192 protein-coding genes, 1 other RNA gene, 2 pseudogenes and 1 riboswitch (2 of these 196 running past the window's edge) are annotated in these 230686 nt (G+C 68.0%); of the genes and pseudogenes, 82 read left to right on the plus strand and 113 right to left on the minus strand.

The features are described from left to right. Window positions 1–564: the start of an AMP-binding protein gene (locus G341_RS0114720; RefSeq protein ID WP_081622555.1), read on the minus strand. It extends 1122 nt beyond the left edge of the window; 564 of the gene's 1686 nt are visible here — the first part of the coding sequence; it begins with the start codon at window positions 562–564; its stop codon lies beyond the left edge, outside the window. A gap of 314 nt (window positions 565–878) precedes the next feature. Here G341_RS0114720 and G341_RS0114725 point away from each other — a divergent pair, with 314 nt between their 5' ends. Together G341_RS0114725 and G341_RS0114730 are read left to right on the plus strand one after the other, a co-directional pair. Further along, window positions 879–1760 carry an alpha/beta hydrolase gene (locus tag G341_RS0114725; protein WP_018179922.1) on the plus strand — a complete coding sequence of 294 codons (882 nt, stop codon included), beginning with the start codon at window positions 879–881 and terminating at the stop codon, window positions 1758–1760. Window positions 1761–1948: 188 nt separating this feature from the next. Then, window positions 1949–3736: an N-acyl-D-amino-acid deacylase family protein gene (locus G341_RS0114730; protein WP_026303706.1), complete on the plus strand. Its 1788-nt coding sequence runs from the start codon at window positions 1949–1951 to the stop codon at window positions 3734–3736. Here the strand turns inward: G341_RS0114730 and thpD are convergent. The 5 genes from thpD to dapB all read right to left on the minus strand — a co-directional run bounded on the left by thpD (window position 3733) and on the right by dapB (window position 7332). After that, window positions 3733–4620 (minus strand): ectoine hydroxylase, encoded by an 888-nt coding sequence (gene thpD / locus G341_RS0114735; protein ID WP_018179924.1) that lies wholly within the window; start codon window positions 4618–4620, stop codon window positions 3733–3735. The two genes, G341_RS0114730 and thpD, sit on opposite strands and share 4 nt — an antisense overlap. 263 nt (window positions 4621–4883) lie before the next feature. Next, entirely contained in the window at window positions 4884–5012 is a 129-nt protein-coding gene (locus tag G341_RS24295) for a hypothetical protein (RefSeq protein WP_018179925.1), read from the minus strand. A 583-nt stretch (window positions 5013–5595) separates the two neighbouring features. Continuing rightward, window positions 5596–6054 (minus strand): flavodoxin family protein, encoded by a 459-nt coding sequence (locus tag G341_RS0114750; protein WP_026303707.1) that lies wholly within the window; start codon window positions 6052–6054, stop codon window positions 5596–5598. A gap of 1 nt (window position 6055) precedes the next feature. Beyond that, window positions 6056–6571, minus strand: coding sequence for a hypothetical protein (locus G341_RS0114755; RefSeq protein WP_018179928.1), 516 nt, complete (start codon window positions 6569–6571; stop codon window positions 6056–6058). Window positions 6572–6582: 11 nt separating this feature from the next. Then, window positions 6583–7332: a 4-hydroxy-tetrahydrodipicolinate reductase gene (dapB, locus tag G341_RS0114760; RefSeq protein WP_018179929.1), complete on the minus strand. Its 750-nt coding sequence runs from the start codon at window positions 7330–7332 to the stop codon at window positions 6583–6585. Window positions 7333–7504: 172 nt separating this feature from the next. Between dapB and G341_RS0114770 the strand changes: the two genes are divergently transcribed. The 5 genes from G341_RS0114770 to G341_RS0114790 are packed head-to-tail and all read left to right on the plus strand — an operon-like array spanning window position 7505 to window position 10883. Next, the gene (locus tag G341_RS0114770) at window positions 7505–8692 is read left to right on the plus strand and encodes a hypothetical protein (RefSeq protein WP_018179931.1); all 1188 of its coding nucleotides are present in this window, start codon (window positions 7505–7507) and stop codon (window positions 8690–8692) included. Beyond that, window positions 8689–9258, plus strand: coding sequence for a hypothetical protein (locus G341_RS0114775; protein ID WP_018179932.1), 570 nt, complete (start codon window positions 8689–8691; stop codon window positions 9256–9258). Before G341_RS0114770 ends, G341_RS0114775 begins: the two co-directional genes overlap by 4 nt. Then, the gene (locus tag G341_RS0114780) at window positions 9255–9557 is read left to right on the plus strand and encodes a hypothetical protein (protein WP_018179933.1); all 303 of its coding nucleotides are present in this window, start codon (window positions 9255–9257) and stop codon (window positions 9555–9557) included. The genes G341_RS0114775 and G341_RS0114780 overlap by 4 nt, the downstream gene beginning before the upstream one ends. Continuing rightward, entirely contained in the window at window positions 9554–10459 is a 906-nt protein-coding gene (locus G341_RS0114785; RefSeq protein ID WP_018179934.1) for a hypothetical protein, read from the plus strand. Before G341_RS0114780 ends, G341_RS0114785 begins: the two co-directional genes overlap by 4 nt. Beyond that, on the plus strand, window positions 10452–10883 hold the full coding sequence (locus tag G341_RS0114790) for a hypothetical protein (RefSeq protein WP_155826980.1): 432 nt from the start codon (window positions 10452–10454) through the stop codon (window positions 10881–10883). The genes G341_RS0114785 and G341_RS0114790 overlap by 8 nt, the downstream gene beginning before the upstream one ends. Here the strand turns inward: G341_RS0114790 and G341_RS0114795 are convergent. Continuing rightward, window positions 10844–12682, minus strand: a complete 1839-nt coding sequence (locus G341_RS0114795) for a putative nucleotidyltransferase substrate binding domain-containing protein (RefSeq protein WP_018179936.1) — start codon at window positions 12680–12682, stop codon at window positions 10844–10846. The genes G341_RS0114790 and G341_RS0114795 overlap by 40 nt on opposite strands. A gap of 133 nt (window positions 12683–12815) precedes the next feature. Here G341_RS0114795 and G341_RS22165 point away from each other — a divergent pair, with 133 nt between their 5' ends. Then, window positions 12816–14300 carry an amino acid permease gene (locus G341_RS22165; protein WP_051092836.1) on the plus strand — a complete coding sequence of 495 codons (1485 nt, stop codon included), beginning with the start codon at window positions 12816–12818 and terminating at the stop codon, window positions 14298–14300. A 5-nt stretch (window positions 14301–14305) separates the two neighbouring features. Here G341_RS22165 and G341_RS0114805 read toward each other — a convergent pair whose 3' ends face one another. The 3 genes from G341_RS0114805 to rpsO all read right to left on the minus strand — a co-directional run bounded on the left by G341_RS0114805 (window position 14306) and on the right by rpsO (window position 18513). Beyond that, window positions 14306–15625, minus strand: coding sequence for a M16 family metallopeptidase (locus G341_RS0114805; protein ID WP_051092837.1), 1320 nt, complete (start codon window positions 15623–15625; stop codon window positions 14306–14308). A gap of 6 nt (window positions 15626–15631) precedes the next feature. Beyond that, window positions 15632–17893, minus strand: coding sequence for a polyribonucleotide nucleotidyltransferase (locus G341_RS0114810; RefSeq protein ID WP_018179939.1), 2262 nt, complete (start codon window positions 17891–17893; stop codon window positions 15632–15634). A gap of 350 nt (window positions 17894–18243) precedes the next feature. Beyond that, on the minus strand, window positions 18244–18513 hold the full coding sequence (rpsO, locus tag G341_RS0114815) for a 30S ribosomal protein S15 (protein ID WP_018179940.1): 270 nt from the start codon (window positions 18511–18513) through the stop codon (window positions 18244–18246). Between the two features lie 224 nt (window positions 18514–18737). Here rpsO and G341_RS0114820 point away from each other — a divergent pair, with 224 nt between their 5' ends. After that, the gene (locus G341_RS0114820) at window positions 18738–19631 is read left to right on the plus strand and encodes an LLM class flavin-dependent oxidoreductase (protein ID WP_081622556.1); all 894 of its coding nucleotides are present in this window, start codon (window positions 18738–18740) and stop codon (window positions 19629–19631) included. A 17-nt stretch (window positions 19632–19648) separates the two neighbouring features. Here G341_RS0114820 and G341_RS0114825 read toward each other — a convergent pair whose 3' ends face one another. Continuing rightward, window positions 19649–20620 carry a bifunctional riboflavin kinase/FAD synthetase gene (locus G341_RS0114825; protein WP_081622557.1) on the minus strand — a complete coding sequence of 324 codons (972 nt, stop codon included), beginning with the start codon at window positions 20618–20620 and terminating at the stop codon, window positions 19649–19651. Window positions 20621–20703: 83 nt separating this feature from the next. On the opposite strand from G341_RS0114825, the gene G341_RS0114830 reads away from it, so the two are divergent. Together G341_RS0114830 and G341_RS0114835 are read left to right on the plus strand one after the other, a co-directional pair. Then, window positions 20704–21411, plus strand: coding sequence for a metal-dependent transcriptional regulator (locus G341_RS0114830; RefSeq protein WP_155826983.1), 708 nt, complete (start codon window positions 20704–20706; stop codon window positions 21409–21411). 16 nt (window positions 21412–21427) lie between these two features. Next, window positions 21428–22171, plus strand: coding sequence for a sulfite exporter TauE/SafE family protein (locus G341_RS0114835; RefSeq protein WP_018179944.1), 744 nt, complete (start codon window positions 21428–21430; stop codon window positions 22169–22171). A 118-nt stretch (window positions 22172–22289) separates the two neighbouring features. Here the strand turns inward: G341_RS0114835 and truB are convergent, their stop codons facing one another. From truB to rimP, 15 genes are all read right to left on the minus strand, one after another. Continuing rightward, on the minus strand, window positions 22290–23198 hold the full coding sequence (truB, locus tag G341_RS0114840; RefSeq protein ID WP_018179945.1) for a tRNA pseudouridine(55) synthase TruB: 909 nt from the start codon (window positions 23196–23198) through the stop codon (window positions 22290–22292). A gap of 2 nt (window positions 23199–23200) precedes the next feature. Continuing rightward, on the minus strand, window positions 23201–23860 hold the full coding sequence (locus tag G341_RS0114845; protein WP_018179946.1) for a 4'-phosphopantetheinyl transferase family protein: 660 nt from the start codon (window positions 23858–23860) through the stop codon (window positions 23201–23203). After that, the gene (locus G341_RS0114850) at window positions 23857–24843 is read right to left on the minus strand and encodes a metallophosphoesterase family protein (RefSeq protein ID WP_018179947.1); all 987 of its coding nucleotides are present in this window, start codon (window positions 24841–24843) and stop codon (window positions 23857–23859) included. Before G341_RS0114850 ends, G341_RS0114845 begins: the two co-directional genes overlap by 4 nt. Before the next feature lie 15 nt (window positions 24844–24858). Beyond that, window positions 24859–25149, minus strand: a complete 291-nt coding sequence (locus tag G341_RS22170; RefSeq protein ID WP_043451632.1) for a hypothetical protein — start codon at window positions 25147–25149, stop codon at window positions 24859–24861. Between the two features lie 79 nt (window positions 25150–25228). Further along, complete coding sequence (locus G341_RS0114860) at window positions 25229–26257, minus strand: alpha/beta hydrolase (RefSeq protein ID WP_026303710.1); 1029 nt, start codon at window positions 26255–26257, stop codon at window positions 25229–25231. A gap of 56 nt (window positions 26258–26313) precedes the next feature. Beyond that, window positions 26314–52902: a non-ribosomal peptide synthetase gene (locus tag G341_RS22175; protein WP_245557013.1), complete on the minus strand. Its 26589-nt coding sequence runs from the start codon at window positions 52900–52902 to the stop codon at window positions 26314–26316. Between the two features lie 156 nt (window positions 52903–53058). Continuing rightward, complete coding sequence (locus G341_RS0114870; protein WP_018179951.1) at window positions 53059–54405, minus strand: MATE family efflux transporter; 1347 nt, start codon at window positions 54403–54405, stop codon at window positions 53059–53061. A gap of 20 nt (window positions 54406–54425) precedes the next feature. Continuing rightward, window positions 54426–55382, minus strand: coding sequence for a DHH family phosphoesterase (locus G341_RS0114875; RefSeq protein ID WP_026303711.1), 957 nt, complete (start codon window positions 55380–55382; stop codon window positions 54426–54428). A gap of 29 nt (window positions 55383–55411) precedes the next feature. After that, the gene (gene rbfA, locus G341_RS0114880) at window positions 55412–55870 is read right to left on the minus strand and encodes a 30S ribosome-binding factor RbfA (protein ID WP_018179953.1); all 459 of its coding nucleotides are present in this window, start codon (window positions 55868–55870) and stop codon (window positions 55412–55414) included. Window positions 55871–55980: 110 nt separating this feature from the next. After that, complete coding sequence (locus G341_RS0114885; RefSeq protein ID WP_018179954.1) at window positions 55981–56271, minus strand: DUF503 domain-containing protein; 291 nt, start codon at window positions 56269–56271, stop codon at window positions 55981–55983. A 126-nt stretch (window positions 56272–56397) separates the two neighbouring features. Continuing rightward, a complete protein-coding gene (gene infB / locus G341_RS22180; RefSeq protein WP_026303712.1) occupies window positions 56398–59157 on the minus strand; it encodes a translation initiation factor IF-2 in 2760 nt (919 codons plus the stop codon). Between the two features lie 102 nt (window positions 59158–59259). Further along, window positions 59260–59586, minus strand: coding sequence for a YlxR family protein (locus G341_RS23550; protein ID WP_018179956.1), 327 nt, complete (start codon window positions 59584–59586; stop codon window positions 59260–59262). 271 nt (window positions 59587–59857) lie between these two features. Continuing rightward, a complete protein-coding gene (locus G341_RS22190; RefSeq protein ID WP_245557007.1) occupies window positions 59858–60523 on the minus strand; it encodes an SDR family NAD(P)-dependent oxidoreductase in 666 nt (221 codons plus the stop codon). Beyond that, entirely contained in the window at window positions 60523–61542 is a 1020-nt protein-coding gene (nusA, locus tag G341_RS0114905; protein ID WP_018179958.1) for a transcription termination factor NusA, read from the minus strand. The genes G341_RS22190 and nusA overlap by 1 nt, the downstream gene beginning before the upstream one ends. Then, window positions 61539–62093 (minus strand): ribosome maturation factor RimP, encoded by a 555-nt coding sequence (gene rimP, locus G341_RS0114910; RefSeq protein ID WP_026303713.1) that lies wholly within the window; start codon window positions 62091–62093, stop codon window positions 61539–61541. The genes nusA and rimP overlap by 4 nt, the downstream gene beginning before the upstream one ends. Before the next feature lie 154 nt (window positions 62094–62247). On the opposite strand from rimP, the gene G341_RS0114915 reads away from it, so the two are divergent. Then, window positions 62248–62754, plus strand: a complete 507-nt coding sequence (locus tag G341_RS0114915) for a twin-arginine translocation signal domain-containing protein (RefSeq protein ID WP_026303714.1) — start codon at window positions 62248–62250, stop codon at window positions 62752–62754. Further along, complete coding sequence (locus tag G341_RS0114920) at window positions 62751–63185, plus strand: ferritin-like domain-containing protein (protein WP_018179961.1); 435 nt, start codon at window positions 62751–62753, stop codon at window positions 63183–63185. The genes G341_RS0114915 and G341_RS0114920 overlap by 4 nt, the downstream gene beginning before the upstream one ends. An 89-nt stretch (window positions 63186–63274) precedes the next feature. Here G341_RS0114920 and G341_RS0114925 read toward each other — a convergent pair whose 3' ends face one another. Both G341_RS0114925 and G341_RS0114930 read right to left on the minus strand, forming a co-directional pair. Further along, complete coding sequence (locus tag G341_RS0114925; RefSeq protein WP_018179962.1) at window positions 63275–63970, minus strand: O-methyltransferase; 696 nt, start codon at window positions 63968–63970, stop codon at window positions 63275–63277. Between the two features lie 17 nt (window positions 63971–63987). Then, the gene (locus G341_RS0114930) at window positions 63988–65715 is read right to left on the minus strand and encodes a proline--tRNA ligase (protein ID WP_018179963.1); all 1728 of its coding nucleotides are present in this window, start codon (window positions 65713–65715) and stop codon (window positions 63988–63990) included. A gap of 120 nt (window positions 65716–65835) precedes the next feature. Here G341_RS0114930 and G341_RS0114935 point away from each other — a divergent pair, with 120 nt between their 5' ends. After that, entirely contained in the window at window positions 65836–66591 is a 756-nt protein-coding gene (locus G341_RS0114935; protein WP_018179964.1) for a YaaA family protein, read from the plus strand. Window positions 66592–66729: 138 nt separating this feature from the next. Here G341_RS0114935 and G341_RS0114940 read toward each other — a convergent pair whose 3' ends face one another. From G341_RS0114940 to mqo, 7 genes are all read right to left on the minus strand, one after another. After that, window positions 66730–68208 carry an MFS transporter gene (locus tag G341_RS0114940; RefSeq protein WP_026303716.1) on the minus strand — a complete coding sequence of 493 codons (1479 nt, stop codon included), beginning with the start codon at window positions 68206–68208 and terminating at the stop codon, window positions 66730–66732. Window positions 68209–68308: 100 nt separating this feature from the next. Then, window positions 68309–69526: a uroporphyrinogen-III C-methyltransferase gene (gene cobA / locus G341_RS0114945; RefSeq protein ID WP_018179966.1), complete on the minus strand. Its 1218-nt coding sequence runs from the start codon at window positions 69524–69526 to the stop codon at window positions 68309–68311. Between the two features lie 14 nt (window positions 69527–69540). Then, entirely contained in the window at window positions 69541–70956 is a 1416-nt protein-coding gene (locus tag G341_RS0114950; protein WP_018179967.1) for a cobyrinic acid a,c-diamide synthase CobB, read from the minus strand. Beyond that, on the minus strand, window positions 70950–71564 hold the full coding sequence (gene cobO, locus G341_RS0114955; RefSeq protein ID WP_018179968.1) for a cob(I)yrinic acid a,c-diamide adenosyltransferase: 615 nt from the start codon (window positions 71562–71564) through the stop codon (window positions 70950–70952). Before cobO ends, G341_RS0114950 begins: the two co-directional genes overlap by 7 nt. Window positions 71565–71590: 26 nt before the next feature. Then, window positions 71591–73459, minus strand: a complete 1869-nt coding sequence (locus G341_RS0114960) for a VWA domain-containing protein (RefSeq protein ID WP_018179969.1) — start codon at window positions 73457–73459, stop codon at window positions 71591–71593. Next, window positions 73444–73911 (minus strand): GNAT family N-acetyltransferase, encoded by a 468-nt coding sequence (locus tag G341_RS0114965; protein ID WP_018179970.1) that lies wholly within the window; start codon window positions 73909–73911, stop codon window positions 73444–73446. Before G341_RS0114965 ends, G341_RS0114960 begins: the two co-directional genes overlap by 16 nt. A gap of 13 nt (window positions 73912–73924) precedes the next feature. Next, the gene (gene mqo / locus G341_RS22195; RefSeq protein ID WP_018179971.1) at window positions 73925–75436 is read right to left on the minus strand and encodes a malate dehydrogenase (quinone); all 1512 of its coding nucleotides are present in this window, start codon (window positions 75434–75436) and stop codon (window positions 73925–73927) included. Window positions 75437–75628: 192 nt separating this feature from the next. Here mqo and G341_RS0114975 point away from each other — a divergent pair, with 192 nt between their 5' ends. Beyond that, complete coding sequence (locus G341_RS0114975; RefSeq protein ID WP_018179972.1) at window positions 75629–76651, plus strand: alpha/beta hydrolase; 1023 nt, start codon at window positions 75629–75631, stop codon at window positions 76649–76651. A gap of 87 nt (window positions 76652–76738) precedes the next feature. Continuing rightward, window positions 76739–76990 (plus strand): annotated as a pseudogene (locus G341_RS23555) (maleylpyruvate isomerase N-terminal domain-containing protein); the annotation flags it as partial. Window positions 76991–77029: 39 nt separating this feature from the next. Here G341_RS23555 and G341_RS0114980 read toward each other — a convergent pair. Next, window positions 77030–78550 (minus strand): cobyric acid synthase, encoded by a 1521-nt coding sequence (locus tag G341_RS0114980; protein WP_026303718.1) that lies wholly within the window; start codon window positions 78548–78550, stop codon window positions 77030–77032. An 87-nt stretch (window positions 78551–78637) separates the two neighbouring features. After that, entirely contained in the window at window positions 78638–79513 is an 876-nt protein-coding gene (map, locus tag G341_RS0114990; protein WP_043451636.1) for a type I methionyl aminopeptidase, read from the minus strand. A gap of 90 nt (window positions 79514–79603) precedes the next feature. On the opposite strand from map (G341_RS0114990), the gene G341_RS0114995 reads away from it, so the two are divergent. Genes G341_RS0114995 through G341_RS0115005 form a run of 3 tightly spaced genes read left to right on the plus strand, consistent with a single transcriptional unit; the run spans window position 79604 to window position 82521 of the window. After that, window positions 79604–80626 carry a heme/hemin ABC transporter substrate-binding protein gene (locus G341_RS0114995; RefSeq protein WP_018179975.1) on the plus strand — a complete coding sequence of 341 codons (1023 nt, stop codon included), beginning with the start codon at window positions 79604–79606 and terminating at the stop codon, window positions 80624–80626. Window positions 80627–80635: 9 nt separating this feature from the next. Continuing rightward, a complete protein-coding gene (locus tag G341_RS0115000) occupies window positions 80636–81709 on the plus strand; it encodes a FecCD family ABC transporter permease (protein WP_018179976.1) in 1074 nt (357 codons plus the stop codon). 2 nt (window positions 81710–81711) lie between these two features. Then, window positions 81712–82521 carry an ABC transporter ATP-binding protein gene (locus tag G341_RS0115005; protein ID WP_051092838.1) on the plus strand — a complete coding sequence of 270 codons (810 nt, stop codon included), beginning with the start codon at window positions 81712–81714 and terminating at the stop codon, window positions 82519–82521. A gap of 7 nt (window positions 82522–82528) precedes the next feature. Here the strand turns inward: G341_RS0115005 and G341_RS0115010 are convergent, their stop codons facing one another. The 3 genes from G341_RS0115010 to ispG form a co-directional block, all read right to left on the minus strand. Continuing rightward, the gene (locus tag G341_RS0115010) at window positions 82529–84346 is read right to left on the minus strand and encodes a penicillin-binding transpeptidase domain-containing protein (RefSeq protein ID WP_018179978.1); all 1818 of its coding nucleotides are present in this window, start codon (window positions 84344–84346) and stop codon (window positions 82529–82531) included. 90 nt (window positions 84347–84436) lie between these two features. Further along, window positions 84437–85246 (minus strand): GNAT family N-acetyltransferase, encoded by an 810-nt coding sequence (locus G341_RS0115015; RefSeq protein ID WP_018179979.1) that lies wholly within the window; start codon window positions 85244–85246, stop codon window positions 84437–84439. A gap of 198 nt (window positions 85247–85444) precedes the next feature. Further along, window positions 85445–86596: a flavodoxin-dependent (E)-4-hydroxy-3-methylbut-2-enyl-diphosphate synthase gene (gene ispG, locus G341_RS0115020; RefSeq protein WP_018179980.1), complete on the minus strand. Its 1152-nt coding sequence runs from the start codon at window positions 86594–86596 to the stop codon at window positions 85445–85447. 255 nt (window positions 86597–86851) lie between these two features. On the opposite strand from ispG, the gene G341_RS24045 reads away from it, so the two are divergent. After that, window positions 86852–87019 carry a hypothetical protein gene (locus G341_RS24045; protein ID WP_222836603.1) on the plus strand — a complete coding sequence of 56 codons (168 nt, stop codon included), beginning with the start codon at window positions 86852–86854 and terminating at the stop codon, window positions 87017–87019. Window positions 87020–87121: 102 nt separating this feature from the next. Next, complete coding sequence (locus G341_RS24425; protein ID WP_222836604.1) at window positions 87122–87649, plus strand: hypothetical protein; 528 nt, start codon at window positions 87122–87124, stop codon at window positions 87647–87649. Between the two features lie 71 nt (window positions 87650–87720). Here the strand turns inward: G341_RS24425 and G341_RS23815 are convergent, their stop codons facing one another. Genes G341_RS23815 through dxr form a run of 3 tightly spaced genes read right to left on the minus strand, consistent with a single transcriptional unit; the run spans window position 87721 to window position 91207 of the window. Beyond that, on the minus strand, window positions 87721–88758 hold the full coding sequence (locus G341_RS23815) for a TIGR03617 family F420-dependent LLM class oxidoreductase (RefSeq protein WP_018179982.1): 1038 nt from the start codon (window positions 88756–88758) through the stop codon (window positions 87721–87723). A gap of 21 nt (window positions 88759–88779) precedes the next feature. Further along, window positions 88780–90003, minus strand: coding sequence for a M50 family metallopeptidase (locus G341_RS23820; RefSeq protein WP_026303720.1), 1224 nt, complete (start codon window positions 90001–90003; stop codon window positions 88780–88782). A 13-nt stretch (window positions 90004–90016) separates the two neighbouring features. Beyond that, a complete protein-coding gene (gene dxr, locus G341_RS0115040; RefSeq protein ID WP_018179984.1) occupies window positions 90017–91207 on the minus strand; it encodes a 1-deoxy-D-xylulose-5-phosphate reductoisomerase in 1191 nt (396 codons plus the stop codon). An 85-nt stretch (window positions 91208–91292) separates the two neighbouring features. Between dxr and G341_RS0115045 the strand changes: the two genes are divergently transcribed. From G341_RS0115045 to G341_RS0115120, 16 genes are all read left to right on the plus strand, one after another. Then, window positions 91293–91715: an ANTAR domain-containing protein gene (locus G341_RS0115045; protein WP_425402075.1), complete on the plus strand. Its 423-nt coding sequence runs from the start codon at window positions 91293–91295 to the stop codon at window positions 91713–91715. A 152-nt stretch (window positions 91716–91867) separates the two neighbouring features. Beyond that, window positions 91868–92233, plus strand: coding sequence for an NADH-quinone oxidoreductase subunit A (locus G341_RS0115050; RefSeq protein ID WP_018179986.1), 366 nt, complete (start codon window positions 91868–91870; stop codon window positions 92231–92233). Next, window positions 92224–92784 (plus strand): NuoB/complex I 20 kDa subunit family protein, encoded by a 561-nt coding sequence (locus G341_RS0115055; protein ID WP_018179987.1) that lies wholly within the window; start codon window positions 92224–92226, stop codon window positions 92782–92784. Before G341_RS0115050 ends, G341_RS0115055 begins: the two co-directional genes overlap by 10 nt. Then, window positions 92781–93452, plus strand: a complete 672-nt coding sequence (locus G341_RS0115060) for an NADH-quinone oxidoreductase subunit C (RefSeq protein ID WP_018179988.1) — start codon at window positions 92781–92783, stop codon at window positions 93450–93452. Before G341_RS0115055 ends, G341_RS0115060 begins: the two co-directional genes overlap by 4 nt. Continuing rightward, window positions 93452–94747, plus strand: coding sequence for an NADH-quinone oxidoreductase subunit D (locus tag G341_RS0115065; protein WP_018179989.1), 1296 nt, complete (start codon window positions 93452–93454; stop codon window positions 94745–94747). The genes G341_RS0115060 and G341_RS0115065 overlap by 1 nt, the downstream gene beginning before the upstream one ends. After that, window positions 94744–95508 (plus strand): NADH-quinone oxidoreductase subunit NuoE, encoded by a 765-nt coding sequence (nuoE, locus tag G341_RS0115070; protein ID WP_018179990.1) that lies wholly within the window; start codon window positions 94744–94746, stop codon window positions 95506–95508. The genes G341_RS0115065 and nuoE overlap by 4 nt, the downstream gene beginning before the upstream one ends. Next, the gene (nuoF, locus tag G341_RS0115075) at window positions 95505–96836 is read left to right on the plus strand and encodes an NADH-quinone oxidoreductase subunit NuoF (protein WP_018179991.1); all 1332 of its coding nucleotides are present in this window, start codon (window positions 95505–95507) and stop codon (window positions 96834–96836) included. The genes nuoE and nuoF overlap by 4 nt, the downstream gene beginning before the upstream one ends. After that, window positions 96836–99211, plus strand: coding sequence for an NADH-quinone oxidoreductase subunit G (locus G341_RS0115080; RefSeq protein ID WP_018179992.1), 2376 nt, complete (start codon window positions 96836–96838; stop codon window positions 99209–99211). Before nuoF ends, G341_RS0115080 begins: the two co-directional genes overlap by 1 nt. 1 nt (window position 99212) lies before the next feature. Further along, window positions 99213–100487, plus strand: a complete 1275-nt coding sequence (nuoH, locus tag G341_RS0115085; protein ID WP_018179993.1) for an NADH-quinone oxidoreductase subunit NuoH — start codon at window positions 99213–99215, stop codon at window positions 100485–100487. Then, window positions 100480–101010, plus strand: a complete 531-nt coding sequence (nuoI, locus tag G341_RS0115090; RefSeq protein ID WP_018179994.1) for an NADH-quinone oxidoreductase subunit NuoI — start codon at window positions 100480–100482, stop codon at window positions 101008–101010. Before nuoH ends, nuoI begins: the two co-directional genes overlap by 8 nt. After that, entirely contained in the window at window positions 101007–101807 is an 801-nt protein-coding gene (locus G341_RS22200; RefSeq protein WP_018179995.1) for an NADH-quinone oxidoreductase subunit J, read from the plus strand. The genes nuoI and G341_RS22200 overlap by 4 nt, the downstream gene beginning before the upstream one ends. Continuing rightward, window positions 101804–102103 carry an NADH-quinone oxidoreductase subunit NuoK gene (gene nuoK, locus G341_RS0115100; RefSeq protein WP_018179996.1) on the plus strand — a complete coding sequence of 100 codons (300 nt, stop codon included), beginning with the start codon at window positions 101804–101806 and terminating at the stop codon, window positions 102101–102103. The genes G341_RS22200 and nuoK overlap by 4 nt, the downstream gene beginning before the upstream one ends. Window positions 102104–102116: 13 nt before the next feature. Then, window positions 102117–104006 (plus strand): NADH-quinone oxidoreductase subunit L, encoded by a 1890-nt coding sequence (gene nuoL / locus G341_RS0115105; RefSeq protein ID WP_018179997.1) that lies wholly within the window; start codon window positions 102117–102119, stop codon window positions 104004–104006. Next, window positions 104003–105619 carry an NADH-quinone oxidoreductase subunit M gene (locus G341_RS0115110; protein WP_018179998.1) on the plus strand — a complete coding sequence of 539 codons (1617 nt, stop codon included), beginning with the start codon at window positions 104003–104005 and terminating at the stop codon, window positions 105617–105619. Before nuoL ends, G341_RS0115110 begins: the two co-directional genes overlap by 4 nt. A gap of 11 nt (window positions 105620–105630) precedes the next feature. Beyond that, entirely contained in the window at window positions 105631–107256 is a 1626-nt protein-coding gene (gene nuoN / locus G341_RS0115115; RefSeq protein ID WP_026303724.1) for an NADH-quinone oxidoreductase subunit NuoN, read from the plus strand. Between the two features lie 77 nt (window positions 107257–107333). Further along, window positions 107334–107603, plus strand: a complete 270-nt coding sequence (locus tag G341_RS0115120) for a DUF2631 domain-containing protein (RefSeq protein ID WP_018180000.1) — start codon at window positions 107334–107336, stop codon at window positions 107601–107603. 93 nt (window positions 107604–107696) lie between these two features. Here the strand turns inward: G341_RS0115120 and rlmN are convergent, their stop codons facing one another. From rlmN to G341_RS0115160, 7 genes are all read right to left on the minus strand, one after another. Beyond that, complete coding sequence (rlmN, locus tag G341_RS0115125; RefSeq protein ID WP_018180001.1) at window positions 107697–108806, minus strand: dual-specificity RNA methyltransferase RlmN; 1110 nt, start codon at window positions 108804–108806, stop codon at window positions 107697–107699. Between the two features lie 11 nt (window positions 108807–108817). Next, on the minus strand, window positions 108818–111985 hold the full coding sequence (ileS, locus tag G341_RS0115130; protein ID WP_051092850.1) for an isoleucine--tRNA ligase: 3168 nt from the start codon (window positions 111983–111985) through the stop codon (window positions 108818–108820). A 335-nt stretch (window positions 111986–112320) separates the two neighbouring features. After that, window positions 112321–112695: a hypothetical protein gene (locus G341_RS22205; protein ID WP_018180004.1), complete on the minus strand. Its 375-nt coding sequence runs from the start codon at window positions 112693–112695 to the stop codon at window positions 112321–112323. 94 nt (window positions 112696–112789) lie between these two features. After that, complete coding sequence (wag31, locus tag G341_RS0115145; RefSeq protein WP_018180005.1) at window positions 112790–113629, minus strand: DivIVA-like cell division protein Wag31; 840 nt, start codon at window positions 113627–113629, stop codon at window positions 112790–112792. A gap of 252 nt (window positions 113630–113881) precedes the next feature. Further along, window positions 113882–114178 carry a YggT family protein gene (locus G341_RS0115150; RefSeq protein ID WP_018180006.1) on the minus strand — a complete coding sequence of 99 codons (297 nt, stop codon included), beginning with the start codon at window positions 114176–114178 and terminating at the stop codon, window positions 113882–113884. Window positions 114179–114318: 140 nt separating this feature from the next. After that, window positions 114319–115074 carry a cell division protein SepF gene (locus tag G341_RS0115155; RefSeq protein ID WP_018180007.1) on the minus strand — a complete coding sequence of 252 codons (756 nt, stop codon included), beginning with the start codon at window positions 115072–115074 and terminating at the stop codon, window positions 114319–114321. A gap of 89 nt (window positions 115075–115163) precedes the next feature. Continuing rightward, window positions 115164–115898 carry a YggS family pyridoxal phosphate-dependent enzyme gene (locus tag G341_RS0115160; RefSeq protein ID WP_018180008.1) on the minus strand — a complete coding sequence of 245 codons (735 nt, stop codon included), beginning with the start codon at window positions 115896–115898 and terminating at the stop codon, window positions 115164–115166. 32 nt (window positions 115899–115930) lie between these two features. Here G341_RS0115160 and G341_RS0115165 point away from each other — a divergent pair, with 32 nt between their 5' ends. Beyond that, the gene (locus G341_RS0115165) at window positions 115931–117193 is read left to right on the plus strand and encodes a serine hydrolase domain-containing protein (RefSeq protein WP_018180009.1); all 1263 of its coding nucleotides are present in this window, start codon (window positions 115931–115933) and stop codon (window positions 117191–117193) included. A gap of 128 nt (window positions 117194–117321) precedes the next feature. On the opposite strand, the gene pgeF is transcribed toward G341_RS0115165, so the two are convergent. The 16 genes from pgeF to G341_RS0115245 all read right to left on the minus strand — a co-directional run bounded on the left by pgeF (window position 117322) and on the right by G341_RS0115245 (window position 135383). After that, window positions 117322–118080, minus strand: coding sequence for a peptidoglycan editing factor PgeF (pgeF, locus tag G341_RS0115170; protein WP_018180010.1), 759 nt, complete (start codon window positions 118078–118080; stop codon window positions 117322–117324). Continuing rightward, the gene (gene ftsZ / locus G341_RS0115175) at window positions 118077–119261 is read right to left on the minus strand and encodes a cell division protein FtsZ (protein WP_018180011.1); all 1185 of its coding nucleotides are present in this window, start codon (window positions 119259–119261) and stop codon (window positions 118077–118079) included. The genes pgeF and ftsZ overlap by 4 nt, the downstream gene beginning before the upstream one ends. Before the next feature lie 349 nt (window positions 119262–119610). Continuing rightward, window positions 119611–120294: a cell division protein FtsQ/DivIB gene (locus G341_RS0115180; protein WP_018180012.1), complete on the minus strand. Its 684-nt coding sequence runs from the start codon at window positions 120292–120294 to the stop codon at window positions 119611–119613. Further along, complete coding sequence (murC, locus tag G341_RS0115185; RefSeq protein WP_155827005.1) at window positions 120284–121753, minus strand: UDP-N-acetylmuramate--L-alanine ligase; 1470 nt, start codon at window positions 121751–121753, stop codon at window positions 120284–120286. Before murC ends, G341_RS0115180 begins: the two co-directional genes overlap by 11 nt. Before the next feature lie 44 nt (window positions 121754–121797). Further along, complete coding sequence (murG, locus tag G341_RS0115190; protein WP_018180014.1) at window positions 121798–122964, minus strand: undecaprenyldiphospho-muramoylpentapeptide beta-N-acetylglucosaminyltransferase; 1167 nt, start codon at window positions 122962–122964, stop codon at window positions 121798–121800. Continuing rightward, window positions 122961–124811, minus strand: a complete 1851-nt coding sequence (ftsW, locus tag G341_RS22210; RefSeq protein ID WP_018180015.1) for a putative lipid II flippase FtsW — start codon at window positions 124809–124811, stop codon at window positions 122961–122963. Before ftsW ends, murG begins: the two co-directional genes overlap by 4 nt. After that, the gene (gene murD, locus G341_RS0115200) at window positions 124808–126331 is read right to left on the minus strand and encodes a UDP-N-acetylmuramoyl-L-alanine--D-glutamate ligase (RefSeq protein ID WP_026303727.1); all 1524 of its coding nucleotides are present in this window, start codon (window positions 126329–126331) and stop codon (window positions 124808–124810) included. The genes ftsW and murD overlap by 4 nt, the downstream gene beginning before the upstream one ends. 7 nt (window positions 126332–126338) lie before the next feature. After that, a complete protein-coding gene (gene mraY / locus G341_RS0115205) occupies window positions 126339–127421 on the minus strand; it encodes a phospho-N-acetylmuramoyl-pentapeptide-transferase (RefSeq protein ID WP_018180017.1) in 1083 nt (360 codons plus the stop codon). Next, complete coding sequence (locus tag G341_RS0115210; RefSeq protein WP_018180018.1) at window positions 127421–127882, minus strand: UDP-N-acetylmuramoyl-tripeptide--D-alanyl-D-alanine ligase; 462 nt, start codon at window positions 127880–127882, stop codon at window positions 127421–127423. The genes mraY and G341_RS0115210 overlap by 1 nt, the downstream gene beginning before the upstream one ends. Next, the gene (locus G341_RS0115215) at window positions 127879–129498 is read right to left on the minus strand and encodes a UDP-N-acetylmuramoyl-L-alanyl-D-glutamate--2,6-diaminopimelate ligase (RefSeq protein ID WP_018180019.1); all 1620 of its coding nucleotides are present in this window, start codon (window positions 129496–129498) and stop codon (window positions 127879–127881) included. The genes G341_RS0115210 and G341_RS0115215 overlap by 4 nt, the downstream gene beginning before the upstream one ends. 107 nt (window positions 129499–129605) lie before the next feature. Continuing rightward, window positions 129606–131567 (minus strand): peptidoglycan D,D-transpeptidase FtsI family protein, encoded by a 1962-nt coding sequence (locus tag G341_RS0115220; protein ID WP_018180020.1) that lies wholly within the window; start codon window positions 131565–131567, stop codon window positions 129606–129608. A gap of 20 nt (window positions 131568–131587) precedes the next feature. Then, complete coding sequence (gene ftsL, locus G341_RS22215; RefSeq protein WP_018180021.1) at window positions 131588–132448, minus strand: cell division protein FtsL; 861 nt, start codon at window positions 132446–132448, stop codon at window positions 131588–131590. A 30-nt stretch (window positions 132449–132478) separates the two neighbouring features. Next, on the minus strand, window positions 132479–133426 hold the full coding sequence (gene rsmH, locus G341_RS0115230) for a 16S rRNA (cytosine(1402)-N(4))-methyltransferase RsmH (protein WP_051092852.1): 948 nt from the start codon (window positions 133424–133426) through the stop codon (window positions 132479–132481). 236 nt (window positions 133427–133662) lie between these two features. Beyond that, the gene (gene mraZ, locus G341_RS0115235; protein WP_018180023.1) at window positions 133663–134094 is read right to left on the minus strand and encodes a division/cell wall cluster transcriptional repressor MraZ; all 432 of its coding nucleotides are present in this window, start codon (window positions 134092–134094) and stop codon (window positions 133663–133665) included. A gap of 339 nt (window positions 134095–134433) precedes the next feature. After that, entirely contained in the window at window positions 134434–134841 is a 408-nt protein-coding gene (locus G341_RS0115240) for a DUF3040 domain-containing protein (protein WP_026303728.1), read from the minus strand. A 116-nt stretch (window positions 134842–134957) separates the two neighbouring features. Further along, window positions 134958–135383, minus strand: a complete 426-nt coding sequence (locus G341_RS0115245) for an SAV_6107 family HEPN domain-containing protein (RefSeq protein ID WP_018180025.1) — start codon at window positions 135381–135383, stop codon at window positions 134958–134960. 329 nt (window positions 135384–135712) lie between these two features. Here G341_RS0115245 and G341_RS0115250 point away from each other — a divergent pair, with 329 nt between their 5' ends. Both G341_RS0115250 and G341_RS0115255 read left to right on the plus strand, forming a co-directional pair. Continuing rightward, on the plus strand, window positions 135713–136324 hold the full coding sequence (locus tag G341_RS0115250) for a GNAT family N-acetyltransferase (RefSeq protein WP_018180026.1): 612 nt from the start codon (window positions 135713–135715) through the stop codon (window positions 136322–136324). Between the two features lie 71 nt (window positions 136325–136395). After that, a complete protein-coding gene (locus G341_RS0115255; RefSeq protein ID WP_026303729.1) occupies window positions 136396–137172 on the plus strand; it encodes an LppM family (lipo)protein in 777 nt (258 codons plus the stop codon). Window positions 137173–137297: 125 nt separating this feature from the next. Here the strand turns inward: G341_RS0115255 and metF are convergent, their stop codons facing one another. Continuing rightward, window positions 137298–138230, minus strand: a complete 933-nt coding sequence (gene metF, locus G341_RS0115260) for a methylenetetrahydrofolate reductase [NAD(P)H] (RefSeq protein ID WP_026303730.1) — start codon at window positions 138228–138230, stop codon at window positions 137298–137300. A gap of 60 nt (window positions 138231–138290) precedes the next feature. On the opposite strand from metF, the gene G341_RS0115265 reads away from it, so the two are divergent. Both G341_RS0115265 and mptB read left to right on the plus strand, forming a co-directional pair. Further along, on the plus strand, window positions 138291–139403 hold the full coding sequence (locus tag G341_RS0115265; RefSeq protein ID WP_018180028.1) for a polyprenyl synthetase family protein: 1113 nt from the start codon (window positions 138291–138293) through the stop codon (window positions 139401–139403). Beyond that, a complete protein-coding gene (gene mptB / locus G341_RS0115270) occupies window positions 139400–140983 on the plus strand; it encodes a polyprenol phosphomannose-dependent alpha 1,6 mannosyltransferase MptB (RefSeq protein WP_018180029.1) in 1584 nt (527 codons plus the stop codon). Before G341_RS0115265 ends, mptB begins: the two co-directional genes overlap by 4 nt. Here the strand turns inward: mptB and G341_RS0115275 are convergent. Next, a complete protein-coding gene (locus G341_RS0115275) occupies window positions 140952–141317 on the minus strand; it encodes an Rv2175c family DNA-binding protein (RefSeq protein WP_018180030.1) in 366 nt (121 codons plus the stop codon). The genes mptB and G341_RS0115275 overlap by 32 nt on opposite strands. 103 nt (window positions 141318–141420) lie before the next feature. Between G341_RS0115275 and G341_RS0115280 the strand changes: the two genes are divergently transcribed. Further along, entirely contained in the window at window positions 141421–142779 is a 1359-nt protein-coding gene (locus G341_RS0115280) for a protein kinase domain-containing protein (protein ID WP_081622570.1), read from the plus strand. Here the strand turns inward: G341_RS0115280 and G341_RS0115285 are convergent. Then, complete coding sequence (locus G341_RS0115285; protein WP_018180032.1) at window positions 142769–144169, minus strand: class II 3-deoxy-7-phosphoheptulonate synthase; 1401 nt, start codon at window positions 144167–144169, stop codon at window positions 142769–142771. The genes G341_RS0115280 and G341_RS0115285 overlap by 11 nt on opposite strands. 9 nt (window positions 144170–144178) lie before the next feature. Beyond that, window positions 144179–144655, minus strand: a complete 477-nt coding sequence (locus G341_RS0115290; protein ID WP_026303732.1) for a polyadenylate-specific 3'-exoribonuclease AS — start codon at window positions 144653–144655, stop codon at window positions 144179–144181. Here G341_RS0115290 and G341_RS23565 point away from each other — a divergent pair. Next, window positions 144654–145961, plus strand: a complete 1308-nt coding sequence (locus G341_RS23565; RefSeq protein WP_155826987.1) for a glycosyltransferase 87 family protein — start codon at window positions 144654–144656, stop codon at window positions 145959–145961. The two genes, G341_RS0115290 and G341_RS23565, sit on opposite strands and share 2 nt — an antisense overlap. On the opposite strand, the gene G341_RS0115300 is transcribed toward G341_RS23565, so the two are convergent. The 7 genes from G341_RS0115300 to G341_RS0115335 all read right to left on the minus strand — a co-directional run bounded on the left by G341_RS0115300 (window position 145843) and on the right by G341_RS0115335 (window position 152719). Further along, the gene (locus tag G341_RS0115300; protein WP_018180036.1) at window positions 145843–148143 is read right to left on the minus strand and encodes an MMPL family transporter; all 2301 of its coding nucleotides are present in this window, start codon (window positions 148141–148143) and stop codon (window positions 145843–145845) included. The two genes, G341_RS23565 and G341_RS0115300, sit on opposite strands and share 119 nt — an antisense overlap. A 322-nt stretch (window positions 148144–148465) precedes the next feature. Continuing rightward, window positions 148466–149167: a lysophospholipid acyltransferase family protein gene (locus G341_RS0115310; RefSeq protein ID WP_018180038.1), complete on the minus strand. Its 702-nt coding sequence runs from the start codon at window positions 149165–149167 to the stop codon at window positions 148466–148468. 45 nt (window positions 149168–149212) lie between these two features. Beyond that, window positions 149213–150214, minus strand: a complete 1002-nt coding sequence (locus tag G341_RS0115315; RefSeq protein WP_018180039.1) for an ROK family protein — start codon at window positions 150212–150214, stop codon at window positions 149213–149215. Further along, window positions 150207–150548: a hypothetical protein gene (locus G341_RS0115320; RefSeq protein WP_018180040.1), complete on the minus strand. Its 342-nt coding sequence runs from the start codon at window positions 150546–150548 to the stop codon at window positions 150207–150209. The genes G341_RS0115315 and G341_RS0115320 overlap by 8 nt, the downstream gene beginning before the upstream one ends. Window positions 150549–150561: 13 nt before the next feature. Beyond that, window positions 150562–151866, minus strand: coding sequence for an ArsA-related P-loop ATPase (locus G341_RS22220; protein ID WP_081622561.1), 1305 nt, complete (start codon window positions 151864–151866; stop codon window positions 150562–150564). Next, a complete protein-coding gene (locus G341_RS0115330) occupies window positions 151863–152300 on the minus strand; it encodes an SRPBCC family protein (protein WP_018180042.1) in 438 nt (145 codons plus the stop codon). The genes G341_RS22220 and G341_RS0115330 overlap by 4 nt, the downstream gene beginning before the upstream one ends. Further along, window positions 152297–152719, minus strand: a complete 423-nt coding sequence (locus G341_RS0115335; RefSeq protein ID WP_018180043.1) for a hypothetical protein — start codon at window positions 152717–152719, stop codon at window positions 152297–152299. Before G341_RS0115335 ends, G341_RS0115330 begins: the two co-directional genes overlap by 4 nt. Window positions 152720–152819: 100 nt before the next feature. Between G341_RS0115335 and G341_RS0115340 the strand changes: the two genes are divergently transcribed. Further along, on the plus strand, window positions 152820–154631 hold the full coding sequence (locus G341_RS0115340; protein ID WP_018180044.1) for an AMP-dependent synthetase/ligase: 1812 nt from the start codon (window positions 152820–152822) through the stop codon (window positions 154629–154631). A 57-nt stretch (window positions 154632–154688) separates the two neighbouring features. On the opposite strand, the gene G341_RS0115345 is transcribed toward G341_RS0115340, so the two are convergent. The 4 genes from G341_RS0115345 to G341_RS22225 form a co-directional block, all read right to left on the minus strand. Further along, window positions 154689–155852, minus strand: a complete 1164-nt coding sequence (locus G341_RS0115345) for a glycosyltransferase family 4 protein (protein ID WP_043451645.1) — start codon at window positions 155850–155852, stop codon at window positions 154689–154691. A gap of 37 nt (window positions 155853–155889) precedes the next feature. After that, the gene (locus tag G341_RS0115350) at window positions 155890–156948 is read right to left on the minus strand and encodes an NlpC/P60 family protein (RefSeq protein WP_018180046.1); all 1059 of its coding nucleotides are present in this window, start codon (window positions 156946–156948) and stop codon (window positions 155890–155892) included. 45 nt (window positions 156949–156993) lie between these two features. After that, window positions 156994–157608, minus strand: coding sequence for a C40 family peptidase (locus G341_RS0115355; RefSeq protein WP_026303735.1), 615 nt, complete (start codon window positions 157606–157608; stop codon window positions 156994–156996). A 16-nt stretch (window positions 157609–157624) separates the two neighbouring features. Further along, a riboswitch (cyclic di-AMP (ydaO/yuaA leader) is annotated at window positions 157625–157798 on the minus strand. A 148-nt stretch (window positions 157799–157946) separates the two neighbouring features. Next, a complete protein-coding gene (locus tag G341_RS22225; protein ID WP_018180048.1) occupies window positions 157947–158228 on the minus strand; it encodes a hypothetical protein in 282 nt (93 codons plus the stop codon). Between the two features lie 207 nt (window positions 158229–158435). Between G341_RS22225 and G341_RS0115365 the strand changes: the two genes are divergently transcribed. Then, window positions 158436–160190, plus strand: coding sequence for a DEDD exonuclease domain-containing protein (locus G341_RS0115365; protein ID WP_018180049.1), 1755 nt, complete (start codon window positions 158436–158438; stop codon window positions 160188–160190). Beyond that, a complete protein-coding gene (locus G341_RS0115370; RefSeq protein ID WP_018180050.1) occupies window positions 160187–160462 on the plus strand; it encodes an Lrp/AsnC family transcriptional regulator in 276 nt (91 codons plus the stop codon). Before G341_RS0115365 ends, G341_RS0115370 begins: the two co-directional genes overlap by 4 nt. Window positions 160463–160472: 10 nt before the next feature. Here the strand turns inward: G341_RS0115370 and trpD are convergent, their stop codons facing one another. Continuing rightward, on the minus strand, window positions 160473–161549 hold the full coding sequence (gene trpD, locus G341_RS0115375; protein ID WP_018180051.1) for an anthranilate phosphoribosyltransferase: 1077 nt from the start codon (window positions 161547–161549) through the stop codon (window positions 160473–160475). Window positions 161550–161638: 89 nt separating this feature from the next. Here trpD and ctaE point away from each other — a divergent pair, with 89 nt between their 5' ends. The 5 genes from ctaE to G341_RS0115400 all read left to right on the plus strand — a co-directional run bounded on the left by ctaE (window position 161639) and on the right by G341_RS0115400 (window position 166760). Further along, window positions 161639–162250, plus strand: a complete 612-nt coding sequence (ctaE, locus tag G341_RS0115380; RefSeq protein WP_081622562.1) for an aa3-type cytochrome oxidase subunit III — start codon at window positions 161639–161641, stop codon at window positions 162248–162250. Between the two features lie 79 nt (window positions 162251–162329). Next, on the plus strand, window positions 162330–163190 hold the full coding sequence (qcrC, locus tag G341_RS22230) for a cytochrome bc1 complex diheme cytochrome c subunit (protein WP_051092841.1): 861 nt from the start codon (window positions 162330–162332) through the stop codon (window positions 163188–163190). Further along, window positions 163187–164395 carry a cytochrome bc1 complex Rieske iron-sulfur subunit gene (gene qcrA / locus G341_RS0115390; RefSeq protein WP_018180054.1) on the plus strand — a complete coding sequence of 403 codons (1209 nt, stop codon included), beginning with the start codon at window positions 163187–163189 and terminating at the stop codon, window positions 164393–164395. The genes qcrC and qcrA overlap by 4 nt, the downstream gene beginning before the upstream one ends. Beyond that, window positions 164392–166008 carry a cytochrome bc1 complex cytochrome b subunit gene (gene qcrB, locus G341_RS0115395; protein ID WP_018180055.1) on the plus strand — a complete coding sequence of 539 codons (1617 nt, stop codon included), beginning with the start codon at window positions 164392–164394 and terminating at the stop codon, window positions 166006–166008. The genes qcrA and qcrB overlap by 4 nt, the downstream gene beginning before the upstream one ends. A gap of 230 nt (window positions 166009–166238) precedes the next feature. Then, on the plus strand, window positions 166239–166760 hold the full coding sequence (locus tag G341_RS0115400) for a GNAT family N-acetyltransferase (RefSeq protein WP_018180056.1): 522 nt from the start codon (window positions 166239–166241) through the stop codon (window positions 166758–166760). Between the two features lie 104 nt (window positions 166761–166864). Here the strand turns inward: G341_RS0115400 and map (G341_RS0115405) are convergent, their stop codons facing one another. Then, window positions 166865–167632 (minus strand): type I methionyl aminopeptidase, encoded by a 768-nt coding sequence (map, locus tag G341_RS0115405; RefSeq protein ID WP_018180057.1) that lies wholly within the window; start codon window positions 167630–167632, stop codon window positions 166865–166867. A gap of 88 nt (window positions 167633–167720) precedes the next feature. Here map (G341_RS0115405) and G341_RS0115410 point away from each other — a divergent pair, with 88 nt between their 5' ends. Beyond that, entirely contained in the window at window positions 167721–167987 is a 267-nt protein-coding gene (locus tag G341_RS0115410; RefSeq protein WP_018180058.1) for a helix-turn-helix domain-containing protein, read from the plus strand. A gap of 130 nt (window positions 167988–168117) precedes the next feature. Here G341_RS0115410 and G341_RS0115415 read toward each other — a convergent pair whose 3' ends face one another. Further along, complete coding sequence (locus tag G341_RS0115415; RefSeq protein WP_018180059.1) at window positions 168118–168555, minus strand: MarR family winged helix-turn-helix transcriptional regulator; 438 nt, start codon at window positions 168553–168555, stop codon at window positions 168118–168120. A gap of 50 nt (window positions 168556–168605) precedes the next feature. On the opposite strand from G341_RS0115415, the gene G341_RS22235 reads away from it, so the two are divergent. Beyond that, entirely contained in the window at window positions 168606–169484 is an 879-nt protein-coding gene (locus G341_RS22235) for an alpha/beta fold hydrolase (protein WP_018180060.1), read from the plus strand. 3 nt (window positions 169485–169487) lie between these two features. Here the strand turns inward: G341_RS22235 and G341_RS0115425 are convergent, their stop codons facing one another. From G341_RS0115425 to ctaC, 3 genes are all read right to left on the minus strand, one after another. Next, complete coding sequence (locus tag G341_RS0115425; protein WP_018180061.1) at window positions 169488–169955, minus strand: GNAT family N-acetyltransferase; 468 nt, start codon at window positions 169953–169955, stop codon at window positions 169488–169490. A 71-nt stretch (window positions 169956–170026) separates the two neighbouring features. Continuing rightward, window positions 170027–170443: a cytochrome c oxidase subunit 4 gene (locus G341_RS0115430; protein WP_018180062.1), complete on the minus strand. Its 417-nt coding sequence runs from the start codon at window positions 170441–170443 to the stop codon at window positions 170027–170029. 21 nt (window positions 170444–170464) lie between these two features. Continuing rightward, window positions 170465–171526 (minus strand): aa3-type cytochrome oxidase subunit II, encoded by a 1062-nt coding sequence (ctaC, locus tag G341_RS0115435; RefSeq protein ID WP_440716927.1) that lies wholly within the window; start codon window positions 171524–171526, stop codon window positions 170465–170467. A gap of 292 nt (window positions 171527–171818) precedes the next feature. Here ctaC and asnB point away from each other — a divergent pair, with 292 nt between their 5' ends. After that, on the plus strand, window positions 171819–173744 hold the full coding sequence (gene asnB, locus G341_RS0115440; RefSeq protein ID WP_026303739.1) for an asparagine synthase (glutamine-hydrolyzing): 1926 nt from the start codon (window positions 171819–171821) through the stop codon (window positions 173742–173744). 28 nt (window positions 173745–173772) lie between these two features. Here the strand turns inward: asnB and G341_RS0115445 are convergent, their stop codons facing one another. From G341_RS0115445 to G341_RS0115460, 4 genes are all read right to left on the minus strand, one after another. Next, on the minus strand, window positions 173773–174744 hold the full coding sequence (locus G341_RS0115445; RefSeq protein ID WP_026303740.1) for a carbohydrate kinase family protein: 972 nt from the start codon (window positions 174742–174744) through the stop codon (window positions 173773–173775). A gap of 96 nt (window positions 174745–174840) precedes the next feature. Next, entirely contained in the window at window positions 174841–175212 is a 372-nt protein-coding gene (locus G341_RS0115450; RefSeq protein WP_018180066.1) for a HesB/IscA family protein, read from the minus strand. Between the two features lie 96 nt (window positions 175213–175308). Next, window positions 175309–176532 carry an MFS transporter gene (locus tag G341_RS0115455; protein WP_018180067.1) on the minus strand — a complete coding sequence of 408 codons (1224 nt, stop codon included), beginning with the start codon at window positions 176530–176532 and terminating at the stop codon, window positions 175309–175311. A 14-nt stretch (window positions 176533–176546) separates the two neighbouring features. Further along, window positions 176547–177281 carry a hypothetical protein gene (locus G341_RS0115460; RefSeq protein ID WP_155826989.1) on the minus strand — a complete coding sequence of 245 codons (735 nt, stop codon included), beginning with the start codon at window positions 177279–177281 and terminating at the stop codon, window positions 176547–176549. An 88-nt stretch (window positions 177282–177369) separates the two neighbouring features. Here G341_RS0115460 and G341_RS22240 point away from each other — a divergent pair, with 88 nt between their 5' ends. Continuing rightward, a complete protein-coding gene (locus G341_RS22240) occupies window positions 177370–177957 on the plus strand; it encodes a TetR/AcrR family transcriptional regulator (protein WP_043451650.1) in 588 nt (195 codons plus the stop codon). Between the two features lie 23 nt (window positions 177958–177980). On the opposite strand, the gene G341_RS0115470 is transcribed toward G341_RS22240, so the two are convergent. Then, a complete protein-coding gene (locus G341_RS0115470; protein WP_018180070.1) occupies window positions 177981–179033 on the minus strand; it encodes a glycerate kinase family protein in 1053 nt (350 codons plus the stop codon). A gap of 92 nt (window positions 179034–179125) precedes the next feature. Between G341_RS0115470 and G341_RS0115475 the strand changes: the two genes are divergently transcribed. Genes G341_RS0115475 through G341_RS0115485 form a run of 3 tightly spaced genes read left to right on the plus strand, consistent with a single transcriptional unit; the run spans window position 179126 to window position 182280 of the window. Beyond that, window positions 179126–179809, plus strand: a complete 684-nt coding sequence (locus G341_RS0115475; protein WP_018180071.1) for a DUF3043 domain-containing protein — start codon at window positions 179126–179128, stop codon at window positions 179807–179809. A gap of 4 nt (window positions 179810–179813) precedes the next feature. Next, window positions 179814–181517 carry a nicotinate-nucleotide--dimethylbenzimidazole phosphoribosyltransferase gene (gene cobT / locus G341_RS0115480; protein ID WP_018180072.1) on the plus strand — a complete coding sequence of 568 codons (1704 nt, stop codon included), beginning with the start codon at window positions 179814–179816 and terminating at the stop codon, window positions 181515–181517. A 7-nt stretch (window positions 181518–181524) separates the two neighbouring features. Continuing rightward, the gene (locus G341_RS0115485) at window positions 181525–182280 is read left to right on the plus strand and encodes an adenosylcobinamide-GDP ribazoletransferase (protein ID WP_018180073.1); all 756 of its coding nucleotides are present in this window, start codon (window positions 181525–181527) and stop codon (window positions 182278–182280) included. On the opposite strand, the gene G341_RS0115490 is transcribed toward G341_RS0115485, so the two are convergent. Together G341_RS0115490 and gcvT are read right to left on the minus strand one after the other, a co-directional pair. After that, entirely contained in the window at window positions 182277–183389 is a 1113-nt protein-coding gene (locus G341_RS0115490; protein ID WP_018180074.1) for a branched-chain amino acid aminotransferase, read from the minus strand. The genes G341_RS0115485 and G341_RS0115490 overlap by 4 nt on opposite strands. A 51-nt stretch (window positions 183390–183440) precedes the next feature. Beyond that, the gene (gcvT, locus tag G341_RS0115495; RefSeq protein ID WP_018180075.1) at window positions 183441–184550 is read right to left on the minus strand and encodes a glycine cleavage system aminomethyltransferase GcvT; all 1110 of its coding nucleotides are present in this window, start codon (window positions 184548–184550) and stop codon (window positions 183441–183443) included. A 115-nt stretch (window positions 184551–184665) separates the two neighbouring features. Here gcvT and G341_RS0115500 point away from each other — a divergent pair, with 115 nt between their 5' ends. The 5 genes from G341_RS0115500 to G341_RS0115520 all read left to right on the plus strand — a co-directional run bounded on the left by G341_RS0115500 (window position 184666) and on the right by G341_RS0115520 (window position 190691). Then, the gene (locus G341_RS0115500) at window positions 184666–186177 is read left to right on the plus strand and encodes a leucyl aminopeptidase (RefSeq protein WP_018180076.1); all 1512 of its coding nucleotides are present in this window, start codon (window positions 184666–184668) and stop codon (window positions 186175–186177) included. 207 nt (window positions 186178–186384) lie between these two features. Then, window positions 186385–188139 (plus strand): 2-oxoglutarate dehydrogenase, E2 component, dihydrolipoamide succinyltransferase, encoded by a 1755-nt coding sequence (sucB, locus tag G341_RS0115505; RefSeq protein ID WP_018180077.1) that lies wholly within the window; start codon window positions 186385–186387, stop codon window positions 188137–188139. Window positions 188140–188142: 3 nt separating this feature from the next. Continuing rightward, window positions 188143–188847, plus strand: a complete 705-nt coding sequence (lipB, locus tag G341_RS22245; RefSeq protein ID WP_018180078.1) for a lipoyl(octanoyl) transferase LipB — start codon at window positions 188143–188145, stop codon at window positions 188845–188847. An 11-nt stretch (window positions 188848–188858) separates the two neighbouring features. Next, the gene (lipA, locus tag G341_RS0115515) at window positions 188859–189878 is read left to right on the plus strand and encodes a lipoyl synthase (RefSeq protein WP_018180079.1); all 1020 of its coding nucleotides are present in this window, start codon (window positions 188859–188861) and stop codon (window positions 189876–189878) included. A 72-nt stretch (window positions 189879–189950) separates the two neighbouring features. Then, window positions 189951–190691: a DUF4191 domain-containing protein gene (locus G341_RS0115520; protein ID WP_018180080.1), complete on the plus strand. Its 741-nt coding sequence runs from the start codon at window positions 189951–189953 to the stop codon at window positions 190689–190691. Between the two features lie 121 nt (window positions 190692–190812). On the opposite strand, the gene G341_RS0115525 is transcribed toward G341_RS0115520, so the two are convergent. Together G341_RS0115525 and G341_RS0115530 are read right to left on the minus strand one after the other, a co-directional pair. Further along, a complete protein-coding gene (locus tag G341_RS0115525; RefSeq protein WP_018180081.1) occupies window positions 190813–191532 on the minus strand; it encodes a glycoside hydrolase family 25 protein in 720 nt (239 codons plus the stop codon). A gap of 112 nt (window positions 191533–191644) precedes the next feature. Then, entirely contained in the window at window positions 191645–192109 is a 465-nt protein-coding gene (locus G341_RS0115530; protein ID WP_018180082.1) for an RDD family protein, read from the minus strand. Window positions 192110–192356: 247 nt separating this feature from the next. On the opposite strand from G341_RS0115530, the gene glnA (G341_RS0115535) reads away from it, so the two are divergent. Further along, window positions 192357–193790, plus strand: coding sequence for a type I glutamate--ammonia ligase (gene glnA / locus G341_RS0115535; RefSeq protein WP_018180083.1), 1434 nt, complete (start codon window positions 192357–192359; stop codon window positions 193788–193790). Between the two features lie 266 nt (window positions 193791–194056). After that, window positions 194057–194671 carry an FKBP-type peptidyl-prolyl cis-trans isomerase gene (locus tag G341_RS0115545; RefSeq protein ID WP_018180085.1) on the plus strand — a complete coding sequence of 205 codons (615 nt, stop codon included), beginning with the start codon at window positions 194057–194059 and terminating at the stop codon, window positions 194669–194671. Window positions 194672–194701: 30 nt separating this feature from the next. On the opposite strand, the gene G341_RS0115550 is transcribed toward G341_RS0115545, so the two are convergent. Beyond that, the gene (locus G341_RS0115550; RefSeq protein ID WP_018180086.1) at window positions 194702–195610 is read right to left on the minus strand and encodes an SDR family NAD(P)-dependent oxidoreductase; all 909 of its coding nucleotides are present in this window, start codon (window positions 195608–195610) and stop codon (window positions 194702–194704) included. A gap of 130 nt (window positions 195611–195740) precedes the next feature. On the opposite strand from G341_RS0115550, the gene G341_RS22250 reads away from it, so the two are divergent. The 7 genes from G341_RS22250 to G341_RS0115585 all read left to right on the plus strand — a co-directional run bounded on the left by G341_RS22250 (window position 195741) and on the right by G341_RS0115585 (window position 203639). Next, entirely contained in the window at window positions 195741–196547 is an 807-nt protein-coding gene (locus G341_RS22250) for an SDR family NAD(P)-dependent oxidoreductase (RefSeq protein ID WP_018180087.1), read from the plus strand. 226 nt (window positions 196548–196773) lie between these two features. Further along, window positions 196774–197424, plus strand: a complete 651-nt coding sequence (locus G341_RS0115560; protein WP_026303743.1) for an ABC transporter permease — start codon at window positions 196774–196776, stop codon at window positions 197422–197424. Continuing rightward, window positions 197417–198565: an ABC transporter ATP-binding protein gene (locus G341_RS0115565; protein WP_018180089.1), complete on the plus strand. Its 1149-nt coding sequence runs from the start codon at window positions 197417–197419 to the stop codon at window positions 198563–198565. Before G341_RS0115560 ends, G341_RS0115565 begins: the two co-directional genes overlap by 8 nt. Window positions 198566–198578: 13 nt before the next feature. Next, window positions 198579–199331, plus strand: coding sequence for an ABC transporter permease (locus G341_RS0115570; protein ID WP_018180090.1), 753 nt, complete (start codon window positions 198579–198581; stop codon window positions 199329–199331). Further along, window positions 199332–200309, plus strand: coding sequence for a glycine betaine ABC transporter substrate-binding protein (locus G341_RS0115575; RefSeq protein ID WP_051092842.1), 978 nt, complete (start codon window positions 199332–199334; stop codon window positions 200307–200309). A 137-nt stretch (window positions 200310–200446) separates the two neighbouring features. Then, a complete protein-coding gene (locus G341_RS0115580; RefSeq protein WP_018180092.1) occupies window positions 200447–201973 on the plus strand; it encodes a glycoside hydrolase family 183 protein in 1527 nt (508 codons plus the stop codon). Between the two features lie 154 nt (window positions 201974–202127). Further along, complete coding sequence (locus tag G341_RS0115585) at window positions 202128–203639, plus strand: glycoside hydrolase family 183 protein (RefSeq protein ID WP_018180093.1); 1512 nt, start codon at window positions 202128–202130, stop codon at window positions 203637–203639. Here the strand turns inward: G341_RS0115585 and G341_RS0115590 are convergent, their stop codons facing one another. The 4 genes from G341_RS0115590 to G341_RS0115605 are packed head-to-tail and all read right to left on the minus strand — an operon-like array spanning window position 203640 to window position 210333. Continuing rightward, entirely contained in the window at window positions 203640–204260 is a 621-nt protein-coding gene (locus G341_RS0115590; protein ID WP_018180094.1) for a biliverdin-producing heme oxygenase, read from the minus strand. Window positions 204261–204294: 34 nt separating this feature from the next. Beyond that, on the minus strand, window positions 204295–207363 hold the full coding sequence (locus G341_RS0115595; protein ID WP_018180095.1) for a bifunctional [glutamine synthetase] adenylyltransferase/[glutamine synthetase]-adenylyl-L-tyrosine phosphorylase: 3069 nt from the start codon (window positions 207361–207363) through the stop codon (window positions 204295–204297). Continuing rightward, window positions 207360–208703 carry a type I glutamate--ammonia ligase gene (glnA, locus tag G341_RS0115600; protein WP_018180096.1) on the minus strand — a complete coding sequence of 448 codons (1344 nt, stop codon included), beginning with the start codon at window positions 208701–208703 and terminating at the stop codon, window positions 207360–207362. The genes G341_RS0115595 and glnA (G341_RS0115600) overlap by 4 nt, the downstream gene beginning before the upstream one ends. 55 nt (window positions 208704–208758) lie before the next feature. Then, window positions 208759–210333, minus strand: a complete 1575-nt coding sequence (locus G341_RS0115605; RefSeq protein ID WP_018180097.1) for an alpha/beta hydrolase — start codon at window positions 210331–210333, stop codon at window positions 208759–208761. Window positions 210334–210476: 143 nt separating this feature from the next. On the opposite strand from G341_RS0115605, the gene panB reads away from it, so the two are divergent. Next, a complete protein-coding gene (gene panB / locus G341_RS0115610; RefSeq protein ID WP_018180098.1) occupies window positions 210477–211349 on the plus strand; it encodes a 3-methyl-2-oxobutanoate hydroxymethyltransferase in 873 nt (290 codons plus the stop codon). A gap of 17 nt (window positions 211350–211366) precedes the next feature. On the opposite strand, the gene G341_RS0115615 is transcribed toward panB, so the two are convergent. Continuing rightward, entirely contained in the window at window positions 211367–212266 is a 900-nt protein-coding gene (locus G341_RS0115615) for a hypothetical protein (RefSeq protein ID WP_155826990.1), read from the minus strand. Window positions 212267–212355: 89 nt separating this feature from the next. Between G341_RS0115615 and pip the strand changes: the two genes are divergently transcribed. Further along, window positions 212356–213312: a prolyl aminopeptidase gene (gene pip / locus G341_RS0115620; RefSeq protein ID WP_018180100.1), complete on the plus strand. Its 957-nt coding sequence runs from the start codon at window positions 212356–212358 to the stop codon at window positions 213310–213312. A 48-nt stretch (window positions 213313–213360) separates the two neighbouring features. Then, entirely contained in the window at window positions 213361–214860 is a 1500-nt protein-coding gene (locus tag G341_RS0115625; RefSeq protein WP_018180101.1) for a CYTH and CHAD domain-containing protein, read from the plus strand. On the opposite strand, the gene G341_RS0115630 is transcribed toward G341_RS0115625, so the two are convergent. From G341_RS0115630 to cobC, 6 genes and pseudogenes are all read right to left on the minus strand, one after another. After that, window positions 214850–216256, minus strand: a complete 1407-nt coding sequence (locus tag G341_RS0115630) for an RNB domain-containing ribonuclease (protein WP_018180102.1) — start codon at window positions 216254–216256, stop codon at window positions 214850–214852. The genes G341_RS0115625 and G341_RS0115630 overlap by 11 nt on opposite strands. 127 nt (window positions 216257–216383) lie before the next feature. Further along, an RNA gene (gene rnpB / locus G341_RS23105) (RNase P RNA component class A) lies at window positions 216384–216836 on the minus strand. A gap of 14 nt (window positions 216837–216850) precedes the next feature. Next, window positions 216851–217504: pseudogene (locus G341_RS0115635) on the minus strand (histidine phosphatase family protein); the annotation flags it as partial. Window positions 217505–217527: 23 nt separating this feature from the next. Next, window positions 217528–218265, minus strand: a complete 738-nt coding sequence (locus G341_RS0115640; RefSeq protein ID WP_018180104.1) for a zinc ribbon domain-containing protein — start codon at window positions 218263–218265, stop codon at window positions 217528–217530. Beyond that, the gene (locus tag G341_RS0115645; protein ID WP_018180105.1) at window positions 218265–219392 is read right to left on the minus strand and encodes a Nif3-like dinuclear metal center hexameric protein; all 1128 of its coding nucleotides are present in this window, start codon (window positions 219390–219392) and stop codon (window positions 218265–218267) included. The genes G341_RS0115640 and G341_RS0115645 overlap by 1 nt, the downstream gene beginning before the upstream one ends. After that, window positions 219393–220433: an Rv2231c family histidinol phosphate aminotransferase CobC gene (cobC, locus tag G341_RS0115650; protein ID WP_018180106.1), complete on the minus strand. Its 1041-nt coding sequence runs from the start codon at window positions 220431–220433 to the stop codon at window positions 219393–219395. Window positions 220434–220458: 25 nt separating this feature from the next. On the opposite strand from cobC, the gene G341_RS0115655 reads away from it, so the two are divergent. From G341_RS0115655 to G341_RS0115665, 3 genes are read left to right on the plus strand one after another with little or no spacing between them, the layout of a single operon-like run. Next, entirely contained in the window at window positions 220459–221103 is a 645-nt protein-coding gene (locus tag G341_RS0115655) for an HAD hydrolase-like protein (protein ID WP_043451747.1), read from the plus strand. After that, window positions 221096–221584, plus strand: coding sequence for a low molecular weight protein-tyrosine-phosphatase (locus tag G341_RS0115660; RefSeq protein ID WP_018180108.1), 489 nt, complete (start codon window positions 221096–221098; stop codon window positions 221582–221584). Before G341_RS0115655 ends, G341_RS0115660 begins: the two co-directional genes overlap by 8 nt. Continuing rightward, window positions 221581–222504: an SURF1 family cytochrome oxidase biogenesis protein gene (locus tag G341_RS0115665; RefSeq protein WP_018180109.1), complete on the plus strand. Its 924-nt coding sequence runs from the start codon at window positions 221581–221583 to the stop codon at window positions 222502–222504. The genes G341_RS0115660 and G341_RS0115665 overlap by 4 nt, the downstream gene beginning before the upstream one ends. On the opposite strand, the gene G341_RS0115670 is transcribed toward G341_RS0115665, so the two are convergent. Beyond that, on the minus strand, window positions 222412–223365 hold the full coding sequence (locus tag G341_RS0115670; protein ID WP_018180110.1) for a cobalamin biosynthesis protein: 954 nt from the start codon (window positions 223363–223365) through the stop codon (window positions 222412–222414). The two genes, G341_RS0115665 and G341_RS0115670, sit on opposite strands and share 93 nt — an antisense overlap. 23 nt (window positions 223366–223388) lie before the next feature. Here G341_RS0115670 and G341_RS0115675 point away from each other — a divergent pair, with 23 nt between their 5' ends. Together G341_RS0115675 and G341_RS0115680 are read left to right on the plus strand one after the other, a co-directional pair. Next, window positions 223389–224267, plus strand: coding sequence for a spermidine synthase (locus tag G341_RS0115675; protein WP_018180111.1), 879 nt, complete (start codon window positions 223389–223391; stop codon window positions 224265–224267). Between the two features lie 67 nt (window positions 224268–224334). Beyond that, window positions 224335–226578, plus strand: a complete 2244-nt coding sequence (locus G341_RS0115680; protein ID WP_026303746.1) for a SulP family inorganic anion transporter — start codon at window positions 224335–224337, stop codon at window positions 226576–226578. Here G341_RS0115680 and rnhA read toward each other — a convergent pair. Beyond that, the gene (rnhA, locus tag G341_RS0115685) at window positions 226575–227027 is read right to left on the minus strand and encodes a ribonuclease HI (protein WP_018180113.1); all 453 of its coding nucleotides are present in this window, start codon (window positions 227025–227027) and stop codon (window positions 226575–226577) included. The genes G341_RS0115680 and rnhA overlap by 4 nt on opposite strands. A gap of 189 nt (window positions 227028–227216) precedes the next feature. Between rnhA and G341_RS0115695 the strand changes: the two genes are divergently transcribed. Then, the gene (locus G341_RS0115695) at window positions 227217–227645 is read left to right on the plus strand and encodes a PPOX class F420-dependent oxidoreductase (RefSeq protein ID WP_018180114.1); all 429 of its coding nucleotides are present in this window, start codon (window positions 227217–227219) and stop codon (window positions 227643–227645) included. A gap of 18 nt (window positions 227646–227663) precedes the next feature. Here the strand turns inward: G341_RS0115695 and G341_RS0115700 are convergent, their stop codons facing one another. The 3 genes from G341_RS0115700 to gdhA all read right to left on the minus strand — a co-directional run. Then, window positions 227664–227945 carry a GlsB/YeaQ/YmgE family stress response membrane protein gene (locus G341_RS0115700; RefSeq protein ID WP_043451752.1) on the minus strand — a complete coding sequence of 94 codons (282 nt, stop codon included), beginning with the start codon at window positions 227943–227945 and terminating at the stop codon, window positions 227664–227666. Between the two features lie 57 nt (window positions 227946–228002). After that, entirely contained in the window at window positions 228003–229247 is a 1245-nt protein-coding gene (locus G341_RS0115705; protein WP_018180116.1) for an MFS transporter, read from the minus strand. Between the two features lie 112 nt (window positions 229248–229359). After that, window positions 229360–230686 carry the 3' portion of an NADP-specific glutamate dehydrogenase gene (gene gdhA / locus G341_RS0115710; RefSeq protein WP_018180117.1) on the minus strand. Its footprint extends 14 nt past the window's final position, so the window shows 1327 of its 1341 coding nt (coding positions 15–1341); the start codon falls outside the window, past its right edge — the gene reads right to left on this strand; the stop codon is at window positions 229360–229362.

Consider the following 230686-nt stretch of genomic DNA (forward strand, 5'->3'; position numbering starts at 1 on the left):
ATCCCGGCCGGCCGCGATGATCTCGCGATAGTCGGCGGCTCCCGCCAACGAACCGCCACGCACCACAACGACGACGTCGACGACGCCGTCCGTCAGCAGTGATTCGGCGATCGGCAGCAGTCGGCCATCACGGAAGTCAGCTTGCGTGATCAGCCCGCGTGCGCCCACATGCCTTGCCAGCAACTCGATTTCACGCGACCCATGCTGCGCGAGGGTGCACACCGGCACGAGTCCCGCGAACAACGCGCCCAGATAGGTCACCGCAGTCTCGGCCACGTTGCCCATCTGGAACATGACCCGGTCCCCCGGCCGCAGCCCGGTGGTGGCGATCACGCCGCGCGCGAACGCCCGAACCTCGGCCTCCAATTCCGCGTAGGTCCATCGCACCTCGTCGGTGACCAGCGCGACCCGATCGGCGTGCGCGGTGAACGCTGCGGCCAATTGATCCGGCAGCGACCGGCCAGCCCAGCATCCCTGCGCCCGATAGCGCTCGACTACCGCAGCGGGATAGGAGACGAGCCCCTCATCAACCGCAAGAGAGCTGTGATCCAAGTCATGTGACATATATGTGAAAGTAATGACATATCCGTCCAAAGTCAATAACAGAGTCAAACATGGTCAGCGGAAATCACGTACTCGTCGAACTATTGACAAGTGTGTCGAGCAATGCGATTGTCTCTTCGATGTGATCGGGGACACATCACTGCCACCCGTTCGTTCGCTGGTCCACACAGTTAGGAATCCCGTCATGCGGAAATCGCCGCACCTGCTCACCAGAGTGGCCGCCATCGTCGTGAGCGCGCTCGCACTGGGGCTCACCACCTACTCCACCGCCTCGGCCGCCCCCCGGCTTCGGCGGATGGCCGGCGCTGCGCCCGGTGCCCGGCGTCGCGGGGATGGTCACCCCGGCCGACGTCGCCGACGCGTCGTCTAGCGGTGCCGCGTGTCGCAGCCTGTACTTCCCGGTCACCCTGGGCGCCAACGTTTCTCGGGTCTATCGCGAGTTCGGGCAACTATGTACCAACAATCCCGGCAGCCTGGGATCGCAGCCGCTGCAGATCCTGTTGCCCGGCGGCACGGTCAGCCACAAGTACTTCGACTGGTCGTATCAGCCCAATCGCTACAACTACGTGCGGTACATGACGCAGCGGGGCTACACGACCCTCAGCGTCGATCGCCTCGGCTACGGCTACAGCGATCACCCGTCCGCCGAGACGCTCAACTTCGATGTCGCCGGCTGGAACACCCACCAACTGGTGCAGAGCCTGCGCGGCGGCGCGCTGGGCGCGAAGTTCCGCAAGATCGTGCTCAACGGCTACTCGATGGGCGGGCTCACCGCGCAGGTCGAGGCCGAGAAGTTCCGTGACGTCGACGCCATCGCCATCCACGCCGTCGGCCACCAGCTGCTCACCGTGAATTCCACGTTCCACCTCGCCCAGCTGGCGTGGCCGGCCGCCCTCGACCCCAAGTTCGCGGGTCAGCCCTGGTCGGCCGATCCGGGTTACCTCACCACCATCCCCGGCCAGCGGGCGCAGGCGTTCTACGGACCACCGACCTCGTACGACCCGGCGCAGATCCCGCTCGAGGAGAGCAGCAAGGTCTCGATGACGGCGACCGAGCTGGTGGACATCACCGCCAAGTCGTACTCGGACGCCACCAAGAACATCACCGTTCCGGTGCTGTGGTCGCCCGGCCAGTACGACCGGCTCTGGTGCGGAACCACCGACGACTGCTTCACCGACCCGGAGTCGGCACGTTAGGCGTCCTACTACCGGCCCGGCGTTTTCACCAAGTACATCGTACCGAACACCGGTCACGCCGCCCTGCTCGGCTACGGCGGCGGCGCCTACATGAACCGGATCGCGCAGTGGCTCGATCAGATCGGTATTCCCGGATAGCGGCCGCACTGTTAAACTCATGTCCAATAGCCGCTCACAGCCCCTTGGAGTTGGACATGTACGACGTGATCATCCGCGATGGCCTGTGGTTCGACGGCTCGACGGCCGAGCCCAGCACCGCCACGATCGGCATCGCGGATGGTCGTGTCGTCGCCGTCTCCCCCGACCATCTGGACGAGACCGACTGCCCCGAGGTGATCGACGCGGCCGGCAAGTGGGTGCTGCCGGGATTCATCGACATCCACACCCACTACGACGCCGAGATCCTGCTCAATCCGGGCCTCGGCGAATCGGTGCGCCACGGCGCGACCACGATCGTCCTCGGCTGCTGCTCGATGTCGACGGTGTACGCGGCGCCCGAGGACGCCGCAGACCTGTTCAGCCGCGTCGAGGCGGTGCCGCGCAAGAACGTGATCGGGGCGCTCGACGACTTCCAGGACTGGACCGATCCCGAGGGCTACGTCAAGAAGATCGATTCGCTGCCGCTGGGGCCGAATGTCACGTCGTTCCTTGGTCATTCGGACCTGCGCACCGCGGTGATGGGGCTGGGCCGGGCGACCAACAACCGCACGCTGCCGAGCCGCAAGGAACTCGACCAGATGGCCGAGATGCTCGGCCGCGCGCTCGATGCCGGGATGCTCGGCATGTCCGGCATGGACTCCCCCATCGACAAGCTAGACGGCGATCGCTATCGCTCGCGTGCTCTGCCGTCCACCTATGCCTGGTGGCACGAGCGGTGGCGGCTGATCAACGTCCTGCGGGGGCGCGGCGCCATCCTGCAGAGCGCGCCGAACGTCAACAACCCGCTGACCGGTGTGATGTTCTTCCTCGCGTCCGGCACCCGGTTCTTCCACAAGAAGCCGGTTCCGGTGAGCCTGCTCGTCGCCGCGGATTCCAAGTCGGCGCGCGCGGCCCACTTGGTGCTGCGCGGTGCGGCGGCGATCGGCAACCGAATCTTCAAGTCACAGGTCAAGTTCCAGCATCTGCCGGTGCCGTTCACGCTGTACTCCGACGGCATCGATCTGCCGGTCTTCGAGGAGTTCGGCGCCGGCACCGCCGCCCTGCATCTGCGCGACCAGCTCGAGCGGAACACACTGCTGGCGGACAAGGACTATCGGCGGAAGTTCCGACGCGAATTCATGATCAAGCGCCACATGCCCGGGCTGTGGCACAAGGATCTGTACGACGCCCGGATCGTCGACTGCCCCGACTCGTCGTTGGTGGGCAAGAGCTTCGGTCAGATCGCCGACCAGCGCGGTATCCATCCGCTCGACGCCTTCCTCGATGTGCTCGTCGAGAACGGCGAGAAGAACGTCCGCTGGACCACCACCGTCGGCAATCATCGCCCGGCCGTGCTGGACAAGATGGCCCAGGATCCCAACGTGCACTTGGGATTCTCCGATGCCGGCGCACACCTGCGGAACATGGCCTTCTACAACTTCCACCTCCGATTCCTCAAGCGCATGCGCGACGCCGAGGCGGCCGGGAAACCGGTGCTGTCGATGAGTCAGGCCGTGCACCGGCTGACCGGCGAGCTGGGCAGCTGGTTCGGGCTCGACGCGGGCTACCTGCGCGAGGGCGATCGCGCCGACTTCGTCGTCATCGACCCGGAGGGCCTGGACGACTCCGTCGATGCCTACAACGAGGCGTCGGTGCCGTTCTTCGACGGACTGTCACGGATGGTGAACCGCAACGACAAGGCTGTCGTCGCAACGGGAATCGGCGGACGCGTGGTCTTCCGGCTGGGTGAGTTCATCGACGGGTACGGCGAAACCATGCAGACCGGTCATTACCTGCGGGCAGGTGACAACCACAAGGTCGGCGCGACCGCGGGTTAGCCACGGTCGGCCAAATAGCCTGGGCGCGGCGCGGTTCCGGCGAACGGCTCGACCAGCGCGTTCGAGCGTGCATTGAACACCACGAACAGGTTGCTGCGCGGATACGGGCTGATGTTTCCGGCCGACGCATGCAGGCAATTCGAGTCGAAGTACAGTGCCGACCCGGCCGGCCCGGTCACGAGGTCGATCCCCAATTCGTCTGCGAGAGCGGCGACATCGGCCTCTTCCGGGGTCCCGAACGGCGGCCGGTACGACTCCAGCGACTGCTTGTGATAGCCGTCCGGCGTGGCACCGACGCACGGAATGAACCGTCGATGCGATCCGGGGACGATCATCAGCGGACCGTTGAACTCGAAGTTGGGGGTCAGGGCCAACGACACGCTGAGGGCGCGAGGTGCGGGCATCCCGTCCTCCGCATGCCAGGTCTCGAAGTCGCTGTGCCAGTAGAACGGTCCGCCCGCGAACCCCGGCTTGAGGTTGACCCGGCACTGGTGAATGTAGACATCGTCGCCGAGGATCTGTCGGGCCACGCCCGCCAGCTCGTCACGGTCGCAGATCTCGGCGACCAGGTCACTGAGCTGGTGAACGGCGAACACCGACCGCACATCGCCCGACGACGGCTCCCGGATCACCCGCTGATCGTCGCCGAGCCGGCAGGTCACCGCATCCACCTCGGACAACACCGACTCGATCTCGCTGGGCGCCAACACGGATCGCCTCACGTGATAACCGCGCTCGTCATAGCCCTGCAGGGCCGCCCCTTTCAGCGGTCCGTCCGCGCGTCCCCAGACCACCGGATGCGGTCGCGGCTCGATCTGACCCGGTTTCGCCAACCTGGTCGGGTAGACATCGATGTTGCTGCGCAGGTGGGTCGCGGTGGCCACTGGAGAGATCAGCCCTTTCTGAGATCGCGGACAGGCATACAAGCGGGCCGTCGGCGCTGCGACGCCCGCCACCGAGGTTGCCACGCATAGATCAGAAAGTCGACCGCCGCAGGTGTGGTCGCGATCAGCGGTGTGCGGCAAAATTCACTACGTGTCAACGCTTCTCAACGTGCTGACCTGCCGTCGACCGGCCCGCGGATTCGCCGCAGAAACGACGATGCGGCCGCCCTGCCGGGCGGCCGCATCGTCGTTTTCGAGGCTTACTACGCTGGCGCAGCCAGCGAGCCGGTGAGCAGGGCCGGGCCTACCGCTGCCAGCAATTGCATCATCTGGCCGATGGCCCCGATGTCGTTGGTGAGACTGCCGCCGTCGCGAGTTGCTGTCTTCTGCATTTATTTCTCCGTTCGATATGTGATGTCGACGCGCTTTGCCGCCCCGACAAGGACTTTCGAGTTCAGATCAGCTCAGGAAGCTCGACATGTTCCCGAACGTCTCGAAAATGAACTTGACGACATCAACGACCGTGGTGCTACCCATGAATCCTCCACGAGAGATATTGCCCAAGAACGACATTCAATTGTCGAATGGCGCCCGTCACCTACTCCCCAAGGCGACGCATAGTGACGCTAACAACATGTTCGGTGGATTTGTGACGCTCATCGCTCCGTTATGCAAACGTTACTAACTGCCCGAATTTGAATATCCGCAATTCCAACGAACCGCTCGATAGTTATGTTAACGATCCTTCGCGACAAAGCTCCGACATCGGTCGGCGGCCCCGACCAAATCCGCAAGTCGTGAGCGGACGCATTAAATGATCCTTAATCACTTATTGCGGTTGACGTCATCAAATAGCGGCCGCGACGTGGCCATTCGTTGACACGGGGTTATCTCAGCGTCCCAGGCCAGTTCCCACATATTGGAACGCTGCAACGCGAACCTCTCGATCAGATATCGAAACGCGGCCATCGCCGCTCACGCCTCCATCAGCTGCGCGGCCACGGTGGCGCCTAGCTCCCAGCAGGCCTCCAGGTCATTCTTTGCGGGCTTGTTCGAGGCGATCACGTATTCGGCCGCCTTGTTCCAGCCCAGGCCGGCCGTGATCGAATCCACAGCCCGCACCGCGCCCTCGGCCCCTTCGTTCGCGTGCAGGTACAGCCCGAACGGGCGGCCCTGCGTCGAGTCGAGGATCTGGTAGTAGGAGCTGTCGAATGCGTGCTTGAGGGCTCCCGCGATGTAGCCGAGATTCGCAGGGCTGCCGAGCACGTATCCGTCGGCGGCGAGGAAGTCACTGGCCGATACCGACAGCGCCGCCCGGCGAATCACCTCGACGCCCTCGATTTCGGGATCGGTTGCGCCCCTGACCACTTCCTCGAACATCGCCTGACAATGCGGCGAGGGTGTGTGGTGAACGATCAGGAGCGTCCTACTCATGTCAGCCGCTGGCCCCGTCGGTAGTCTCGGCCGCCTCCTGCTCGACGGCCCGCTTCATCATCTCGCGGGCCCGCGAACGGTCGCCGGCGTAGTCGTAGGCACGGGCGATCCGGTAGGTATTGTGCCAATCATTCGGCGCCGCTTCCCATTCCGCCTTCACCTGAGCGAACAGCGCGTCCGCGGCATCGCGTTCGATCCGCCCGGACGGCCGCCGCGGCAGGTCGGAGACGTCGAGCTCGTAGCCCTCGTCCTTGGCCCGCCGTGCCAGGCGCTGATGGGCGATACCGGCGCGCAGAGTCGACCAGACCATCCAGATACCGAGCAGCGGGAGGATGAAAACCCCGATCCCCAAGCCGATTCCGGCCACGGTGCCGTTGCTCATCAGCTCGACGGCCCGCTGGCCGAGCAGCACGAAATAGAAGCACAGGGCGACGACCAGCAGCCCGATCGACCACACGATCGGCCGCGGGTCCTTGGACTTCCGCTGGTTCTGCTGGGCTTCGTCGGAGCTCACCATTCGACCGCTCTCTACAGGTCCATCAATGCGTCGAGGCCGACGGTCAGCCCGGGACGCGATCCGATTTCGCGGACGCCCAGCAGCACCCCGGGCACGAACGAGGTGCGATCGATCGAATCGTGCCGGATCGTCAGCGTCTCGCCCTGCGTGCCGAGCAGCACCTCCTGGTGGGCGACGAGACCGGCGAGCCGCACCGAATGCACGCGCACATCGTCGACGACGGCGCCCCGGGCCCCCTCGAGCTCCGTGGTGGTCGCATCCGGGCTCACCGGAGTACCGGCGGCGCGGCGCGCTTCGGCGATCAACGCTGCGGTGCGGTATGCCGTGCCCGACGGAGCATCGGCCTTATGCGGGTGATGCAGCTCGATCACCTCGACCGAGTCGAAGAATCGGGCCGCCTGCTGCGCGAACCGCATCGACAGCACGGCACCGATCGCGAAATTGGGGGCCACCAGCACGCCGACGCCCGGCTTGGCCGCCAGCCAGCCGCGGACGGTCTCCAGACGCGCCTCGTCGAAACCGGTGGTGCCGATGACCGCGTGGATGCCGGCGTCGATGACCTGCTCCAGGTTGCCCATCACCACGTCGGGGTGGGTGAAGTCGACGATCACCTGGGTGCCGGTCTCGGTGAACCGCGAGATCGGATCGCCCTTGTCGACGCCGCTGGTGAACTCCATGTCGGCGGCGCCGTGCACCCCATCGACGATCGCCTTGCCGACCTTGCCCTCGCTGCCGAGGACGCCCACCTTGATCTTGGTCACCTGTTCTCCCTGTTCAACGAATGTGTTCGCCGAGCACCATCAGCCCGATCATATCGGTGCCGACGAGCACGGTTCGACGGCGAGGGAACCGGTCGCCGGTCGTGCGCGTCCTATCCACGCAGGATGTCTGCGTCGCCGCACGCAGCTAGACCGATCCCAATGAGGAGGCGATATGTCACCGGGCGGCAAGACCCCGTGGCCGGCCACCTCGGTGGACGGCATCCTCGATATCGGCCTGTCCATGGATTCGGGCGGCGCCGCCGACGCGGCCGCCAAGCTGCGGGCGGCCATGCAGGCCATCGCCAATGCTGCCGCGCTCTACGAACGCACCGTGCAGACGCTGGCGGAACATCTCGAAGGCGAGGCCACCACCGCCGCGCTGACGACTGCGGGCCGCGTCGCGCGGGCCGCAGTCGAGAACGCCTCGAATACCGGCGCCGTCGGCGGGCAGCTCGAGGAGGTGGCCGCCATCCTGCACAGCGGCCGCAGCACCGCCCAGACGGGCGTCGAGCTGATCGGCACCACCGCCGCAAGGGACATGGCGCTCGTCGACAACGCCGAGCTGGCGCGGGCGATCAAGGCCCAGCTGGACGCCGCGATGGACAGCACCTACTCCAATCCGATGGTCGGCGCGCACGATCTGGTCGACGTCACCCCGGTCAATGATCTCGACATTCCCGGCGGCCCCGGCGCGGGTGACGCGCCGGGTGGAACGGCCTTCGGCGGCGGCGGCTCGGCCACCGGTTCGGATCCCGCCGACCCAGCAGGAATGCTGAGCGGTCCCGTCGGATCGGCGCCGGATCGTACGGCCGGCGCCGCCGCATCACCGAACGCCGCCGGACAGGCGGAAGCAGGGTCGCCGGTCACAGATGCGGCTGCGGCCGGGGCCGGATCCGCGGGCAGCGGACCGTCGACCACGATGGCGCCGGCCGGCGGCGCCGGCCCTCTCGGCCCGATCGGCGGTGTCGGGACCACCCGTGGCGGATCGCCGACGGGCCGGGTCGGCGGCGCGGCGGGCGTCGGCGGAATCGGAGCAGCGCAACCGGTTCCGTCGTCGCGTCTCACCACGCCGGGCGTGACCGCTAAGCCGCCGACGCCCCCGGTGCCGGGCACCGCCTCCCCCAGCGCCCCGCGCGGCACGACTCCGCCGATGCATCCGGGCGGCGGCCGCAGTTCGGCCCGCGGCAACGAGCACCGGCGGGCGGCCGGCTACCTACGCGGCCGCCACCATTCCGAAACGGCGATCGGGCCGCTGCCTCTCGTCGCGCCGCCCGTGCTCGGCGACTGGGCCGCGCCCGACGCGGCCACCGATCCGGAAAAACGCGTCGATTCCGCTGCTGCACAACGAGATCAGTCATGATCGAATGCCCCGCGGATCGCGTGGAAATCTGGTCGCCCGATCGGTACATCCGGATGACGGTCGGGCTGCGCGGGCCGACGGCGCTCACCATCGACTCGTTGTCGCTGCGCCGCCATGGCCATCGCTGGGTGGCCGACGCGATCGTGACACTGGCCGCCCAGGCGCTCGATCGATTGCATCGCGACCACACTGAGTGGATACGGCGCGTCCACCCCGCCCCGGCACCGGCGACATCGCTGACCGCCCGCCGCGCCGCCGCGGCCGCAGCCGCAGCCGCTACGGCGGTCCGCGAACGGCTGGCCGCACATCCGGCCTTCGCCGACGACCACCACCGCACGGCGACGACCGCCGACGGACTGATCGCGGTGACATCGACCGCTCACCGACTCGTCCACATCACCATCGATCCGAACGCGACCCGACCATCCGGTCCACACCGCTACCCGGCGCCGTTGCTCGCCGAGGCCATCCTCTCGCTCGCGCGGCAGGCCACCGACGCGATCGCCGCCGAGCGCCGCGGCCTGGCCGCCGACATCCTCGCCGCAGAACTGGGCACCTCTCGATGATCGACACCGAATCTGTTGTCGCCATCGATGATTCACTGCGTTCGCGGCTGACCGCACTCGGCGAGATCGTGACCGCGCACCACGGCCTCCGCCGCGAGGCCGCCGCCGATCTCGACCTGCTGATCGCACTCTGCGCCGACTCGCCCGCCGGTGCAGCATTCCTCGCAGGCGGCGCCGACGACCTGATCGCCGGCCTTCGCGGCACCATCGATGCGCTGCTGGGTGACCTGGCCCGGACCGACACCGGTCTTTCCGGCGGGATGACGACCATCACCACGACCGACGAAGGTGTCCGATGATCGACGGCACCGCGCTCGCCGCGGTCGCCGACCGGCTCGCCGCGGCCGCCGAGCGATACGACCAGACCGGCGCGGACTATCGCGCCGGTATCGGCGCGCTGCGGGAGGTCGGCAGCGGACAGACGGTGGCCGCCGGCATCGCGGCGGCCGCCGACACTCTCGACCCCGCCGCCGGTTTCGCCCTTGTCGCCCAACATCTCCGGTCCCTCGCCGCCGCCACTCACCAGTTCGCTGACGCCGTGCGTACCGCGGAGGCCGACTTGGCGGCGGCCGACCTGGCGGCGCAGCACGAACTGGCATCGGCCCGGATCGCCGACGGTGGAGTCGACGGCGCGCACACGCTGGTCGCCGCGGCACTGGCGGCCGCCGATCACGAAGCGATACACCAGGATCTGGTCGCCGCCGGTGAGAGCGCCGCACAGCAGCATGCGGATCCGGCCGTCTCCCCAGCCGCCGCCGCGCTGCCGATCGGCGCCCTCGCGGCGGCCGGTACCGCTGCCGCGTCCGCCCATCGAACCATCTCTGCGTCAACGGATCACGCCGATACCGACTGCACAACACATCTGCAGAGCCGGCTGCTCGACTTCGCGCCGCATGTTCCGGCCCATCTCCCCGGCTGGCATGTCGCGGTCGCGCTCTGCCGGCACGCCGACGGCACCACCGAGACCATCGTCGCCACCCCGGAACCGGCGCCGTTCCTGCGCCCCGGGTTTACCCTCCTCGACGGCGAGCAACTGGTCGGCACCGGCATCGAACCGGAGCTGGCACTGCTGAACTACGCACAGGCGCATGAACTTTCGCTGATCGCGGTCGCCACCGGCGACGCGTCCGCCGAGATTCTGGACATGCTCGCCGAACGGAGCATCGATGTCATCGATCCCGCGGATCCGATCGATGTCTGATATTGACCGACTCGCACGCGGCGTGCCGCCATCAACCCTGCCTGCGGTGATGGCCCGGTTGATCGCCGAGGCGACAGTCGTCGGCGGCATCGCGTTGCCACCCGATGCGCGAGCGGCGCTCGCCGCGCTGGCCGCCGGCGAACCCGTGGCACGGACAGCCGCCGCGATGCTGCAGGTGCACTACCTGACCGTGGAAACTCAGGCGTGGCAGTCGTTTCGGTCCGGCGATACCCCCGCCTACCTCCGCGGCTTCCGTGCGGCCCGGACCGTCGCGGCCCTGTACGGCGCCGTGCGTACCGGTTCCGACGACCCCTTGCGCGACGCTCTCCGGGAGCTTCTCGGTACCGGCCTCCCGATCGGCGCGATGGACGACATCCTGCGCGACTACCGCCGCCCCTCCGCCCATTCGGACGCGTCCGTGTAGTGACTGAGGTTATCCATTCGCTTCTGCACCGCCGATATCTCCCGTACCGCCTGGGCGATCAGGCTCCGGTCCATCGGCGACAGCCGGTTCAGATCGAGGACATCCGAGGGCCGCTCCCCGGCCTCCAACTGCGCCACCTGATAGCTGATGCGGATCTTCTGCAACACGTCGAACACCTCGATGAGGTTGCGGGCGTTGGTCTCGGTGAGCAGCGGACTCCCGGCCGCCGCGAGCAAGCGGCCCCGGGTACCGACCTCGGTGGTCCGCACGCTGAGCCCGACCCAGCGCGCGATATTGACCACCGGCAGCACCGCCTGCGCCTTGATGTCGATGACATCGCCGCGACGGGCGAACACGTCCCGCATCGACCGCAGCTTCGCCCGGTACGACAACGACTCCGCCAGCAGCGATTTCATCGTTCCCGAATGTTCCCGCAGGTTGCGGAAGACCGCGGACACAGCCGGCAGCCCGGGGTCGCCCCAGATCGGCCGGGCGTCGACCAGCAGCGAGGCCATGATCATGCCCTTATTGCGCAGTGGATCGTCCAGCCAGCTGCGCGCCAGCTCGCCCCACTGGCTGTGGGTGCGGGCGAACAACGGTTTGGACGCGGTGGCGCCGTGGTCGTCGATGCTCAATCCGCTGCGCCGCAGGATGTCCTCGACTTCGGCGAACGCCGCGCGATAGAGCCCGATGCGCTCGGCGGGCACCGACTCGTCGAAGGACACCGCGCTGTCGATGTCGGAGCTGAGCACCGTCTCGCGTCGGCCGTTGCTGCCGAGCGCGAGCCAGGTGACCGCATCGCCGTCCAGCTCGGGATGCTGCGCCAGCACCAGGTCCAGCCCCCGGCGCACCAGCGCGTCGGTCACGATCGACAGGATGACCGTCACCTCGTGGGACGGCCGGCCGCGTCGCAATAGGTCGATAAGCAGATACGGCACCCGCGATCCGCGGTCCACCAGCGCGTCCACCGATTGGGCACGCGAGATCTGTTCTCTCAGAGAGACGCTCACGCCGGCTGGGGCCGCGACGAAGTCGCCCGGATAGACCACGCCGCGCACCTGACCGGCCCGGTCGACCACCGGCAGACACGACAGGCCGTGTTCCAGGATCTCCAGCAGCGCATCGGCGGCCGGCGTGCCGGCCAGCACCGTCCGCGCCGGCAGGGTCATCACCTGCCCGACCGGGGTGTCCGGCCCGAGACCGGCGGCGACCAGCCGCGACCGCAGGTCGTTGTCGGTGATCAACCCGATCCGCCCGTCCGCGTCGAGGATCACCAGGTACGGCCGATGCCGATCGGTCATGATCCGGGCGGCCTCGCGGACCGACATCGACGGGTGGCCGATGGCCGGCACCGTGCGGATCAGTTCGTCGACCGTTCCCACCACAGCGGGCACCCCGTCCCCCGGCGCCTGGACCGTGAGCTTACGAGCCAGAAACTCGGCCCCGGCCAGGCTGGCGAACAGCGGCTGGACCACGTCGGCCGGTACCCGGCACGCGCGAACCGGTTCCGCCGCGACCGCCCGCGGGCCGACCGACGACCCCGTGAGGAGCGCCGAGAAGCCGAAGACGCCGCCGGCGTCCAGCACCTCGTCGGGCCCGCCGGCCGAGCCCGTCGCCGTGTTCCACAGTTCGACACGGCCGCTCATCACCACCCACAGCGCCTGCGCGGGCCGGAGGAAGGCGTTCATGATCTCGGCGCCCGCCGGGAAGTCGTGCACCTGCGACGCCCGCGCCAGCTGGTCGAGTTCGGCATCGCCGACGGCGTCGAACGGCGGATGTTCCGCCAAGAATTCCGCCACCGGCCTCACCGGCACATCGTCTCACGAAACGGCTGACATTCGAGCGCCCCGCGTTTACGTTACTGAAATGCGCGTGGCCTACTGTCTCCACAACAGCCAGCCACAGTGACGCAACTACCACAAGGGAAAGCAGTTGACTGACGCATCGACTTCAACAGCCCAATTCGACGCCGAACAGGTCGGCTACAAGCAATCGCTCGGTGGCCGCCAAGTACAGATGATCGCCATCGGTGGCGCCATCGGTACCGGCCTATTTCTTGGGTCCGCCAGCCGACTACACAGCAACGGTCCGGCTCTGCTGATCAGCTACGCCGTCGCCGGGGTTGTCGCCTACTTTCTCATGCGAGCTCTGGGCGAGCTGGTGCTTTATCGCACGTCATCGGGCGCTTTCGTGTCTTGGATGCGGGAGTTCTTCGGTGAGAAAGGCGCATACATCACCGGCTGGATGTACTGGCTCAACTGGGCGCTCACCGGAATCGCGGAGTTGTCTGCGGTGGGCGTGTACATGCAGAAATGGCTGCCCAGCGAACCAAAATGGTTGACCGCGCTCATCGCACTCGTCATTGTTCTCGCCGTTAACATGTTGAGCGCCAGGATGTTCGGCGAGTTCGAGTTCTGGGCGAGCGTACTCAAAGTCGGTGCGATCGTGTTGTTCCTGGTCGTCGGCATCGTCGTCGTCGTGGGCGGCATCCACATAGGCACCCATCAGGCAGGCTTCAACAACCTGTGGGACAACACCGGCGGATTCTGGCCGACCTCCGACGGCCACAATTGGTACGGGCCGATCCTGGTGATGTCCGGCGTTGTCTTCGCGTACTCCGCCATCGAGCTGGTGGGAGTTGCCGCCGGCGAGATGAAGGACCCGGAGAAAGAGGTCCCGAAAGCCGTCAATGCCGTGATCTTCCGCATTGGCGTCTTCTACTGTGGCTCAATTCTGTTGCTCGTGTGCATGTTGCCGACAAGCACCTACAGTGCGGACGGCTCGGAGAGCCCGTTCGTCACCGTGTTCAGCAAACTCGGCATGGGATGGATGGCCGACGTCATCAACCTGGTGTTGATCGTTGCCGCGATGTCCAGCCTCAATTCGGGTCTCTACTCGACCGGCCGCATCCTTCGCAGCCTTGGAATGTCCTTCCAGGCACCACAATTCACCACCAAGATGAGCGGCGGCGGAGTCCCCTGGGCCGGTATCGCGCTGACGTCGGTGATCTACGTACTCGGGATCATCCTCAACGCGGTGGCTCCTGGCAAGGCGTTTGATCTTGCCCTCGAAGCCGCGTCGATCGGCATCGTCTTTACGTGGTCGACGATCTTCCTCTGTCAGTTGCGTCTACGACAGTTGGTGAATCGCGGCGTCATACCGCCCGGCAAGTTTCAAGCGCCCGGATATCCGTGGACGAGTTTGTTCGGCCTCGCCTTCCTCGGGTTCGTGGTCATCGGCATGGCCATCGATGGCTGGGTGTCGAACCCGAAATACGGTGACAAACTGGACTTCTGGGTAGTCGTCGGCGGCATCCCATTCATCGCCGTCGTGATGATCGCAGGCTGGTTCGTCGTCCGCGGAAAGGTCACCGACAACACGAGCGGACAGCTGGACTCGATCTGGGCCGGCAAGTAGGCCGATCAGCGCACCGCGCCGAGCGCCGCCAGTTGCTTCGGCAGTTGACGGCGATTTCGGTACGGCCCGACCACCGCTCCGCCGAACGGTCCGGTGAGCAGCCGCGCGGCCAACGCGTTGACGTCGCTGCGCCGCACCCGATCGAGCTGACGCAACGACTGCGCCACCGTCCGATGGCGCCCGTAGTTCAGCTCGCTCTGCCCGATGCGATGCATCCGCGACGACGAATCCTCCAGACCCAGAACCACATTGCCGCGCAGGGCGCCCTTGGCCCGATCGAATTCGGCTGCCGTCAGACCGTTCTCGGCGACGTCGGTCAGGATCGTGGTGGCCAGATCGACGACCTCGGCCAGACGTTCCGGCGAACAGCCGGCGTACACCGACAGCGCACCCGTCTCGGCGAACGCATCGACCGACGAATACACCGAATAGGCGAGCCCGCGGGTCTCCCGGATCTCCTGGAACAACCGGGAGCTGAGGCCGCCGCCGAGGGCGGTGTTGAGCACCGACACGGCCCACCGGTCGGGCTCGGCCCGCCCAGCGGTACGCACGCCGAGCGTCAGATGCGCCTGCTCGGTCTCCTGTCGGAGCAACGAAAAACCGGGCTTCCCAGGAACTTTCGCAGTGCCCGGTCGGGCGGCGACGGGTGCGGTACCCGGTTGCAGGTGGCCGGCAAAGGCGGCCCGGGCGGCCGCCACGATCGCGCGGTGGTCGACGTTTCCGGCGACCGCGAGCACCATCCGGTCGGGCGTATAGCGCCGCACATGGAAGGAATGCAGCTGACGCCGCGCCATCGCGGCGATCGACTCGGTGCTGCCGATGACCGGGCGACCCAGCGAGTGGGCGCCGTACATCGACGCCAAGAACGCCTCCCCCAGCAGATCTTCGGGATCGTCGTCGCGCATGGCGATCTCTTCGAGCACGACGTCGCGCTCGATCTCCATGTCACCGCTCAGGCAGCGGCCGCGCAGTACCACGTCGGCGACCAGATCGATCGCCTCGTCGACATTCTCGTCGAGCACATGCGCGTAGTAGCAGGTGTGCTCCTTGCCCGTGAAGGCATTGAGCTCGCCGCCGATCGCATCGATCTGCTGCGCGATCGAGGTGGCCGTCCGCGTCGGCGTCGACTTGAACAGCAGATGCTCCAGGAAGTGTGCGGCCCCGGCGAGCGACGGCACCTCGTCGCGCGAACCGACCTGTACCCATAGCCCCACCGACGCCGACTGCACGCCGGGCACGAACTGAGTGACAACCCGAAGCCCGCCGGGCAGCACGCTCTTGCGTACTGAGCCGACGGGCTCGGGTGCCTTTGTTGACTTACTCAGTGCGACTTACGCTTCGGCGTCTGCGGCCGGCTGGTCGGCGGCCGGGGCGTCGGCGCTGTCGTCCACCGGGACGAGGCTGATCTTGCCGCGATCGTCGATGTCGCCGATCTCGACGCGGATCTTGTCGCCCACGTTCACCACGTCCTCGACCTTGGCGACCCGCTTGCCCTTGCCCAGCTTCGAGATGTGGACGAGGCCGTCGCGACCCGGCAGGAGCGACACGAAAGCACCAAAAGCCGTTGTCTTGACGACGGTTCCGAGGAACCGCTCGCCCACCTTCGGCAGCTGCGGGTTGGCGATGGCGTTGACCTTGTCGATCGCGGCCTGCGCCGAGTCGCCGTCCGCGGCACCGATGAAGACGGTGCCGTCGTCCTCGATCGAGATGTTGGCGCCGGTCTCCTCGGTGATCGAGTTGATGGTCTTGCCCTTGGGGCCGATCAGCTCGCCGATCTTGTCCATCGGGATCTTGATGGTGGTGATCCGCGGCGCGTACTTGCTCATCTCGTCCGGCTCGTCGATGGCCTCGGCCATCACCTCGAGAATGGTCAGACGCGCGTCCTTGGCCTGCGACAGCGCACCTGCAAGCACCTTCGACGGAATGCCATCGAGCTTGGTGTCCAGCTGCAGGGCGGTCACGAAGTCCTTGGTGCCGGCGACCTTGAAGTCCATGTCGCCGAAGGCATCCTCGGCACCCAGGATGTCGGTCAGCGCGACGTAGCGGGTCTCGCCGCCGACCTCGTCGGACACCAGGCCCATGGCTATACCGGCGACCGGGGCCTTGATCGGCACACCGGCGTTCAGCAGCGACATGGTCGAGGCGCACACCGAGCCCATCGAGGTCGAGCCGTTGGAGCTCAGCGCCTCGGAAACCTGCCGGATCGCGTACGGGAACTCCTCGACGCTCGGCAGCACCGGCACCAGGGCGCGCTCGGCGAGCGCGCCGTGGCCGATCTCGCGGCGCTTCGGCGAACCGACGCGCCCGGTCTCACCGGTCGAGTACGGCGGGAAGTTGTAGTGGTGCATGTAGCGCTTGCTGGTCTCGGGGCCGAGCGAGTCGATCTGCTGGGCCATCTTGACCATGTCCAGCGTGGTGACACCCATGATCTGGGTCTCGCCGCGCTCGAACAGCGCGCTGCCGTGCGCCCGCGGGATCACGGCGACCTCGGCCGACAGCGACCGGATGTCGGTGATGCCACGGCCGTCGATGCGGAAGTGGTCGGTCAGGATCCGCTGGCGCACCAGCTTCTTGGTGACCGAGCGGTATGCCGCGCCCAGCTCACCCTCGCGGCCCTCGAACTGCTCGCCGAGCTGGTCGAGGATCTCGGCCTTGAGCTCGTCGGTCTTGCTGTCGCGCTCCTGCTTGCCGGGGATCGACAGGATCTCCGCCAACTTCGCCGACGCGGCGGCCTCGACCGCGGCGTAGGCATCGTCCTGGTAGGCCGGGAAGAGCTTGAACTCGCCGGTCTCCTTGGCGGCCGCGGCGGCCAGCTGCTGCTGCGCCTCGCACAGGGACTTGATGAACGGCTTCGCCGCCTCCAGGCCCTCGGCCACGATGGCCTCGGTCGGCGCCTGGGCGCCGCCGTCGACCAGTTCGATGACATTGTCGGTGGCCTCGGCCTCGACCATCATGATGGCGACATCACCGGACTCGACGACGCGACCGGCGACGACCATGTCGAAGACGGCGCCTTCGAGCTGCTCGACGGTCGGGAAGGCGACCCACTGGCCGGCCTTGTTCGCCTCGGTCGGGATCAGCGCCACGCGCACGCCGCCGACCGGTCCGGAGAACGGCAAGCCGGCGAGCTGGGTGGACGCCGATGCCGCGTTGATCGCGACAACGTCGTACAGGTCCTGCGGGTTCAGGCTCAGCACCGTCACCACGACCTGGATCTCGTTGCGCAGGCCGTCGACGAACGACGGACGCAGCGGCCGGTCGATCAGGCGACAGGTGAGGATCGCGTCGGTGGACGGGCGGCCCTCGCGGCGGAAGAAGGATCCGGGGATCCGGCCCGCGGCGTACATCCGCTCCTCGACGTCAACGGTCAGGGGGAAGAAGTCGAAGTGCTCCTTCGGGTGCTTGCTGGCGCTGGTCGCCGACAGCAGCATGGTCTCGTCGTCCAGGTAGGCGACGACCGAACCGGCGGCCTGCTGAGCCAATCGGCCGGTCTCGAAGCGGATCGTCCGCTGTCCGAAGCTGCCGTTGTCGATGACGGCGGTCGCCTCGGTCACCTCGTCGTCGTAGTCGACGGCGTCGATGGTGTCAGTCATGAAATTGATGTCCTCTCGTCTTCACATCTCGTCTCCACGCATGCATGTCTGCACACATGCGTGCAGCTCACGGCTCCCCTGAGCGCGTGAGCTGGAGCTCGTACCGAAGATGTGACGCGAGTGGTCTGGAAGACGGCCATCGATCGAAGCCACCGGAAGCTCTGTGTTCCGGTAGCCACTACCGAGGACCGCTCAGACTTCGTGATGCGTCAACATCGGTAAGAGACTCCCGCCGAGGGTATCACCGCAGCCCTCAGACTCCGGCATCACAACCGAACGGGGAATTCGCCGAAATCAAACGACCCGCGTCACCGAGATGGTGACGCGGGTCGATGAAAGTTCAGCGGCGACTAGCGGCGCAGGCCGAGGCGCTCGATCAGCGAGCGGTAGCGCTCGATGTCGACGCTCGCGACGTACTTCAGCAGCCGGCGGCGACGGCCGACCAGCAGCAGCAGTCCGCGCCGGCTGTGGTGGTCGTGCTTGTGCTGCTTGAGGTGCTCGGTGAGGTCGCTGATCCGCTTGGTCAGCATCGCGACCTGGGCCTCCGGCGAACCGGTGTCGGTCTCGTGCAGGCCGTACTCGGCCAGGATGGTCTTCTTCTGCTCGGCGGTCAGCGCCATGCGTCACTCCTGTGATCGGGTCTGCGTCAAAAATCCCCAGTCGGGAGGCGCCGCCGCCGCAGCCTGCAGCTGACACCGAGGGTCCAGAGTACCGGCGACCGGCTCGCCGCCAAAATCGGCGGAGCCGCCGAATAACTGTTGCTCTCCAGCGTGCACTGACAATTATCTCCGCCCGAGGCCGATTTTCTGGCAGTTATCCGGCTGCCGCGAAGTTAAGGTTCGGCATGCAGATAGGGATGACCATGCCGGTCATGGAACCGGATCTTGATCGCGCACTGCTGAAGTCCTGGGCGCGGACGATCGACGAGGGCCCGTTCTCGTCCCTGTGCTGGGGTGAGCGCATCGCGTTCGACAACCCCGACAGCGTCACCCTGCTGGGTGCACTCGCCGCCTGGACCGATCGGGTCCGGCTGGTGACCACCGTGATCGTGCCCCAGCTGCACGATCCCGTGATGTGCGCGAAGGCGCTGGCGACCGGTGACGTGCTCAGCGGCGGCCGGCTCACCGTGGGCATCGGGGTCGGCGGCCGGCACGAGGACTATCACGCCGTCGGCGCCGATCCGGCGACGCAGACCATGCGCGGGATGGCCGAGCGCGTCGAGATCATGCGCCGGGTGTGGGCGGGCGAGAAGATCACCGAATCCGTGCTGCCGGTCGGCCCGCCACCGGTCCAGTCGGGCGGGCCGTCGTTGCTGGTCGGCACGACCGGCCCGAAGACGCTCCGCAGCGCGGCGTCGTGGGCCGACGGACTGGCGGGCATCACGATGGATCTCGATACCGGCAAGCAGGACGAGCTGTTCGACGTCGCCCGCACCGCCTGGGCGCGGGCCGGAAAGCCGGCACCCCATCTGGCGACCTCGTTCTGGTTCGCCCTCGGACCCGCCGACGCGGCCCGCGATCAGGTGCGCACCCATCTGCTGCGCTATATGAACTGGATCCCGCCCAAATACGTCGATGCCATCGCCCCGACGACCGGCTGGTCCGGATCGCAGGACGAGCTGGCGGCCACGCTGCGCCGATTCCAGGACATCGGTACCGACGAGATCCACCTGATCCCAACCAGTTCCGATCTGGACCAGGTACGGCAGGCTGCCGAGGTGATCGCCGACTTCGCGTGAACCCGCCGGCCGACAGCTCAGGCCAGAATGTCGCGCGTCTTCTTCACGTCGTCGGCGATCGCATCGATCAGCTCGTCGATGGAATTGAACTTCACCATCCCACGGATGCGATGCACGAAATCGACGGCGACATGCTGGCCGTACAGGTCGGCGTCGGTATCGAGGACGAAGGCCTCGATGGTGCGGGCCCGGCCGGAGAACGTCGGGTTGGTGCCGACCGAGACGGCGGCCTGGTAGGTCTCCCCCGGCACGACCTCGCCGACCTTCGACCCCGCGCCGAGGACTCGGAATCGGGCCGCATACACGCCATCGGCGGGTACCGCGGAGTACATCGGGGGCGCCAGGTTCGCCGTCGGATAGCCGAGTTCGCGGCCCCGACCGTCGCCGCGGACGACCACGCCCTCGACCCGGTGCGGGCGGCCCAGCGCCTCGGCCGCCGCGGTCATGTCGCCGGCATCGACGCAGGACCGGATATACGTGGAGCTGAACGTCACGGAGTGATCGGTGTCGGGGTTCTCGCCGACCAGCTTCACGGCCTCGACGCCGAACCCGAACCGCTCGCCCAGTTGTCGCAGCGTGTCGACGGTGCCGGCGGCCTTCTTGCCGAAGGTGAAGTTCTCGCCGACCACGACCTCCGCGGCATGCAGCCGCTCGACCAGCATCTGATGGGCGAAGTCCTTCGGCGAATAGGAGGCCAGCGCCGGGGTGAACGGCATCACGCAGAAGACGTCGATACCCATCTCCTCGGCGAGCTCGGCCCGCCGGGCCAGCGTCGTCAGCTGCGGCGGATGACTACCGGGCCGCAGCACCTCGACGGGATGCGGATCGAAGGTCATCAAGACCGCGGGCAGTCCCCGCTGTTTCGCTATTCGGGTAGCGGTTTCGATCAATTGAGCATGACCACGATGGACGCCGTCGAAGACGCCAATGGTCACCACACATCGGCCCCAATCGGCCGGAACTTCCTCGAGCCCACGCCAGCGCAGCACGGTTGCCAGAATACGACCCGCCAGAACCGGTGACCACTCGGGAGGCAAAGACGCCCTAAGCTCGAATGGTGCCCGCTTCACGAATGACGCCTGTGCCACACGAGAGTGGATCTCAGGCGTCCGGTCCTGCCGTCACCGATCTGTCGGCGGTGACCCAGGACTATCTGAAGGTGATCTGGACCGCCCAGGAGTGGTCCGAGGCCAAGGTGACGACCAAGATGATCGCCGAGAAACTCGGGGTCTCGCCGTCGACGGCATCCGAGGCGATCAAGAAGCTCGGCGAGCAGAATCTGGTCGACCATCGCCGCTACGGCTCGATCACGCTCACCGACTCCGGTCGCCAGGCCGCGGTCCTGATGGTCCGTCGCCACCGGCTCCTGGAGACCTACCTGGTGCGCGAGCTCGGCTACGGCTGGGACGAGGTGCACGACGAGGCCGAGATCCTCGAGCACGCGTTGTCGGACCGGTTGATGGCGCGGATCGACGCCAAGCTCGGTCACCCGATCCGCGATCCGCATGGCGACCCGATCCCCGCGCTGGACGGGTCGGTCCCCGCGCCCGCCGCCAATCGCCTGTCCGACCTGGCCGCCGGCGAATCTGGCCGCGTCGCCCGGATCGCCGACAACGACCCCGACATGCTGCGCTACTTCGACTCCGTCGGCATCGCGCTGGACCGCACGGTGACCGTCCGCGAGCAGCGACCGTTCGCCGGGACCGTCTGCATCAGCATCGACGACGGCGATCCGATCGACCTGGGCGACATTGCCGCCCAATCGATCTGGCTGGTCTAGCGAGCCGTCACCGAACGTGGGCGGCTGGGAGTATCCGTATCTCGTCGTCGCCGGATATTTCGCCGGGCTGATCGGCTACATCACCGGGCTGGCGTCGATCGTCTCGTATCCGGCGCTGCTGGCGATCGGCCTGCCGCCGGTCGCCGCCAACGTCACCAACACCGTGGCACTGGTCGGCGTCGGGGCCGGGTCGATGACCAATTCGGCGACCGAGCTCCGGCATCATCCGCGGCGAAACCTGGTGCGCGACGCGGTCATCAGCGTCGTGGGTGGGGTGCTCGGCGCGATACTGCTGCTGGTGAGTTCGGCGGGCAGCTTCCAGGCGGTGGTGCCCTACCTGATCGCCGTGGCATCGCTGGCGGTGGTCGCCCAGCCGTCGCTGCGCCGGCTCGCGGGCGATCGAACGTTTCCCATCGCCTATCCGGCAGGCCTGCTGGCGGTATCGGTGTACGGCGGCTATTTCGGCGCCGGTGCCGGCGTCATGCTGCTCGCCCTGGTCCTGGTGAGCACGAGCGAATCCTTCTGGCGGGCCGGGATTCTCAAGTCGTTCCTGCTGGGTCTGTCGAATCTGGTCGCCGCGATCGGGTTCGCCTTCTTCGGTCCGGTGCACTGGCTGCCCGCTCTGGTGATGGCGGTCGGCGCGTTCCTCGGCGGCTGGTGCGGGCCACCCGTCGTGCGGCACAGCAATGAACGGCTGCTGCGCTACTTGGTCGCCGTATGCGGCCTCGGCCTGGCGATCTGGCTGGCTGGCGCCAGCTGAACGACCGGCTGCGTTATGACGAAGTCCCGCATACAAAAGCGGTATTGCGGGACTCCGTCAACCTTGCCGAATCGTCCAGCTGATCACCAGCCAGAAATTTGGAGACCATCGGCGATGCTCAATCGCGCAGTGTCGCCGGCCGCACGACCATGACGGAGCTGGCGCGTTTGCCCTTCTCCCGCAGCAGCGCGATCGTGTGCCCGTTCGGCGCCACCGCAGCGTAGACGTCCGGCATGCCGATCGGCTCCAGCCAGCGGCCCTGGCTGATCGATTCGGCTTCCGCGTCACTGATCTGCCGCTGCGCGAACGCGACTCGCGACGCCTCGTCCACATCCAGGCTGACGACCGGGTCGTCGGCCAGCTCGTCGAGCGTGCGCACATGCTGCAGGCCGAATGGCCCGACGGCGGTACGCCGCAACGCGGACAGGTGGCCGCCGACACCGAGCGCGGCACCGAGGTCGCGGGCCAACGACCGGATGTAGGTCCCCGACGAGCAGTCCACCTCGACGTCGAGGTCGAGGTGGTCGCCGACGCGCCGGGTGTCGCGAATCTCGAAGCGCGAGACCGTGACCCGACGAGACTTGAGCTCGAAATCGGTGCCCTCGCGCACCAGCTTGTGCGCCCGCTGGCCGTCGACCTTGATCGCGCTCACCTTGGCCGGCACCTGGTCGATGTCGCCGGTGAGATCGGCGACCGCCGTCGCGATCGCCGCATCGGTCACCCCGGACGCGTCGGCGCTCTCCAGGATCTCGCCGTCCGCGTCGTCGGTGTCGGTCACCGCGCCCAGCCGGATCGTCGCCGCATACGATTTCGTCGTCAGCGAGAGCAGGCCGAGCATCTTGGTGGCCCGTTCGATGCCGAGGACCAGCACGCCGGTCGCCATCGGATCCAGGGTGCCGGCATGGCCGACCCGCCTGGTGTTGAACAGCTTTCGGCATCGCGCCACCACATCGTGGCTGGTGATGCCGCTCGGCTTGTCGACGATCAGCAGCCCGGCGCCGACCAGACCCGTCTTCTCCGAGGCCATGACTACGCCAGCGTGATCGCGGTGAGGATGAACCCGTTGTCGATCACCCAGCGGCCCTCGAACTCGGTCAGTGGCGCCCCGCCGTCGATGGTGGTGCCGTCCACGAGCAGCTTCGACCGGAAGGTCCCGGCGGTGTCGTCGGTACGCTCGAAGGTGATGTGCGCCTCCTCGAAACCCAGCCAGCGTTCGGTCAGCGGGAACCAGGCCTTGTACGTGGTCTCCTTGGCGCAGAACAGCACTCGGTCCCAGTGCACATCGTCGCCGGCCGCGGCCGCGATGAACTCGCGCTCCGGCGGCAGCGAGGTGTGCTCGAGCACGCCGTCGGGCAGCACATCATGCGGCTCGGCATCGATGCCGACCGACCGCACGGCCAGCTTGTGCGCGACGGCCGCCGCCCGGTAGCCGTCGGTGTGGGTGATCGTGCCGACGACCTCGCGCGGCCACAGCGGCTGCCCCTTCTCGCCGCGCAGGATCGGGCCGGTCGATACGCCCAGCCGATCCAGCGCGCCGTGCGCCAGGGTGCGGGCGGTGACGAATTCGTTGCGGCGCTTGGCGACGGCCCGCGCGACGATCGCCTCCTCGGCGGGCAGGACGGACAGCCCCGGCGGGTCGGCGAACGCCTCGGCGACCTCGATTCCCGCGCCGAACAGCCGCTCGATCACTGATCCTCCTCCTCGGCGGATCCCGCCGACTTCGCTATCGCCGCGTTGCGGCGTTCGGCCAATCGCTGCGCCATCTTCTCGGCGCGCTCCCGGTCCTCTGGCTTGACCTGGAACCGCACACCGTGGAACGGCAACGACTCCTCCGTCGCGCCGTCACTCGGAACAATCTGCCGCACAAAGGGTTCCGGCATACCGCGTCGCTTCCATTCGCGCGGATAGCCCACCGACACCTCGTCGAAACGCACCCCGTCATACCAGGTGGTGCGCGGGATGTGCAGGTGGCCGTACACACAGCAGACCGCACCGTAGCGGGTATGCCAGTCGGCCGTCAGTTCGCTGCCGCACCACAGCGCGAACTCCGGGTAATGCAGCACGTCAGTCGGTTCCCGTCGCAGCGGCCAGTGGTTGATCAGCACCTTCGGCTCGGCCGGATCGAGCATCCCGAGACGCGCCTGCGTCTTCTCGATCCGGGCCCGACCCCAGGCGTCCCGGGTGGGATACGGCTCCGGCGACAGCAGGAACTCGTCGGTGGCGACCACGTTGCGTTCGCGGGCCAGCGCCAGCGCCTGCAGCTTGTTCGTAGTGCCGTCGGGCCGAAAGGTGTAGTCGTACAACAGGAACATCGGCACGATTCGCACCGGCGCCGACCCGTCCTGCGCGTCGAACACGGGATACTCGTCTTCCGGAGTCAGCACACCGAGGTTGCGGCATTCAGCCACCAGATACTCGTAGCGCGCCACGCCATGGATCTGCATCGGATCCTTGGCGGTGGTGTACAGCTCGTGATTGCCGGGCACCCAGATCACCTTGGCGAACCGGGCTCGCAGGCGACGCAGCGTGTCCAGGATGTCGTCGGTGCGCTCGGCGACGTCGCCCGCGACGATGAGCCAGTCCCCGGGGTCGGTCGGGCTGATCCGGTCGATGAGATTCTCGTTGCCCTTGTGTGCGACGTGCAGGTCACTGATCGCCCACAGTGTCGGCATATACGTTGCTCCCTATCAGTAGCGGCCGGGCAGCCCGTTCATCGGATTCCACGGGCAGGGCGGCATCGCCGCCGTTCCCCAGCCGTGGCCGGGCACATAGGCCGAGCCGGTGACCGTCGTGCCGCCGGGGCACCACGTGGTGGCGGTGCCGAATCCGGGTAGATCACCTGAGTTGTAGCAGACGTATCCCGTGCAGACGACATTCGGTGGTGTCGGCGCGGCGCCGGCCACTCCGGTCCCGAGGATGATGCCGCCGCTCGCGACGATGGCCGCGAGAGCCACTGCATATGCCTTACCGATGGTCATCGCCAACCTCGATTCGTCCGCTGCCTCCGGCCGCGGTTTTGTCGACCCTGCATTCGGAATCTACGCCGGACGGACGCTCTCAGGCACCGATCGACGCCGCCAGGCGCGGCCACCAGCGGTGCAGATCGGCCTGCCAGTAGCCCCAGGAATGGGTCCCGGTCGGGTTGAAGTGGAAGGTGGCCGGGATGTTCAGCTGCTGCAACCGCGTCTGCAGTGCGTGGGTGCACTGGTTGATCGCGCCCTCGAGCACTCCGCCGACCGCGATCTGGTTGGCCAGCACCGCCGGGTCGCCGTCGATGTTGGGCCCGCTCAAGGTGTCGTACGGACCGGGCAGCCCGCTGCCGCTGGCGATGTAGAGGTCGATTCCGCGCAGCTTCTCCGCATTGATCGTCGGGTCGTTCGCCCGCCACAGCGGCCCGCCGATCGGTCCCCACATGTTCTCGACGCTGCCGCCGCCGCGCGATTCGACGACCAGCCGCACGTAGGTCTGGCCGGGCTCGGTATCGGTCTGCGCGCAGCCGCTGAAGGCCGACACCGCCTTGTACAGCTTCGGCGCGTGCTCGGCCAGCGCGAGCGTCGACGTGCCCGACATGGAGAGCCCACCCAGCGCGTTGGTGCCGTTGGCATCCAGCGCCGCGTCGGCGATCGGCGGCAGCTCCTTGGTGAGGAACGTCGTCCATTTGTTGGTGCCCAGCTTGGGATCGGTCTTGAGCCAGTCGGTGTAGTAGCTGTACTTGCCGTCGCGCGGGATGATCACGTTGACGTTCTTGTCGCCGAAGAACGAGGCGATGTCGGTCTGCGACTCCCAGTCGGACTCGGCGACCTGGCCGCCGCCCGCGCCGTTGAGCAGATAGAGGGTCGGGCGCGGTGCCGAGGTATTCGCCGGACGCAGGACATCGAGCTGGATCACCCGGTTCATCGACTGCGAGTAGACGTACATCGTCCACATCTTGAAACTGTTCTTGACGATGTGGTCGAGTCGCGACGGCCCGGCCGGCTCGGCGGTGGCAGTGGTGCTATTCGCAAGCAGTGCGACGACGGTGGCCACGGCGACGGTGAGCGCAGTCAATGCCGCCTTCGTCCTCCGATTGGCCCCGGCTCGCATCATCCGGCCGTCATCGACCATGGGTACTGCACCTCTTCCGTTCATGACTCATTCGAGAGTTAGTCGTTCGGGCTCGTCGAACCCGTTACCGTCGCACCGGTCACCGATGCGTCCGAATTCCCCAGTCGATCCGACACCGCGCGTCCGACCATCCGCATCTGTTCCGTATCGCCCATCTGCCAGTGGTCACCCGGCACGGCGATCCGGTTCAGGTCGCCGCGCAGGCACCGCTGCCACTCGTCGATTCCGGCGCTACCTGCGGGGATCTGTTCCGGCTCAACGTACAGCACCGGCCCGTCGAACTCCGGTGGCCGATGCGCATGCAGCAGTCCGGCGGCGTGGCGCGCGGACCGCGCCATACCGGCCGCGTAGCGCGCCAGTCCATCGCCGAGATCGTCGGCTGCGTCGTCGTCGGCCGATTGCCCGGCCCCCGGCGCGGCGATCGTCGCGTTCAGCGGCGGCGGGTCGAGCAGCACCAGCAGCTCCACCCGCCCACCCGCGGCCTGCAGCCGGGCCGCGATCGCGTGGGCGATGACGCCCCCGAGCGACCAGCCGAGCAGGTGGTACGGGCCGTCGGGCTGCACGGAGCTAATGTGCGCGAGGTACCGGTCGACCAACTCGTCGATGCTGTCGGCCGCCGCCTCCGGATCGACGACCAGCCGGTCCTGCAGGCCGTATACCGGCCGATCCGGCAGCTCGGCGGCGAGGGCGCCGTAGACCCAGGCCAGTCCGCCGATCGGGTGGACGCAGAATATCGGCGCCGCCGAGCCGCTCCGGCGGATCGGCAGCAGTTCGGCGAAGTCTGTTGTCGCCCCGGCATGTTCACCGTTCTCGTCGTCAGCGGTGGCTGCGTCGATGTGCCGGGCGATCTGCTCGGGCGTCGGATCGCCGAACATCCACTGCACCGGCATCTGGATGCCGGTCAGCTCGCTCAGCGTGCCGACCACCCGGGTGGCGATCATCGACGAGCCGCCGAGCTCGAAGAAGTTGTCGAACCGGCCGACGGTGTCGACCTCCACACCGATCGCCTCGGCGATGACGTTGGCCACCAGCTGTTCGGTCACCGACTGCGGGGCCACCCGATCGGTGCTGCGGTACACCGGCTCGGGCAACGCCGAGCGGTCGACCTTGCCGGTGGTGCCCACCGGCAGGGCGGGCAGGATCATCACGACCGCGGGCACCAGATAGCTCGGCAGCCGATGATGCAGTTCTTCGCGGACCATTCCCGGGTCCACCTGCTCTTGCCCCGGCGCGGGAACGACATACGCGACGAGACGACTCCCGCGTACCGGGTCGGCATGCGCGGTCGCCACGGCCTGGGTGAAATGCCCGGTGGCCATCAGCGCGGCTTCGACGTCACCCGGCTCGACCCGATAGCCGCCGACCTTCAGCTGCAGGTCTGCGCGCTGCAGATATTCCAGACTCAGATCCCCGTCGACGTCGGTCCAGGCGACCAGGTCGCCGGTTCGGTACAACCGCTCCCCCGCCGCGCCGAACGGGTCGGCGATGAACCGCTCGGCCGACAGGCCGGGCGCACCCAGGTAGCCGTCGGCCAGCTGGCTGCCGCCGAGGTACAGCTCGCCGGTGACGCCGACCGGCGTGGGCCGCAGCCGGGAATCGAGAACGTAGACCGTCGAGTTGTCGACGGGGACCCCGACCGGAACGCTGACGGCGTCGTCCGGCACGCTGCGCACGATCTGGTCGGTGATGCTGACCGCGGCCTCGGTGGGGCCGTAGAGATTGTGCAGCACAACGGAATCCGACTGCAGCATCCGGCGGGCCAGCGCGGGCGGCAGCGTCTCCCCGATACAGAGCACATCACGCAGCGAGTCCGGCAGCGCCGCGTCGCCCTCCAACAGCATCTCGACGAGCGTCGGAACCGCATGCAGCACGGTGACGCCCTTCGCGGCGATCAAGTTCCGCAGGTACGCCGGGTCCCGGTGGCCGTCCGGCTCGGCGATCACCATCGTCGCTCCGCCGGCCGCCGGCCACCAGTACTCCCAGACCGAAAGGTCGAATGTCGCAGGAGTTTTCACCAGCACGGCATCGTTCCGGTCGATCGGGAATCGACGCAGCTTCCATTGCAGCTGATTGACGACCGCCCGCTGCGGTACCTGCACGCCCTTGGGCACACCGGTCGATCCCGAGGTGAACAGCACATACGCCGGATGGTCCGGTCGCAGCGCGGCACTGCGCTCGGCGTCGGCGATGGGTGCTGACGACAGTGCGACCGAACGCCTCTCCAGATCAGCGAGAGAGTCGGCGGTGATGATCGATACCGGCCGGGCCGAATCGACCACGGCCGCAATACGATCGGCGGGTTGTGCCGGATCGATCGGTACATAGGCCGCGCCCGCGGCGACCACCGCGTACATGGTCACCAACTGTTCAGTCGACCGCGGCAGCGCGACGGCGACCAGATCGCCGGTGCCGACGCCCGCGGCGATCAGCGCCCGGCCCCACCGGTTGACCCGGCCCAAGAGCTCCGCGAACGTCAATTGCGTTGCCCCGTCGACGACACCGACCGCGTCGGGGTCGGCGGCGGCACCGGTGCACACCAGGTCGTACAGCGTGACGGCCGGATGCGGATGGTCGGTCATGTTGGTGGCCCGCACCAACCGGCTGCGTTCGGACGGCCCCAGCAGGTCGATGTCGCCGACCGGCAGATCCGGGTCGAAGACGATCAGACTCAGCACACGAGCGAAGGTGTCCGCGAACTTCCGGACGGTCGACTCGTCATAGAGATCTGTCGCATACGTCCAGGTGACATCGAGTTCGGCGCCCAGATCATGCTCGCCGTCCGCGATACCCGTCCCCCCATCGCCGGCCTGCCTATCGTTCCCGGGCTGCCCATCGTTCCCGGCAAGCACGGTCAGGTGCAGATCGAACTTGGCGACATCGAGATCGATATCCAGCGGCCGCGCGGTCACTCCGGGCAGCTCGAAGTCCTCCGACTGGAGGTTCTGGAACGACATCGCCGCCTGGAACAGCGGGTGATGCGCAGTCGACCGGGCCGGCGACACGACCTCCACGACCCGTTCGAACGGCACATCGGCCTGCGCGAAGTCGTCCAGATCGTCGTCGCGGACCCGCGCCAGCAGATCGATGAACGATTCCCCCGGGCGGACACGGGTGCGCAGCGCCAGGGTTCCGGCGAACATGCCGACGACATCATCGAGCACCGGCAGACCGCGGCCGGCGACGGGCGACCCGATCACCACGTCGTCGGTGCCGGCCAGCCGCGCCAGCAGCACCGCGTAGGCCGCGTGCATCACCATGAACAACGAGGTACCGGTGCGGCGCGCGAGCTCCTCCAGGCCCACGCGTACATCGCTGCCCAGCTGCGCCTCGATCGTGCGTCCACGGGTCGACAGGACGGCCGGCCGCGGCCGATCGGTCGGCAGCTCGAGTCGGTCGGGCGCGTGCCGCAGCCGTTCCGCCCAGTACCGCTCCTGCCTCGACACCAGCGCCGCCGGGTCGACGTGGTCGCCGAGCAGCTGCTGCTGCCAGGCGGCGAACGACGGATACTGCAGCACCGGTCGGCCGACGAACGGCTCGGCTGCGGACAACCTGGCGTGGTATGCGGTGAAGACGTCACGGGCGAGGACCGTCAGCGACCAGCCGTCCACCGAAATATGATGCGCGGCAACGGCGAATACCCATTCGCCGATGGTCGACTGCTCGCGCCGGGTATGCAGGTGGCCGGGTTCGGCGTGCATGCTGGTGCGCAGCAGCATGATTCGGACCGGCACGGTGGTGGTCACGTCGAAGCCGGTCATCGCCAGGCGCCGCAGTTCCGTGGTGGCCGCGGCCGGATCGAACTCGTCCCGCACCACGATCGGCACCGCGTCGACGTCGTGAACACGATGCCGCGGGCCGTCCGGACCGTCGGGATAGCTGCTGCGCAGCGCCGCGTGCCGGGCCACGACATCGGAGATCGCCGCCGTGAACGCGTCCACGTCGAGTTCGCCGGTCAGACGCACGGCGAGGGCGATATTGTCGGCCGCCGACTCGGGATCGAATCGGTTGAGGAACCACATCCGTTGCTGCGCGGCCGACAGCGGCGCGGACTCCGGCATCGGCGCGTCGACGGTCAGCTCCGGCAGCGGGTCGGTCAGCTCGGGATCTGCCTCCAGCTGCGCGGCGAGCTGTTCGACGACGGGATTGTCGAAGACGATGCGCACCGTCACGCCCCGGCCGGTGCGCGCTGCGAGTCGGGCAGCGACCTGGGTCGCCAGCAGCGAATTGCCGCCGAGGGCGAAGAAATCGTCGTCGAGGCCGACACGCGGTCGTCCGAGCAGATCGCCCAGAATGTCGGCGACCAACTGTTCCCAGCGCGTGCGCGGCGCCCGGAACTCGGTCTCGACGACATCCGGCTCCGGGAGCGCGGCGACATCCAGCTTGCCGTTGACGGTGGTCGGCATCTCGTCGAGAATTACCAGATCCGGCGGAATCATGTAGGCGGGCAGTCGGTCTCGCGCATGGTCGAATACGGCCGACAGGTTGTCGCCGCCCACCGCCGCCGCATCCGGCGCCAGCACCAGGTAACCCACCAGCCGCGCCGTGTCGCCGTCACCGCGAACCACTACGACGGCCTCGCTCACGCCGGCGGCCTCCGCGAGCACAGCGCTGATCTCGGCAAGCTCGATGCGTTGGCCGCGCAGCTTGATCTGCGAGTCGTCCCGGCCGACGTAGATCAGCCCGGCCGCCGTGCGGCGCACCAGGTCTCCGGTGCGATACAGCCGGCCGCCGGCATCGTCGAAGGGGTCGGCCACGAAACGATCGGCGGTGAGACCCGGCCCCGCCACATAGCCGCGCGCCAGCTGCACGCCGCCGAGATACAGCTCGCCGACGACGCCCCGCGGTACCGGCCGCAGCCGGTCGTCGAGGACGTAGGCACGGGTGTTGCGGACCGGCCCGCCGATCGAGACGGTGGTGCCGTCGACGCCCACCGCCGCGACCGCGGCGGTGACATCGACCGCGGCCTCGGTCGGTCCGTAGAGGTTGTGCAACTGGGCGCCGCCGGCACCGATTCGCGTCGCGAACCGTCGCACCGTCTGCGCCGGCAAAACCTCGCCGGACGCGAATACATGCCGCAGGGCGCGGTGCGCCTCGGCCGGCGGGTCGGCCGACAGGTACGCCGCCAACATCGACGGCACGAAGTGCGCGACCGTCACCCGGTGGCGCGCAATCGCGTCCGCCAGGTAGCCGGGATCGCGATGGCCGTCCGGCGACGCGATCACCATGGCAGCCCCGGTCTGCAACGGCCAGAACAACTCCCACACCGATACATCGAAGGTGCTCGGCGTCTTGTAGAGCACCCGATCGTCGGCGCCGATCCGGTAACCGCCCTGCATCCAGGCCAGTCGGTTGACGATCGCGCCGATCGGGACCGCCACCCCCTTGGGCCGTCCGGTGGACCCCGAGGTGAACAGGACGTAGGCGGCGTTGTCCGCGGTCACGTCGGGCAGCCCCACCGTCGACCATCGGCCCACGGCAGCCGGATCGCCCGCCGCGTCCGAATCCCCCGCGTCAGAATTCCTTGGGGCCGGGTCGGTCTCGACCGTCAGCACCGCCGCGGCGCCGGCCAGTGGACGCAGCCGCTCGGCGTGTTCGGCCGCGGTGAGCACGACGCTCGGCCGCGCGACCTCCAGCATGTACGCGATTCGTTCGTCGCCGCTGTCCGGGTCCACCGGAAGATAAGCGGCGCCGGCCATCGTCGCCGCGTAGATCGAGATCACCTGCGTCACCGAGCGATCCAGCGCCACGGCGACCACCGCCTCCGGACCCACCCCGCGATCCCGCAGATCGTGCACCCGCGCCGCGACCCGGTCGGCGAACTGCGCGTAGGTGAGTTCCTCGGTGTCGGAGACGATCGCGGGCGCATCCGGCGTGCACGCCACCTGATCGGCGAACAGCTGCGCGAGCGATACCGGCGGCACCGGTTCCACCGGCCCGGCCGACGTGGCGATCAACCGGGCCCGGTAGTCCGCATCCAGCCAGGGCAGATCGCCGACGAGCGCATCGGGGTCGGCGGTCGCCGTCTGCAGCAGCCGGGTGAAGGCAGCGGCGAATCCGCGGACGGTCGACGCATCGAACAATGCTGTGGCGTAGATGAATTGCGCGCCGAGACCGGCCGGTGCCCCGGTCGAGTCGGCCCGCTCGGTGATGGACAGCTGCAGGTCCACCTTGGCCGGCACGACACCCGGGTCGATCGACCGCAGCGTCAGGTCGCCCGCCTCGACACCGACGCCGTCATCGAGGCCCGCGGCGGAACCGGCGTGATTCTCGACGCCGAACATCGCCTGGAAAATCGGATGCCGATCGTGCGCGCGGCGGGGGCTGACCCGCTCGACGATCTCCTCGAACGCGATGTCCGCATGCTCGAACCCGTCGAGGTCGATGTCGACGACCCGTCGGACCAGCTCGCGGAAGCTCTCGGCGGGATCCAATTGGGTGCGCAACGCGACGGTATCGACGAACATGCCGATGAGCCCGGCCAATTCGGTCTCCGACCGACCCGCCACCGCGGTGCCGACCACGACGTCGCGGGTGGCCGCCAGCCGGCCGAGGGTCACCGCGAACGCGGCGTGCAGGACCATGAAGGTGGTGGCACGCGACGCCGCCGCGAGCTCGGCCACGGCGCGGTGGGTGGCGGCATCGATCGCCACTTCGACGACTGCGCCCGCCGGATCGGCAACGATCGGCCGTACCCGGTCGGCCGGCAGCGCGAGCAGATCCGGGGCACCGGCCAGCTGCCGCTTCCAGTACTCGAGCCCGGCGGCCGCGGCGGATGCCGGATCGTCGGGCGAGCCGAGCCGATCCCGTTGCCAGAGAACGTAGTCCGCATAGGCGACCGGCAGCGGCTGCCAGTGCGGCGCCCCGCCCTCGACACGCGCCTGGTACGCACCCATCATCTCCTGCAACAGGACCGGCAGGGATACGCCGTCGCCGCTGATGTGGTGCAGCACGACGGCGAGCAGATGCCGCTGCGCCCCATCGGCGCCGGGCTCGCGACGCAGCAGCAGCGCCCGGATCGGCAGGTCGGTCCCCAGGTCGAAGCCGGTCGTGACGAATTCGGTGATCCAGGCGAGACGTTCGTGGGCGTCCAGCTCGGCCATCGCGTCGAGTTCATCGGCCACGGCATCGTCATCGAAGTCCGGCCGTGACAGGATCGTCGGCAGCTCGTCCATCTCGACGACCACCTGATAGGCACCGTCGCCGTCCGCCGGGTACCGAGTGCGCAGCGGCTCGTGCCGTTCCAGCAGGTCCAGCAGTGCCGCGTCGAGCGCCGCCTCGTCGAGCGGTCCGTCGATCTCCAGCACCAACGGCAGGTTATAGGTGGGATCCTCGGGCGCGAAGCGGTTGAGGAACCACATCCGTTGCTGCGCAGGCGACAACGGCAGGCGCGCCGGCCGATCCTGCGGCGTCAGCGCCAGGCGGGTATCGGTCGCCGACTCGCTGCGCGCCACGATCTCGACGAGGTCGGCGATCGTCGTCGCCTCGAACACCTGGCGCACCGCAACGACCGACCCGGTCAGATCTCCGATCCGCGCGACCAGCCGCGTCGCCGACAACGAGTTGCCGCCGAGCCCGAAGAAGTTGTCCGCCAGGCCGGCTCGGCCGGACTCGGTTGTGTGATCCAACTCGAGCGTCTGCTCGACGGCCTTCGTGACCGCGCGCTCCAGCGCGGTCGTCGGCGCCACGTACGTCGACTGCACCGGTAAGGGAACCGGCAGCGCGCGGCGGTCGATCTTGCCCGCGACGGTCAGCGGCAACCGTTCGAGCCACATCACAACATCCGGGATCATGTACGACGGCAACGACTTCCGGCAGGAAGCCAGCAGCTCCTCGGTGTCGGCCGGCGAGCCCCCGATCTCGGGCCGGCCGACGACGTAGGCGACCAGTCGCTGCATCGCGGCGCCGGACTGCTTCTGCTCGGTATGCACCAGCGCGATCGCGCTACGCACCGCGGGCTGCGCCGTCAGGACCGCGGCGATCTCGCCCAGCTCGATCCGCTGCCCGCGCAGCTTGACCTGGAAGTCGTTGCGGCCCACATACCGCAGCTCGCCGATGGCGGGGTCCCACCGCGCCAGGTCGCCCGTGCGATACATCCGGCTGCCGTCGGGCACCCCGTATGCGGACGCGAACGGATCGGCGACGAACCGTTCGGCCGTCAGCGGTCCGCGGCCGATGTACCCGCGCGCCAGCTGCAGGCCTGCCAGGTAGAGCTCGCCCACCTCGCCGGGCGCCACCGGATGCATCCGACGATCGAGCACGTAGGCCCGCAGTCCCGCCTGCATCGAACCGATCGGCACCGCGTCGTCGTCGCCGTCGGCAGCGGTGACCGGATGGTGCATCTGACCGATCGAGACCTCTGACGGGCCGTACAGGTTGTTCAACCGGCCATCGGTGATCGATGCGAACCGTCGCGTCAGCGGGCCGGACAACGCTTCGCCGCCCTGGAAGACCTGCCGCAACGAGTCCAGTCGCAGGCCCGAGTCGAGCGCCTGGTCGACGATCGCGCGCAGCAACGACGGCACGGTCGACATGATCGTCGTGCGGTATCGGCGAATCTGCTCGACGAGGTAGGCGACATCACCCCGGCGTTCCGGATCCGCGATCACCACACGAGCACCGGCGGCCAACGGCCAGAAGATGTCCCACGCCGACATGTCGAAGATCGTCGACACCTGTGCCAGCACGGCGTCGGTGTGGTCGAGCTGGAACCGCCGCTGCATCCAGTCGAGGTCGGCGGCCAGGCCGCGATTGCTCAGCGCCACCCCCTTCGGCAGGCCGGTCGAGCCGGAGGTGAAGACCACGAACGCGAGCGACTCCGGATGTCCGCGGCCGCCGCCCGCACGCTCCGGATTCGTGATGATCGGTGACGTGTCGAGATCGGCTGCCGCCGCGTCGGTGTCGCCGATGACGGCGCCCGCCGCGTCGACCGTCAGCACGCGCCCCGACCACCCGTCGGGCACCGGACCATCGGTGAGCACGCAGTCCGCCTGTGCGGTATTCAGCATGTGCGCAACGCGTTCGGACGGCTGCCCCGGGTCGAGCGGGGTGTACGCGCCGCCGGCCTTCACCACGCCGTAGACCGCGACGAAGAACGCCACCGAGCGGCCGATATTCACCGCGACCAGCTTGTCGGTGCCGATGCCGGCCGCGATCAGCCGGTGCGCCAAGATATTCGCGCGGGCATTGAGGTCGCCGTAGGTCACCTCGATGTCAGCATTCTCTGAACCGGTCATGCCTCTCGGCTGCACGAGCGCGACCGAATCCGGCCGCTGCGCCGCCATCGCCTCGAACGGCGTGATCAACAGGTCCGGTGTCGCATTCTCGGGGCCGCCATCCTGCCACCGGTGCAGGTCCGACCGTTCGGTGTCGGTTCGCAGATCGATGTCGCCGAGGGCGGTCGCGGGGTCGGCGGTGATGCCGGACAACAGCGTCTCGAACCGGTCGACCAGCCGCTGCACGGTCTCGGCATCGAAGATGTCCGTGTCATAAGTCATTTCGCAATGCAGCGAGCCGTCGGACTGTTCGTCGCCTCGTTCCTGGTCGACAGTGAGTTGCAGGTCGAATCGGGCGGCATTGACGGGCGACGGCACCGGACTGATTGTCATGTCCGGCAACGCGATGTCGGCCTGTTGCATGTTCTGCAGGACCAGCGCCACCTGCGCGAGCGGATGCCGACCGATCTGCCGTTCCGGCGCGATCGCCTCGACGAGGCGCTCGAACTGGGTGCCCGAATGCGCGAAGGCGTCGACGTCGACGTCGCGCACCGCCGCGAGATTGGCCTCCAGGCTCGCGCCCTGGTCGATGGCGGTCCGCAGCACGATCGTGTTGACGAACATTCCGACCATCGAATCGATTTCGCGCATGCCGCGACCCGCCACCGGCGTGGCGATGGCGACCTCGTCGGCGTCGCCGATCCGGGCCAGCAGCGCGGCGAACGCGGTGTGCAGCGCCATGAACAGCGTTGCGTCGGTACGCCCGGCAGCATCGGACAACCGCCGGTGCACCGACGCCGAGATGTTGAACGGAATAACCGCGCCGCGCCGGGTCGGCTCCGGCGGCCGGTGTCGGTCGCGCGGCAGAATGATCTCCGGTGCCAGCTCGTCGAGCCGGGAACGCCAGTACGCCAGGTCCTTTCCGGCCGCCGAGTCGGGATCGGTGTCGTCCCCCGCCCGTTCGGCGAGCCACACCGCGTAGTCCGCGTACTGAACATCCAGCGGCTGCCAGCGCGGCACCTGACCGTTACATCGCGACTGATAGGCAGCGGCGATATCCGCCGTCAGCGTCGCGACCGACCAGCCGTCCAGCGCGATATGGTGCGCTGCCAGCACCAGCAGATACTCGGTCTCGCCTGCGCCGCCGGAGGTTTCGAGCAGCTCCAGCCGCAGCGGCAGGTCCCGGTCGAGGTGGAACGGCCGCGTGAGGAACGACTCCATCCGGAAGGCCAGGTCTGCCGGATCGACCTGCTCCGCTGTCATTTCCAGGGAGTCGATCGCCGTCGCGACCGGAATGATCTCCTGATCCGGGCCGGCGGGGCTGTCTCGGTACACGGTGCGCAGAATCTCGTGACGCCCGATGACATCCACGATCGCGGACCGCAGCGCGTCGGCGTGCACCACGCCGGACAACCGCAGCACGATCGGGATGACGCCATCGAGCGATTCGGGTTCCATCCGGGTGACGAACCACATCCGCTGCTGCGCCGGGGTCAACGGGAGCCGCGCGGGACGCTCGATCTGGCCGATCGACCGATAGCGCGGCCGCGACCGGCCGACGATCACCGTCGCCAGCTCGGCCGGGGTCGGCGCGTCGAACAGTTCCCGCACCGACAGCTCCACGCCCACGGATTCGCCGATCCGCGCGGCCGCCTGGGTGGCAGACAGCGAGTTGCCGCCGATCGCGAAGAAGCCGTCGTCCACCCCGACCCGCTCGGCGCCGGTCACCTCGGCGAAAACCGAGCAGATCGTTCGTTCGATATCGGTCGCCGGGGCGCGGTACCGCAGGGACCGGTCGATCTCGGCCGGCGCCGGCAATGCCGCGCGGTCGAGTTTTCCGTTGCCGGTCAACGGGATCGCGTCGATCAGCATGATCTGGTCGGGCACCATGAACCGCGGCAGTCCGGCGGCCGCGTGCGCCGCGAGATCGTCCGCCGACAGCTCCGTGCCGTCGGCTGGACGGACATAGCTCACCAGCGTGGGCCCGTTGGCGGACGGCACCGCCAGCGTCGCCACGAAGTCCACACCGGCGAATCCGCCCAGAACATGGTCGATTTCACCGAGTTCGACGCGCTGGCCGCGGATCTTCACCTGGAAGTCGTCGCGGCCGACGAACTCCAGCTGCGGAGCGGAGTCTCCCGCGTCGGTGGTCCAGCGAACGAGATCGCCTGTGCGATAGAGGCGTTGCCCCGGCGCGCCGAAGGGGTCGGCGACGAATGCGGCCGCAGTCAGGTCCGCGCGGTGCTGGTATCCGCGGGCCAGCGCGTCACCGGACACATACAGCTCGCCGACGACGCCGATCGGCACCGGATGCAACCGCGAATCCAACACGTGCACAGTCGATCCGATGATCGGTCCGCCGATGGTCACTCGCTGCCCGGCGACCAGCGGCGGTGACACCGTCGACCAGATGGTCGTCTCGGCGGGGCCGTAGAGATTGAACATGCGCCGGCCGGGCGCCCAGCGGGCCACGAGTTCGACGCCGCAGGTGTCGCCGGCGACCATCAGCGTCTGCAGCCGGTCGAGGCCGGCCGGCTCGATGGAGGCGAGTACCGGCGGCGTGATCAGGGCATGCGTCACCTCGCCGGCCGCCAGCACGTCACGCAGCGGTGCCGCACCGAACACGTCGGGCGGCGAGATCACCAGCGCGGCACCGCCGGACAGGGCCAACAGCAACTCGTACACGACGGCGTCGAAGTTCGGCGACGCCGCCTGCAGCATCCGGGATCCTCGGTCGAGCCGGGCATCGGTGTGCGCCTGCGCGATCAGGTTCGCAATGCCGCGATGGGTCACGACGACGCCCTTGGGGCGGCCGGTCGATCCCGATGTGTAGATGACATAGGCGGGCTGGTCGAAATTCGGTGCGGCGGTCAGCTCGCCGCGCAGGATCGGCGCGACCGGCTGCTGATCGATGAGACCGGCGGTGGCGCCGGCCGTCAGGTCGAGCCACTCCACCGTATCCACCGCGCCGACCTCGGCCGGACCCGACAATCCGAGCGCCGCACCGGAATCGGCGAGCAGGTAACGGACACGGTCGGCCGGCAGCGCCGGGTCGAAGGACAGGAATGCGGCACCGGTCTTCGCGACCGCCCACACCCCCAACAGGTATTCGAAGCCGCGACCGGTACCGATCGCGACCACCGATTCGGGGCCGACGCCGCGGCCGATAAGCACCCGTGCGAGTTGTGTCGAGCGCCGATCGAGTTCACCCCAGCTCCAGGTCGCCGAGCCGAGGACGACCGCCGTGTCGTCGGGGTCGTGGAGCGCGACCGCAGCGTCGATCAGATCCGTGAGAGTGACGGGCGGCCGGGCGGGTTCGCCCCGCGCCCGACGGGCGGTCGCGCCGTCGACATCGGCGAGCACGATGTCGATATCGCCGACCACCGCATCCGGGGCGGTCGCCGCCGCCGTCACCACCGAGACCCAGCGACGCAGCAGCGCCCGGGCCGTCGAATCGTCGAGGATGTCGGTCGCGTAGGTCAGCGCGAGCGTGGCGCCCACCGCATCGTTCCCGGTGAACCGCTCGTCCGCGTCGAAATGCGCATCGAATCGAGCTGGGACGGCATCGATCTCGAGCGACGTGAAGAAGCCGGCGCCCACGGCGCGGCTGACGGCGTCGGCGCTCGCCCCCGGCTCGACATGGTGCCGGCGTCCGCCATACGCGACCTGGAAAAGCGGATGATGCTCCGGCGTCCGCGGCGGATCGAGCGCATCGACGACTCGCTCGAACGGCACGTCGGCGTGGGCGAAGGCGGCCAGGTCGGCGTCGCGAACGGCCATCAGCAGATCGGTGAACGAGGCGTTCTGGTCCACATCGGTGCGCAGCACAACGGTGTTGACGAACATGCCGACCAGCGCCGCGATCTCCGGCTGCGCCCGACCGCCCACGGCCGTACCCACCGAGATGTCGGACGTGCCCGCCAGCCGCGACAGCAACACCGCCAGGGCCGTATGGAAGACCATGAACGTGCTGGATCCGGTGCGACGAGCCAATTCCGCCACCGCGGCGTGGGTTTCGACGTCGATCGGCAGCTCGACCCGTGCCCCGCGATACGACGGCCGGTCCGGGTACTGCCGATCGAGCGGCAGCGGAAGCCGCTGCGGCTGGCCGGCCAGCCGCTGGCGCCAATACTCCACCTGACGTTCGCCGACGGTCTCCCCGGAATCGTCGACATGGCCCAGCAGATCCCGCTGCCACTGGGCGTAGTCGACATACCGCACATGCCTGTTGGGCGACGTCCACGCGTTCCCGGCGACCCGCGCACCATAGGCCGCGGTCAGGTCGACGACGAACGGAGTCGCCGAGTGCTCGTCGGCGCAGATGTGATGCACCACCATCGCGAACACGGTCCGGTCGGGCAGTCGATAGATCGCGAACCGCACGGGCGGCGCGGCGGCGAGATCGAACGGTTCGGCGGTCGATGCGGCTACCGCCGCCACCGCCGCATCGGTCGACGGCAGCTCGCGCTCGTCGATCACCGGCGGCCACTCATCGGGATCGCAGATCACCTGTCGCGGACCGTCGGCCTCCGCGGCGTAGCGGGTGCGCAGCGCCTCATGCCGGATCAGCACATCGCCGATGGCGGCGCGCAGGGCTGCCGCATCGATCCCGGCGCCCAGATCCACCGCGATCGGCAGATTGTAGACCGCCGACTCGGGTTCGAGCCGCGCCAGGATCCACATGCGTTGCTGCGCTGCCGACAGCGGATACGAGTCGGCGTCCGGATAGCGGTGCAGGACAGGGGTTCCGTCGGCGGCCTGCGGATCCAGTGCATCCGCCTGGGCGGCCAGACCGGCCACGGTCGGATGATCGAAGATGAGCCGCACCGCGACCCGGCGCCCCAGTCGCGCCGACACGGTCGCCGCGATACGGGCCGCCGACAGCGAGGTGCCGCCGATGTCGAAGAAGTCGGCGGTTCGGCCGACCCGATCGACCTCGAGCACCCGCGCGAACTCCTCCGCGACGACCCGTTCGGTCGGGGTCTGCGGTTCCACGTAGTCGGCCGGGCCCAGATCGGGTGCCGGCAGCGCCGATCGATCGAGTTTGCCCGACGCATTGCGCGGCAGCTCGTCGAGGCCGATCACGGTCTCCGGAACCATGAAGTGCGGCAGGACTTCCCGTGCATTCTCCAGCACCGACGCGTCAGCGGCCACCGTGGCGGGGACCAGATAGGCGATGAGCCGCTGCGTGCCCGCGGTCTCGCGCACATCGACCGCGACCGCGCTCACCTGCGGCGCCTGCCGCAGCGCGGCCTCGATCTCCCCCAGCTCGATGCGCTGGCCGCGATACTTGACCTGGGTATCGACGCGCCCCAGATGCTCCAGCGTCGGGCCGGTCGCGCCGGCGCGCCAGCGACCCAGGTCGCCGGTGCGGTACATCCGGCTTCCCCGGCCGCTCAACGGATTGGCGACGAATCGGTCGGCGGTCAGGTCCGGTCGACCGAGATAGCCGCGCGCCAACTGGTCACCCACAAGATACAGTTCGCCGACCACCCCGTCGGGCACCGGTTGCAATCGCGAATCCAGCACGTACACGGCGGAATTCGCCTGCGGTCGGCCGATGGTCGGGATCGCGTCCGCGGTACCCGTCACGTCGGCACCGGTGATCGACACGGTCGTCTCGGTAGGCCCGTACAGGTTGTGCACCCGCACCGACCCCAGCGCCGAGGCCTCGGCGACCGTCGCCGAGGGCAGCGCCTCGCCGATGACCCAGAGCTGTCGCAGCGACCGCACCTGCTCGGCGATCGCCGGATCGGCCTGTGCCGCTTCGATGAACACGGTCAGCATCGTGGGCACGAAGTCGCAGACGGTGACGCGATGACGCTCGATCAGGTCCGCGATGCGGCCGGTGTCGACGGCATCATCGCGACCGGCCAGCACCAGCCGGGCGCCGACCGAGATCGGCAGCAGATAGCCCCAGACCGACAGGTCGAAGGTGTGCGCCGCCTTCTGCAGGTAGACGTCGTCCGGTCCGACGCCATAGTGTTCGGCCATCCAGCTGAGCTGGTTGGTGATGGCCCGGTGGGTGATGCCGACGCCCTTGGGCACGCCCGTGGTGCCAGAGGTGAAGATGGCGTAGACCAGCGCGTCCGGATGCGGCTGTGCCACAGTGAGTTCGGGGGGCGTTCGCCCAGTTCCCACGACTCCGCCGTCGGCCGACGACAGCACCGGCACCGTAACACCGAGTTCGTCGGGCACGGGGGTTCCGGCCAGCACGACGCTGGGCGCGGCGGCAGTCAGAACCGCCCGGTTACGCGCGATGGGATGCCCGGGATCCATCGGCACGTAGGCCGCGCCGGCGGCCATCGCCGCATACATGCCGACGACCAGTTCGGCCGAGCGGTCCGCATAGAGCGCGACCGTGTGGCCGGGGCCGACACCACGCGCCGCCAGCTGCTCCGCCTGCCGGGCGACCCGGCCGGCCAACTCGCCATAGGTGATCGGTGCCGAATCTGCTGCGCCGCAGTCGATCAGCGCGATCGCGTCGGGCCGTTCGAGCGCATGCCGCGCGAGTCCGGCGACCGGCGACAACGGTTGGCGCACCCGTGCGCCGGAGACGCTGTGCCGCAGCACCTCGTCACGGTCGGTCGCGCTCAGCAGCGGGAGCTCGCCGACGACCGTCGAATCGTCGGCAACCATCGCGGCCAGAATCGCCACCAACCGATCGGCGAATTCCGCGACCGTGGCTTCGTCGAACAGATCGGTGGCATACAGCCAACTCAGCACCAGCCCGGCCGATTCCGCGTTGTGCGCGTCGATACCGCCCGACTCGCCGGCACCCGTGACGGTCAACTGCAGATCGAACTGGGCCGGATGCGACGGCGGGTCCAGCGGCTCGATCGTCAGGTCCGGGAGAACCAGTTCGGGTGGGGTGAGGTTCTGGAAGAACAGCGCCACGTCGAACAGCGGGTTGCGCGCGGTGGTCCGGACCGGGCGCAGTTCCTCGACAAGCTGCTCGAACGGAATCGAGGCGTGCGCGAACGCGTCGAGGTCGATATCGCGCACCCGGGCGAGCAGGTCGCCGACATTCTCCGCGCGATCGATCGCCGATCGAAGCACCACGGTGTTGGCGAACATGCCGACCAGGTCATCCAGCTCCGGCCGCCCGCGGCCGCCGAGCGGGATGCCGATGGTGATGTCGTCGGACGCCCCCAGACGCGCGATGAGCACCGCGAAGGCCGCATGCATGACCATGAACTCCGAGACCCCGTGGCGCGCAGCCAGTTCGCCGATACCGCGGTGCAACGCCGCGTCCACCCCTCGCTCGTGCACCGCGCCGTCGTGGGTCGGGCGCAACGGCCGCGGCCTGTCGGCCGGCAGGGTCACGGGCTCTACGTCGGTGAGCGTGCGGCGCCAGTACGCCAGCTCTCGACCGGCCCGGCTGCCCGGCGTATCCGGATCTCCGAGGTCGGCGCGCTGCCACACCGCATAGTCGGCGTACTGCACCGGCAGCGGTTCCCAGGCGGGCGGTGCGCCGGCGGTCCGCGCAAAGTACGCGGCGAACAGGTCCCGCGCCAGCGGCGCCATCGACATGCCGTCGGCCGCGATGTGATGCATCACCAGCACGACGATGTGGTCGGTGGCGGTCAGCGACAGGATCTCCGTGCGCACCGGCGGTCGCGCCGCCAGATCGAATGGCTTCGCCGCGAGCTCCGAGATCACCGTCGGCACATCGCCTTCGGTGACCGACCGCACCCCCACCGGCGGCCCGCTCTCGAGGATGTCCTGGAACCCGATACCGTCGCGGCTCGGGTATCGCGTCCGCAACGTCTCATGTCGGGCTGCCAGATCGTCGAAAGCGGCGACGAGCGCCTCCACGTCGAGCGGGCCCCTCAGCCGCAGCGCGGCCGGGAGGTTGTGCAGGCTGCTGTCCGGCTCGAGCTGGGCCAGGAACCACATTCGCTGCTGCGCCAACGACAGTGGAACCGGCGCATCCGAGATGGGCCGGGGTCGCAGCGGCGCGGATGCGGACTCCGCATGCCCGAGTTCGCTGACCCGCGTGGCCAACTCGGCGACAGTCGGCGCGTCGAACAGTTCGCGGACGCTCAGGTCGACGCCGAGCGCGGCGCCGATCCGCGACACCGCGGCCGCCGCCGACAGCGAGTTGCCGCCGATGAGGAAGAACGAGTCGTCCGCCGATACCGTCGTCGCACCGGTAACCTCCGCGAACAGCGCGGCGATGCGGATCTCGGTGTCGGTGTCCGGTGCCCGCCCGGTCGACGTCGGCGAAACGATCTGCGGTGTCGGCAGTTTCGTGCGATCCAACTTGCCGACCGGGGTCAGCGGTACCTCGTCCAGCACGATGAGCTGCGCCGGCAGCATCGCCCCGGTCAGCACTTCGGCGGCCGATCGGCGCACCGCGGCGGGGTCGATGTCGTGACCGGCCGCGGCGTGCACATAGGCGACGAGCACCGTTCCGCCCGCGCTCTCGTGGCCGACCGTGACCGCGAACCCGACGTCCGGATGGCGCTCCAGGACGGCGTCGATCTCGCCCAGTTCGATGCGCTGGCCACGGATCTTCACCTGGAAGTCACTGCGGCCCAGGTACTCCAGGTCCCCGTCAGCCCGTCGGCGCACGAGGTCGCCGGTCCGATACAGGCGTTCGCCCGGCCGCCCGAACGGGTCGGCGACGAAACGTCCGGCAGTCAGGTCCGCGCGCCGATGGTAGCCGCGGGCCAGGTACACGCCGCTCAGATACAGCTCGCCCGGCACCCCCGCCGGCACCGGCCGCAAGCGGGCATCGAGCACGCGGGTTGCCGTATGTTCCAGCGGTGCGCCGATACTCACCGCAGCACCGGGCTCGAGTCGAGCACAGCTTGCTGCGATCGTGGCCTCGGTGGGCCCGTAGCCGTTGAGCAGAAGCCGGCCCGGCGACCACCGCGCGACCAGTTCGGGCTGCACTGCGTCGCCGGCGACCATCAGCACCCGCAGGTCCGCGTCCGCCAGCTGATCGGGATCCATGGTGGCGACCACCGCCGGGGTGATGACGGCATGGGTGACGCCTTCGCGCACGATCAGATCGGCCAGCGGCGGGCCGCCGAAGGTATCGGGTGGCGCGATCACCAGCGCGGCACCCGCCGACCACGACAGCAATATCTCGTAGATCGAGGCATCGAAGCTCGGCGAACCGACCGCGAGCACACGTGAGCTCGCGTCGATCCGCGAGCTATTGCGTTGGAATTCCACAAGGTTCGCCAGACCTCGGTGACTGACGGCTACCCCCTTGGGGCGGCCGGTGGAACCCGAGGTGTACAGCACCCACGCCGCGTGGTCCAGCCGCAGCGGGCCGCGTCGATCGGCGTCGGTGATCGGTGTCGCCGGCTGCGCCGCGACCCGCTCGATCAGCCTCGGATGCGACAGGTCGTGCCAGGCGGTCGTCGACGGCAACGACTGCACGTCGCCGCGGCAGAGGCCGACGACCGCGCCGGAGTCGCGGACCAGGTAGTCGATGCGGTCGATCGGATGGTTCCGGTCGATCGACACGAACGCGGCACCCGTCTTAGCGACGGCGCACAGCGCGACGAGATGGTCGAGCCCGCGATGCAGGGCCAGCGCCACCACGGTCTCGGGTCCGGCACCCGCGTCGATGAGATGGCGGGCCAGTCGGGTCGATCGGGCATCGAGTTCGGCCCAGGTCAGCTTGACGCCGTCGCAGCTGGCTCCGATACCGTCGCCGCCGCGCTTCATCGCCTGGGCCAGTATCTCTGGCAGCAGCACGACCGGCGCGCCGGATGCGGCCGGCGCCGGCGCCGGGTCGACCTCGGGGAGCGTCACGTCCAGATCGCCGACCCGGGTCGACGGCTCGGCGATCGCCGCCTCCAGCAGCGCCACCCAGCGTCGCGCTAGCGTGGAAACCGTTGTCCGGTCGAAGATCTCGTCAGCGAAGGTCACCGCGCACCGCGTGCCCGCGCCGTACGCCGGCAGAATGGTGAACTGCAGATCGAATTTCGCGGTGCGCGGATACACCGGCAACATCTCCGAGCTCACCCCGGCCAGCTCGAACGCCGAGCCCACCGCGTCGTCGATGGTCAGGATCACCCGCAGCAGTGACTCGCCGAATCCGCTGACCTGATTCGCCACGTTGCATGCCGACACCACCTGGTCGAACGGAAGGTCCGAGTGCGCGAACGCCGCCAGGTCGCGGCCGCGCACCGACTCCAACAGATCGGTGAAGGCTGCATCGGTATCGACCGGGGTACGCAGCGCCAGCGTGTTGACGAACATGCCGATGAGCGGATCAGTGGCCGGATCGGTCCGGCCTGCGACCGCCGTTCCGACGACGATGTCGTCCCCGCCGCCCATCCGCGACAGCAGCGCCGCCAGCGCGGCGTGCAGCACCATGAACGGGGTCGCCCGGTGCCGCCGGGCGAAATCGCCGATGCCATCCCAGAGCTCGTCGGGAATCGGCAGGTCGACCGTGTCCGCCGACGAGGTCCCTCGCACCGTTCGCGGGCGATCGGCCGGCAGGTACTGCTCGCTTGGCGCCGAGGCCAGCTCGCGGACCCAGAACGCCACCTCACGCGCCGCCGCCGACTCCGGGTCCTTCGCGTCGCCGAGCAGCTCGCGCTGCCAGACCGCGTAGTCAGCGAACTGCACCGGCAGCGGGATCCAGTCGGGTGCCGCGCCATCGCGCCGGGCCGCGTACGCGGTCATGATGTCGATCGCCAGCGGACCGACCGAGGCACCGTCGGCCGCGATGTGATGGAACGCCATCGTCAGGACATGCTGCCGCGGCGCGCAGCGCAGCAGTCCGAACCGCACCGGCGGCCGGTCGGCGAGGTCGAATCCGGTGTCGCCCAGCGCATCCAGCTCGGCGCGCAGGTCGCTCGCTGCGATATCCCGGATCGACAGCTCGATCGACGCCGTCTCGGCGATCGACTGGTACGGGAACCCGGCGGCATCCTGCGGATAGGTGGTGCGCAGCGATTCGTGCCGGGCGACGACATCGGCCATCGCCGCATGCAGCGCGGCTTCGTCGAGCGGGCCGGTCAGGCCGATCGCGAATGGGATGGTGTACGCCGACGAGCCCGGGTCGAGACGACTCAGGAACCAGATCCGTTGCTGCGCAGGGGCCAGCGGAATCGGGTCGTCGCCGGCCGGTCGCGGGCGCAGTGGTATCCGCGCCCGGGCCGAGGTCGAACGATCGATCGCGGCAGCCAGTTCGGCGACACCGGGGGCATCGAACAGCAGGCGGATCGGAACATCGACACCGACGGCCGCGCACAGCCGGGCCGCGACGCGCACGCCCAGCAGCGAGTTGCCGCCCAACTCGAAGTAGTCGTCGCCGCGGCCGATCCGGTCGATCTCGAGCACCTCGGCAAACACCTGTGCGACAGCGATTTCGGTGGTCGACACCGGGGCTGCGTACTCCCGCGACCCGAGACTCGGCTCGGGCAGCCGGCGCGGATCGAGCTTGCCTGACGAGCCGACCGGGAACTCGTCCAGCACCATCACGGCGGAGGGCACCAGATGCTGCGGCAACCGGGCCCGCATCTCGGCCCGCATCTCGAGCGGGTCGAGGGCGGCCGCATCGCCGTGCACCGGCGTCACATAGGCGATCAGCCGTGCCTGCGCGTCGGCACCATGGACCACCGTGGCCGCCTGCGCCACACCGGGCAGCGACCGCAGCACGGCCTCGACCTCCCCCAGCTCGATCCGGACACCGCGGATCTTCACCTGGAAATCGTTGCGGCCCAGGAACTCCAGCTGCGGACCGGCCCCGCCGTCGACGATCCGGACCAGGTCGCCGGTGCGGTAGGCCCGCGCCCCGGGCTCGCCGGAGCGCGGGTCGGCGACGAAGCGGTCGGCCGTGAGCCCCGGGCGGCCGACGTATCCCCGGGCCAGTTGGTCGCCGGCGAGATAGAGTTCGCCCGCGACGCCGAGGGGCACCGGATGCAACCGCTCGTCGAGCACATAGGCCCGGGTGTTCCACACCGGGACGCCGATCGGAACCGTGGTGGCCGAACCGATTCCATCGGCCAGCCGCGCATGCGTCGCGTCCACCGTGTATTCGGTCGGCCCGTAGGTGTTGTCGACGCGCACGCCGCGGTCGATGACCTGCTGGGCGGTCGCCGGTGCGATGGCCTCGCCGCCGACATGCAGCATCGACAGCTCCGGCCCGAACGGCGACTCCACTTCCGACAGCAGCACGTCCAGCAGCGAGGGGACGAATTCGGCCATCGTGACCCGCTCGTCGGCCATCACGGCGGCCAGGTAGCCGACATCGCGGTGGCCGTCCGGCCGCAGCACCACCAACGTCCCGCCGACCGCCAGGATCGCGAGGGATTCCCACACCGACACGTCGAACGTGATCGGCGCCTTCTGGACCACCCGATCGTCCGCCGTCACCGGAATCGCGCCATGCAGCCAGGCGAGCAGGTTGCTGGCCCCGCGGTGGGTGATCTCCACGCCCTTCGGCCGGCCCGTCGATCCGGACGTGTAGATCACGTAGACGGCGGAATCCGCACGCACCGCCGGCACCGGTAGCGGCGGACCCGTCGGGTCCGGCGCATCCGCGAGATCGACTGCGACGGTCGGCAATCCATCCGGAAGTTCGATCCCGTCGATACCCACCAGCGCGAGCACCGGGTGCGCCTCCGCGGCGATCGCCGCGATGCGTTCAGCCGGATCGGCCGGATCGATCGCCACGTAGGCGCCACCGGCCCGGATGATCGCGTACATCGCGACGAACATCGCGGGGGACCGCGGAACCGCCAGCAGCACCCGCTGCTCCGGACCGACGCCGTGGCCGACGAGGCGGGCGGCGAGCGCATTGATCGCGCGATCGAATTCGGCGTAGCTGAGTTCGGTGCCCTCGTAGACCAGCGCCGTGGCGTCCGGTCGCGACCGCACCTGCCGGTCGAATCCGCTCAGCAGATAGTGTTCGCGCACCGACACGGCGTCGCCCAGTAGCTCGCGCGGCTCCTGCGGGAGCATGAGTTCCACATCGCTGACGCCGACCGCGGCATCGCCCGTCACCTGCGTCAGCACCGCGACGAGCCGGTCGGCGAGCATCGCGACGGTGGCGGCGTCGAACAGGTCGGTCGCATAGTCGAGCCGGACGTCCAGTCCGCCGGGGGCGCCGGCGGCATCGGCCGTCTCGGTGACCGCGAAATCCAGGTCGAATCGGGTGGCGCCGAGATCCTGGGTGACGACCTCGATCTCGACCCCCGGCAGGGTGACACTCTGTGCTGCAACAGATTCGAAAGACAGCATCACCTGGAAGACCGGATGCCGCGCCACCGAGCGCGCCGGGTTGATGTTCTCGACGACCTGCTCGAACGGAATGTCCGCGTTCGCGTAGGCGTCCAGATCCACGGTGCGGACGCGCCCCAGCAGGCCGGCGAACGACTCGTCGTCGCGCAGGCGGGTGCGCAGCGGCAGCGTGCCGACGAACATGCCGACCAGGGGTTCGAGGTCCGGGTGCACACGTCCGGCGATCGGGCTGCCGATGACGACGTCGTCAGTACCGGCCAGCCGGCCGAGCAGCAGCGCGAGCGCGGCATGCACCACCATGAAGGTGGTCGCCTCCCGTTCGCGCGCGGCGTCGACGATTGCCCGGTGCACGTCGGCGTCGATCTCGAAACGGTATGTCCCCGAACGGTTGCTGGCCTCCGGAGGGCGTGGGCGATCCGAGGGCAGCGTCAGCTCGTCCGGGATCTCGGCGAGCTGCTCGCGCCAGAATCCCAGCTGTCGTGCCGCGCGTGAATCCGGATCGCTGATGTGGCCGAGCCAATCCTGCTGCCACAACGCGAAGTCGCCGTACTGCACTGGCAGCGCCTGCCAGGTCGGCGCCGATCCAGCGCGGCGCGCCGCGTAGGCCGCCATCACGTCGACCGCCAGCGGCTGGATCGACCAGCCGTCGGCCGCGATGTGGTGCAGCACGATCACCAGCAGATGCTCCGCCATACCGGCATCGGTCGAGTCATCATCGTTGCGTAGTAACCGTATTCGTACCGGCGGCGCCGCGGTGAGATCGAAGCCGGCGGCCGCCGAGCGGGCCGCCTCTACCGCCCAATCGTCGGTTCGGATCTTCTCCACCGAGACCGATCCGATCACCTCGTCGACCGCGACCAGCTCCTGTTCGGGGCCCTCCGGCGTATCCGGGTAGCGGGTGCGCAGCGGTTCGTGACGGGCGATCACGTCGCCGATAGCGGCGATCAGCGCCGACTCGTCGAGATCACCGTGCAGGCGGAGCACCAGCGGAATGTTGTAGGCCGCCGAGTCCGGATCCAACCGCGCCAGGAACCATAGCCGCCGCTGGGCCGCTGACAGCGGAGCCGCGACCCCGGCCGGTCGCGCCACCAGCGCGGGCCCTGAATCCGCCGGAGTGCCGGCGGGTTTCGCGGCAATCACCGCGTCGACCGCGGACGCCAGCGCGGCCACCGTCGGGTGGTCGAACAGCTCGCGCACGGGGAGGTCCGCGCCGGTGGCCGCGGCCACCCGGGCCACCACCGCCGTCGCCGCGAGCGAATCGCCGCCGAGGTGGAAAAAGTTATCGTCGGCGCCGACCTGCTCGATGCCCGTCGCTGCCGCGAAGGCGGCGGCGACGGCGCGCTCGGACTCGGTCCGCGGCGCGGCGTAGACCCGCTCGGACTCCACCGGGGCCGGGAGCGCCGAACGGTCCAGCTTGCCGACGGGGGTCATCGGGATCTCGTCGAGCACGATGATGTGCTGCGGCACCATGTGATCCGGCAGCACCGCGGCCAGGCGCGTGGCCGCCGTCGACACCGCTTCGACCGCCCCGGGCCCGTGCAGGTACGAGACCAGCTCGGTGACGCCCCGACGATTGGCCCGGCCCTCGGTATGCGCGAACGAGACACCCGGCAACTGGAGCAGCGCGTGCTCCACCTCGCCGAGCTCGACGCGCTGGCCGCGGATCTTCACCTGGAAATCGCTGCGGCCCAAGTATTCCAGCGCCACCCCGCTCGGGCCGTCCACCCAGCGGACGAGGTCGCCCGTCCGATACATCCGGGTGCCGCCACCGCACGGATCGGCGACGAACCGCTCGGCCGTCAACGCCGGACGCCCACGATAGCCGCGGGCCAGCGCCGGTCCCGAGAGATACAGCTCGCCGATAGCGCCGACCACCACCGGGCGTAGGCGCCGGTCGAGCACCATGACGCCCATGCCCTCGATCGGCCCACCGATCGTGACCGGGCCATCAGGATCCACGTTGCTGATCGTGGCGACGATGGTGGCCTCGGACGGACCGTAGACGTTGCTCATGGAACGCCCCGGCGCCCACCGCTTCAGCAGCTCCGGCGATGGCGCCTCACCGGCGACCGCGAGCTGTTGCAGGTGGTCGTCGAGTCCGGCGGGGTCGACCGTCTCCAGTGCCGACGGAGTGATGACGGCATGGGTGATCGCCTCAGCATCCAGCAGCCGCTGGAGCGCCGGGCCGCCGAAGGCGTCGGCCGGGGCCATCACGAGTGCTCCGCCGAAACCGAACGCCATCAGCGCTTCCCAGATCGACGCGTCGAATCCCGGCGACGCGACGGCCAGCACCCGACTCTCCGGCCCCGGCGCGCAGATCCGCTCCTGTGCGGCAAGCAGATTCGACAACCCTCGATGCGGTACCGCGACTGCCTTGGGCCGTCCCGTGGAGCCCGAAGTAAAGATCAGGTATGCGATGTCGTCCGCCGCGGGCGACCGGGTCTGGATCGGGTCGGCGGGACGGGCGTCGATGTTCCGCTCTACCGCAGGATCGTCCAAAACCATCCAGGACATGCCGGTGCCCTCGCGGGCGTAGTCAGCACTGCACAGTCCGGCCGCGGCATCGGCGTCGTCGAGTATTTGGCGCACGCGCGGAGCCGGATGCCGCGGATCGATCGGGGCCAGAACCGCTCCCAGTTTCGCGATCGCCCACATCGCGAGTGCCGCCTCCAGCGATCGACCGCACGCGACGGCGACGACGTCGCCATGGCCGATACCGTCCGAGCGCAGATGCGCGGCAAGCTGATTCGATCGTCGATCCAGCTCGATATAAGTCAGCGACCGACCGCCGTCGACGATCGCGGTACGGGCGCCGTGCCGCGCGGCCGCCCCTGTCAGCACCTGGGGCAGGGCGATCGGCGCTCGGCTGGCCGGCCCACGCAGCGGCGTCAGCGCGGCGGTGTCCTCGTCGGCGATCCCGAACTCGTGCAACGGGGTATCCGGGTCGGCGGACACCAACTCGCGGACCAGCGCGAGGAGCCGGCGATGGTGCACCCCCAGCTCGTCGTGATCGAACACGGTCGAATTGGCCTCGAGGTCGAGCTGAATCCCCTCGCCGGCGACCGACGGATAGAGGTTCACCGCGAACGAATCCACCGGACCGGTCGACAGCACGCGGTATTCGCCCACCATGTCACCGAGGCGAATCTCGTTGTGGAACATCATGATGTTGACCGCCGGGCCGAACGCCCCCGCGCCCCGTCCATCACTGCCGCCCGCCGCCCCGGCGTCCCGGACGATGTCTTCGTAGCGGTATCGCTGATGTCGCAAAGCGCCGATCAACTCGTGATCGGACTGCAGCAGAGCCTGCGCCAGCGTGCGGTCGTCGCTCATATCCAGCCGCACCGGTACGACGTTGGACAGCATCCCGCCGGACCGCCGGATGGCGGCGGTGGTGCGCGCGGTGACCGGCAGGCTCAGCACCACGTCGGTGGTGTCGGTCATCCGCGCCAGATAGATGGCCAGCGCGACCACGACGAGGCGGGCCGGCGACCCGCCATCCGCGGCGATCTTCGCCAGTGCCGCGCGGGTCCGGTCGTCCAAGGGGGCCGACGCGACGATCGATCCGGCCGGGCGGCCGGTACCGCGGCCGAGGCGCGGCGGGGCGGGCAGATCGGCGGTGCGGGACAGCCAGTGCGCACGGTCGGTCCGGTAGCGGTCGGAATCGGCGTAGCGGGACTCGAAGTCGAGCAGCGCCGGCAGGTCGACGACGCGGGCGGGCGGCGCCTCGATGCCGGTCACCGCCGCGGTGTACAGCTCGGCGACCCGGCCAACCAGGTTGACCGCGCCGATGCCGTCGAGCGCAATGTGATGAATCCGTGCGAACCAGTAGTAACGCTCGTCGGCGAGCCGCAGGACTGTCGACGACATCAGGGGCGCGTCAACAAGCTCCATCGGCGCCCGCGACTGCGCTTTCATCCAACGATCTGCAGTGCCCACCGGATCGGGCTCGGCGCGCAGATCGATGACTTCCAGGTCGATCCACATGTCGGGATCGACGTATTGCATCGGATGCCCGTCGACCAGAACGATGCGCAGGTGACCGGTTCCGAGTTCCGCGGCAGCCCGGTTTCCGGCGGCCTCCAGCGCGCCCGTATCCAGCGCGCCATTGATGTCGACATAGTGCGAAATCGACAACGGCGCGTCGCTCGCGACCTGCTGCGCGAACCAGAGCCCCCGCTGAGCGGCCGAAAGCGGCATTTCGGTCAACGCACGATTCTCACCGTGGAGACCGCGCACTCCGGCCGTATCGGAACTCACAACTTACTGATCGTACGAACGATGCCTGAAAGTTACCTACAAGTAGTCATTTAATAACCTGCGGACAAATCCGGCGATCCGTTAGTTAGCTGAACGTCACGTCTTCAGGTCGATCGTGGCCCAGCGGCCCGACCGCATTCGGGCCACCAGGGCGATCAGACGCAGGGCCATGAACGCGGTCAATCCGGACCAGATCCCCACCAGCCCCCAACTGAATATTAGCGATAGCCAAATCAGCGGCAGGAACCCGATCAACGCGGCGCCCAGTGTCGTCGTCCGCAGGTACGCCGCATCGCCGCCGCCCAGGAGCACCCCGTCGAGTGCGAAGACCACCCCTGCCAGCGGCAGCATCACCACCAGGAACCACCAGGGCACCGCGATCGCATCCAGCACTGCGTTGTCAGCGGTGAAGATCCGCGGCAGCACCGTGTGGCCGGCGGCGAGCACCACCGCCAGTCCCACGGCCAGCGCCACCGACAGGCGGGTCACGCGCATCGCGATCGATGTCGCGTCGCGCGCGGCCTGGTCACCGATCCGCACCCGTGCCCCCAGCGCAGCCCCGACCAGCGACTGCGCGGCGATCGCCAGCGAATCGAGCACCAGCGACAAGAAGTTCCACACCTGCAGGACCGTCTGATGTGCGGCGACCGCGGCGACGCCCACACGACTGGCGACGGCCGCGGCAGACAGGAAGCACACCTGGAATGACAGCGACCGCACAATCAGGTCTCGGCCCAGCCGCAGCTGCGCGATGATCATCGGCCGGTGCGGCCGGATCGAGGACGTGCCGCCCGCCACCGCGTTCTCGCGGATCACCCGAGCCACGAAGGCGATGCCGGCGATCCCCTGCCCGATCAGGTTGGCCCACCCGCTGCCGGGCAGACCCAGCCGCGGCGCCCCCGCCAGCCCGTGCACGAGCAGCGGACACAGCACCGCGGAGATCGCGAACCCGGCCGAGACGAACACGATCGGGCGCCGGGTGTCCTGTACGCCGCGCATCCAGCCGTTGCCGGCCATCGACAGCAGGATGAAGGGCACGCCGCAGACGGCGATCCGCAACCACCCGGTGGCGCTGCGCGCCAGCGCGTCGTCCCCGGTCAGCGCCGACAGCACCGCCGGGCCCGCCAGCTGCATAACGACCACGATCAGCAGCCCGACGCCGACCGCGATCCAGCTGGCCTGCACGCCCTCGGCGACCGCTCCCGCCCGGTCGCCGGCACCGAACTTGCGGGCCGAGCGAGCCGTCGTGCCGTACGACAGGAAGGTCAGCTGGGTGCTCACCACCGACAGCACCAGGGCCCCGACGGTCAATGCGGCGAGATCGGCGGCCCCCAGGCGACCGACCACCGCCAGATCGAGCAGCAGGTAGAGCGGCTCGGCCACGAGAACGACCAGGGCCGAACCGGCCAGCCGAAGAACGCGTCCCGGGCTCGCCGCGACCATGGGGGAACCCGCGGGCAACGTCAGACCGCGGCGGCGACGAAGGCGGCGACGACCTCGTCGACTGTCCCCTCGCTGGTGAACCCGGCGGCATGCCGATGTCCGCCGCCCCCGGCCGCCCGCGCCACCGGGATCAAGTCGATCTGCGTCTTCGACCGCATGGAGACCGCCCAGCGATTCGGCGACGTCTCCTTGAATACGGCCGCAACCTCGGCCTCGGCCGTGGTGCGAACGATGTCGACGACGCTCTCCGCCTGCTCCCAGCTCATCCCCGCCGCGGTGACCTGATCGACGACGGCGTAGACCAGGCCGGCCCCGTCGAACGCTTCAGGAACCAGCACCGCGGTGGCGAGCACCTTGGAAACCATTGTCAGCCAGAGGAACTGGTGGGTGTCGAGCAGCCGACGGGTCCATTCGCGGCCGTCGACGCCGGCCTCGAGCAGCCGGGCCGCGGTCCGATGCGACTGCGGCCCACTCCATTTGAACGATCCGGTATCGGTGACCAGGCCGGCGTACAGGCAGGTCGCCAGGTCGGTATCGAGCGGGATCTCCATGGCGTCGAGCACCATCAGGATCAGCTCCGCCGTGCAGCTGGACTCGCCGTCGACCAGATTGACGGTGCCGTACCCGGCATTCGACACGTGATGATCGATCACGATCTGCGTCGACGCCGCGTCAAAATGCTTGGCCAACAAGCCGATACGTTCGACGCTCGCGCAATCGACGGTGACGACCACATCCGAGCCGGCCACGTCCTCCGGCGCCACCAGCAGATCGACGCCGGGTAGTCCCGACAGCGGCTCCGGCAGCTGCGCCGGCGACGGGAACGACACCTGGACCGCGACGCCGCGGCGGCGCAGCGCCATCCCCAGGGCCAGGCCGCTGCCGATGGTGTCGGCATCCGGTCGAGTGTGACAGCAGATCGTCACGGCGGTCGCGGCCGCCAGCACGTCCGCGATCGCATCGACGGGTGCGGGCATGCTGGGCGCCGGTTCGGCCGATACCGCGGTCACTCGGAGTCCTGCCCGGTCTCGGCAGCGCCGGTGTCTCGGTAGGGATCGGCGTCGCCGGCCGGTCGAGCACCCGCGGCCCGGGCCGCGACCTCGGCGTCATGCGCCTTGGCACGGGCCAGCAGCTCGTCCATCTCGCGGGCCGTGTCCGGCACGGTATCCAGCACGAAGGTCAGGGTCGGGGTGAACCGGACGCCGGTGCCCGCGCCGACCTTGCTGCGCAGGATGCCACGAGCCTTCGCGAGTCCAGCAGCGGCCGCGTCGTAGTCGGGCTGCTCGCCGAGGGTCTCGGGCATCACGGTGTAGAACACGGTCGCGTCGTGCAGATCGCCGGTGACGCGGGCATCGGTGATAGTGATATGGCGCAGTCGCGGATCCTTGATCTCGCCGCCGATCGCCGAGGCGACGATCGCCGAGATCCGCTTGGCCAGTCGCTGTGCGCGTGCCGGGTCAGCCACGTGTCTCGGTCCTTTCCATCACTACGGCCGACAGCATCCGTGCCGCTGTCGGCTGTCCAGTAACCAGCTCCGGGTCTTTCGCTACCCAATTCTGGCTTTCAGTATCCAACTCAGTCATCGTCGCCGCGAACCTTTCGACGCACTGACAACAGTTCGACCTCTGGCCGGCTCGCCAGCAGGCGCTCGCAGGAGTCGAGCACCTCGCCGGCGTGCCGGGCATCAGCCGCAGCCACCGCCACGCCGATCCGCGCCCGTCGATGCAGGGCCTGGTCGCCGACTTCGGCGGCCGAGACCTGCATCTTGACGAGTGCAGCGACGATGGGTCGCACCACCGATCGCTTCTGCTTCAGCGAATGCACATCGCCGAGCAGCAGATCAGCCTCCAGTGAACCGGTAAACATCAACGTGCCTCCGTGCTGCTAGCTGGAGATCAGCTGGACGATCCGGCAAGGCTTCGCGGGGCCCCGCAAAGGCGCTTTCCCTTGCGGGCCTCCGCGAAACGCCGCCGGTCGTTCAGCTGGCTCCAGCTAGTCGCGAGCCTTTTCCTGCAGCTCGTACGTCTCGATGATGTCGCCGACCTTGATATCCGAGTAGGTCAGCGTCAAACCGCATTCGAAACCTTCCCGAACCTCGGTGACGTCATCCTTCTCGCGCCGCAGCGACGAGACGGTGAGGTTCTCGGCGACCACCACGTTGTCACGCAGCAGGCGCGCCTTCGCGTTGCGCTTGACGATGCCCGACTGCACCATGCAGCCCGCGATGTTGCCGACCTTGGACGACTTGAAGATCGCCCGGATCTCGGTGCGGCCCAGCTCGACCTCTTCGTAGATCGGCTTGAGCATGCCCTTGAGCGCACTCTCGATCTCGTCGATCGCCTGGTAGATCACCGAGTAGTACCGGATGTCGACGCCCTCGCGGTTCGCCAACTCGGTCGCCTTGCCCTCGGCCCGGACGTTGAACCCGATGATGATCGCGTTCGACGCCGACGCCAGGTTGACGTTGGTCTCGGTGACACCACCGACACCGCGGTCGATGACGCGCAGCTGCACCTCGTCGTCCATCTCGATGGCGAGCAGGGCCTCTTCGAGCGCCTCGACGGTACCGGCGTTGTCGCCCTTGAGGATCAGGTTGAGCTCGCTGGTCTCCTTCAGCGCGGCATCCAGATCTTCCAGGCTGATCCGCTTGCGGCTGCGCGCGGCCATCGCGTTGCGCTTGCGCGCATTACGACGGTCGGCGATCTGCCGGGCGATCCGGTCCTCGTCGACGACAAGCAGGTTGTCGCCGGCGCCGGGCACCGAGGTGAAACCGACGACCTGGACGGGCCGCGACGGCAGGGCCGCCTCGACGTCCTCACCGTGCTCGTCCACCATGCGGCGCACGCGGCCGTAGGCGTCGCCCGCCACGATCGAGTCGCCGACGCGCAGCGTTCCGCGCTGGATCAGCACGGTCGCCACCGGGCCGCGGCCGCGATCGAGGTGCGCCTCGATCGCGACGCCCTGGGCGTCCATATTCGGGTTGGCGCGCAGGTCCAGGGCCGCGTCCGCGGTCAGCAGGACGGCCTCGAGCAGCTGCTCGATGTTCTGGCCCTGCTTGGCCGACACGTCCACGAACATCGTCTCGCCGCCGAAGTCCTCGGCCACCAGCCCGTACTCGGTGAGCTGGCCGCGGATCTTCTGCGGATCGGCGCCTTCCTTGTCGATCTTGTTGACCGCCACCACGATCGGCACGTCGGCCGCCTGGGCGTGGTTGATCGCCTCCACCGTCTGCGGCATGACGCCGTCGTCGGCCGCGACCACCAGGATCGCGATGTCGGTGGCCTTCGCACCACGCGCACGCATGGCGGTGAACGCCTCGTGACCCGGGGTATCGATGAAGGTGACCGGACGCTCCGTGCCGTCGAAGTCGACGACGACCTGGTAGGCACCGATGTGCTGGGTGATGCCGCCGGCCTCGCCCTCGCGGACGTTCGCCTTACGGATCGTGTCGAGCAGTCGGGTCTTACCGTGGTCGACGTGACCCATGACGGTCACCACCGGCGGCCGGATCTCGAGGTCGTCCTCGTCGCCCTCGTCCTCGCCGTAGGTCAGGTCGAAGCTGTCGAGCAGCTCGCGATCCTCGTCCTCCGGGCTGACGACCTGCACGACGTAGTTCATCTCGCCGCCGAGCAGTTCCAGCGTCTCGTCGTTGACCGACTCGGTCGCCGTCACCATCTCGCCGAGATTGAACAACGCCTGCACCAACGATGCCGGATTCGCATCGATCTTCTCCGCGAAGTCCGAGAGCGAGGCGCCGCGGGCGAGCCGGATGGTCTCGCCGTTGCCGCGCGGCAGCCGAACGCCGCCGACGGCGGGCGCCTGCATGTTCTCGTACTCGGCGCGTTTTGCTCGCTTCGACTTGCGACCACGACGCGGTGCGCCGCCCGGACGGCCGAAGGCACCGGCGGCACCGCCGCCACGACCGCGTCCGCCGCCACCGGGACGACCCCGGAAGCCACCGGGAGGACCGCCTGCGGTTCCGCCGGGCGCGCCGCCACCGCCGGGACGGTAGCCACCGCCACCGCCACCGGGACCACCACGACCGGGCGCGCCGCCGCGACCGCCGGGGCCACCACGGGCGCCGCCGGGGCCGGGCCGGGCCGCACGGGCCGGCATCGCGCCCGGGTTCGGGCGCGGCGGCATGCTGCCGGGGCTGGGACGCGGGCCGCCCTGGCCGGGGCCGGGCCGACCGGCTGCCGGACGACCGGGACCGGGGCGCGGACCACCGGGGCCGGGCGCGGGGCGAGGTGCCGGACGCTCGACCGGAGCCTGCGAGGAATAGGGGTTGTTGCCCACCCGCGGCGTGCGCGGACCGGGCTTCGGGCCGGCGGGACGCGGTGCAGGACGGGCCGCGGGTGCGGCCGGAGCAGCAGCCTCGGCTGCCGGCGCTGCGGGGGCCGGAGCGGCAGCGGCGGGCGCAGCCGACTCGACCGGCGCCGGCTCGGGGGCCTTCGGGGCGGCCGGCTTCGGAGCCGCCGGCTTGGGTGCCGCCACAGCTTCCGCCGGAGCCTCCGGCACATCGGCGGCGGCCTTCTTCGGGGCAGCCTTCTTCGCCGGAGCCTTCTTGGCTGCGGGCTTGGCGTCGCCACCGGCGGCGGGGAATGATTCGCGCAACCGTCGGGCCACAGGGGCCTCGACGGTGGATGAAGCGGACTTGACGAACTCGCCTTGCTCCTTCAGACGCTCGAGTACTTGCTTACTCGTAACGCCAAGCTCTTTGGCTAGTTCGTGGACGCGGGCCTTGCCTGGCACTGCTCTCCTCACTTGGAGGTCGAGCGGTGGACCCGCTACGACCTCGGTTTATTGCCGAAACGTGCTCATCGTGGTGACTTCACGGTGTGCTCATGTCTTCTACTACCTGTCTGGTTTCCCCGGCGTTAGCCGGGTTGCCTCCCTGATCGCCGAAGCGAACTGGTCGGCCAACTGCTCTGGGTCGACGATCGGGACACTGCGCCCCATGTCACGTCGATTGACCAACGCCGCTCCGACCGCTTTGCGCCGCATCGCCTGCCGCAGACACTGCGGGTCAGGATGCAGCCAGGCGCCTCGTCCCGGCAAGGTCCGCCGTTGATCGACAACCACGCGCCCATCCAGCAACGCGAGCCTGATCAGGCCGTCGACAACCACGGTGGCGCGGCAGCCGATGCAGGTCCGCTCCGGGCGGTGACGGGATGTGATCACGGTGAACCGTCGTACAGTCTACCGTCTGGTCAAATCGGTTTGCGCCGCGCCGGATGCCGGGTCGCGGTGCCGGACATAAATCACGGCCGAACCGTGCGTCAGACGACCGTCGGCGGCAGCGGATCGACCCCGACCAGCTCGCAACTGCGGAGGTACAACGCCTCCTGATTTTCCTTATTCCGGGCGTAGCCGCGCACCGGGTTGGGGTTCTGCACCGTCAGGTAGTCGCCCGACCGGCCGCGGTACTCGTCCGATGTGGCGATGTCGGCGATCAGCCGACCCGGGACGTCCGTCGTGACGAAGGTCGGCTTGAGCGCCCAATAGATCGGTTTCGGGGTATCGCGCCAGATGTCGAACCGGGATGGATCGCAAACGTCGACACCCCCGACGGCAGCCGGCGGGCCAGCGCGTAGTTGAACATCAGATTGCCCATCTTCGACTGTCCGTACGCGGTCAGCGTGAAGTACGGCTTGCGACCGCGCCAGGTGGACTCGCGCATCCGGCCGATGTTGTGCGCCACCGACGCCAGATGCACGATGCGGCTGTCTCCCGACTCCCCCGTGACCAGCTGCGGCAGCAGCAGATGGGTCAGCAGAAACGGCGCCAGATAGTTGGCGCCGAACTGCATCTCGAAGCCGTCCTCGGTGATCTCCTGCCGCAGCGGCGACGCCCCGGCGTTGTTCACCAGCACGTCCACTCCGCCGAAGCGCTGCGCGACCTCATCGGCGAACCGGCGGACATGCCCGAGCGAGGCCTGATCGATCGACATGACCTGGACGTCCGCGTCGCCGTTTTCGCCCACGATGTCGGTCCGCGCGGCATCCGCCTTCTGCTGGTTACGGCAGGCCAACACCGTCGTATAGCCCTGTGCGGCCAAGTTCTTCGCGGCCGCCAGGCCGATTCCGGTGTTGGCGCCGGTGACGATCGCGACGGGCATCAGTTCTGGCCCGCCGACTCCGGAGCGCCCGCGTCCTGCGCATCCGATCGGATGTCGATGCGCCAGCCCGTGAGCCGCGCCGCCAGCCGCGCGTTCTGGCCTTCCTTGCCGATAGCCAGCGACAGCTGGTAGTCCGGCACGACCACCCGCGCCGCCTTGCCGGCCAGGTCGATGACCTCCACCGAGACCACCTTCGCCGGCGACAGCGCATTGCCCACGTAGACGGCGGGATCGGTATCGAAGTCGATGATGTCGATCTTCTCGCCGGCCAGCTCGCTCATCACGTTGCGCACCCGCTGCCCCATCGGGCCGATGCAGGCGCCCTTGGCGTTGAGTCCGGAAACGCCCGTGTGGACCGCGATCTTCGACCGGTGACCGGCCTCGCGGGCCACCGAGACGATCTCGACGGACCCGTCCTCGATCTCCGGCACCTCGAGCGAGAACAGCTTGCGCACCAGATTGGGGTGCGTGCGCGACAGCGTGATCTGCACTCCCCGATGGCCTTTCGCGACGCCGACGACGTAGCACTTGATGCGGTCGCCGTGCCGGTAGGTCTCGCCAGGCACCTGCTCGGCCGCCGGGATGACGCCCTCGGTGCCGGCGGCCTCGCTGCCGATCCGCACCACGACCAGTCCGCGCGCGTTGGCGGCCGAATCCTGCTGCACCACACCGCCGACGATCTCGCCCTCGTGAGTGGCGAAGTCGCCGAAATTCTTCTCATTCTCGGCATCGCGCAGCCGCTGCAGGATGACCTGGCGCGCGGTGGTCGCCGCGATGCGGCCGAATCCCTCAGGGGTGTCATCCCATTCGGATACGACGTTGCCGTCCTCATCACGCTCCTGGGCCATCACCCGCACCTGCCCGGACTTGCGGTCGATGTCGATGCGCGCATGCTGCGCGAAGCCCTCGGTATGCCGGTAGGCCGTGAGCAGCGCCGTCTCGATCGCGGTGATGACGGTCTCGAGCGGGATCTCCTTCTCCGTCTCGATCATCCGGAGCGCGGCGATATCGATATTCATTTGTCGTCCTTCCTGACGTCCATCCGGGCCTCGATCTGCTGCTCGTCCAGTCCGCACATGCGCAGCTCATCAGCATTCGGCCGCGAAAACTCTACCTGCACAAGGGCCTTCGCCACATCCGCCAATGCCACCGGGGTGATGCTCGGGCCCTTCTTGCGATCGGCCACCACGATATCGACACTGCCGTCGGCGCTCGCACCGATCCGGCCGGTCAACGGGGCCGCCGCCGGATCGGCGAAGGCAATCTCCACCTTGCGGCCCAACGATCGCACCCAGTGGCGCGGCTCGGTCAGCGGACGATCGACGCCGCGCGAGGTCACTTCCAGCGTGAACGGGGTCGATCCGATCGACTCGTCGTCGTCCAGGGCACGAGAGATCCCGTCGCTCAACGCGGCGAGTTCGTCCAATTCGGGACCGGAAGCGCTGTCCACCACGACTTTCACCACGCTCCGGGCGCCGGCCCGGCTGACGGTCACATCCTCGAGGTCGAATCCGCGGCCGGCGACTATCGGGCTGGCCAGTTCGGTCACCTGCTCGCTCGTGAGCGGCATCCGATCCTCCTTGTGCAGTTGTCGTGTGCAGTTGTGGGCGCTTCCATCCGGGCGGCCGTGCCCGGTCGCCGAGAATACGGCGAGTTTACCTGTCGCCACTGGCGAATGTCGGCCTCCCCGCCGCGTGCCGCGGCCGTGCGGCAGGATGGTCGGCGTGGCAGCGCGAAGCACCGTCCCCAGGCGACCCCTCTCCCGGCGCACCTTTCTGTCCGCCGCGTCGGTCGGCGGCCTCGCCGTAGCCGGCGGCCTGGCCCTCTCGGGATGCTCCGACTCCGCCGAGAACGTTCGCAAGGCCAAGATCGAGCAGCTGACACCGTTGTGGCTCGACGCGCTGGCGGACCAGTCCCTGGCCCGCTCACTACTCCCGCATGAACCCGATCGCACCGCGGCCCTGACAGTGATCGCCAACGAGCGCGGGGCACACGCGGACGCTCTCCGTGCCGAGTTGATCGCGATCGACTCCAGCCGGGGCAAGAAGGCAACCTCGGCGCCGATGTTCACGACGCCGGTCAACCCGACGGTCGCGTCGCTGCGTCAGCAGCTGACCGCATCCGCCAAGCGCGCCGGCGACCTGGCCGTCATCGTCGACGGGTACCGCGCCGGACTCTGCGGTTCGATCTCCGCCGCCGTGACGACCGAAGTGCAGGTGCAACTGGCATGACCACCACGACCGACGCGCTGACCACCGCGCTCAATGCCGAGAACGCCGCGATCTTCGCCTACGGCGTGGTCGCCGCCTACGCCGCGCCGTCGCGGGCGGCCGCCATCTCGGACGCGATCACCGAACATCGCGCCAACCGGCAGGCGCTGACCACCGCGTTCAACGGCACCGGCGTGCCCGCGCCGCTCGCGGCCATCGGCTACACCCTGCCGCAGCCGGTGACCGATCCGACCTCCGCACTGCAGGTCGCGTTGACCGCCGAAACCGAGTGCGCCACCGCCTATCGCGCGCTGCTGGAGATCACCGATCGCCCGTCGGACCGCCAGCTGTCGGTGCCCGCGCTCACCGGCTGCGCCACCCGTGCAGCAAACTGGCGCCTGGCGCTGAAGATCTCGCCGGCCACGGTGGCGTTGCCCGGCAGCGGCAACTGATCGTCGTTTCACCCCCGAAAACCTGACCAGAGCGCTGACTCATGCCCGTATTCGGTATGAATCCGCGCTCTGGTCAGGTTTTCAGGGCGCTACCGCACGACTGCCATCGCGAAACCATCCCAGCCCTTGGTGCCGACGGTCTGCACCGCGGTGGCGTCGACCCGCTCGTCCGACCCCAGCCACTCCAACGCCGCCCGCGTGCCGAGCGTCCGTTCGTCGTCGGTGTCCGGGTTGGCGGCGGCGCCGCGCCGAATCACGTTGTCCACCACGATGAGCGACCCCGGATGCGTCAGTGCCATCGACAACTCCAGGTAGTTCGCGTTGTTCTCCTTGTCGGCGTCGAGGAAGACGAAGTCGAAGGGGCCCGCGTTCTCCTCCGCCAGGGCCGCCAACGTGTCGAGTGCCGCGCCCACCCGGATCTCCACGCGGTCCCCGACATCCGCGCTGTCGATGTTCGACCGGGCGACCTCGGCGTGCCGCGGCTCGTATTCGCAGGTGATCACCGAGCCGTCGGCGCCGACCCCGCGGGCCAGACAGATGGTGCTGAATCCGCCGAGCGTGCCGACCTCCAGGACGCGGCGCGCGCCGGTCGCGCGCACCAGCAGTCCCAGCATCTCGCCCTGCGCGCGCGACACGTCGATCGGCGGGAGCTCAGCGTCAGCGTTGGCGGCCAACGCGTGGTCGAGCGCCGGATCGGCGCCCAGCAGCGTGTCGACCAGGTATTGATCGACGGCCAGCCAATCCGGGTCGATCGGGCGGGGTTCGGCAGACTTCGGGGTACTCATACCGCCGAGTCTGCCCTTCAGTCGCGGACGATTCCAGCGATCGCCTCAGCGGCATCGGCCACCGGCAGCTCCGTGGCGCCCTCGGCGAAGCGGTCCCGCAGCTCGACGACGCCGTCGGCGTAACCGCGGCCGACCACCACGACCGTTGGGATGCCCACCAGCTCGGCGTCCTTGAATTTCACGCCCGGCGAGGCCTTGCGGTCGTCCAGCAGCACCGAGACGCCCAGCGAGTCCAGTTCGGCAGCAAGGGATTCGGCCCCGTCGATGGCGGTCTGATCCTTGTTCGCGATCACCAGATGCACGTCGAACGGGCTCACCGACTTGGGCCAGCGCAGCCCCTTGTCGTCGTGATGCTGTTCGGCGATCACCGCGACCAGCCGCGAGACGCCGACACCGTACGACCCCTGGATGAGCCGGACCGGCTTGCCGTTCTCGCCGAGCACGTCGACCTCGAAGGCGTCGGTGTACTTCTGGCCGAGCTGGAAGATATGACCGATCTCGATGCCCCGGGCGGAGACCAGCGGGGTGCCGTCGGGGGCGAGGTCACCGTCACGGACCTCGGCGGCCTCGATGGTGCCGTCCGGGGTGAAGTCGCGGCCGCAGACCAGATCGACGACATGCTTGCCCTGCTCGTCGTCGCCGGTGATCCAGGCCGTGCCGTCGACCACGCGCGGGTCGACCAGGTAGCGAACCTCGTTGGCCTGCAGCGCCTTCGGTCCGATGTACCCGCGTACGAGGAACGGGTACTTGGCGAAGTCCGCATCTTCGAGCAGCTGCACCTCGGCCGGTTCCAGCGAGGCCTCGAGCCGTTTGAAATCGACCTCGCGGTCGCCGGGTACGCCCACGCCGAGCAGCTCCCATTCGGCGTCGTCGCCCAAGCGGGTCTTCACGAGGATGTTCTTCAGGGTGTCGCCGGCTGTGACCTCGCGATCCAATGCCCCGTTGGCCCAGTCGACCAAGGTCGCGATGGTCGGGGTGTCGCCGGTGATGTGGCTGACGGCGGCCGGCAGTCCCTCGATCGGGCGGGATTCCGGCGCGGTCGTGATCACGGCCTCGACGTTGGCGGCGTAGCCGGTCTCGCTGCGGACGTAAGTGTCCTCGCCGACCTCGCTCACCGCGAGGAACTCCTCGGACGCGCTGCCGCCCATCGCACCGGAGGTCGCCTTGACGATCACGTACTCCACCGCGAGGCGCTCGAAGATCGCCTGGTAGGCCTCGCGATGGGCACTGTAGGACGCCTTGGCACCCGCGTCGTCCAGGTCGAACGAGTACGAGTCCTTCATGATGAACTCGCGCCCGCGCAGGATGCCGGCGCGCGGCCGCTCCTCGTCCCGGTACTTGGTCTGGATCTGGTACAGCGTGACCGGCAGGTCCTTGTACGACGAATATTCGCCCTTCACCAGCAGCGCGAACAGCTCCTCGTGGGTGGGCCCGAGCAGCATGTCGGAACCCTTGCGGTCCTTCAACCGGAACAGCGCGTCGCCGTACTCGTGCCAGCGATTGGTCTGCTCGTAGGGCTCGCGCGGCAGCAGTGCAGGCAGCGAGATCTCCTGCGCACCAATGCGATCCATCTCCTCGCGGACCACGTTCTCGACCGCGTGCAGGACCCGCAGCCCCAACGGCAGCCAGGTGTACACGCCCGGCGCCACCCGGCGCACGTAACCGGCGCGGACCAGCAGCTTGTGGCTCGGGACCTCGGCGTCGGCGGGATCGTCGCGCAGGGTACGCAGGAACAGCTTGGACATGCGGGTAATCACGGTTGACCAGCATATGGGCAGTAGGCCCTGGCCGAAAATCAATTGCCGGTGCGGCGACCCTCCGCCGTTCACCGACGACCCGCGACGGTCGCGATAGGCTCTGCGACCGTGCTGATTCTGCTGCCCCCGTCCGAGACCAAGGCCGACGGCGGCGACGGTGCTCCCCTCGACCTGGACGCGCTGTCGTTCCCCGAGCTCACCGCGATCCGCCGCAAGCTCGCCGACGTGCTGGTCCGGCTCGCCGCGAAGCCGGAGCTGAGCCAGAAGTGGCTGGGCCTGAGCAAGTCTCAGCGCGGCGAGATCGACCGCAATGCCGCACTGTGGACCACCGGCACCCGGCCCGCCATCGAGCGGTACACCGGCGTTCTCTACGACGCCTTCGACTACGGCTCGCTGAGCAAGGCCGACCGAGTCCTGGTCGCCGAGCGGGTCGGTATCGGCTCCGCGCTGTTCGGCGCGACCCGCGCCGCCGACCCGATCCCCGGCTACCGGCTCTCGGGCGGAAACAAGCTGCCGCGACTGGGAACGCTTGGCTCGCAATGGAAGCCGAAGCTGACCATGGTGCTGTCGGCGGCCGACGATGTGGTGATCGATCTGCGATCAGGTGTGTACCAGCAGCTCGGACCGGTGCCCGGCGCCATCACCGTCCAGGTGCTGACCGAGGCGGCGGACGGCAGCCGCAGCGTCGTCAGCCATTTCAACAAGCATCACAAGGGGCTGATCGCGCGATCGCTGGCCACCTCGTCGGCGGCACCCGCGACCATCGACGAGATCGCCAAGGTGGTCGCCGACGGTCGGCCGGGGACGAGGGGCCAGCGCGTGGAGATCGCGTCGGACACCCAGCTGGTCGTGCTGACCGACTGACGTGAATTCCGATCCACACCAGAAATCCGCGCCGGTTCTGTGGATCCGCGCCGGTTGTAGGTGGCGCGGATCCACAGAACTGGCGCGGATTTCGGTCAGCGTGGCGGGAAGCGGCGCGGATTTCGGTGTGGGTTGCGGTCAGTCGCCGAGACCGGTGTTGGCCTGATCCTGGGCCGCCTGGCCCTCCGCGACCTCGTCCGGAGTGAACCGCATGAACAGCACGACGATGCCCGCGAGCACCGCGATGCCGGCGCAGGCCGCGAACGCGACGCCGTAGCCGCTGGCCTGGGCCGCGAGCTGCTCGGCGTTCATCTCCTTCACCGGCGCGGTGGTGCCGCCCTTGGACAGCGCACGCGAGGTCACCATCGCCCCGACGATCACCAGACCGATCGCACCGCCGAGATTCTGCGCGACCTGTGCCAGCGCGGTCAGCGGGCCGATCTCGGTCGGCCGGACGCCGGCCACCACCGACAGCGTCAGCGGGATGACGGCGAATCCGACACCGAATCCGACGACCGCGACCGTCAGCCCGATATCCGGCAGATACGGCGGATGCTTCGATGAGATCGACGCGGCGTAGACGCACGACCACAGGATGATCGCGCCGCCGACCATCACCAGCCACCGCGGGCTGAAACGCAGCGACAGCTTGGAGGCGATGGCCGCCGCGATGCCGAGCCCGAAGGCGAAGGGCACCACCGACAGCCCGCTCTCGACCGGGCTGTACTTCAGGATCCCCTGCAGGAACTGGGAGATGAAGACGGCCATGCACATCATGATCGCGCCGGCCAGCAGGATCGCCATCAGCGCGGCGACCCGGCTGGGGTTGCTGAAGAGTTCAAACGGCAGGATCGGATGGGTGGCCTTGCGCTGCACGAGCAGGAACCACGCCAGGGCGATTGCGGCCAGCACGAACGACACGACAACCACCGGCTGCGACCAGCCGTTCGGCCCCTCGCTCACCGCGAGCACGAGCAGCGTGCAGCCGACAGTGGCGAGGATCGCCCCCTTGACGTCCAGGGCCAGCCGCTCGCCCTGCGACTCGCGCAGGAACATCACCGCGCCGACTGCCACCAGGACACCGATCGGCACGTTGATCCAGAACACCAGGCGCCAGGTGATCTCGGTGAGCACGCCGCCTGCGATCAGCCCGGCGACCGAGCCGACGCCGGTCATCGCGGCGTACACCGCGAACGCCTGGTTGCGGGCCTTGCCCGGGGTATAGGTGGTCGCCAAAAGCGCCATCGCCGTCGGGGCCGCGATGGCCGCCGACGCGCCTTGCAGGCCGCGACCGACGATCAGGCTGTACTGATCCCAGGCCGAACCGCAGAGCAGCGAGGTCAGGGTGAAGGCGGTTACGCCGACGACGAACATCCGCTTGCGGCCAAAGGTGTCGCCGAGCCGTCCGCCCAGCAGCATCAGGCCGCCGAACGCCAGCACATAGGCGGTGATCACCCACTTGCTGGTCGACTCGCTCATCGACAGCGCGTCCTGAATGCGCGGCAGGGCCAGCGCGGCCACGGTCCCGTCGAGGACGACGAGCAGCTGCATCCCGCCGAGCACGAAGATCGGCGGGCCGAAGACCTTGTCCCGGGTTGCGGGCTGCGCCGACTGCATGGCCGTCACGAAATCCTCTGCCACGGGGTCAGCTGCATCGACGTCATCCGCATGGACGACGTCATCGGGGGGAAAGTCACGAAGATCTACGGTACAGGGATCAACGGCGCAGCCCGGCAACCGGACCGATGACCACGATGGCCGGGGGCTGCACTTGCGCCTGCTCAGCGGCGTCGGCGGCGGCCGCCAGGGTCGTCCGGGTCACCCGCTGCGTCGGCAGCGTGCCGTTCTCGATGATCGCCACCGGGGTGTCGGCAGCCCGGCCGCCGGCCATCAACGCGTCGGCGAACTTCTCGATGCGGGCGACGGCCATCATCAGCACGACGGTGCCGCTCATCCGGCCGATCGCATCCCAGTCGACGAGCGAATCGGGGTGGTCGGGCGCGACATGTCCGGAGACGATGACCACCTCGTGAGTGACGCCGCGATGCGTGACCGGGACGTCCGCGGCCGCGGGCGCCGCGATGGCGCTGCTGATGCCCGGCACCACCGTCACCGGGATGCCCGCCTCGGCGCAGGCCTGCACTTCTTCGAAACCGCGTCCATAGACGAATGGATCACCGCCCTTGAGGCGGACAACGAACTTGCCGGCCTTGGCGCGGTCGATCAACACATCGTTGATCGCTTGCTGCGCCATCGCCCGGCCGTAGGGCACCTTCGCGGCGTCGATCAGTTCGACGGACGGGCCGAGCCGGTCGAGCAGCTCACCCGGCGCCAACCGGTCGGCGACCACGACGTCGGCCTGACTCAGCAGCCGGCGGCCGCGCACGGTGATCAGATCGGGATCGCCGGGGCCGCCGCCGACCAGCGCGACGCCGGCCGGATGCGGCTCGGCCGCATCGGTAAGCCCTGCGTCCGCCAGGCCGTCGCCGGCCAGCGCGGCACCGATCGCCGATCGCACCGCCGCGCTGCGGCGATGGTCGCCGGAGGCGAGCACGCCGACCGTCAGTCCGTCGTGGCGCACGGTGGCCGGCGTGACAGCCGAGCCCTCGGCCGCGAGATCCGTTCGGACACAGAAGATTCGTCGACCATCCGCCTCGGCGACGACCTGGGCGTTGACCGCCGGGTCGTCGGTCGCGGCGATCGCGTACCAGGCGCCGTCGAGGTCGCCCTCGGCATACCGGCGCCGGTGCACGGTGACGCCCGGGAACGACTCCACGGTCGGCGTCACCTCCGGCGAGATGATGTGAATGTCGGCGCCGGAGGCCGCAAGGACGGCCAGCCGGCGCGCCACCACCGAGCCACCGCCGACCACGACGACGCGGCGGCCCCGCAGGGCGAGGCCCACCAGATAGTGATCGCTCCGGGGTTCGGTCATGGGGAAAACCGTACCTAGTGGCCGTCGACGGCCGCGATGTCGCCTGGCCGCGCCGCGAATTCGGCTGCCGCGGCGACGAATCTGCCGACGGCGTGCGGCACCGCCGCCGGGTGGACATGCAGGTACGACGCATGGACGCCGCCGTGCACCACGCCCTCGGTCCGCGCCGCCCCGTCCCGCCAGCCCCAGGCCGGCGCCACCGCGGCGTCGGCCATCGGTTGGATACCGGTGCGATGGAATTCGTGACCGGTGACACGTTCGCCCACGCGAAACAGTGCGGAGTCCGTCACGGCGACGGCGTCGCGATAGCCCAGCGTCAGTCGGCTGCCGAAATGTCCGTGGATCGACAGTACCCCGGACATCGGGCTGCCATCGAGTTCCGTACCCAGGTACAGCAATCCGGCGCACTCGGCGTGGATCGGCACCCCGCGGTCCGCGGCCCGCCGAATGTCGCGCCGCAGTGGATCATTCGCCGACAGCTCGGCGGCATGCACCTCCGGGAACCCGCCGCCGATGACGATGCCCGCGGCATCGTCCGGCAGCCGGTCCCGGAGCGGATCGAAGGTCACGATCTCCGCGCCCGCCGCCGCCAGCAGCTCGCCGTGCTCGGCGTAGGAGAAGGTGAAGGCCGGTCCCCCGGCGACCGCGATCCGCGGACGTGTTGTGGGCGCGGCGAATTCGTCGCCGAGCGCGGTCCGCGGATTCCAGGGTGCGACATCGGCGACGCGGCTGTCGGCCGCCGCGACGATGGCGTCGAGATCGAGTTCGGCGCGCGCCACCTCGACCATGGCGGCGACCGCATCGATCCCCTGCTGCACTTGCTCGGCCGCGGGGACCAGCCCCAGATGTCGCGACGGCAGCGTCATCGCCGGATCGCGGCGCACCACCCCGAAGACCGCCATACCGGCGCGCTCGCAGGCGTCGCGCAGCACCGCCTCGTGACGTTCGGATCCGACGCGGTTGAGGATGACGCCGACGACCCGGACCGAGCTCGCATAGCCGACCAGGCCCTGCAGCACGGCGGCGAGCGTGTGGCCATGGCCCGAGCCGTCGACGACGAGAATCACCGGGGCGCCGAGGATTTCGGCCACCTGGGCGGTCGAACCTGCCGCGATCGGTGCGCGGTCGCCGGGGATGATGCGACCGTCGAACAGCCCCATCACCCCTTCGATGATCGCGATATCGCAGCCCGCGCTCCCCGATTTGTACAGCGGCGCAACGGTATCCGCACCCACCAGTACCGGATCGAGGTTGCGGCCCACCCGATCGGCGGCGACGGCGTGGTAGCTGGGATCGATGTAGTCGGGTCCCACCTTGAACGGCGCCACGCGATGACCGGCGGCCCGCAAGGCGCCCATCAGGCCGGTGGACAGTGTCGTCTTACCGCTGCCCGACGCCGGGGCGGCGAGCACCACGGCCGGAACTACCACTCGATGCCCTTCTGGCCCTTGCGTCCCGCATCCATCGGATGCTTGTGCTTGGTCATCTCGGTGACCAGATCGGCCGCATCCATCAGCGCCGGCGGTGCATCACGACCGGTGATCACGACATGCTGGCGCCCCGGCCGCCCCCGCAGCGTCTCGACGACCTCGTCGGTGTCGATCCAGCCCCACTTGAGCGGATAGGTGAACTCGTCGAGCACGTAGAAGTCGTGCTCCTCGGCCGCGAGACGTCGCTTGATCTCCTGCCACCCCGCCAAGGCCTGCGCCGCATGGTCGGTTTCGGTATCACCGTGCTTGATCCACGACCAGCCCGAGCCCATCTTGTGCCACTGCACCGCGGCGCCTTCACCGGTCTCGTCGTGCAGCCGCCCGAGCGCGGTCAGCGCGGTCTCCTCGCCGACCCGCCACTTGGCGCTCTTGACGAACTGGAAGACCCCGATCGACAGCCCCGCATTCCAGGCGCGCATGGCCATGCCGAACGCCGCCGTCGACTTGCCCTTTCCGGCGCCGGTATGGACCGCCAGCACCGGCTGATTACGGCGCTGCCGGGTGGTGAGCCCGTCGTCGGGCACGGTTTCGGGGACTCCCTGCGGCACGGCTTCCTCCTGTGGGTCAGCCGGGCTCAGGCGGCCGACTGAACGATCGCGGTGATACTGCCGGCCGTCAGCTCAGACAGCGGCAGATGACCGGCACCGAGCGCGGCGGCGACCTCGCGGGCCAGTCCGAGCCGGACGATGCCCTGTTCGCAGTCGACGACGACGGCGCCGGTTCCGGTGCGGCGCAATCGGCCAGCCGCCGACAGGGCGCGCGCGACAGCGTCCGGACCGGACGTCGCCCGACCATCCGTCAGCAGCACCACGATCGCGCGGCGCTCCGGCTCCCGCCGCCGGGCCAGGGTGATCACCTCATAGGTCGACCTCAGCCCCTCGGCCAGCGGCGTCCGGCCGCCAGTCCGCAGCTCCGCCAGCCGTCGGACGGCCACGTCGACCGATCGCGTCGGCGGCACCGCGACCTCGGCCTGCGCGCCCCGGAAGGCGACGACGGCGACCCGGTCCCGACGCTGGTACGCGTCGCGGAGCAACGCGACGCAGGCCTCGGTGACGGTGTCGAGCCGCTTGCGGGCGGCCATCGAGCCGGACAGGTCGAGGGCGAAGACGATCAGATTGCCCTCTTTGCCGCGCCGATCAGCACCCCGGACGTCGCGGGCCTCCACCGAGATTTCGTCGCCGTCGCGATCGACGGACGCTTCGACGGCCGCCAGGACCGTCCCGACGACATGAATTCCGTTGCCGCCCTGCGGCAGGGCGCGGACCGCGGCACCACGAGTGGTTCGGGCAGCACTGCGCCGACCCGCGTCACCGTTCCCGACGCCTTCCAGACGCAGCCGGGTCACCGCGGACGCGGCCTTGCTGCGGCCGACGGTGCCGTCCGGCGCGGGGGCGTTCTCGGGTCGCTGCGATGCGTCCGGCGACTCGCTCGGGTCGCCGTCCGGTTCGGGCAGGCCGCCGTCCGGCTGGGGATCGGGATCCGGTTCGTCGTCCGAATCCGTCTGCTGCCGAGCTGAATCCAGCGCCTGCTGCAGATCCTCCGGCGGCAGGCCCGGCTCGTCGAACGGATTTCGCCGGGCGCGATGCGGCAGCGCGAGCTCCGCCGCCACCTCGACGTCCTCATCGGCGACTTCGTCGGCCCCGCGCCACGCCGCGTGGGCGCGCGCCGCGCGGGCCACCACGATGTCGCCACGCAAGCCGTCGACATCCAATTCCGCGCAGAGAGCGGCGATCTGCCGAAGGATGCGCGACGACAGTTGCACGGACGCGACCTGTGCCCGGGCCGCCGCGATCCGCGCGGCGGCATCATCATCTGCCGGTCGGTACTGTGCGGCAAAGGCTTCCGGATCAGCGTCGTACGCCATCCGGCGCTCGATCACCGCGGTGCGAGCGTCGATGTCACGCGGCGCGGCGACATCGACGGCCAGGCCGAACCGATCCAGCAACTGCGGGCGCAGCTCACCCTCTTCGGGATTCATCGTGCCCACCAACACGAACCGCGCCGCATACGAGTGCGAGATGCCATCGCGCTCGACCACCACTCGGCCCATCGCGGCCGCGTCGAGCAGCACGTCGACCAGGTGGTCGGGCAACAGGTTGACCTCGTCGACATACAGCACACCCTCGTGTGCCCGCGCGAGAAGCCCTGGAGTGAAAGCCTTTTCACCGTCCGACAGGATCTTCTGCAGGTCGATGGAACCGATGACGCGATCCTCGGTGGCGCCGATCGGCAGGTCGACCACCGCCGCACCGTGACCGAGCAGCGCGCCGACGGCCCGCACCGCCGTCGACTTCGCGGTGCCCTTCTCGCCACGGATCAGCACGCCGCCGATGCCGGGCGCGATGGCATTGAGGATCAGCGCGAGCTTCAGCTGTTCCTGACCGACGATGGCCGAAAACGGGAACGGATACAGATCGACGGGCGCTGTCAGTTCTTCTGCCACGCCTTGCCACCCGCCCTCAACATCGGTACGTGCGGCACACCGTCGAGGAGGTATTCCTCCCCCTCCGGCTCGAAGCCGTGCTTGGCGTACATGTCCACGAGGTACGTCTGCGCATGGATGCGGCACGGCAGGGTGCCCACATCGGCGAGCGCGGTCTGCAGCAGCCGCGTCGTATGACCCTGCCCGCGCCGAGACGGCGTGGTGCACAGCCGCCCGATCCGGAATGACTTTCCACCCTCATGCTCCTCGAGCAGCCGCAGGGTGCAGATGATCTCGCCATCCTCCTCCAGCCACAGATGACGGGTGTCGTGCTCGAGATCGCGGCCGTCCAGTTCCTCGTACGGGCATTCCTGCTCCACGACGAACACGTCCTGCCGCAGCTTGAGGAGGCGGTACAGGGTCCGCGGGTCGAGGTCGCCCGCCCATTCGCGGTGCAATTGTGCCGAGTTCATGGCTGTGACGGTGTCACACTGCGGCGTTGTCTGCAGCGGCGCCGTCGGCCGAAGCGCTCAGTGCAGCAGCTCCGTCCGCCGACTGGTCACCCGCCGGCTCGGTCCAGTTGAGTTCGAGCACCTTCGAGGTCCAGTCCCACACTTGGCTGAACAGCGTCGGGTTGTCGGCCAGCTCGACACCGAGCGACGGCATCATCCGCGACAGCTTCGGCTTCCAGCCGTCGTACTGCTTCGGGAAGCATTTCTGCAGCACGTCGAGCATCGCCGGAACCGCGGTCGACGCGCCCGGCGACGCGCCGAGCAGGCCGGCGATCGTGCCGTCCTCGGCGGCCACCACGGCGGTGCCGAACTCGAGCTGTCCACCCGCACCGACCTTGCGGATCACCTGAACGCGCTGACCGGCGACGATCAGCTCCCAGTCATCTCCGTCGGCACGCGGCACGAACTCGCTGAGCGTGTCCACACGGTCACTCTTGCCCGCAGCCAGCTCGGAGATCAGGTACTTGAGCAGCCCGAATTCCTTGGGCGCGATCGACATCATCGGAACGATGTTGCCGGGCTTGACCGTCTTGAGCAGATCAGTGTTGCCGCCCTCCTTGAGGAACTTCGGCGACCAGCCGGCGTAGGGACCGAACAACAGGCCGGCCTTGCCGTTGATGACCCGAGTGTCCAAGTGCGGCACCGACATCGGCGGCGCACCGACGGCGGCCTTGCCGTAGACCTTGGCGTTGTGCTCGGCGGCCAGCTCCGGGTTGGTGGCCCGGAAGAATGCACCCGACACCGGGAAGCCGCCGAATCCCTTGGCCTCCTTGATGCCCGAGCGCTGCAGCAGCTGCAGGGCACCGCCGCCGGCGCCGACGAAGACGAACTTCGCCTGGACGCTGGACTTCTCGCCGGTCCGCAGGTTCTTCACCTTTACGATCCAGGAGCCGTCGGACTGCTTGTTCAGGTTGGTCACCGCGTGGCCGAAGCGCACCGAACCGGTCTGGCCGACGTAGTTGAGCAGCTGCTGGGTGAGCGCGCCGAAGTCGACGTCGGTGCCGCCCTCGAACCAGTTGAGCCCCACCGGATCCGAGAAGTCACGGCCCGCCGACATCAGCGGCAGCCGCTTGGTGAACTCGGCCTCGTCGTCGATCCACTCCATGCCCTTGAACAGGGTGTGGTCCGCGAGCGCCTCATACCGCTTGCGCAGGTATTTCACGTTGTCGGCACCGTGCACGAAACTCACGTGCGGGATCGGATTGATGAATTCCTTGGGGTGGGACAGAAGCCCTTCCTCGACGGCGTGCGCCCAGAACTGGCGTGACACCTGGAACTGCTCGTTGATGGCGATCGCCTTGGTGACGTCGACCTCGCCGTCGGCCTTCTGCGGCGTGTAGTTCAGCTCGCAGAGCGCCGAGTGACCGGTGCCCGCGTTGTTCCACGGATCGCTGCTCTCGGCCGCAGCGGCGTCGAGGCGCTCATAGACGTTGATCGACCAGTCGGGCTGCAGCTGACGGATCAGCGCGCCCAGCGTGGCGCTCATGATTCCGGCACCTACGAGAACGACATCGGTCTTCACTGGCGACTGTGTAGTCACGCCCGCTCCATCTTCTCCAGCTGATAGCCAACTTGTTTACGCCTCGGTAAGGGCGACGCCTGTCATTGTTCCCCATGACGTCCGGGCCTGACCATTCTCCCCCAGGCCGGGGTGTCGTACGCCATATATCCTGCCCAGGTGACCGAATCCGCTGCCGATCTCTGGCTCGCTGACCTCCTCGGACCCGGCTACCAAGCCCTCACCTTGGAGCTCGGCGACGACCCCGACGGCGAGAGCCCGATCGCCGCCACGCTGGTGCGCCGCGAACCGCGGTCGGACGACCCGCCGGCCACCGCGAGCGTGCTGTACGTGCACGGGTTGTCGGACTACTTCTTCCAGACCGACCTGGCCGATGCGTTCGCCGCGCGCGGCTACCGCTTCTACGCGCTCGATCTCCGCAAATGCGGACGCTCGCGGCGGCCGGGACAGACCGGACATCACATCACCGATCTGCGCCGGTACGACCTCGAGCTCGAATGGGCCATGTCGCGGATCGCCGTCGACATGCCCGACGCCCCGGTCGTGGCCGCGGCGCATTCAACCGGCGGGCTGATCATCGCGTGGTGGGCGCAGCGGCGACGGCAGCGGGCGGTCGGCACGCCGCTGACCGGGCTCGTCCTCAACAGCCCCTTCCTCGACCTGCACGGGTCGGCGCTGCTGCGCACCGTCGGCACCGGGGCGCTGCGCGGCGTCGCCGCGGCGGTGCCGGGCCGCATGGTGCCGCTGCCGCCGTCGAGCGCCTATGGCGACAGCATCCACCTCAGCCGCAATGGCGAATGGGACTACAACCTGGACTTCAAGCCGCTCGGCGGCTTCGGGGTGACATTCGGCTTCATCAACGCGGTCCGCCGCGCGCAGGCCGATCTCCACCGCGGGTGGGACACCGGGACGACCTCACTCGTGCTGCGTTCGGATGCCAGCGCGCTGGGCGGCGACTATCGGCCCGAGGTCGATCGGGCCGACTGCGTGCTGGACGTCCACCAGATCGCGCAGTGGGCGGGATGTCTCGGCGGCCGACTGACCTCGATTCCGATTCCGGGCGCGCGCCACGACGTCTTCCTCTCCCAGCCCGATGCGCGCGCCACGGCCTACGCCGAGCTCGATGAATGGCTCCGGTTCAACGAGTCTCGGCTGAAGCCGGATCCGGTCATCGCGCCCTGATCGTCGGCCGGGACTTGTTTGATGGAAACCACGGACGCCGGCACGACGACAGTCGAGGGGTGATTGACCATGGCCAAGCCCGACGTGATGAGCCTGGCTGCCGATGAGCGGCGTGATCTCGCCGACTTCCTCGAGACGCTCACACCCCGGCAGTGGGACGGCCAATCACTATGCGCCGACTGGACGGTACGGGAAGTCGCGGTGCATGTCGTCAGCTACGAGGATCTCGGTGTCGCGGGCACGGCGGCGCGACTGGTCCGCGGACGGTTCAGCCTGGACCGCACCAATCCGCTCGGCGTTCAAGCCGGGGGTGGCGCAGTTGACAGAGCGGATCGACGGGCGACTCGCTGGCCGCTAGCCGCCCGCCCAGCGGGGCGATTACGATTCCATCGATACCCGCAGAACCGGCCGCTGAAGCGGGCGCCCCTGCGCAATCCCGATGAGCGCGTCTACATCGACGTATTCATCGACGAGATCGGCTGCCGCGTCAAAGCGATCTTCCTGCAGCCTAGCGAAACTCGCGGCCTCGTCCACGACGAAGTCCCGGCCGGCACGATCGGCCACGGTGCGCAGGAACGCTTTTCGGAATTCGTCGGCGACGAACAGTCCGTGCCAGTGGGTGCCGATTATCGATCCGCGCACGCTGCCCTCGGATGTCCCGTCGTCGGCGACCAACAGCCCCTGGTCGCCGCTGCCGACCACCCGGCCGTGATGGATCTCGTAGCCGGACACCTTCTCTCCCAGCGCGATTCCACTCCGATTGATCAGGATCTTGTCGGCGTCGAACTCGACCTCCAGGTCGAGCAGCCCCAGACCGGCGACCACTCCCACGCCGGACTCGACCGGATCGACGATGCTGCGCGCCAACATCTGGTAGCCGCCGCAGATCGCCAGAATCGGACCGCCGCGGCCCGCGCGTTCGACCAACGCGTCGGCCAGACCACGCTGGCGCAGCCAGCCAAGATCGTCGACGGTCGCCTTGGTGCCCGGCAGCACGACCAGGTCGGCCGCCGCGATCGACCCGGGGTCGTCGACCCAGGTGACATCGACGCCGGGCTCGGCCGCCAGCGCCTCCACGTCCGTCGTATTGGACACCCGCGGCAGCCGGATCGCCCCGACACGCAGGCGCTGCGATCCCCGTCCCGCATGCGGAATCCCCACCGTGGCACCGATTTTGACGCCCAGCGAGTCCTCGGCGTCCAGCCAGAGCCGCTCGTCGAACGGCAGCACCCCGTAGGTCGGCCGGCCGGTACGGCGTTCCAGGTCGTCGAGCCCCGGCTGCAGCAGGCCGGGATCGCCGCGGAATTTGTTGATCAGGAATCCAGCGATCAGCCGCTGATCGTCGGGTTCCAGCGCGGCGACGGTGCCCAGCAGATGCGCCAGTACCCCTCCGCGGTCGATGTCGCCGACCACGATCACCGGCATGTCGGCGGCCCGCGCCAGACCCATGTTCGTGATGTCGCTGCGTCGCAGATTGATCTCGGCCGGCGATCCGGCGCCCTCGCACAGGACGACCTCGAAATCGTTTCGCAGCGCAGCCAATTCCGCATTCACCACGTCGGCAAGTTCGGCCCGACGCTGGTGGTAGTCGGTCGCACCGACCGAGCCGATCGCCTTGCCGCGCACCACGACCTGCGACCGGCGGTCCGAACCCGGTTTCAGCAGAACGGGATTGAACCGCACCGACGGCTCCACTCCCGCCGCCGCGGCCTGCATCGCCTGCGCCCGACCGATCTCGCCGCCGTCGGCGGTCACCACCGAATTGTTGGACATGTTCTGCGCCTTGAACGGCGCCACCGATAGGCCGCGCCGCCGCAGGCTCCGGCAGAGCGCGGCGACCACAAGGGATTTGCCAGCATCCGAACTGGTGCCGGCGACGAGCAGCGCCCCGCCAGTCACGTGCCCCTCATCCGCAGATCCGCGCCACTTGTGTGGATCCGCGCCGGCTGCAGCTGGCGCGGATCCACGAAAGTGGCGCGGATTTTGTCAGGAGTCCGCATCGGGCAGCGTGAGGATCTCGGCGCCCGATTCGGTGACGACCAGCGTGTGCTCGAACTGCGCCGACCACTTGCGATCCTGGGTGACTACCGTCCAGTTGTCGGTCCACATCTCCCAGGGCAGCCCGCCGAGATTGATCATCGGCTCGATGGTGAACACCATCCCCGGCTCCAGCACGGTGTCGACATTGGGCTGGTCGTAATGGAGCACGACCAGTCCGTTGTGGAAGGTCTCGCCGATGCCGTGACCGGTGAAGTCGCGGACCACGGTGTAGCCGAAGCGATTCGCATACGACTCGATCACCCGGCCGACCACATTCAACTCCCGGCCGGGCCGCACCGCCTTGATCGACCGCATCATCGCCTCGCGGGTGCGCTCCACCAGGTCGGTAGCCTCCTGCGAGACATCACCGGCCAGGAAGGTGGCGTTGGTGTCGCCGTGGGCACCATCGATATACGCGGTGACGTCGATGTTGACGATGTCCCCGTCCTGAATGACCGTTGAGTCCGGAATCCCATGGCAGATCACCTCATTCAGCGAGGTGCAGCACGACTTCGGAAACCCCTTGTAGCCGAGCGTCGACGGGTAGGCGCCGTGATCGCACATGTACTCATGGGCGATGCGGTCGAGCTCGTCGGTGGTGACCCCGGGTTCGACCGCTTTGCCGGCCTCGGCCAGCGCATTGGCCGCGATCTTGCTGGCAACCCGTACCTTCTCGATCACCTCGGGCGTCTGCACCCAGGGCTCGTTGCCCTCGTTGACGGTCGCCTTCCACGCGTACTCCGGCCGCTCGATCGACGTCGGCACACTGCGTTCGGGGCTGAGTGTTCCGGGAGTCAGCGGTGCACGGGTCGCGGTAGACATGATCCCCACTTTAGCTGCCGAACAAGCCCCGCATTCGGCGGTAAGTAAGGTAGACCTCACCGCCTTGTCGTCGACCTGAGGAGCGTGCGCGTGCGTCGATCACCGCTGGCCGCGATCACCGTGACCGTGCTTGCAACGATCCTGGTCCTCGCTGGATGCTCCACCGAGCCGATCAAGACCGGCGCATCCTCGAACCAGTCCGCCCACCTCCGCAGCGGCCCGCAGACGGCGAACGTGACCACTCCGGCGATCCGGCCGGTCGCCGACAATCCGACCCCGACGCTGCCGGTCACCGTGCCCTCGGTCGGCACCGGCGACGTCACCGTGCGGTCCGCGGACCGGATCATCTCACTCGACCGCAACGGCACCCTCGGCACGATCGTCTACTCGCTCGGCCTCGGCAGCCACGTGGTCGCACGCGACCAGTCGACCACCTTCCCCCAGGCCGCTGGCCTGCCGGTGGTCACCGGCGGCGCCCATCAGGTCGACGTCGAGGCCGTCCTCAAGGCGAACCCCACCGTGGTGCTCGCCGACGAACTCACCGGCGCGGCCACCCTGAACCAGCTGCGCTCAGCCGGCATCACCGTCGTGGTATTCAGCGGAGACCGCTCGGTCAATGGCGCGCCGACTCTCATCGAGCAGGTCGCCGCCGCGCTCGGCGTCCCGGCCGCAGGCAAGACGCTCGCCGATCGCACGCGCACCGAGATCGCCGCCGCGATCAAGAAGGTGCCGCAGTCGAATCCGCGGCCCAAGATCGCCTTCATGTACCTGCGGGGCAGCCTGCAGTTCATCGCCGGGAAGGACTCGTCGGCGGACGGCCTGATCACCGCACTCGGCGGTTCGGACGCCGGCGCCGACGCCGGTCTGACGACCGAGTTCACCCAGATCACGCCCGAGGCGATGATCAACGCGAATCCCGATGTGCTGCTGGTGATGTCGCAGGGCGCCGACTCGGTGGGCGGCATGGATGCCGTGCTGAAGCTGCCGGGTATCGCGCAGACCAACGCCGGGCGCGACCGCCGCATCGTGCAGATGGACCAGACCGAACTGCTCGCCTTCGGCCCGGACACCGGCGCGGTGATCACGGCCCTCGCCCAGGCGATGTACAAGTAGCGGCATGACGTGAGCAGCGCACAGACCCGCTCGGTCCGGGACCGATTGGCCGCCGTCCCGATCCGTACCTCCGTCACCATCGTCGTGCTGCTCGTCGCGGCACTGGCCCTCGTCGTGCTCTCCGCCAGCATCGGGCAGATGCACATCCCGGCGTCCGAGGTGCTCGGCAGCCTGCTGCATCATCTGCACATCGACCTGGGACCGCTCCCGTCGAACCAGAACGGCGAGGAGACCCTCTGGGTCGTGCGGTTCCCCCGAATCGTGTTGGGACTGTTGGTCGGTGCCGCCCTGGCCGCCGCGGGCTGCCTGCTGCAGGGCGTCCTCGCGAACCCGCTCGCCGAGCCGAGCGTCATCGGCGTCTCGTCCGGAGCGGCCGTCGGCGCGTCCATCGTGATCGTCGGATTCGGGGTCGGCGCCAGCGGCTGGGGGCAGGCCGGTGCGGCCTTCGGCGGCGGACTGGTGGCCGCCGGCCTGGTCTACGCACTCTCCAGTCGCGACGGCACCTCGTCGCCGATCATGCTGGTGCTCACCGGAATCGCGGTGAACGCCGTCGGCGCCGGCATCATCGCCTACTTCATGTTCATCGCCGGCAACACCGCCCGCGAGCAGATCGTGTTCTGGCAGCTGGGGTCGCTGTCGGCGGCGACCTGGAGTCAGGTCTGGATCGTGCTGCCGCTCACCATCGTCGGCATTGCGGCGGCCCTGACCATGGTGCGCAAACTCGACCTGCTGGCGCTGGGCGAACTCTCGGCCGCCTCCCTCGGCATCAGGGTGGAGACCGTGCGACGCCAGGCCATTGTCCTGGTCGCCATCCTCACCGCAGCCGGCGTGGCCTTCACCGGCATCGTGATGTTCGTCGGGCTGGTGGTGCCGCATGTGATGAGGCTGCTGGTCGGCCCGCGGCACGCGATCCTGTTGCCGGCCAGCGTGATCGGCGGCGCCATCGTCATCACCGCGGCCGACCTCGCCTCCCGCACCCTGGTCCATGCCGCCGACCTGCCGCTGGGCATGCTGACGTCGCTGATCGGCGGACCCGCGTTCTTCATCCTGCTGCGCCGCTCCCGCGCCGGCTGGGGATGGTGAGCATGTCCAAACGCGAGGTCGTCGCCCTCCCCGATCCCGCCGCACGGCGCACCGCCGTCGCCGAGGACGTCTCGGTTCATATCGGGAAGATCGAGATCGTCCACGGCGTCGACATGACGGTCGAGCCCGGCGAGATCGTTGCCCTGGTAGGTCCCAACGGCTGCGGCAAATCGACACTGCTGTCGGCACTGTCCGGTCTGCGGCCCATCGCCGGCGGCCGAATCCACTACGGCGACAGTTCGATCGGCGACCTCGGCCACCTGGAACTGTCGCGCATGCGCGCCCTGGTCGCGCAGTCGCAACGGGCCGACGCACCCTTCACCGTGCAGGAGATCGTCGAGATGGGCCGGCACCCATGGCTGCGCACCGACCACGCCGCCGAGTCGGCAGCGGTCGTCGCCAAGGCGATCGAGGACTGCGACCTCGGCAACCTCACCGACCGGGCGCTGAGCCAGCTGTCCATCGGCCAGCAGGCCCGCGTGGCGATCGCCCGCGCGCTGGCGCAGAACACCCCGATCCTGTTCCTCGACGAGCCGACCGCCGCGCTGGATATCCGCCATCAGGAGCACGTGCTCGGCATCCTGCGCCAGCGGCGCGACGAGGGTGCGGCGATCCTGATTGTGGTGCACGATCTTTCGCTGGCCGCCGGCTACGCCGATCGGGCCGCGCTGATGTCGGCCGGCCGGATCGTCAAGATCGGCGCGACCGACGAGGTGCTCACCGAGGATCTGCTGACCGACGTCTACCGGCATCCGGTGGTGTCTCTGCGGCACCCTGAGACCGGCCAGCGAATCATCATGCCGCGCAGGTGACTTGCCACTAATCGGACATATCGATGAGTTGCATGAAGTCCTTGGTGACGCGCACCGCGTAGTCGGAATCGCCGCCCATGGTGATCAGCGTCGCGAACGCAAGGTCGCCGCGATAGCCGGCGAACCAGGCGTGTGATCCGCCGTCCACCTCGGCCTCACCGGTCTTCGCGTAGATCTCGCCCATGTCGTTGATCGTCCGCCCGGTACCGGTGGTGACCACCTGCCGCATCATCAGCCGCACCTGGTCGATCACCTTCGGGTCCGGTGTCGGCCGCGGACCGGTGACCGTCGTCGGCCGACCGATGATCAGGTCGGGGGTCACCGTGCCGCCATGCGCGATCGTGGCCGCGACCATCGCCATGCCGAACGGACTCGCCAGGTCCTTGCCCTGCCCGAACCCATCCTCCGTACGTTGAGTCAGGTCGGGCGCCACCGGAACCGAGCCGGACTTCACGTCGAGGCCGGGAATCGCATACTGCTGGCCCAGTCCCAGCGAAAATGCGGCCTCGGTCAGCGAGTTCGGCTTCATCTCACTGGCGAGCTTGGCGAACGTCGTGTTGCACGACTGCGCGAACGCGGTGCGCAGCGGCACCTGGCCGAGCGCGAACTCGTCGTAGTTCGGGATCGTGCGATCACCGATCGTGACGGTTCCCGGGCACTGGACCGCGGATTCCGGATTGACCATTCCCCCGTCGATCGCGGCGGTCGACGTCACCATCTTGAACGTCGACCCCGGCGGATACAGGCCCTGCGTGGTGAGATCGCCGCCCCGATCGGCGAGCGGGTTCTGCGCCAGCGCCAGGATGTGTCCGGTCGAGGGCTGAATGACGACCATCATCGTCGCGAAGTCGGTGCGCTTGTCGACGGCCGTCTGCGCGGCGTTCTGTATCTTGCGCGAGATCGTCAGATTCACCGATGGCGCGGGCTCGGCCGCAATGTCGGCGAGGACATCCGCATCGACACCGTTGGCGTTGACCAACACGATGCGCCAACCCGACTTGCCGTCGAGCTCACCGCCGACCATCTTGGCGATCCGGCCGACCAGGTCCGGCGCGAACTTCGGATCGGTCGGCACCATCGCCGCCTGATCCCCTGCGTGCACCCCGGGGATCGCGGCCAGCCGGTCGGCGATCCGGTCGTAGTCGTTCTTCGCGATCGTCGCGACCGGATAGCTGCCGTCGGTCGCCGTCGCATCCTCGGCCATCGACTGCACCGACAGGCCCGGGACCAGCGGCGTCAACACATCGACCAGCTGCGCGACCGCGTCGACCGGCGGACCCGACTGCGCCGCCTCCTTGGCGTCGAAGCTGATGGCCTCCACCACACCCGGTTCCAGGACGGCGCTGCCGTCGGACTCGTTGACCTCGGCTTCCGGCGGCGGCAGCGAGCGCAGCGCGATCGTCTGGTTGGCGCCCAGCTGCGGGTGGATGTCGGTGGACGTCCACCGCACCTGCCAGGCGGAACCGTTCTTCACCAGCTGCACCGAGCCGTCATAGGTCCACACCCGGTCCCGCGGCAGCGTCCAGTTGTAGCGGACCGAGGCGACCGCGGTGTCCGCGGTCATCTTGACCTGGCCGACCTGCGCCTTCATCTTGGTGGCCTGCAGGCCGTTCCATGCGCTCGTCATCGCCTTGGCGGCGTCGTCGGGGTTGTCGGTCCGGTCGGCCGCCCGCGAGATGTGCTTGCCACCGAAGTCGGACAGGAAACGTTTGGCGGTGGCGCTGGCGCCGTCATCGCTGCTGCAGGCGGTCAGCGCCATGGACAGCACCACGGTGACGGTGCCGAGCGCGATGGCGCCGCGCATCTTCGGGGAGATCGATCGCATCGCGGCAATGCTAGGTCGAGCAGCGGAAAGATCATCGACGGCTCGCCGCACTGTGACGGCTGAGGCAGCAGTGACGACCCGGGCAGGCGGTCAGTCCACCAACACCGTTGCGAAACTTCCGATCTCGACGAATCCGACCGAGCGGTACGCAGCCCGCGCGGCGGAGTTGAAGCTGTTGACATACAGGCTGGGCTGGCGGCCCAGATCGGTGATCGCCGCCGCGACCGCCGCGGTGCCCGAGGCACCCAGCCCCTTGCCCCGATGCGCGGGCGCGACCCAGACGCCTTGGATCTGACCGACGGCCGGCGACATCGCCCCGATCTCGGCCTTGAAGATGACCTCGCCATCCTCGATCGCCGCGAACGCCCGACCGGCCGCAATCAGATTGGCGATGCGCCGCCGATACGACCGGCCGTCGTCGCCGTCGCGCGGGTCCACCCCGACCTCACCGACGAACATGTCGACCGCCGCCGGCAGGTAGCAGTCCAGATCGCTCAGCGTCACCTGACGCACCCGCGGGTCCGGAGTGATCAGCGGCGGTCCGGTCAACGCCATGAGCGGCTGATGATCGCGGACCTCCCGCGGCGGTCCCCACACCTGGGCGAGTTCGGTCCACATCGGCAGCACCAGTTCGCTGCGACCGACCAGTGACGAACACATCCGGGGCGCGGCGGCGGCTCGGTCGGCGAAGTCCATCAACGCATCGCGATCGCCCAGCAGCGGAATCAGATTGGCGCCCGAGAAGCACAGCGACTGCCCGGGATCACCCGCGGTCCACAGCTCGCCGCCGAGCGTCCGCGGCGACAGGCCGTGTTCGGCGACCCGTGCCGCCACCATGCAGGTCGCTACGGAATCCCGATCGAGGGCCTCGAGTACGTCGGCATAGTCCTTGGTGCCCAACGGCTTACGGCCGAGCTCGCGGACTTGACGCCAGCGGTTACCAGGCCGCCCAGGACCATCGGTACGGTCCCCAAGCAGCTTCAGCACGACGACTCCTCGCACTGGGCGACATCACTGCCGCCGTTTCACCCCGACTGACTTCGCCAGTATGGCCGTCAAACCCGACACGTCGCAAGGAAATGAACGACTGACAGCCGGTCAGCTCACGGAGACCGTCGGAGTGCCCACGGCGTCGTCGCCGGATTCCTCCGCGATCCGCATCGCCTCTTCGATCAGGGTCTCGACGATCTGCGACTCCGGCACGGTCTTGACCACCTCGCCCTTGACGAAGATCTGTCCCTTGCCGTTGCCGGACGCGACGCCCAGGTCGGCCTCGCGAGCCTCGCCGGGACCGTTGACGACGCAGCCCATGACCGCCACCCGCAGCGGGATCTCCATCCCATCGAGTCCGGCGGTGACTTCCTCGGCCAGCTTGTAGACGTCGACCTGGGCCCGGCCGCAGGACGGGCACGAGACGATCTCCAGCTTGCGCGGACGCAGCCCGAGCGACTGCAGGATCTGTCCGCCGACCTTGACCTCTTCGATCGGCGGCGCCGACAGCGAAACACGGATGGTGTCGCCGATCCCCTGCGACAGCAGGGCGCCGAATGCGACCGCCGACTTGATGGTGCCCTGGAATGCCGGGCCCGCCTCGGTCACGCCCAGGTGCAGCGGGTAGTCGCACTGCGCGGCCAGCTGCCGGTAGGCCTCGACCATGATCACCGGGTCGTTGTGCTTCACCGAGATCTTGATGTCGCCGAAGCCGTGCTCCTCGAATAGGCCGGCCTCCCACAGCGCCGACTCGACGAGCGCCTCCGGGGTGGCCTTGCCGTACTTCTGCAGCAGCCGCGGGTCGAGCGAACCGGCGTTGACGCCGATGCGGATCGGGATGCCCGCATCGCCGGCCGCCTTCGCGACCTCCTTGACACGGCCGTCGAACTCCTTGATGTTGCCCGGATTGACGCGCACAGCGGCGCAGCCGGCATCGATGGCCGCGAAGATATAGCGCGGCTGGAAGTGGATGTCGGCGATCACCGGGATCTGGCTGTGCTTGGCGATCTCCGCCAGCGCCTCGGCATCCTCGTTGCGCGGGCAGGCGACGCGGACGATGTCACAACCCGACGCGGTCAGCTCGGCGATCTGCTGCAGGGTCGCATTGATGTCATGCGTCTTCGTGGTCGTCATCGACTGCACCGACACCGGGCTGTCGCTGCCGACGCCGACGCCGCCGACCTTCAGCTGACGGGTCTTCCGCCGGGGCGCGAGCACGGTGGGAACGTCGGGTACACCCAGGGCGACAGGATTGGACATGCTCCCGATTCTATTCGCATTCGCCACGGCGCCTCGTCTCGATCATGACGCCCCCTGCCGGGCGCTGGCACGACGCTCAAGCGGAGGCGCCAGAACCATCCGACGAATCCGCGCCAACAGCCGATCCGGGTGCTCAAGATCACGCCATCCCCACCGCACGACGCGCCATCCGGCCTCATGTAGGCGGTCCGTCCGCTCCTTCTCCCGAATGACGGCGATCGCCGGATCGACGCCGTACTGACCGCGGTACTTCCCGTGACCATCGCACTCCCCGAGCACCTGCTGGTCGACCCAGGCCAGGTCGCCGCGGGCGAGGAACGCGCCGCTGTCATCGACGACATCAACCTGAAGGTCTGGATCCGGCAGTCCCGGATCGTCGACCACAAGCACTCGGCTGCGCGATTCCAGCGGACTCTCGCTTAACCCGTTCATCTGCGAGACAGCCCGTACCGCTCGCGAGTGCCCCGGGAACCCTGACGCTAGTTCGAGTTCGATCAACAACTCATCCAACGTGCATCTCTTCAGGTGAAGCGCGGCATCACCGACGACAACAGCGGCTGTCTTCGATTCGTGACGGGCGATATCGATCACAGTGCGCGCGACACCGACCACCTCAATGCCGTCGATCCGCACGGCCGCGGCCGGTCGTGGATCTGCATGCGTCACCGACCTGCTCGTCGCCAAAGTGCCCGAACCGCCTCTGCGGGCAGACAGATGCACTCGATCCGTCCGCATTCCCCATACCGGCAAGCCGTGGACGGCAGCGGCCGACACCCTGGCGAGGGCTCCGGTTCGACCGCGCGCCGGTGCAACAGCCAACTGCGCGTGCTTGATCTCGGGTGGCGCTTCGTCGATCCACCGCGGACCGAAGACTCCGGCTGCGAGCCGGACGATGGCTCCATCACGGATCGCGCGACGCAGATCGTTCGGGGTGTATCCGGAGGCCAGCAGTTCACGCCGAGTGGCGGCACCGGCCAGCCTGTCAATGTCCATGTCAGCATTGTGAATGCCGTTGATGGCCAATCCTGTTCGCTAGCACTCGCCTGTGGATAGGCGACCAAACTGTGGATACGTCCGCGCCTTGTCTCGATCACGACGCCTCGCGCCGAACGCGAGCGCCACGCTCAGTTCGAGGCGCCGTGCCGCCGCACCGCCGCGCACAGATCGGCGAGCAGGCGCGGATCGGCGCGATAGGGAGTGTTGAACCCGAGGCGGTCCACGATTCCGTCGTATCGGCGGTACAGCTCGTCGGCGGCTGTCTCCGGATCGTCGACCGTCACAGCCACCAGGTCGATGAAGTCGTCGTCGATCAGCGTCGCCATTTCCTGCCACTGCCCTTGACGCGACATGTCGCGCAGCCGTGGCCCGAGTTCGCCCCGACCGTGGAGCTCGAGGATCGGCCAGTACGCCTGCGTCGAGCCGTAGAAACCGAGCTGCCAGGCCACCGCGGCGCGGGCGGCCGCGCGTTCGGTATCGTCGCCGCCGACGATCACTATCGCCGAGTGATGAATAGCGATGTCGGACAGCTCTTTTCCGGCCGTCACCGCGCCCAGGCTCAACGAAGGAAGCGTGCGCTCGCGCAGATACTCCGGAGTGCACAGCGGATGCGAGAGGAAGCCGTCGGCGACCTCGCCGGCCACCTCGGTCAGCCGCTGACCGACGCCGGCCAGCCAGATCGGCGGCGGACCGAATCCGTCGACCTGCGCCGGATCCGGGCGGAACAGCGGCGGCATCAGCGTGTGCTGATAGAACTCGCCGCGGTAGTCCAGTGGCCGACCGTGATCGGTCCAACTGGCCCAGATCTCGCGCGTCGCGAGCACCATGTCGCGCATGCGGGCGGCGGGACGGCTCCAGGGCATGCCGTAGCGCCGGGTGATGTGCGCCTTGATCTGGGTTCCCAGGCCGAGGATGAACCGTCCGCCGGAATACGCCTGAAGGTCCCAGCCGACCGTCGCGAGCAGCATCGGGTTACGCGCGAATCCGACGGCGATCGACGTGCCCAGGCTGACGTCGCGGGTGTGTTCGGCCGCGAGCAGCAGCGGCAGGAACGGATCGTGGGAGCCCTCGAAGGTCCAAATCCCTTGGTAGCCGGCAGCTTCCGCGTCCGTTGCGGCCGCGGCGACCCCGGACAGCGGCTCGGTGATAGTGATGTCGACCTGCATGCGCCGACTCTATCGGTCTGCTCAGAACACCTTGATCGGGTTGATGATGTCCGCGAGCACCGCGAGGATCATGTAGGCGCCCATGACCGCGATCACGGCGTAGGTCGGCGGCATGAGTTTCATGTAGTCGACCGGCCCACCGGCCGCACGGCCGCGCATGGCACGGATGCGGTCACGGAGCTTCTCGTAGCCCACGACGGCCATGTGTCCGCCGTCCAGCGGTAGCAGCGGGATCAGGTTGAACAGCCCCAGGAACAGATTGATGCTGGCCAGCAGGAAGAAGAAGAACGACCAGGCGCCATGGTCGGCGGCCTGACCGCCGATCACCGACGCGCCGACGACGCTGGTGGGAGTATCGGCTCCGCGCGAGCCGCCGGTGATCGCATGCCACAGGGCACTCACCTTCGACGGCATCTGCAGCAGCGCATCCCAGGTCTTGCCGATCAGCTGACCGGTGAAGACCGCAGCCCCGCCGAATGCGGTGACCACGTTGTACTGCTTCCACGGCACCGCGGCCGGGCCGATGCCGACCATCGGCTTGTAGGTGTGCTCGGGGTTGCCGTTCTCATTGATCGTGCTGATGTCGGCCTGGATCGGCTGCATCGTCGTTGTGGAAGTCACGCCGTCGCGCTCGTAGCTGATGGCGACCGCGCCGGTCGCATTCTTCAGCAACGATGTCACGTCGTCCCAGTCCGAGACCGGCTGGCCATCGATCGCGACGATCTTGTCGCCATCGCGCAGACCGGCATCCGCAGCTGGCCCCCCGCCGGTGCACTTGGGCGACGTGAGATTGCCCTTCACGTCGTACGTCTGCACGGGTGCGACGCACTGGGTGGCGCCGATCTTCGCGGGCAGCGCCTCGGTCAGGTTCGGCAGTCCGGCGAAGATCGCCAGGCCGACGATCAGGATGAACGCCAGGATAAAGTTCTGCAGCGGCCCGGCGAACAGCACGACCAGGCGCTTCCACGGCTTCTGCCGGTACATCGCCCGCGACTCGTCCTCCGGGGCGAGCTCGTCATAGGTCGTCATGCCGGCGATGTCGCAGAAGCCGCCGAGCGGGATCGCCTTGAGCCCGTACTCCGTCTCACCGCGCCGGAACGACCAGATCTTCGGGCCGAAGCCGACGAAGTACCGGCGCACCTTCATGCCAGTCGCCTGAGCCGCCCACATGTGTCCGCATTCGTGCCAGGCGATGGACAGCAGCAAGCACAACGCAAAGAGGGCGATACCCAAAATCAACATCAGTGGATCAACATCGCTAGGTCGTTGCAGCCTTTCCAACCAGTGCACCGGCACGCCTCCGAGCCCAGGAATCGGCTGCGAGGACGTCGTCCAGCGTACCGGGGTCAACAGCCCATTCATCGGCCTGCATCAGGACATCCCCGACGATTCCGACAATGCGCGGAAAGGTGATGGCGCCGTCGAAGAAGCCCTGAGCGGCGACCTCGTTGGCCGCGTTGAAGACCGCCGGCAGGCTGCCGCCACGGGTGCCGGCCTCGCGCGCGATGGAGATGGCCGGGAACACCGCATCGTCGACCGGCTCGAAGGTCCACTGCATCGATTGCGAAAAGTCCAGCGGGTCACCGACATCCGGAACCCGGTGCGGCCAGTCCAGGGCCAGCGCGATGGGCAGCTCCATCGACGGTGGCGACGCCTTGGCGATGGTCGCGCCGTCGATGAAGGTGACCATCGAGTGCACGATCGACTGCGGGTGCACGGTGACGTCGATCCGGTCATACGGCACTCCGAACAGCAGATGCGCCTCGATGACTTCCAGCGCCTTGTTGACCAGGGTCGCCGAGTTCAGGGTGATCATCGGCCCCATCGACCAGGTCGGATGCTTGCCGGCCTGAGCGGGGGTGACGGCTTCGAGCTGCCGGGCGGTGTACCCGCGGAACGGTCCGCCCGACGCCGTGACCACCAGCTTCGCCACCTCGTCGGGGGTGCCGCCGCGCAGGCATTGCGCGATCGCCGAGTGCTCGGAGTCGACCGGAACGATCTGCCCGGGGGCCGCCGCGCGGGTGACGAGCGAGCCGCCGGCGACGAGCGACTCCTTGTTGGCCAGCGCCAGCCGGGCGCCGCTGCGCAGCGTCGTCAGGGTCGGCCCGAGGCCGAGTGAGCCGACGACCGCGTTGAGGACGACGTCCGCGTCGGCCGCCTCGATGAGCTCGCTCATCGCATCGACCCCGGTCAGCACACCGGCGAGACCGGTCGCGTTCTCGAATGCCGCCGCCCGCGCCGGATCGGCGACGGCGATCCGGTCAGCCTGCAGATTCCAGCGCGTCGCCTGTTCCGCGAGCAGGTCGACGTTGCCGCCGCCGGCGCCAAGCCCCGCGACCACGAACCGGTCGGGGTTCGCCGCGATCACATTGAGGGCCTGGGTCCCGATCGAACCCGTCGAGCCGAGGATCAGGACCGAGGTCAGCCCCTGAGAAGTCATCACCGTCATATTGTGCCCGAATGCGGTCCGCCGGTGGAGCGACGGCGATACGCTCGACCACGTGGACGATCGACGATCGGCGAATCATCTGAATGTGCTGGTGTACAGCAGCAATTCGCAGAGCCGCCGGCAGGTGATCGACGCGCTCGGCGAGCGCCCCACCCGCGATCTGCCGCCCGTTCAGGTGCTCGAAGTCGCCACCGCGCAGGTGGTTCGCGACGAGCTCGCCGCCGGAGGGATCGATCTGGCAATCTTCGATGCCGAGGCCTCGCCACACGGCGGAATGGGGCTCTCACGCCAGATCCACGACGAAATCGCCAGTCCCCCACCGATTCTGCTGCTCGTCAGTCGCGAGCAGGATCGCTGGCTCGCGGATTGGTCTGAGGCCGACGCCATAGTCGTACGACCTGTGGACCCCTTCGCTCTCGCGCGTACCGCCTCCGAGACGCTGCGCTCACGCTACGAGCTGTACGACCGGCTGAGCAGGCTGGCGAGCACCGCGTGGAGCGACAACTGACCCGGATCACCGGGTCTCATATATCTCGGACTGTCATCAATCGCTATCTCAATACTTCATCACCAATAGGAACTGTCCTGGGCAATTGAGTCGATAGTGTGTGGTGTAGGCCACACTTCGGCCTTCGGTTCTCCACCTGGGAGGCACTGGCGATGAACGCGTACGTACCCATTCTGGTCATGGGAGCGATCGCGGTGGTATTCGCCGCGTTCTCGGTCGGCATGGGCGGCAAACTCGGCCCCCGGCACCGCTTCAACCGCGCCAAATACGCCGCCTACGAGTGCGGTATCGAGCCGATGTCCGGCGAAAGCCTGAGGACACAACGTATTCCGGTGAAGTACTACCTCACCGCGATGTTGTTCATCATCTTCGACATCGAGATCGTCTTCCTCTACCCGTGGGCGGTCTACTTCAATTCCCTTGGCATGTTCGGCTTCTGCGCGATGGCCCTCTTCGTGGTCAACGTGTCCGTCGCCTATGCCTACGAATGGCGACGCGGTGGTCTGACATGGGATTAGAAAGCGGCGGCGAGGTCCCGGGCGGCTTCCTGCTCTCGACGGTCGAGGGATTCGCCGGGTACATGCGCAAGGGCTCGATGTGGCCCGTCACGTTCGGGCTGGCCTGCTGCGCCATCGAGATGATGGCCACCGCCGGATCCCGTTACGACCTCGCACGATTCGGCATGGAGGCGTTCCGCGCCTCGCCCCGGCAAGCCGACCTGATGATCGTCGCCGGGCGCGTCAGCCAGAAGATGGCGCCGGTGCTGCGCCAGATCTACGACCAGATGGCCGAGCCCAAGTGGGTCCTGTCGATGGGCGTCTGCGCGTCGTCGGGCGGCATGTTCAACAACTACGCCATCGTCCAGGGCGTTGATCATGTTGTGCCCGTGGACATCTACCTGCCCGGCTGCCCGCCGCGGCCGGAGATGCTGATGCACGCGATCCTCAAGCTGCATGAGCAGGTGCAGCAGATGCCCTTCGGGGTCAACCGCATCGAGGCCATCAAGGCCGCCGAGGCGGCGGCCCTGGCCGCACCCACCACCATCGAACTCAAGGGGCTGCTGAAATGAGCCCCACTGACACGAACGGCGACATGATCGGTACCCGCCGCGGAGTGTTCGGCGGCACGGGAACCGGCGACACCTCGGGCTACGGCCGGCTGGTGCAACCGATCGTGTTGCCGGGCAGCAGTTCCCGGCCGTACGGCGGCTACTTCGACGATATAGTCGACCGGCTGGCAGAGGCTCTGGGCGATCGATTCGACGATGCCGTCCAGTCGGTGGTGGTCCACCGGGACGCCCTGACACTGCACATCGCCCGGGAGTCACTGATCGAGGTCGCGCGGACGCTCCGCGACGATCAGCAGCTGCGTTTCGAACTGTCACTCGGCGTCAGCGGCGTGCACTATCCGGACGAGGCCGAACGTGAGCTGCACGCGCTCTACCCGCTGCGATCGATCAGCACCCGGCGACTGGTCAGCCTGGAAGTCGCCGTGCCCGACTCCGATCCGCATATTCCGTCGCTCACGGACGTCTATCCGACCTGCGACTGGCACGAGCGCGAGACCTACGATTTCTTCGGCATCGTGTTCGACGGGCACCCCAATCTCACCCGCATCGAGATGCCCGACGATTGGGAGGGCCATCCGCAGCGCAAGGACTATCCACTCGGCGGCATCCCCGTCGAGTATCGCGGCGCCACCATCGCGCCGCCGGATCAACGCAGGTCGTACCGCTGATGTCCACACCGACTCTGACGATCACCGCCGACGGCCGCGACTGGGACGAGGTCGTCGCCGCGGCGGCCCGCGCCGGCAACGAGCGCATCGTCGTCAACATGGGTCCGCAGCACCCGTCCACCCACGGCGTGCTGCGACTGATCCTGGAGATCGAGGGCGAGACGGTCACCGAGGCGCGCTGCGGAATCGGCTACCTGCACACCGGAATCGAGAAGAGCCTCGAGTTCCGCAACTGGACCCAGGCCGTCACATTCGTCACCCGGATGGACTACCTCTCCCCGTTCTTCAACGAGGCCGCCTACTGCCTGGCGGTCGAACGGCTGCTCGGAATCACCGACGACATCCCCGAGCGGGCGTCGGTGATCCGAGTGCTGCTGATGGAGCTCAATCGAGTGTCCTCGCACCTGGTCGCCCTGGCGACCGGCGGCATGGAGCTCGGCGCGATCAGCGCGATGCTCTACGGATTCCGCGACCGCGAGGTGGTGCTGGACGTCTTCGAGGCGATCACCGGGCTGCGGATGAATCACGCGTACATCCGGCCCGGTGGCGTCGCCACCGATCTGCCCGATGGCGCCATCGGCAAGGTGCGCGAGCTGCTCGCGATGCTGCCCGGTCGGCTGCGTGACACCGAGAATCTGCTCAGCAACAACCGCGTCTGGCGCGGCCGCACCGAGGGTATCGGCTACCTCGACCTCGCCGGTTGTATCGCACTCGGCGTCACCGGCCCGATGCTGCGGGCGGCCGGTCTGGCACAGGATCTGCGAAAGTCCCAGCCCTACTGCGGATATGAAAACTACGAGTTCGACGTCCCGATCGACGACGGCTGCGACGCATACGGGCGTTTCCTGATTCGTATCGCCGAGATGAAGGAATCGCTGAAGATCGTCGAGCAGTGCCTCGACCGGCTGCAGCCCGGGCCGGTGATGGTGTCGGACAAGAAGCTCGGCTGGCCCGCCGATCTCACGCTGGGCCCCGACGGGCTCGGGAATTCGCCGGAACACATCGCGCACATCATGGGCGGGTCGATGGAGGGCCTGATCCATCACTTCAAACTGGTCACCGAGGGATTCCGGGTGCCGGCCGGGCAGACGTACGTCGGAATCGAGTCCCCTCGTGGCGAATTGGGCGTGCATGTGGTGTCCGACGGCGGCACCCGGCCATACCGCGTGCATTTCCGCGATCCGTCGTTCACCAATCTGCAGGCGGTGGCGGCCTGCTGTGAGGGCGGCATGGTGGCCGATGTCATTGCGGCCGTGGCGAGTATCGATCCGGTGATGGGCGGTGTGGACCGATGACGGAGCACCCGAACCGCGTAAGGCTCCCCGACCCGGCTCCGGCCGCTCCGGATCCGGCCGAGAACATCACCTACCCGGACGACGTCTATCGGCGGCTGGTGGACGATGCCACACAGATCGTCACCCGCTACCCCGATCCGCGATCGGCACTGCTGCCGCTGCTGCACCTGACGCAGTCCGAGGATGGCTGCCTCACCGATGCCGGCCTGAATTTTTGTGCCCGACAACTGGATCTGACCGCGGCCGAGGTGCGGGCAGTGGCCACGTTCTACAGCATGTATCGGCGCGAGCCGACCGGCGACTACCTCGTCGGTGTCTGCACCAACACGCTGTGCGCGGTACTCGGCGGCGACGCGGTCCTGGCCGAACTCGTCGAGCGTCTGCAGGTCGCACCGGGGGCGACGACCGCCGACGGCAAGGTGACGCTCGAACATGTCGAATGCAATGCCGCTTGCGACTATGCCCCGGTGGTGATGGTCAATTGGGAGTTCTTCGACAACCAGACGCCCACCAGCGCAGCCGATCTCGTCGATGCGCTGCGGGCCGGTCAGGTCGTGCAGCCGAGCCGGGGTGCGCCGCTGTGCACGTTCCGTGAGACCTGCCGGACTCTTGCCGGGCTTCCCGACAATCACCCCGACGCCGCGGCCGCGGCCGACGCGGGCGAGCCGACGCTGGTCGGCCTGCGGATCGCCGACGAGAACGGCTGGGCCGCACCGGATCCGTCGGAGGTGCCGCCGCAGACCGCAGGAGGTGCGTCATGACCGGACCATCGCCGTTAACACCCGTTCTTTCCCGGCATTGGGACGATCCCGATCTGTGGACGCTGGACGGCTATCGGCGACACGGCGGCTATACCGGCATCAAGCAGGCCCTGGCTGCCGAACCCGATCAGGTCATCGACACCGTCAAGGCATCCGGGCTGCGCGGACGCGGCGGTGCCGGCTTCCCCACCGGACAGAAATGGTCGTTCATCCCGCAGGGCGATGCGCCGGGCGGCGACAAGCCGCACTACCTGGTGGTCAACGCCGACGAGTCGGAACCCGGCACCTGCAAGGACATCCCGCTCCTGATGGCGAACCCGCATGCGCTGGTCGAGGGGATCGTCATCGCCGCATATGCCATTCGGGCCGCCCGTGCGTTCATTTACGTCCGCGGCGAGGTGGTTCCCGTCCTGCGCCGGCTCCAGCATGCGGTCGCCGAGGCCTACGAGGCCGGCTACCTCGGGACCGACATCCTCGGCACCGGCTTCGATCTGCAGCTGATCGTCCACGCCGGTGCCGGCGCCTACATCTGCGGGGAGGAGACGGCGCTGTTGAACTCGCTGGAGGGCCGTCGCGGCCAGCCGCGACTGCGGCCGCCGTTCCCCGCCGTCGCCGGCCTGTACGCCTGCCCGACCGTGGTGAACAACGCCGAATCCATTGCGTCGGTGCCGTATATCTTCGCAAACGGCGTCGACTGGTTCCGATCCATGGGCACCGAGAAGTCTCCCGGCTTCACTCTCTACTCGTTGTCCGGGCATGTGCGCCGGCCCGGCCAGTACGAGGCGCCGCTGGGCATCACCCTGCGCGAGTTGCTGGACATCGCCGGCGGCGTCCGCGACGGCCACGAACTCAAGTTCTGGACTCCCGGCGGATCGTCGACGCCGATGTTCACCGCCGCCGAACTCGATGTGCCGCTGCACTACGAGGGCGTCGGCGAGGCCGGATCGATGCTGGGCACCAAGGCATTGCAGATCTTCGACGACACCACTTGCGTGGTGCGGGCCGTGCTGCGCTGGACCGAGTTCTACGCCCACGAGTCCTGCGGCAAGTGCACGCCCTGCCGCGAGGGCACCTACTGGCTGGTGCAGTTGTTGCGCTCCATCGAGGACGGCACCGCGACGGAAGGCGAGCTGGACACGCTGCTCGACGTCACCAATACCGTCATCGGAAAATCGTTCTGCGCGTTGGGTGATGGTGCGGCGAGCCCGATCCTGTCCTCGCTCAAACATTTCCGCGACGAGTACATCGCTCATGTGTCCGGCGGCGGCTGCCCGTTCAATCCGGCGGCGTCGACGGCCTTCGCCCCGGCCGGGACGGGTCGTTCCTGATGACCACGGAGATGGACCAGACCGCCGACACCGTCGACGACGGTCTCGTCGGCATCACGATCGACGGTCGGCCGGTACGAGTCGCCCCAGGCACCTTGATCATTCGGGCGGCGGAACAGGTCGGCATCAACATTCCGCGCTTCTGCGATCACCCGCTGCTCGATCCGGTGGGGGCCTGCCGCCAGTGCATCGTCGAGGTGGAGGGGCAGCGCAAGCCGGTGGCCGCCTGCACGATTCCCGTCACCGACGGCATGGTGATCGCCACCCAGGGTTCGTCCGAGGTCGCCGAGACGGCGCAACGCGGCGTGATGGAGTTGCTGCTGATCAACCATCCGCTGGACTGCCCGATCTGCGACAAGGGCGGCGAGTGTCCACTGCAGAACCAGGCGATGTCGACCGGCCGCGTTGAATCCCGGTTCACCGGAATCAAACGCACCTTCCCGAAGCCGATCGCGCTGTCGTCCGAGGTGCTGCTCGACCGGGAACGCTGCGTCCTGTGCGCGCGCTGCACCCGGTTCGCCGATCAGGTCGCCGGCGACCCGCTCATCGAACTCGTCGAGCGCGGCGCGACCGAGCAGGTCGGTATCGCCGACGGGCACCCCTTCGATAGCTACTTCTCCGGGAACACCGTGCAGATCTGCCCGGTCGGCGCACTGACGAACACCGAATACCGATTTCGGGCAAGGCCATTCGACCTGATCTCGACACCCAGCGTGTGCGAGCACTGCGCGAGCGGCTGCGCGAGCCGCACCGATCATCGCCGTGGACAGGTGCTGCGGCGACTCGCCGGCGACGACCCGGACGTCAACACCGAATGGAACTGCGACAAGGGCCGATGGGCATTCGCCTACGCCACCACCGACGATCGCCTGCGCGCACCGATGATCCGCGACGGCGACGAGCTGCGGACGGTGTCGTGGCCGGAGGCCGTCGACGTCGCGGCCCGCGGATTGACCGCGCAGTCGACGGCGGTGCTGACCGGCGGCCGGACCACCCTTGAGGACGCGTACGCCTACAGCAAGTTCGCCCGAGTGGTGCTGGGAACCAACGACATCGACTTCCGAGCGCGCGACCACAGCATCGAGGAGGGCACCTTCCTCGCCGCCATGGTCGCCGGCCGTGCCGACGTCAGCTACGCCGATCTGGAGTCCGCGCCGACTGTGCTGCTGGTGGCGTTCGAGCCCGAGGAAGAATCACCGATCGTCTTCCTTCGGCTGCGCAAGGCGGTTCGGTCCGGGCGCACCGCGGTGATCTCGATGGCGCCGTTGACGAGTCGTGGATCCGAGAAGCTCGACGCGGAGATGCTGCTCACCACGCCGGGCGACGAACCCGCAGCGCTGGAATCCCTGCGCGGCGACGCGCGGCTCGCACAACCGGGGTCGGTGATTCTGGTCGGCGAGCGCGCCGCGGCGTCGGGCGGGACGCTCAGCGCTGCCGCCATCCTGGCTGCGGCAACGGGTGCGCGGCTCGCCTGGATTCCCCGCCGGGCGGGTGAACGCGCAGCCATCGATGCGGGCGCGCACCCCTATCTTCTGCCGGCCGGCCGGCCGGTAGAGAATGCCACAGCGCGCGAACAGGTCTCGCAGCTGTGGGGAGTACCCCTGCCGGCCAACCCGGGACGCGACTGCCGAGAGATCCTCGACCCCGTAGCGGGCGAAGAGATCGGTGGGCTGCTGGTCGGCGGCGTCGATCCTGGCGATCTGCCCGACCCGCAGGCCGCCCTGGCGGCACTCGCGGCCGCACGCTTCGTCGTCAGCCTCGAACAGCGTCCGACGGCGGTGACCGAGGCGGCCGACGTGGTTCTGCCCGTCGCCGCCGCGGCCGAAAAGTCGGGGACTTATCTGAATTGGGAAGGCCGCCAACGAGGCTTTGCCCGCGCGCTGGATGTCCCGGAGATGATGGCCGATCACCGTGTGCTGTCGGCGATCGCCGACGCAGCCGAGCGGCCCATCGGGCTCGCCGACGTGACCGTCCTGCGGCGGGAACTCGACAGCCTCGGCCCATGGACCGGCGATCGGCCCGGGATCTTCGGGCCCATGAACACATCGCGGCCAGCGCCACCACCCGGGGAAGCCCGACTCGCCGGCTGGCGCATGCTGCTCGACAACGGCACCCTGCAACGCGGGGCGCCCGACCTGGCCGGCACCGCACATCCGGTGCAGGCGATGATCGGCCGCGCGCTGGCCGACGAGATCGGCGCCCAGGACGGAAACACCATCAGCGTCAGCAACTCCCGCGGTCGGATCACGCTTCCGGTGCAGATCGTCGACATGGCCGACCGCACCGTCTGGCTGCCGCTGCGGTCGGCCGGCAGCCATGTGCACGAGACCCTGGGCCCGGCGATCGGCACCCACGTGGCCGTGGAGGTCTGGTGACATGCGCACGCACACCACCGATCTCGCCGCCGCAGACCTCTCGGCCTTCGGACACGATCCGTTCTGGCTGGTGCTCATCAAGGCCGTGGTGATCATTGCCTTCCTGCTGGTCAACACGATCGTGGTGATCCTGGTCGAGCGAAAGATCGTCGGCTGGATGCAATCCCGCGTCGGACCCGACCGGGTCGGACCCTGGGGTGTGCTGCAGAGCGTCGCCGATGCCGTGAAGCTCGGCTTCAAAGAGCGCATCATCCCGACGATGGTCGACCGGCCGATCTACATGCTGGCGCCGATCATCTCGGTGGTGCCCGCGCTCATGGCCTGGGCCGTCATCCCGTTCGGGCCGACGGTGTCGATCTTCGGTCATCACAGCCCCCTGCAACTGACCGACCTGCCCGCCGGCGTGCTCTACATCCTCGCCGTCACCTCTGTCGGCGTGTACGGGATCGTGTTGGCGGGCTGGGCATCCGGTTCCACCTATCCCCTGTTGGGCGGCCTGCGTTCGTCGGCGCAGGTGATCTCCTACGAGATCGCGATGGGGTTGACGTTCGCGGCCGTCTTCCTGAATTCCGGGACGATGTCGACCTCCGGCATCGTCGCCGCGCAGGACAAGCTCTGGTACGCCTTCGCGCTGCTGCCCTCCTTCGTCATCTACGTGATCTCGATGGTCGGCGAGACCAACCGGGCGCCCTTCGACCTCCCCGAGGCCGAAGGCGAGCTGGTCGGCGGCTTCCACACCGAATACAGCTCGCTCGGCTTCGCGATGTTCTTCCTCGCCGAATACGTGAACATGGCCACGGTTTCCGCGGTCGCGACCACACTGTTCCTCGGTGGCTGGCATGCACCGTGGCCGATCAACATGTGGGACGGCGCCAACTCCGGCTGGTGGCCGATCCTGTGGTTCCTCGGCAAGGTCTGGCTGTTCCTCTTCGTCTTCATCTGGCTGCGCGGGACCCTGCCGCGGCTGCGGTACGACCAGTTCATGCATCTCGGCTGGAAGGTGCTGATCCCAGTCGCCCTCGGCTGGGTGATGGTCGTCGCGTTGGCCCGGGCGATGCGGCTGGAGGGTTACAGCCACGTCACCACCGGCCTCACCGTCGGTGGGATCGTCGCCGGTGTCCTGGTGATCGGCGTGCTCTGGCGCGCCCTCTGGTCTCGCCGCCGGCCGATTATCCCCCGCGGTCCCGACGACCAGGATTTCCTGGTGCCACAGTGGATTCCGGACAACAGCGATCTCGTCGGCGTTCCCGTTCGGAAGGGATCCCATCATGGCTAAAGCATTCGGGTCGGTCCTCGGATTCTGGGTCACCTTCAAGCAGATGTTCAAGCCGAAGGTCACCGAGTACTACCCGGAGCACCCGGGGCCGATCGCGCCGCAGTATCACGGGCGGCACCAACTGAATCGGTACGCGGACGGCCTGGAGAAATGCATCGGTTGTGAACTCTGCGCCTGGGCCTGCCCGGCCGACGCCATCTATGTGGAGGGCGCCGATAACACCGAACAGGAACGCTTTTCGCCCGGTGAACGCTACGGCCGGGTCTATCAGATCAACTACCTGCGCTGCATCGGCTGCGGCCTGTGCATCGAGGCGTGCCCGACGCGGGCGCTCACCATGACCAACGAGTACGAGATGGCCGACGACAATCGATCCGACCTGATCTATGGAAAGGATCGGCTGCTGGCGCCGCTGACCTCGGATATGGCGCCGCCGCCGCACGCGATGGCCACCGAGTCGACCGACGAGGACTACTACCGCGGAAACATTGTGGGGGTCAACCTGTTACGGGGACAGTCATGATCGCGGCGGCGATTGCCGATCCGGCCGTTCTCGCCGCAGTCGAGCGGACGTCCACGGGTGAGGCCGTGCAGTTCTGGGTGCTGGCGGTGATCGCGGTCGCCGGGGCGCTGGGCGTGGTCCTTTCGCCCAAGGCCGTCTACTCCGCGGTGTTTCTGGCACTGACGATGATCGTGATCGCGATCTGCTACGTGGCACAGGGCGCGATGTTCCTCGGTGTCGCCCAGGTCGTGGTGTACACCGGCGCGGTGATGATGCTGTTCCTGTTCGTGCTGATGTTCATCGGCGTCGACTCCGCCGATGCCATCACCGAAAACATTCGGGGACAACGTGTCTGGATCACGATAGCCGGGGTGGGATTCGGCGTCCTACTGATCTCGGCCATCGGCAATGCGGCCACCACCGCGATCGCCGGGCCGCGACAGGTCTACCCGGCCCGGCCCGGCGCCGATCCGAGCGGCAACGTCGAGGGACTCGCCGAACGCATCTTCGTCAGCTATCTCTGGGCTTTTGAGCTGACGGGCGCGCTCCTGATCACCGCGACGCTCGGCGCACTCATCCTGGCGCACCGCGAACGCGTCGAGGCTCCGGCCGGGCAGCGGGAGCTGTCGGTCCGTCGGCTGCTGCCCGGCGGCCGGATGACACCGCTGCCGAATCCCGGTGTGTACGCCCGGCATAACGCCGTCGACATGCCAGCGCGGCTGCCCGACGGCAGCATGTCCGACCTGTCCGTCAACGCCGGCCTCACCGCCCGCGAACTCCGCGAGAAGCAGGATCGCGAGAGGGCCGATCGCCGATGAATGCCGAGAACTACCTCTACCTCGCGGCGCTGCTGTTCACCATCGGCGCCGCCGGAGTTGCCCTGCGCCGCAACGCGATCGTCGTCTTCATGAGTGTCGAGCTGATGCTCAACGCCGCCAATCTCGCGTTCGTCACCTTCGGCCGGATCAACCACAATCTCGACGGCCAGGTGATCGCGTTCTTCACGATGATCGTCGCCGCCGCCGAGGTGGTGATCGGTCTCGCGATCATCATGACCATCTTCCGTGCCCGCCGATCGGCCTCCGTCGACGACCCGAACCTTCTCAAGAACTAGGCGGCCCGCGCAGATGAATTCGACATTGTGGCTCCTTCCGGCTCTCCCCCTCGCCGGTGCCGCAGTGCTGCTGCTCGGCGGACGCCGCCTCGACCGGGTGGGGCACCTGATCGGGGTGCTCATGGCGGTGGCGAGCTTCGTGGTCGCGCTCATCGCGGCGATCGTGATGATCGGCCGATCGGTCGCCGACCGGCCGATGCACGAGCATCTGTTCAGCTGGGTGCCTGTCGCGTCACTGCGCGTCGACTTCGGTCTCCAGATAGACCAGCTGACACTGTGTTTCGTCCTGCTGATCACCGGCGTCGGCTCGCTGATTCACATCTATTCGGTCGGCTACATGGCCGACGACCCCGGCCGTCGCCGGTTCTTCGGGTATCTGGATCTCTTCCTCGGCGCGATGCTGATCCTGGTGATGGCCGACAACTTCCTCGGGCTGTACCTCGGCTGGGAGGGTGTCGGCCTGGCGTCCTATCTGCTGATCGGTTTCTGGCAGCACAAGCCGAGCGCGGCAACCGCGGCCAAGAAGGCATTCGTGGTCAATCGGGTCGGCGATCTCGGGCTCGCGATCGCGCTGATGATCATGTTCCACACGTTCGGGTCGCTGTCCTTCGCGGATGTCTTCGGCTCGGCCGACCGAGCCAGCGAATCCACCCTCACGGCATTGGGTTTCATGCTGTTGCTCGCCGCATGCGGCAAGTCGGCACAGGTACCGCTGCAGTCGTGGCTGGGGGATGCGATGGAGGGCCCGACGCCCGTGTCCGCGCTCATCCACGCCGCGACGATGGTAACCGCCGGCGTCTATCTGGTCACCCGGGCGAACCCGATCTTCGATCTCGCGCCGCACGCCCGCACCGGGGTCATCGTCGTCGGTGCGGTGACGCTTATGTTCGGCGCGATCATCGGTTGCGCCAAGGACGACATCAAGAAGGCGCTGGCCGCGTCGACCATGAGCCAGATCGGCTACATGGTGCTCGCGACCGGACTCGGCCCGGCCGGTTATGTTTTCGCGATCGCCCACCTGCTGACCCACGGCTTCTTCAAGGCCGGGTTGTTCCTCGGGGCCGGGTCGGTGATGCATGCGATGGACGACGAGACCGATATGCGCCGCTATGGCGGGCTGCGCACGCTGATGCCGATCACGTTCGCCACCTTCGGATTCGGCTACCTGGCGATCATCGGCGTCCCGCCGTTTTCCGGCTTCTTCTCCAAGGACCGCATCATCGAGGCCGCATTCGCATCGGACGGTGCCGGCGGCTGGATCCTCGGGATCGTCGCGCTGCTGGGCGCCGGGCTGACTGCGTTTTACATGACCCGGGTGATGGTGCTGACGTTCTTCGGCAAACCGCGCTGGCGTCAGGGTGATTCGACACCACACCCGCACGAGGCGCCGACCTCCATGACGGCACCGATGGTGTTGCTGGCCATCGGGTCGATCGCCGCGGGTGGCCTGCTGCTGTGGGGCGACTCCATCGTCAGCTGGCTGTCGCCGGCCGTCCCCTATCACCATTCCGAGCCGCCGATCCCCTCCTGGTCGATCTCGCTGCTCGCTCTCGCCGTCGTGGCCATCGGAATCGCCGTCGCGGTGCGGCAGTACGCGTTCGGCGAGGTCGCCGACACCGCCCCGGTCGGCACACCGATCACCATCGCCGCCCGCCGCGACCTCTACGGCGACGCCTTCAACGAGGCGGCCTTCATGCGGCCCGGGCAGCAGCTGACCACCGCGCTGACAACCGGCGACACCCTCGTCATCGACGGCGCCGTCGGCGGGGTGTCGCGCACGATCGGCCTGGCCTCAACCGCCTTGCGCCGCATGCAGACCGGCTACGTCCGCAGCTACGCGGTCTCCATGCTCGCGGGCACCCTGGTGGTGGCCGCCGTGCTGATGGTGGTGGGGCTGCGATGAGCATCTTGACGGTGATGTGGATCGTTCCTGCGGTCGGGGCGATCGCCGCCGCGCTGCTGCCGGCCCGCGCCGGACGCAGTCGTGCCGCCACCGATTCGGCCGCGAAATACATCGGCCTCGCCGCCTCGGCCGCGGTGCTCGTGATGATCATCGTGGTCGCCGCCCGATTCAAGACGGACGGCGACCGGTACCAGTTCGTCGAATCCCACTACTGGATCAAGGATTTCGGCGCCCGCTACGCCGTCGGCGTCGATGGCATCGCCGTTGTGCTGCTGCTGTTGACGGCTGCCCTGGTGCCGGTGCTGCTGCTGGCCGGCTGGCGCGACGCCGACGGCGGCCACGACGATGTGGTGGTCAAGAGCGGACCGATCGGTGCCGTCCCCGGCCCGGGCCGGTATGTCGCGCTGATCCTCGCCGTCGAAGCAATGGTCATCGTGTCGTTCATCTCGCTGGACGTGCTGCTGTTCTACATCGTCTTCGAGGCGATGCTGATCCCGATGTACTTCCTGCTGGGCGGCTTCGGCGGCACCGCATCCGACCCGGCTCAGCGGTCGCGGGCCGCGGTGAAGTTCCTGCTGTACAACCTGTTCGGCGGGCTGATCATGATGGCCGCCGTCATCGGGCTCTGGGTGGTCACCGACCATCACGGCGGCGGCACCTTTGACCTGCGCGCGATCACCGAGGCGATCTCATCCGGTCAGCTGCACATCGACCCCGGCGTCGAGAAAGCACTGTTCGGCGGATTCATATTCGCCTTCGCGGTCAAAGCCCCACTGTGGCCGCTGCATTCCTGGCTCCCCGACGCGGCCGTGCAGTCCACTCCCGCGTCCGCGGTGCTGATGATGGCGGTGGTCGACAAGGTCGGCACCTTCGCCATGCTGCGGTACTGCGTTCAGCTCTTCCCGGACGCCACCAGATATTTCACGCCGCTGATCATCACGCTGTCGGTGATCAGCATCATCTACGGTGCGATCGTCGCGATCGGTCAACGCGACGTGATGCGGCTGATCGCCTACACCTCCATCTCTCACTTCGGATTCATCGTGCTGGGCATCTTCGCGTTCACCAGCCAAGGGCAGTCCGGCTCGACGCTCTACATGGTGAATCACGGGATCTCCACCGCCGCACTGATGTTGGTCGCCGGCTTCCTGGTGGCGCGCCGCGGTACCCGCAACATCGCCGATTTCGGCGGCACCGCCAGGGTGGCGCCCGTCCTCGCCGGGGTGTTCCTGATCGCCGGGCTCGCCACCCTGTCGCTGCCCGGCCTGTCTCCATTCATCAGCGAATTCCTGGTGCTCATCGGCACTTTCACGCGGTACCCGGTCGCGGCGATCATCGCGTCCACGGCGATCGTCCTCGCCGCCATCTACATCCTCTGGACCTACCAGCGCATGATGACCGGGCCGGCGACGGACGATTCGGCGAAGGTCCGCGACCTGGGGCACCGGGAACTGCTGGTGCTCACCCCATTGCTGGCGCTGCTGCTGGTGTTCGGAATCTATCCGAAACCCTTGCTGTCCCTGATCGACCCGGCCGTCGGGCACACGCTGACCACGGTGCACCAGACCGACCCACCGCCGACCGCGGCGCTGAAAGGCGGTGACCCCAAGTGACTTCTGCAGTCCTGGCCGCATCCCATCACCCACCCGCGCCATCCGTCGAGTACCACCTATTGATGCCCATGCTGATCGTCTTCGGCGCGGCGGTGATCTCGGTGCTCCTCGAGGCCTTCATGCCGCGTCGGGCTCGCTATGCCAGCCAGCTGGTGGTGGCCGCGGTGGGAATCGTAGGCGGCTTCATCGCCATCGTCGGCCTGGCGGGCACGCGGCGGACCGCGATGTCCGGCGCGGTGGCCGTCGACAACGCCGCGCTGCTGATGCAGGCGACACTGCTGGTCTCCGCGGCGCTCGGCGTCACCCTGATGGCACAGCGATCGGTCCGCACGGCACGGGCGGAAGCCCTGGTCGCCCACACGGTTTCCGTCGAATCGGTGTCAGTGTCGGCATCATCGGGCGGGACCGAGCTCGACTATGTCACCGCGCAGGCGGCCACCGAACCCGGCTCGGACGCCGAACGGCTCGCCGACAGCGCCGGCATGCAGCAGACCGAGATATTCCCGCTGACTCTGTTCGCGACCGGCGGCATGATGGTCTTCGTCTGCGCGAACGACCTGCTCACGATGTTCGTCGCCCTCGAGGTGCTGTCGCTGCCGCTGTATGTGATGTGTGCGCTGGCCCGCCGCCAACGGTTGGCCTCCCAGGAAGCGGCGATGAAATACTTTCTGCTGGGGGCATTTTCGTCGGCCTTCTTCTTGTTCGGCGCCGCCTTCGTGTTCGGCGCGACCAACACGGTCCGACTGCCGGACATCGCCGAGCAGATCCGGATCGGCCACGGCGACCGTACCTTCCTGCTGCTCGGCCTCGCCCTGCTGAGCGTGGGGCTGTTGTTCAAGGTCGGCGCGGTGCCGTTCCACTTCTGGGTGCCGGATGTCTACCAGGGAGCGCCCACGCCGGTCACCGCCTTCATGGGGGCAGCCACCAAGGTGGCCGCGTTCCTCGCCCTGGCCCGGCTGCTGCTGGTCGCGTTTCCCGGGCTCAAGGACGACTGGCGGCCGATCCTCTGGATCATCACCATCGCCACGATGGTGATCGGCTCGATCGCCGCCATCACCCAGGGCGACGTGAAGCGGATGCTCGCCTACTCCGCGGTCGCGCACACCGGATTCATCCTCACCGGCATCATCGCGGCCGACCACGACGGACTGTCCGCGATGATGTTCTACCTGCTGATCTACGCCGTGAGCACGGTCGGCGCCTTCGCGGCCATCGGGCTGGTCCGCGGGCCGGACGGGCAGGAGCTCACCGATCTGCGGCAATGGGTCGGGCTGGGCCGGCGGTCCCCACTTCTCGGCCTGGCGATGTCACTGTTCTTGCTGTCGTTCGCTGGGATCCCGCTCACCGGCGGGTTCATCGGCAAATTCGCGGTGTTCCGCGCCTGCGCCGGGGCCGGCGCCGCCCCGCTGATCATCGTCGGTGTCGTGTGCAGCGCGATCGCCGCCTACTTCTACGTCCGCGTCATCGTGTCGATGTACTTCACCGACGCCGACCCTCGCATGACCTCGCCGGTGCCGATGCGCTTGCGCCCGACGGCCGCGGTGGTCGCCCTGTGCGCGGCATTCACGCTGTTCGCCGGCGTCGCGCCGCAGGTACTGCTCGATATGGCGAATCACGCCGCCGTTTTTGCCCCATGACGGCCACCGGTCGCAGGCGAATCACAGCGCTACCGATATGCTGAGGCCCGAACAGTTGCAGACCGTCAGGAGAAATCGTGAGCACCGAGGTTCAGCACGCCGAATCTGAGCTCCCCGTGTGGAAGCGCGAGCCCATCGACGCGCCGTCGGCCCGTTTCGGCTGGCACGGCGAGTCTCCCGCCTGGTACCGCACCGTGCTCGGCATCGCGGCCGTCGGACTGCTGCTGATGCTCGTCGGCAATCAGAAGGGCCACGTCGAGGACATCTACCTCGTCGCCTTCGCGATCGCCTGCATCCTGTGGATCATGCGCAGCTTCATCGTCAACCGCGGCAAGTGGAAGCGCTGACCCGCTAAGCACTTTTCGCAAACCCCGCACTGAGCGACAAACCCCACTCGAAATCGAGTCGGGAATGTCGCCCGATGCGGGGTTTGTTGCGTCTCAGCGCTCTTCGGCCGCGAGCTGACCGCAGGCGGCCGCGATCTCCTGGCCCCGGGTGTCACGCACGGTGCAGGTGACGCCCTGCTCGTTGACGCGGCGGACGAATTCTCGCTCGACCGGCTTGGGGCTGGCATCCCATTTCGATCCCGGTGTGGGGTTGAGCGGGATGAGGTTGACGTGCACCAGCGGCCCCAGCGCCGCCTTGAGCTTCTTGCCCAGCAAGTCGGCGCGCCACGGTTGGTCGTTGATGTCCCGGATCAGCGCGTATTCGATGGACACCCGCCGACCGGTGGTGTCGGCATAGGCCCTAGCGGCCTCCAGCACCTCGGACACGGGCCACCGGTTGTTGACCGGCACCAGGGTGTCGCGCAGCTCGTCGTCGGGCGTGTGCAGCGATACCGCCAGCCGCACCGACAGGCCCTCGCCCGCCAACCGATGGATCGCTGGCACCAGGCCGACCGTCGACACCGTGACCGAACGCTGCGAAATGCCGAGCCCGTTCGGCGGCGGCTCGGTGATGCGCCGCACGGCGTCGATGACCCGCTTGTAGTTGGCCAGCGGCTCGCCCATTCCCATGAACACGATGTTCGACAACCGGCCGGGCTCACCGACCTCGCCGTCGCGCATCGCGCGGGCGGCCGCACGCACCTGATCGACGATCTCCGCCGTGGACAGGTTGCGATCCAGACCGCCCTGACCGGTCGCGCAGAACGGACAGGCCATGCCGCAGCCGGCCTGGCTCGACACGCACAGCGTGGTGCGATCCGAATACCGCATCAGCACGCTCTCGAGCAGCGTGCCGTCGTGCAGCCGCCACAGCGTCTTGCGGGTGCTGCCGTCGTCGCAGGAGATGTGCCGCACCGGCGACATCAGCTCGGGGAACAGCGCCTGGCCGATCGAATCACGTACGCCCGCAGGCAGATCCGTCATCTCCACCGGATCGGCATTGAGTCGGGCGTAGTACTGCCGAGCGAGCTGGTCGGCCCGGAACTTGGGCAGCCCCAGCTCGGTGACGGCCGCGACCCGTCCGGCGGCGTCCAGATCTGCGAGATGCCGCGGCGCCTTGCCGCGCCGCGGTGCCTCGAAGACCAGGGGAAGATCAGTTGCCATCGGTAATGAGCCTAGCTCCCTGACGCCTTGGTGATCGCCGCACGGACGCCGTCACCGAGATCGACCAGATCCTGACGATCGACATCGGCGCCGACCACCTCGAGCTCGACGGCCAGCACCTCGCCGGCGATCAGATCGCGATGCCGCTGTGCCCATTCGGTGCGGGCGGCCGGCACGGCCAGCACGACCCGGATGCGGTCGGACACGTCGAGCCCGGCGGTGCGTCGCGCCTCCTGCAGCTCGCGCACCCGGTCCTTGGCCCAGCCCTCGGCCTCCAGCTCCTCGGTGACCGTGGTGTCCAGGACGACCAGGCCACCGCGCAGCTCGGCCGTCGAATCCGGCTCGGCGGCAACGAGTTTGCGGGTGTACTCCCCCTCGACCAGATCGGTGCCGTCGACGGTGACGATGTCCTCGCCGCCCTCGGTGCGCACCGACCAGTTACCGGCCTTGGCAGCCTTGATGATCCGCTGCACATCCTTGCCCAGCCGCGGTCCGGCCGCCCTGGCGTTCACCGCCAGCTCGAAGGTGCCGTAGGTATCGACGTCGGTCGACAGCTCGACCGCCTTCACGTTCAGCTCGTCGGCGATCAGATCCGTGTACGGAGCCACCTGCTCGGCGTCGGCGCTGGCGACGGTCAACCGCGGCAGCGGCAGCCGCACCCGCAGGTTGTTGGCCTTGCGCACGCTCGATGCCGCCGAGCAGACCTGCTGCACGACATCCATCGCGGCGACCAGATCCGCGTCGCGCGGCAGCTCGTCCGCGGCCGGCCAGTCGGTCAGATGCACCGAACGCTCGCCGGTGAGCCCGCGCCAGATCGCCTCGGCCGCCATCGGCAGCAGCGGCGCCGCCAGCCGACAGGTCACCTCCAGCACCGTGTACAGGGTGTCGAACGCCTCCGGCGCCTCGTCCTGCCCGGCCCAGAACCGCGGGCGCGAACGCCGCACGTACCAGTTGGTCAGCGCCTCCAGGAACGTCCGCAGCTCGTCGCACGCACCCGCGACGTCATAGGTCTCCAGCTGCTCCGTCATCGCGTCCCGGGTGGCCGCGGCCTTCGCCAGGATGTACCGGTCGAGCGTGTTCGTCGACGCGGTGCTCCACGTCGCCGGCCGGTCGGCGTACAGCTGCAGGAAGCTGTAGGAGTTCCACAGCGGCAGCAGCGCCTGCCGCACGCCCTCGCGGATGCCGCGCTCGGTGACCACCAGGTTGCCGCCGCGCAGGATCGGCGACGCCATCAGAAACCAGCGCATCGCGTCCGAGCCGTCGCGGTCGAACACCTCGTTGACGTCCGGGTAGTTGCGCTTCGACTTGGACATCTTCTGGCCGTCGTCGCCCAGGACGATGCCGTGCGCCGCAACGGTTTTGAATGCCGGACGATCGAACAGGGCGGTCGCCAGCACGTGCAGGTTGTAGAACCAGCCACGCGTCTGCCCGTTGTACTCGACGATGAAATCGCCCGGGTTGTGGGCGACTTCGCCGTTGCCGCCGTCGAACCAGTCCCGGTTCTCGAACGGGTAGTGCACCTGGGCGTACGGCATCGAGCCCGACTCGAACCAGCAGTCGAGTACCTCCGGCACCCGGCGCATCGTCGAATTTCCGGTCGGATCATCGGGATTCGGTCGGGTCAGCTCGTCGATATTCGGCCGGTGCAGGTCGGTCGGGCGCACGCCGAAGTCGCGCTCCAACTCGTCCAGGCTGCCGTAGACGTCGATCCGTGGATATGCCGGATCGTCCGACATCCACACCGGGATGGGCGCACCCCAGTACCGATTTCGGCTGATATTCCAATCCTTGGCGCCCTCAAGCCATTTGCCGAACTGACCGTCCTTGATATGCGCGGGCGACCAGGTGATCTGCTGGTTCAGCTCCAGCATCCGGTCCTTGAAGGTGGTGACGGCAACGAACCACGACGGCACCGCCATGTAGATCAGCGGCTGTCCCGATCGCCACGAATGCGGATAGGAGTGCTCGATCGTCTCGTGCCGCACCACCTTTCCGGCCGCCTTGAGGTCCTTGATGATCACCGGGTTCGCATCGAACACCTGCAGACCCAGATACGGCGGCACCTGATCGGTGAATTTGCCGCCGGGATCCAGCGGCTGCACGACCTCGATGCCCGCGGCGGTCGCCACGTCCATATCCTCTTCACCGAATGCGGGAGCCAGGTGCACCACGCCGGTGCCGCTGTCGGTGGTCACGTAGTCGGCCGACAGCACGACATGCGAATTCGGGTGTCCGGCAAAGAAATCGAACGGCGGCTCGTAGCCCAGCCCGACCAGCTGCGTGCCCTGATAAGTGCCCAGCACCTCCGGATTCTCGCCCAGCTCGCGCGGATACGCCGGCACCCGCGCGGCGGCCATCAGGTATTCCTGACCGTCCTCGGCGCGCACATGCGCGTATTCGACCTCCGGATGCACCGCGATCGCGAGGTTCGACGGCAGTGTCCACGGCGTCGTGGTCCAGATGATCGCGCTGACGCCGTCGAGCTGCGGCAAATCAGGTCCGGGCCCACCGTGTTCTTTGTTGCTACGCAGGGGCATACGCACCGTCAGCGCCGGGTCCTGACGCATCTTGTAGGCGTCGTCGAGCTTGGACTCCTGGTTCGACAGCGGCGTCTGCTCATACCAGGAGTACGGCAGCACCCGGTAGCCCTGGTAGATCAATCCCTTGTCGTACAACGTCTTGAACGCCCACATCACCGACTCCATGAAGTCGATGTCGAGCGTCTTGTAATCATTGTCGAAGTCGACCCAGCGGGCCTGGCGGGTGACATACTCCCGCCACTCGTCGGTGTAGCGCAGCACCGAGCTCCGGCAGTAGTCGTTGAACTTCTCCACGCCCATCTTCTCGATCTCGGACTTGTCCGTGATCCCCAGCTGGCGCTCGGCCTCCAGTTCGGCAGGCAATCCGTGGGTATCCCAACCGAATCGGCGCTCAACACGCTTTCCGCGCATCGTCTGGAACCGCGGCACGAGGTCCTTGACGTAGCCGGTCAGCAGATGGCCGTAGTGCGGTAGTCCGTTGGCGAACGGCGGGCCGTCGTAGAAGACGAACTCGTCGCTGTCGCAGCGATTCTCGATGCTGGCGCGGAAGGTGTCGTCGTCTTTCCAATAGGCCAGCACCTGCTCCTCGAGGCGCGGAAACGACGGCGTCCCGGCGGCACCGGATTCGGCGCCGGTCATGTCGACCAGCGGGTACACCCGTCGGAATTGCTGCTCGCTCACCTGCTGCGGCTCCACTCGTGTCCGATCACCTGCGGTGATCACGGGCACGGGGACGATTCATCGTCGGCCGACGATGTCCGCGGTACCACCCCGCTTGCCAAGCCCGACGCGCTGCGGCGCGGCTTCGCCTCTCTCAACAGGCTGTGACGGGCCAACCCGTCCGGGTCTAGTAGGCGCCGTGGTCGTCGACCACCTGCGCCGTTCTTCCGGATGCTCCCCGGTGATGGCCGGATCGTTGCATGAACAGCTTAGATCAACCGGCAAGGCGGGCGCCGATCACACCTTCCTGCCGCTCAGTCGTGACGCTTCTTGCCGTGATTCTCGATCTCCTCCGGCGTACCGATCACATCGGTATGCGGGTCGTGCATTGCGATCGGTCCGGTCGGCGGATCCTCGTCCTGCACCGCCCACTCGTCCTCCGGACCCTCGTCCTCGCCCGATCCGATATCGCCGCTGCCGTGGTCACCGTTGTCAGGGTCGCCACTGTCGGAATCGTCGGCATCAGGCGGTACGCGCCGGCGAACCCCGACGACGTCCGCCAACAGGAATCCGCAGCCCAGCACACAGACCACGATGCAGGCCAGCGCCAACCACAGGGTGCCGGTGACCAGTGCCGCAACCAGCAGACCGAACCCGATCAGTGTGGCAGCGAGAGCGATGACGAGCACTGGCGACCTCCTCGAACGTGAATGACCTCAAAAGCAGCGTCGCGCAGGAGCCGGTGGCACCTGCGCGACGCTGGCAGAGAATTCTTTTCGTGGGTTACCGCTGGCCGTGGCCACCGGTGGTCTGCGTGAAACCACCATTGCCGGGGTCGGACGAGAACGCGTCGCCACGGGTGTTGTCGACCGGAGCCGCGCTGCCGCGCTGCTGCAGTTCCTCCAGCTGGGACTCGAGGTAGGTCTTGAGCCGCGTGCGGTACTCCCGCTCGAAGGTCTTGAGCTGCTCGATTCGACCCTCCAGCACGGTGCGCTGCTGGTTGATGGTGCCCATGATCTCGGTGTGCTTGCGCTCGGCGTCGGCCTGCAGGGCGTCGGACTTCTCCTGCGCCTGGCGGGTCTGCGCCTCGGCGCGGGTCTGCGCGTCGGCCAGGATGGCCTCGCTGCGCTGACGCGCGTCGGAGAGCATCGCCTCGGACTTCGACCGGGCATCGCTCACCATGGCGTCCGACCGCTGCCGGGCGTCGGCGAGCAGGGCTTCCGACTCCGACTTGGCGTTGCCGGTCAGCTTGTCCGCGGTGTCCTGGGCCAGGCTCAGCACGCGAGCGGCGCGAACGTTGTGGTCGCCACCTTCGGCGGCGGCCGGCTCGGCCGCGGGTGCACCACCGGCGAGGCCGGCGGCACCGAATGCCTGAGTCGGAGCGGCGGGCGCGGGCGTCGGCGCAGCTGCCGCGGGCGCCGCCCCACCCTTCTTCGCCTGTGCGAGCTCGGCTTCGAGTTCCTCGACCCGGTGTTTCAGGTCGGTGTTCTCCTCGAGGAGCCGGGCGAGCTCTGCCTCGACGAAGTCCAGGAACTGGTCGACTTCGTCCTCGTTGTAGCCGCGCTTGCCGATCGGCGGTTTGCTGAACGCGACGTTGTGCACATCAGCTGGAGTCAGCCGCATTGCTCGGTCCCCTTAAACGTGTCGTCGAAACTTCGAACTCTCATGGAGCGTCACCATCGTGATACCTAGCGAACGAACCTTATCGTGCTAAGGATTGTTCAGTATTAGCATCATGACCTAACCGGAGTCCATCCTGTCACACTAGAACCGTTCGTTGCATCCCGTCGTGGCAATCCTGAAATCAAACGGATTGCAATATGAGAGATTTCTTCTGTCCGAACGACACCGTGTTCTGGCGTTTTATCGACCCGCTCAGTGGATCTGTTGCACCAGCTGCATGGCGATAAGGATCACGATCATGGTGATCATGAGAGATAGGTCCAACCGGACCGGCCCGAGCGGCAACGGCGGGATCAGTCGGCGGAGCAGTTTGATGGGCGGATCGGTCGCCGTGAAGATGACTTCGATGAGAATCACGGTGATGCCGGTCGGATGCCAATCCCGAGCGAACGACCGCACCATCTCGATCACCAGCCTGGCCAGCAAGAACAGCCAGTAGATCAAGAGTATGTAGTAGAGGGTTGCTCCCAGCGCCTGCACGCTCACCACCTTGCCTGATTGTTCGGAATAGTGCCGCACCGATCGGGGCGAACGGGGTAGGTCTTCGCGAACAGCTGAATCCGGAACCGCCACCCGGACGCGAAATCCGGACCTGCGAATGATCGCAGGTCCGGATTCGGCGGTGGGTATCAGTTGTGGTTGTAGAACCCGGTCTCGGCGATCTTGCGCCGATCCTCGGGCGACACATCGATGTCGGCGGGCGACAGCAGGAACACCTTGGTGGCGACCTTGTCGAAGGAGCCGCGCAGCGCGAACGCCAGGCCGGCCGCAAAATCGACGACGCGCTTCGCATCGGCATTGCTCAGGTCGACCAGGTCCATGATCACCGGGCTGCCGTCGCGGAAGCGTTCGCCGATCGTGCGGGCCTCGGCGTAATCCGCCGGACGCAGCGTGGTGATCTTGGCCAACGGGCCCTCCTCGAACAACCGATCCAGGTCACCGCGAGTGTCGACGGCCAGCGCGCCGGCGGTCATCGAACGACCGCTGCCACCGCGACCACGCAGCGCCGTAGCGCGGCCGCCGCGCTGCGGCAGCGGGGCAAGACGCGACGAGTAGCGCTCGGGCTCGATGTCCGCGCGATGTCCGCCCGCGTAGGCGAGATCGGGCTCGTCGGCGTACTCACGATCGTCCACGTATTCATCACGGCGACTGGCATATTCGGAGCGGTAGCCGCCCGACCGGCCGTAGCTGTAGTCGTCCGCATAGCCGTCCTCGAAGTCGGCGTCGCGGTAGTCGTCGGCGAACGGATCGTCGCGGTAGTCGCGGCTATCGCGTCCGTAATCACGGTGCTGGAGCCGGGGAGCGGGCTCGTCCAGGTAGTCGTCGTCGTATTCAGCTGGGGGGACCATCCCGAAGTACGCCTTGAACTTGTGCATGGTGCTCATTGAGTGACCTTCCTCGCCTGATCGGTACTCGTATGCCTTCGGGTGAACGGTGGTGTTCTTGGTGCCTGTGTTACTCGTGTGACGAACAACTATGGCGAGAGTATCGGCCGCGAACCCATGATCGCGGTACCGACACGCACGCATGTCGATCCATATTTGATCGCGTCTTCCAGATCTCCGGACATCCCCGCGGAAAGCTGCCCCGCCTGCGGATATGCCTCCACGAACCGCGCGTGCGTCTCCCCGACCGCCGCCAACCAACGGGCAGAATCGGAATCCAGCGGCGCGATCGCCATCAATCCTGCGAGCTCCAGACCCGGCAATTCGACGACCCGATCGGCCAGTGCGGGCAGGTCGGCGGCCACGACGCCGCCGCGCCCGGGATCCCCGTCCAGGCTCACCTGCAGCATCACCTGCAGCGGCGCGGCCCGACCACCATCGTCCAGGGACGCGGCGGCAGCCGTCGACAATGCATCGGCCAGTCGGGACGAATCCACCGAATGCACCCGATCCGCCCAGCGCGCAACGGTTTTCGCCTTGTTCCGCTGCAGCCGGCCGATCATGTCGAAACGGATATCGGCCGCCTCGCCGAGGATCGACCGGACCTCGACGACCTTGCGACCGGCCTCTGGCTCCCGGCTTTCGCCGAACCGGGTACAGCCGTGCTTGGTCAGCCGCACCACGTCCGACGCCGGAAAGAACTTGGTGACGGGCAGGAGTTCGACGTCGGCAGCTCCCCGACCAACGGCGACGCAGGCACGCTCGACCCTTTCCCGCACGGCAGCCAACCGCTCGCCGAGTTCGATTTCCCGCTGATCGCTCATTCCGGTACTCCCAGTACTGCTAACTTTCCTCCATGACATTCGCGCAACCGGTCCCCGCCCCCGAGACCGCTCCGGCCCCGGCCGGGGCCATCACCCCACCCGCCGGCGTATCCGGCTGGGTCAGCCCCGACTTCGCGCGGCCGGCCAAAGCCTTCGCGCTGCTGTTCAGTCGACTGAAGTTCGGCGGCGGCGCCCTGTGCGTCTACCTCGACGGCGAACCGGTGATGGATGTCTGGGCCGGCAAGGCCACCGCCGATGCGGAGTGGACACACGACACTGCGGGCCTGATCTTCTCCGCGTCGAAGGGCATCTCGGCGACCGTGGTGCATCGGCTCGCCGACCGCGGGCTGCTCGATTACGACGCCCCGATCGCCGAATACTGGCCGGATTTCGCGGCGAACGGCAAGGGCCGTATCACCGTTCGCGAGGCATTGGCGCACCGCGTCGGCTTGTCCCGGCTGGACGGCATCGTCAGCACGCTCGAACAGCTCAGTGACCTCGAAGAGTTCGAGCGACGCCTGGCGGCCGCGCCGATCGGCGCCCACTACGGCCGGCAGGCCTACCACTCGCTGACCATCGGCACGATCATGTCCGGAATCGCCCGCGGTATCACCGGCCAGGGCATGGGCGAGCTGTACCAGTCGGAGATCGCCCAGCCGCTCGGGCTGCAACGACTGTCGCTGGGTCGCTCGCATGATCCGAACGCCCAGCACACCGCGCTGGTCCCGGCGCTCGCACCAGTGATGCACCGCCGACCGCTCGACACGCGACTGGCGCCGACGCTCGAACGCATCAAGCGACTGCCCGGCATCGGCGGCACGCTGCGCACCCTGCATGTGCCCGGACTCGAATGGTGGCTCGCCGACGACGGCACCCCGATCAGCCCGATCTACGACGTCGAACTGCCGGCCGGCAACGCGATGGTTCCCGCGCATGAGCTCGCGAAGATCTATGCGGCCCTGGCCGGCGACGGCAGCGTCGACGGTCGACGCCTGCTCTCGGCGGCAACCACCCGACAGCTCGCGCCGATCCGCGGACTCGATTTCGATCGCACGCTGGGTCTGCCGTTCAAGTTCCAGCTCGGCTACCACTCGGGGCCGTCTCTGCCGAGCCTGGCCGGCAGCTTCGGGCATGTCGGGCTCGGCGGCTCGACCGGCTGGGCCGATCCGGGCCGCGGACTCGCCGCGGGATTCGTGCACAACCGCTTGATGAGCACGTGGGTCGCCGATCAGACCGCATTCTTCGCGCCGTTGTGGCCGCTGATCGTGCGCGCGGCCGGCCGTACCCGGGTATAGCGCCCCGACGCCGCTGGAACCATGACACACACGGGGATTCGAGGAGACTACGTCCTTTCCGTGCCGGATATCCCATGTTTCCAGCGGGCTCCGGCCCGCGGCCATCTCAACGCCGGACGCGGGCACGATCAGCTCGGGTCGATCCAGATGACCGACGCGAGTCGGCCGGTCGGAGCGCCGCGGCGATGGCTGAACAACGACTGGTCCTCGATGGTGCAGCGGGGATCCTCGGCCACCGCCGCGATGCCGGCCTCCAGCAGCTGCCGACGAATGCCGGCCCGGAGATCAAGTCCCGGTGTGCCTTTCGCGGTCGTGGTGGCACTGCCCGGCAGATGTCTCTCGACGTCCGCACGCATGTCGGCCGGCACCTCGTACTGGCGGCCGCTCGCGGCCGGCCCCAGGAAGGCGCCGATGCGGTCGAGTCGCGCACCGTGTTTGACCATCTCCTCGAGCGCGGCCGGCACGATACCGATGCGCGCTCCGACCCGGCCGGCATGCACCGCGGCGATCACCCCGGCCTCGTCGTCCGACAGCAGCACGGGCACGCAATCGGCGGACAGCACCGCCAGCGCGATGCCGGGTTTGTCGGTGACGACGCCGTCCGTCGCCTCGATGCGGTCGGCCCGCGGACCGTCGACGTAGGCGATGGTGCGACTGTGGATCTGCTCCAGCCAGATGACGTGATCGGGCTCCAGCCCGATCTGCTCGGCCAGTCGGATCCGGTTGCGGCGGACCGCTTCCGGATCGTCGCCGACGTGATCCCCGAGGTTGAAGGATGCGTACGGACCGACGGATGCACCGCCGGCGCGCGCGGTCACGACTCGACGGACCCGACCGGGCCGCGCCTCACCGCTATCCGCCTGCTCGCTCCCCGACGCCGACGTCATCGCTTCATGAACGGCGGGACGTCGACATCGTCGTCGTCTTCCAGACCGATCATGTTGCTGCGCGGCCGGGTTCCCGGCTCATGCGCGACCGTCGTCGAGAACGGATCGCCCGGCTTGCCCTGCTCCTCGAGCAGCGTGGCATGCTTCCCGGCCGCCGACGTCTCACCGGCCGACGCACTCGCGACGGTGCCCGAGGCGGCGGCGCGCACCGACTCGATCGGATTGCGCGACGGCGCACCGCCGTCGAAGCCGGCCGCGATGACAGTCACCCGCACCTCGTCGCCCAGATTGTCGTCGATCACCGTGCCGAAGATGATGTTGGCCTCTTCGTGCGCGGCCTCCTGCACCAGCGTCGCCGCGCGGTTGATCTCGAACAGGCCCAGGTCGCTGCCGCCTGCGATAGAGATCAGCACGCCCCGTGCGCCTTCCATCGACGCCTCGAGCAGCGGCGAATTGATCGCCGACTCGGCGGCCTTGACCGCCCGATCGTCGCCACGCGACGAGCCGATACCCATCAGCGCGCTGCCGGCATTACTCATCACGCCCTTGACGTCGGCGAAGTCGACATTGATCAGGCCGGGCGTGGTGATCAGGTCGGTGATGCCCTGAACACCGTTGAGCAGCACCTCGTCGGCGCTGCGGAAGGCGTCCATCAGGCTCGCGTTCGCATCGCCGAGCTGCAGGAGCCGGTCGTTCGGGATGACGATCAGGGTGTCGCACGATTCCCGCAGCGAGCCGATGCCGGCCTCGGCCTGACCCGCGCGGCGCTTGCCCTCGAAGGTGAACGGGCGGGTGACCACGCCGACGGTCAAGGCGCCGAGCTTACGCGCGATGCTGGCGACCACCGGCGCACCGCCGGTTCCCGTGCCGCCGCCCTCGCCGGCGGTCACGAACACCATGTCGGCGCCCTTGAGCAGTTCTTCGATCTCGTCCTTGGCATCCTCGGCCGCCTTGCGCCCCACCTCGGGGTCGGCGCCGGCGCCGAGGCCGCGGGTCGAGTCACGACCGACGTCGAGCTTGACGTCGGCATCACTCATCAACAGCGCCTGCGCGTCGGTGTTGATGGCGATGAACTCGACTCCCTTGAGCCCTTGTTCGATCATTCGGTTCACGGCATTGACGCCGCCGCCGCCGATGCCGACGACCTTGATGACGGCCAGGTAGTTGTGCGGGGGCGTCATAGCGTTCGCCTTTCCTCGGTGTCTTACGTCTGCCGCGATCGCTGTCGACATAACCCCTGAATCAAAACCCTAAACCTAAACCATAGGGTTATAGTTATGTCAAGTAGCGAAACGCTGAGGCAAAGGTAGGCACCCATCCGGGGTCAGGCCAGCAGGCGCGCCGCGTGTCGCGAAATTCGCGTTGCCATTAGTTCATCCGTGCCCGAATCCGCGCCGTTTTCGTGGATCCGCGACGACTACAGGCGGCGCGGATCTACGAAACCGGCGCGGATTTCGATTACTTGACGGTCGGATTGTTCGGGCTCATGACCGTTCCGAAAATCCGACGGACGAACCGTGGCCCGCGTTCCTACTTGACGGTCGGATTGTTCGGGCTCATGACGTTGTACTCATGGCCGGGCTGGGTCAGCAGGGCGATCAGGGTCTGCGCCTTCGCCGGGGACTCGTCGTCCGAGCCCCAGTCGACCCGACGCTTGTCCTTGAGAATCAGCACGACGCTGGACGCGGTGTCCGCGTCGACCTCACTCACCTGGCCGGCGATGACCGGCGGCAGCTGCGTCAGCACCGACAGCGCCGCCGTGGTCGCGGGATCGCCCGATGCCGGGTTGGGTGTCACCAGCTTCGGCAGTCCCGGCGGCGGGTCGCCCTTCGCGTAGGGGTAGCCGCTGTCGTCGACGAGTTGCTTGCCGTCGCTGCCCTCGACGTAGGCCACGGGCGTGCGCTCGACGACGGTGATGGCGATCGTCGACGGGTAGCTGCGTTTGACCCGGACGGTGGCGATGCGCGGAATCGCCGCCACCCTCCGGGCCGATGCGCCGGTATCGACCTGCAGCAGCGGCTTGTTCGCCGGAACGGCCGCGGCCGCCCGGATCTCATCGGCCGATACCACCGAATTCCCCGACACCGTCACCTTTTTCACCGACATCAGCGGCGTGAAGTAGGCGGCCAAGATCAGCCCGATCACGACGACCACCGTCAGCACGGTGCCCAGCAGCAGCCGGGCACCTCGGATCCGCGTGGGCTTACGCGCCATTTGCGCCGTCCGGATTCGCCTGTGCGGCTTGTTCATCCGCCGCGGATTGCCGCAACGCCGCGAGAATCTCCTCGCCCTGCATCGTGATGTCGCCGGCGCCGATGGTCAGGACCACGTCATGCGGGCGGGCCAGCTCGGCGACCCGGCCCGGCAACCGCGACACGTTGGGCACATAGTCGACGGCGGAGGTCACCGCGTCCGCGATCGTCTGTCCGCTCACGCCGGGCACCGGCTGCTCGCGAGCACCGAAGACGTCGAGGACGATCACCTGATCGGCCAGACTCAGCGCCGATCCGAACTCGCGGGCGAAAGTCGCTGTGCGCGAGTACAGATGCGGCTGGAAGATCGCGATGACCCGGCCGCCGCGGGCAGCCGCCAGGTCGCGGGCCGCCGTCAGCACGGCGCAGACCTCGGTCGGGTGGTGGGCATAGTCATCGTATACCGAGACGTCGCCGACGATGCCGCGCAGCTGGAAACGGCGGCGCACGCCGCTGAAGCTCTCGATGCCGCCGATGACCCGATCCACCGGGGCCCCGATCCGCACCCCGGCCAGCAGCGCGGCGATCGCGTTGAGCGCCATGTGCTCCCCCGGAACGGCCAGCGTCAGCAGGTGCTCGCCCTCGAGTCGTTCGTCGACACCGGACAGCTGGACAGACGCCGATCCGCCTGCGGCCCGCGGCCGGAAGTCGAGGAGTTCGGCGACCAACGGCACGGTGGGCGCGGCTTCGCGGTGCGTACCGCGGCCGTAGCCGACGACCTCGACACCGCGCTGCTGCAACCGTTCGGCGACCCGACCGGCCAGCGCGGCCGAGCCCGCATCGTCGAGGCAGACCACCAGCGTCCCATCGGTTTTGGTGCGATCGGCGAAGTCATCGAACACCTGCACATAGGCCTCTTCGGAGCCGAAGAAGTCTAGGTGATCGGATTCCACGTTGGTCACGATCGCCACATCGGGCTCGAATTGCAGGAGCGACCCGTCGCTCTCATCGGCCTCCGCGACGAAGATCGAGTCATGTCCGTGATGGGCATTGGTCCCCGACTCGTTCAGCTCACCGCCGACGGCGAACGACGGGTCCAGCCCGCAGGATTGCAGCGCCACCACCGACATCGACGTGGTCGATGTCTTGCCGTGGGTGCCGGCAACCAGCAGCGTGCGATTGCCGGCCATCAGCTCCGCGAGCACCTGCGGCCGCAGCACCACCGGGATGCCCCGCTCACGCGCCGCCACCAGTTCCGGATTGTCTTTCGGGATGGCCGCGTGCGTGGTGATCACCATCGTCGGACCGCCCTCGAGCAGGTCGAGCGCCGCCGGCGAATGTCCCACTTGCACTTTCGCGCCACGAGCGCGCAACTCCAGCACCGCGCGACTCTCCTTGGCATCCGAACCGGAAACCTGCCCGCCGCGTGCCAACAGGATTCGTGCCAGGCCGGACATGCCCGCGCCGCCGATCCCGACCATGTGCACCCGGGCCAGCTTCGGCGGCACCGTCACCTGCAGATCGCTCACCGCTCCCCCGCCCGATGCTGCTCGGCGAGTTCGAGCGCGGCCGTCGCGACGGCCTCCGCCGCTCCCCGGTGGCCGACACCGGCCGCCGACAACGACATCGCCTGCAGAGCAACCGGATCCGTCATGAGATCAACGATCTTCGTCTCGACCCATTCCGGCGTCAGGTCCGCGTCATCGATGAGCAGCGCGCCGCCGGCGTCGACCACCGGGAGCGCGTTGAGCCGCTGCTCCCCGTTGCCATGCGGCAGCGGCACATAGACAGCCGGCAGCCCGGTCGCGGAGACCTCCGCCACCGTCATCGCGCCGGACCGGCACACGGCCAGGTCCGCGGCCGCATATGCCAGATCCATCCGGTCGATATAGGGCACGCCGACATAGGCCGGCGCCCCCGCGACCGGTGACACCTCGATCGAATTCTTCTTGCCGTGGGCATGCAGCACGCCGATGCCGTTGTAACCCAACGCCGCTGCGGCCCCGGACACTGCGCGATTGATGCTGGCCGCGCCCTGCGAGCCGCCGAACACCAGCAGGGTCGGGGCATTCGGATCGAGCCCGAAGAACTCGCGCGCCTGCGCCTTCAATGCTCCCCGATCGAGATCGGTGATCGCGTGGCGCACCGGGATCCCGACCACCTCGGCGCTCAGGCCGGAGTCGTCGACCGCCGCGAACACCCGATCGGCGTAGCGGGCGCCGACCTTGTTGGCCAGCCCGGCCCGCGCGTTGGCCTCGTGAATCACGATCGGCACCTTGCGCTTTCGCGAATGCGCGGCCAGGTAGCCGGGCAACGCCACGTAGCCGCCGAAGCCGATGAGCACGTCCGCCTGCAGCCGGTCCAGCACCTCGCCGGTCGCCTTCACCGACGCCCGCACCCGGGTCGGCACCTTGAACAGGTCACCGGTGATCTTCCGCGGCAACGGAACCGGCGGAATCAGCTCCAGCGGATAGCCGCGCCGCGGCACCAGGGTCGTCTCCAGCCCGCGCTGCGTGCCGAGAGCGGTGACCAGTGCGTCCGGTCGCAGCCGACGCACGGCATCGGCGACGGCCAGCGCCGGTTCGATATGGCCGGCGGTGCCGCCGCCGGCGACGACGATCGACAGTCTTTCGGTCAGTGACGAACCCGGCTGACCTTCGGTCGGTGACGATCCCGAGTGACCTTCGGTCACGGAGCCCAGCCCATTCCCTGATGACGCATGCCGTCATCATCCCATCGAGAGTGGCTGCGACGGCGATCGGTCGGGTCGCCCTGTGAGGTTCGTCGCTGGGACGACGCGGTCGGGCGGTACGGCTGTGCAGCCTTGCCTCGACGCGCCCCGCCCTGCGACTGCGCCGACCCGCGATGCGATCGACCGTGCACGCGCGCCGCCTTCTCCCGAGACTGACGCGACTCGCCCCGCCACGGGGTGCTGGGCGTGCGCTGGCGCGGCAGCGGTGCCTGGCCCCGGCCACGATCAGCCGGTTCGCCGCGACGTCGCGGTTCGGCCATGCGCTTGGGAGCCGGCCGCGATCCGCGGGTCCGCCGCCGATCGAGACGATCCCGCAGCGAGTCGGACCGCGACGGCGAATACGGAACCGCGCGCGGCAACCGCAGCAACCGGCCGAATCGGCCGTCGCCGCCCGCAGCCAGCGCCGCGACCGCTTCAGGTTCATGTCTGGCGGCGTTGGCCAATATCCCGAACATCGTCATCGTCGTCAGGGTTGATGTACCACCGGCCGATAGCAACGGCAGCTGGATTCCGGTGACCGGCAGCAGGCCGATAACGTAGCCGATGTTGATCAGCGCCTGCGCCGTGATGATCACGGTGATCGTCCCCGTGAGCAGCCGCAGGAACGGATCGACCGACCGCAGCGCGATCCGGAAGCCGACATAGGCCAGCAATCCGAACAGCAGCACCACGGTGAGCGCGCCGATCAGGCCGAGCTCCTCGCCGATGATGGCGAAGATGAAGTCGTTGTGCGCGTTGGGCAGATAGTTCCATTTCGCCCGACTCTGCCCCAGTCCGACGCCGAAGAATCCGCCGTTGGCCAGGGCGTACCGGGCCTGCTTCGCCTGATAGCCCGCGCCCTGTGGATCATGCGTCTGACCGAGGAAGCTCATGACGCGCTGGCTGCGATACCCCTCGACCAGCGACAGCACCACGGCCAGGATCGCGCCCGAGATCACGAAGGACACGAAGACCTTGATCGGCAGTCCGGCGAACCACAGCGCGGCCGCGACGATGATGCCGATGGTGATCGTGGTCGAGAGGTTCGGTTCGAGAATGATCAGGGCGCAGATCAGGACCGCAACCGGGACCAGCGGGATCAGCAGTTCCTTCAACGACGCGTTCTCGCGTCGCCGCGACGCCAGCAGATGCGCGGCCCAGACGCACAGCGCCACCTTAACGAGCTCCGACGGCTGCAGGCTGAGCCCGGCAACGCTGAACCACCGGCGTGCGCCCTGGCTGTAGGTACCGATGCCGGGCACCAGCACTGCGGCCAGCATGAGCGTCGTCACCGCCACCGACGGCGCCGCCAGCCGCCGCATCATCCGGATCGGCAGCCGAATGGCGAACCAGAACAACACGATTCCGGCCAGCGTGAATATCACCTGGTTGGTGAACATGCCGTAGGCCGAGCCGTCCTTGGCGTAACCCTCGACCGACGAGGCCGACAGGACCATCACCAGGCCGAACACCGTCAGCAGCACGCCGAGGGTGACGATCAGATGGAACGACGCCAGTGGTCGCGCCAGGACGCTCGCCACCATCTCGCGCGGCGACGTCCACTCGCTCCGCACCGAGCGCTGTCGGGGTGCCGGCTTGGTCTGGCGTGCACTCTTCTTGTCGTCCGGCGTCTTGTCCGCATCCGAGTCGGCCTGCGAACGCGAATCGGTTTCCTGCGGAACATCCTTCGAGGAATCGCGGGCCTTCGCCGCGCTCGCACCGGCGGGGTCCGCCGACTCGGCGGAAGCTACCGACTCATCGAGGCCGTCGGCGTCGAGGCCGTTCTCACTGCTGTCGTTGCCACTCATGCGCGCGCCCCGGCCGAAATGCCGGGAAGCGCTTGCGCCGCGGCGGCGAACATATCGCCTCGCTGCGCATACCCGGCGAACATGTCGAACGACGCGGCGGCGGGGGCGAGCAGTACGACAGTCCCCTGCGCACCATCTCCGGCCGTCGCGGTACTTCCGCCCGGGCCGCCCGCCAGTTCCGCCGCGGCCTGTACCGCGCGGGACATCACGTCCACGGCACTGGCAGCCCGATCACCGGTTGGGTTGGAGGCCTGATGAGCGTTCACCAGGCCATCGTCTCGTGTTACTACTGTGACTGTTGGGACATATGGGGCGTGTCGCGAGATTGAGTCGGCAATCAGCGGAGCGTCGACGCCGAACAGCACCACACCCGCGAGCCGATCACCCACCGCGACCAGCAATTCGTCGACCGAAGCGCCCTTGAGCTGGCCGCCCGCGAGCCAGACCACCCGATCGTGCGCCGCGATCGCCGCCTGTGCCGCATGCGGATTGGTCGCTTTCGAGTCATCGACGAACGTCAGGCCCGCGCCCACCGCGACCACTTCGCCGCGATGCGCGGCGACCCGGAAATCCCGCAGCCCGCGGTCGACCGCGTCCGCCGGCACTCCGACCGCGCGGCACAGCGTCGCCGCGGCCAGCGCGTCGGCCAGACCGGAAGGCCCGGACGGCCGGATCACCGCGGTCTCGACCAAGACCGTGCCCGCCGGCTCGGCGAACGCGCGGTCGATGATCGCGCCGCCCGCCACGCCGACCTGACCGGCCGCCGGCTCCCCCGACGTCGCCTCGACGCGACGGGTGTCGGCCGGCGTGGCCATGCTCGCGACGATCGGGTCCTCGACCGGCACGACGGCGATGTCGCCGCGCAGGGCAATCGATTTCGCGGCCGCGTAATGCTCCAACGAGCCGTGCCAGTCGAGATGGTCTTCGGCGATATTGAGCACCACGCCCGCGGCCGGCCGGATCGAGGGCGCCCAGAACAGCTGGAACGACGACAGCTCCACGGCCAGCATTCGAGCGGGACCGGACGGTGTTCGAACGGAGAGGGCGTCCAGCACCGGCAACCCGATGTTGCCGCACGCGGCCACCTGTTCGCCGGCGGCGGCGCAGATCGACTCCACCATGCCGGTCGTCGTCGTCTTGCCGTTGGTGCCGGTCACCACGAGCCACCGACGCGGGGCGCCGAATTCCCCCGAACGATCGACGTGCCAGGCCAATTCGACCTCGCCCCAGACCGGGACACCCGCCGCGGCGGCGGCGCTCGGCAGGGCATGGTCGGGCCGGAAGCCGGGCGACGCGATCACCAGATCGGTCCGCGCCGGCCAGTCGGCGTCGAGGTCCGCGGCACCGAGGCCGGCCGCTCCCCGTTCGATCAGTGGCGCGAGCGATTCCGCGCGCTCGTCGCAGACCGTGACCTGCGCGCCGCGCCCCAGGAGATAACGGGCGGCCGACGCACCGGCCACGCCGGCGCCGAGCACCAGCACCCGTGCACCCGGCAGGTCCTGTACCCCGAACTCGGTCATCGGCGAATCAGCCACCGGCCGACAGGAATTCACCGTAGAACAGCGACAACGCCAGCGCGCAGCTGATCGCGGTGAGCAACCAGAATCTGATGATGACCGTCGTTTCGGCCCACCCACCGAGTTCGAAGTGATGGTGGAACGGCGCCATGCGGAACACGCGGCGGCCGGTCGTGCGGAACACGGCGATCTGAATGATGACCGAGACCAGCTCCACGATGAAGAGCGCGCCGATCACGACACCCAACAGCTCGGTTCGGGTGGTGATGGACAGGCCGGCCAGCAGACCACCGAGGGCCAGCGAACCGGTGTCGCCCATGAAGATCTTCGCGGGCGCGGCGTTCCACCACAGGAAGCCGAGGCAGGCCCCGCCGCCGGCGACCGCGATCAGCGCCAGGTCGAGCGGATCGCGCACCTCGTAGCAGCCGGGACCGCCGGGCTTGGGGCCGCCGACGCAGGCGTTGCGGTACTGCCAGAAGGTCACCAGCACATACGTTCCCGAGACCATTGCCATCGAGCCGGCGGCCAGGCCGTCGAGTCCGTCGGTGAAGTTCACGGCGTTCGACCAACCGGCGACGATCAGCCAGCAGAAGATCACGAAGGCGACCGAGCCGATGGCGATCGCGTCGATGTCGCGGACATACGACAGCTTGGTGCTGGCCGGCGACGATCCCGTGCTGCCGCCGCGGAACTGCAGCACCAGCACGCCGAAGGCCACCGCGGCCAGCAGCTGGCCGATCGATTTGCCGGTCTTGTTCAGGCCGAGGTTCCGGCCCTTGGCGAGCTTGATGTAGTCGTCGAGGAAGCCGACCAGCCCGAGCGCGGTCGCCAACCCGAGCACCAGCATTCCGGATGCGCTCGGTCCCTGGCCGCCGAGGCCGGGCAGGTGCGCACCCCAGTAGCCGACCCAGAGGGCGGCGACGATCGCGACGCCACCCATGGACGGGGTGCCGCGCTTGGTCTGATGGCTCTGCGGCCCCTCGACACGGATCTCCTGGCCATATCCCTGCCGGGTGAACAGCTTGATCAATACCGGCGTGAGCAGGATGGACACCGCCAGCGCGAGGGCGCCGGCTATAACGATCTGTCGCACTATCCGCCTATCCGATCCGACAACTGGTCGAGCCCGAGTTCCGCACCGCCGCTGATGACGATGACATCGTCCGGGCCGCGCTGCGCACCTAGTATCGCCAACGCCTCATCAACGGTGCCCACCAGGATCGCCTCATCTCCCCACGAGCCCTCCATCACCGCGCCCTGATGCAGTCCGCGCACCGCCCGGGAGGTTCCGACGCAGATCACGCGGCTGATGTCGAGTCGCACCGCCAGCCGCCCGATGCGGTCGTGTTCGATGACCCAGGCGTTGAGATCGGCCACCGACCCGTCCGCGGTCTCGTCGCGGTCCATCTCCCCGAGCACGGCCCAGCTCTGCAGCTCGGTCCCCGCGGCGGCCGCATCATGGGCGGTCGTCGCCAGCTCGCGCAGCGCGACCGTCAGATCGGCCGACGGCACGACCCGCACGCGAGCCATGTCATTCGTCTCGAGCCCGCTCATTTCCCGCCCTTGCGCACGTCGTCGATCGCCCCGGCGAGCACATCCCGATCGTCGAAGGGGTGCTTGACTCCGTTGATCTCCTGACCGACCTCGTGGCCCTTACCGGCCACCAGCACGACGTCGCCCGGACGCGCCCAGCGCACGGCCTCGGCGATCGCCTCGGCGCGGTCGCCGATCTCCTTGACCCGCGCGGTCTTGGTGCTGCGCAGCGGACTGGGCTCGCCCTTGACGGCGGCGGCACCGCCGACCAGCTGGCTCCGGATCGCCGCCGGGTCCTCCGTGCGCGGATTGTCGTCGGTGATGATCACCAACTCGGCGCCCCGCGCGGCGACCTCGCCCATGATCTCGCGTTTGCCGCGGTCGCGGTCACCGCCGGCGCCGACGACGACGGCCAACCGCTTGACCCCCTGCCCGCGCAGTGTCTCGATGACCGCGGCGAGCGCGGCGGGCTTGTGGGCATAGTCGACGATCGCCAGGAACTTCTGGCCCCGATCGATGCGCTCCATCCGCCCCGGCACCCGCACGTCGTCGATGCCGCGGATCGCGTCGGACAGCGGTACCCCGGCGGTGGTCGCGATCGCGATCGCGGTCAGCGCGTTGGCGACGTTGTAGCGGCCGGGCAGCGGGACATGGATCTGGTGGACCGCGCCGTGTGGATCGGTGATCGCCACGTCCTGCCCGCCGTCGGCGGTCACGGTCGACTCGCCGGCGCTCCAGGCGACCCCGGGCACGCCGGTCACCGACACGGTCACTGCCCCCCGACCGGCGACGCGGGCCATCCGCTTGCCGGCGTCGTCGTCGACGCAGACCACCGACCGCAGCGCATGTACCGGCGAATCCGGCTGGAACAGAATGGCTTTGGCGTCGAAGTAGTCGGCCATCGTGCGATGGAAGTCGAGATGATCCTGCGACAGGTTGGTGAAGGCACCCACCGCGAACACGCTGCCGTCCACCCGGCCCAGCGCGAGCGCATGGCTGGACACCTCCATGACGACCGTGTCCACCTCCTGCTCGTGCATCGCCGCGAGCATCGCCTGCAGGTCCGGGGCCTCCGGCGTGGTCAACGAACTCGGCTGCCGCGCACCGGCTATCCGCGTCTCGACGGTGCCGATCAGCCCAACCGTACGACCGGCCGCCATCAGAGCCGACTCGGTCAGATACGAGGTGGTGGTCTTGCCCGACGTGCCGGTGATACCGATCAGCTTGAGGCGTCGCGAAGGCTGGCCGTAGATCCGGGAACTCAACGTCCCCAGGACCGTTCGCGGCCGCGAGTGCACCAGCACCACGCAGTCGTGCTCACCGGGCAGCGCCTCGATGATGTCGCGCCCCCGCGGGTCCGTCAGCACCGCGGTCGCGCCCCGCGCGAGTGCATCGGCCGCGAACTCGGCACCGTGCACATTGGCTCCCGGCAGGGCCGCGAACAGATCGCCCGGCCGTACAGATTGCGCCCGCAGCGTCACGCCCGTGACCGTGGTCGACTCGTCCACATGCCCGATGAGATCCAACCGCGCATGACAGGCCGCGGATAGAACCGCAACGGTGGTCGGCGCGACCGACGCCGGATGCAGTGCCGACTTCGCACTGCGACGTCCGGATTGCCGTCCGGAGGATGCCACAACCGACCTCCTTCACGGCCAAACGTCCAAGATTCCGTCAGATAACTTACCTGGGGCCGATCACGATCACGATCTGCCGGTACGCAGCCCCGATGATGATTCTCCGGTCACCATCCGGCCTGCAGAATCAGCTTCGGCGCCGGTGTCGGCGAGAGCGGCACCCGATCGCGCTGCAGCATCCAGCTCGCGATCGTCGCGAACAACGGAGCGGCCGACTGTCCCCCGCTGCCGTCGGTGCTGCGCGACGGGTTGTCGAGCATGATGCCGATGACGAACCGCGGGTTATCAGCCGGCGCGATGCCTGCGAACGTGATGTTGTATTTCGAGTTCGAGTAGCGGCCGTTGGCATCGACCTGCTGGGCGGTACCGGTCTTGCCGCTGATCTGATACCCGTCCACATCCGCCTTGCAACCGGTGCCCTCCTGCATCCCGGTCGGGTCGCATTGGGTGACCGCCTCGAACATGTTGCGGACCGTGGTCGCCGTCTGCGGGTCGACGACCTGCACCGGGTCCGGCGCCGGACCGCCCATGATGATCCGCGGCGGCACGCGCAGGCCGTTGTTGGCGATGGTCTGATACAGGCCGGTCATCTGCAGCAGCGTCATCGAAAGCCCCTGGCCGATAGGCAGATTGGCGAACGTGCTGCCCGACCACTGCGACCGGGGCGGCACCTCGCCGCCGCTCTCGCCGGGCAGCCCGACGTTGGTCCGCTGGCCGAGGCCGAAGCGGTTGACCAGATCCATATAGCGGTCCGGGCCCACCTTCTGCGCGAGCATCAGGGTTCCGACGTTGGACGACTTACCGAAGATGCCCTGAGTCGTATATGGCGCGACACCGTGCGACCACGCGTCGTTGACTGTGACGCCGCCCATGTTGATGCTGCCGGGAACCTGGTGGACATCGGTCGGCTTGCTGATGCCGTTCTGGATCACGGCCGACGCGGTGATGATCTTGTTCACCGATCCGGGCTCGAACGGCGAGGTCACCGGCAGGTCGCCCAGTTGCGCGTTCTGCTGCTGGTCGAGCGGCTGCGCCGGGTTGAACGTGCCGTTGTTGGCCATCGCCAGCACCTGGCCGGTGTGGCTGTCGAGCACCACCACCGATGCACTCTTGGCGCCGGATAGGTCCTTCGCCTTCTGCACCTGTGTCTGCACGAACCACTGCAGGTCGGCGTCGATGGTCAGCTGCACCGGCTTGCCGTTGACCGCCGGGTGCACGTTGCGCATGCTGCCCGGGATGATGGCGCCGTCCGAGCCGCGGTCGTAGGTCTGCGACCCGTTGGTCCCGGCGAGCGTGGAATCCATCGACGACTCCAGGCCGATGAGTCCGTTGCCGTCGAAGTCGACGTCGCCGATGATGTTGGCCGCCAACGGTCCTCCGGGATACAGCCGGACCGCCTGCCGCTCGGCGCCCACCTCTGGGAACTGATCGGTCAGCGAGGCCGCGACGTCGGGTCCGATGAGCCGGGCCAGATAAACGAACTGCTCGTTCGAGTTCATCTTGGCGATCAGATCGTTCTCGTCGACGCTGTCGCCGAGGGCCTGATGAATGCCGGCGGCGATCTGCTTGATGCGCGCGGACGGGTCCGGTGCGGACGGATCCTTCTGATGCAGCTTCTCGATCGCGGCGCGCTCGATCACCGGCTGGAACGTCAGATTGCGCGCGTCGGCCGTGTACGCGAGAGCACGCCCGAAGCGGTCTTCGATCTCACCGCGCTTGGCCGGCAGCGCTTCGGTGACGGTGCGCTGGCTCGCCGCCTCGGCCGACAGCGACGGGGCCTCGACGACCTGCAGCCACACCATCCGGATCACCACCACCGACACCGCAACCAGCACGATGGTCGACGCGATCCGGTGGCGCAGCAGGAATTGCTTGCCCGCCTCGATAATTCGCGCATTGTGCGCGCCGCCCAGGCGGACGCCGCGCACCTTGCGGGACGGCTGCGCGCGGACGCCGCCCTTGGGAGCCGCCGCCGAACGGCCGCGTCGGGAAATGTTCGCGGGCTGCCGCCGGTCGCGCGACGACCCGCCTCGCCGGCCGCGGGTGCGCTCGGAGTGGGTACGCGTCATGTGATCAATTGTCTACTGCGCTAAGGAGTTGCCGGCGAATTTGCGGTCGGCGCGCCGCCAGTTTGTGGGGAATTCTGCTGCGGCGCTTGCGCTGCAGGCGCCGGAGCGGATGATTGTCCGACGGCCGGCGTCTGTCCCGCCGGCGCGGCGGGTTGGCCGGCCGGGGTAGGTGCCGACGCACCGGGCAGCACGTTGCTGAAGTTCGGCACGGCGGCCGCGGCAGAGTTGGGATCGCTGCCGTCGGTGTTGCTGGCGGCAGGCTTATTCTGCTGATTCACACCAGGATTCACCGCGCCCGAGTTGCCCTGATCCATCGACGGTGCGGGCGGCCCCTGCGCCGGCTTCACCTCGCCGACCACTCGAACCTTGCCGTCGGGACCCACCACCAGGCGCGGCGGATTGGTCGCCGGAATCATCCCCAGCTGCTCGGTCGCCTTCTTGGCAAGCTCTGGAGCCGACTGCCCCGACTCATAGTTCTTCTTGATCTGCTGCAATCGATTCTGCAGGTCTTGATTCGTCTGCTTTGCCGCACTGAGCTGGTACGAATTCTGCGCGGCGGTCGTGGACAGCCATAGTGTCAGGGCCAGGCCGAGGGCCAGCATGCCGATGACGAGGAAGACGAACGGGATCCGGCGAGCCAATGCCACCGGCGAGGTCGACGGCAATGAGATGCGTTGCGCCAGTGGACGGAAGTCGCGCTCCGGACTCGCGCCGGTGAGCGCGGCGTTGGCCAGCCGCTTGCGACGCCGGTCGATGGCACGCTGGGCCGAGGCCGAACGCGCGCGCCCGGACACATCGGCGGCACCGACCCGCGAGCGCCGACCCGACTGAGTCCGACCGTCACGGGTCCGCGTCTGACGTGTCTCGTTCACAACGCTCATCGCAGCTCACCCCCGTCAATCATGCTCTGGTCACCAATCATGTTTAGTTCCAATACGTTCGATCGCGCGCACCCGGACCGACGCCGACCGCGCATTCCGCTCCCGCTCGTCCTCCGGCGCCTGCTCGGCACCGCGGGTCACCAGCGCGTAGTCGGGCTCGGTGCCCGGCAGGTCGACCGGGAGGCCGGGCGGCGTTTTGGTGCGGACCCGATCGGCGAACGCGCGCTTGACCATTCGGTCCTCGAGCGACTGATACGACATCACCACCAGTCGACCACCGACGGCGAGGCGGTTCATCGCCGCCGGGAGCGCGTTCTCCAGCGAGCGCAGCTCCGCGTTCACCTCGACCCGCAACGCCTGGAAAGTGCGCTTTGCCGGATGGCCACCGGTGCGGCGGGTCGCCGCGGGGATCACCCGATACAGCAGCTCCACGAGCCGTCCGCTGGTGGTGAAAGGTTCTTTGTCGCGTTCGGCCAGCACCGCCGAGGCGATCTTGCCAGCGAAGCGTTCCTCGCCGTATTCGCTGAGCACCCTTGCCAATTCGCCGTGCGAATAGGTGTTGAGCACGTCGGCCGCGGTCAGATCGTCGTCGGGGTTCATCCGCATGTCCAGCGGAGCATCGCTGGCGTAGGCGAATCCGCGCTGCGCCTGATCCAGCTGCATGGACGACACGCCCAGATCGAGCAGCACGCCGTTGCAGGACGAGATCGACTCGGCAGCAAACACTTCAGCCAGTTCGTCGTAGCGCCGATGCACATACGACATCCGGTCGCCGAAGCGGCTCAGCCGTTCGGCCGATTGGTCGAGCGCGGACTGGTCCCGGTCCACACCGATGACCCGCAGTGCGGGGAACCGAGTGAGAAAAAGTTCGGAATGTCCACCCGCGCCGAGGGTTCCGTCGATCAGTATCGCGTCGGCACCGTCGGCGGATCTAGCCGTGAGCGCGGGAGTGAGCAGCTCGACCATGCGATCGGCCATGACCGGCACGTGCCCGAATCGTCGTCCGCGGGCGTCTGCGTCACCGCCGACGCCGGACGCCGAATCACTCACGGGCCCAGCCTTTCTCGGGGAATATAGGTGACGGATGGATCCGGGTCTCCGTCCGAACCCGTACCTGGCGCTGGGGAAGTGCGTCAGGGACGGCGTTTCGGACAGAGGCCTCGATCCACCCGTCCGGACTCGATCGGTGTACACAGATCGGGCCCCGCCTACGCTCACAGGATCGCGTCGAGCGACTCGATGCCGGCCTGCGAATAGGTCTCTTCGTGTTCGTCCTGGTAGCGACGCCAGGCGTCGGCATCCCAGATCTCCAGGTGATCGACGGCACCGATCACCACACACTCTTTGGTCAGCCCGGCATAGCGGCGGTGCTCGACAGGCAGGGTGATCCGCCCCTGATTGTCCGGCCGCTGCTCGTCCGTGCTGGCCGCGAGGTTCCGGGCGAAGGCCCGGGCCTCGACATTGTTCTTCGACGCCGCCATGGCGCGATTGGCGAGCTCGGCGAAGTCGTCACGCAGGTACACCGAAAGGCTGTGATCTTGACCTTTGGTGATCATCACACCTCCCAGCAGTGCCTCTCGAAACTTCGCGGGCAGCGTCAGCCGCCCCTTGTCGTCGAGCTTGGGCGTGTAGGTACCGAGAAACATCGCGGCACCTCCAAACCCATCAACCGAAAACTCCGGATTGCCTTCGGTCGATCACCACTGTACCCCACTTTCCACCACTTGCCACCCTATTGCTGCATTGTTCCCCCACCGATGATCATCGGTGCAGGTCATAGCCATGCAGAGGGATGCGACACACCAGGGTTGCCGTCACTCGGTTCCCCGACAGAAGCCTGACGACCTGGCACTTTGTCGACGCACGGAGCCCGTGGACGCTCGGGTGGCGCAAAGTGGGGATCTAGGGAGTGGGGCGCCGATGGGCAACAAAAAACAGCGGCCGCGATGCGGCCGCTGTTCAGATCAGTCGATCAGGTCTGCGTATTACTCCCCGCGCTCGAAGCGCCGGTTGAAGCGGTCTTCCATTCGCTCGGAGAACTTGCGCCCACTGCGACGGCCGCTTCGTGCCGAACCGGTCGACGGGGACGACTGGGAGCCGGAGGATCCCGAGGTGAATCCCCATAGGGCCATGAGGCCCGCCGCGAACATCACCAGGAAGCCGATCAGGCTGAGGATCGGGAACCCGCTCACCGTCACGTTTGCAACCAGACCGCCGATCAGCAGTCCGAGCCCGATAACAAAGACCGAAGCAGCCTGTATGCGCCGGCGGGAAACGCTGCCGCCACCGCCGAACCGTCGTCCACGAACATGCGACGCAAACTTCGGATCCTCGGCGTACAGGGCGCTTTCGATCTGTTCGAGCATTCGCTGCTCGTGCTCTGAGAGTGGCACCGACCCCTCCTTCAGCACGTCACCTCGCCGGAAATTTCCGGCCTCTACTACCGATGATACGAGGTGTTGGAATGTCGGACCACTATTCACCCATCTCGGAACGAACTCGATCGAGACTAGGCGGCCCGTGCGGCGGTACGTCCATGCTCGACCCGGACGATCTCGGCCTCGACCCGGTCGAGGAAATTGTTCACCTGATGACGCAGTTCCGTGACCACCGACTCGGGCACCGACCGCCTCAGCCCGGCATCCAGATCGGCGCGGAGATCGGAGAATCCGGCGAAGTACGCCGCCCAGGTGTCCATGTCCGATGCCACCTTGGGCAGCCGCAGCCAGGCGCTGCGAGACCCGATGCGTGACGGCCGCTCGTACAGCGCGAGGATCGCCCCCGCCCCGCGCAACGCGGCCAGGTAGAGGCCGAGGAACTGGTCGGCCGGATCGGTGGAGGCCGGGACCAGGAGCATCTCGGCACGATCGAGCAGGTCACGGGCCCTGGTGATCCGGCGAGGATCATCAAGTGCCAGCGTTGTCGGCGTAGCCATGTCGGGCACCTCCCGCCCCTATCGAATCGCCGCCGTGGGCTCTGTTCGGTAGAACGGATCCCGGCGGCGAACGCTTCCCTCGCTCACCGCCGGGTCCGCCGGTGTCTCCCCGGGCTCGGAATCACCTTTGCGGAGGTTGAATCTGCGAAGGTCAGAGACTCGAACACCCGTTCGACATATTCAATATAGCTACACCCCCCGACAACTCTCAAGGGGTCATGAGAAAGAACACTCAGGGCTCACGCACTGCCGAGACGGAAGTCACAAGCAGGGGCAGAAGTCGACCAGAGAGGCACAACGTGACGACGAGGAACCCCGGGGCGGTTCGGATGGTCGAGCTCGACGCCACCGACGCGCACCTCTGGCTTCCCGCCGCCCTGGACGTCTACGTGACGGCCATGAACTACCCCCGCGGCACCGCCCAGCAGCGCTACCCGCTCTGGCGGGAGCATCTGCATCGCCCCGGCTGGCGCGGCGTCGCCACGCTGTCGCCCGCCCCCGACGGCCCGGTCGACGACCAGCGGCTGGTGCGCCGCGATGACAATCCGATCGCCCCGGCGCCAGAGGTCCTCACCGGAATCGCCTACGGATACCCCGGCGGCGCCAGTCAATGGTGGAACCAGCAGCTGCGTCAGGGGCTGGCCCGGGTCGGCTACACCCGCGAGCAGATCTCGACGATCGCCGACGACTACTTCGAACTCACCGAATTGCATGTGCACCCGCAGGCCCAGGGCCAAGGCATCGGCCAGTGGCTGCTCACCCGTCTGCTCGACGGCGTACCGGCGCCGAAGGTGCTGCTGTCCACCCCGGAGGTGCCCGGCGAGGAGAATCGGGCGTGGCGGCTCTACCGGCGACTCGGATTCGTCGACGTCCTGCGCCAGTTCTCCTTCGCTGGCGACCCCCGCCCATTCGCCATTCTCGGACGGGGCCTGCCGCTATGAGGACCGCCGCTATGAGGACCGGGTCCGCGTCGCGCAGCCGAAACCGGTTCCGGACCTGGCACCATAGCCAGGTGCATTCCGGACCGATCACCCACCGCATCAGCTCCCGGCGACCGAATCGCGCGTCGATGCGCTGGATGCTCGCCACCCTGATGCTGTTGCTCGCCGCCCTGCCGATGGTCGCCGCCTGCGGCAGTTCCAATGTCGGCGGCGACAAGCTGTGGGGCCGGATCATCGTGGCGCACCGCGACACCGGTCAGGACAAGGGGCCGAATGTCAGTGTGCCGCCCGCCCTTTCGTCAGTCGCCAACGCGGGCGTGTACAAGCAGAACGGGATGATCGGCACCCAGGTCAACTACACGGGCGTGACGTTCGGGCAGTTCAGCCAACTCAGCGACATGGTCGTCGACGCCTTCCCCAGCGACACCATCTCGATGGACGTGGCCGCCAGCCGGTCCGGCGGGACGGTGACCTTCCAGGGCACGGCCGACCTCACCTCGCTCAAGCCCGCCGAGGACTACGTCGAGTTCGCCGTGCAATTCGCCGGCAAGGTCTCGGCATCCAACGGCACCCAGGATGACAACGACACGGTCACGTGGAAGCTCGCGGCCGGCAAGGCGACCACGATGACCGCCGAGTCGCACTACGACGACCCCAGCACCGCCGGCTTCGGCGGCTGGACCTTCCTGATGATCGCGGTCGCCCTGGCCGCGGTCGTGGTCGTGGTCGCACTGGCCCGTGTGATGCGCGACCAGACCCCGCGCTACGGCGAGCCGGTGCCGACCCCCCGCGAGCAGTATCAGGCGATCAAGGACAAAGTCCTCAACCGGCATCTGCCGCGCGACTAGCTGCCGCCAGATGAACGCCCGGCTGCGTTGTCGGCCGTCCCGCATACAAGAGCGGTATTGCGGAACGACCTCCGCCTAGCCGGATCGTCCATCTGATCACCAGCTGACGACGTAACGCGCGCCGGCTATGGGACGAGCACGTCCATCCCGAGGCGCTGCAGCACCTCGCCGGTGGCCCGCGCGAAGTTCAGGCTGCAGAAGTGCAGCGACGGCGCCCCCTCGGCGATCAGCCGCTGCGCCATCTCGGTGGCCACATCGATGCCGACCTCACGCACCGCATCACGATCCTCCTGCTCGCCGGGACCCGCGGCGGCGCTGAGCCGCTCGTCGAGCCAGCCCGGCAGCTGGGAGCCCGACAACTCGACCATCCGGCGCACCGACGCCAGCGAGGTGATCGGCATGATGCCCGGGATGATCGGCTTGGCGCCCTGCTCGGGATCGGCGGCGACCACCCGGTCGCGCAGTCGCAGGTAGTCGTCCACCTCGAAGAACATCTGGGTGATCGAATAGTCCGCTCCCGCACGGAGTTTCGAGACCAGGTGCGCGGTGTCCGACTCGAGGTCCGGCGCGCTGTGGTGGCCCTCGGGGAAGGACGCGACGCCGACGTGGAAGTCACCGAGCGTGCCCACCAGCCGCACCAGCTCCTCGGCGTACTCGACGCCCTCGGGGTGCCTGGTCCACTGGCCCAGCGGATCGCCCGGTGGGTCGCCGCGCAGCGCCAGGATATTGCTGATGCCCTCGGCCGCGAACGCGCCGACCACCGCGCGCAGCTCGGCGACGCTGTGATTGACGGCCGTCAGATGTCCCACCGGCAGCAGCGTGGTCTCGCGAGCCAGCTGGCCCGTGATGCGCGCCGTGCGCTCCCGCGTCGAACCGCCCGCCCCATAGGTCATCGAGACGAACGCCGGGTGCATCCGTTCGAAGATCCGCACCGCACGCCAGAGCCGCTCCTCGCCCGCGTCATCGCGCGGGGGGAAGAACTCCACCGAGAACGGAACCGGACCGTGGTGCGGCGCCTTGAGGCTCTCGATCACCGACGTTTGGACAGTTTGACTCACCTGCCTAGTGTACGGAGGCAGGTGTTCGAACCGCTCGCCCCGCTCCCCTAGGGTGAGCAGGTGCCCATCATCGCGCCCGCTCGTCTGGACGACGTCCCCGCGGCGGCCGAGGCGGTGCTGGTCGACTTCTTCGCCGATCGCGCGGCCGCGACCGAGGCGATCTCACCGCGATTCAGCGTCGCCGTCGACGCCGTCGCCCGCTACGTGCTGCGCGGCGGCAAGCGCATCCGCCCCACGTTCTGCTGGGCCGGATGGCAGTGCGGCTCAGGCCGCTCCGCCGCGGGGGCCGGTTCAGGCGGCTCCGGCGACTCCGAATCGGATATCGCCGCCTTGCGGGTGGCCGCGTCGCTCGAGCTGATCCAGGCCTGCGCGCTCATCCACGACGACATCATCGACCGCTCCGACACCCGCCGCGGACACCCGACGCTGCACCGCGAACAGGAATCGGGTCACCGCCGCGAGCGCTGGCACGGCGACGCCGAACATTTCGGCACGTCCGCCGCGATCCTGCTCGGCGACCTGGCGCTGGCCTGGGCCGACGACATGGTCCGCGATGCCGGGTTGACGCCGGCCACCGCCGCCCGCCTCTCCCCGACCTGGTCGGCGATGCGCACCGAGGTTCTCGGCGGCCAGTATCTCGACATCGTCAACGAGATGTCCGCCGACGAATCGGCCGCGTCGGCCGATCAGGTGATGCGTTTCAAGACCGCCGCCTACACGATCGAACGCCCGCTGCAGTTGGGTGCCGAAATGGCCGGCGTCCCAGAAGAAGTCGTCGAGTCGCTACGCCGGTTCGGCACCGATCTCGGAATCGCCTTCCAGCTGCGCGACGATCTGCTCGGCGCATTCGGCGATCCCGACGTCACCGGCAAACCTTCCGGTGATGACCTGGTCGCCGGCAAACGCACCGCGATTCTCGCGGCCGCCTTCAATCGACTCGACGAGAATCGCGCCGACCAGCTACGGGGCTATGTCGGACGACCACTCGATGACGCAGAGCTCCGCCAAACCCGTTCGCTCATCGCCGACTCCGGCGCCGTCACGGCGATCGAGACACGCATCGATGCGCTGCTGACCTCCGCGCGCGACACACTCGACGCCACCCCGATCCCCGCCCCGGCGAAGGCCGGACTATCGGCCTTGGCCACCAAGGTCACCGACCGGCGCTCATGACCGAGCGACCGATAGTCAGGACAGGGTTCGGGCGGGCCGCACGACTGGGCCTCGTCGCCACGGTCCTGATCACCATCGGCAGCTACGGCGTCGGCGACATCCCGCGCAACAGTCCGGTCCTGTCCGACCTGCATCTGTCGTGGATGTCGTACGGGCACGGAAAGACGCTGTGCTCGTTGGCCTTCTGGATCGGCATCGCGGCGCTGGTGGTCGCCTGGGTGCAGATCGGACGCATCGTGCGCACCACCGACATCCCCGCGAATCTGATGCGGCGCACGGCCGCGGTATGGGCCGCGCCGCTCCTGATCGCCGTGCCGATCTACAGCCGCGACGTCTATGCCTATCTCGCGCAGGGGTCGCTGTTCGCGCATGGGTACAACCCGTACTCGGACGGCCCGGCGCTGCTACCGGGGCCGCTGGTCGACAGCATGGCTCAGGTATGGGCGACCACCACGGCCCCGTACGGACCGGCCTTCATGCTGATCACCCGCGGAGTCGCCGACATCGTCGGCAACCATGTGATCCTCGGGGTGCTCCTGATGAAGCTGGTCATGCTGCCGGGCTTCGCGCTCGCGCTGTGGGCGATCCCCCGTCTGGCACAGCACTTTCCGCGGCGACCCGTCGACACGTCCGATGGCGACGCCGGCCGGGGCGCGTATCCCGCCTATGGCAGCTGGCTGGTGTTGCTGAATCCGATGCTGCTGGTGCATCTGGTCGGCGGGCCACACGTGGAGCTGCTGATGTTCGGGGTGCTCGCCGCGGGGCTGGTGCTGGTGCTCGAGGGCCGCCACGGCTGGGGCATCGCCGTGCTGGCGCTGGCCGCGTCGATCAAGATCACCGCCGCGCTCGCCCTGCCGTTCGTGCTGTGGATCTGGCTGGCGCACAATCGGTCCGCACGCGACCAAGGCGAACTCCAACCACGACGCGATTGGCGGGAGGCGACGAAGCTCACGGCCGCGATCGTCGGGATCGCGATGGTCGTGTTCGGCGTGTTCACGCTCGCCGTCGGGCACGGGCTGGGCTGGCTCACGGGACTGGGCTGGGCCGACCGAATCATCAACTGGCTGACCATCCCGACGGCCGTCGCGCATCTGGTCACGCTGGTCGCCGCGCCGTTCACGGCGCTGCATCTGGGACCCGTGCTCTCGGTGACCCGCACGATCGGCGAGGTGGTGCTGGCGCTGATCGCGGTCACCGTGTGGTGGAAGTCGCGGCACACCGCCCGCAGCGCGATGGTCGGTGCGGCCTGGGTGATGTTCGCCGTCCTGCTGCTGGAACCGTCGACCCTGCCCTGGTACTACTCGTGGGCGCTGGTCATCGCCGCGGCGTTCGATCTCGGACGCCGATGGTCCGCGGCGGTGGTGTTCGCCTGCGTGTTCCAGCTGATCGTGTTCCAGCCGGACGACTCGATCCTCATGTACAACATCACCGACGTGCTGATCGCCGCCGCATTGTCCGGGCTGGCCGCGTGGTCGCTGCTGCGACCGGATCCGTTGCGGCTCGGCGTTGTTCGGGGCTATCTCTGGCCCGACGGCACGGCACCGAAGGTCAGAACGCCTCAGCCTGCGCCCGGCGAATGACCTCACGCGCCGAATGGCTGTGAATCGCCTCGGCCGGAGTCAGACCGAGATCGGACTGCTCGGTGAACAACCACGCCAGCGTCTCGTCACGATCGAAGCCACCGTCGTGCAGCACCGACAGCAGGCCCGGCAGATGCTTGGCGATGCCGTGATCGTCGAAGAACAGCTCCGGCACCAGGACCAGCCCGCCGCGCCGGACCGCCAGCAGCTGGCGGTCGGTGATCAACGCGTTCACCCGACCGACCGACACCCCGAGCCGGTTGGATACCTCAGATAGCGGCAGAGTTTCGACATCATCGGACAGACAGTCGGCAGACAGCGGCAGAGATCCCACGCGCCCAGGCTACGGCACCGGAGCGCCACCGGTGACTATCGTTGCTGCCGACAGCAATGACCGCCCGGCGAGTGACGACATCGCCGCCGGCACTGACGAGGAGATGCCCACGGTGACCGCACAGCCCCCGCGCGATGCCCTGATCGGGGTCGCGCTCGAGCGGCGCTACCGGATCGACGCGCTGATCGCCCGTGGCGGCATGAGCAGCGTCTACTTCGGGCTGGACCTGCGGCTCGATCGGCCGGTCGCGGTGAAGGTGATGGCGCCGCAGTATTCGGCCGACCCGTCGTTCCTGGCGCGACTGGAGTTCGAGGCGCGCGCGGTTGCCCGGCTCAAGGACCCCGGACTGGTGCCGGTGTACGACCAAGGTCTCGACGGCGACTACGCCTTCCTGGTGATGGAGCTGGTCGAGGGCGGCACCCTGCGCGAGCTGCTGCGCGAGCGCGGACCGATGCCGCCGCATGCAGTGGCCGCAGTCGCCGACCCCGTGCTCGGGGGGCTCGGCAAGGCGCATCTGGCCGGACTCGTGCACCGCGACGTCAAGCCGGAGAACGTCCTGATCTCCGACAACGGCGAGGTCAAAGTCGTCGACTTCGGCCTGGTGCGGGCGATCGCCGAGGCCGGAATCACCTCCAACAGCGTGATTCTGGGCACGGCTGCCTATCTATCGCCCGAGCAGGTCGAGTCGACCGTGGCCGATGCACGCAGCGACGTCTACTCGTCCGGCATTCTGATCTACGAAATGCTCACCGGCACAACCCCGTTCACCGGCGACACGCCACTGTCGCTGGCCTACGCCCGGCTGCAGCATGATGTCCCGCCGCCCAGCCACCAGATCGCCGGGGTGCCACGGGCATTCGACGATCTGGTGCTCACGGCGACCGCCCGCGATCCCCGTGATCGCTACATCGACGCCGCCGACATGCAGTCGGCGTTGTTGGATATCATCGACCGGCTCGACCTCCCGCCGTTCACCGTGCCCGCCCCCACCCGGTCGGCAGAACGCGAATCGGTGGCGGCTTTCCGGTACGCCTACGATCCCGAGCGCACGCACGATCTGCGTCCACCGCCGCCGGCCCCGGCCGGGCCGGGACACACCCGGGTGCAATCCGTTCCGGTCGAGCCCGACCGCGACCGAAGCCGCGACGATTACGACCGCGATGATCGGCGAGACGACGGTTACGACTACGACGACCGGGCGCCCGCCGACTACGACGGCCGGCCGGCCGGCAATGTCTCCGCCGCCTCGACGGCGATCACTCCGCTGAGCGCCGCCGCCGATACTTACGCCGACCGTCGCCGGGCACGACGCCGGCTCGCGCAGATCTGGTTGACGATCGTGTTGATCCTGGCCATCGCGCTCGGCATCGCCGGCTGGTGGATCGCGTCGCACCAGATCATGCACAGCTCGGCGCCGGTGACACCGCCGACCCCGGCCGTGGCGGCCGTGCTTACGACCTGAGCATCTCCGCCACCAGGAATGCCAGCTCCAGCGACTGCTGGGTGTTCAGGCGCGGGTCGCAGGCGGTCTCGTAGCGGCCCTCCAGGTCGGCATCCGAAATCTCCTGCGCCCCACCGAGACACTCGGTGACGTCCTCGCCGGTGAGTTCGATGTGCACGCCGCCCGGATGGGTGTCGAGGGCGCGGTGCACCTCGAAGAAGCCCTGGACCTCGTCGACGATCCGATCGAAGTGCCGGGTCTTGTAGCCGTTGGACGACTCGTGCGTGTTGCCGTGCATCGGGTCGCTCTGCCAGATGACCTTGTGCCCGGTCGCCTCGACGGCCTGCACGATCGGCGGCAGCAGCTCGCGCACCTTGTCATTGCCCATGCGGCACACCAGCGTCAACCGTCCCGGCTCATTGCGCGGATCGAGACGCTCGACGTATTCGACGGCCAGTTCCGGCGACGTGCTCGGGCCCAGCTTGAGGCCGATCGGGTTGTGCAGCATCTCCGCCAGCGCGATATGCGCGCCGTCGAGCTGCCGGGTGCGATCGCCGATCCACAGGAAATGCGCGGACAGGTCGTACAGCACCGGGTCGGCGTCCGGGTCGGTCGGATGATCGGCCAGCCGCAGCATCGCGCGCTCGTAGTCGAGCACCAGCGCCTCGTGCGACGCGAAGATGTCGGCGGTCTTGAGGTTGCTGTCGGTGACGCCGCAGGCATCCATGAAGTGCAGGGCTCGGTCGATCTCGCCGGCCAGCGCCTCGTACCGGGCACCCGCGGGCGACGAGCTGACGAACTCGCGGTTCCAGTCGTGGACGCGATGCAGGTCGGCGACGCCGGCGGCGCCCAGGGCCCGCACCAGATTCATCGCGGCGCTCGCGTTGGCGTAGGCCCGCACGAGTCGCGACGGGTCATGCGCCCGCGCCGCCTCATCCGGGGCGAAGCCGTTGACCATGTCGCCGCGGTACGACTTCAGGCCCAGCGAATCGATGTCCGACGACCGCGGTTTGGCGTATTGCCCGGCGATCCGTGCCACCTTCACCACCGGCAGCGATGCGCCGTAGGTCAGCACGACGGCCATCTGCAGCAGCGTGCGGATATTGCCCTTGATATGGGGCTCAGTGTTGGCCGCGAAGGTCTCGGCGCAGTCGCCGCCCTGCAGCAGGAACGCCCGGCCGCGCGCGACCTCGGCCAGCTGCCGCTTGAGGTTCTCGACCTCGGCGGGCATGCAGATCGGCGGCACGCTCTCGAGAACCGTGCGCATCGCGCGGGCCTTGTCCTCGGGCCAGCTGGGCTGCTGCAGCGCCGGCCGCGACATCGCGTCGCGGAACCGCGCGTCCAGCGCGCCGGGCAGCGGCGGCAGCTCCGGCAACTCGTCGATCGGCACGTCCACGGTCCAATTCACCACGATGTCAGCCTAACCGGCCTGCATGGCCCGCCATCGCACCAGGTTGTGCCTGGCATCGGCGAGCGCATCGTGGGCGTCCTTCGGGCTCGGCGGCAGCTCCGGCTGCCCCACTGCCTCCCAGTGCTGACGCAGCTCACGGGTGAATCTCGGGATCTCCCGCGGCAGCGCCGTCATCGACCCCCACAGCTGGCACAACGCCACGTGGTCATACGCTCCGACCCATGCCCACAACTCGATCGGCTCGCCGGGCTCGTTCAGAAAGTTCAGCAAATCTTCACGGATTCGCTTGCGGCTCTTCCATGCCGACGACGACGGAGATGGCAGCTTAGGCAGGACATGCGCACGTACCCAACTCCCCGCCCGGGCCGGATCGAACTCGGTGGACACCGCGTAGAACTCACGGCCGTCCTCGGCGACCACCCCGATCGACACCAGCTCGATCGTGCGTCCGTCCTCGATGAACTCGGAGTCGTAGAAGTAGCGCATGGCTAGAGCGTATGGGGTGACCGACGAACGGGTGCTCGGGCGCGCCCTCGGTACGCGCGCGATCATCACCCGTGCGATCGCGACACTGGTGTTCATCGTGAGCGCGCTGTGCCGGATCTTCGGCGGCATTCATCTCGGCGGCGCAGTGCTGCCCTATCGACTCGACCTGGACGTGTACCGGCTCGCCCCCACCGTGTGGCGCGGCGGACACCCGCTCTACGCCGATCACGCGCTCCCGATCACCCGTCTCGATCTACCGCTGCCGTTCACGTATCCGCCGGCGTCCGCGGTGACCTTCGTGCCGTTCTCCTGGCTGCCCGTCGACATCGCCGGACTGACGATGTCGCTGATCTCGATCGTGCTGCTGTTGCTGGTGGCGCGGATGGCGGTGCGCATCTGCGGCTTGGACACCCGACTGCCGAGCCGCTGGGGACTGGGCAACTGGTGGTTGGCCGCCGCGATCACCGGCGTCGCGATGTGGCTTGATCCGGTGTGGACCACGCTGAATTTCGGCCAGGTCAACATCATCCTGATGGCGATGGTCGCGGTCGACACGTTGCTCGTGCCCGCCGGCCGCTGGCGCGGAGTTCTCACCGGTGTCGCGGGTGCTCTCAAGCTCACGCCGATGGCGTTCTTGCTGCACATGCTGGTCGCCCGGCGATGGCGCGCCGCAGTGACCGCGATCGGGGCGTTCATCGCCGTCGGCGCGATCGGATTCGCCTGCGCACCCGGTGATTCACGCACCTACTGGACGCACACCGTGTTCCATACCGATCGGATCGGCAACCTCGCCGGCCGGAACAACCAGAACATCAACGGGTTCTGGCGGCGACTGCTCGCCGACGAGAGTCTCGCCAAAGACCTCTGGGCCGTCAGCGCCGTCGTGGTGACCGTACTCGCGGTCGTCGCGATCCATCGCTGTCTGCGCGCCGATCAGTCGCTGCTCGCGCTATGCGCTGCGGCCGTCTGGGGACTGCTGGTATCGCCGACCACCTGGGGACATCATTGGGTATGGGTGATCCCGGCGATGGTCGGTCTGGCGGCCGTGGGGTTGCGGACCACGTCGAGCCGACTGCGCGCCGAATACTTCGCTCTGGTTGCTTTGGGACTGGTGATCTTCGGCTCGTCGCCCTATCAGCACATGGCCGACTCCTATACCCGGGTGCATTGGAATCTCGTGGAGACCATCATCGGAAATTCGTATGCCGTGTGGGGCGTGCTGATGTTGATCCTGCTGGCGGCGACTGTTCGCGAAGCCGGAATCGATTGCCGGGCCACCAGTTCCAGCGACCCAGCAGTTTCATGAAGGCGGGGACGAGCACCATCCGCACGAGCACCGCGTCGATCGCCACCGCGACCGACAGCGCGACGCCGAACTCCTTGAGCTCCAGGACATCCGCGGATACGAAGCTGGCGAAGACCACGATCATGATGACCGCGGCCGCCGTGATCGGGCCGGCGGTGTGCTCGATGCCATCCGCCACCGCCTCCATGTTGCGAGCATCGGCGGCCACCGGATCAGCATCGCCGGCCTGCGCGGTGCGCTCGTCCCAGGACTCCTTCATCCGACCGAGCAGGAACACCTCATAGTCCATGGACAGCCCGAAGAGCACGACGAAAACGGTGATCGGCAGATAGACCTGCAGATAGCCGACACTGGTGAAGCCGAGAAGGCCCTGGCCCCAACCCCATTGGAAGATCGCGATGGTGATGCCCAGGGCCGCGCCGGTGGACAGCAGATTCATCAGCACCGCCTTGAGCGGCAGCACGACCGAGCGAAACACCGCGGCGAGAAAGACCAGCGACAGGGCCAGCACCGCGACCAGCACCCAGGGCAGCGCGGATGTCGTCTCGTCCGACACGTCGACCGACATGGCCGTCGCGCCGCCGACCTGCACCCGGATGTCCGGGCCGGACAGGGCGCGAGCCTCTTGCCGCAGATCCCGCACCAGCGTGAGCGCCGCATTCGAGTCGACCGGGTCCCGCGGGATCGCCAACCAGAGCTGCCGTCCGGCGATCGCTTCCGGCGCCACCCCGACGATCCGCGGGTCGGCATGCAGTCGGGCTTCGAATTGCTGCAGCATCCGCTGGCCATTGGGACCGATCGAGCCGTCCCGCGAGCCTGTCGCCACGATCTGGATCGGCGACATCAGACCGGGGCTGAAGTCCTGTTGCAGCACGGTATTCGCGCGTCCGGACGGGGTATCGGCCAACGAACGCAGGCCGTAGTCGATCCCGTAGCGCAGCCCCGTGACCGGCAGCAGCGCGATCAGCAGCAGCGCGATGACCGCGGCCCCGAAGACGATCGGCTGCCGCATCACCAGATAGGCCCAGCGCCGCCAGGGCCGATCGGTGTTCGCGTCGGCAGCGCCTCGCCGACGCTTCGGCAGCAATCCGCGGACGCTGAGGCGGGTCAGCCAGGGTCCGAGCACGGCGATGATCGCCGGCACCAGCGTGAGCGCGACCAGCAGCACGCACAGCACGGTCGCGATGATCCCGATGGTGATCTCGTGAAAGACCGGCGAATCCACGAACATCAGCGAGCACATGGCGATCATCAGAATCAGTCCGGAGATCGCGATCGTGCGACCGGCCGTCGCGATCCCGACTCCGACGGCGTCGGCGATCTCTGCATGCTGACGCCGATCGACGACGGCGCGGCGGTCCATCTCCTCCCGGATACGCGCAATGATGAAGAGCGAGTAGTCGATTCCGATGCCGGTACCGATCATCGTCGCGACGACCACCAGCATCGAGTCGAATGTCAGCCCGGTCGACAACGCGGTAATGGCGCCGAATGCGCACAGCAGTCCCGCGCCGGCCGCGATCAACGGCAGCACGCCCGCGATCACCGAACCCAGCGCCACGATCAACACGACCAGCGCTACGGGCAGGCCGATCGACTCGGAGCGTTCGGCATCGGAGTTCTCGATCCGGCCGAGGTCGTTGCTCGTCGGCGAGAACCCGGTCATCGAGACCGTCACGCCATCGCGTGCGTGGCCGGTGACGATGCCTTGAATCCGTTTCGCGACAGCCATATTGGTGCGTGCCGTTCCGGACAGGCCGACGATCGCGACCGCGGATCGACGGTCTGCCGATATCTGCCCCTGCGCGAGCATGTCGAACGGTCCGATCGCCGCCGCCACCCCGGGATCCGCCCGGACCGCATCGAGCGTCTCGGCCACCACCGTCCGCATCGCGGGGTCGTCGACGGTGCCCGCCGTCGTGGCGAATACGAGCGCGTCCTGCTCGGTTCCGAGTTCGTTGAAGTGGGTGCGCACCAGCCGTTCGACGGCGGCCGACTCCGAACCGGTGACGGAGTAGTCGGGTCCCTGCAGTTGCTTGGACAGCTGCGGGTAGGCCACGGCACAGGCGATGAGCACGAGCAGCCAGGTCGTCAAGACCGGCCACCGCCACCGGGCGACGTTCCGACCCAGGCGAAACCACATCGACGGCAGCGTCGCGGCCTCGTTCGGGTGGGTGCTCATCCCGCCTCTCCTTCGGAACCGATCCGGGAGACTCGCTAACGATATGTCGCCGGACCGGCGCGAAGGCCGAATCGTCGCTATGTCCGATATGGCGGATTGCCGTCGGCCTCGCGCCGGCATGCGACGAGCATCATCAGCTGGTGAATAGCGGGCCGCACGATCGGGGCACCGAGGTCATCCGTCATGGCCCAGACAGCCGGGCGATGCGCCTGGCTGCCGCCCAAATGTATTGATCCGCAGCGTCGCCCACGAATCAACCGCTACCACCATCCCGAGGAGCTGAGCCAGGGCTGGACGCGTCACCGCGGGACGGGTGACGAGGTCAGGCCGCCTTCGGCGCGTCGGCCTCCGGCTTCGCATCCTTGAGGCTCGCGGCGTAGATGTCGACATACTGCTGACCGGACAGCCGCATCAGCTCGTACATGATCTCGTCGGTGATCGCCCGCTCGATGAAACGGTTGCCGCTCATGCCCTCATAGCGCGAGAAGTCAAGCGGCTTACCGATCTTGACGGTGATCCGGGCACGACGCGGGACGGTGGTTCCCGGCGGATTCAGGTCGCGGGTCCCGACCATCGCAACGGGGATCACCGGCACGCCGGTCTCCAGCGCGATCCGCGCCAGACCGGTCTTGCCCTTGAACAGCCGACCGTCGGGCGACCGGGTGCCCTCCGGGTACAGCCCCATCAGCTCGCCCTCTTCGAGCTTGCTGCGGGCCGAGATCAGCGCACCCTCGGCGGCGGTCGCACCCGACCGGTCGATGGGGATCTGGCCGGTCGACGAGAAGAACCAGCGCTGGAACGCGCCCTTGAGGCCGGTCCCGGTGAAGTACTCGGCCTTCGCCAGGAAATAGATGCGCCGCGGCGACATCAGCGGCAGGTAGAAGCTGTCGACGACGGCGAGATGGTTACTGGCCAGCAGGGCCGGTCCACGAGCCGGAAGATTTTCCAGCCCTTCGATTTTCGGACGACCGAGCACGCGCAGAATCGGTCCCATCAGGACGTACTTGAACAGCCAGTACCACATGCGCACTCCTTCGCCCCGAACAACCGCACCAATTGGTGTGTCACTTTACCCACCCGGGGCGGCCCGCAGCTCACGACGGGCGACATCAGCGGCGCCGATCACACCTGCCGCCTCCCCTAGCTGCGTGGACCGGATGCGCGCCGTCTTGCGATGTCCGGCCCCGGTCAGCATCGCGCGATAATGCTCCCGCGCCTCGTCCAGGAACAGGCTCGACGCGGCGCCCAGACCGCCGGCCAGCACCACCAGGTCGGGATCGAAGATGTCGCCGATCATCGCGAGGCCGAGACCGAGCCAGCGGGCGAACTCGGCGAACGCCGCCACCGCCAGCGGATCGCCGTCCTGCGCCGCCGCGGCCACCCGACGACCGGTGAGGGATCCCGGATCCTCGCCGATCTCCCTGGCCAACGCACTGCCGCCGCCCGCCCCGTCGGCCACCAGCTCCACCACGTGATCGACCAGAGCTGTTCCGCTGCAATATCTTTCCCAGCAGCCGAACTTTCCGCAGGCACACGGTCGGCCCTCCGGCACCAGCCGCAGGTGGCCGAGCTCGGGCGCGACACCGAAACTGCCGCGGTAGAGCTCCCCGTCCAACAGCAGCCCGGCGCCGATGCCGGTGCCGATGGCCAGCACCAGCGTGTTGTGACCGCGCGCCGCCGCGCCGTAGTGCAGCTCGGCCACGGCCGCCGCGTTGGCGTCGTGCTCCAGGAAGACCGGCAGCCCGATCCGCTCGGTCAGGTCGGCGGCCACTGCCGCCTCTCGCCACGGCAGATGCGGGGAGAAGCGCACCGTCTGCCGGTCGGGTGTCAGGAATCCGGCGATCGCCAGCCCGACCGCCTCGATCGGCCAGCGCTCCCGCAGCTCCCCGACCGCCCGGTCCAGACATGTCTCCAATGCCGAAGCGGTAGCCGGGGTTTGGGTCCGGACCTTGTCGAGAATCTGGCCCTGCTCGTCGACCACGCCGGCCCGGGTGCTGGTGCCCCCGATGTCGATGCCTACAGCGAGGCGGCCGGATTCGGCCGCCGGGATCGCTGCGGCATCGCTAGACACCAGGTCGGCCCGTCGAAACGTTCACCTGCACCGCGATCGGCTCGAATCCCGTGCGATGCACGGATTCTCGTAGATCCTCGGCACGCTGGCTCATGGTTCGCTCGAGCACCGTCTGCAACGCTTCCAGCAGCGAGATCAACTGTGCCAGCAGGGCGTTCAGAATCTCACCGAGTTCGTCGACGAACGCTTCGACGGTGGCTTTGGTGGCGATTCCCAGCTCGGCCCAGTCGATGTCCTCGTCGCCGCGCAGCGCGGTGGCAACCGTCTCGATGCGGTCGAGCAATCCGACCACCAACAGGCGCCAGGCCTCGGCGTCGTATTGGTCGGCACTCACGCGTCACCACTCCTCAGTGGGAGCCTTCCGGCGAAAGCTCCTCGTCATCCGGCCATTCCCGTTCGGGGGCCGGCCGGGGCGCGGCACGCTGGGGCCACACCTTGGGGTCGGGCGCAAATCGTATCGACAGAACACCATCGTCCCAACTCGCGTCTATCACCACACATCGTCGCAGAACCGACGGCAAAGGTATGCGTTGACGTATCCCCGATAGGGCAATCATCACATCGTCGCCGGATCGGCCCAATCGTAGAGTGTCCGGGTCCGGCAGCGGTTGACGCCAGGCCATGCGGTATACGGACTCCAGTCCAGACCCGGATTCCAGCTGCACGTCCGCATGTCGCGGGCCCGGTCCGACGAGCGGCTCGGCCCCTGATTCGGCCAGTTCCGCGCCGAGCTTGCGTAGCTTCAGCACCGTCCGCGGCGGCGTCGGCAGCCAGGGCAGTCGGGTCGCGGCGGCCTTGCCGGGCAGGAGCGCATCGATCTCCTTGCCCGCCTGCCGCTGCTGTTTGCGCACGCCGGCGGGCCAGTCCTCACCCGCGACCCCGTTGATCGCCAGCCCGACAACCGGAATCCCCATCAGCTGCAGGGCCGCCAGCAGCCGCTCCGACGTCTCCACACCATGCGGGGTCGGCGAAGCGACCACCTGCGCCTGCACGGTGCCGGACTCGATCACCAGTCGGTCGATGTCGCGGCAGTCGGCATCGAAGAGATCCATGACGGCGACCGCCCGTGCCGTGCGCGACGTCTCGCCGGCCGCGGCCAGGCGCCGGTGCCGAGGCCACATGCGCTCCATGTGGTCGGTGATCACCTGCGGCACCCGCAGCAGATCGATCGGCTCGGCACCGCCGGAGCAGTCGACGATGATCCGCTCCCACTTCCCCGACCGGGCTTCGTCCCGAATGCGGCGCAGCAGCAGCAACTGTTCGATGCCGGGCAGCTGGGTCAGCTCGTCCGGATGCATGTCGACGATCTTCGTGCCGGCGAAGCTGGCGCCGCCGGTGATCAGCGCCGCGCGCACCTGCCCCCAGGCCTCGCTGAGCGTCGCGAGCGAGTCCAGCTCGAGCAGGTCGACCGTCTTCGACACCGGGATCGGTTGCCCCGGAAAAGAAAACACTCCGAAGATGCGCGACGCGGACCGGAACCGATCGAAGCTGACCAGCAGCGTACGACCACCGCGTTCCGCGGGACCGGCCAACGGTTCGACGGCCGCCGCGGCGGCGAACGTGGATACGCCCGCGCCGCCCTGGCCGATGATCAGATGTACCGGCGAAATCGATGACCCCGACCGCCGGTCCCCCGGAGATTGGTAACTCAGCCTTCGACTCGCTTCTTGAGTTCCTTGAGCGCCGCGTCGGTGATGGCCTTCTCCGCCCGACGCTTGAGGGCGCCGATGATCGGGATGGTCACGTCGACCGTCAGCTCGTAGGTGACCTTGGTCGACCCCTCCGCCTGCGGAACCAGCCCGTAGCGCCCGTGCTGCGCCGTCTGCAGATCACTGCGGACCAGATCCCAGCTCACCGACAGGCCGTCGGCCGCCCAGTCGTACCGCAGTTCGTAGGAGTCCTTGAGCACGCCGGCATCCAGAACGAACGCCACCTGTCGCGCGTTGCCGTCCGGACCCGCCTCGGTGACCGTGACCTCCTTGGCCGACGAGACCCATTCGGAATACCGCGGAAAGTCCGCGATCACGGCCATGATGTCGGCCGGCGCGGCATTGATCACGATGCTCTGTTCGGTGCGCTCGGTCATCGCGCCGCGACCTCGACGTGGGCCGGTCGCTCGCCCGGCGCGCGATCGCGGTCGAGCCGGTCACGCAGTTCGAACGACATGGCCTTGCCGGCCACCCGGCGACGCTTGTTCTCGTCGGCCAGCCAGTTGAAATAGGCACGACCTGCCTCCGGGCTCGGGGCCGCCGGATCGGCGGGTTCGCAGTGCAGGAAGTAATGCAGGATGAACCCGTCCAGGGCCTCTTCGAGCCACACTTCGGAGGTACCGGTCAACCGGCCGTCGACCGTCCATCGAAATCCCTTGTCGCCGCGATCCTCGACGACCGTCAGCTGCAGATCCGGCCACCACCGGCGCCAATTTGCCCGGTCGGCGAGTGTTTCGACGGCCGATGCCGGCGGCGCAGCGACAAACGTCTGGTCAGCCACCTGAATACTGCTCACCGCATTAGCTTCACATATCGCTTCGGAGGCCGACACCCAAACCCCTGGCTGCGGCGCACAGTGCGGTGAGTTTCACTCGTCACGGCATTAGGCTTCGGCTATGCGCGAGTACGAGGTCCCCGCCGAATTCTCCATCGATCCCACCAGCAGCTGCGCCGACATCCCGGCGACGGTCGCGGCCACCGACCCCGATCGGGCGGTGTTCTCGCGCCGCGACGCCTCCGGGAAGTGGCAGCCGATCACCGCACGTGAACTGGTCGCCCAGGTGACCGCTATCGCCAAGGGGCTCATCGCTTCCGGGGTGGAGCCGGGCGACCGGGTGGCCCTCCTGTCCGCAACTCGCTGGGAGTGGCCGGTTCTGGATCTGGCGATCTGGTCGGCCGGCGGCGTCACCGTGCCGATCTACGACTCCTCTTCCGCCGACCAGGTGGCCTGGATCCTGCAGGATTCCGGGGCGGTCGCGCTGATCATCGAGAACGACGTCCACCGCGAGATCGTCGAGGACGCGCTGTCGTCCGGCGCCGCGGTGCGCAAGATCTTCCAGATCGACGGCGCACCCGGCGCCGACGGCGCACTCGCCGAACTCACCGACGCGGGCAAGCAGATCCCCGACGAGCAGCAACGCCTGCGCACGGCGACGCTGTCGGCCGCCGACCCGGCGACGTTGATCTACACCTCCGGCACCACGGGACGTCCGAAGGGCTGCATGCTGACGCATGCCAATCTGCTCGCCGAGATCGCCGGCGTCGCGCACTCCGGCCTGCGGCCGTGGCTGCAGCCCGGTCGCAAGACCCTGATGTTCCTGCCGATGGCGCATGCGCTGGCGCGGGCGGTCACGCTGATCGCGCTGTCGCAGGGGGTCACCGTCGGATTCACCAGTGACACAAGGAATATCGTCGCCGAGTTCGCGTCGTTCCGGCCGAATTTCATCCTGTCGGTGCCACGCGTCTTCGAGAAGGTCTTCGCCAGCGCCCGGGCCAGTGCGGAGGCCTCGGGACAGGTCGCCGTCTTCGACGCGGCCGCCGAGACCGCCATCGCCTACAGCACGGCGCAGGATTCCGGCCGGATCGGGCTGGGGCTCAAAGCGAAGCATGCCGTCTTCGATCGTCTGGTCTACCGCAAGCTACGCGCGGCGCTGGGCGGCGACTGCGAACTGGCGATCTCCGGCGGCGCACCGCTCGGTGCGCGGCTCGCGCATTTCTATCGCGGCCTGGGCGTGCCCGTCTACGAGGGCTACGGACTCACCGAGACCTGCGCGGCGTTCTCCGTCAACACCCCCAGGGACATGCGCGTTGGCAGCGTCGGAAAGCCGTTGTCCGGCAACGCCGCCCGGATCGCCGACGACGGCGAGCTGTTGCTCTCGGGCGCGGTCGTCTTCGGCGGCTACTGGCAGAACCCCGATGCATCGGCCGAGGCCATGTCGGACGACTGGTTTCACACCGGCGACCTCGGCGCGATCGACGCCGACGGCTATCTGTCGATCACCGGTCGCAAGAAGGAACTCATCGTCACTGCCGGCGGCAAGAACGTCTCGCCCGCGGGGCTCGAGGACGCGCTGCGCGGCGAGCCGCTGATCTCGCAGGCGATGGTGGTCGGCGATCAGCAGCCGTTCATCGGCGCGCTCATCACGATCGATTCCGAGGCATTCGATCACTGGAAGACCAAGGCGCACAAGCCCGCCGACGCATCGGTCGCCGACCTTCGCGACGATCCGGACCTGCGCGCGATCATCCAGGCCGCGGTCGACACCGCCAACAAGACCGTGTCGCACGCCGAGGCGATCAAGAAGTTCCGCATCCTGCCGCACGACTTCAGCGAGGAGACCGGCGAGATGACGCCGACCCTCAAGGTGAAGCGCAATATCGTCGCGCAGAAGTATGCGGCCGACATCGAGGCCATCTACACGAAGTAGTCAGCCAACAAGCGATTGCCGGTGATCAGCTGGGCGATCCGGCAAGGCGTCAGTCGTTCAGCTGGCACCAGCGAACAACTGCTGAAGACGGGCCGCCATGAGATCCCAGCGCCAGCTCTCGCTGACCCAGGCCCGCCCCGCCTCGCCCATCGTTTCGGCGCGCGTGCGGTCCGCAAGGAGCTGGGAGACGGCGTCGGCGATCTGCGGAACCGAACGCCCGTCGACCACCAGACCGGTCTCCCCGTCCCGGACCGTCTCCGGGGCCCCGCCGGAGGTGCCGGCGATGACCGGCAGCCCGGTAGCCGACGCCTCCAGGTAGACGATGCCCAACCCCTCCACGTCCAGGCCGCCTCCGCGGGTGCGGGACGGCATCGCGAAGACGTCGCCGATGTTGTGGTAGCGCGGCAGATCGGCGCCGGTGACCGAGCCGGTGAAGATGACATTCTCGGTGACGCCCATCGAATGCGTCAGCGCCTGAAGGTTTTTCAGATACGGACCGCCGCCGACGAAGACCAGTGTGGCGCCTTCGACAGCCTGCCGGATGGCCGGCAGCGCGCGGATGAGCATGTCCTGCCCCTTGCGCGGCACCAGCCTCGACACGCAGACGATCGTCGGCTCGTCGGTGAGTCCGTGCCGGGCCCGCATCTCCGCCCGGGCGGCCGGATCCGGACGGAATCGGTCGGAGTCGACGGCGGGCGGCAGATGCTCGAGCGCGGCCCGCGCACCGAACGCCGACGCGAACCGGCCGCGGGTGTACTTGCTCACGTAGGTGACGACGTCGACGTGGTTTCCGATGTGCCGCAACGTCTGCCGCGCGGCGGGCAGCATGGACCAGCCAACCTCGTGTCCATGGGTACTCGCCACGATTCGCTGTGCGCCCGCCCGGCGCAGCGTCGGTGCCATCACGGCGAGCGGCGCCGCCGCGCCGAACCAGACCGCCTCACAGCCGCGCGATCGCACCAATTCGGCGGCTCGCCGCGCCACCAGCGGCGTCGGCAGCATCAGCGTCGTGGGATGCCGCACCACCTCGTAGGGCTGCTTGCGGTCGAACCGCACATGCGAATCACCGCGCCAGCGCGGCGCGTAGACGACGATCTCGTCCGGCGGCAGCAGATCCACCAGGTTCTGCAGATAGGACTGGATCCCTCCGGGGCGGGGCGGAAAGTCGTTGGTCACCAACAGCGTTCGACGTGAACGCCCCTCGCTTCGCTCGACCGGCATGCACTAACCGTAGCGGCCGTCGTCCGGGCAGGAGCGGTCAGGAGTACCGAACGGCCGACGCGAACGGGCCGGCGCCGTCGACGGTGGCGACCTTGACCGGAACACCGAAGGTCGACGCATGGACGACGTAACCGTCGCCGATGTACATGCCGACGTGATGCGCGTCCGAGTAGTAGATGACCAGGTCGCCCGGCTGCATGTCGTTGCGGCTGACCGGCTTGCCGCCGGCCTGCTGGGCCTCGCTGGTCCGCGGGATGGTCTTGCCGGCCTGCTTGTAGGCCCACATCATCAGCCCGGAGCAGTCGAACTGGTTCGGCCCGGTGGCGCCCCACACGTACGGGTCGCCGATGCGGCTCAGCGCGGCCTGCACCGCGATCGTCGCCGCGGACGTGCCCGGCGGGATCAACCGGGGGTCGAACGAGATCGTCGGGCCGATGAGCGCGGCCAGTTGCTTGCCGGTCATCGCCTCGTAGACCGACTTCACCTGGAGGATCTGCATCTGCAGCTTGCTCTGCTTGGACTGCAGATCGGCCCGCGTCTTGTTGACGGCCTGGATCGCCGTGTTGGCGCTGTCCTCGGCCTTCTGCGCGTCGTTGCGGGCCTTCTCGGCCGCCGCACGCGTCTGCTTGAAATCCCGGATCTGCCGGGTCGTCTTGCGCGAGACCACTTCCAGCGTGGACATCTGGTCGAGCAGCGACTGCGGGGAATCGCTGACCAGGACGGCGTACAGCCGATTGACGCGGGCGCCCATGTAGCTCGCGCGGGCGATCGCGTTCACGTCCTTCTGCAGCGCGGCCTCGCGCACCTGCAGACCGGCGAGGGTCCGCTGCGCGTCACTCTGCGCCTGCCGCGCTTGCCGCAGATCGTTATTGCGCTGGGTGAAATCCACCTGCGCCTGATTCATCGCCTCGGACGCCTGCTCGGCCTGATTGCCGAGATCCTTGTACCGCGCCAGAAGCTGATCGGGCCCCTCCTGGGGCCCCGGAGCGGCACCAGCGGGCGCGCCTGCACCCAACGCGACAACCAGCGCCAATACCACCGGTCCCACCAGGAACCGGAGCGCTGCGACTACGCCGGATTTCAGGCGGCCCGCCATGCCTGTCTCCTCAGAGGTAGATCAATACGCCGAATCGGCCGTCGATCAGTAGCGCCGTGCGGCGTAGATCGAGCCCGGGTTGTGCAGCGGCACCTTGCGCACCGGCACACCCTCAGTCGACGAATGTACAACCATGCCGTCACCGACGTACATGCCCGAATGGCCACCACCGTTGTAGATGATGATGTCGCCGGGCTGCAGGTCGTTCAGCGACACCGGGGTGCCGCCGCCGAGCTGGCCGTAGCTGTCACGCGGGATGGTCTTGCCGGCCTGCTTGTAGGACCAGAAGACGAGTCCCGAGCAGTCGAATGCGTTCGGGCCGCTGGCGCCGTAGACGTACGGGTCGCCGATGCGGGTCTGCGCGGCGCTGGCAGCAACCTTGCCCGGGGCGTTATTGACACCCGGGACCGCCGAGTTCGGCGCGAAATTCGGGATCGCCACGTTCAGTCCCAGCGGAGCATCCGGCTTGGCCTTGAACTGATCCGGGATCTGGTGGGCGTCCACACCCGGGACGTCGAAGTTGCCGACACCCGGAATGCTGACCGGGGTGGCCAGTGCCGGGCCGGCGCCAACTGCAACCGCGCCCAGGGTCAACGAACCAGCAATAACAGCGGTACGGGCGGTCTGGAACCGACCTGTCTCCACACGATGTTTCGCCACGAAGCGAGATCTCCTGTTTCTTCCACTCTGCCGCCGACCAAGTTAGCTGTCGGGTTCGGGCCGGAAGATTGGCCCTACCTGTTCCTACTGATCGCGGTAACGACCGGCAGGAGGCCAGGATTCACCCCGGGCTGGCCCGATAAGGGCCAAAGGTGGTTCCCCGGTTCACGCGACTCGACACGGTCCATCCGGACCGCGGCCGTGCCACATGATTAGGCGGCGACCACGTGATCCGCTCCCGTTGAAGCGCGCTGCTCACGAGGTCTCGGAAAGATTACGAAAGCCCCACCCTCGATGTCCACTTCCCCACAACTGCGTTTCACATCCTGAATCGCGAGCTATCCAGCACGGCGAATCACGGACAATCCGCCCTGAACATGTTCCTTACCAGCACGTTCGGCAGCCTCGAGAGCCGCCAGCCCGGCCGGGGTGATCATGCCCACGGCTCCGAAGACATCGACCGCCGCGGCAAGTGCGAGGTCGTCCTCGCCATAGCCCGGCGGGGCCTCGGCTACTGCATCATCACTGCTAGCAGCCGTGTCGGGCGACATCAGCACCGTCATGATGCAGCCGCCGCAGGCGAATGGCCGGGCCGAGCATGTGTCACAGTCGATCTTCATGTGTGATCTCCGTCTCATCCGAGGCTGCAGCGGCCCTACCAGGGGCGATTCACTACAGCAATTTCCACCAAGCGTGTCGGCTCCCATCTAGCGGGAGGCACGAGCGCACGCTAACCGGCCCTACCGACAAGTATCTCGCCACACCACTAACTCCAGTCACTTCAGCCACATAAGCCATTGTCAGGGCCTCGAACTAGTGTTCGTGTCGTGTCCGCACAACTGACGCTCGATCTCGCCGGAAACGGTGCTGAACTGAATCCGGACGCATCTTTACGGGAGACGACGTTCGTCGTCGTCGACCTGGAGACCACCGGCTCGCGCGCCGGCGATGACCGCATCACCGAGATCGGCGCGGTCAAAGTCCGCGCCGGCGAGGTGCTCGGCGAGTTCGCCACGCTGGTCGATCCGGGCCGCGAGATTCCGCCGCAGATCGTTCGGCTCACCGGCATCACCTCGGCGATGGTCTATGACGCACCGCCGATTGCCGAGGTGCTGCCCGCGTTCCTCGAGTTCGCCCGAGGATCCGTCCTGGTGGCGCACAACGCTCGATTCGACGTGGCCTTCCTGCGCGCCGCGGCCCTCGAACTCGGGCATCCCTGGGCGTTCGGTCCGGCGCTGTGCACGGTCAAGCTGGCCCGGCGCGTGCTCCCCCGCGACGAGGCACCGACCGTCCGACTCTCCGCGCTGTCCGCACTGTTCGGCACCACGGCCACGCCGTGCCACCGGGCGTTGGATGACGCCCGCGCCACGGTCGAGGTGATGCATGGCCTGTTCGAACGCGTCGGCAACCTCGGCGTGCAGACCTATCGAGAACTCGGCGAATATCTCCCCGGCGTACCGCGCGAGGTCCGGGCCAAGCGGACGCTCGCATCCGGCCTGCCCGAGCGGCCCGGCGTCTACCTGTTTCGCGGACCCTCCGACGAAGTCCTTTATATAGGGACAGCAACTAATCTTCGGCGACGCGTGCGCGGTTACTTCACCGGATCGGAGACGCGCGGCCGGATGCGGGAGATGGTCCGGCTGGCCACCCGGGTCGACCACGTCGAATGCAGCCACGGGCTGGAGGCCGGCGTTCGGGAACTGCGACTGCTGGGCGCCCACACGCCGCCGTACAACCGGAAGTCCAAGTACCCGCACCGCGGCTGGTGGGTCAGCCTCACCGACGAGCCGTTCCCCCGGTTCTCCGTCGGCCGGCGCCCCACCGCCGATGCGGTCGGCCCGATCCGCCAGCGCGCGGTCGCCTATGACATCGCCGATCTGCTCGCCCAAGCCTGCGGGCTGCGGACCTGCCGCACGCGCCTCAAGGCGACATCGGTCCACGCCTGCCCGACCGATGCCCGCGGCCGAGTGCCGGTCGGCGGTTGTCACGGTTCGGTACCAGCCGGTGAGGACGCCGCCGCCTACGCCCGACGTGCCCGCGACGCCCGTGCTCTGTTGCGCGGCGCGGACGACACCCCGCTGCGGGTGCTGTTGGAACGACTCGATCAGCTTGCCGCACAGGAACTCTTCGAGAATGCCGCCCGGCTGCGCGATCGGCTCACCGCGACCGTCGAAGCGCTCGATCGCTGTCAGCGCCTGACCGCCTTGGCCCGGATCGCCGAACTCATCGCCGCCGCCCCGGACGGCAACGGCGGCTGGGAGCTCGCGGTCATCCGGCACGGACGGCTCGCGAGCGCGGGAACCGCCACCCGCGGCGTCCCGCCGATGCCAGTCGCCGAGGCGCTGGCGGCCGCGGCCGAAACCGTCCTGCCCGGCGACGGACCGCTGCGCGGCGCGGCGCACGAAGAGACCGCGCTCGTCTATCGCTGGCTGATCCGCGGCGATACCAGGATCGTCTGCGCGACAAGTGGTTTCGCGCTTCCATCGGCTACGGCCGGCAGCTGGCTGCAGTGGCGCGAACAGGCCCGCGCGGCTCGAACCGACCGCCTCACCACGACCGACGGCCTAGGCTTGACCGCATGATTACCGCGATCGTGCTGATCCACACCGACGTGCACCAGATCCCGGAGACGGCCCAGGCCGTCGCCGACCTGCCCGGCGTCGACGAGGTCTACTCGTGCGCTGGCGATGTCGACCTGATCGCGAAGATCCGGGTTCGTGAGCATGCGCAGATCGCCGAGGTCATCACCGAATCGATCAATCGGCTTCCCGGGGTTCGGCAGACGACCACCCATATCGCGTTCAAGACCTACAACAGCGGAGCCGTCGAGGCCGGGTTCTCCATCGGCGAGTAACCGCCGCGCGCTAATCGGCGAGACGCCCCGTCACCGCCGCCCAGCGCTCCAGCAGCGCCGCCGCCGCCCCGGAGTCGATGGCCTCGGCGGCCCGGTCCATGCCCGAGCGGATCTGCGCGGAGAGGTCTCCGCCGGTCAGCGCAACCGAGGCGATAGCGGCACCGGCATTCAGCAGCACGGCGTCGCGCACCGGTCCGGCCTTGCCGCCCAACAACTCTCGCGCCACGGTCGCATTCCGGTCCGCGTCGCCGCCGCGCAGGTCCTCGATCGTGGCGAGCGGCAGCCCGACCGAGGCCGGATCGAACGTTTCGACCTCGACGCCCCCGTCCAGCACCCGCCAGACGGTCGATGTGCTGGTCGTCGTCAGCTCGTCCAGGCCGTCGTCGCCGCGCACCACGAGGACCCGAGCGCCCCGGTCGGCGAACGCCTGGGCCACGACCGGCGCCAGGTCGATGAAGGCGCAACCGATCAGGCCTGCCTGCGGCGATGCCGGATTCGTCAACGGCCCAAGCACATTGAAGACCGTCGGGACCGCGATCTCCGACCGGGCCTTGCCGGCGAAGCGCAGCGCCGGATGGAAGATCGCGGCGAAGCAGAAGCCGATACCGACCTCGCGGACACTTTCGGCCACCGCCGCGGCCGGCAGCGTGATGGTGACGCCCAGCGCCTCCAGCACGTCGGCGCCGCCGCTCTTGGACGACGCGGCGCGATTGCCATGCTTGACCACCGGGACCCCGGCGGCGGCCGTGACGATCGACGACATCGTCGAGATGTTGACCGTGTTCGAGCGGTCGCCTCCGGTGCCGACGATGTCGACGCAGTCGCCGACCACCTCGACGGGAGTCGAATGCGACATCATCGCGTCGGCGAGCGCCCGCAGTTCGACGGCTGTCGGACCTTTCATCTTCATCGCCACCCCGAACCCGGCAATCTGGGCGGATGTGGCGTTGTCCGTCATGATTTCGTTCATCGCCCACCGCGCCGATTGCGGCGTCAGATCCTGGCCGCCGGTCAACGCGCCGAGCACTTCTCGCCACGATTGCAGGACGTCGGCGTTCTCCGACTGGCTGGTCAACCCGGTGTTCACATGGAAAACAGTAGCCGCGCGCAACACGCCGGGACCAAAACCCGGACCCAACTAGTCAGCGCGTACTACGAACCGTCATACTTCTCCTTGTGACTAGCGCTGCAAGTACCTCGGGAACGGCCATCACCCAGCGAGTGCATTCACTGAACCGCCCCAACATGGTCAGTGTCGGCACCATCGTCTGGCTCTCGAGCGAGCTGATGTTCTTCGCGGGTTTGTTCGCGATGTACTTCGTCGCCCGCGCCGGCAGCGGTGGCGATTGGCCGCCGTCAGACGTCCACCTCAATATGTGGCTTGCGGTACCGAACACGATCATCCTGATCCTGTCGTCGGTGACCTGCCAGATGGGTGTCTTCGCCGCCGAACGCGGTGACGTCTTCGGCCTGCGTCGCTGGTACCTGCTCACCTTCGTGATGGGCGCGATCTTCGTCGCCGGCCAGGGCTACGAGTACATGTCGCTCGTGCACGAGGGCATCACCTTCTCGTCGAGCTCGTACGGCTCTGTCTTCTACATGGCGACCGGCTTCCACGGCCTGCACGTCTGCGGCGGTCTGGTGGCATTCGTGCTGCTGCTCCTGCGCACCCGGATGAGCAAGTTCACCCCGGCTCAGGCCACCTCGGCGATCGTCGTCTCCTACTACTGGCACTTCGTCGACATCGTGTGGATCGGGCTGTTCGCCACGATCTACTTCATCCGTTGACGATTTCGGCCAGACTCACACCGAGGCCCCAAAAGACGTAGCTCTACACAACAGCCCGCCCGTTCAAGAAGAGAGACAAATGAGTTCATCTTCCGCCAAGAAAGCGAAGGCCCGGCGCAAGCTACGGCGTCGCGCATCTGGCGTCCTACTGTTGCTCGCCGGACTGGTCGTAGCCGGTGGCGTTGCCGCCGCGCTGACTCCGTCACCGCAAGTCGCGACCGCCGACCCGACCAACGCGTCGATGGTGCAGGACGGCAAGAAGCTGTACGAGACCTCGTGCATCACCTGCCACGGCAAGAACCTCGACGGCGTCGAGGACCGCGGTCCCTCGCTGATCGGCGTGGGCGACGCGGCCGTGTACTTCCAGGTGTCGACGGGCCGCATGCCCGCAGCCCGCGGTGAGGCCCAGGCCGCCCGCAAGCCCGGCAAGTTCACCGCGGCGCAGATCGACCAGCTGGGTGCCTACATCCAGTCCGTCGGCGGCGGCCCGACCGTCGTCTACGAGCACAACCCGGACGGCACCGTGAAGGTGAAGGACGGCTACCCGGTGATCGCACAGGGTGCGCTGACCGAGAACGCCAACATCGCCCGCGGCGGCGAGCTCTTCCGCCTGAACTGCGCGTCGTGCCACAACTTCACCGGTCGTGGCGGCGCCCTGTCCGGTGGTAAGTACGCGCCCCCGCTGGACAAGCCGAACGAGCAGCAGATCTACACGGCGATGCTGACCGGTCCGCAGAACATGCCGAAGTTCTCCGACCGCCAGCTGACCCCGGAGGAAAAGCGCGACATCGTCGGATACGTCAAGTACGCGACGACCTCCAATTCGCAAGGCGGCTATGACCTCGGCGGCTTCGGCCCCGCGTCCGAGGGCATGGCGATCTGGGTAGTTGGTGTGGTGGCCATCGTTGCCATCGCTATGTGGATGGGATCACGCACATGAGCGCGGGTAATGACCCGAACGAGCCGACACAGGAAGAGCTCGAGAACATGAGCCGCGACGAGCTGGTCAAGCTCGGCGCGAAGCTCGACGGCGTCGACATCGTGTACCGCCGGGAGCGCTTCCCGGTTCCCGGCACCAAGGCGGAGAAGCGGGCCGAGCGCGTCGTCGCGTTCTGGCTGGCTCTCGCCGGTGTGAGCGGCCTGGCGTTCTTCGGTGTCTTCATCTGGTGGCCGTGGAAGTACCAGGGTCCCGGCGACAAGAACTACTGGCTGTACACCCTGTACACGCCGCTGGCCGGCGTCCTCTTCGGCATCGCCATCCTCGCGATCGGCGTGGCCGTCGTTCAGTTCACCCGCCGGTTCATCCCCGAGGAGATCTCGGTGCAGGACCGCCACGACGGCGGCTCCAGCGCGGTCGACAAGGCCACCTTCGGCGCGTTGACCTCGGATGCGCTCCAGACCTCGACGCTGCCCCGCCGCAAGATGATCATGGCGACCGGTGGCTTCGCTGTCGGTGCGTTCGCGCTCGCCGGCATCACCGCCTTCCTCGCGGGCTTCATCAAGAACCCCTGGGCCAAGGGCAAGAACTCCGACCTGTGGCACACCGGCTGGTCGCCGATCTACAACGATCCGAGGACCCCGAACGAGACCGTCTTCGTCCGTCGCGACACCGGCAACCCGTTCCAGGTCGAGCTGGTCAAGCCGGAGGATCTCGACGCCGGCGGCATGGAGACCGTCTTCCCGTGGCGCGTCTCGGACGGCCTCGGCGAGACCGAGGAATCGCGCGAGAAGCTGCTGCAGAGCCTGCGCCTGGTGCGCAACCCGGTCATGCTGTTCCGCTTCCGCCCCGAGGACACCGCGCGGGTTGTCAAGCGCAAGGGCCAGGAGAGCTTCAACTACGGCGACTACTTCGCCTTCACGAAGGTCTGTTCGCACCTGGGTTGCCCGACGTCGCTGTATGAGCAGCAGACGCACCGCATCCTCTGCCCGTGCCACCAGTCGCAGTTCAACGCGCTCGAGTACGGCCGGCCGGTCTTCGGCCCCGCGGCCCGCGCGCTCGCACAGCTGCCGCTCTCGGTGAACCAGCAGGGCTACCTGGTTGCCAACGGCGACTTCATCGAACCCGTCGGACCCGCGTTCTGGGAGCGCGGCCAGGGCAAGAACAAGACCCCCGGTACACGACCCGGTTCGGAGGGACAGTCATGAGCCTCATCGTGAAGCAGGCGGAAGAAGTCGACGCGCGCTACCACGCGGCGGCGGGCCTTCGGCGCCAGATCAACAAGGTCTTCCCTACTCACTGGTCGTTCCTGCTCGGTGAGGTCGCTCTCTACAGCTTCGTCATCCTGTTGCTGTCGGGTGTGTACCTGACCTTCTTCTTCGATCCGTCGATGTCGGAAGTCATCTACAACGGTTCGTACGAGCCGCTGCGCGGCGTCTCCATGACCCGCGCGTTCGAGAGCTCGCTGGACATCAGCTTCGAGGTCCGCGGTGGTCTGGTCATCCGCCAGCTGCACCACTGGGCCGCACTGCTGTTCGCCGCGTCGATCATCATCCACATGCTGCGCATCTTCTTCACCGGTGCGTTCCGGCGTCCGCGTGAGGCCAACTGGGTGATCGGCTGCTTCATCCTGATCGTGGCGATGTTCGAGGGCTTCTTCGGCTACTCGCTGCCGGACGACCTGCTCTCCGGTACCGGTGTTCGCGCCGCCATGTCGGGTATCACCACCGGTATCCCGGTGATCGGCACCTGGATCCACTGGGCGCTGTTCGACGGCGACTTCCCGGGCCACGTGATCATCCCGCGCATGTACGTGCTGCACATCCTGCTGTTCCCGGGCATCCTGCTGGCCCTGATCGGCGCGCACCTCGCGCTGGTCTGGTACCAGAAACACACGCAGTTCCCCGGCCCCGGCCGTACCGAGAAGAACGTCGTCGGCGTGCGCATCATGCCGGTGTTCGCCCTGAAAGCCGGCGCCTTCTTCGCGATCGTCTTCGGCGTGCTGGCGATCTTCGCCGGCGTCTTCCAGATCAACCCGATCTGGGCGATCGGTCCGTACAACCCGGCCCACATCTCGGCAGGCTCGCAGCCTGACTTCTACATGATGTGGACGGACGGCCTGCTGCGTCTGGTCCCCGACTGGGAGCTCTACTTCGGCAACGCGTACATGATCCCGGCCGTCTTCTGGGCCGTGCTGATCCTGTCGTGCATCTTCGGCCTGATGTTCACCTGGCCGTGGATCGAGAAAAAGCTGACCGGCGATACCGCGCACCACAACCTGCTGCAGCGTCCGCGTGACGTTCCGGTGCGGACCGCGGTCGGAGCGACCGGCCTGTTCGTCTACATCTTGCTGACGCTGATGTGTATGAACGACCTGATCGCGCTCAAGTTCCACGTCTCGTTGAACGCGACCACCTGGTTCGGCCGCATCGCGCTGCTCGTCGGCCCGCCGCTGATCTACTTCATCACCTACCGGTGGGCGCTGGCTCTGCAGCGCAGCGACCGCGCGGTGCTGGAGCACGGTATCGAGACCGGCATCATCAAGCGACTGCCGCATGGTGAGTTCGTCGAGATGCATCAGCCGCTCGGCCCGGTCGACGACCACGGACACCCGATCCCGCTGCCGTACGAGGGCGCCAAGATCCCGAAGCGGATGAACAAGCTCGGCTCTGCGGGCGCACCCGGTACGGGCTCGTTCGTGAAGGCGGACTCGGCCGAAGACCAGGCGACCAACGCCCGCCTGGACAAGGAAGCCCACCAGGCCGAGCACAAGGCTCTCGAGGCCGTCCAGGCTCGCGGCGGCGGCCCCGCCGAAGACTGAGGCAAGAACTGACTGTGGCCCCGCACCGAAAGGTGCGGGGCCACAGTTGTATTCGGAGGGTCCGGCGGACCACTCCCCTCCCCCATCGCCGCCGATCGACCGGATGCCTCCCTGACCCCGCAAACCCCACTCGTCACGACAGACCCCACCTGTATTCGAGTGGGGTTTGTCGCCCGGTGCGGGGTTCCGGCCGCGGTGCTGAATCGACAAGCCTTCGATAGATTGGATCGGTGGTCGACTCAATCACGGTGCGGGATGCAGAGATAGCGGATCTGCCCGCCATCCTGGCTATCCACAACGACGCGATCCGGCACACCACCGCCATCTGGGACGACGATGAGGTCGACCTGGCCGACCGACTCGCCTGGTTCGACGAACGCCGCGGCGATGCCTTTCCGATACTGGTCGTCGAGACTCCCACGGGCGTAAGCGGATACGCCAGCTACGGCCGCTGGCGGTCACGATCCGGATATCGGAACACGGTGGAGAACTCGGTCTACGTCGATGCCGATCACCGCGGAAAGGGATTCGCCCGACTACTGATGACCGAGTTGATGATCCGCGCCGAGGCCGGCGGAGTGCACGCGATGGTGGCCGGCATCGAGTCCGGCAACACGGTCTCGATCGCCCTACATGAGCAGTTCGGCTTCACGGTCGTCGCACGTATGCCCGAAGTGGGCTACAAGTTCGGGCGCTGGCTCGATCTGACGTACATGCAGCGCATCTTTCGACGCGATGAGAAGTCGGAGTGATCCGACGAGCGCGCCGGGCGAACCAGGCGAGCCTGCTGGAGATCCAACTCCGACGTGCAGCCGCGGCCCCTTTTCCTGGTCGCGGATGCGCGCAGTAGTCGCGTTCAGCCGGCAGCTGTGAGAATCAACGGACGGCCCTCGGTGACCGCGATCGTGTGCTCGCTGTGGGAAGTGCGCGAACCATCCGCAGAACGGATCGTCCAGCCGTCGGGGTCATAGACGATCTGGTCGGTCCCGGCAGCGAACCATGGCTCGAGGGCCAACGTCAGGCCCGGGCGAAGCTTCATCCCGCGACCTGCGCGCCCTCGGTTGGCCACGTGCGGGTCCTCATGCATGGTCCGACCCAAGCCGTGGCCGCCGAACTGTGTGTTGATGCGGTATCCGTAGGCGTCCGCGACTGTATCGATCGCTGCCGAAATGTCGCCAAGCCGGTTGCCGGGTCGCGCGGCGGCGATGCCGGCGGCCAGCGCCTCCTCGGTCGCCGCGATAAGCCGAAGATCCTCGGCCCGTGCCCGCCCGACCACGATCGTGCGCGCCGAATCGGCCACCCAACCGTCGATCGACACCGCGAGGTCCATGGTCAGCACGTCGCCATCTCGGAGGGCGTAGTCATGCGGGAGCCCATGGAGCACAGCATCATTGACCGATAGACAGATCACATTGCGGAACGGCCCACGACCGAAGTCGGGTGCGTAATCCCAGTAGCACGACACCGCACCGCGCCGATCGATCAGTTCGCGGGCCCGCATTTCAAGATCGAGCAGGTTGACGCCGGGCCGCGCCCGCGACGCCAGATCATCGAGCAGCTCGGCAATGAACGCGCCGGTGACGCCCATCGCCGAAACCTCCTCCGGGGTCTTCAATTCGACCACCGATACACCTCCACATTTCTATCGACTGGTATTAAAATACCATCGATAGCAGGTATTTTCATACCGGTATTCGCGCTAGACTTGGCCGATGGTCCGACTCCCGCTCAGTCCCGAACAGCTCGCCGCCGGAAAGCGCCTCGGCGAGGTCCTTCGACAAGCGCGCGGTGAACGAACCCTGGTCGATGTCGCCGAGGCCGCGTCGATATCCCCGGAGACGCTTCGCAAGATCGAGACCGGCCGCATGGCCACCCCAGGGTTTCACACCATCGCCGCGCTCGCGCGCACCTTACCGGTGTCGCTGGACGAGCTCGCGGATATCTATCTGCCGCAGAACGGCTTTCAACAGGTCGGCTGAGTACCCGACGGGCTGACACCTGTCGCCAACCCGCGCCGCCTGCAGTAGATCCGACTCCGTTCTGTGTTCCCCACCCTCAATCCAGGTCGGATCTACCGAAAGTAGCGGGATCCAGCTCGACCGTGTGACGCTACTCGTCCGCCAGCGTCCCGAGCACCCGCATGAACGCCGCAGCCTGCGACTCGGTCAGGCCCGCCGCTGCCGACCGTAGTGGGCCCAGCACCGGCGCGAAGAACGCCTCACCCATCCGCTTTGCGGATGCGGTCACCTGCAACCGTGTCCGGCGACGGTCGCTGCGGTCGGGCACGCGGGTCACGCGCCCCGCGGTCACCATGCGGTCGACGAGCGCGGTGGCCGATGCCGGACTGATCGACAGCTGCTTACCCAACCACCCGGGAGTTGCCGCCATTCCGGCGCGCTCGGCGTCGAGCAGCGCCACCAGCGCCCGAACATCGGTGGGATGCAGCGAATTCGCCTCACCGAAGGCCGCTACCTGCCGGTGATAGTCGAAGGCGAACCGCCGCAGGGCGTGAATCAGTCGGTCGGGGTCGTCCACCTTGACGAGCATACCGATCAATGTTTCGATAGTCGAATATTTCGACAATCGAAAGGATTGCGATGGTCGACGCCCTCATCGACGACTACTTCCACAGCCCGGAAGGCATTGAATTCTGTGCCCGCTACCGGGCGGCCTGGTCGACCGCCGACACCAACCTCAGCACGACAGTCATCGAATCCGACTGGGCCAGAACACATATCACTTGCGCCGGCGATGCGAACGACGATGCCATCCTCCTGCTTTCGGGTAGCGGCGCGACATCCGCCGCGTGGGCGCATGCCGTCGGACCACTGACGAAGGCCGGGTACCAGGTCATCGCACCGGACATCCCCGGCGAGCCCGGACTGAGCGTGCGTCACGAGGCGCTGGCGGCTGTTCCCGATCTGTCCGCCTGGTTGGGGGACCTACTGGACCAGATGCGGATTCGACGAGTGACGCTCGTGGGGCACTCCTACGGCGCCATGGTGGCCACGGCCTGTGCGGTCGGCCATCCGGAACGTGTCGCGAAACTGGTTCTCTTGGATCCGAACTCGGTCTTCTCTCCGATCGCACCACGCGCCGCACTGCGGGCGATTCCGCTCCTCTGCAAACCAAACGGGCGGCGGCTCAGATCGTTCTACAACTGGGAGACGCGCGGTGTCGCCCTGGATCCCACCTGGATGTACCTCGCCGAATACGCTGCCGACTCGTTTCCGGCGCGCCGACCGCTGGTGCCGCGCAAGCTGGATCTGGCGCGCTTGAACATACTCGCCCAACCGGTGTCGGTGATTCTGGCCGAACACAGCCGCTATCACGACCCCAAGAAGGTGTACCGAGCCGTCCTGGACGTCGTCCCGACCGCCCACGTGGTGACCATCGCCGGCGCATCGCACCATATGCTCCCGCTGCAGCCCGCGCCGGATGTCAACAACGCGATCATGGCCGCCCTCGACGGCTGACGGCTACCAGACGTCGCCGACCCGCCAGTCGGCGGTGAGGTCGGTATCGAGATCCAGTGCGACCGAGTCGGTCTCATAAATCATCACGGCCCCGCGATCCTCCTCGGTTGCGACGATGCCGTCCGGCGTCGATGCCCAGAGCGGTCCGCGCCAGACCTGCCAGCCGGCCCGCCGGTACACCGGCAACCCCTGCTCAGTGGCGCACAGCGCGCCGAAATCGTAGGCACGCGTGATGATGTCGTTGATCTCCGCGACCATCGATGACGCCACGCCCTGGCCGCGCGCAGCCGTGTCGACGGCCACTCCTTCGATGTAGCCGACGCGCTTCGGGGTGCGCTGCGGACCGACCATGAGGTGTCGCTGCACGATGCACGAATGACCGATCAGCCGGCCGTCGTCACTCTCGGCCATGAGGTGCAGCCCGCCGAGCCCGTGGTCCCAGTCGGCGTCGGTGAAGCCCTCGACGAACACCGATGTGAGAAATCCCCGCAGGTGCTCTCGCTCCTGCGGGGATAACTCGAAGGTATGAACTCGCCTGAGTATCAGTGCTTCTCAGGTCCGGTGTGGTACTCGAATACGAGGCCGCTGACGGCGGCGACGATGAACACTGCGCACACGGCGACCAGCCAGAAGTTCGACATCGCGAACGCGACCGCCAGGGCGGCGGCGCCGAACGCGATCACGATCGGCCACCAGCTGTGCGGGCTGAAGAAGCCCAGCTCGCCCGAGCCGTCGCTGACCTCGGCCTCTTCGTAGTCCTCCGGACGGATGTCGACGCGGCGGGCGACAAAGCGGAAGTAGGTGCCGATGATCAGCGTCAGACCGCCGGTCATCACCATCGCGGTGACGCCGACCCACTCGACATGCTTGCTGGAAAGGCCAGTGCTCACGCCGTAGCCGATCGAGCAAACGAACATGAAGACGGTCAATACCTCGAAGAGCCGTGCCTCGAGCTTCATCTCTGTTCTCCTAGTCTCGCGCTACTTGACCTGGTCGCCACGACGCGTGTCGAACGGGTGCGTGGTGGTCGCGTACGGGGCCTGACCGATCGCCTGCAGCGCCTGGGCATTGGTCGCATCCGGGTGGTCCTTGCGGAACGCGATGTACGCCTGGAAGTCCTGCCAGCTGACGGCGCGAACCTCGAAGTTCATCATCGAGTGGTAGGTACCGCACATCTCGGCGCAACGGCCGACGAACGCGCCTTCCCGATCGATCTTGGTGATCTGGAACCGGTTGTCGGTGTGGTTCTGCTTCGGGAACGGCATGACGTCGCGCTTGAAGAGGAACGACGGCACCCAGAACGAGTGGACGACGTCCGCGGACGCGATGTCGAACTCAATGCGCTTGCCGGTCGGGAGCACCAGGACCGGGATCTCGTCCGAGCTGCCGACCGTCTCGATCTTGTCGAACTTCAGGTAGTCGCGGATCTCATCCGAGCGACCGTTGTCCGGCTCCGGATGCTCCTCTTCGTTCTTGGCGACCTCGACGGTGTGGGCGGCCTGCACCTCGAACGGGTTGCCGTTGTGGTCAAAGCCGTTGTACGGACCCGAATCCAGGCGCACCTGGTTGTAGCCGAACTTCCAGTTCCACTGGAAGGCAGTGACATCCACCGTGACGACCGGGTCTGCCTTCTTCGCCTCGACCTTGTTCTGCACGATGATCGTGAAGTAGAAGAGCACCGCGATCGCCACGAAAGGAATTGCGGTGTAGACCAATTCGAGCGGCACGTTGTAGGCGGTCTGCCGCGGGAACTCCGGCGAGCCGGCCTTCTTGCGGTGGAACGTGATGGTCCAGAACACGAGGCCCCAGACGATGATGCCCATGACCAGGGCCGCGATGACCGACCAGGTCCACAGGTGCTGCATGTCCTTGGCCTCCGGGGTGATCCCCTCCGGCCAACCGAAGCGCATGGCTTCCTGAGCGCTACATCCCGACATCAAGAGAGCAGCAAAACCGAGTGCGGCCACCGCACCGAGCTGCTTGAGCCTGCGGCTCTTGCGCGACGGGCCCTTGTTCGACCTGGATGCCCGCGTCGATGCCACCGCATCACCGTGTGCCAATTTCACGCCTTCCTGCCTGGTAAACCACGCAAACCTGCCGCCTGACCGCGCCTGTCCACCGACGTCGGTCAGCAGACGCCAGCACAGTCGTGGCCATGTACTACGCAGCGTAGACCAAACGGCGCACAGAATTGTGCCCGGGTCCCCAGGTCGCGCGACCGTGTTGGATACCTGCCCGCGGCGCCCTCCCCGCCGCGGGCGAAGGTGTCTCGGCCGGCCCTGTGCGGCATACTCGCGTCGAACCATTTCAAAGCGGAAACGAGGCGATTCGGGCGTGTGTGGGCTGCTGGGACTGTTGACTGCCGATGGATCGGCAGCTGATGCGGTAGACGCTGTCTCCGCGGCGTCGCACTGCATGCGCCATCGCGGTCCCGACGACCCGGGCACCTGGAACGACGCCGACATCGTCCTCGGCTTCAATCGCCTGTCGATCATCGACATCGAACATTCCCACCAGCCGCTGCGCTGGGGACCGCCGGAGAACCCGGATCGCTACGCGCTGGTCTTCAACGGCGAGATCTACAACTACCTGGAGCTGCGCGAGCAGCTGGCCGCCGAGGAAGGCGCGCGGTTCTTCACCGAGGGCGACGGCGAGGCCGCGGTCGCGGCGTTCCATCATTGGGGCCCGGACGGCGTGCGCCGGCTGCGCGGCATGTTCGCGATCGCGATCTGGGACACCCAGGAACGCAGCCTGTTCCTGGCGCGCGACCCCTTCGGCATCAAGCCGATGTTCCTGGCCCACGGTCCGCGGGGACTCGCGTTCGGCAGCGAGAAGAAGAGCCTGCTGGAGCTGCTCGGCCTGCTGGAGATCCCCGCCGACCTCAGCGAGCGCGCCACCGAGCACTACACGGTCCTGCAGTACGTGCCCGAGCCCGAGACTCTGCACGCCGGGATCACCCGGCTCGAATCGGGCAGCTACGCGACCCTGACCCCGGGTGCGCCGCCGCAGTTCTACCGCTACTTCAACCCGCAGTTCCCGATCCGGCCGTTCACCGTTGACGGGGCGCAGAGCCGCTACGACGAGATCGCGGGCGCCCTGCGCGATTCGGTCGCCAAGCACATGCGCGCCGACGTCACGGTCGGCTCGTTCCTGTCGGGCGGTATCGACTCGACCGCCATCGCGGCTCTGGCGATCCAGCACAATCCGGACCTGCTGACGTTCACGTCGTCGTTCGAACGCGAGGGTTACTCGGAGGCGGACGTGGCGGCCGAGACGGCCGCGGCGATCGGCGCCAAGCACTTCATCCGCACCGTGAGTCCCGAGGACTTCGCCGGCGCGATCCCCGAGATCGTCTGGTACCTCGACGATCCGGTGGCCGATCCAGCGCTGGTGCCCCTGTACTTCGTGGCGATGGAGGCCCGCAAGCACGTCAAGGTCGTGCTGTCCGGAGAGGGCGCCGATGAGCTGTTCGGCGGCTACACCATCTACAAGGAACCGTTGTCGCTCAAGCCGTTCGACAAGATGCCGTCGGGCATGCGGCGGCTGGCCGGCCAGGTGTCCGATCGGATGCCGGAGGGCAAGCGCGGCAAGAGCCTGCTGCATCGCGGCTCGCTGCCGCTCGAGGAGCGCTACTACGGCAACGCCCGCAGCTTCGACGACGCCCGGCTGCGGGCCGTCCTGCGCGACTATCGCCCGGAGTGGACGCATACCGATGTCACCGCGCCGATCTACGCGATGAGTCAGGGCTGGGATCCGGTGGCGCGCATGCAGCATCTGGACCTGTTCACCTGGCTGCGCGGCGACATCCTGGTGAAGGCCGACAAGATCACCATGGCCAACTCCCTGGAGCTGCGGGTGCCGTTCCTCGACTCCGAGGTCTTCAAGGTCGCCCAGGAACTGCCGACCGACCAGAAGATCGCGAACGGCACCACCAAATACGCGCTGCGCCGGGCGCTGGAGCAGATCGTCCCCGGCCACGTGCTGCACCGCAAGAAGCTGGGATTCCCCGTGCCGCTACGGCATTGGCTCGCCGGCGACGAGCTGTACGACTGGGCCGCCGGCATCATCGCGAACTCGCAGACCGACCACATCTTCGACAAGTCGGCGGTATCGGCGATGCTCGCCGAGCATCGGGCCGGGACCGTCGACAACAGCCGTCGCCTGTGGACCGTGCTGGTCTACATGATCTGGCACGGCATCTTCGTCGAGAACTCGATCGTGCCGAACATCCAGGACCGCAGCTACCCCGTCCGGCTGTAGCCGGGCGGGTGGCCGCGAGCGGCGGTTCCTAGAGGATCGCCGCGATCTCGGTGGCCGCATCGTCGCCGTAGGCGCCGGCCAGCCGGGTGCGCACCTCGACCAGATCCCACGACCAGGTCTGCGTCCCAACGGTTTCCAGCACCAGCACGGCCACCATCGAGCCGAGCTGCGCGGCGCGCTCGTACGACAGGCCGGCACCCAGCCCGATGAGGAACCCGGCCCGGAAGGCGTCGCCGACGCCGGTCGGATCGACTCGGTCGTTCTCCGGGACCACGCCGACATGGGTCCGCGTGCCGTCCCGGTCGACGATCTCGACGCCGTCCTTGCCGAGGGTGGTGACCCGGACGCCTACCTGGGCGGCGACGTCGGCGTCGGACAGGCCCGACTTCTGCTTGAGCAGCCCGTACTCGTATTCGTTGGTGAACAGGTACGCCGCGCCTTCGATCAGCTCGCGCACCTGCTCGCCGTCCAGCCGCGCCAGCTGCTGCGACGGATCGGCGGCGAAGGGCAGGTCGAGCTCCCGGCAACGGCGGCTGTGGACCGCCATCGCCTCGGGATCGTCGGCGCCGACCAGCACCAACTCGGGCCGACCGTGCTCGGCGGCCAGGTCGGCCAGCGAGATCTCCCGCGCCTCGGTCATCGCGCCGGCGTAGAAGCTGGCCAGCTGCGCCATCTCGTCGTCGGTGGTGCACATGAATCGGGCCGTCTGCTGGGTCTCGGACACCCGCACGCCGGCGCAGTCGACGCCATGCGACTCGAGCCAGGCGCGGTATTCGCCGAAGTCCGCGCCCACCGCGCCGACCAGCATCGGCGAGCCACCCAGAACACCCATCGCGAACGCGATGTTGCCGCCGACGCCGCCGCGCCGGATCACCAGATCCTCCACCAGGAAGCTCAGCGAGATGTGGTCGAGCTGTTCGGCGACAAGCTGTTCGGAGAACTTGCCGGGGAACTTCATCAGATGGTCGGTGGCGATCGAGCCGCAGATGGCGATGGTCACGGTGGAAGTTCCCTTCATCAGGCAATACAGCAGGCACACAGAAACGGACCGCCCCCGGAGTTCCGGAGACGGCCCGTTGATACTAAATAGCGCTTGTCAGTTGAACGAATCGCCGCAGGCGCAGCTGCCGGTCGCGTTCGGGTTATCGATGGTGAAACCCTGCTTCTCGATGGTGTCGACGAAGTCGATGGTCGCGCCCTGGACGTACGGGGCGCTCATCCGGTCGACGGCCAGCTTGACGCCGCCGAAGTCCTGGGTGAGGTCGCCGTCGAGGGTGCGGTCGTCGAAGAAGAGCTGGTAGCGCAGGCCGGCGCAGCCGCCCGGCTGCACGGCGATACGCAGCGCCAGATCGTCGCGACCCTCCTGGTCGAGCAGGGTCTTGGCCTTGGCCGCGGCCGACTCACTCAGGATGACGCCCGTGGCGCCCACCTCGGTGGTCGTGGTGTCGGACTCGTTCTGCACGGTCATTGAGGGTCTCCCATCTGTGGCGTTCCGCGGTCTTTCCACGCCCGCAGAACACAGGTACGTCTGCTGCAACGGTACTCCAATCGGGGCTATTCCCGGCTATCCGGCATCGGTGCCGCCGGACCGCGCGTCCAGTCCCGCCGCTCCTCGGCCTACGCCGTCGCGGCGGCCCGCGACGATCGTCGCCACCAGCGAGAGGACCGCCAGCACGGCGACCACGATGTTGAGCGTCATGCCAGCGGGATACAGGCCCCACTCGTTGGCCGCGAAACCCTGTCCGACCACGGGAAACGAAATCGCGAGATAGGCGACGACGAAGTAGGCGGAGGTGACCTCGGCGCGTTTGCCGGTCGGTGCCGCCTCGACCAGGGCGGCTAGACCCTTGCTGAACGAGAGGCCCTGTCCGACGCCGACGACCAGCGCCCCCGCGGCCATCAGCCAGATCGATTTCAGCGCCAACGCCCCGATGAGGACGATCACGCCGACGACGAGAATCGCGCAGCCGGCGATCAGGGCCCGCTCGATGGCCACCGTGCGGCCGGCGAGCTGACTGACCGCCGAACAGACGAAGACGGCCGCCACCAGGCCGCCCACCACCGCATGGTTGTGCACGTCGAGGATCTCCGACAGGAACGCCGGCGCGACCGCGCTGAAGGAGCCCAGCACGGCGAATCCGGCGGCCGCGGCGATCGACGTGCGCAGGAACACCCCGCGCAGCCCGTCCGGAACCGCGAGCGGCTGGATGGACAGGCGCCGGGAGCGGGCGGCGACCGGCTCGGTGATGAACCAGGTGCCGATGCCGGCAGCGGCGAGCAGCGCCAGGTCGACGACGAACGGCGTATGCAGCGGCGCCGGACCGTATTCGGCGAGGAATCCGGTGACGAGCGGCCCCAGCCCGAGCCCGCCGATGTTGGCGGCCGTCGCCACGGCCGGCGCCCGATGCTGCCAAGACGGTGGCGCCAGTTCGATCACCGCGGCCGTCGCCGTCCCCGCGTAGATGCCGGCGGCCAGCCCGGACAGCACCCGTCCGACCATCAGTTGCCAGACCGGTCCGGCCGTGACGAAGACCAGTGCACTGGCCAACGACAGGGCGATGCCGGCGAGCAGCATCGGTCGGCGGCCGACCACATCGGACCAGCGGCCGCAGACGATCAGCGCCGCGATCACCCCAGCCGCGTAGACGGCGAAGATGATCGTGGTGGTCAGCACGCCGAAATCGAGTTCGGCCGAGTAGAGCGCATACAGCGGCGTCGGGATCGTGGTGCTCGCCATCACCACGGTGAACGCGTACACGACGGTCGCGAACCCTCTTCGCGAGCTCATGGGAGTCACCGTAGTCAGTGGTCGGCGAATGCGGCCTCTATCCAGTTGCTGAACTCGCAGGCCAGATGCCACCGATGCTGGGCGACCAGATACGGCGGAGTGAACCGCGGGAACTCTACGGACAGACGCGCATGGAACCCGTTCTCCTCGTCACGAAATTGGTGCCGGACTCCGCCGATCACCAGTCCGCTCTCGTTCTGAGCCGCCCCAGCGGCCTCCACGGGAAATGCCGGGTCGCGCAATGTAGTCAACGACGCGGTGGCCTCGTAATCGACGAGGAAGCGCGTAGCCAGCGGGCTGCCGCCAGTCGTCTCGACCACCTCCTGGCGCCCATCGGCGACGGTATCGATCAGAAAATGATCCGGGTGCGCGCCGATCATGCTGCGGGCGTAGTCATCTCGCGACGTATCGGTGAACCAATCGGCGAACGCCGCCGCACTGCCGACGGCCACATGCAGATCGCAGCTGCTGATCACGCAGCGCCCGGCGGACATCCGGGTCATTGCCCGCGCGGTGAAATCGGTGAGTCTGATGTCGCGGGCCAGACGTCGCCGAATCTCGCCCGCGCCGAGTTCCAGCTTGGCATCAGCGAACGCGGTCTTCTGCCGAGCAAGATCCCCAGCGGGAGTAGATAGACCGATCTTCCGCGCCGCCGCGGGGATCCGCGCGGCCTCCCACCCGAAGACATCGTCACGCGAAATCTCACGTCCCTCGATCACGGTGGTGATGGTCGGCATTTCATTCGTCATGCTTGTCCTTGTAGTCACTAAAGCATCTATAGTTGCTTTTATATTCGGTTCCGGCATCCCCCGTCAAGAGTCCTGCGACACTGAACCGGTGACCGACGCGGACCCTTCGCCCCGACCTCGCCCCGGCGGTCGTTCCGCTCGCGTAGTGGCGGACGCGCATACGGCGACGCTCGAACTGCTTGAGGAAGCCGGCTACGAACAGCTGAAACTGTCGGATGTGGCCAGGCGTGCGGGGATCAACAAGACGACGGTGTATCGCCGGTGGCCGACCAAAGCCTCGCTCGTCACGGACCTCCTCGCGGGCTTCACACGCGTGAAAGTCGCAACCCCCGATACCGGCTCACTGCAGACCGATCTCGAACAACTGCTCGCGGGTATCGCCGACACGCTGGGCAACCGCGCTGTGCGAGCGGTTCTGCACGGCGCCCTGAGCGGGGCTGATGACGACGACATCCGGATCGCGCAGGCCGCGTTCTGGGAGGAACGGTTCCGACGCAGTGGTGATGTCGTCGAAAAGGCAATTGCACGTGGGGATCTCCCGCCCGGCACCGATCCGCGGGCGCTACTCGAGATGGCCTCGGGCCCGATCTATTTCCGTGCGCTGTTCACCATCGACCCGGTAACGCAGGCATATATCGCCGATGTCGCCGGTCGAACCGTGCGTGCTTTCGCCTAGGGCGAGCCCCGATGGCGCTCGCGTCACCGGTCAGCGGCCACCCGTCGTGCCAGCTTTTCCAGCTGCGGGCCGGCCTCGGCCATCGCCGCGTCAACCGACCCCGCCGACTCCACCAGGCTGTACGCCTCGACGATCCCGGCCGCCGCCAGCTCGTCGGGGGTCAGTGTGTTCTGCCCGACCAGCGCCACGACCGCCACGCCGTGACCGGTCAGCGCGGCGATCACCTTGCCCTGCAACGTCTGCCGATCCAGGCGGCCCTCCCCGGTCAGGATCAGGTCGGCCCGGGCCAGCGCGGCGTCCAGGCCGGTGAGCTCGGCGACGACCGCGGCCCCGGGCACGATGCGGGCGCCGAGCGCGAGCAGCGCCGCGCCGATCCCGCCGGCCGCGCCCGCGCCGGCGCGTTCCGCCACCGGGCCCGAACCATCCGACAGCTGCTGCAGCGTCTGCGCCCACTGATCCAGCCGATCGGCCAACGCCGCGACCGTCTCGGCATCGGCGCCCTTCTGCGGCCCGAATACCGCCGCCGCGCCCGCCGGACCACTCAACGGATTCGTGACGTCGGTGGCCGCCACCAAGTCGATGCCGGCGAGCCGCGATCGCACCGCGTCGATTCCGCCCAACGCGTCGATCATTCCCCGGCCGCCATCGGTCGTGGCGCTGCCGCCCAGGCCGACGACCACCCGCCGTGCGCCGGCCGTCAGTGCCGCGTCGATCAGCTCGCCGACCCCGAACGTCGTGGCCTCCCAGGCGGTCTGCGGACTGGGCGACAGCAGGTGCAACCCGCAGGCCTGTGCCGATTCGACGTAGGCGGTGCCCGATCCCGCGTCCCACAGCCAGCGGGCCGGCGTCGGCGCACCGAGCGGACCGGTGACCGTGGCGTCGCGCACGGCGCCGGTCGCGGTGGCAAGCGTGTCGATGAATCCGGGCCCGCCGTCCGACTGCGGCGCGAGCGTCACCGCATCGGCCGGACGCGCCGCCGACCAGCCGCTCGCGATCGCGCGAGCGGCCTGGGCGGCGGTCAACGTGTCGCCGAACGAGTCCGGGGCGACCACGACCGATAGCGGGTCGCGCTGCATCCACGCAGTGTAAGGACGGCGACGCGGGCACGCCGGATGAGCACGACGACCAGGCGCGGAACAGTCCGCCGCGGTCCCATAAGCTGGAGGTCGTGAAGATGCCCTGGCAGAAGGATGAGGACGACGCGTCCAGCGACGCGGCCGTGGACATCGCCGACGTTCCGGCGGAGACCGAGCCCGAGAAGAAGTCGGCATTTACCGAGGGCAAGGGCCGTCCTACCCCGAAGCGACGTGACGCCGAGGGTCGTCGACGCGGCCCCATCGCGCCCGCCCCGCAGACCCGCGCCGAGGCTCGGGCCCGCAAGAAAGAGCTCAAGCAGGCAAGCAAGGCCGCCGGGCTGACCAAAGAGCAGAAGCGCGAGCTCTCCGACAAGCGCCGAGAGGCCCGCAACGACTCGCGCGAGCGGATGATGGCCGGTGACGAGAAGTACCTGCTGCCCCGCGACCAGGGCGACGTGCGCCGCTACGCCCGCAACCTGGTCGATTCGCGCCGCAACTTCGCCGGCATGTTCATGCCGTTCGCGATCGTGCTCATCGTCGTGATGTTCGTGCCGGCACTCGCCGGTTGGGTCACCATCGGCATGCTGATCTTCGCCGTGTTCTGCGCGATCGACTCGGTCATCCTGGGCCGGATGGTGAGCAAGCGGGTGCACGAGCGGTACCCGAACTCCACCGACGGCGGCTGGCGACTGGGCTGGTACTGCTTCACCCGCGCGATGCAGCTGCGGCGCATGCGCGCCCCGCGGCCACAGGTCAAGCCCGGCGAAGCGGTCTGACGGCGTGCGGACGCTGGTGCTGGGCGGCATCCGCTCGGGCAAATCCGCGCATGCCGAATCTCTATTGAGCGGGACGGGCCCGACCCGCTACATCGCCACCGCGCAGACCCCCGCGACTGGCGACCCCGAGTGGGCGGGCCGCATCGAGCAGCATCGCCGCCGCCGCCCGACCAGCTGGACGACCGTCGAGACCAGCGATCTCGCCACCGCGCTGCGTACCGACACCTCCCCCACGCTGATCGATGATCTCGGCGGATGGGTCAGCGCCGTCTACGACGATGCCGGCGCCTGGGAGAACGACGCCTTCGATTTCGACCGCCACATCGCCGAATTGAGTTCGGCGGTCGACGAATTCGGCGGCGATCTGGTGATCGTCAGCGCCGAGGTGGGACTCTCGCTGGTAGCCCCGACCCCTGCCGGTCGACGCTTTCAGGACGCGCTCGGCGCGGCCAATCAGGCCATCGCCGCCGTTTGCGATCAGGTGATCTTGGTGGTCGCCGGACGCGCCGTGACGATCAGCTCGGAAGCCATCGGCATCGAATCCGGTTCGGCCGCTGCGGATTCGGCCCCGACTGCGGCTGCCGCCGTCACCCCGGCTGCCGCTGCCGGCACTGCCGTTGCGTCGCCTAGCCGCAGCGCCGAGGATATCTCCGGCGCCGAACAGTTCGATCCGATCCCGGTACCCGACCAGGCCGCGCTCGTCGCCGCCCGGGAGCGACAGCTGCAGCTGACCAAGCCGCCCGGCGCGCTGGGTCGGCTGGAAAACATCGCCAACTGGATCGCGTCCTGCCAGGGCACCTGTCCCCCACAGCAATTCGAGAAGCCGACGGTGGTCGTCTTCGCCGGCGACCACGGCGTCGCCGCGTCCGGCGTCTCGGCGTTTCCGCCCGAGGTCACCGCTCAGATGGTCGCCAACTTCGCTGCCGGCGGCGCGGCCGTCAACGTGCTGGCATGCCGCGCCGGTGCGATCGTCCGGGTCGAAGACATCTCGGTGGCCACCGATACCGATTCGACGTTGTCGCGCTACAAGATTCGCAAGTCCAGCGGCAACCTCGCCGTCGAGGACGCACTGACCAAAGAAGAGGTTCTGCGCGCCATCGCAGCGGGCCGAGCGATCGCGGACGAGCAGATCGACTCGGGCGCCGACCTTCTCATCGCGGGTGAGATGGGTATCGGCAACACCACGCCGGCAGCCATCATCATCGGCCTGATCACCGGCAACGAGCCGGTCGTCGTGGTCGGTCGCGGCACCGGCATCGACGACGCCGGCTGGGCACGCAAGACCGCCGCGGTGCGCGATGGCATGCGTCGTGCCCGACCCACCTATCGGATCCCCACCCAGCTGCTGCAGCGCGTCGGCGGTGCCGACATCGCGGCGATGGCGGGCTTCCTCGCCCAGGCATCGCTGCGGCGCACCCCGGTGATCCTCGACGGCGTGGTCGTCACCGCGGCAGCACTGATCGCACAGGACCTGGCACCCAACGCTTCTCGCTGGTGGCTGGCCGGGCATCGGTCCGCCGAGCCGGCGCACGGCATGGCGCTGTCCTATCTCGAGCTCGAGCCGGTCCTCGAGATGTCGATGCGGCTCGGCGAGGGCAGCGGCGCGCTGACGGCGTTGCCGATTGTGCAGGCCGCCGTCGCGACGCTCGGCGAGATGGCCACCTTCGGCGATGCCGGAGTGAGCGACGCCGAACCGTCCGCCGAGTAATAGTCCGATGACGAGTCCGCTGCGTGCCGCCTGGCTGGCGACCTCATGGCTCACCGTCGTCCCCGTGCCGCAACCGAAGTCGGCGCCGACGCGGCGCGATGGCGGCGCCGCCCTCGCCGCCACCCCGGTCGTCGGCATCGCGCTCGGCGCCGTGCTCGCCGCGCTTGCGTATGGGCTGTCGCGGACGGATCTGCCGACCTTGATGATCGGCCTCTTGCTGGTCACGATCGCCGCCGCGCTGACCCGTGGCATGCACCTCGACGGATTGGCCGACACCGCAGATGGTCTCGGTTGTTTCGGCCCGCCGGAACGGGCCCAACAGGTGATGCGCGAGGGCTCGGTCGGACCGTTCGGTGCGGCGACCCTGGTGCTGGCCATCGCGATTCAGGCGACCGGCTTCGCCGCGCTCACGGATCACGGACACTGGCTGCAGCTCGGCTACGCCGTCGCGATCGGCAGGGTGGCAGCCGTGCTCACGGCCCGGTCATCGCTGAAGCCGTTCAGCGACAATGGTTTCGGCGCGTTGGTGATCGGCACGCAACGCGTCTCCGCGATCCTTTGGGTAGTCGCGGCGATCGCCGCCGGCGCCGTGATCGACCTCGATCAGCCGTGGCGCGGACCTGTGATCACCGCCGTCGTCCTCGCGATCGTCTGGGCGTTCGGCGCGCACTGCGCGCGCCGGTTCGGCGGCCTTTCCGGCGACACGCTCGGCGCCTCGATCGAAATCGCCACCGCCGCAACCCTCTTCGGCCTCCTGGCTTAGCGCTTGTAGAGCTCCGTCATCCACCCGTGGGTATCGGCGAAAGTCCCGCGCTGGATACCGGTCAACGTGTCGCGCAGCGCCATCGTCACCGCGCCCGGCTCGCCACCGGCGATCGTGTACTCGCCGTCGGCGCCCTTGACCCGCCCGACCGGGGTGATGACCGCGGCGGTGCCGCAGGCGAACACCTCGGTGATCTCGCCCGACGCGGCGCCCTCGCGCAGCTCGTCGGTGCTGATCTTGCGTTCGGAGACGCCGAACCCGGCGTCGGCGGCCAACTGCAGCAACGATTCCCGGGTGATACCCGGCAGCAGTGATCCGGACAGTTCCGGGGTGACCAGGCGCGCGTCGGCGCCGGAACCGAAGACGAAGAACAGGTTCATCCCGCCCATCTCTTCGATGTAGGTGCGCTCGATCGCATCAAGCCAGACGACCTGGTCGCACCCCTCCTCCGCGGCCTGCTGCTGTGCCAGCAACGACGCCGCATAGTTGCCGCCGAACTTGGCGTCACCGGTGCCGCCGGGCGCGGCCCGCACGTATTCGGTCGACAGCCAGACGCTCACCGGCTTCACGCCGCCGGAGAAGTAGGCGCCCGCGGGCGAGGCGATCAGAATGTAGCGGTACGACTTCGCCGGCCGAACGCCCAGCCCGGCCTCGGTGGCGAACATGAAGGGGCGCATGTAGAGCGACGCCTCGCTGCCGCCTTCGGGCACCCACTCGTTGTCGGCCTCCAGCAGCGCCCGCAGGGATTCCAGGAACAGCTCGTCCGGCAGCGGCGGCATCGCCAGCCGCGCGGCGGAACGACGCATGCGCGCAGCGTTGGCCTCGGGTCGGAAGCTGGCGATGGCCCCGCTGGGCTGCCGGTATGCCTTGAGGCCCTCGAAGATCTCCTGCGCGTAGTGCAGCACCATCGCCGACGGATCGAGCGCGATCGGGCCGTAGGGCGTGACCTTCGCCGAATGCCAGCCACGATCGGCGTCGAAATCGATGCTCACCATGTTGTCGGTGAAGTACCGGCCGAAGCCGGGGTTCGCCAGAATCTCGGCCCGCTGTACCTCGGGCACGGGATGCGGGTGCTCGGTACGGGTGAATTCCAACGAGCTCGATGTCATCGGCCCATCGTATCGGTCCGGAACGAGCGGCCCGTGGGCCGCCTTACGTGGTCAGCTGGTGTGCGCCGACACGAACGGCGGCAGGACGACCTCGCATTCGAGCGCCCGACCACGCACGTCCAGTTCGACGCGGTCGCCCTTGGCCACCTCCGCCGAACTGTCGATCAGGGCCAGCGCGATGCCCTGCTTGAGGGTCGGCGAGAAGGTTCCCGAGGTCGTGACGCCGATGTCGACGCCGTCGCGACGGACCGTGCAGTCAGCCCGCGGCACGCCCCGGCCGACGGCCTTCAGACCCCACAGCTTGCGGACCGGACCCGCGTCCTTCTCGGCGAGCAGCGCGTCCCGGCCGAAGAACGACTCCTTCTTCCAGCCGACCGCCCAGCCGCACCGCGCCTGGACCGGCGTGATGTCGACGGACAGCTCGTGGCCGTGCAGCGGATAGCCCATCTCGGTGCGAAGGGTGTCGCGCGCACCGAGACCGGCGGGCTGGCCGCCCGCCTCGGTGACGACCGGCAGCAGCGCCTCCAGCACGGCGGCGGTGTCGTCCCACGGCGGCAGCAGCTCGTAGCCGTGCTCGCCGGTGTACCCGGTGCGGCACACGCGGATCGGAATCGCGCGGCCGTCGACCGTCAGCTCGGCGTCGGCGAACGACATGTACTCCAGTTCGGTGGGCAGCCCCAGCGCCGACAACACGTCGGCGGACTTCGGCCCCTGTACGGCGAGCACGCCGAAGTCGCTGTGCCGGTTGGTGACCGTGATACCGGCCGGTGCCGCGGCGGCGAGCGCGCCGACGACCGCCGCGGTGTTGGCCGCATTCGGGATCAGGAAGACGTCGTCGTCGGCCACCCAGTAGGCGATGAGGTCGTCGATGACGCCGCCGGACTCGTTGGTGCACAGCGTGTACTGCGCCTTGCCCGCGGCGATCTTCGACAGGTCATTGGTCAGGCAGGCGTTCACGAAGTCGGCCGCGCCCGGTCCGGTGACGGACGCCTTGCCGAGATGGCTGACATCGAAGACGCCTACGGCCTCGCGGACTGCCGTGTGCTCCGCCACCGTTCCCGCATAGGACACCGGCATGTCCCAACCGCCGAACTCGGCGAAACTCGCCCCGAGGGCGCGGTGGAATTGGTCGGCGGGACCCAGAAGCAACGACTCAGACATGCCGAGAACGGTACCGCGCCCCGAATGAGGCGAGCGGGCGGAATCGGCTCGCGCCTAGTATCGGCTCCGGAGTCATTCGGAGAATCCGACCACCATCGATACGAGCGGAGCGAGCGTGCGCGACAACCTGATCCCGGACCTGACGGCAACGACGAATCTCGAGGCTGCCGACGTACTGGTGATCGGGCTGATCACCGCCGACTCCGAGACCGAGGACGGCGAGCCCACTCTGGCCATCGGCACCGACCTGCTGTCGGACGCGCAGGCCGAGGCGCTCAGCACCGCGCTGACCGCGGTCGGCGCCAAGGGTTCGGACGGCGAGGTCACCCGGATTCCGGCCCCGGCCGACCTGCCGGTGCGCGCGGTCCTGGCCGTCGGACTCGGCGATGCCGACGCCCTCGACGCCGACCCGCACCGCCGCGCCGAGAAGGTGCGTCGGGCCGCCGGCAACGCAGCCCGCTCGCTGACCGCCGGCGAGTCGGTGGTGAGCACCCTGTCGACGGTCGATCTGGCCGGTGCCGCCGAGGGGTTCGCCCTGGGCGCCTACCGTTTCGACGAATTCCAGGCGAAGAAGTCCGAGCCCGTCAGCGCAGTCGCCCTCGTCTCCGACGATGCCGACGCCGCGGCCACCGTCGCCCGGTCGGCCGCGATCGCGCGAGCCGTCTGCGTCGCCCGCGACTTCGTGAACACCCCGCCCAGCCATCTGTACCCCGATGAATTCGCCACCCGGGCAGCCGATCTCGCCAGCGCGTCGGGCCTGGAGGTGGAGATCCTGGAAGACGAGCAGCTCCGCGCGGGCGGCTACGGCGGCATCGTCGGGGTCGGCAAGGGCAGCTCCCGGCCGCCGCGGCTGGTGCGCCTGACCTACACCCCCGCCTCGCCCGCCGACCCGAAGTCGGTCGCGCTGGTCGGCAAGGGCGTCACCTTCGACACCGGCGGCATCTCGATCAAGCCGGCCGCCGGCATGGAGGCGATGACCTCCGACATGGGCGGCGCTGCCGCGGTGATCGCCGCGACCGTGCTCGCTGCCGACCTGCAGCTGCCGGTCCGGGTGACCGCCACCGTGCCGATGGCCGAGAACATGCCGTCGAGCACCGCCCAGCGCCCCGGCGACGTGCTCACCCAGTACGGCGGAACGACGGTCGAGGTGCTCAACACCGACGCCGAGGGCCGGCTGATCCTGGCCGACGCCATCGTCCGGGCCTGCGAAGACGAGCCCGACTACCTCATCGACACCGCCACGCTCACCGGAGCGCAGATGGTCGCGCTCGGCACCCGCACCCCGGGCGTGATGGGCACCGAGGAGTTCCGCGACCGCGTCGCCGCGCTCTCCCGGCAGGCCGGCGAGAACGGCTGGGCGATGCCCTTCCCCGAAGAGCTGCGCGCCGACCTGAAGTCGCGGGTCGCCGACCTGGCCAATGTCACCAACCATCGGTGGGGCGGCATGCTTTCGGCTGGCATCTTCCTGCGCGAGTTCGTCGCCGACGGCGTGCAGTGGGCGCATGTCGACGTCGCCGGCCCGGCGTTCAACCAGGGCGGCGGCTGGGGCTACACCGGCAAGGGTGGTACGGGCGTACCGGTTCGCACCATCACCGCGGTCATCGAAGACATCGCCGCGAACGGCTGACCCGGAGGGCGCCGGACGCGACGACAAGCCGGACCGACAGCACACGGTGATGCGTCCACTGAACGGGCCTGGCCGTGGCGTGCGGCACAGGGCATCCGAGTAGGGTTTGCGGGGGTGCCGACAAACCGCGCGCGCCAGAGCGTGAACCGGTACAACAGACCTGAACCGGTACACCGATCAGACCGACACTGAACTAGGAGCCCACACATGGCCTTCTCCGTCAAGATGCCCGAGCTTGGTGAAAGCGTCACCGAGGGCACCGTCACTCGCTGGCTCAAGCAGGAGGGCGACACCGTCGCGGAGGATGAGCCATTGCTGGAGGTCTCGACCGACAAGGTCGACACCGAAATCCCGTCTCCGGCTGCAGGTGTGCTCACCAAGATCGTCGCCCAGGAGGACGACGTGGTGGACGTGGGTGGCGAGCTGGCCCTGATCGGCGACGCCGGCGAAGCGGCCCCCGCTGCGCCCGAGGCCGCTCCCGAATCTGCCCCGGCCGCGGCCGAGGCCCCCGCCGCCTCCGAGGCGCCCGCGGCTTCGGCTGAGCCCGCCGACGCTGCTCCGGCCGCCCCGGCACCGGCCGCTGCGGCATCCGGAACCGACGTGACGATGCCCGAACTCGGCGAGTCGGTCACCGAGGGCACCGTGACGCGCTGGCTGAAGGCCGTCGGCGACACCGTCGCCGAGGACGAGCCCCTGCTGGAGGTCTCGACCGACAAGGTCGACACCGAAATCCCCTCTCCCGCAGCAGGTGTGCTGCTGGAGATCTCCGCGGCAGAGGATGCCGTGGTCGAGGTTGGCGGCAAGCTCGCCGTGATCGGCGACGCGTCGGCGGCACCCGCCGACGCCCCGGCGGCCCCGGCTCCCGCCGCAGCCCCCGAACCTGCAGCCGAGCCGGCCCCGACTCCCGAGCCGGCCGCCTCAGCGCCCGCGCCTGCAGCACCGGCCCCGACGCCTGCCCCGGCTCCCGCAGCCGCCCCGGCGGCAGCGCCTGCCGCGAGCGACGCGGAGCCGAACGACATGCAGTCGACGCCCTACGTCACTCCCCTGGTGCGCAAGCTCGCCGCGGAGAACAACGTCGATCTGTCGACGGTGAAGGGCACCGGTGTCGGCGGTCGCATCCGTAAGCAGGATGTGCTCGCCGCCGCGGCCCCCGCAGCACCTGCCGCCGCTCCGGCCGCAGCTGCCGCACCGGCGGCCCCCGCCGCTGCCGCCAAGGAGGTCCGACCGGAGCTGGCCGCGCTGCGCGGTACCACCGCGAAGATCAACCGCATCCGGCAGATCACCGCAAAGAAGACCCGCGAGTCGCTGCAGGAGAGCGCGCAGCTGACGCAGGTGTTCGAGGTCGACATGACCAAGATCGCGGGGCTGCGCACCGCCGCCAAGGCCGGTTTCAAGGCCAACGAGGGCGTCAACCTGACGTTCCTGCCGTTCTTCGCCAAGGCCGTCGTCGAGGCGCTGAAGGTGCACCCGAACGTCAACGCCTCGATCGACGAGGCCGCCAAGGAGATCACCTACCACGGCAGCGTCAACCTCGGCATCGCCGTCGACACCGAGCAGGGCCTGCTCTCGCCGGTGATCCACAACGCGGACGACCTGTCGATCGCCGGCCTGGCCCGCGCCATCGCCGACATCGCCGACCGTGCCCGCAACGGCGGGCTGAAGCCGGACGAGTTGGCCGGTGGCACGTTCACCATCACCAACATCGGCAGCCAGGGCGCGCTGTTCGACACCCCGATCCTGGTCCCGCCGCAGGCGGCGATGCTCGGCACCGGCGCGATCGTCAAGCGCCCGGTCGTCATCACGGACGCCGACGGCACGGAATCCATTGGCGTGCGGTCGATGTCATACCTGCCACTGACCTACGATCACCGGCTGATCGACGGCGCCGACGCGGGACGCTTCTTGACCACCGTCAAACGCCGTCTCGAAGAGGCCGCGTTCGAGGCCGATCTGGGGCTGTAAGCCATGCGGTTCGACAGCGCCCGACATGACAGCGGCCCGGTCGAGATCCGCTGGGTCGGCCAGGTCGACTACCAGGAGATGTTCGACCGTCAGCACGAGCTGGCGACCGCACGCGCCGACGGCACGCTCGATCACGATGTGCTGCTCCTACTGGAACACCCCGCGGTGTTCACGGCGGGGCGGCGCACCGAGGACGCCGATCGGCCCAGCGACGGATCGCGGGTCATCGACGTCGATCGCGGCGGCCGGATCACCTGGCACGGCCCCGGACAACTGGTCGGCTATCCGATCGTCCGGCTCTCCGAGCCGATGGATGTCGTCGACTACGTGCGGCGGATCGAGCAGGCGCTGATCACCATTTGCGGTGAGCAGGGTCTGTCGACCATGCGCGTCGAGGGCCGCTCCGGTGTATGGGTCGACTCCGATCCCGCGACCGGTCGGCCGCAACGGAAGACAGCGGCGATCGGTGTCCGCGTGGCCCGCGGGGTCACCCTGCACGGCTTCGCGCTCAACTGCGATCCGGACCTGACCGACTTCGGTCGGATCGTGCCGTGCGGCATCCCGGACGCCGGCGTCACCTCGCTCTCCCAGGAGCTGGGACGCACGATCACCATCGACGACGTACGCGATCGGCTCGCCGAGCTGGTCGTGGACGCCCTTGACGGACGACTGCCGGTGACCGCCGGCGGCGTAGCATTTGCTCAGTGAGTACCGAGCCCATGACTGCACAGACCGCCCCCGATGGCCGCAAGCTCCTGCGCTTGGAAGTCCGCAACGCCCAGACGCCGATCGAGCGCAAACCGTCGTGGATCAAGACCCGCGCCAGCATGGGTCCGGAATACCGCGACCTCAAGGGCCTGGTGAAACGCGAAGGGCTGCATACGGTCTGCGAAGAGGCCGGCTGCCCCAACATCTACGAGTGCTGGGAAGACCGCGAGGCGACGTTCCTGATCGGCGGCGAGCAGTGCACCCGGCGCTGCGACTTCTGCCAGATCGACACCGGCAAGCCCGCCGAACTCGATCGCGATGAGCCGCGGCGCGTCGCCGAGAGCGTGCAGGCGATGGGTCTGCGCTACTCGACGGTGACCGGCGTGGCCCGAGACGATCTGCCGGACGGCGGAGCCTGGCTGTACGCCGAGACGGTGCGCGAGATCAAGCGGCTCAACCCGAATACCGGCATCGAGCTGCTGATCCCCGACTTCAACGCCGACCCCGACCAGCTGGCCGAGGTGTTCGGCTCCCGGCCAGAGGTGTTGGCGCACAACGTCGAGACCGTGCCACGGATCTTCAAGCGGATCCGCCCGGCATTCCGGTACCAGCGCAGCCTCGACGTCATCAGCGCCGCCCGTGACGCCGGTCTGGTGACCAAGTCGAACCTGATCCTCGGCATGGGCGAGACGCCGGAAGAAGTGACCGAGGCGATGGCCGACCTGCATGCCGCGGGCTGCGACATCCTGACGATCACCCAGTACCTGCGGCCGTCGCCGCGGCATCATCCGGTCGACCGCTGGGTCAAGCCGGAGGAGTTCGTCGCGCATTCGGACGAGGCGCAGCGCCTCGGGTTCGCCGGGGTGATGGCCGGCCCGCTGGTGCGGTCGTCGTACCGCGCCGGTCGCCTGTACGCCCAGGCGATGGCGCATCACGGACGAGCGATCCCGGAGTCGATGGCCCACCTCGCCGCCGAAGGCACTGCCGCACAGGAGGCGACGGCCGTCCTGGCCCGCCAGCCCGCGAGCTAGCTCGCCGCCCGGGGAAGCCGCAGCGCTTCACCGCCGGTCGGGTGCTGCTGTACAGGCAGTATCCTGTCTTCTATGGCGAAAGCTCCCGACGCATCCAAAGAGGCCAAGAAGGCCGCCAAGGCCGCCCGCAAGCAGGCCTCGCGCGATCAGCGCAAGCAGCTGTGGCAGGCGTTCCAGATGCAGCGCAAAGAAGACAAGCTGCTGCTGCCGTTGATGATCGGCGCCTTCGTGCTGATCGTCGCGATCTTCGTGCTGATCGGCGTGTTCGCGGGCCTGATGGTGTTCCTGATCCCGCTCGGCATCATCCTCGGCGCCCTCGCGGCGTTCGTGATTTTCGGCCGCCGGGTGCAGAAGACGGTGTTCACCAAGGCCGAGGGCCAGGCCGGCGCCGCCGGCTGGGCGCTGGACAACATGCGCGGCCAGTGGCGCGTCAAGCAGGGCGTCTCCGGAACCGCTCAGCTGGACGTCGTGCACCGGGTGATCGGCAAGCCGGGCGTCATCCTGGTCGGCGAGGGCTCGTCGGCGCGCGTGAAATCGCTGTTGGCGCAGGAGAAGAAGCGGGTCGCCCGGGTGGTCGGCACCACGCCGATCTACGAGGTCATCGTCGGCAACGACGAGGGCCAGGTGCCGCTGAAGAAGCTCGAGCGCCACGTCATGAAGCTGCCGAACAACATCAATCGCGATCGCATCGATCAGCTCGAGGGACGTCTCGATGCGCTCGGTGGACGCGGCGCCGCCGCCGGCATGCCGAAGGGCCCGATGCCGCAGGGCGCCAAGATGCGCAACATCCAGCGCGCCGCAAAGCGCCGCTAGCCGGTTGCCGGCTGCTTAGTCGGTGATCAGATGGGCGGTCGGCAAGGCAGCAGGCGGCCCGCAATAGTGCGGTTCTATGCGGGCCGACTGATAACGCAGCCGGGCGTTCATCTGGCGCCGACTAACTCCCGAAAACTCCGATGGAGTTGCCATACGACGCCAGCTGCTGCGGGGTGCCGTTGAAGCGGTTCAGGTCGACGGCCGCCGGGATACCGGGCAGCCGGCCGTTGTCGGTGTACTGCCAGAACGTCCAGGTCTGCCAGCCGCCGTTCGGCATCACCGGGGCGCCGCCGTTGTTGTACGACGCGATCCACAGCGGATGATCGGCGAAGGCGTGGCTGCCGGCCATCGCCGTGTTCCAGAACCGCGGATACGTGTAGATGATCGTCTTACGACCGGTGATGGATTCGAGCGTGCCGAGGAACTGCGATAGCCACCCGCTCAGGGCTGCCGGCGCCAGCCCGCCGCTGGATTCGAAGTCGATCACCGGGGGCAGATCGAGCGGACCGTTCTGCCCCAGCACCATCCCGGCATAGAACAGCGCCTGCGCGACGGGATTCTGGCTCGGATCGGCGTAGTGATAGGTGCCGCGGATCAGGCCCGCCGCCCGCATCACCAGACAGTCGGGGACGAAGAACGGGTTGACGTAGTTCAGCGACTCGGTGGCCTTGACCATGGCGATCTGCTGACCGGAGGCCCGCACCGCGAACCAGTTGATGGACGCCCCGCCCGGATGCTGATAGCTCGCCACGTCCGGCCCGGCGGGCGTCGCCGTCGCCACCGCCCCGCCCGAGACCACCACCGTGCTCGCCACCGCAATCGCTGCAGCGCTGAGCATCATTCTGTTTCTTCTGCTCCCCATAGCGGGTGATGTTAATCGTGATACGACCGTGACGCACGGTAAATCTTTGCACTCTAGTGCCAGATGAGTGCATTGCGTGGGACGCCTGGATTTAGCGTGTCAGCACCAGAGCGGTCTGCGTGGCGCGGTCATGCAGCCCGCGTCCGTCCAGGTCATTGATCAGCGGCGGGATCATGAACACGATCAGGATCTGCCGCGCCAGGGCCCGCACGATCCCCACGTGGGCGGCGCCGTCGACTCGGGCCACCCGCAGGCCCGCGGCGAATTGCCCCGGGGTGAACCCGAACAGCGTCACGCAGAAGACGCCGACCGCGAACCACACCCCGAGGATGAGGGTGGAAAACGTCGACGACATGAAGCCGACGGCCATGCCGCAGATGATCGAGCAGCCGAACCAGTCGAGGAAGATCGCCCACACGCGCTTGCCCGAACGTGCCAGCGCACCCGGGCCCGATTCCGGCAGGCCCAGCGACTGACCGCGATACTGGTCGGTGCTCGGACGCCGATCCGCCGCGGCCTCGGGTCCGGAGAGCCAGGAGCCCAGCATGCGGCCCATGCCGCCGGAGCCGCTCGATTCGGGCCCGCTGGTGTCGCCTGGTCTGGAACTGTCGGCCATAACCAACATCCTACGGTCGGGCCGTGTAACACTCCTGAAACATTTGGTTAGTTGGGGAGCAACGTCTGCCCCATAATGTGGCCCCAGCGGCTGATGACAGCGGCCAGAACGGCCCGGGGCGTGTTTGGGTACGTTGTGATAGCGGTCCACCACTCGGGCCCACGAAGAATGAAGGAGTCACCGACCGGTGTACAACTCAAAAGAAGAACTGCTTGAGGGCATCAAGTCTGAGGGCGTCGAGTACGTCGACATCCGTTTCTGCGACCTTCCCGGTGTGCAGCAGCACTTCTCGATTCCGGCTGAGGCGTTCGACGACAGCGTTTTCGAGGACGGCCTGGCATTCGACGGTTCGTCGGTGCGCGGCTTCCAGTCGATCGACGAGTCCGACATGATGCTGCTGCCGGACCCGTTGACCGCGCGGATCGACCCGTTCCGCAAGGCCAAGACGATGAACGTGAACTTCTTCGTCCACGACCCCTTCACCCGCGAGGCCTACAGCCGCGACCCGCGTAACGTCGCCCGCAAGGCCGAGGACTACCTGGCCGCCACCGGCATCGCCGACACCTGCTTCTTCGGTGCCGAGGCCGAGTTCTACATCTTCGACTCGGTGTCCTTCAGCTCCGAGATGAACGGCACCCACTACGAGGTCGAGTCCGAGTCTGGCTGGTGGAATTCCGCCTCGCCCACCGACCCGGACGGCACCCCGAACAAGGGCTACAAGGTCCGTCCGAAGGGCGGCTACTTCCCCGTCGCGCCGTACGACCACTACGTCGACCTGCGCGATGACATGACCCGCAACCTGCAGAACGCCGGTTTCGAGTTGGAGCGCGGCCACCACGAGGTCGGCACCGCCGGCCAGGCCGAGATCAACTACAAGTTCAACACGCTGCTGCACGCCGCGGACGACCTGATGCTGTTCAAGTACATCATCAAGAACACCGCCTGGCAGCAGGGCAAGTCGGTCACCTTCATGCCGAAGCCGCTGTTCGGTGACAACGGCTCGGGCATGCACTGCCACCAGTCGCTGTGGAAGGACGGCAAGCCGCTGTTCCACGACGAGGCCGGCTACGCGGGCCTGTCGGACATCGCCCGCCACTACATCGGCGGCATCCTGCACCACGCGCCGTCGCTGCTGGCGTTCACCAACCCGACGGTGAACTCCTACAAGCGGCTGGTCCCGGGCTACGAGGCGCCGATCAACCTGGTCTACAGCCAGCGCAACCGCTCGGCCTGTGTCCGCATCCCGATCACCGGCAACAACCCGAAGGCCAAGCGCCTCGAGTTCCGCTGCCCGGACAGCTCGGGCAACCCGTACCTGGCGTTCGCGGCCATGATGATGGCCGGCCTGGACGGCGTGAAGAACAAGATCGAGCCGCACGAGCCGGTCGACAAGGACCTCTACGAGCTCCCGCCGGAGGAGGCCAAAGGCATCCCGCAAGCGCCGACCTCGCTGTCCGCGGTCATCGACCGTCTCGAGGAGGACCACGACTACCTCACCGAAGGTGGCGTGTTCACCGAGGACCTGATCGAGACCTGGATCAACCTCAAGCGCGACAACGAGATCCTGCCCGTCCAGGTGCGCCCGCACCCGTACGAGTTCAGCCTCTACTACGACTGCTGACCTTCAGCGTCATCCGAATCCACCCGTCCGGCACTTGCCGGGCGGGTGGATTCGTTTATGCAGACCGGATCAGCGGAAATACAACGCGTAGGCGCCGTAGGGCACCTGGCCGGTCGGGCTCGTCTTGATGGCGGCGGCGACCGGCGCCGGAATCGGCGCCCAGTGCGCCGGCATCCGCGACCAGCAGCACGTCAAGAGCCACTTCGGCCGTGTCCGAATCGCCCCGTCTGCCCCGCCTACTGCGCCGATCTGCTTAGGTGGCAGTCGTGAACATCTCCCGCCGCACCTACGCCGCCATCGCCGCTCCCCTGCTCGGATCCGCACTGCTGCTCGCCGGCTGCAGCTCGGACAACGACTCGAAGGACAAGGGCATCACCGACTACGACACCACGTCGCAAACGGCCAGCGCCGGGGCGAGCTCCTGCCCGACCACCCCCGCGGCGGCAGATGTCAAGCCCCAGTACACCTTCCACGGCACCACCGGCGCGGCCGCCGTCACAGGGTCGACCGATACCGCCGGACCGCTGGTGAAGATCACCGCGCCCTACAGCGCTTCCCATACCGAGGTGCACACCCTCACCCAGGGCACCGGTCCGGTCGTCGCCGAGCATTCCAACGTGACGGTGTGCTACCAGGGCGTCAACGGTCGCGACGGCAAGATCTTCGATCAGACCCCCTACCAGGACGGCCAGGGTGCGACCTTCGGCCTCGACGGCGTGGTCCCCGGATTCTCGAAGGCCATCGCGGGCCAGCGCGTCGGATCGACGGTCGCGGTCGCCATGGTTCCGGCCGACGGGTACGGCGCCAGCGGGCAGCCCGCGGCGGGCATCGAGCCCGGCGACACCCTGGTGTTCGCGATCAAGATCCTCGCGAACCAGTAGCTCCGTCGGGCGGCGTTGCCGCCGCCCGCGCTACAGGCCGAGCGGAAGCATATTGGGGTTGCACCACTCCGGCGGCTCCAGCCGCGGCAGCTCGGTGGCACCGTCGAGCGACATCACCGGAATCTCGGCGGCCCACGGGTAGTGCAGGCTGAACGCCACCAGACCGGTGCGTTCGGCGGCCGGCCGGTGAGCCATCGCCAGGACGGTCTCAGCCAGGTATTCGACGGACTCGGTCTCGAACCCTTCCGGGATCAGATCGGCGGCACCCGGCGTCATGATCGCCGTCGACGGGCCGACCGAGTTCACGGCGATGTCGTCGTCGAGCACCTCCGCGGCCAGCCCCTGGGTGAACCGATGCAGCGCGGCCTTCATCGAGGCGTAGATGACGTCACCGGCGGACTTGTTGTAGTCACGGAACGGGCGGATCGGCGGCATGCCGGTGGACGACCCGATATTCACGATCCAGCCGGCGCCGCGGGCGCGCATATGCGGAATGGCGTTGCGCGACAAGATGAACGGCACCCGCAGGTAGTGATCGACCGTTCGGTCGAAGACGTCGTCGTCCATCGTCGCGATCACCGAGTAGCTGGCGAAGCCCGCATTGTTGACGAGGATGTCGATGCCGCCCGCGGTCTCGACGACGCGGTCGATCAAGCTGGCCCGCTGCTGTGGATCGGTGAGGTCGGCGGTCAGCGCGATCGCCGTCCCGCCCTGCGCTTCGATCAGTGCGACCGTCTCGGCGAGCGTGCCGGCGATGACCTTTTCCTGACCGTCACGCTTCGAGGTGCTGGCCGACTGCGCCGATCGCGCGGTCACAAAGACCGTCGCACCCGCCGCCGCCAAACGCTGCGCGACCGCCCGGCCGATGCCGCGACTGCTGCCGGTCACCAGCGCGACCTTGCCCGCCAGCATGTCCTTCCCCGCCAGAATGTTGCTCATCAGCCCACTCAATCCCGATCTGCCACACCTGGACACACCACCTTCCGCCCAGTGGGACCGCCCGTCGCGCCGGGCCGGGCGGCGTCCAAGATGATGCGGGTAGATGGCACATCGACGAACGGCGAGGCACGTGACGCTGACGGAGAAGAAGTACGGAGAATGGGCCCTCGTCGCGGGCGGCGCGGTCGGGATGGGCGGCGCCTACTGCGACCGCTTGGCGCAGGACGGCATGAACGTCGTGGTCTGCGACCGGGACGCCGCTGAGCTCGAGACGAAATGCGCCCAGCTCGAACGGGACTTCGGGATCCGTACGGTGCCGGTGCTGGTGGACCTCGGCGCCACGGACGCGCTGGAGACCGTCCGGGAGAAGACCGATCACCTGGCGATCGACGTCCTCGTCTACAACGCGGGCCTCGCCAGCATGGCGCTGTTCACCGACCGCGACATCGACTACGAGATGTACCGGCTCAACGTGAATGTGCGGAGCCTGCTCGCGCTGAGCCTGTGGTTCACGCGCGGAATGAAGGACCGGGGCCGCGGCGCGCTGATCCTGATGTCATCCGTGGGCGGGGCCATCGGAACGCCGTATGTGCAGACGTATTCGGCGACCAAGGCGTATGCGCTGACACTGGCGGAGGCGCTCTGGGGCGAGCTGCGCGAGTACGGCATCGATGTGCTCGGCGTGCTTCCCGGGAACACCATCGGGCAGAACTTCTCCGACGTGCCGCCCGGGACGCCCGGCTTTCAGACCGGCCGGGAAGTCGTCGACGAGGCGTTCGTGGCACTCGGCACCGATCCGACGGTGATCGCGGGCGGGCACAACCGGGAGAGCATCGCGTCGACATTCGACATCGGCGCACGCAAGGCCACGATCATGGTGATGAAGGACCGGATGCGGTCGATCCTGGATCAGTACGGGGCCGGCACCGACAGCTAGGCACCGGCCCGGCGACGCCGACGCGCCGATCCCGCCGAAAAAGTTACGCGCGCTACTGAACCGGTATCGCCGCAGTTCAACGCACTATTCCTCGAACCATGACGCCATCCGCGGCAGTACCCTGTCGGCGAATCGGACAGTCCATCGCGCACATCTGGGTAAGGATTAGAGCGATGGCTCCCAACGAACGAACTTTTCTGCGACGCCTGCGGAGCAGGTGATCGCAGTGGATGAATTGTGGAAGTTCATCTCCGAGCGGCGGCATCAGCTGCTCGTCGACTCCTACCTGCATGTCAGCGCCGTCATCCAGTGCGTCATCATCGCCGCGATCATCGGCGTGGCGGTCGGAATCGCGGTGTACCGCAGCCCGATCGGGTCGGCCGTGGCGACCGCACTGTCCAGTGCAGCCCTTACCATTCCGTCATTCGCCCTGTTGGGCTTCCTGATTCCGGTCTTCGGACTCGGCGTGGTGCCGACAGTCATCGCGCTGGTGCTCTATTCGCTGCTGCCGATCATCCGCAACACCATCGTCGGTTTGGGCGCGATCGATCCGGCCATCACCGACGCCGCCAAAGGCGTCGGCATGAACCGGCTCCGGATACTCGGGCGCATCGAGCTGCCGCTGGCCTGGCCGTCGATCCTGACCGGCATGCGGGTCAGCACGCAGATGGCGATGGGCGTCCTCGCGATCGCCGCCTATGCAAAGGGCCCGGGCCTGGGCAACATCATCTTCTCCGGCCTGTCTCGAGTCGGCAGCCCCACGGCGGTCCCGCAGGCGTTGGTCGGCACCGTTCTGGTGGTGATCCTCGCGCTGATCCTGGACGGCATCTACGTGCTGATCGGCCACTACACCACCCCGAGGGGGATCCGTGACTGAACATCCGCAACACGCACACACCGACACGGCCGGCGTCGACATCATCCTTGAGCATGTCGAGAAGCGCTACCCGGGGCAGAAAGCGGCTGCGGTGCAGGACTTCTCGCTGGAGATCCCCGCCGGCAAGATCGTCATCTTCGTCGGCCCGTCCGGCTGCGGCAAGACCACGACGATGCGGATGATCAACCGTCTCATCGAGCCGACCGCGGGCAAGATCAGCATCGGCGGCAAGGACGCGCTGTCCATCAACGCGAACGAACTGCGCCGGACCATCGGCTACTCGATCCAGCAGGCCGGTCTGTTCCCGCACATGACGATCGCGCAGAACGTGGCCACCGTCCCGAAACTGTTGGGCTGGAAGCGCCCCCGGATCTCCGACCGCGTCGACGAGATGCTCGATCTGGTGGGCCTGGATCCCGCGCAATACCGTGATCGCTATCCGCGCCAGCTGTCCGGCGGGCAGCAGCAGCGCGCCGGGGTGGCGCGGGCGCTCGCCGCCGATCCGCCGGTACTGCTGATGGACGAGCCGTTCGGCGCGGTCGACCCGATCACGCGCGGCGTGCTGCAGGACGAGCTGATGGGGCTGCAGACCGAACTCGGCAAGACAATCGTCTTTGTGACACACGACTTTTCGGAAGCGGTCAAACTCGGCGACAAGATCGCCATCCTCGGCAACCAGTCGTCGCTGCAGCAGTACGACACCCCGGAGGCGATCCTCGCCAACCCGGCCAACGACACCGTCGCCAAGTTCATCGGGTCCGGAGCCTCCCTGCAGCAGCTGCAGCTGCAACGCGTACGAGACGTCGACATCGAGCAGCGCCCGACCGCCCACGAGACGGACTCGGTCAGCGAGTTCGCATCTCGAATCGATTCCTGGGGAATCATTCTCGACGCCCGCGACCGTCCGGTGCGCTGGACCGATCGGTCGCACCTGACCGGTGCCGCATCGTTGCGTGATGTCGGCCTGCCGTTCGGCGAGCTGGTGACAATCCAATCGACATTGCAGGACGCGCTCGAAGCGATTCTCGCCGAACGCAATGCCAGCGCGGTCGTCACCACGCCGCGCGGTCAGTACCACGGCGTCGTCACGATTGAGACGCTGGTCGGCGCCATCAGCGCGATCCGGGCGGAACACCAGTGACCCCGGGGCAGCGATGACGACCGCGGCAGCGCAGGACCGCGCCTGGCGATTGACGGCGATCGGGCAGCCGGTCGTGATCATCGCCCTGGCCATCGGCGTGCTGTGGTGGGCGTTCTCGCGCGATCTCACCAAGACGCAGAAGGCGACCGTCAACGCCACCTATGTGTCGAAGCTGATCGGCCAGCACCTGGAGATCACCGCCATGGTGACGTTGATCGTGCTCGCGATCGCCATACCGCTCGGTGTGCTGTTGACCCGCGAACGTTTTCGGTGGCTCGCCCCGGTCTTCATCGGCATCGCCAACATCGGCCAGGCCGCCCCGGCCATCGGCCTTCTCGTGCTGTTCTTCCTGGTGACCGCGTCCATCGGCTTCTGGATCGGCGTGCTGCCGTTGGCGTTCTACTCGCTGCTGCCGGTGCTGCGCAATACCATGCTCGGTCTGCGCGAGGTGGACCCGACGATCATCGATGCCGCACGCGGCCAAGGGATGTCGTCCGGCCGCATCCTATGGAAGATCGAGCTGCCGCTCGCGGTCCCGTTCATCCTCGCCGGCCTGCGCACCTCGCTGGTGCTCGCGGTCGGCACCGCCACCCTCGCCTTCCTGGTGAATGCCGGCGGCCTCGGCATCCTCATCGACACCGGGTACAAGTTGCGCGACAACGTGACTCTCATTCTGGGCTCGGTACTCGCGGTCTGTCTGGCGCTGACGGTCGATTGGCTCGGCGCGCTGGCGGAGCGCTACCTCGGTCCGAAGGGGTTGCGGTAGATGAGAACTCGCTTGCGTTCGACCCTCGCCGTCATACTGGCCGCGGTGTCCCTCACCGCCACGGCCTGTGGCCTGCAGTCGGGGTCGTCGATACCGCTGACCGTGCACCCCGGATCGATCACCGAGCAGCCGGACCTCAAGGGCGCCAAGATCACCGTGGGCTCCAAGGATTTCACCGAGCAGGTCATCCTCGGCTATATCCTCGAGTTCGCCCTGTCGGCCGCCGGCGCCGACGTGCGCGACCTCACCAACATCTTCGGCTCCAATTCCACGCGCGACGCGATGCTCGCCGGCCAGGTCGACGTGACCTATGAATACACGGGTACCGGCTGGATCAACTACCTGCATCATGAACATCCGATCGCCGATCCCGCGCAGCAATTTCAGGCCGTCGCCGCCGAGGACCTCGCGAAACACAAAGTCGTCTGGGTGAATCCGGCTCCGATGGACAACACCTACGCCCTGGCCATCAACCAGGCCAACTACAACCGACTGCACCTGAATACGTTGTCGGACTATGCGGCTGCGGTGAAACGCGACCCGGCATCGGTGTCGGCCTGCCTGGAAACCGAATTCTTCAGTCGCCAGGACGGATTCCCTGGCATGGCTGCGGCCTACGGCTTCAACCCCGGCGCCGCGCGCACCAATATCCTGCAGACCGGCACCATCTATCAGGCCACCGCCAACGGGAACTGCACGGTCGGCGAGGTATTCACCACTGACGGCCGGATCAAGGCACTCAATCTGCGGGTGCTCGTTGACGACAAGCAGTTCTTCCCGCACTACAACCCGGCGGTCACGATGCGGCAGAAGATCGCCGAGAAGTATCCGTCGATCGCGACCGTGACGAAGCCGATCTCCGACGCGCTGACCAGCGAAGTGATCACCGAACTCAACGCGAAGGTCGACGTCGACGGCAAAGAACCGGCTGATGTCGCTCGCGATTGGCTGATCTCAAAGGGTTTCGTGCAGAAGTAAGAAAAATCGCACCGGAATAACGGTGAATCAAACCCGGGATAACGAAGCGGACATAGGTCACGAGGCCGCCGGGTGGCGCCCCATCGCCGCTGATAACGTCCCTGCGGGGATCTGCTCGTTGGGAGATAGGTGAACGGATGAAGATGCGACGTGGCCGTCATGTGATGACCGGCGTCGGCGCAACCGCACTCCTCGCCGCAACCCTGCTGACGGTGACCATCGCCCCCGCCGGCGCGGCGCCCGCACCGCATCGACCGACGCTGCCGCCCGGCACCAAGATGCCCAGCTCCGGTTGCATCAACGACGTGCCCTCGAAGCCCCAGCCGGCCCCCGGCGGCCTGCCGATCCCACAGTTTCCGAAGACCATCGGTATCGCGGTCCCGTACGTGAAGTTGGCGCCGGTACCCGAACCCGGCCCGCCGGATGTCAACAAGCGCATCCCGTCGCAGCAGCCGCCGAAGAACATCTGCGTCGATCCCTGCCCGGACATCACCGATCCGCCGCCGCCCCCGCCGGCGTCCGGCTCGCTCGGCATCACGCTGCCCAAGCTCGAACTGCAGCCGACACCGTTCCTGACGATTCCGATCCCCTACCCGTCGCAATTCCATCCGCAGAACCAGCCGGTGCCGCCGGTCATGCACCCGGGCACCGCGCCGGCGCCGGTGTCGCGGGCCCCGCGGGTACCGGTCGTCTCCGGGCTGACCGACATCGGCACCGTCACCGGCCGCGGCTCCACCAGCCGCACCGACAAGCGCTGGCAGATCAACGGCACCGACCTCGGCATCACGTGGGAGACCAAGCCGGGGCAGGTCGCCATCGCCTTCGGCGACTCCATCGGCCGCGGCTTCACTCCGCCGGGACCGACCGGCGGCGATTGGCGAAGCAACGCAATCGGCTTCAGCTCTCAGCGCGATCTGAGCAAGGGCCTCAAGATCGACACCATGGTGCAGGACTCCAGATGCCATGCGGCCCAGGTCATCAGCAGCCGCAAGGTGGACAACTACGAGATCACCACCATTCCCACGTCCGGCTTCGCCCTCGGCAAGCGGCAGTACATGAGCTACATGTCGATCCGCACCTGGGGGCCGATCCCCGGCATCTGGCTGACGAACTACGGCGGCATGGCGTACTCCGACGACGGCGGGTCGACCTGGACCAAGGATCAATACGCGCGCTGGGACAACATCTTCGGCCTCAGCAACTTCCAGGTCTCGTCGATGGTGCCGCAGGGCGACTACGTCTACATGTTCGGCACCCCCAACGGCCGGCTCGGCTCGACCGCCCTCGCGCGCGTTCCGAAGTCACAGGTGCTGAACAAGACCGCATACCAGTACTGGGTCGACGGCACCTGGCGCCCGGTCGCCGACAGTTCCGCCACCCCGATCTTCGGCGGGCCGACCGGCGAACTGTCGGTGCGCTACAACGAGCAGGCCAAGAAGTGGCAGGCCAGCTACCTCGACATCGGACGCGGCGCGATCGTGCTGCGCGAATCGGCCACGCCGCAGGGCCTGTGGAGCCAGCCCGCGAACCTCGTCTCCGGTAGCCAGTATCCGCAGGTCTACGGCGGATTCATCCATCCATGGTCGACCGGTGACGATCTCTACTTCACGGCGTCGCAGTGGACCACCTACAACATCGAGCTCATGCGGGTGCGCGTCCGCTGAGGTGATTCTGTCGGCACCCGACGAATCGGGCGACACCATTTCGTAGGCGAACGGTGACCGTGTCGGTGCCGCGCATCTGAAGGCCGCTCGCGCACAGCGCTATAGCGTCACTCGGGTGACGAATCGCCGAGCGCGCGCCACCGGTGGCGTAGCGATGACCGCGGTCGCGCTCGCTGCCACCGCGATCGCGATCTCGCCGGCGAGCGCCGCCCCGCCCCGGCCACCGCTGCCCAGTTCCGGCTGCATCAACGACATTCCGCCCGCTCCGCCGACCGCGGCACCCGCACCACCGCCGCGTCCCGCCCTGCCGCCCCCGCCGTCGATCGACATCACGATCCCGTACGCGAAGCTGGTGCCCGTACCCGTACCGGGCCCGCCGGACGACAATCGCCGGATCCGCCCGCAGCAGGCGCCGAAGAATCACTGTGCCGACCCGTGCCCGGACCTGACCAACACGCCCCCACCACCGCCACCGGCACCCGCGCCGTCAATCTTCGGGCTGCCGCTCCCGAAGATCACCATCACACCCCAGCCGTTCGCCGTGGTCCCGATTCCCTACCCCTCCACACTGTTTCCGCAGTTTGCGCCGCTGCCGCCCACGCTGCACCCCGGCATCGCGCCGGCCCCAGTGACACCACCGCCGCCGGCGCCGAAGGTCTCCGCGCTCACCGATGTCGCCCGGGTGACCGGTCAGGGTTCCACCAGCCGCACCGACAAGCGCTGGCAAGTCAACGGCACCGACCTCGGAATCATGTGGGAGACCGGGCCCGGGCAGGTCGCCATCGCCTTCGGCGACAGCGTCGGCAAGGGATTTCGGCCGCCGGGCGGGATCGGCGGCGACTACCGCAGCAACGTGCTGGGTTTCAGCACCAACCGCGATCTGGCCAAGGGAATCCGAATCGACACGATGGTGCAGGACTCCAGATGCCACGCGGCACAGGCCATCAGCAGCCGTAAGGTGCAGAACTGGGAGGTCACCACCATCCCCACGTCCGGCTTCGCGCTGGGCAAGCGGCAGTTCATGAGTTATATGTCGGTGCGGCACTGGGGATCTCCGGGAACCTGGCAGACCAACTACGGCGGCCTCGCCTATTCCGACGATGGCGGATCGATCTGGACCAAGGATCCGTACCTGCGCTGGGACAACATCTTCGGCACCAGCAACTTCCAGGTCTCCGCGATGGTGCCGCAGGGTGACTATGTCTACCTGTTCGGCACCCCCAACGGTCGGCTCGGCTCGACCGCCCTCGCGCGCGTCCCGAAGACGCAGGTACTCAACAAGACCGCCTATCAGTACTGGTCGAACGGCAGATGGGTGCCAGTGCCATGCACCGCACTGTGCATCCCGGACAGCCCGCTGAACACGACCTACAACGCCACCCCGGTCTTCGGCGGACCGACCGGCGAGCTGTCGATGCGTTACGACGCCGGGCGTCGGCTCTGGCAGGCGACCTATCTCGATCCGGCCATCAACGCCATCGTCCTGCGCGAATCCGCTACGCCGCAGGGCCTCTGGACCCGACCGGTGACGCTGGTACCCGGAAATCGCTACCCCGGGCTGTACGGCGGGTTCATGCACCCGTGGTCATCGGCGCACGAGCTGTACTTCACGATGACGCAATGGCAGTACTACAACGTCGAGCTGATGCGGGTGCGGCTGAACTGATCAGCTGGCGACAAGGTCGCCGAAGAGGGCCTCGTTGTGCTCGAAGGCACGGACCGCGGCCGCCGCAATCCGGTCACGGGTCGCCGCGTCGATGGGCAGTCCGTCCAACCGGTCCCGGTAGGAGTCCTTGTACGGCTTGAGCTTTCCGATGTCGGAGAAGTCGTAGAAGGTCAGCGCCTCGTCGGTGAGCCCGTAGTGCAACTTCATCCGACTGCGGATCACCTGACCGCCCGACAGATCGCCGAGGTAGCGCGTGTAGTGGTGCGCCACATAGGTTGGCGGATCGGTGACCGTCGATTCGATATCCGAGACGTATGCGGCGGTGGCGGGCGACGCCGGATGCGTTGTCTGCCAGCCCTCGTCCAGCCCCAGCACCTGCAGATCGGAACGCAGCCGCTCGATCCGGCCCAGCCGCTCGTCGATCATCGGCGCGACGATCGGATCGTCGGCCAGTCGCCCGCCCACCGCCTCGAGCGCCTCGTACACGTAGAACAGCTGGATCGCCAACTGCCGGTACGCATCCGCGTCCAGCTTGCCGTCCATCAGATCGGCCACGAACTCCGACCGCTCCGCACGGTCATGGGCCACCGCGGTGGCCTCCCTCAGCACCGTTGAGAGCATCACTCCCCCACCTCCCCGATCAATCACGAACACCTCATTCCCCGAACACCTCGACGACGACCGCCTTGGCTCTACGGGTCACACGTAGATAATGGTCCAGGAACCCACCGGCGTCACCATCGGGCCATCCCACCACGTGGGCCACTGCTCGCAATACCGGCCCTGAGCTGGGCAGTTGATCGGTCGGCTTCCCGCGGACCAGCACCAGCGCGTTGCGCGTCTCCGTCGCGGTGAGCCACGCCTCCTTGAGCTTGGCGACATCCTCGGCATCGAGCAGTTCCGCCTCGGCGATCGCATCCAGCGTCTCCAGCGTGGAGGTGTTGTGCAGGCTCGGATACTTGTGCGCATATTTGAGCTGCTCGAGCTGCACGGTCCACTCGATGTCCGACAGGCCGCCGCGACCCAGCTTGGTGTGCGTGGCCGGGTCGGCGCCGCGGGGCAGCCGCTCGGAATCGACGCGCGCCTTGATACGCCGGATCTCGCGCACCGCGACCGCATCGATGCCGCCCTCCGGATAGCGGGTCTTGTCGATGACGTGCAGGAATTCGAGTCCGAGCTCGTTGTCGCCGGCGACCTGATGAGCACGCAGCAGCGCCTGGATCTCCCACGGCTGCGCCCACTGCTTGTAGTAGGCCTGATACGACGCGAGGCTCCGCACCAGCGGCCCGTTGCGGCCCTCCGGACGCAGCCCGGCGTCGACCTCCAACGGCGGATCGAGACTCGGCGTGCCCAGCAATGACCGGACCTGCTCGGCGATCGTGTTGGCCCACTTGACCGCAGCGGTCTCGGCCTCATCGCCACCGGCGACCGGCTGGCAGACGAACAGCACGTCGGCGTCCGAGCCGTACCCGAGCTCGCCGCCGCCGAGCCGGCCCATGCCGATCACCGCGATGCGGGCGGGCGCCGGTTCGCCCCGTTCCGCGATCGACGCCGCGATCACCGAATCGAGCGCGGTGTTGAGCACCGCGGCCCACACCGACGACAGGGCGCGGCAGACCTCCGGCACATCCAGCATCCCGAGGATGTCGGCCGACGCGATACGCGCGAGTTCGGCGCGGCGTAGCGACCGGGCCGCGGCGATGGCCCGCTTGGGGTCGGAATGCCTTGCGCCGGAAGCCTTCAGGCCCTTGGCGGTGTCGTCCGGATCGGGTTCGATCAGCCGCGGGCCATTCGCGCCGTCCACGTACATCCGGATCACGTCCGGCGCTCGCATCAACAACTCGGGCACATACGCCGAGGAGCCCAGCACCATCATCAATCGCTGCGCCACCACGCCCTCGTCGCGCAGCAGGCGCAGGAACCACTCCCGATCGATGATCGCGTCGCAGAGCTTGCGGTAGTTGAGCAGGCCCGCGTCCGGATCCGGCGTGCCCGCAAGCCATTCGAGCAGCGTGGGCAGCAGCAGTTCCTGAATCTGGCCGCGGCGTCCCGCCGCCGACACCAGGGCCCGCAGATGCCCCAGGGCGTTCTCCGGCTTGCTGTAGCCGAGCGCGGCCAGCCGCCGCACCGCGGCGGTGTCCGAGAGCCGCAGTTCATCGCTCTCGAACCGGGTGACGGCATCGAGCAACGGGCGATAGAAGAGCTTCTCGTGCATGCGCCGCACCCGCGACGACACGCGGCGGATCTCGTCGCGGAGCACCTGGGTGGCGTCGTGCTCGCCGTCCGGACGCATATGCGCCGCGCGAGCCAGCCAGCGCATGGCCTCCTCGTCATCGAGCGCGGGCAGCAGGTGCGTGCGCTTGAGTCGCTGCAGCTGCAGCCGATGCTCGAGCAGCCGCAGGAATTCGTACGACGCAGTGAGGTTGGCGCCGTCATCACGGCCGACGTAGCCGCCGTCCTTCAGCGCGGTGAGGGCGTCGACGGTCGACTGGACGCGCAGCGACTCGTCCACGCGGCCGTGCACCATCTGGAGCAGCTGGACCGCGAACTCGACGTCCCGCAGCCCCCCGCGGCCGAGTTTCAGCTCGCGCTCGCGCATGCCCTCCGGCACCGACGCCTCGACCCGCCGCCGCATCGCCTGGACTTCGGGGACGAAATCGTCACGCTCGCAGGCGGTCCACACCATCGGCGACAACGCCGCAACATAGTCCGCGCACAGCCGCAGATCGCCGGTCATCGGCCGGGCCTTGAGCAGCGCCTGGAATTCCCAGGTTTTGGCCCAGCGCTTGTAGTACGTCCGATGCGAATCGAGGGTGCGGGTCAGCGTGCCCTGCTTGCCCTCGGGCCGCAGGGCCGCATCGACGTCGAAGAATGCCAGCGATCCGACCCGCATCATCTCGCCGGCGATGCGGTTGCTGACGTTGTCGGCCGGCTCGCTGATGAAGATGATGTCGACGTCGCTGACGTAATTCAGTTCGCGCGCACCGCATTTGCCCATCGCCATCACGCCGATGCGGTACTCCAGCTCGGCCGCGTCTTCCCCCGGCGGGCCGAGGACCTCCGCGATCCCCACCGCCAGCGCCGCCGTCAATGCGGCGTCGGCGAGGTCGGACAGGTACTCGCAGACCGCGACGAACGGCAGCACCGGCTCGTCCTCGACCGTGCTGGCGACATCGCGAGCCGCCAACTGCAGCAGCAGATTCCGGTACGCGAGCTTCAGGCGCAGCGGCGCCTGCGGTCCCGTGACCGCCGCGCGGTACACCAGATCGTCATGCTCCGACTGCCCCGGTTCCGGCACCGCCTCGACGGCGGCGAGCAGCTCGGTGCGCATCTCCTCTGGCGTCGGCAGCTCGTTGCAGTTGAGCAACCGCCAGGTCGACGGCTCGGCCACGAGATGATCACCCAGCGCCGTGGAGGCCCCGATCACCGCGAACAGTCGCCCGCGCAGGCAGGTTCGTTCGCGCAGCAGCTGATCGAGTTCGGCCCAGTCGTCGCCGAGTTCGGCCTGCAGGCGTATCAGCGTCTTCAACGCGGCATCGGCGTCCGGCGACCGCGACAGCGACCACAGCAACTCGACGCTGTCCTCGTTGTGCCAGCCGAGCTCGGTCAGTCGCGCGCCGGCATCCGCATCGAGGAAACCCAGCCGCCCCGCACTGGGGATACGCGAACGCCCCCGGGTGGTGCCGGGCGGTGTGACGCGCGAGTCGCCTCCGGCGAAGGTCACAGCGACAGATACCGCTTCAGCTCGAACGGCGTGACCTCGCTGCGGTAGTCCGACCACTCGGACCACTTGTTGCGCAGGAAGTAGTCGAAGACATGCTCGCCGAGCGCCTCGGCGACCAGCTCCGACTTCTCCATCTCGCGCAGCGCGTCACCCAGGCTGCCGGGCAGCTCCTTGTAGCCCATGACGCGCCGTTCCGCGGCCGTCAACTGCCAGACGTCGTCCTCTGCCTCTTCGGGCAGGTCGTAGCCCTCCTGGATGCCCTTGAGTCCAGCGGCGACGAGCACGGCGAAGGTCAGGTACGGGTTGCAGGCCGAGTCCGGGCTGCGCACCTCGACGCGTCGCGACGACGCCTTGTTCGGGGTGTACAGCGGCAGCCGCACCATCGCCGATCGGTTGGCGCTGCCCCAGCTGGCGGCCGTCGGCGCCTCCCCGCCATGGACCAGTCGCTTGTAGCTGTTCACCCACTGATTGGTGACCGCGCTGATCTCCGGCGCGTGCGTCAGGATGCCGGCGATGAACCGCTTGCCGGTGTCGGACATCTGCAGCGGATCGTCCGGGTTGTGGAAGGCGTTGGTGTCACCCTCGAACAGGCTCATGTGCGTGTGCATCGCCGAGCCCGCGTGATCGGCGAACGGCTTCGGCATGAAGGTCGCGCGGACGCCCTCGTTGATCGCGACCTCTTTGACGATGTAGCGGAAGGTCATCACGTTGTCGGCCATCGACAGCGCGTCGGCGTACCGCAGATCGATCTCCTGCTGGCCCGGTGCGCCCTCGTGGTGGCTGAACTCCACCGAGATGCCCATCGACTCCAGCGCATCGATGGCATGGCGGCGGAAGTTGGGCGCCGAATCGTGGATCGCCTGATCGAAGTAGCCGCCGTTGTCGGCGGGGATCGGCGTCAACCCGTCGGCCGCGAGCTCGTTCTTCATCAGGAAGAACTCGATCTCGGGATGCACGTAGCAGGAAAAGCCTTGGTCGGCAGCCTTGTTCAGCTGACGGCGCAGCACATGCCGGGAGTCGGCCCACGACGGCGTGCCGTCGGGCAGAGCGATGTCGCAGAACATGCGAGCCGAATGATGACGACCGGCGCTGGTGGTCCAGGGCAGCACCTGGAAGGTGGACGGGTCGGGCTTGGCGACGGTGTCCGCCTCCGAGACGCGGGAGAAGCCTTCGATGGACGAGCCGTCGAAGCCGATCCCTTCCTCGAAGGCCCCTTCCAGTTCGGCTGGCGCGATCGCCACCGACTTGAGATATCCGAGCACGTCGGTGAACCACAACCGAACGAACCGGATGTCTCGCTCTTCCAGGGTCCGCAGCACGAATTCCTTTTGGCGATCCATACCTGCTGACCCTAGGAGCGTGCTGTTAATTCCGTGTTACATCGGTGATTCTGGCTCACTTACAGGTCAGCCCGGCCGGGGGTTTGAGGGTGACCAGATACTGCGTCAGCGGGTCATCCAGGCAGGCATCGCCGTCGAACGACGCGGTGTGTTGGGTGCCCACATGGGTCACCAGCTCGGCGCCGAGATCGCGCGCCAGGTTGACGCCGGACTGATACGGCGTAGCTGGATCGCCGGTGGTGGACACGACGACCGTCTTCGGCAGTCCGCTCACCTCCGGAACGCCCCGCGACATCGTCGGCGGTACCGGCCAGAACGCGCATTCGTCGCGGGCTCCGAGGCCGGTCCCGGTGCCGTCGTCGCGGTAGGGCGCCGCCTTGCGGCCCTCGACATCGAGCCGGTTGACGTCGGCCTGCGCCGTGATCGGCGTGTCGTCGACGCAGTGGATGACGGTGAACGCGTCCTGGATGTTGCCGTAGGTGCCGTCGGGACGCCGGTCGTCGTACGAGTCGGCGAGCTTGAGCAGGGTGTCGCCGCGGCCGGCGACGAGTTCTGTGAGGCCCTTGGTCAGGTAGTCCCAGTAGTCCTGCGAATACAGCGCCTGGGTGGTGCCGGTGATCGCGTCGCCGTAGCTCAGGCCGCGCGGGTCGGCGGTGCGCGCCGGCTTGGCCAGCAGCGGACGGGTCAGCTGCTGGAAGCGGGCTGTCGCCTGCGCGGGATCGGTTCCCAGCGGACAGTCCGCCGCTCGCGCGCAGGCGGCCGCGTAGTCGTTGAACGCACTCTGGAAGGCCGCGTTCTGCCGAATGTTCTCATCGATCTGGTCCTCGGCGGGATCGACCGCGCCGTCGTTGATCATCGCGCGGACATGCGTCGGGAACTTGGCCGCGTATTCGGTGCCGATCCGGGTGCCGTAGGAGAACCCGAGCCAGTTCAGCTTCTGATCGCCCAGCACCGCACGCAGGACGTCGATGTCCTGCACGACATCGGCGGTGCCGGCATGTTCGAGGAATTCGGACCCCATCTTGTCCTTGCACTCCTGCGCGAACTGGCGATTGCGCGCCTCCTGCGCCGCGACGCCGGCCTGCGTGCCCGGGTAGTTGGTGGCGCGATCCTTGTCCCGTTGCTTGTCGGTCTCGCATCGGATCGTCGGCGTCGACGCACCGATCCCACGCGGGTCGAAGCCGATGATGTCGAAGTTCTTGCTCACACCCATGCCGGCGAACTTCTTGGCCTGGCCCGCCATGAACTCCAGGCCCGACCCGCCGGGCCCGCCGGGGTTGGTGATCAGCGATCCGACCTTGTCACCGCTCGCCTTGAGCCGGAACACGGCGATCTTCGCCTGTGGGCCATCGGGTTTGGTGTAGTCGACGGGCACGGACATCCGTGCGCAGTCGGTGCGGTCCGCCGGGTAGTCGCCGCCGGTCAGGAACTTGTCACAGGAGACCCAATTCAGCTTCTGGTCGTAGTAGCGCGACAGGTCCGGTGACGAGGACGCGCTCGCCGAACTGCTCGCCGCTGTGGTGGAGCTCGCGGCAGGCTTCGAGGAATTGCCACTCGAACCACAGGCCGCGACCAGCAGGCCCAGCACGGCGACGAATGACAGCAGCGGAACGCGGCGCAGGAGATGCATCGGGCCATCCTGTCACGCGGTGGTCGATGTGACTGATTACACAGGTCAGGGATCTGTCGACGCCACGGCGGCGGTGCCAGACTGAGAAGCGTCATCACCCACCCGGGTACCCAGAATGGGACTCGAGGCACAAAGGAAGACACATGTCTGATAGCTCGATCTATGGCAGCTCGACCGCATCGACCGGCTCGACCCCGTCGAATCACGATTCCGGCAAACCCCGACGCATCACCCGCATTCACCACCTCGCCCAGATGAAGGCCGAGGGTGAGAAGTGGCCGATGCTCACCGCCTACGACTACTCGTCGGCCCGCATCTTCGATGACGCCGGCATCCCCGTTCTGTTGGTCGGCGACTCCGCCGCCAATGTCGTCTATGGCTACGACACCACGGTTCCCATCAGCGTCGACGAATTGATCCCGCTGGTCCGGGCAGTGGTCAAGGGCGCACCCCACGCACTCGTGGTCGCCGATCTCCCCTTCGGGTCCTACGAAGCCAGCCCGCAGCAGGCGCTGGAGTCGTCGTTCCGGTTCTTCAAGGAAGGCGGCGCCCAGGCGATCAAGCTCGAGGGCGGGGAACGTATCGCCGACCAGATCGCCGCACTCACCGCGGCCGGCATTCCCGTGATGGCGCATATCGGCTTCACACCGCAGAGCGTCAACAACCTCGGCGGGTTCCGAGTACAGGGCCGCGGCGACGCTGCGGATCAGCTGATCGCCGATGCCATCGCCGTCCAGGAGGCCGGTGCGTTCTCGGTCGTGATGGAGATGGTCCCGGCAGATCTCGCCGGTCAGATCACCCGCAAGCTGACCATTCCGACCGTCGGCATCGGCGCCGGTCACGAGACCGACGCGCAGGTGCTGGTGTGGCAGGACATGGCCGGTCTGACGAGCGGCAAGACGGCGAAGTTCGTCAAGCGCTTCGGCAATGTCGGCGACGAACTGCGCAGCGCGGCTACGCAATACGCCAACGAGGTACGCACCGGACGCTTCCCCGCGCCCGAGCACAGCTACTGATCGTTTCCACATTCTGATCACCCGACGGCCTGCAGTTGCGGGCGCTGGTGCAGCAGCGCCCGCCACAGCTGGTCGACAACCCACGTCGACCTTTCGACGATGTCGGTATGCGTCCACCGGACCGTGAGGTAGCCGGCATCCAGTAGCCGGGCCGCGTCGAAGTCGGCCACCGCGTCCCCGCACAACCCGACGACGGCCGCGTCGGGCCAGCTGAACGGCACCCGACCCAGTGGCTCGCCGGAGCGTCCGGTCAGGTCGGCGTAGCGCGCCGATTCGGGCAGGCCGGCGTCGGCGAATACGAGCCGGCTCAGGCTGTCCGTAACACCGCGACTCGTGGCGTCGGTCCGCGCGAGAACGCGGAGCGCCTGCGGGCGCCCATACCGCGGCGACGCCGCGAGCGCGGCCCGCACCGCGGCGACATCGCACAGGCCACGATGCAGCGCCGCGTCGGCACAGACCACCGCGGCTCGTGGAGACTCGTTGCGCGCGAGGTCGGCCACCACCGTCGCCACCGGTTGCACCGGCGTCCCGTCGCGCAGCACCACCGCGCGCGTCGTCGATCGATGCAGCCGGGCGATCGCCGACGACCGCGACCCCCGGCCGGGTGCGTCGCGCGCCAGGTGCACCCGACTCAGATCCATCCCCCATACCGGCAGGCCGTACGCGACCGCCGCCGATACCCGCGCCAGTGCCGTACCGATCGGCGCCCGGCGGGCGAGTTCGGCGGCGAGCATCCGATGCCGGACGATCGGGTCATCGCCGATCTCCGCACTGCGGCCATAGATTCCGGGCGCGAGCGCCTCGTATCCGGCGCGTCGCAATCGCAGGACATCGCGGTCGGTATAGCCCTGCGCCAGCAGTTCGCGCCGCGTGACCACCGAGCCCCACCGACCGCTGTCGGCGACGAGATTGTTCATGCCGACCATCGCATCACCCGCGACACCTCCGTGGGCGCGGCGAACGCAATCTGTGGATGCCGAGCACAACTGTGGATAACGTTGTCGTCATGCGCGACTTCTACCCGCCGATTGCACCGTACGCCTCAGGTCACCTGAATGTCGGTGACGGACAACAGATCTACTGGGAGGTCAGCGGGAATCCAGCAGGCAAGCCCGCGGTGTTCGTCCACGGCGGTCCCGGCGGCGGCACCGGACCCGACCAGCGACGATTCTTCGATCCCGAGGCCTACCGCATCGTGCTGTTCGATCAGCGCGGCTGTGGACAATCCCTGCCCCACCTCGCGGAGCCGGCAGCCGACCTCTCGGTGAACACCACCGATCACCTCATCGCCGACATGGAGAAGCTGCGCGAGCATCTGGAGATCGAGCGCTGGCTGGTGTTCGGCGGCTCATGGGGTTCGACGCTGGCGCTGGCATACGCCCAGGCGCATCGCGACCGGGTCACCGAGCTGGTGCTGCGCGGCATCTTTCTGTTGCGCCGCAGCGAACTCGATTGGTACTACAACGGCGGCGCGTCACACATCTACCCCGACCTGTGGGAGGACTATCTGGCACCGATCCCGCCGGACCAGCGGGACGGCGACCTGATCGCCGCGTATCACCGCCTGCTCACCGGCGACGACCGCGACGCCGCGCTGGCCGCCGCCCGCGCCTGGACCGAATGGGAGCGGCGCACCAGTTACCTTCTCCCCCAACAGGGGTCAGCCGAGTCCGACCGGTTCGCACTCGCCTTCGCCGGCATCGAGAACCACTACTTCATGAATGGCGGGTTCCTCGAAGACGGCCAACTGCTGACCAATATCGAGGCGATCGCCGACGTACCCGGCGTGATCGTGCAGGGCCGATACGATGTGGTGTGTCCCGCGCGCAGTGCCTGGGACCTGCACCGCGCGTGGCCGATCGCCGATTTGCACATCGTCGACGACGCCGGTCACGCATCCTATGAGGCAGGCATCAAACACCAGCTGATCGAAGCGACCGACCGGTTCGCCGGCCGCAACTGAGCCTCCGGACTCAGCACCGAACACCGACGGCAGAGAGGATCCGGGCCCGTGCCAGCAGGCGAGATCATGGAGATCGAACTCAAATACGACGTGGACCCCACGCTGCCCGCGCCTGACTTCACCGAGTTGTCCGCCGTCGCCGGCGTCACCGAGCCCGCGATCGAGAACCTCGACGCGATCTACTACGACACCGAGAACCTCGACCTGGCGGCCAACAAGATCACGTTGCGGCGCCGCAGCGGCGGGCATGACGCCGGCTGGCATCTGAAGCGACCCGGTCGTCGTGCCGGGCGGCGGGAACTGCAGGTGCCGCTCAACGCTTCCCACGACGAGGGTGCCGGCGGCGTCATCCACGTCCCCGACGTCCTGCTCGAGCAGATCCGAGTGCACAGCCGCGGGCGCGCGCTGCGACCGATCGGCGCCATCAGCACCCATCGCGAGCTGAGCGAGCTGCACGGCGACGACGGTCAGGTCCTGGCGATCTTTTGCAACGACACCGTCACGGCACAGTCGTTGCTGCCCGACGGCCACGCGCAAGCCTGGACCGAATGGGAGATCGAGCTCGTCGACGGCGACGAGAAGCTGCTGCGCAAGGCCGATAAGTTCCTGCGGTCGATTGGCGCGGAGACCGCGAGCAGCGCCTCGAAACTCGCGCGCACCATCGGCCCGACGCCGACGCGCGGGGTGCCGTCGCTCGGTCGCGAGCCCACCGCGATCGACCTGGTGACCACCGCGATCGCGCAGCATCTACGTCATCTGACCGAGCAGGACCCTCGGGTGCGCGCCCACGAGGACGACGCCGTCCACCAGATGCGGGTGGCCACCCGGAGGATCCGCAGCGTGATCGCCACGTACCCGAGCGTGCTGGCGGGACCGCGGACGGATGCCGTCGCCGGCGAACTCAAGCTGCTCGCCTCGATTCTGGGCAACGCCCGCGACGCGGAGGTCCAGGCGGCACGCGGCGAGCAACTGCTGATCGGCGAAAACGCGTCCGCCGCAGTCACGGCGGCGCTGGTCGGCGAGCAACGGCATCGCGAACAGCTCGCCATCAACCGCACCCTGACCAGTCTCGACAATCCCCGGTACTTCGAGCTGCTCGACGAGATCGAGCGGCTGGTGATCGAGCCCGAACGCGGCCCCGACGCCGACCGCAAGGCCCGGGCCGCCCTGCGGGACGCGGTCGACGAATGCGAACGCAAGCTCCGCAAGGCGGACAAGAGGTGGCGATCCACCGACGACAGTGATGCCGCCGAGCGTCACGCGCGGCTGCACCGAATCCGCAAGCAGGCCAAGCAGCTCCGCTACACGGCCGACCCGGGTTCACTGCTCAGCCCGCCGACCAAGAAGGCGACGGCCCGGCGCGCCAAGGCGATTCAGGAACTGCTGGGCGGCTACAACGACGGGGCGATCAGCCGCGGTCAGATCGCCCGCGCCGCCGCCGACCCGCGACTCTCCGCCGCGGACGCCTTCATTCTGGGGCGCCTGGACGCGAAAGAAGAAGCGGCGATGGCGAAGTCGCTGCGCCGCTACCGACGACTCAGGCGCTGAACGACACGCGCGGCGGGTCCATCGTCACCTCGGAGAGCGTCACCGTGACCGCCGATCCCTCGGCCGGGTCGCCCGCGCAGTCGGCGATCACGGCCGGTTCCTCGACGAACACCTGCGCCGGCTTCTCGCCGCGTCGTTCATGCAGAACGACGGCCGGGAACTGCTGCCCCACCTGATCGTGCAACAGCGTGGCCTCGGCGAGATCGATGCATTGCCGTTCGGCCTTGTTGGCCAACGAATCCGACGCTCGCATCAGTTTGGGCAGCTCCGGCAGCGCGGCGGTCACCCAGTCCGGCACCGGTTGCCCCGCGCAGAGCGCGAGGCAGCACTCCGTCGCGAATCGATCGGCCAGCCGCCGCAGCGGCGCCGTCACATGCGCGTAGACGCCGGCGATGCCGCCGTGCTCGGTGACCGCGTCCGCGGGAATGGTGCCGTCCATCGCCAGATAGTCCGCGCCCCGCAACAGCGCGGTGGCGTCGGACATCAAGGCCAGCGTCTGCGGTTTCGCCGGATCCAGGCCTGCCAGGATCTTGGATGCCGACGTCCCTGCCGGCCAATCGATTCCGAGCGCCCGGGCCGACGCCCGCAGCTTGTCGACGGCGCCGTCGGTGACCGGCGGCAGCGTCCGCAGCAACCCGACCTTGCTGTCACGCATGATCTTTCCGGCACACATCCCGGTTAGCAGCGACGCCTGCGAATTCCAGATGTCGGCAGGCGTTCGCGGCTCGACGATCAGTCGCCAGCCACCGTCGTCGCGCACAACGTCCTGGGCGGGCAGTCGCAGTTCGATGGCGCCGCGGTCGATCGCGACCTGTGCTCGCAGCTCCCCGAAGTCCGGCAGCGCCGCGATCGACGGATGCGGCCGGCCCGCATCCGCATCTGCCTGCACGCCCGAATAATTCAGTTTCGCAACAGACTTCACCATCGAACGAGTGACGTCGACATCCTGCACAGCACCGTCGGAGTCGATGACGATGCGCCACAGCACAGCCGGCCGCACCTGGTCGGGCAATAGCGAACCGACGCCCTCGGACAGCTCGCGGGGATGCAGCGGAATGTTGCCGTCGGGCAGATACATCGTCTGGCCGCGCCGCCGCGATTCGGCATCCAGCGCCCCGTTCGGCAACACCAAGGCCGCGACATCGGCGATCGCATACTGCAGTACGAAATTCGCGCCATCGCGGACCACGTGGATTGCCTGATCGAGATCCATCGAGGATGCGGGATCGATGGTGACGAACGGGATGTCGGTGTGGTCGACCCGGTCGGCGGCCAACCGGTCGGCGGCGCGGCGCGCCTCCTCCAGCGCCTCGGCGGGATACCCGTTCGGCAGCTCGAGCGCTGCCCGAACGGCGGCGAAGTCGATATCGGGCGCATACAGACGGTGTGCGGTCACGCGCCTAACCCTATAGCGGGTGATCAGCTGGACGATCCGACAAGGTTGACGGAGGTCCGCAAAGGCGCCTTCCCTTGCGGGCCTTCGTCATAACGCAGCCGGTCGCTGCGCTGGCACCCGCTAGGGGCGAACGAGCCCACCTGTAAGCCGGATCCTGTACCGATCGCCATCGGCGATCGGCAGCGACCATCCATCTGGGCACACCGTCACCGGGTGCCTCAAGCGGTCCACCCGCAGGCTCCGGCGAGCAGCCGTCAAACACCTGCGCACCCGTACCGCATGGGTACGGGCTTCGACCTTGCTCCGAGTGGGGTTTACCTAGCCATCGCGGTCACCCGCAATGCTGGTGCGCTCTTACCGCACCGTTTCACCCTTACCGGCCCCGAAACCCGGAAAGGCTGTCCCGAAGGACGGCCCTGCGGGCCGGCGCCGGCGGTCTGTTCTCTGTGGCACTGTCCCGCGAGTCACCTCGGGTTGCCGTTAACAACCACCCTGCTCTATGGAGTCCGGACTTTCCTCGGCCTCGGGCCTGCAGTCATCCGACCGCGGTTCCCGCGACCGCAGCCGCCCGGTCGGCTCGTTCGCCCGTTCAGATTAGACGATCGGCCGTAGGCCAGGGGCGACAGCGTTGACCAGGCGTACCGAGCTGCCGCCGTCCGGATAGAACTCGGCGATCGACAGCGACGCCAGATCCAGGTGCAGGCGATACAGCAGCGACGGGCCGACATCGAGCGCCGCGCGCAGCGTCTCCTTGATCGGCGTCACATGCGACACCACCACCACCGTCTGCCCCGGGTGGGCGGCGAGCACGCGGTCGAGTGCGGCCCGCACTCGATCGCCGACGGCCGCGAAGCTTTCGCCGCCCGGCGGATCGACCGTCGCGTCCCGCAGCCAGTCCCGATGGACCTCGGGGAACTGTTCGGCGGCCTCACCGAACGTCAAGCCCTCCCACTGACCGAAGTCGGTTTCGATGAAGCCGTCGTCGACGTTCACGGGCAGGCCGATGGCCTCTCCGACCGCCGTCGCCGTGTCGAGCGCCCGCTGCAGCGGCGAGCTGACGACGGCCGCGATCTGCTCCCCACGCGCTGCGATCAGCTCGGCGGCCGCCGAGGCCTGCTCTCGACCCAGATCGGTGAGCTCGGGATTGCCCCGGCCGGAATACCGGCGCTCCACCGATAGCCGCGTCTGGCCATGCCGCAGGAGCAGCAGCCGCGTGGGCGCACCCACGGCTCCCGTCCAGCCGGGCGGCGAGGTCACGGCCCCGGACTCGCTCACAGGCCGGATTCCTTGGTGCGCACCAGGATTGCGCCGCATTCGTCACACCGCACGACCTCGTCCTCGGCGGCCGAGGCGATCGACGACAACTCGCTGCGGTCCAGCTCCATCCGGCAGGCGCCACAGCGACGCTGGCGCAGCAGCCCGGCGCCGACCTTGCCGGCCGACACCTGGCGGTCGTACACGGCGAGCAGGCCGGCGTCGATCTTGGCGGCCAAGGCGGCCCGCTTGTCCGTGGCGTCGACGAGGTCCTTGTCCGCCTGGTCGGCGGTGCGGCCGCGCCGCTCGGTGACCTCGGCGATCTGTCCTTCGACATGCGTGACCATCGCGCCGGCCCGCAGCTCGTCGGCGCTGACCGCCTCGGCCTGCTCCATCACCTCGAGCAATTCGTCTTCGAGCACACCCCGGCGGCGCGACAGGCTGCCCAGCTCATGTTGCAATTCGGTCAACGCCTTGGCCGGGAGATTGCCGTCGCGCAACAGCGCGCCGTCCTTTTCCTCGCGCTGGGTCATCGTGCCGATCTCGGCCTCCAGGCGGGTGGTCTCCCGCTTGACGTCCTCTGCGGCGATCTGCGCCTTGACCGCCTCATCGCGATGCGTCTGCAGCTGCTGCTCGAGCTGCGCGATCTCCGCGTCCTCCGGGAGGTGGGCGAGTCGATGCCGGATCCGCAACAGCTCGGCATCGACGCCGGCCAAGTCGAGCACCAGGAGTTGCATCTGCGGATCAGCCTTCACTACATCGCCTTCCAAGGGTGAGTGGGCTCGCCGAACACGGTCGCGGCGAACCCGGAGTCGATCAGAATACCCTGCGCCTGTGCGCACCAAGGGAATTCGGTTCCCCAGTGACCTGCATCGATGAACGCCGGACCACCCCGGCGCAGCGACTCGTCCACCGGATGGTGGCGAAGGTCACCGGTGAGATACACATCGACCCCGGCGGCCCGTGCCGCGTCGATCAGCGAATCGCCGGCGCCGCCGCACACGGCTACGGTTTCGACCGAGGCGTCCGGATCGCCGGCGACCCGGATCCCCCAGCTCTCGGTACGCAGCCGGGTGCTGACACGGGCAGCGAACTCGCGCAGCGACATCGGAGATTCCAGGCGACCGACGCGGCCGAGTCCGACGGTCCCGTCCTCAGACGCCAACTCGAGGACGTCGAATGCGGGTTCCTCATACGGATGCGCCAACCGCAGCGCGGCCAGCACCGCCGACCGGCGCCCACGCGGCGCCACCATGTCGATCCGCCGTTCCGGCACCCGATGCAGCGACCCCGGCTCGCCCAGGGTCGGCTGGGCATCGGCGCCGGGCAGGAACTGGCCGTGCCCGTCGGTCGACCAGGCGCAGCAGCTGTACCCGCCGATCGACCCAGCGCCGGCATCGAACATCGCCGCCGACACCCGATCGTCCACGCCCTGCATTGCCGCGCCGTCATCGATCGGCACCAGCACCGACCATTTGTCCATCGGTGCAACGGGTTTGGGGTCGAGCGGCCGCAGGTCGACCAGGCCGAGCGACCCGGCGAGCGCGTCGGACACCCCGGGATTGGCCGAATCGGCATTCGTGTGGGCCGTATAGAGGGCGCAGCCACCGCGGATCAGCCGATGAACGAGACGCCCCTTCGGCGTATGCGTACCGACCGTGTCCACGCCCCGCATCAGCAACGGATGATGCGCGACGACCAGCGTGGCGCCGCTGCCGAGTGCGGCGTCGACGACGGCCTCTGTCACATCGACGCAGACCAGCACCGACTCGACTGGGTCGTCCGGATCGCCGCACACCAGCCCGACCGAGTCCCACGACTCCGCCAGCCGCGGCGGGTACGCCGTCTCCAGCACCGCGATCGCATCCCGCACCGTGGCCACTCAGCACACCTCCTGCATCACCGAATGAACGGCATCGACCAGTTCGGCCACCGTATCCGCGTCACGCACCGCCAATCGCACGAACCGGCCATCCATGCCGACGAAGTTGTCACACCCGCGGATCGCGAATCCGCGCTGCCGCAGCGCTTCTTTGAACCCCGGTCCGTCGCCCACATCGACCAGCACGAACGGCGCCGACGACGCGCCGACCACCCGCAGCCCGGCAGCGCCGAGCGTCTCGACCATCGACTCCCGTTGGCGGGCAACTATTTTCGCTTCACGCTCCAGATACCGTCGACCGCGGTCGGACGCCGCCGCAGCCACCGCGGCCAGTTGAAGTGTGCCGAGCGGCCAGTGCGGCCGGCCGCCGCCCAGTTCACGCAGAACCGCCGGCGCGCCGAGCAGGTATCCGGCCCGCAGACCCGCGAGCCCGAACGACTTGGTGATGCTGCGCACCACCAGCACGTCCGGATATCGCCGCGCGGCAATCGATTCCGCCTCCCCGGGCACCAGATCCGCGAATGCCTCGTCCACGACGATGGTCCGGCCCGGACGCCGCAGCGCCTCGATCGATTCCCGCGGGTGCAGCACCCCCGTGGGATTGGTCGGGTTGCCCAGCACCACCAGATCCGCGGCCGCCGGCACCGCATCCGGGTCGAGTCGCCAGGGCTCGTCCAGCACCACCTGTGCGATCGGAACGCCCGCTGCTCGCAGCACCCGTTCCGGCTCGGTGAAGCTCGGCTGGATCAACGCCGCCAGGCGCGGGCGCAATCGCGGCAGCAGCGCGAACCCCTCCGCGGCACCGGCGAGCAGCAGCACCTCGTCCACCGGCCGACCATGGACAGCGGCCACCGCCGCGACTGCGCGATCGTGATCAGCAGCCGCGGGGTATCGCGCCAGATCGGCCACCCGGGCCGCCAACAGCTCGGCCATCCAGAGCGGTGTCGGACGTACGTTGACCGCGAAATCGACCAGGCCCGGCTCCGCATCGGCATCGCCATGGCGATGCAGGTCGCCGACACCGGCCGCGTTCAGGTCCACAATCACTCAGCCTACGGTGGTGGCCATGCTCTCCGATCCCGCCGACCCGGCGACCACGCTGCTATTCGACCTGGATGGCACCATCGCCGACTCGTTCGAGGGCATCGCGAACTCGTTCCGGTACTGCCTGCGGCAGGTGGGCGCCCCGAAGCCGCCCGATCACATCGTGGAGGCGATCGCCGGGCCGCCGATGCTCGAGACCCTGCGCTGCCTGCTGGACGAGGACGCCGCGCAGCAGGCATTTCGTGCGTATCGCTCACGGTATGTAGACGTCGGCTGGCGCGAGAACGTGATATTCGCCGGGATGGACGCCCTGGTCCGCGATCTGCACGCCCGCGGCCGCACCTTAGCGATCGCGACATCGAAGAACGAGAACAGCGCCCGCCTGATCCTGAAGCATTTCGGCATCGAGCAGTACTTCACGGTGATCGCCGGCGCCAGCGACGACATGACGCGGGCCGCCAAACATCAGGTGGTCGAGCATGCGATTGCGCAGGTCCCGGGCCCGTACGTGATGATCGGCGATCGCTCGCACGACGTCGAGGGCGCGGGGAAGTTCGACATTCCCACGGCATACGTGCGGTGGGGCTACGCGGTCGGCGACGAATCCGATGGCGCCCGGTGGACCCTGGACACGGTCGATGATCTGCGAGAATTGCTCGATGCCTGACCCCACCGGCCGGACCCTGCACATCTGCTTCGTATGCACCGGCAATATCTGTCGGTCGCCGATGGGTCAGAACATCTTCCGGCAGGCCATCGCCGACGCCGGCCTCGCCGACCGGGTGCGCGTGGATTCATGCGGCACCGGGCCGTGGCACATCGGTCAGCCGGCCGACCGACGCGCCCGCGCCGAGCTGGCGACCGCCGGCTACCCCACCGATCACGTAGCCGCGCAGGCCGGCCCGCAGCATCTGGACGCCGATCTACTGCTCGCGATGGACTGGGGACATCTGCGCCATCTCTCGATCATGGGCGCCGACGACGAGCGGGTGCGCCTTTTGCGAAGCTTCGATCCAGACGCAGGGCCCTATTTGGACATCGATGACCCGTACAACGGCGATCAGGACGACTTCGCACGGGTGCGCCGGGAGATCGAGGCAGCCGTGCCCGGGCTGCTCCGATGGACGGTCGATAAGCTGGACGAATGAAGTTGATCCGCGGATTCCTGCGACCACAGTGGCTGCTGCTGCTCGTGGTCGTGGTGGCGTTCGCGGGCGCCTGTTTCTGGATCCTGGCCCCCTGGCAACTGGGCAAGAACACCCGCACCAGCAAGCAGATCGACATGATCCAGCACTCCAGCAACCGCGCGCCGGTGCCGATCGACCAACTCGTGAACGGCACGTTCAACAAGGACACAGAATGGCGACCGGTCACCGTCACCGGCACGTTCCTGCCTGACAAGCAGTCCGTCGTGCGACTGCGTTCGGTCGAGGACAATCCTGCCTACGAGGTACTGACGCCGCTGGCGGCCAGCGACGGACACACCTACATGATCAACCGCGGCTTCGTGCGGCCCACCGAGGGCACGGCCCTGCCCGCGATCACTCCCCCGCCGACCGGCGAGGTCAGCATCGTCGGGCGGTTGCGACAACCCGAGGGCACCGCCCCCGGACGCGGCCCGCGCACCGAATCCGGAGTGCTGCAGGTGTATTCGATCGACCCGCCGCGCATCGGCGAGACGGTCGGCCTGACGATCCCGAACTTCTATGTCGAAGAAGTGGCGAATCAGCCCGGGGCGCTGGGCGAACTGCCACTGCCGCAGATCGATTCGGGACCGTACCTCTCCTACGGCCTGCAATGGATCGCGTTCGGCATCATGGCCCCACTCGGGTTGGGCTACTTCATCTGGTCCGAGGTCCGGCACCGGCGCCGACAGGCCGCCACCGGCACATCCGAGCCGCGAGAGCCCCTGCGCGCCAAGGCCAAGCAGGCCCGCGCCACGCTGACGGCGGAATCGACCGAAGGCCTCGGCGGCTCAGAGTCGATCGCCCGCATCGGCGACGGCGCCGACACGACGGGCTCGACGGAGAATGCGCAACGCAAGCTGGCCGACCGTTACGGCCGCTAGCGTCATCAACTGCACCCGCTGTGACAGCCGCACGGCATTGCGCAGATCGCCCACCGCGGGCGGGTCGCCCGCACCCAGGTACGGCCGCATCTCCACGCGATGCGGGTAGACGGTCTCGCCGCCCAGCCGCACCCCAAGCGCCCCCGCGAACGACGCCTCGACGACACCGGCATTCGGGCTCGGATGCCCCGCCGCGTCGCGTCGCCAGGCGACCCAGGCATTCGCGCCGCCGCCCGCGGCGATCACTGCCAGGCCGCTGAACCGGGCCGGCAGGTAGTTCAGCAGATCGTCCAATCGCGCACTGGCCCAACCGAACCGGGAATAGCGTTCATTGCGGTAGCCGACCATGGCATCCAGCGTGTTGGCCATGCGATAGCCGAGCAGGCCCGGCACGCCCAGCGCCGCACCCCACAGCAGCGGAGCCACCGCGGCATCCGAGGTGTTCTCGGCGATCGATTCGGTTGCCGCACGGATGATTCCGTCGGCATCCAGACTCTGCGGATCGCGCCCGCAGAGCGACGGAATCAGAGCGCGGGCCGCCTCGACATCCTCGGCCGACACCGCGTCGGCGACCCGCTCGCCCATCGCGATCAACGACGAACCGCCGAGCGCGGTCCACGTGGCCAGCGCGATCAGCGGAACCGAACGCGGTCGCAGGCACCCGATCCCGGCCGCGCCGCCGACCAATACCGCGGTGAACGCGGCGCCCCGCGCGCGCGAGTCTGCGTAACAACGTGATTCGAGCGCAGCCGCCGCGCGGCCCATGCCGGCCACCGGATGCCACCGCGCGGGGTCTCCCAGCAGCCGATCGGCCGCGTAGCCCAGTAGCAGGCCGGCAGCCGTGCTCGTCAGAATGCGCACCCGCTCACCGTACGATTACCGCAATGGGCAAGCGACACCGCCACGACCGGAACGACGGCGGCCGGACCGACGGGACGCCGACGATCGGTGGTCGGTTCGACATCGACACCGGCTTCTGCGAGCTGGTCCGCGACGACACCGGGTATTTGCTGAAGATCAACGGCGTCGAGAGCAGCCATATCCACGACGATCCGCAAGTACTCGAGTTCGAGTACATGCGCTGGTTCGCCGAGCTCATCGACGAGCGCATCCGGGACGACGAGTCGCTGCGTGCCCTGCATCTGGGCGGCGCGGCCTGCACCATGGCGCGCTATCTGGCGTCGGTCCATCCGCAGGCCCGACAGGTCGCCGTCGAGATCGACGGCGCGCTGGCCACCTACGTCCGCGACTGGTTCGATCTGCCACGCTCACCTTTTCTCCGCATCCGCGTCGGCGATGCGCGCGAGGTCGTCGAATCGCTGAGCGCCGACTCACGCGACGTCGTGCTGCGGGACGTATTCGACGGCATGTTCACCCCGTCCCGGATGACGACGGTTGAGTTCGTCGCCGCCGTCCGGCGCGTGCTCTCCCCCGACGGGCTGTATGTGATCAACTGCGGCGATGCCCCGGACCTCCGGGTCGCACGCAGCGAGGCCGCGACGATCGGCGACGCCTTCGAGAACCTGGCGATCATCGCCGATTCGGCCATGCTCAAGGGACGACGTCGCGGGAACGTGGTGATCGCCGGCAGCGACGCGCGCCTGGGCCAGTCCCCGCTGATCGCGCGCAATCTGCTGGGCGGCAGCACTCCCGCACAACTACTGCTGAACGACGAGGCCCGGGCCTTCGCGAAAGCCGCCTCACCAGGGCGTGACGCCGATCTGGCCGCGGCGGCCGCGCGACATCTCCGCGCGACCGAATAGTGCTTTTACTCACACTTGGAAATCAATTTAATATTTCTTTAATAATTGCCCCGTACTTTTCGATGGTATGCCCCGTACCAGCACGTTCACTGACCTTGACCGATTCAAAGCGATAGCCAGATACGACTTGCCCGCCTCCCTGGTGGTGTTCCTGGTGGCGCTGCCGCTGTCACTGGGAATCGCGATCGCCTCCGGTGCCCCCGTCATGGCGGGCCTGATTGCCGCCGTCGTCGGCGGCATCGTCGCCGGCGCCATCGGCGGCTCGCCGCTCCAGGTCAGCGGCCCCGCGGCCGGGCTGACCGTGGTCGTCGCCGAACTCGTGAACTCGGTCGGCTGGAAGGTCACTTGCCTGATCACCGTCGGCGCGGGACTCCTGCAGATCCTCTTCGGCCTCAGCCGCATCGCGCAGTCCGCGCTGGCGATCGCGCCCGTGGTGGTGCATGCGATGCTCGCCGGCATCGGCGTCACGATCGCGCTGCAGCAGGTGCACGTCCTGCTCGGCGGCACGTCCGCGAGTTCGGCGATCGAGAACATCAAGGAACTGCCCGACCAGCTGACCCGGATCCACGGTCCGGACGTACTGGTAGGAGGCATCGTGATCGGCATCCTGCTGGTCTGGCAGTTCGTGCTGCCGAGGCTCACCTCCCACCGGTGGGCGACGCGCGTGCGGACCATCCCCGGGCCCCTGGTCGCGATCGTGGCGGCGACGGCCGTCACCATGCTGTTCTCGCTGAACGCCGAGCGAATCTCGTTGACCGGCAACTTCTTCGACGCCATTGCGCTACCCGAGCTGCCGAGCGGCAACTGGGGTGCGGTGGCGATGGGCATCCTCACCATCGCGCTGATCGCCAGTGTCGAGTCGCTGCTGTCGGCGGTCGCCGTCGACAAGATGCACACCGGTCCGCGAACCAACTTCGACCGCGAGATGATCGGTCAGGGCGCCGCCAACACCGTGTCGGGCATGCTCGGCGGGCTGCCGGTCACCGGCGTCATCGTGCGGTCGTCCACCAATGTCGCGGCCGGCGCGCGGACGCGGGCGTCATCGATCCTGCACGGCGTGTGGGTGCTGCTGTTCGCGGTCGTCCTGACCGCCGCCGTCGAGCAGATCCCGAAGGCCGCGCTGGCCGGTCTGCTGGTGGTCATCGGCATTCAGCTGGTCAAGCTCGCGCATATGCGGCTGGCCCGCACGACCGGCGACCTCGCCGTCTACGTCGTGACCCTGGTCGCGGTCGTCTTCCTGAACCTTCTCGAGGGCGTGGCGATCGGACTGACCCTGGCCATCGCGATCGTCGTGTGGCGGGTGGTGCGAGCCGAGATGCGCGTCGAGCCGTTCGGCACCGAGGGCTCGCGCCAGTGGCGCGTCGCCATCCACGGATCGCTGAGCTTCCTGTCGCTGCCCCGGCTGAACAAGACCCTCACCGCGGTGCCGGCCGGCGCACACGTGACGATGTCGCTGGACACCGACTTCCTCGACCATGCCGCCTCGGAGATGATCGAGAGCTGGAAGTGGGCGCATGAGGCGTCGGGCGGATCGGTGCACATCGAAGAGACCGGGCGCGCCCGGCTCGAGCATGCGCCGGCGGCGCCACCCAAGCGGCACACTCAGCGGTCGTCGTCGCTCACCCCCTGGCGGGCCAAGTCATGGCAGGCCGATTCCTGGCAGCAGGGCGATCCACAGCCGCTCAGCACGGCGGTCGACCACTACCACCAGAACATCGCCGACGACCTGCGCCCGCATCTGGAATCGCTGACCACCTCGCAGAATCCGCATTCGCTCTTCCTGACCTGCGCCGACTCGCGGATCGTGCCCAACGTGATCACGGCGAGCGGTCCCGGCGACCTGTTCACCGTGCGCAACGTCGGCAATCTGGTGCCCGACGCGACCCACCCGGACACGTCCGTCGATGCCTCACTGCAGTTCGCCGTCGAGGAGCTTCGCGTGAGTTCGGTTGTGGTGTGCGGGCATTCGTCCTGCGGGGCGATGAACGCGCTGCTGCAGGCACCCGACGGCGGGCTGGACGACTCCGCGCTGAGCGGCTGGCTGGCGCATGGCGAGCCGAGCTTGCATGCCTACCACTCGGGTCACCCGGCCCGTCGCAGCGCATCTGCAGCCGGCTATGGCGACGCCGATCAACTGGCGATCGTCAACGTGGCGCTGCAGGTCGAGAAGCTGCAGCAGCATCCGCTCGTCGCACCGGCCGTGGCCGACGGCCGGATCCGGGTCTCCGGGATGTTCTTCGACATCGCGTCGGCACGGGTCATCGAGGTCACCGCGGCCGGCATCGAGACGGGAGCGGCCACGCAGGTCTAGCCGTCGGCGGCTTCCCGCGCGCCCTTGCCCGCCAACGCATCCGCGCGCTCGTTGCCCTCGTTACCGGCGTGGCCCTTGACCCACTGCCAGTCGATATCGTGTTGTCCGGCGAGCTCGTCCAGCTGCTCCCAGAGATCCTGGTTCTTCACCGGGGCCTTGGCGGCGGTGCGCCAACCATTGGCCTTCCAGCCGGCCACCCACTTGGTGACACCGTTGCGGACGTAGCTGCTGTCGGTATAGATACGAACCGGCACAGGACGTTTGAGTATCTTGAGCGCCTCGATCGCGGCGGTGAGCTCCATCCGGTTGTTGGTGGTGTTCTTCTCGCCGCCGTAGATCTCGGTCTCCTTGGCGGGGTGCATCAGCACCGCGCCCCAGCCGCCCGGGCCCGGGTTTCCCAGGCAGGCGCCGTCGGTGTAGATCTCGACTTCAGGAGCTGCGTCAGACACGCGAGAACCTTATCGCCCGAGCCGCACTCGGCGGCTCGGGCCTCCGGCGAGCGCGTCAGCCGATGGGCGGGCCGGCCTTGAGCTGGGACAGCACCTTCTCGATGTAGTCCTCGGTCGCGTTGGCATCGTCAACCACAGGTTGACGGGTGACTCGGGAACAGGCAGACGAGCGGTCCGGTTACTCCCAACATGGCCGACAACGATGCTGCGCATGCCCTGCTCGCCGAGTCCCGCATCGGGATTCTCGCCACCCTGCTCGCGGACGGCCGTCCGCACCTGTCACCGGTGACGCCGTACTACGACCGCGACGCCGGCAAGATCTACGTCTCGATGCGCGAGGGCCTCGTGAAAACCCGGAACCTGCGGCGGGATCCGCGAGTGTCCATCGAGGCGACCCGCACCGACGGTTGGGCCTGGGCCACCGCCGAAGGCACGGCCGAACTGGTCGGGCCCGGCGACAGCATCGACAGTGCCCCGGTGAACGCGCTCGTCGACTATTACCGCGCCGCAGCCGGTGAGCATCCCGACTGGGACGAGTACCGCGAAGCGATGGTCAACGACCGCCGCGTGCTCATGGTGATGTCCGTCGACCGCGTCTATGGACAGACATTGCGTTGAGCGCCAGCGCCACTGGCGCTATTTCTTCACGTCGGTTCGGGTGCCTTGGCCCTTGATCGCCATGTACGCGAGGATCAGTCCGGCGGCAACCGCGATGCCGACGATGAAGGGGATCCACCGGAAGCCGCCGTTGCCCTCGTAGCCAAGGGCGTAGCAGATCCACGATCCGATGATCGAGCCCGCCGCGCCGAGCAGCATCGTCCACAGGAACCCGATCTTCTGCTTGCCGGGTAGTGCGAGTCGAGCCAGCGCGCCAATGAAGATGCCGCCGATCAGTGCGCCGATGATGGTGCCGATCATGATCACTCCCTAGTTGTTAGGTTGACCCAGTTAGGTTGACCCGCCTTTGCAGGATGGTCACACCGTAGCGTCGGTTTTGTCGGCAGAAAGCGGATTGCGGTCCGTGCTCGGCGGATGTCGCCGAATCACCGCCGCAATGACCATTCCGATCGTCAAGACTTGCAGAATTGCGCCACCGATCAATGGTGCGCGCGGACCGAAAGCCTGTGCCAGCCATCCCATCAGCGGCGAACCGATCGGGGTGCCGCCCATCAGCACCATGAAGTAGAGCGCCATCACGCGGCCCCGCATCTGCGGTTCACAGTTGGTCTGCACGAACATGTTGGTCGATGTCATCGTCGTCAGCGCGACCACTCCGACCAGCGGCAGGCTGATCGCATAGCTGAGGTAGTTGGGCATCAGGCCGCTGATCGCCAGCATGACCGCGAAAAGCACTGCCGCACCGACCACGAACCGCAGGCGGGGCGCCTTCTCGCGACGCGCCGCATACAGCGCACCGACGACCGACCCGATCGCCATGATCGATCCCAGTACGCCATATGACTCGGCGCCCATGTGAAACGCCTGGCGCACCATCACCGCATTGGTCAGCTGGAAGTTGAGGGCGAACGTGCCGACCGCGAAGCCAACGCCCAACGCGACGACCAGATCCGGCCGCGACGCCACATAGCGGAAACCCTCGCGCAGTTGCCCTTTCGCACGCGGCACCGGTGTCGGCGTATCCAATTCACGACGGTCCAGCATCGCCAACGCGCCGAGCATGGCGAGATAGCTGACCGCATTCGTCAGGATCGCCCAGCCGCTGCCCCAGGCCGCGATGATCAGACCGGCAACGCCCGGCCCGATCAGCCGGGCCGCGTTGAACGAGGTCGAGTTCAATCCGATTGCGTTGGTGAGCAATTCCCGGGTGGCGACCTCGGAGACGAAGGACTGCCGGGCCGGCACGTCGAGCGCAGAGCCGATGCCGAACACGAATGCGGCCACGTAGACGTGCCAGGTCTGTGCCACCCCGGTCACCGTCAGCAGCCCGAGCGCCAACGCCGACAAGGCCATCCAGAGCTGAGTGACGCAGAGCAGCAACCGCTTGTCGAGCCGATCGGCGAGCAATCCGCCGAACGGTCCGAGCAGCAGCGAGGGCAGGAATTGCAGAGCGGTGGTCACGCCCACCGCTACGGCCGAGCCGTGCGACAGCTCGAGAACGAGCCAGTCCTGGGCCACCCGCTGAATCCAGGTACCGATGTTCGAGAGGAAAGCGCCGAAGAAGTAGATGCGGTAATTACGTATGGCCAGCGACGCGAACATCCTGCTCTGGGGAAGTCGCACCGACACCAACCCTCCGCTGACAGTTAATTAGATTCTTACAACTAACCATCACTGTACTCCTGCTGACCAGCAGGTTTGGAGAGGTCGCAGGTCAGATGACTCCGAGGGCGAGCATGGCGTCCGCAACTCGGATAAACCCGGCGACGTTGGCGCCGAACTGATAGTCCCCCGGCGACCCGTACTCGTCGGCGGCTTCCAGACAACGATCGTGGATGCCGCGCATGATGTTGCCTAACCGCTCCTCGGTGTACTCGAACGACCACGAGTCGCGCGAGGCGTTCTGCTGCATCTCCAACGCACTGGTCGCGACGCCGCCCGCGTTGGCCGCCTTGCCCGGCGCGAACAGCACGCCGGCACCGGAGAAGACCTTGGTCGCCTCGGGCGTGCACGGCATGTTGGCACCCTCGGCCACGACCTGGCAGCCGCCCTTGACGAGAGCGAGGGCGCCCTCCTCGGTGAGTTCGTTCTGCGTCGCACACGGCAGCGCGACGTCGGCCGGGACGTCCCAGATCGTGCCGTCCGCCACGAACGAGGCGTCCCCGCCCCGCAAGTCCGCGTACTCGCTGATCCGGCCGCGCCGAACCTCTTTGACCTGCTTGAGCAGATTAAGGTCGATACCCTTCTCATCGACCGCGTATCCGGCGGAGTCCGAGCAGGCGACCACGGTGCCGCCGAGCTCGTGCACCTTCTCGATGGCATAGATCGCGACGTTGCCCGATCCCGACACCGTGACGCGCTTGCCGTCGAGCGACTCGCCCCTGGCCCGCAGCATCTCGTCGACGAAGTAGACGGTCCCGTAGCCGGTGGCCTCGGTGCGCACCCGGGAACCGCCCCAGGACAGGCCCTTGCCAGTGAGCACACCGGATTCGTATCGGTTGGTGATGCGCTTGTACTGGCCGAACAGGTAGCCGATCTCGCGGCCGCCGACGCCGATGTCGCCGGCCGGCACGTCGGTGTATTCGCCGATATGGCGATAGAGCTCGGTCATCAACGACTGGCAGAACCGCATGATCTCGCCGTCCGAGCGGCCCTTCGGATCGAAGTCGGAGCCGCCCTTGCCGCCGCCGATCGGCAGGCCGGTGAGCGCGTTCTTGAAGATCTGCTCGAACCCGAGGAACTTGATGATGCCCAGGTAGACGCTCGGGTGAAAGCGCAGTCCGCCCTTGTACGGCCCGAGCGCCGAGTTGAACTCGACGCGGAAGGCGCGGTTGATGTGGATCCGGCCGTTGTCGTCGGTCCACGGTACCCGGAAGATGATCTGCCGCTCCGGCTCGCACAGACGCGAGATCACCGCGGCGTCGGCGTAGTGCGGGTGTTTGGCCACGACCGTGCCGAGGCTGCTGAACACCTCGGCCACCGCCTGATGGAACTCGGCTTCACCCGGGTTCCGCCGCAGCACCTCGTCGTATTGCTCCTGC

The organism is Jongsikchunia kroppenstedtii DSM 45133 (genome assembly GCF_000380485.1).
Taxonomy (GTDB): Bacteria; Actinomycetota; Actinomycetes; order Mycobacteriales; family Mycobacteriaceae; genus Jongsikchunia; species Jongsikchunia kroppenstedtii.

What these genes read in the sequence shown, in the direction of transcription:
- G341_RS0115460 (WP_155826989.1), bottom strand. Translation starts at nt 177,281, where the DNA reads ATGACGAATGAAATGCCGACCATCACCACCGTGATCGAGGGACGTGAG.
- truB (WP_018179945.1), bottom strand. Translation starts at nt 23,198, where the DNA reads ATGGCCTCGGAGAAGACGGGTCTGGTCGGCGCCGGGCTGCTGATCGTC.
- rpsO (WP_018179940.1), bottom strand. Translation starts at nt 18,513, where the DNA reads ATGGCGCTGACCGCCGAGCAGAAGAAGACCATCCTGGCCGAGTACGGC.
- pip (WP_018180100.1), top strand. Translation starts at nt 212,356, where the DNA reads ATGCGCGACTTCTACCCGCCGATTGCACCGTACGCCTCAGGTCACCTG.
- G341_RS0115060 (WP_018179988.1), top strand. Translation starts at nt 92,781, where the DNA reads ATGAGCCCCACTGACACGAACGGCGACATGATCGGTACCCGCCGCGGA.
- G341_RS0114770 (WP_018179931.1), top strand. Translation starts at nt 7,505, where the DNA reads ATGTCACCGGGCGGCAAGACCCCGTGGCCGGCCACCTCGGTGGACGGC.
- ileS (WP_051092850.1), bottom strand. Translation starts at nt 111,985, where the DNA reads ATGACCGGCGCCGAATCCGGTGCCGCCGGGACGCCGTCGTTTCCGCGC.
- G341_RS0115410 (WP_018180058.1), top strand. Translation starts at nt 167,721, where the DNA reads ATGGTCCGACTCCCGCTCAGTCCCGAACAGCTCGCCGCCGGAAAGCGC.
- nuoH (WP_018179993.1), top strand. Translation starts at nt 99,213, where the DNA reads ATGCGCACGCACACCACCGATCTCGCCGCCGCAGACCTCTCGGCCTTC.
- G341_RS0115165 (WP_018180009.1), top strand. Translation starts at nt 115,931, where the DNA reads ATGACATTCGCGCAACCGGTCCCCGCCCCCGAGACCGCTCCGGCCCCG.
- G341_RS0115110 (WP_018179998.1), top strand. Translation starts at nt 104,003, where the DNA reads ATGAGCATCTTGACGGTGATGTGGATCGTTCCTGCGGTCGGGGCGATC.
- G341_RS0115160 (WP_018180008.1), bottom strand. Translation starts at nt 115,898, where the DNA reads ATGAGCGATCAGCGGGAAATCGAACTCGGCGAGCGGTTGGCTGCCGTG.
- G341_RS0115675 (WP_018180111.1), top strand. Translation starts at nt 223,389, where the DNA reads ATGGGCAAGCGACACCGCCACGACCGGAACGACGGCGGCCGGACCGAC.
- G341_RS0114870 (WP_018179951.1), bottom strand. Translation starts at nt 54,405, where the DNA reads ATGGTCGCGGCGAGCCCGGGACGCGTTCTTCGGCTGGCCGGTTCGGCC.
- G341_RS0115370 (WP_018180050.1), top strand. Translation starts at nt 160,187, where the DNA reads ATGATTACCGCGATCGTGCTGATCCACACCGACGTGCACCAGATCCCG.
- wag31 (WP_018180005.1), bottom strand. Translation starts at nt 113,629, where the DNA reads ATGCGGCTGACTCCAGCTGATGTGCACAACGTCGCGTTCAGCAAACCG.
- G341_RS0114755 (WP_018179928.1), bottom strand. Translation starts at nt 6,571, where the DNA reads ATGGTGAGCTCCGACGAAGCCCAGCAGAACCAGCGGAAGTCCAAGGAC.
- G341_RS0114885 (WP_018179954.1), bottom strand. Translation starts at nt 56,271, where the DNA reads ATGTTTACCGGTTCACTGGAGGCTGATCTGCTGCTCGGCGATGTGCAT.
- G341_RS0114790 (WP_155826980.1), top strand. Translation starts at nt 10,452, where the DNA reads ATGTCTGATATTGACCGACTCGCACGCGGCGTGCCGCCATCAACCCTG.
- G341_RS0115575 (WP_051092842.1), top strand. Translation starts at nt 199,332, where the DNA reads ATGAGAACTCGCTTGCGTTCGACCCTCGCCGTCATACTGGCCGCGGTG.
- ispG (WP_018179980.1), bottom strand. Translation starts at nt 86,596, where the DNA reads ATGTCCAATCCTGTCGCCCTGGGTGTACCCGACGTTCCCACCGTGCTC.
- mqo (WP_018179971.1), bottom strand. Translation starts at nt 75,436, where the DNA reads ATGAGCGCCACGCTGGGCGCGCTGATCCGTCAGCTGCAGCCCGACTGG.
- G341_RS0115300 (WP_018180036.1), bottom strand. Translation starts at nt 148,143, where the DNA reads ATGAGCACCCACCCGAACGAGGCCGCGACGCTGCCGTCGATGTGGTTT.
- G341_RS0115615 (WP_155826990.1), bottom strand. Translation starts at nt 212,266, where the DNA reads ATGAACAATCTCGTCGCCGACAGCGGTCGGTGGGGCTCGGTGGTCACG.
- nuoI (WP_018179994.1), top strand. Translation starts at nt 100,480, where the DNA reads ATGGCTAAAGCATTCGGGTCGGTCCTCGGATTCTGGGTCACCTTCAAG.
- G341_RS0115680 (WP_026303746.1), top strand. Translation starts at nt 224,335, where the DNA reads ATGCCCCGTACCAGCACGTTCACTGACCTTGACCGATTCAAAGCGATA.
- glnA (WP_018180096.1), bottom strand. Translation starts at nt 208,703, where the DNA reads ATGGATCGCCAAAAGGAATTCGTGCTGCGGACCCTGGAAGAGCGAGAC.
- mptB (WP_018180029.1), top strand. Translation starts at nt 139,400, where the DNA reads ATGACCGAGCGACCGATAGTCAGGACAGGGTTCGGGCGGGCCGCACGA.
- G341_RS0115180 (WP_018180012.1), bottom strand. Translation starts at nt 120,294, where the DNA reads ATGGCGCGTAAGCCCACGCGGATCCGAGGTGCCCGGCTGCTGCTGGGC.
- G341_RS0115010 (WP_018179978.1), bottom strand. Translation starts at nt 84,346, where the DNA reads ATGCGATCGATCTCCCCGAAGATGCGCGGCGCCATCGCGCTCGGCACC.
- sucB (WP_018180077.1), top strand. Translation starts at nt 186,385, where the DNA reads ATGGCCTTCTCCGTCAAGATGCCCGAGCTTGGTGAAAGCGTCACCGAG.
- G341_RS0115430 (WP_018180062.1), bottom strand. Translation starts at nt 170,443, where the DNA reads ATGAAGCTCGAGGCACGGCTCTTCGAGGTATTGACCGTCTTCATGTTC.
- qcrA (WP_018180054.1), top strand. Translation starts at nt 163,187, where the DNA reads ATGAGCGCGGGTAATGACCCGAACGAGCCGACACAGGAAGAGCTCGAG.
- nusA (WP_018179958.1), bottom strand. Translation starts at nt 61,542, where the DNA reads ATGAATATCGATATCGCCGCGCTCCGGATGATCGAGACGGAGAAGGAG.
- G341_RS0115155 (WP_018180007.1), bottom strand. Translation starts at nt 115,074, where the DNA reads ATGAGCACCATGCACAAGTTCAAGGCGTACTTCGGGATGGTCCCCCCA.
- G341_RS0115250 (WP_018180026.1), top strand. Translation starts at nt 135,713, where the DNA reads ATGGTCGAGCTCGACGCCACCGACGCGCACCTCTGGCTTCCCGCCGCC.
- G341_RS0115050 (WP_018179986.1), top strand. Translation starts at nt 91,868, where the DNA reads ATGAACGCGTACGTACCCATTCTGGTCATGGGAGCGATCGCGGTGGTA.
- G341_RS0115525 (WP_018180081.1), bottom strand. Translation starts at nt 191,532, where the DNA reads ATGATGCTCAGCGCTGCAGCGATTGCGGTGGCGAGCACGGTGGTGGTC.
- murC (WP_155827005.1), bottom strand. Translation starts at nt 121,753, where the DNA reads ATGGTCGGGATCGGCGGCGCGGGCATGTCCGGCCTGGCACGAATCCTG.
- G341_RS0115005 (WP_051092838.1), top strand. Translation starts at nt 81,712, where the DNA reads ATGTCCAAACGCGAGGTCGTCGCCCTCCCCGATCCCGCCGCACGGCGC.
- rsmH (WP_051092852.1), bottom strand. Translation starts at nt 133,426, where the DNA reads ATGGCCGATCGCATGGTCGAGCTGCTCACTCCCGCGCTCACGGCTAGA.
- cobA (WP_018179966.1), bottom strand. Translation starts at nt 69,526, where the DNA reads ATGACCGAACCCCGGAGCGATCACTATCTGGTGGGCCTCGCCCTGCGG.
- G341_RS0114830 (WP_155826983.1), top strand. Translation starts at nt 20,704, where the DNA reads ATGACGCCTGTGCCACACGAGAGTGGATCTCAGGCGTCCGGTCCTGCC.
- G341_RS0115485 (WP_018180073.1), top strand. Translation starts at nt 181,525, where the DNA reads ATGACGAGTCCGCTGCGTGCCGCCTGGCTGGCGACCTCATGGCTCACC.
- ftsW (WP_018180015.1), bottom strand. Translation starts at nt 124,811, where the DNA reads ATGAGTGGCAACGACAGCAGTGAGAACGGCCTCGACGCCGACGGCCTC.
- G341_RS0115080 (WP_018179992.1), top strand. Translation starts at nt 96,836, where the DNA reads ATGACCACGGAGATGGACCAGACCGCCGACACCGTCGACGACGGTCTC.
- G341_RS0115660 (WP_018180108.1), top strand. Translation starts at nt 221,096, where the DNA reads ATGCCTGACCCCACCGGCCGGACCCTGCACATCTGCTTCGTATGCACC.
- G341_RS0114925 (WP_018179962.1), bottom strand. Translation starts at nt 63,970, where the DNA reads ATGAGTACCCCGAAGTCTGCCGAACCCCGCCCGATCGACCCGGATTGG.
- G341_RS0115580 (WP_018180092.1), top strand. Translation starts at nt 200,447, where the DNA reads ATGAAGATGCGACGTGGCCGTCATGTGATGACCGGCGTCGGCGCAACC.
- G341_RS0115450 (WP_018180066.1), bottom strand. Translation starts at nt 175,212, where the DNA reads ATGACCGTGCAGAACGAGTCCGACACCACGACCACCGAGGTGGGCGCC.
- G341_RS24295 (WP_018179925.1), bottom strand. Translation starts at nt 5,012, where the DNA reads ATGCAGAAGACAGCAACTCGCGACGGCGGCAGTCTCACCAACGACATC.
- G341_RS0115055 (WP_018179987.1), top strand. Translation starts at nt 92,224, where the DNA reads ATGGGATTAGAAAGCGGCGGCGAGGTCCCGGGCGGCTTCCTGCTCTCG.
- G341_RS22200 (WP_018179995.1), top strand. Translation starts at nt 101,007, where the DNA reads ATGATCGCGGCGGCGATTGCCGATCCGGCCGTTCTCGCCGCAGTCGAG.
- rimP (WP_026303713.1), bottom strand. Translation starts at nt 62,093, where the DNA reads ATGCCGCTCACGAGCGAGCAGGTGACCGAACTGGCCAGCCCGATAGTC.
- G341_RS23815 (WP_018179982.1), bottom strand. Translation starts at nt 88,758, where the DNA reads ATGCAGGTCGACATCACTATCACCGAGCCGCTGTCCGGGGTCGCCGCG.
- rlmN (WP_018180001.1), bottom strand. Translation starts at nt 108,806, where the DNA reads ATGGCAACTGATCTTCCCCTGGTCTTCGAGGCACCGCGGCGCGGCAAG.
- G341_RS22170 (WP_043451632.1), bottom strand. Translation starts at nt 25,149, where the DNA reads ATGACCATCGGTAAGGCATATGCAGTGGCTCTCGCGGCCATCGTCGCG.
- G341_RS0114965 (WP_018179970.1), bottom strand. Translation starts at nt 73,911, where the DNA reads ATGAACTCGGCACAATTGCACCGCGAATGGGCGGGCGACCTCGACCCG.
- G341_RS0114930 (WP_018179963.1), bottom strand. Translation starts at nt 65,715, where the DNA reads ATGTCCAAGCTGTTCCTGCGTACCCTGCGCGACGATCCCGCCGACGCC.
- G341_RS0115530 (WP_018180082.1), bottom strand. Translation starts at nt 192,109, where the DNA reads ATGGGCCGCATGCTGGGCTCCTGGCTCTCCGGACCCGAGGCCGCGGCG.
- ftsL (WP_018180021.1), bottom strand. Translation starts at nt 132,448, where the DNA reads ATGAGCGTTGTGAACGAGACACGTCAGACGCGGACCCGTGACGGTCGG.
- G341_RS0114810 (WP_018179939.1), bottom strand. Translation starts at nt 17,893, where the DNA reads ATGACTGACACCATCGACGCCGTCGACTACGACGACGAGGTGACCGAG.
- G341_RS0114850 (WP_018179947.1), bottom strand. Translation starts at nt 24,843, where the DNA reads ATGCCGACACTGTGGGCGATCAGTGACCTGCACGTCGCACACAAGGGC.
- G341_RS0115455 (WP_018180067.1), bottom strand. Translation starts at nt 176,532, where the DNA reads ATGAGCTCGCGAAGAGGGTTCGCGACCGTCGTGTACGCGTTCACCGTG.
- G341_RS0114920 (WP_018179961.1), top strand. Translation starts at nt 62,751, where the DNA reads ATGACCACCACGACCGACGCGCTGACCACCGCGCTCAATGCCGAGAAC.
- G341_RS0115220 (WP_018180020.1), bottom strand. Translation starts at nt 131,567, where the DNA reads ATGACGCGTACCCACTCCGAGCGCACCCGCGGCCGGCGAGGCGGGTCG.
- G341_RS0115415 (WP_018180059.1), bottom strand. Translation starts at nt 168,555, where the DNA reads ATGCTCGTCAAGGTGGACGACCCCGACCGACTGATTCACGCCCTGCGG.
- nuoF (WP_018179991.1), top strand. Translation starts at nt 95,505, where the DNA reads ATGACCGGACCATCGCCGTTAACACCCGTTCTTTCCCGGCATTGGGAC.
- G341_RS0115520 (WP_018180080.1), top strand. Translation starts at nt 189,951, where the DNA reads ATGGCGAAAGCTCCCGACGCATCCAAAGAGGCCAAGAAGGCCGCCAAG.
- G341_RS0114820 (WP_081622556.1), top strand. Translation starts at nt 18,738, where the DNA reads ATGCAGATAGGGATGACCATGCCGGTCATGGAACCGGATCTTGATCGC.
- lipA (WP_018180079.1), top strand. Translation starts at nt 188,859, where the DNA reads ATGACTGCACAGACCGCCCCCGATGGCCGCAAGCTCCTGCGCTTGGAA.
- G341_RS0115550 (WP_018180086.1), bottom strand. Translation starts at nt 195,610, where the DNA reads ATGAGCAACATTCTGGCGGGGAAGGACATGCTGGCGGGCAAGGTCGCG.
- G341_RS22190 (WP_245557007.1), bottom strand. Translation starts at nt 60,523, where the DNA reads ATGCCCGTCGCGATCGTCACCGGCGCCAACACCGGAATCGGCCTGGCG.
- ftsZ (WP_018180011.1), bottom strand. Translation starts at nt 119,261, where the DNA reads ATGACGCCCCCGCACAACTACCTGGCCGTCATCAAGGTCGTCGGCATC.
- murD (WP_026303727.1), bottom strand. Translation starts at nt 126,331, where the DNA reads ATGACCGAGTTCGGGGTACAGGACCTGCCGGGTGCACGGGTGCTGGTG.
- G341_RS23565 (WP_155826987.1), top strand. Translation starts at nt 144,654, where the DNA reads ATGGCTAGAGCGTATGGGGTGACCGACGAACGGGTGCTCGGGCGCGCC.
- G341_RS22235 (WP_018180060.1), top strand. Translation starts at nt 168,606, where the DNA reads ATGGTCGACGCCCTCATCGACGACTACTTCCACAGCCCGGAAGGCATT.
- G341_RS0115655 (WP_043451747.1), top strand. Translation starts at nt 220,459, where the DNA reads ATGCTCTCCGATCCCGCCGACCCGGCGACCACGCTGCTATTCGACCTG.
- G341_RS0115705 (WP_018180116.1), bottom strand. Translation starts at nt 229,247, where the DNA reads ATGTTCGCGTCGCTGGCCATACGTAATTACCGCATCTACTTCTTCGGC.
- dxr (WP_018179984.1), bottom strand. Translation starts at nt 91,207, where the DNA reads ATGACGGTGATGACTTCTCAGGGGCTGACCTCGGTCCTGATCCTCGGC.
- G341_RS0115330 (WP_018180042.1), bottom strand. Translation starts at nt 152,300, where the DNA reads ATGACCGAGCGCACCGAACAGAGCATCGTGATCAATGCCGCGCCGGCC.
- nuoE (WP_018179990.1), top strand. Translation starts at nt 94,744, where the DNA reads ATGACGGAGCACCCGAACCGCGTAAGGCTCCCCGACCCGGCTCCGGCC.
- G341_RS0115585 (WP_018180093.1), top strand. Translation starts at nt 202,128, where the DNA reads ATGACCGCGGTCGCGCTCGCTGCCACCGCGATCGCGATCTCGCCGGCG.
- panB (WP_018180098.1), top strand. Translation starts at nt 210,477, where the DNA reads ATGTCTGATAGCTCGATCTATGGCAGCTCGACCGCATCGACCGGCTCG.
- G341_RS0115695 (WP_018180114.1), top strand. Translation starts at nt 227,217, where the DNA reads ATGGCCGACAACGATGCTGCGCATGCCCTGCTCGCCGAGTCCCGCATC.
- lipB (WP_018180078.1), top strand. Translation starts at nt 188,143, where the DNA reads ATGCGGTTCGACAGCGCCCGACATGACAGCGGCCCGGTCGAGATCCGC.
- qcrC (WP_051092841.1), top strand. Translation starts at nt 162,330, where the DNA reads ATGAGTTCATCTTCCGCCAAGAAAGCGAAGGCCCGGCGCAAGCTACGG.
- G341_RS0115350 (WP_018180046.1), bottom strand. Translation starts at nt 156,948, where the DNA reads ATGGCGGGCCGCCTGAAATCCGGCGTAGTCGCAGCGCTCCGGTTCCTG.
- G341_RS0115280 (WP_081622570.1), top strand. Translation starts at nt 141,421, where the DNA reads ATGCCCACGGTGACCGCACAGCCCCCGCGCGATGCCCTGATCGGGGTC.
- G341_RS0115310 (WP_018180038.1), bottom strand. Translation starts at nt 149,167, where the DNA reads ATGTGGTACTGGCTGTTCAAGTACGTCCTGATGGGACCGATTCTGCGC.
- G341_RS0114875 (WP_026303711.1), bottom strand. Translation starts at nt 55,382, where the DNA reads ATGCCCGCACCCGTCGATGCGATCGCGGACGTGCTGGCGGCCGCGACC.
- G341_RS0114940 (WP_026303716.1), bottom strand. Translation starts at nt 68,208, where the DNA reads ATGCAGTCGGCGCAGCCCGCAACCCGGGACAAGGTCTTCGGCCCGCCG.
- G341_RS0115665 (WP_018180109.1), top strand. Translation starts at nt 221,581, where the DNA reads ATGAAGTTGATCCGCGGATTCCTGCGACCACAGTGGCTGCTGCTGCTC.
- gcvT (WP_018180075.1), bottom strand. Translation starts at nt 184,550, where the DNA reads ATGTCTGAGTCGTTGCTTCTGGGTCCCGCCGACCAATTCCACCGCGCC.
- G341_RS0115345 (WP_043451645.1), bottom strand. Translation starts at nt 155,852, where the DNA reads ATGCCGGTCGAGCGAAGCGAGGGGCGTTCACGTCGAACGCTGTTGGTG.
- G341_RS0115290 (WP_026303732.1), bottom strand. Translation starts at nt 144,655, where the DNA reads ATGCGCTACTTCTACGACTCCGAGTTCATCGAGGACGGACGCACGATC.
- G341_RS0115590 (WP_018180094.1), bottom strand. Translation starts at nt 204,260, where the DNA reads ATGCTCTCAACGGTGCTGAGGGAGGCCACCGCGGTGGCCCATGACCGT.
- G341_RS0115490 (WP_018180074.1), bottom strand. Translation starts at nt 183,389, where the DNA reads ATGACATCGAGCTCGTTGGAATTCACCCGTACCGAGCACCCGCATCCC.
- G341_RS0115570 (WP_018180090.1), top strand. Translation starts at nt 198,579, where the DNA reads ATGACGACCGCGGCAGCGCAGGACCGCGCCTGGCGATTGACGGCGATC.
- G341_RS0114780 (WP_018179933.1), top strand. Translation starts at nt 9,255, where the DNA reads ATGATCGACACCGAATCTGTTGTCGCCATCGATGATTCACTGCGTTCG.
- G341_RS0115065 (WP_018179989.1), top strand. Translation starts at nt 93,452, where the DNA reads ATGTCCACACCGACTCTGACGATCACCGCCGACGGCCGCGACTGGGAC.
- G341_RS0114775 (WP_018179932.1), top strand. Translation starts at nt 8,689, where the DNA reads ATGATCGAATGCCCCGCGGATCGCGTGGAAATCTGGTCGCCCGATCGG.
- G341_RS0115340 (WP_018180044.1), top strand. Translation starts at nt 152,820, where the DNA reads ATGCGCGAGTACGAGGTCCCCGCCGAATTCTCCATCGATCCCACCAGC.
- G341_RS0115605 (WP_018180097.1), bottom strand. Translation starts at nt 210,333, where the DNA reads ATGCATCTCCTGCGCCGCGTTCCGCTGCTGTCATTCGTCGCCGTGCTG.
- G341_RS0114785 (WP_018179934.1), top strand. Translation starts at nt 9,554, where the DNA reads ATGATCGACGGCACCGCGCTCGCCGCGGTCGCCGACCGGCTCGCCGCG.
- G341_RS0115245 (WP_018180025.1), bottom strand. Translation starts at nt 135,383, where the DNA reads ATGGCTACGCCGACAACGCTGGCACTTGATGATCCTCGCCGGATCACC.
- nuoK (WP_018179996.1), top strand. Translation starts at nt 101,804, where the DNA reads ATGAATGCCGAGAACTACCTCTACCTCGCGGCGCTGCTGTTCACCATC.
- G341_RS0115210 (WP_018180018.1), bottom strand. Translation starts at nt 127,882, where the DNA reads ATGAGCGGGCTCGAGACGAATGACATGGCTCGCGTGCGGGTCGTGCCG.
- map (WP_043451636.1), bottom strand. Translation starts at nt 79,513, where the DNA reads ATGTCTACCGCGACCCGTGCACCGCTGACTCCCGGAACACTCAGCCCC.
- G341_RS0115470 (WP_018180070.1), bottom strand. Translation starts at nt 179,033, where the DNA reads ATGCAGCGCGACCCGCTATCGGTCGTGGTCGCCCCGGACTCGTTCGGC.
- G341_RS0114750 (WP_026303707.1), bottom strand. Translation starts at nt 6,054, where the DNA reads ATGAGTAGGACGCTCCTGATCGTTCACCACACACCCTCGCCGCATTGT.
- nuoL (WP_018179997.1), top strand. Translation starts at nt 102,117, where the DNA reads ATGAATTCGACATTGTGGCTCCTTCCGGCTCTCCCCCTCGCCGGTGCC.
- G341_RS22175 (WP_245557013.1), bottom strand. Translation starts at nt 52,902, where the DNA reads ATGCCGCTTTCGGCCGCTCAGCGGGGGCTCTGGTTCGCGCAGCAGGTC.
- G341_RS0115700 (WP_043451752.1), bottom strand. Translation starts at nt 227,945, where the DNA reads ATGATCGGCACCATCATCGGCGCACTGATCGGCGGCATCTTCATTGGC.
- G341_RS22225 (WP_018180048.1), bottom strand. Translation starts at nt 158,228, where the DNA reads ATGAAGATCGACTGTGACACATGCTCGGCCCGGCCATTCGCCTGCGGC.
- G341_RS0114860 (WP_026303710.1), bottom strand. Translation starts at nt 26,257, where the DNA reads ATGATGCGAGCCGGGGCCAATCGGAGGACGAAGGCGGCATTGACTGCG.
- qcrB (WP_018180055.1), top strand. Translation starts at nt 164,392, where the DNA reads ATGAGCCTCATCGTGAAGCAGGCGGAAGAAGTCGACGCGCGCTACCAC.
- pgeF (WP_018180010.1), bottom strand. Translation starts at nt 118,080, where the DNA reads ATGACGTCGGCGTCGGGGAGCGAGCAGGCGGATAGCGGTGAGGCGCGG.
- mraZ (WP_018180023.1), bottom strand. Translation starts at nt 134,094, where the DNA reads ATGTTTCTCGGTACCTACACGCCCAAGCTCGACGACAAGGGGCGGCTG.